The sequence below is a fragment of the Pseudolysinimonas sp. genome, assembly GCF_039912695.1.
Lineage (GTDB): Bacteria > Actinomycetota > Actinomycetes > Actinomycetales > Microbacteriaceae > Pseudolysinimonas_A.
On sequence record NZ_JBDSPJ010000002.1, the window covers coordinates 1 to 229,588 of the forward strand.

At 65.3% G+C, this 229,588-nt stretch carries 220 protein-coding genes, 6 tRNA genes and 1 pseudogene (1 of these 227 cut by a window edge); 68 read left to right on the top strand and 159 right to left on the bottom strand.

Features of this window, described 5'->3' with window-relative positions; translation table 11 throughout:
* Positions 1 to 164 (bottom strand): epoxide hydrolase N-terminal domain-containing protein (locus ABIR17_RS00085; protein WP_348002553.1); only part of this gene is annotated, 164 nt, incomplete at its 3' end.
* A 108-nt stretch (positions 165 to 272) separates the two neighbouring features.
* Here ABIR17_RS00085 and ABIR17_RS00090 point away from each other — a divergent pair.
* The gene (locus tag ABIR17_RS00090; RefSeq protein WP_348002315.1) at positions 273 to 704 is read left to right on the top strand and encodes a MarR family transcriptional regulator; all 432 of its coding nucleotides are present in this window, start codon (positions 273 to 275) and stop codon (positions 702 to 704) included.
* A gap of 33 nt (positions 705 to 737) precedes the next feature.
* On the opposite strand, the gene ABIR17_RS00095 is transcribed toward ABIR17_RS00090, so the two are convergent.
* Complete coding sequence (locus ABIR17_RS00095; RefSeq protein ID WP_348002316.1) at positions 738 to 1,316, bottom strand: TetR family transcriptional regulator; 579 nt, start codon at positions 1,314 to 1,316, stop codon at positions 738 to 740.
* 94 nt (positions 1,317 to 1,410) lie between these two features.
* On the opposite strand from ABIR17_RS00095, the gene ABIR17_RS00100 reads away from it, so the two are divergent.
* A complete protein-coding gene (locus tag ABIR17_RS00100) occupies positions 1,411 to 2,550 on the top strand; it encodes a zinc-binding alcohol dehydrogenase family protein (RefSeq protein ID WP_348002317.1) in 1,140 nt (379 codons plus the stop codon).
* Positions 2,551 to 2,906: 356 nt separating this feature from the next.
* Here ABIR17_RS00100 and ABIR17_RS00105 read toward each other — a convergent pair whose 3' ends face one another.
* Positions 2,907 to 3,752, bottom strand: a complete 846-nt coding sequence (locus ABIR17_RS00105; protein WP_348002318.1) for an SDR family oxidoreductase — start codon at positions 3,750 to 3,752, stop codon at positions 2,907 to 2,909.
* Between the two features lie 110 nt (positions 3,753 to 3,862).
* Between ABIR17_RS00105 and ABIR17_RS00110 the strand changes: the two genes are divergently transcribed.
* Positions 3,863 to 4,468 (top strand): TetR family transcriptional regulator, encoded by a 606-nt coding sequence (locus ABIR17_RS00110; protein ID WP_348002319.1) that lies wholly within the window; start codon positions 3,863 to 3,865, stop codon positions 4,466 to 4,468.
* Positions 4,469 to 4,694: 226 nt separating this feature from the next.
* Here the strand turns inward: ABIR17_RS00110 and secA2 are convergent, their stop codons facing one another.
* Positions 4,695 to 7,013, bottom strand: coding sequence for an accessory Sec system translocase SecA2 (gene secA2 / locus ABIR17_RS00115; RefSeq protein WP_348002320.1), 2,319 nt, complete (start codon positions 7,011 to 7,013; stop codon positions 4,695 to 4,697).
* Positions 7,014 to 7,399: 386 nt separating this feature from the next.
* Between secA2 and ABIR17_RS00120 the strand changes: the two genes are divergently transcribed.
* From ABIR17_RS00120 to ABIR17_RS00140, 5 genes are all read left to right on the top strand, one after another.
* Positions 7,400 to 8,194 carry an ABC transporter ATP-binding protein gene (locus ABIR17_RS00120; protein ID WP_348002321.1) on the top strand — a complete coding sequence of 265 codons (795 nt, stop codon included), beginning with the start codon at positions 7,400 to 7,402 and terminating at the stop codon, positions 8,192 to 8,194.
* Entirely contained in the window at positions 8,175 to 8,885 is a 711-nt protein-coding gene (locus ABIR17_RS00125; protein WP_348002322.1) for an ABC transporter ATP-binding protein, read from the top strand. The genes ABIR17_RS00120 and ABIR17_RS00125 overlap by 20 nt, the downstream gene beginning before the upstream one ends.
* A gap of 2 nt (positions 8,886 to 8,887) precedes the next feature.
* Positions 8,888 to 9,769, top strand: coding sequence for a branched-chain amino acid ABC transporter permease (locus ABIR17_RS00130; protein ID WP_348002323.1), 882 nt, complete (start codon positions 8,888 to 8,890; stop codon positions 9,767 to 9,769).
* Positions 9,770 to 9,831: 62 nt separating this feature from the next.
* Positions 9,832 to 10,893: a branched-chain amino acid ABC transporter permease gene (locus tag ABIR17_RS00135; protein ID WP_348002324.1), complete on the top strand. Its 1,062-nt coding sequence runs from the start codon at positions 9,832 to 9,834 to the stop codon at positions 10,891 to 10,893.
* Complete coding sequence (locus ABIR17_RS00140; protein WP_348002325.1) at positions 10,877 to 12,130, top strand: ABC transporter substrate-binding protein; 1,254 nt, start codon at positions 10,877 to 10,879, stop codon at positions 12,128 to 12,130. Before ABIR17_RS00135 ends, ABIR17_RS00140 begins: the two co-directional genes overlap by 17 nt.
* Before the next feature lie 115 nt (positions 12,131 to 12,245).
* Here the strand turns inward: ABIR17_RS00140 and ABIR17_RS00145 are convergent, their stop codons facing one another.
* Positions 12,246 to 12,710: an NUDIX domain-containing protein gene (locus ABIR17_RS00145; RefSeq protein WP_348002326.1), complete on the bottom strand. Its 465-nt coding sequence runs from the start codon at positions 12,708 to 12,710 to the stop codon at positions 12,246 to 12,248.
* A 6-nt stretch (positions 12,711 to 12,716) separates the two neighbouring features.
* Complete coding sequence (locus ABIR17_RS00150; RefSeq protein ID WP_348002327.1) at positions 12,717 to 13,508, bottom strand: SDR family oxidoreductase; 792 nt, start codon at positions 13,506 to 13,508, stop codon at positions 12,717 to 12,719.
* Positions 13,509 to 13,544: 36 nt separating this feature from the next.
* On the opposite strand from ABIR17_RS00150, the gene ABIR17_RS00155 reads away from it, so the two are divergent.
* The 4 genes from ABIR17_RS00155 to ABIR17_RS00170 all read left to right on the top strand — a co-directional run bounded on the left by ABIR17_RS00155 (position 13,545) and on the right by ABIR17_RS00170 (position 16,344).
* A complete protein-coding gene (locus ABIR17_RS00155; protein WP_348002328.1) occupies positions 13,545 to 14,027 on the top strand; it encodes an NfeD family protein in 483 nt (160 codons plus the stop codon).
* A 3-nt stretch (positions 14,028 to 14,030) separates the two neighbouring features.
* Positions 14,031 to 14,948 (top strand): SPFH domain-containing protein, encoded by a 918-nt coding sequence (locus ABIR17_RS00160; RefSeq protein WP_348002329.1) that lies wholly within the window; start codon positions 14,031 to 14,033, stop codon positions 14,946 to 14,948.
* 84 nt (positions 14,949 to 15,032) lie between these two features.
* Positions 15,033 to 15,797, top strand: a complete 765-nt coding sequence (locus ABIR17_RS00165) for a glycerophosphodiester phosphodiesterase family protein (RefSeq protein ID WP_348002330.1) — start codon at positions 15,033 to 15,035, stop codon at positions 15,795 to 15,797.
* Positions 15,798 to 15,963: 166 nt separating this feature from the next.
* The gene (locus ABIR17_RS00170; protein WP_348002331.1) at positions 15,964 to 16,344 is read left to right on the top strand and encodes an RNA polymerase-binding protein RbpA; all 381 of its coding nucleotides are present in this window, start codon (positions 15,964 to 15,966) and stop codon (positions 16,342 to 16,344) included.
* Between the two features lie 86 nt (positions 16,345 to 16,430).
* Here ABIR17_RS00170 and ABIR17_RS00175 read toward each other — a convergent pair whose 3' ends face one another.
* Genes ABIR17_RS00175 through ABIR17_RS00220 form a run of 10 tightly spaced genes read right to left on the bottom strand, consistent with a single transcriptional unit; the run spans position 16,431 to position 27,011 of the window.
* A complete protein-coding gene (locus tag ABIR17_RS00175; protein ID WP_348002332.1) occupies positions 16,431 to 17,240 on the bottom strand; it encodes a hypothetical protein in 810 nt (269 codons plus the stop codon).
* A 16-nt stretch (positions 17,241 to 17,256) separates the two neighbouring features.
* Positions 17,257 to 18,852, bottom strand: coding sequence for an apolipoprotein N-acyltransferase (gene lnt, locus ABIR17_RS00180; protein ID WP_348002333.1), 1,596 nt, complete (start codon positions 18,850 to 18,852; stop codon positions 17,257 to 17,259).
* Entirely contained in the window at positions 18,849 to 21,380 is a 2,532-nt protein-coding gene (locus tag ABIR17_RS00185) for a DEAD/DEAH box helicase (protein WP_348002334.1), read from the bottom strand. Before ABIR17_RS00185 ends, lnt begins: the two co-directional genes overlap by 4 nt.
* Positions 21,377 to 22,150: a twin-arginine translocase subunit TatC gene (gene tatC, locus ABIR17_RS00190; RefSeq protein ID WP_348002335.1), complete on the bottom strand. Its 774-nt coding sequence runs from the start codon at positions 22,148 to 22,150 to the stop codon at positions 21,377 to 21,379. Before tatC ends, ABIR17_RS00185 begins: the two co-directional genes overlap by 4 nt.
* Before the next feature lie 4 nt (positions 22,151 to 22,154).
* Entirely contained in the window at positions 22,155 to 22,340 is a 186-nt protein-coding gene (gene tatA, locus ABIR17_RS00195) for a twin-arginine translocase TatA/TatE family subunit (RefSeq protein WP_348002336.1), read from the bottom strand.
* Positions 22,341 to 22,387: 47 nt separating this feature from the next.
* Positions 22,388 to 23,377: a WYL domain-containing protein gene (locus ABIR17_RS00200; protein ID WP_348002337.1), complete on the bottom strand. Its 990-nt coding sequence runs from the start codon at positions 23,375 to 23,377 to the stop codon at positions 22,388 to 22,390.
* Positions 23,370 to 24,359 carry a WYL domain-containing protein gene (locus tag ABIR17_RS00205; RefSeq protein ID WP_348002338.1) on the bottom strand — a complete coding sequence of 330 codons (990 nt, stop codon included), beginning with the start codon at positions 24,357 to 24,359 and terminating at the stop codon, positions 23,370 to 23,372. Before ABIR17_RS00205 ends, ABIR17_RS00200 begins: the two co-directional genes overlap by 8 nt.
* Positions 24,360 to 24,377: 18 nt before the next feature.
* Entirely contained in the window at positions 24,378 to 25,319 is a 942-nt protein-coding gene (locus ABIR17_RS00210; protein ID WP_348002339.1) for an FKBP-type peptidyl-prolyl cis-trans isomerase, read from the bottom strand.
* A gap of 10 nt (positions 25,320 to 25,329) precedes the next feature.
* Positions 25,330 to 26,298 carry a tRNA (adenine-N1)-methyltransferase gene (locus ABIR17_RS00215; protein WP_348002340.1) on the bottom strand — a complete coding sequence of 323 codons (969 nt, stop codon included), beginning with the start codon at positions 26,296 to 26,298 and terminating at the stop codon, positions 25,330 to 25,332.
* Positions 26,295 to 27,011, bottom strand: coding sequence for an HAD family phosphatase (locus tag ABIR17_RS00220; protein ID WP_348002341.1), 717 nt, complete (start codon positions 27,009 to 27,011; stop codon positions 26,295 to 26,297). Before ABIR17_RS00220 ends, ABIR17_RS00215 begins: the two co-directional genes overlap by 4 nt.
* A 43-nt stretch (positions 27,012 to 27,054) precedes the next feature.
* On the opposite strand from ABIR17_RS00220, the gene ABIR17_RS00225 reads away from it, so the two are divergent.
* A complete protein-coding gene (locus tag ABIR17_RS00225) occupies positions 27,055 to 27,918 on the top strand; it encodes a PAC2 family protein (RefSeq protein ID WP_348002342.1) in 864 nt (287 codons plus the stop codon).
* 13 nt (positions 27,919 to 27,931) lie between these two features.
* On the opposite strand, the gene ABIR17_RS00230 is transcribed toward ABIR17_RS00225, so the two are convergent.
* From ABIR17_RS00230 to ABIR17_RS00250, 5 genes are read right to left on the bottom strand one after another with little or no spacing between them, the layout of a single operon-like run.
* Positions 27,932 to 28,798 carry an undecaprenyl-diphosphate phosphatase gene (locus ABIR17_RS00230; RefSeq protein ID WP_348002343.1) on the bottom strand — a complete coding sequence of 289 codons (867 nt, stop codon included), beginning with the start codon at positions 28,796 to 28,798 and terminating at the stop codon, positions 27,932 to 27,934.
* Positions 28,799 to 28,828: 30 nt separating this feature from the next.
* Entirely contained in the window at positions 28,829 to 30,160 is a 1,332-nt protein-coding gene (locus ABIR17_RS00235) for a hypothetical protein (RefSeq protein ID WP_348002344.1), read from the bottom strand.
* A gap of 52 nt (positions 30,161 to 30,212) precedes the next feature.
* Complete coding sequence (locus tag ABIR17_RS00240) at positions 30,213 to 30,974, bottom strand: TIGR03943 family protein (RefSeq protein WP_348002345.1); 762 nt, start codon at positions 30,972 to 30,974, stop codon at positions 30,213 to 30,215.
* On the bottom strand, positions 30,967 to 31,995 hold the full coding sequence (locus ABIR17_RS00245; protein WP_348002346.1) for a permease: 1,029 nt from the start codon (positions 31,993 to 31,995) through the stop codon (positions 30,967 to 30,969). The genes ABIR17_RS00240 and ABIR17_RS00245 overlap by 8 nt, the downstream gene beginning before the upstream one ends.
* Before the next feature lies 1 nt (position 31,996).
* Entirely contained in the window at positions 31,997 to 33,295 is a 1,299-nt protein-coding gene (locus tag ABIR17_RS00250) for a M20/M25/M40 family metallo-hydrolase (protein ID WP_348002347.1), read from the bottom strand.
* Between the two features lie 105 nt (positions 33,296 to 33,400).
* Here ABIR17_RS00250 and ABIR17_RS00255 point away from each other — a divergent pair.
* A tRNA-Leu gene (locus tag ABIR17_RS00255) sits at positions 33,401 to 33,483 on the top strand.
* A 43-nt stretch (positions 33,484 to 33,526) separates the two neighbouring features.
* On the opposite strand, the gene ABIR17_RS00260 is transcribed toward ABIR17_RS00255, so the two are convergent.
* Together ABIR17_RS00260 and ABIR17_RS00265 are read right to left on the bottom strand one after the other, a co-directional pair.
* A complete protein-coding gene (locus ABIR17_RS00260) occupies positions 33,527 to 34,087 on the bottom strand; it encodes a KH domain-containing protein (protein WP_348002348.1) in 561 nt (186 codons plus the stop codon).
* An 8-nt stretch (positions 34,088 to 34,095) separates the two neighbouring features.
* Complete coding sequence (locus ABIR17_RS00265; protein ID WP_348002349.1) at positions 34,096 to 34,983, bottom strand: LLM class F420-dependent oxidoreductase; 888 nt, start codon at positions 34,981 to 34,983, stop codon at positions 34,096 to 34,098.
* Between the two features lie 47 nt (positions 34,984 to 35,030).
* Here ABIR17_RS00265 and ABIR17_RS00270 point away from each other — a divergent pair, with 47 nt between their 5' ends.
* Together ABIR17_RS00270 and ABIR17_RS00275 are read left to right on the top strand one after the other, a co-directional pair.
* Positions 35,031 to 35,792: a hypothetical protein gene (locus ABIR17_RS00270; RefSeq protein ID WP_348002350.1), complete on the top strand. Its 762-nt coding sequence runs from the start codon at positions 35,031 to 35,033 to the stop codon at positions 35,790 to 35,792.
* Between the two features lie 13 nt (positions 35,793 to 35,805).
* Positions 35,806 to 36,117 (top strand): DUF1905 domain-containing protein, encoded by a 312-nt coding sequence (locus ABIR17_RS00275; protein WP_348002351.1) that lies wholly within the window; start codon positions 35,806 to 35,808, stop codon positions 36,115 to 36,117.
* Between the two features lie 88 nt (positions 36,118 to 36,205).
* On the opposite strand, the gene ABIR17_RS00280 is transcribed toward ABIR17_RS00275, so the two are convergent.
* On the bottom strand, positions 36,206 to 36,628 hold the full coding sequence (locus tag ABIR17_RS00280) for a hypothetical protein (RefSeq protein WP_348002352.1): 423 nt from the start codon (positions 36,626 to 36,628) through the stop codon (positions 36,206 to 36,208).
* A 6-nt stretch (positions 36,629 to 36,634) separates the two neighbouring features.
* On the opposite strand from ABIR17_RS00280, the gene ABIR17_RS00285 reads away from it, so the two are divergent.
* Both ABIR17_RS00285 and ABIR17_RS00290 read left to right on the top strand, forming a co-directional pair.
* On the top strand, positions 36,635 to 37,237 hold the full coding sequence (locus ABIR17_RS00285) for a hypothetical protein (RefSeq protein ID WP_348002353.1): 603 nt from the start codon (positions 36,635 to 36,637) through the stop codon (positions 37,235 to 37,237).
* Between the two features lie 79 nt (positions 37,238 to 37,316).
* Complete coding sequence (locus ABIR17_RS00290; RefSeq protein ID WP_348002354.1) at positions 37,317 to 38,891, top strand: DNA polymerase Y family protein; 1,575 nt, start codon at positions 37,317 to 37,319, stop codon at positions 38,889 to 38,891.
* Between the two features lie 7 nt (positions 38,892 to 38,898).
* Here ABIR17_RS00290 and ABIR17_RS00295 read toward each other — a convergent pair whose 3' ends face one another.
* Together ABIR17_RS00295 and ABIR17_RS00300 are read right to left on the bottom strand one after the other, a co-directional pair.
* Positions 38,899 to 39,177 carry a DUF2087 domain-containing protein gene (locus ABIR17_RS00295; protein ID WP_348002355.1) on the bottom strand — a complete coding sequence of 93 codons (279 nt, stop codon included), beginning with the start codon at positions 39,175 to 39,177 and terminating at the stop codon, positions 38,899 to 38,901.
* Entirely contained in the window at positions 39,178 to 39,759 is a 582-nt protein-coding gene (locus ABIR17_RS00300) for a GNAT family N-acetyltransferase (protein ID WP_348002356.1), read from the bottom strand.
* A 29-nt stretch (positions 39,760 to 39,788) separates the two neighbouring features.
* On the opposite strand from ABIR17_RS00300, the gene ABIR17_RS00305 reads away from it, so the two are divergent.
* Entirely contained in the window at positions 39,789 to 43,184 is a 3,396-nt protein-coding gene (locus ABIR17_RS00305; RefSeq protein ID WP_348002357.1) for an error-prone DNA polymerase, read from the top strand.
* Between the two features lie 99 nt (positions 43,185 to 43,283).
* Positions 43,284 to 44,519, top strand: a complete 1,236-nt coding sequence (locus tag ABIR17_RS00310) for a GAF domain-containing protein (RefSeq protein ID WP_348002358.1) — start codon at positions 43,284 to 43,286, stop codon at positions 44,517 to 44,519.
* Between the two features lies 1 nt (position 44,520).
* Here the strand turns inward: ABIR17_RS00310 and ABIR17_RS00315 are convergent, their stop codons facing one another.
* From ABIR17_RS00315 to ABIR17_RS00335, 5 genes are all read right to left on the bottom strand, one after another.
* Complete coding sequence (locus tag ABIR17_RS00315; RefSeq protein ID WP_348002359.1) at positions 44,521 to 45,435, bottom strand: oxygenase MpaB family protein; 915 nt, start codon at positions 45,433 to 45,435, stop codon at positions 44,521 to 44,523.
* Entirely contained in the window at positions 45,435 to 47,177 is a 1,743-nt protein-coding gene (locus tag ABIR17_RS00320; RefSeq protein WP_348002360.1) for a DEAD/DEAH box helicase, read from the bottom strand. The genes ABIR17_RS00315 and ABIR17_RS00320 overlap by 1 nt, the downstream gene beginning before the upstream one ends.
* Positions 47,178 to 47,229: 52 nt before the next feature.
* Positions 47,230 to 48,480, bottom strand: coding sequence for a DNA polymerase IV (gene dinB / locus ABIR17_RS00325; protein ID WP_348002361.1), 1,251 nt, complete (start codon positions 48,478 to 48,480; stop codon positions 47,230 to 47,232).
* A 91-nt stretch (positions 48,481 to 48,571) separates the two neighbouring features.
* Positions 48,572 to 48,829: a GlsB/YeaQ/YmgE family stress response membrane protein gene (locus ABIR17_RS00330; RefSeq protein WP_348002362.1), complete on the bottom strand. Its 258-nt coding sequence runs from the start codon at positions 48,827 to 48,829 to the stop codon at positions 48,572 to 48,574.
* Positions 48,830 to 48,924: 95 nt separating this feature from the next.
* A complete protein-coding gene (locus ABIR17_RS00335; protein ID WP_348002363.1) occupies positions 48,925 to 49,194 on the bottom strand; it encodes a GlsB/YeaQ/YmgE family stress response membrane protein in 270 nt (89 codons plus the stop codon).
* 138 nt (positions 49,195 to 49,332) lie between these two features.
* Between ABIR17_RS00335 and ABIR17_RS00340 the strand changes: the two genes are divergently transcribed.
* The gene (locus tag ABIR17_RS00340; RefSeq protein WP_348002364.1) at positions 49,333 to 50,094 is read left to right on the top strand and encodes an SGNH/GDSL hydrolase family protein; all 762 of its coding nucleotides are present in this window, start codon (positions 49,333 to 49,335) and stop codon (positions 50,092 to 50,094) included.
* A 7-nt stretch (positions 50,095 to 50,101) separates the two neighbouring features.
* On the opposite strand, the gene ABIR17_RS00345 is transcribed toward ABIR17_RS00340, so the two are convergent.
* Positions 50,102 to 51,328: a D-alanyl-D-alanine carboxypeptidase gene (locus ABIR17_RS00345; protein ID WP_348002365.1), complete on the bottom strand. Its 1,227-nt coding sequence runs from the start codon at positions 51,326 to 51,328 to the stop codon at positions 50,102 to 50,104.
* Between the two features lie 9 nt (positions 51,329 to 51,337).
* Positions 51,338 to 52,150, bottom strand: a complete 813-nt coding sequence (locus tag ABIR17_RS00350; RefSeq protein ID WP_348002366.1) for an RNA methyltransferase — start codon at positions 52,148 to 52,150, stop codon at positions 51,338 to 51,340.
* 129 nt (positions 52,151 to 52,279) lie between these two features.
* Between ABIR17_RS00350 and ABIR17_RS00355 the strand changes: the two genes are divergently transcribed.
* Positions 52,280 to 53,128: a Sir2 family NAD-dependent protein deacetylase gene (locus ABIR17_RS00355; RefSeq protein ID WP_348002367.1), complete on the top strand. Its 849-nt coding sequence runs from the start codon at positions 52,280 to 52,282 to the stop codon at positions 53,126 to 53,128.
* 43 nt (positions 53,129 to 53,171) lie between these two features.
* A complete protein-coding gene (locus tag ABIR17_RS00360) occupies positions 53,172 to 53,798 on the top strand; it encodes a histidine phosphatase family protein (RefSeq protein ID WP_348002368.1) in 627 nt (208 codons plus the stop codon).
* A gap of 9 nt (positions 53,799 to 53,807) precedes the next feature.
* Here the strand turns inward: ABIR17_RS00360 and ABIR17_RS00365 are convergent, their stop codons facing one another.
* Entirely contained in the window at positions 53,808 to 54,905 is a 1,098-nt protein-coding gene (locus tag ABIR17_RS00365) for a glycosyltransferase family 1 protein (RefSeq protein WP_348002369.1), read from the bottom strand.
* 10 nt (positions 54,906 to 54,915) lie between these two features.
* On the bottom strand, positions 54,916 to 55,758 hold the full coding sequence (locus ABIR17_RS00370; RefSeq protein WP_348002370.1) for an alpha/beta hydrolase: 843 nt from the start codon (positions 55,756 to 55,758) through the stop codon (positions 54,916 to 54,918).
* 52 nt (positions 55,759 to 55,810) lie between these two features.
* Between ABIR17_RS00370 and treS the strand changes: the two genes are divergently transcribed.
* A complete protein-coding gene (gene treS / locus ABIR17_RS00375) occupies positions 55,811 to 57,520 on the top strand; it encodes a maltose alpha-D-glucosyltransferase (protein WP_348002371.1) in 1,710 nt (569 codons plus the stop codon).
* Complete coding sequence (locus ABIR17_RS00380) at positions 57,520 to 57,930, top strand: NUDIX domain-containing protein (RefSeq protein ID WP_348002372.1); 411 nt, start codon at positions 57,520 to 57,522, stop codon at positions 57,928 to 57,930. The genes treS and ABIR17_RS00380 overlap by 1 nt, the downstream gene beginning before the upstream one ends.
* 22 nt (positions 57,931 to 57,952) lie before the next feature.
* On the opposite strand, the gene ABIR17_RS00385 is transcribed toward ABIR17_RS00380, so the two are convergent.
* The 3 genes from ABIR17_RS00385 to glgA form a co-directional block, all read right to left on the bottom strand.
* A complete protein-coding gene (locus ABIR17_RS00385; protein ID WP_348002373.1) occupies positions 57,953 to 58,210 on the bottom strand; it encodes a type B 50S ribosomal protein L31 in 258 nt (85 codons plus the stop codon).
* A gap of 106 nt (positions 58,211 to 58,316) precedes the next feature.
* Positions 58,317 to 59,099: an ABC transporter ATP-binding protein gene (locus tag ABIR17_RS00390; RefSeq protein ID WP_348002374.1), complete on the bottom strand. Its 783-nt coding sequence runs from the start codon at positions 59,097 to 59,099 to the stop codon at positions 58,317 to 58,319.
* Positions 59,100 to 59,106: 7 nt separating this feature from the next.
* On the bottom strand, positions 59,107 to 60,297 hold the full coding sequence (gene glgA / locus ABIR17_RS00395) for a glycogen synthase (protein ID WP_348002375.1): 1,191 nt from the start codon (positions 60,295 to 60,297) through the stop codon (positions 59,107 to 59,109).
* Between the two features lie 68 nt (positions 60,298 to 60,365).
* On the opposite strand from glgA, the gene ABIR17_RS00400 reads away from it, so the two are divergent.
* Together ABIR17_RS00400 and serB are read left to right on the top strand one after the other, a co-directional pair.
* Complete coding sequence (locus ABIR17_RS00400) at positions 60,366 to 61,607, top strand: glucose-1-phosphate adenylyltransferase (protein ID WP_348002376.1); 1,242 nt, start codon at positions 60,366 to 60,368, stop codon at positions 61,605 to 61,607.
* 45 nt (positions 61,608 to 61,652) lie between these two features.
* Positions 61,653 to 62,291, top strand: a complete 639-nt coding sequence (gene serB, locus ABIR17_RS00405; RefSeq protein ID WP_348002377.1) for a phosphoserine phosphatase SerB — start codon at positions 61,653 to 61,655, stop codon at positions 62,289 to 62,291.
* 11 nt (positions 62,292 to 62,302) lie between these two features.
* Here the strand turns inward: serB and fabG are convergent, their stop codons facing one another.
* Positions 62,303 to 63,010 carry a 3-oxoacyl-ACP reductase FabG gene (fabG, locus tag ABIR17_RS00410; RefSeq protein ID WP_348002378.1) on the bottom strand — a complete coding sequence of 236 codons (708 nt, stop codon included), beginning with the start codon at positions 63,008 to 63,010 and terminating at the stop codon, positions 62,303 to 62,305.
* A 46-nt stretch (positions 63,011 to 63,056) separates the two neighbouring features.
* Here fabG and ABIR17_RS00415 point away from each other — a divergent pair, with 46 nt between their 5' ends.
* The 3 genes from ABIR17_RS00415 to ABIR17_RS00425 are packed head-to-tail and all read left to right on the top strand — an operon-like array spanning position 63,057 to position 64,347.
* On the top strand, positions 63,057 to 63,326 hold the full coding sequence (locus ABIR17_RS00415; RefSeq protein WP_348002379.1) for a DUF3099 domain-containing protein: 270 nt from the start codon (positions 63,057 to 63,059) through the stop codon (positions 63,324 to 63,326).
* Positions 63,323 to 63,568 (top strand): hypothetical protein, encoded by a 246-nt coding sequence (locus ABIR17_RS00420; protein ID WP_348002380.1) that lies wholly within the window; start codon positions 63,323 to 63,325, stop codon positions 63,566 to 63,568. Before ABIR17_RS00415 ends, ABIR17_RS00420 begins: the two co-directional genes overlap by 4 nt.
* Positions 63,565 to 64,347: an SURF1 family cytochrome oxidase biogenesis protein gene (locus tag ABIR17_RS00425; protein WP_348002381.1), complete on the top strand. Its 783-nt coding sequence runs from the start codon at positions 63,565 to 63,567 to the stop codon at positions 64,345 to 64,347. The genes ABIR17_RS00420 and ABIR17_RS00425 overlap by 4 nt, the downstream gene beginning before the upstream one ends.
* A 22-nt stretch (positions 64,348 to 64,369) precedes the next feature.
* Here the strand turns inward: ABIR17_RS00425 and ABIR17_RS00430 are convergent, their stop codons facing one another.
* Positions 64,370 to 64,936: an acyl-CoA thioesterase gene (locus ABIR17_RS00430; protein WP_348002382.1), complete on the bottom strand. Its 567-nt coding sequence runs from the start codon at positions 64,934 to 64,936 to the stop codon at positions 64,370 to 64,372.
* A gap of 34 nt (positions 64,937 to 64,970) precedes the next feature.
* Positions 64,971 to 66,569 carry an ABC-F family ATP-binding cassette domain-containing protein gene (locus tag ABIR17_RS00435; RefSeq protein ID WP_348002383.1) on the bottom strand — a complete coding sequence of 533 codons (1,599 nt, stop codon included), beginning with the start codon at positions 66,567 to 66,569 and terminating at the stop codon, positions 64,971 to 64,973.
* Positions 66,570 to 66,734: 165 nt separating this feature from the next.
* Here ABIR17_RS00435 and ABIR17_RS00440 point away from each other — a divergent pair, with 165 nt between their 5' ends.
* Both ABIR17_RS00440 and ABIR17_RS00445 read left to right on the top strand, forming a co-directional pair.
* Positions 66,735 to 67,367, top strand: coding sequence for a biotin transporter BioY (locus ABIR17_RS00440; protein ID WP_348002384.1), 633 nt, complete (start codon positions 66,735 to 66,737; stop codon positions 67,365 to 67,367).
* A gap of 59 nt (positions 67,368 to 67,426) precedes the next feature.
* Positions 67,427 to 68,347 carry a response regulator gene (locus ABIR17_RS00445; RefSeq protein WP_348002385.1) on the top strand — a complete coding sequence of 307 codons (921 nt, stop codon included), beginning with the start codon at positions 67,427 to 67,429 and terminating at the stop codon, positions 68,345 to 68,347.
* A gap of 32 nt (positions 68,348 to 68,379) precedes the next feature.
* Here the strand turns inward: ABIR17_RS00445 and ABIR17_RS00450 are convergent, their stop codons facing one another.
* The 10 genes from ABIR17_RS00450 to ABIR17_RS00495 form a co-directional block, all read right to left on the bottom strand.
* On the bottom strand, positions 68,380 to 68,802 hold the full coding sequence (locus tag ABIR17_RS00450; protein WP_348002386.1) for a hypothetical protein: 423 nt from the start codon (positions 68,800 to 68,802) through the stop codon (positions 68,380 to 68,382).
* Between the two features lie 18 nt (positions 68,803 to 68,820).
* The gene (locus tag ABIR17_RS00455; RefSeq protein WP_348002387.1) at positions 68,821 to 69,984 is read right to left on the bottom strand and encodes a diguanylate cyclase; all 1,164 of its coding nucleotides are present in this window, start codon (positions 69,982 to 69,984) and stop codon (positions 68,821 to 68,823) included.
* The gene (locus ABIR17_RS00460; RefSeq protein ID WP_348002388.1) at positions 69,981 to 71,603 is read right to left on the bottom strand and encodes an ATP-binding protein; all 1,623 of its coding nucleotides are present in this window, start codon (positions 71,601 to 71,603) and stop codon (positions 69,981 to 69,983) included. Before ABIR17_RS00460 ends, ABIR17_RS00455 begins: the two co-directional genes overlap by 4 nt.
* Before the next feature lie 287 nt (positions 71,604 to 71,890).
* Positions 71,891 to 72,220: a metal-sulfur cluster assembly factor gene (locus ABIR17_RS00465; protein ID WP_348002389.1), complete on the bottom strand. Its 330-nt coding sequence runs from the start codon at positions 72,218 to 72,220 to the stop codon at positions 71,891 to 71,893.
* Positions 72,221 to 72,246: 26 nt separating this feature from the next.
* Positions 72,247 to 73,020, bottom strand: coding sequence for a Fe-S cluster assembly ATPase SufC (gene sufC, locus ABIR17_RS00470; RefSeq protein ID WP_348002390.1), 774 nt, complete (start codon positions 73,018 to 73,020; stop codon positions 72,247 to 72,249).
* Positions 73,017 to 73,334, bottom strand: coding sequence for a non-heme iron oxygenase ferredoxin subunit (locus ABIR17_RS00475; RefSeq protein ID WP_348002554.1), 318 nt, complete (start codon positions 73,332 to 73,334; stop codon positions 73,017 to 73,019). Before ABIR17_RS00475 ends, sufC begins: the two co-directional genes overlap by 4 nt.
* Complete coding sequence (sufD, locus tag ABIR17_RS00480; protein WP_348002555.1) at positions 73,328 to 74,458, bottom strand: Fe-S cluster assembly protein SufD; 1,131 nt, start codon at positions 74,456 to 74,458, stop codon at positions 73,328 to 73,330. Before sufD ends, ABIR17_RS00475 begins: the two co-directional genes overlap by 7 nt.
* 50 nt (positions 74,459 to 74,508) lie before the next feature.
* The gene (gene sufB, locus ABIR17_RS00485; protein WP_348002391.1) at positions 74,509 to 75,927 is read right to left on the bottom strand and encodes a Fe-S cluster assembly protein SufB; all 1,419 of its coding nucleotides are present in this window, start codon (positions 75,925 to 75,927) and stop codon (positions 74,509 to 74,511) included.
* Between the two features lie 84 nt (positions 75,928 to 76,011).
* Complete coding sequence (locus ABIR17_RS00490; RefSeq protein ID WP_348002392.1) at positions 76,012 to 76,920, bottom strand: COX15/CtaA family protein; 909 nt, start codon at positions 76,918 to 76,920, stop codon at positions 76,012 to 76,014.
* Between the two features lie 8 nt (positions 76,921 to 76,928).
* Positions 76,929 to 77,882 carry a heme o synthase gene (locus ABIR17_RS00495; protein WP_348002393.1) on the bottom strand — a complete coding sequence of 318 codons (954 nt, stop codon included), beginning with the start codon at positions 77,880 to 77,882 and terminating at the stop codon, positions 76,929 to 76,931.
* A 147-nt stretch (positions 77,883 to 78,029) separates the two neighbouring features.
* Between ABIR17_RS00495 and tkt the strand changes: the two genes are divergently transcribed.
* From tkt to ABIR17_RS00530, 7 genes are all read left to right on the top strand, one after another.
* Positions 78,030 to 80,108: a transketolase gene (tkt, locus tag ABIR17_RS00500; protein WP_348002394.1), complete on the top strand. Its 2,079-nt coding sequence runs from the start codon at positions 78,030 to 78,032 to the stop codon at positions 80,106 to 80,108.
* A gap of 33 nt (positions 80,109 to 80,141) precedes the next feature.
* The gene (tal, locus tag ABIR17_RS00505; protein ID WP_348002395.1) at positions 80,142 to 81,251 is read left to right on the top strand and encodes a transaldolase; all 1,110 of its coding nucleotides are present in this window, start codon (positions 80,142 to 80,144) and stop codon (positions 81,249 to 81,251) included.
* Entirely contained in the window at positions 81,248 to 82,849 is a 1,602-nt protein-coding gene (locus ABIR17_RS00510) for a glucose-6-phosphate isomerase (protein WP_348002396.1), read from the top strand. Before tal ends, ABIR17_RS00510 begins: the two co-directional genes overlap by 4 nt.
* On the top strand, positions 82,846 to 84,387 hold the full coding sequence (gene zwf, locus ABIR17_RS00515; protein ID WP_348002397.1) for a glucose-6-phosphate dehydrogenase: 1,542 nt from the start codon (positions 82,846 to 82,848) through the stop codon (positions 84,385 to 84,387). Before ABIR17_RS00510 ends, zwf begins: the two co-directional genes overlap by 4 nt.
* Before the next feature lie 13 nt (positions 84,388 to 84,400).
* Positions 84,401 to 85,315, top strand: coding sequence for a glucose-6-phosphate dehydrogenase assembly protein OpcA (locus ABIR17_RS00520; RefSeq protein ID WP_348002398.1), 915 nt, complete (start codon positions 84,401 to 84,403; stop codon positions 85,313 to 85,315).
* A complete protein-coding gene (gene pgl / locus ABIR17_RS00525; protein WP_348002399.1) occupies positions 85,312 to 86,082 on the top strand; it encodes a 6-phosphogluconolactonase in 771 nt (256 codons plus the stop codon). The genes ABIR17_RS00520 and pgl overlap by 4 nt, the downstream gene beginning before the upstream one ends.
* A gap of 132 nt (positions 86,083 to 86,214) precedes the next feature.
* Positions 86,215 to 87,420 carry a GAF domain-containing protein gene (locus ABIR17_RS00530; RefSeq protein ID WP_348002400.1) on the top strand — a complete coding sequence of 402 codons (1,206 nt, stop codon included), beginning with the start codon at positions 86,215 to 86,217 and terminating at the stop codon, positions 87,418 to 87,420.
* A gap of 38 nt (positions 87,421 to 87,458) precedes the next feature.
* On the opposite strand, the gene ABIR17_RS00535 is transcribed toward ABIR17_RS00530, so the two are convergent.
* From ABIR17_RS00535 to coaE, 12 genes are all read right to left on the bottom strand, one after another.
* Positions 87,459 to 87,821 carry an RNA polymerase-binding protein RbpA gene (locus ABIR17_RS00535; protein ID WP_348002401.1) on the bottom strand — a complete coding sequence of 121 codons (363 nt, stop codon included), beginning with the start codon at positions 87,819 to 87,821 and terminating at the stop codon, positions 87,459 to 87,461.
* A 13-nt stretch (positions 87,822 to 87,834) separates the two neighbouring features.
* Positions 87,835 to 88,077, bottom strand: coding sequence for a preprotein translocase subunit SecG (secG, locus tag ABIR17_RS00540; protein ID WP_348002402.1), 243 nt, complete (start codon positions 88,075 to 88,077; stop codon positions 87,835 to 87,837).
* Positions 88,078 to 88,089: 12 nt separating this feature from the next.
* The gene (tpiA, locus tag ABIR17_RS00545) at positions 88,090 to 88,875 is read right to left on the bottom strand and encodes a triose-phosphate isomerase (protein ID WP_348002403.1); all 786 of its coding nucleotides are present in this window, start codon (positions 88,873 to 88,875) and stop codon (positions 88,090 to 88,092) included.
* Between the two features lie 46 nt (positions 88,876 to 88,921).
* On the bottom strand, positions 88,922 to 90,133 hold the full coding sequence (locus tag ABIR17_RS00550) for a phosphoglycerate kinase (RefSeq protein ID WP_348002404.1): 1,212 nt from the start codon (positions 90,131 to 90,133) through the stop codon (positions 88,922 to 88,924).
* A gap of 34 nt (positions 90,134 to 90,167) precedes the next feature.
* The gene (gene gap / locus ABIR17_RS00555) at positions 90,168 to 91,175 is read right to left on the bottom strand and encodes a type I glyceraldehyde-3-phosphate dehydrogenase (protein WP_348002405.1); all 1,008 of its coding nucleotides are present in this window, start codon (positions 91,173 to 91,175) and stop codon (positions 90,168 to 90,170) included.
* Between the two features lie 101 nt (positions 91,176 to 91,276).
* Positions 91,277 to 91,903, bottom strand: coding sequence for a superoxide dismutase (locus ABIR17_RS00560; protein ID WP_348002406.1), 627 nt, complete (start codon positions 91,901 to 91,903; stop codon positions 91,277 to 91,279).
* Between the two features lie 18 nt (positions 91,904 to 91,921).
* Positions 91,922 to 92,893: a DNA-binding protein WhiA gene (gene whiA, locus ABIR17_RS00565; protein ID WP_348002407.1), complete on the bottom strand. Its 972-nt coding sequence runs from the start codon at positions 92,891 to 92,893 to the stop codon at positions 91,922 to 91,924.
* Between the two features lie 61 nt (positions 92,894 to 92,954).
* Positions 92,955 to 93,851, bottom strand: coding sequence for an RNase adapter RapZ (gene rapZ, locus ABIR17_RS00570; protein ID WP_348002408.1), 897 nt, complete (start codon positions 93,849 to 93,851; stop codon positions 92,955 to 92,957).
* A 13-nt stretch (positions 93,852 to 93,864) separates the two neighbouring features.
* Positions 93,865 to 95,808: an excinuclease ABC subunit UvrC gene (gene uvrC / locus ABIR17_RS00575; protein WP_348002409.1), complete on the bottom strand. Its 1,944-nt coding sequence runs from the start codon at positions 95,806 to 95,808 to the stop codon at positions 93,865 to 93,867.
* A gap of 33 nt (positions 95,809 to 95,841) precedes the next feature.
* On the bottom strand, positions 95,842 to 98,727 hold the full coding sequence (uvrA, locus tag ABIR17_RS00580) for an excinuclease ABC subunit UvrA (protein ID WP_348002410.1): 2,886 nt from the start codon (positions 98,725 to 98,727) through the stop codon (positions 95,842 to 95,844).
* Positions 98,728 to 98,792: 65 nt separating this feature from the next.
* Positions 98,793 to 100,871, bottom strand: coding sequence for an excinuclease ABC subunit UvrB (uvrB, locus tag ABIR17_RS00585; protein WP_348002411.1), 2,079 nt, complete (start codon positions 100,869 to 100,871; stop codon positions 98,793 to 98,795).
* A 9-nt stretch (positions 100,872 to 100,880) separates the two neighbouring features.
* A complete protein-coding gene (gene coaE, locus ABIR17_RS00590; protein ID WP_348002412.1) occupies positions 100,881 to 101,495 on the bottom strand; it encodes a dephospho-CoA kinase in 615 nt (204 codons plus the stop codon).
* A 17-nt stretch (positions 101,496 to 101,512) separates the two neighbouring features.
* Here coaE and ABIR17_RS00595 point away from each other — a divergent pair, with 17 nt between their 5' ends.
* Positions 101,513 to 102,160 (top strand): DUF4126 domain-containing protein, encoded by a 648-nt coding sequence (locus ABIR17_RS00595; RefSeq protein WP_348002413.1) that lies wholly within the window; start codon positions 101,513 to 101,515, stop codon positions 102,158 to 102,160.
* A 3-nt stretch (positions 102,161 to 102,163) separates the two neighbouring features.
* Here the strand turns inward: ABIR17_RS00595 and rpsA are convergent, their stop codons facing one another.
* Positions 102,164 to 103,639, bottom strand: coding sequence for a 30S ribosomal protein S1 (gene rpsA / locus ABIR17_RS00600; RefSeq protein WP_348002414.1), 1,476 nt, complete (start codon positions 103,637 to 103,639; stop codon positions 102,164 to 102,166).
* 121 nt (positions 103,640 to 103,760) lie between these two features.
* Between rpsA and ABIR17_RS00605 the strand changes: the two genes are divergently transcribed.
* Positions 103,761 to 104,336: a nucleoside deaminase gene (locus ABIR17_RS00605; RefSeq protein ID WP_348002415.1), complete on the top strand. Its 576-nt coding sequence runs from the start codon at positions 103,761 to 103,763 to the stop codon at positions 104,334 to 104,336.
* A 3-nt stretch (positions 104,337 to 104,339) separates the two neighbouring features.
* Here ABIR17_RS00605 and ABIR17_RS00610 read toward each other — a convergent pair whose 3' ends face one another.
* Genes ABIR17_RS00610 through ABIR17_RS00620 form a run of 3 tightly spaced genes read right to left on the bottom strand, consistent with a single transcriptional unit; the run spans position 104,340 to position 107,588 of the window.
* Entirely contained in the window at positions 104,340 to 105,266 is a 927-nt protein-coding gene (locus tag ABIR17_RS00610; protein WP_348002556.1) for a DUF1731 domain-containing protein, read from the bottom strand.
* Between the two features lie 29 nt (positions 105,267 to 105,295).
* Positions 105,296 to 105,898 (bottom strand): DUF4166 domain-containing protein, encoded by a 603-nt coding sequence (locus ABIR17_RS00615; RefSeq protein WP_348002416.1) that lies wholly within the window; start codon positions 105,896 to 105,898, stop codon positions 105,296 to 105,298.
* A 10-nt stretch (positions 105,899 to 105,908) separates the two neighbouring features.
* Complete coding sequence (locus tag ABIR17_RS00620; protein WP_348002417.1) at positions 105,909 to 107,588, bottom strand: DUF885 domain-containing protein; 1,680 nt, start codon at positions 107,586 to 107,588, stop codon at positions 105,909 to 105,911.
* A gap of 125 nt (positions 107,589 to 107,713) precedes the next feature.
* On the opposite strand from ABIR17_RS00620, the gene ABIR17_RS00625 reads away from it, so the two are divergent.
* Positions 107,714 to 108,274, top strand: coding sequence for a hypothetical protein (locus ABIR17_RS00625; RefSeq protein ID WP_348002418.1), 561 nt, complete (start codon positions 107,714 to 107,716; stop codon positions 108,272 to 108,274).
* Between the two features lie 63 nt (positions 108,275 to 108,337).
* Here ABIR17_RS00625 and polA read toward each other — a convergent pair whose 3' ends face one another.
* Positions 108,338 to 110,983 (bottom strand): DNA polymerase I, encoded by a 2,646-nt coding sequence (polA, locus tag ABIR17_RS00630; RefSeq protein ID WP_348002419.1) that lies wholly within the window; start codon positions 110,981 to 110,983, stop codon positions 108,338 to 108,340.
* 43 nt (positions 110,984 to 111,026) lie between these two features.
* Here polA and ABIR17_RS00635 point away from each other — a divergent pair, with 43 nt between their 5' ends.
* The gene (locus ABIR17_RS00635) at positions 111,027 to 111,455 is read left to right on the top strand and encodes a hotdog fold thioesterase (RefSeq protein ID WP_348002420.1); all 429 of its coding nucleotides are present in this window, start codon (positions 111,027 to 111,029) and stop codon (positions 111,453 to 111,455) included.
* The gene (locus tag ABIR17_RS00640; protein WP_348002421.1) at positions 111,452 to 112,141 is read left to right on the top strand and encodes a tyrosine-protein phosphatase; all 690 of its coding nucleotides are present in this window, start codon (positions 111,452 to 111,454) and stop codon (positions 112,139 to 112,141) included. Before ABIR17_RS00635 ends, ABIR17_RS00640 begins: the two co-directional genes overlap by 4 nt.
* Before the next feature lie 21 nt (positions 112,142 to 112,162).
* Here the strand turns inward: ABIR17_RS00640 and ABIR17_RS00645 are convergent, their stop codons facing one another.
* Positions 112,163 to 112,768 (bottom strand): response regulator, encoded by a 606-nt coding sequence (locus ABIR17_RS00645; protein ID WP_348002422.1) that lies wholly within the window; start codon positions 112,766 to 112,768, stop codon positions 112,163 to 112,165.
* 52 nt (positions 112,769 to 112,820) lie between these two features.
* On the opposite strand from ABIR17_RS00645, the gene ABIR17_RS00650 reads away from it, so the two are divergent.
* The 3 genes from ABIR17_RS00650 to ABIR17_RS00660 all read left to right on the top strand — a co-directional run bounded on the left by ABIR17_RS00650 (position 112,821) and on the right by ABIR17_RS00660 (position 115,148).
* A tRNA-Leu gene (locus ABIR17_RS00650) sits at positions 112,821 to 112,903 on the top strand.
* Between the two features lie 133 nt (positions 112,904 to 113,036).
* Positions 113,037 to 114,692: a hypothetical protein gene (locus ABIR17_RS00655; RefSeq protein ID WP_348002423.1), complete on the top strand. Its 1,656-nt coding sequence runs from the start codon at positions 113,037 to 113,039 to the stop codon at positions 114,690 to 114,692.
* Positions 114,693 to 114,839: 147 nt separating this feature from the next.
* On the top strand, positions 114,840 to 115,148 hold the full coding sequence (locus tag ABIR17_RS00660; protein ID WP_348002424.1) for a DUF6855 family protein: 309 nt from the start codon (positions 114,840 to 114,842) through the stop codon (positions 115,146 to 115,148).
* 233 nt (positions 115,149 to 115,381) lie between these two features.
* Here the strand turns inward: ABIR17_RS00660 and ABIR17_RS00665 are convergent, their stop codons facing one another.
* The 17 genes from ABIR17_RS00665 to fdhD all read right to left on the bottom strand — a co-directional run bounded on the left by ABIR17_RS00665 (position 115,382) and on the right by fdhD (position 136,246).
* Positions 115,382 to 116,521: a FecR family protein gene (locus tag ABIR17_RS00665; protein ID WP_348002425.1), complete on the bottom strand. Its 1,140-nt coding sequence runs from the start codon at positions 116,519 to 116,521 to the stop codon at positions 115,382 to 115,384.
* 374 nt (positions 116,522 to 116,895) lie between these two features.
* Positions 116,896 to 118,353: a pyruvate kinase gene (gene pyk / locus ABIR17_RS00670; RefSeq protein WP_348002426.1), complete on the bottom strand. Its 1,458-nt coding sequence runs from the start codon at positions 118,351 to 118,353 to the stop codon at positions 116,896 to 116,898.
* Positions 118,354 to 118,412: 59 nt separating this feature from the next.
* Positions 118,413 to 119,870 carry a glutamate synthase subunit beta gene (locus ABIR17_RS00675; protein ID WP_348002427.1) on the bottom strand — a complete coding sequence of 486 codons (1,458 nt, stop codon included), beginning with the start codon at positions 119,868 to 119,870 and terminating at the stop codon, positions 118,413 to 118,415.
* Positions 119,863 to 124,464 carry a glutamate synthase large subunit gene (gltB, locus tag ABIR17_RS00680; protein ID WP_348002428.1) on the bottom strand — a complete coding sequence of 1,534 codons (4,602 nt, stop codon included), beginning with the start codon at positions 124,462 to 124,464 and terminating at the stop codon, positions 119,863 to 119,865. The genes ABIR17_RS00675 and gltB overlap by 8 nt, the downstream gene beginning before the upstream one ends.
* Positions 124,465 to 124,558: 94 nt before the next feature.
* Positions 124,559 to 125,653 (bottom strand): prolipoprotein diacylglyceryl transferase, encoded by a 1,095-nt coding sequence (locus tag ABIR17_RS00685; RefSeq protein ID WP_348002429.1) that lies wholly within the window; start codon positions 125,651 to 125,653, stop codon positions 124,559 to 124,561.
* Positions 125,654 to 125,663: 10 nt separating this feature from the next.
* Positions 125,664 to 126,470 (bottom strand): tryptophan synthase subunit alpha, encoded by an 807-nt coding sequence (trpA, locus tag ABIR17_RS00690; RefSeq protein WP_348002430.1) that lies wholly within the window; start codon positions 126,468 to 126,470, stop codon positions 125,664 to 125,666.
* Positions 126,467 to 127,705, bottom strand: a complete 1,239-nt coding sequence (gene trpB / locus ABIR17_RS00695; protein WP_348002431.1) for a tryptophan synthase subunit beta — start codon at positions 127,703 to 127,705, stop codon at positions 126,467 to 126,469. The genes trpA and trpB overlap by 4 nt, the downstream gene beginning before the upstream one ends.
* Positions 127,702 to 128,481: an indole-3-glycerol phosphate synthase TrpC gene (trpC, locus tag ABIR17_RS00700; RefSeq protein WP_348002432.1), complete on the bottom strand. Its 780-nt coding sequence runs from the start codon at positions 128,479 to 128,481 to the stop codon at positions 127,702 to 127,704. Before trpC ends, trpB begins: the two co-directional genes overlap by 4 nt.
* Position 128,482: 1 nt before the next feature.
* Complete coding sequence (locus tag ABIR17_RS00705) at positions 128,483 to 128,713, bottom strand: DUF6704 family protein (RefSeq protein ID WP_348002433.1); 231 nt, start codon at positions 128,711 to 128,713, stop codon at positions 128,483 to 128,485.
* 12 nt (positions 128,714 to 128,725) lie between these two features.
* The gene (locus ABIR17_RS00710; RefSeq protein WP_348002434.1) at positions 128,726 to 129,190 is read right to left on the bottom strand and encodes a Trp biosynthesis-associated membrane protein; all 465 of its coding nucleotides are present in this window, start codon (positions 129,188 to 129,190) and stop codon (positions 128,726 to 128,728) included.
* Positions 129,191 to 129,203: 13 nt separating this feature from the next.
* The gene (locus ABIR17_RS00715; protein WP_348002435.1) at positions 129,204 to 130,745 is read right to left on the bottom strand and encodes an anthranilate synthase component I; all 1,542 of its coding nucleotides are present in this window, start codon (positions 130,743 to 130,745) and stop codon (positions 129,204 to 129,206) included.
* Entirely contained in the window at positions 130,742 to 131,095 is a 354-nt protein-coding gene (gene hisI / locus ABIR17_RS00720; protein ID WP_348002436.1) for a phosphoribosyl-AMP cyclohydrolase, read from the bottom strand. The genes ABIR17_RS00715 and hisI overlap by 4 nt, the downstream gene beginning before the upstream one ends.
* Position 131,096: 1 nt before the next feature.
* Positions 131,097 to 131,858, bottom strand: coding sequence for an imidazole glycerol phosphate synthase subunit HisF (gene hisF, locus ABIR17_RS00725; RefSeq protein WP_348002437.1), 762 nt, complete (start codon positions 131,856 to 131,858; stop codon positions 131,097 to 131,099).
* A 1-nt stretch (position 131,859) separates the two neighbouring features.
* Positions 131,860 to 132,714, bottom strand: a complete 855-nt coding sequence (gene hisG, locus ABIR17_RS00730) for an ATP phosphoribosyltransferase (protein WP_348002438.1) — start codon at positions 132,712 to 132,714, stop codon at positions 131,860 to 131,862.
* Positions 132,715 to 132,771: 57 nt separating this feature from the next.
* Positions 132,772 to 133,035: a phosphoribosyl-ATP diphosphatase gene (locus ABIR17_RS00735; RefSeq protein WP_348002439.1), complete on the bottom strand. Its 264-nt coding sequence runs from the start codon at positions 133,033 to 133,035 to the stop codon at positions 132,772 to 132,774.
* On the bottom strand, positions 133,032 to 135,365 hold the full coding sequence (locus ABIR17_RS00740; protein ID WP_348002440.1) for an FdhF/YdeP family oxidoreductase: 2,334 nt from the start codon (positions 135,363 to 135,365) through the stop codon (positions 133,032 to 133,034). Before ABIR17_RS00740 ends, ABIR17_RS00735 begins: the two co-directional genes overlap by 4 nt.
* Positions 135,362 to 136,246 carry a formate dehydrogenase accessory sulfurtransferase FdhD gene (fdhD, locus tag ABIR17_RS00745; RefSeq protein ID WP_348002441.1) on the bottom strand — a complete coding sequence of 295 codons (885 nt, stop codon included), beginning with the start codon at positions 136,244 to 136,246 and terminating at the stop codon, positions 135,362 to 135,364. The genes ABIR17_RS00740 and fdhD overlap by 4 nt, the downstream gene beginning before the upstream one ends.
* Before the next feature lie 57 nt (positions 136,247 to 136,303).
* Between fdhD and ABIR17_RS00750 the strand changes: the two genes are divergently transcribed.
* The 3 genes from ABIR17_RS00750 to ABIR17_RS00760 are packed head-to-tail and all read left to right on the top strand — an operon-like array spanning position 136,304 to position 138,278.
* Positions 136,304 to 136,858, top strand: coding sequence for a molybdenum cofactor guanylyltransferase (locus tag ABIR17_RS00750; protein ID WP_348002442.1), 555 nt, complete (start codon positions 136,304 to 136,306; stop codon positions 136,856 to 136,858).
* Complete coding sequence (locus tag ABIR17_RS00755) at positions 136,855 to 137,163, top strand: DUF6457 domain-containing protein (RefSeq protein ID WP_348002443.1); 309 nt, start codon at positions 136,855 to 136,857, stop codon at positions 137,161 to 137,163. Before ABIR17_RS00750 ends, ABIR17_RS00755 begins: the two co-directional genes overlap by 4 nt.
* Positions 137,160 to 138,278, top strand: coding sequence for a molybdopterin molybdotransferase MoeA (locus ABIR17_RS00760; RefSeq protein ID WP_348002444.1), 1,119 nt, complete (start codon positions 137,160 to 137,162; stop codon positions 138,276 to 138,278). Before ABIR17_RS00755 ends, ABIR17_RS00760 begins: the two co-directional genes overlap by 4 nt.
* Positions 138,279 to 138,339: 61 nt before the next feature.
* On the opposite strand, the gene ABIR17_RS00765 is transcribed toward ABIR17_RS00760, so the two are convergent.
* The 23 genes and pseudogenes from ABIR17_RS00765 to ABIR17_RS00875 form a co-directional block, all read right to left on the bottom strand.
* On the bottom strand, positions 138,340 to 138,714 hold the full coding sequence (locus ABIR17_RS00765) for an FKBP-type peptidyl-prolyl cis-trans isomerase (RefSeq protein WP_348002445.1): 375 nt from the start codon (positions 138,712 to 138,714) through the stop codon (positions 138,340 to 138,342).
* Positions 138,715 to 138,723: 9 nt separating this feature from the next.
* Positions 138,724 to 139,191: an NUDIX domain-containing protein gene (locus ABIR17_RS00770; RefSeq protein WP_348002446.1), complete on the bottom strand. Its 468-nt coding sequence runs from the start codon at positions 139,189 to 139,191 to the stop codon at positions 138,724 to 138,726.
* A 23-nt stretch (positions 139,192 to 139,214) separates the two neighbouring features.
* Positions 139,215 to 139,880: a ribulose-phosphate 3-epimerase gene (rpe, locus tag ABIR17_RS00775; RefSeq protein WP_348002447.1), complete on the bottom strand. Its 666-nt coding sequence runs from the start codon at positions 139,878 to 139,880 to the stop codon at positions 139,215 to 139,217.
* Positions 139,877 to 141,250, bottom strand: a complete 1,374-nt coding sequence (locus ABIR17_RS00780; protein WP_348002557.1) for a transcription antitermination factor NusB — start codon at positions 141,248 to 141,250, stop codon at positions 139,877 to 139,879. Before ABIR17_RS00780 ends, rpe begins: the two co-directional genes overlap by 4 nt.
* A gap of 5 nt (positions 141,251 to 141,255) precedes the next feature.
* Positions 141,256 to 142,152, bottom strand: a pseudogene (locus ABIR17_RS00785) (methionyl-tRNA formyltransferase); the annotation flags it as partial.
* A 38-nt stretch (positions 142,153 to 142,190) separates the two neighbouring features.
* Positions 142,191 to 144,140 carry a primosomal protein N' gene (locus ABIR17_RS00790; RefSeq protein ID WP_348002448.1) on the bottom strand — a complete coding sequence of 650 codons (1,950 nt, stop codon included), beginning with the start codon at positions 144,138 to 144,140 and terminating at the stop codon, positions 142,191 to 142,193.
* A 7-nt stretch (positions 144,141 to 144,147) separates the two neighbouring features.
* Complete coding sequence (gene metK, locus ABIR17_RS00795; RefSeq protein ID WP_348002558.1) at positions 144,148 to 145,347, bottom strand: methionine adenosyltransferase; 1,200 nt, start codon at positions 145,345 to 145,347, stop codon at positions 144,148 to 144,150.
* Between the two features lie 47 nt (positions 145,348 to 145,394).
* Positions 145,395 to 146,612: a bifunctional phosphopantothenoylcysteine decarboxylase/phosphopantothenate--cysteine ligase CoaBC gene (gene coaBC / locus ABIR17_RS00800; RefSeq protein ID WP_348002449.1), complete on the bottom strand. Its 1,218-nt coding sequence runs from the start codon at positions 146,610 to 146,612 to the stop codon at positions 145,395 to 145,397.
* Positions 146,613 to 146,637: 25 nt separating this feature from the next.
* On the bottom strand, positions 146,638 to 146,904 hold the full coding sequence (rpoZ, locus tag ABIR17_RS00805) for a DNA-directed RNA polymerase subunit omega (RefSeq protein ID WP_348002450.1): 267 nt from the start codon (positions 146,902 to 146,904) through the stop codon (positions 146,638 to 146,640).
* A 29-nt stretch (positions 146,905 to 146,933) separates the two neighbouring features.
* On the bottom strand, positions 146,934 to 147,833 hold the full coding sequence (gmk, locus tag ABIR17_RS00810; RefSeq protein ID WP_348002451.1) for a guanylate kinase: 900 nt from the start codon (positions 147,831 to 147,833) through the stop codon (positions 146,934 to 146,936).
* Positions 147,830 to 148,642, bottom strand: a complete 813-nt coding sequence (pyrF, locus tag ABIR17_RS00815; RefSeq protein WP_348002452.1) for an orotidine-5'-phosphate decarboxylase — start codon at positions 148,640 to 148,642, stop codon at positions 147,830 to 147,832. The genes gmk and pyrF overlap by 4 nt, the downstream gene beginning before the upstream one ends.
* The gene (carB, locus tag ABIR17_RS00820) at positions 148,639 to 151,956 is read right to left on the bottom strand and encodes a carbamoyl-phosphate synthase large subunit (protein ID WP_348002453.1); all 3,318 of its coding nucleotides are present in this window, start codon (positions 151,954 to 151,956) and stop codon (positions 148,639 to 148,641) included. The genes pyrF and carB overlap by 4 nt, the downstream gene beginning before the upstream one ends.
* Entirely contained in the window at positions 151,956 to 153,095 is a 1,140-nt protein-coding gene (carA, locus tag ABIR17_RS00825; protein WP_348002454.1) for a glutamine-hydrolyzing carbamoyl-phosphate synthase small subunit, read from the bottom strand. Before carA ends, carB begins: the two co-directional genes overlap by 1 nt.
* Entirely contained in the window at positions 153,092 to 153,586 is a 495-nt protein-coding gene (locus tag ABIR17_RS00830) for a hypothetical protein (RefSeq protein ID WP_348002455.1), read from the bottom strand. The genes carA and ABIR17_RS00830 overlap by 4 nt, the downstream gene beginning before the upstream one ends.
* Positions 153,587 to 153,596: 10 nt before the next feature.
* The gene (locus tag ABIR17_RS00835; protein ID WP_348002456.1) at positions 153,597 to 154,925 is read right to left on the bottom strand and encodes a dihydroorotase; all 1,329 of its coding nucleotides are present in this window, start codon (positions 154,923 to 154,925) and stop codon (positions 153,597 to 153,599) included.
* Positions 154,922 to 155,863, bottom strand: coding sequence for an aspartate carbamoyltransferase catalytic subunit (locus ABIR17_RS00840; protein ID WP_348002559.1), 942 nt, complete (start codon positions 155,861 to 155,863; stop codon positions 154,922 to 154,924). Before ABIR17_RS00840 ends, ABIR17_RS00835 begins: the two co-directional genes overlap by 4 nt.
* Positions 155,864 to 155,868: 5 nt before the next feature.
* Positions 155,869 to 156,426, bottom strand: a complete 558-nt coding sequence (gene pyrR, locus ABIR17_RS00845) for a bifunctional pyr operon transcriptional regulator/uracil phosphoribosyltransferase PyrR (RefSeq protein WP_348002457.1) — start codon at positions 156,424 to 156,426, stop codon at positions 155,869 to 155,871.
* Positions 156,427 to 156,494: 68 nt separating this feature from the next.
* Complete coding sequence (locus ABIR17_RS00850) at positions 156,495 to 157,319, bottom strand: ABC transporter permease (RefSeq protein ID WP_348002458.1); 825 nt, start codon at positions 157,317 to 157,319, stop codon at positions 156,495 to 156,497.
* Positions 157,312 to 158,358, bottom strand: a complete 1,047-nt coding sequence (locus ABIR17_RS00855; RefSeq protein WP_348002459.1) for an aliphatic sulfonate ABC transporter substrate-binding protein — start codon at positions 158,356 to 158,358, stop codon at positions 157,312 to 157,314. The genes ABIR17_RS00850 and ABIR17_RS00855 overlap by 8 nt, the downstream gene beginning before the upstream one ends.
* A gap of 53 nt (positions 158,359 to 158,411) precedes the next feature.
* A complete protein-coding gene (locus ABIR17_RS00860; RefSeq protein WP_348002460.1) occupies positions 158,412 to 159,320 on the bottom strand; it encodes an ABC transporter ATP-binding protein in 909 nt (302 codons plus the stop codon).
* 97 nt (positions 159,321 to 159,417) lie between these two features.
* Complete coding sequence (gene nusB / locus ABIR17_RS00865; RefSeq protein WP_348002461.1) at positions 159,418 to 159,837, bottom strand: transcription antitermination factor NusB; 420 nt, start codon at positions 159,835 to 159,837, stop codon at positions 159,418 to 159,420.
* Positions 159,838 to 159,874: 37 nt separating this feature from the next.
* Positions 159,875 to 160,438 (bottom strand): elongation factor P, encoded by a 564-nt coding sequence (efp, locus tag ABIR17_RS00870; RefSeq protein ID WP_348002462.1) that lies wholly within the window; start codon positions 160,436 to 160,438, stop codon positions 159,875 to 159,877.
* A gap of 30 nt (positions 160,439 to 160,468) precedes the next feature.
* Entirely contained in the window at positions 160,469 to 160,912 is a 444-nt protein-coding gene (locus ABIR17_RS00875; RefSeq protein WP_348002463.1) for a type II 3-dehydroquinate dehydratase, read from the bottom strand.
* 189 nt (positions 160,913 to 161,101) lie between these two features.
* Between ABIR17_RS00875 and ABIR17_RS00880 the strand changes: the two genes are divergently transcribed.
* Positions 161,102 to 161,437, top strand: a complete 336-nt coding sequence (locus ABIR17_RS00880; RefSeq protein ID WP_348002464.1) for a GIY-YIG nuclease family protein — start codon at positions 161,102 to 161,104, stop codon at positions 161,435 to 161,437.
* 36 nt (positions 161,438 to 161,473) lie between these two features.
* Here the strand turns inward: ABIR17_RS00880 and aroB are convergent, their stop codons facing one another.
* From aroB to ABIR17_RS00940, 12 genes are all read right to left on the bottom strand, one after another.
* Complete coding sequence (gene aroB, locus ABIR17_RS00885) at positions 161,474 to 162,568, bottom strand: 3-dehydroquinate synthase (RefSeq protein WP_348002465.1); 1,095 nt, start codon at positions 162,566 to 162,568, stop codon at positions 161,474 to 161,476.
* Positions 162,553 to 163,074, bottom strand: a complete 522-nt coding sequence (locus ABIR17_RS00890; RefSeq protein ID WP_348002466.1) for a shikimate kinase — start codon at positions 163,072 to 163,074, stop codon at positions 162,553 to 162,555. The genes aroB and ABIR17_RS00890 overlap by 16 nt, the downstream gene beginning before the upstream one ends.
* Positions 163,071 to 164,279 (bottom strand): chorismate synthase, encoded by a 1,209-nt coding sequence (gene aroC, locus ABIR17_RS00895; RefSeq protein ID WP_348002467.1) that lies wholly within the window; start codon positions 164,277 to 164,279, stop codon positions 163,071 to 163,073. The genes ABIR17_RS00890 and aroC overlap by 4 nt, the downstream gene beginning before the upstream one ends.
* Before the next feature lie 13 nt (positions 164,280 to 164,292).
* Positions 164,293 to 165,141, bottom strand: coding sequence for a shikimate dehydrogenase (locus tag ABIR17_RS00900; protein ID WP_348002468.1), 849 nt, complete (start codon positions 165,139 to 165,141; stop codon positions 164,293 to 164,295).
* Positions 165,138 to 166,403 (bottom strand): endolytic transglycosylase MltG, encoded by a 1,266-nt coding sequence (gene mltG / locus ABIR17_RS00905; protein WP_348002469.1) that lies wholly within the window; start codon positions 166,401 to 166,403, stop codon positions 165,138 to 165,140. Before mltG ends, ABIR17_RS00900 begins: the two co-directional genes overlap by 4 nt.
* A gap of 109 nt (positions 166,404 to 166,512) precedes the next feature.
* Positions 166,513 to 166,980, bottom strand: a complete 468-nt coding sequence (gene ruvX, locus ABIR17_RS00910) for a Holliday junction resolvase RuvX (protein ID WP_348002560.1) — start codon at positions 166,978 to 166,980, stop codon at positions 166,513 to 166,515.
* Positions 166,977 to 169,637 carry an alanine--tRNA ligase gene (alaS, locus tag ABIR17_RS00915; protein ID WP_348002470.1) on the bottom strand — a complete coding sequence of 887 codons (2,661 nt, stop codon included), beginning with the start codon at positions 169,635 to 169,637 and terminating at the stop codon, positions 166,977 to 166,979. Before alaS ends, ruvX begins: the two co-directional genes overlap by 4 nt.
* Before the next feature lie 102 nt (positions 169,638 to 169,739).
* A complete protein-coding gene (locus ABIR17_RS00920) occupies positions 169,740 to 169,979 on the bottom strand; it encodes a hypothetical protein (protein WP_348002471.1) in 240 nt (79 codons plus the stop codon).
* Positions 169,980 to 170,058: 79 nt separating this feature from the next.
* Positions 170,059 to 170,688 (bottom strand): 30S ribosomal protein S4, encoded by a 630-nt coding sequence (rpsD, locus tag ABIR17_RS00925; RefSeq protein WP_348002472.1) that lies wholly within the window; start codon positions 170,686 to 170,688, stop codon positions 170,059 to 170,061.
* 161 nt (positions 170,689 to 170,849) lie between these two features.
* Positions 170,850 to 171,890: a hypothetical protein gene (locus ABIR17_RS00930; protein ID WP_348002473.1), complete on the bottom strand. Its 1,041-nt coding sequence runs from the start codon at positions 171,888 to 171,890 to the stop codon at positions 170,850 to 170,852.
* 127 nt (positions 171,891 to 172,017) lie between these two features.
* Positions 172,018 to 172,572 (bottom strand): hypothetical protein, encoded by a 555-nt coding sequence (locus ABIR17_RS00935; protein ID WP_348002474.1) that lies wholly within the window; start codon positions 172,570 to 172,572, stop codon positions 172,018 to 172,020.
* Between the two features lie 55 nt (positions 172,573 to 172,627).
* Entirely contained in the window at positions 172,628 to 173,989 is a 1,362-nt protein-coding gene (locus tag ABIR17_RS00940) for a replication-associated recombination protein A (protein ID WP_348002475.1), read from the bottom strand.
* A gap of 81 nt (positions 173,990 to 174,070) precedes the next feature.
* Between ABIR17_RS00940 and ABIR17_RS00945 the strand changes: the two genes are divergently transcribed.
* The 3 genes from ABIR17_RS00945 (at position 174,071) to ABIR17_RS00955 (ending at position 176,836) form a co-directional block, all read left to right on the top strand.
* Positions 174,071 to 174,853, top strand: a complete 783-nt coding sequence (locus ABIR17_RS00945; protein WP_348002476.1) for a peptidylprolyl isomerase — start codon at positions 174,071 to 174,073, stop codon at positions 174,851 to 174,853.
* Positions 174,854 to 174,948: 95 nt separating this feature from the next.
* Positions 174,949 to 176,175, top strand: coding sequence for a DUF349 domain-containing protein (locus tag ABIR17_RS00950; RefSeq protein WP_348002477.1), 1,227 nt, complete (start codon positions 174,949 to 174,951; stop codon positions 176,173 to 176,175).
* A gap of 94 nt (positions 176,176 to 176,269) precedes the next feature.
* Complete coding sequence (locus ABIR17_RS00955; RefSeq protein WP_348002478.1) at positions 176,270 to 176,836, top strand: hypothetical protein; 567 nt, start codon at positions 176,270 to 176,272, stop codon at positions 176,834 to 176,836.
* On the opposite strand, the gene ABIR17_RS00960 is transcribed toward ABIR17_RS00955, so the two are convergent.
* From ABIR17_RS00960 to ABIR17_RS00995, 8 genes are all read right to left on the bottom strand, one after another.
* On the bottom strand, positions 176,815 to 179,085 hold the full coding sequence (locus tag ABIR17_RS00960) for a bifunctional (p)ppGpp synthetase/guanosine-3',5'-bis(diphosphate) 3'-pyrophosphohydrolase (protein ID WP_348002479.1): 2,271 nt from the start codon (positions 179,083 to 179,085) through the stop codon (positions 176,815 to 176,817). The two genes, ABIR17_RS00955 and ABIR17_RS00960, sit on opposite strands and share 22 nt — an antisense overlap.
* A gap of 46 nt (positions 179,086 to 179,131) precedes the next feature.
* A complete protein-coding gene (gene secF / locus ABIR17_RS00965) occupies positions 179,132 to 180,139 on the bottom strand; it encodes a protein translocase subunit SecF (protein WP_348002480.1) in 1,008 nt (335 codons plus the stop codon).
* Positions 180,139 to 181,878, bottom strand: a complete 1,740-nt coding sequence (gene secD, locus ABIR17_RS00970) for a protein translocase subunit SecD (protein WP_348002481.1) — start codon at positions 181,876 to 181,878, stop codon at positions 180,139 to 180,141. The genes secF and secD overlap by 1 nt, the downstream gene beginning before the upstream one ends.
* An 88-nt stretch (positions 181,879 to 181,966) precedes the next feature.
* The gene (locus tag ABIR17_RS00975; protein ID WP_348002482.1) at positions 181,967 to 182,383 is read right to left on the bottom strand and encodes a preprotein translocase subunit YajC; all 417 of its coding nucleotides are present in this window, start codon (positions 182,381 to 182,383) and stop codon (positions 181,967 to 181,969) included.
* 76 nt (positions 182,384 to 182,459) lie between these two features.
* Positions 182,460 to 183,515 carry a Holliday junction branch migration DNA helicase RuvB gene (gene ruvB / locus ABIR17_RS00980; protein WP_348002561.1) on the bottom strand — a complete coding sequence of 352 codons (1,056 nt, stop codon included), beginning with the start codon at positions 183,513 to 183,515 and terminating at the stop codon, positions 182,460 to 182,462.
* 29 nt (positions 183,516 to 183,544) lie between these two features.
* Positions 183,545 to 184,168 (bottom strand): Holliday junction branch migration protein RuvA, encoded by a 624-nt coding sequence (gene ruvA / locus ABIR17_RS00985; protein WP_348002483.1) that lies wholly within the window; start codon positions 184,166 to 184,168, stop codon positions 183,545 to 183,547.
* 7 nt (positions 184,169 to 184,175) lie between these two features.
* Complete coding sequence (gene ruvC / locus ABIR17_RS00990) at positions 184,176 to 184,745, bottom strand: crossover junction endodeoxyribonuclease RuvC (protein WP_348002484.1); 570 nt, start codon at positions 184,743 to 184,745, stop codon at positions 184,176 to 184,178.
* A gap of 82 nt (positions 184,746 to 184,827) precedes the next feature.
* Positions 184,828 to 185,592 carry a YebC/PmpR family DNA-binding transcriptional regulator gene (locus tag ABIR17_RS00995; RefSeq protein WP_348002485.1) on the bottom strand — a complete coding sequence of 255 codons (765 nt, stop codon included), beginning with the start codon at positions 185,590 to 185,592 and terminating at the stop codon, positions 184,828 to 184,830.
* An 80-nt stretch (positions 185,593 to 185,672) separates the two neighbouring features.
* Here ABIR17_RS00995 and ABIR17_RS01000 point away from each other — a divergent pair, with 80 nt between their 5' ends.
* Positions 185,673 to 186,128, top strand: a complete 456-nt coding sequence (locus tag ABIR17_RS01000) for a hypothetical protein (RefSeq protein ID WP_348002486.1) — start codon at positions 185,673 to 185,675, stop codon at positions 186,126 to 186,128.
* 8 nt (positions 186,129 to 186,136) lie between these two features.
* On the opposite strand, the gene ABIR17_RS01005 is transcribed toward ABIR17_RS01000, so the two are convergent.
* From ABIR17_RS01005 to ABIR17_RS01050, 10 genes are all read right to left on the bottom strand, one after another.
* A complete protein-coding gene (locus ABIR17_RS01005) occupies positions 186,137 to 186,745 on the bottom strand; it encodes a hypothetical protein (protein ID WP_348002487.1) in 609 nt (202 codons plus the stop codon).
* 31 nt (positions 186,746 to 186,776) lie between these two features.
* Positions 186,777 to 187,259: a nuclear transport factor 2 family protein gene (locus ABIR17_RS01010; RefSeq protein ID WP_348002488.1), complete on the bottom strand. Its 483-nt coding sequence runs from the start codon at positions 187,257 to 187,259 to the stop codon at positions 186,777 to 186,779.
* Positions 187,260 to 187,422: 163 nt separating this feature from the next.
* Positions 187,423 to 188,010: a pyridoxal 5'-phosphate synthase glutaminase subunit PdxT gene (gene pdxT / locus ABIR17_RS01015; RefSeq protein ID WP_348002489.1), complete on the bottom strand. Its 588-nt coding sequence runs from the start codon at positions 188,008 to 188,010 to the stop codon at positions 187,423 to 187,425.
* Positions 188,000 to 188,926, bottom strand: a complete 927-nt coding sequence (gene pdxS / locus ABIR17_RS01020; protein ID WP_348002490.1) for a pyridoxal 5'-phosphate synthase lyase subunit PdxS — start codon at positions 188,924 to 188,926, stop codon at positions 188,000 to 188,002. The genes pdxT and pdxS overlap by 11 nt, the downstream gene beginning before the upstream one ends.
* A gap of 48 nt (positions 188,927 to 188,974) precedes the next feature.
* Positions 188,975 to 189,544 carry an HIT domain-containing protein gene (locus ABIR17_RS01025; protein WP_348002562.1) on the bottom strand — a complete coding sequence of 190 codons (570 nt, stop codon included), beginning with the start codon at positions 189,542 to 189,544 and terminating at the stop codon, positions 188,975 to 188,977.
* Between the two features lie 40 nt (positions 189,545 to 189,584).
* The gene (thrS, locus tag ABIR17_RS01030) at positions 189,585 to 191,552 is read right to left on the bottom strand and encodes a threonine--tRNA ligase (RefSeq protein ID WP_348002491.1); all 1,968 of its coding nucleotides are present in this window, start codon (positions 191,550 to 191,552) and stop codon (positions 189,585 to 189,587) included.
* A 42-nt stretch (positions 191,553 to 191,594) separates the two neighbouring features.
* Complete coding sequence (locus ABIR17_RS01035) at positions 191,595 to 192,794, bottom strand: hypothetical protein (protein WP_348002492.1); 1,200 nt, start codon at positions 192,792 to 192,794, stop codon at positions 191,595 to 191,597.
* Complete coding sequence (locus tag ABIR17_RS01040; RefSeq protein ID WP_348002493.1) at positions 192,791 to 194,683, bottom strand: glycosyltransferase; 1,893 nt, start codon at positions 194,681 to 194,683, stop codon at positions 192,791 to 192,793. Before ABIR17_RS01040 ends, ABIR17_RS01035 begins: the two co-directional genes overlap by 4 nt.
* Positions 194,684 to 194,747: 64 nt before the next feature.
* Entirely contained in the window at positions 194,748 to 195,431 is a 684-nt protein-coding gene (locus tag ABIR17_RS01045; RefSeq protein WP_348002494.1) for a hypothetical protein, read from the bottom strand.
* Complete coding sequence (locus ABIR17_RS01050; RefSeq protein ID WP_348002495.1) at positions 195,428 to 196,192, bottom strand: hypothetical protein; 765 nt, start codon at positions 196,190 to 196,192, stop codon at positions 195,428 to 195,430. The genes ABIR17_RS01045 and ABIR17_RS01050 overlap by 4 nt, the downstream gene beginning before the upstream one ends.
* Positions 196,193 to 196,270: 78 nt before the next feature.
* Between ABIR17_RS01050 and ABIR17_RS01055 the strand changes: the two genes are divergently transcribed.
* Positions 196,271 to 197,020, top strand: a complete 750-nt coding sequence (locus ABIR17_RS01055; protein ID WP_348002496.1) for an SDR family oxidoreductase — start codon at positions 196,271 to 196,273, stop codon at positions 197,018 to 197,020.
* 293 nt (positions 197,021 to 197,313) lie between these two features.
* Here ABIR17_RS01055 and ABIR17_RS01060 read toward each other — a convergent pair.
* The 3 genes from ABIR17_RS01060 to ABIR17_RS01070 all read right to left on the bottom strand — a co-directional run bounded on the left by ABIR17_RS01060 (position 197,314) and on the right by ABIR17_RS01070 (position 197,606).
* A tRNA-Val gene (locus ABIR17_RS01060) sits at positions 197,314 to 197,388 on the bottom strand.
* A gap of 32 nt (positions 197,389 to 197,420) precedes the next feature.
* Positions 197,421 to 197,491: transfer RNA gene (locus ABIR17_RS01065), tRNA-Cys, on the bottom strand.
* Between the two features lie 43 nt (positions 197,492 to 197,534).
* Positions 197,535 to 197,606 (bottom strand) — tRNA-Gly (locus ABIR17_RS01070).
* Between the two features lie 583 nt (positions 197,607 to 198,189).
* Here ABIR17_RS01070 and ABIR17_RS01075 point away from each other — a divergent pair.
* Positions 198,190 to 198,265 (top strand) — tRNA-Val (locus tag ABIR17_RS01075).
* Positions 198,266 to 198,273: 8 nt separating this feature from the next.
* Here the strand turns inward: ABIR17_RS01075 and ABIR17_RS01080 are convergent.
* From ABIR17_RS01080 to ABIR17_RS01095, 4 genes are all read right to left on the bottom strand, one after another.
* A complete protein-coding gene (locus ABIR17_RS01080; RefSeq protein ID WP_348002497.1) occupies positions 198,274 to 198,882 on the bottom strand; it encodes a nuclease-related domain-containing protein in 609 nt (202 codons plus the stop codon).
* A 9-nt stretch (positions 198,883 to 198,891) separates the two neighbouring features.
* Complete coding sequence (locus ABIR17_RS01085) at positions 198,892 to 199,620, bottom strand: DUF2071 domain-containing protein (RefSeq protein ID WP_348002498.1); 729 nt, start codon at positions 199,618 to 199,620, stop codon at positions 198,892 to 198,894.
* The gene (locus ABIR17_RS01090; RefSeq protein WP_348002499.1) at positions 199,620 to 200,675 is read right to left on the bottom strand and encodes a hypothetical protein; all 1,056 of its coding nucleotides are present in this window, start codon (positions 200,673 to 200,675) and stop codon (positions 199,620 to 199,622) included. Before ABIR17_RS01090 ends, ABIR17_RS01085 begins: the two co-directional genes overlap by 1 nt.
* Positions 200,676 to 200,749: 74 nt before the next feature.
* Complete coding sequence (locus ABIR17_RS01095) at positions 200,750 to 202,105, bottom strand: ammonium transporter (protein WP_348002563.1); 1,356 nt, start codon at positions 202,103 to 202,105, stop codon at positions 200,750 to 200,752.
* 335 nt (positions 202,106 to 202,440) lie between these two features.
* Between ABIR17_RS01095 and nhaB the strand changes: the two genes are divergently transcribed.
* The gene (gene nhaB / locus ABIR17_RS01100) at positions 202,441 to 203,943 is read left to right on the top strand and encodes a sodium/proton antiporter NhaB (protein WP_348002500.1); all 1,503 of its coding nucleotides are present in this window, start codon (positions 202,441 to 202,443) and stop codon (positions 203,941 to 203,943) included.
* A 9-nt stretch (positions 203,944 to 203,952) separates the two neighbouring features.
* On the opposite strand, the gene zapE is transcribed toward nhaB, so the two are convergent.
* The gene (gene zapE, locus ABIR17_RS01105; RefSeq protein WP_348002501.1) at positions 203,953 to 204,954 is read right to left on the bottom strand and encodes a cell division protein ZapE; all 1,002 of its coding nucleotides are present in this window, start codon (positions 204,952 to 204,954) and stop codon (positions 203,953 to 203,955) included.
* Between the two features lie 123 nt (positions 204,955 to 205,077).
* On the opposite strand from zapE, the gene ABIR17_RS01110 reads away from it, so the two are divergent.
* From ABIR17_RS01110 to ABIR17_RS01120, 3 genes are read left to right on the top strand one after another with little or no spacing between them, the layout of a single operon-like run.
* A complete protein-coding gene (locus ABIR17_RS01110; RefSeq protein WP_348002502.1) occupies positions 205,078 to 205,980 on the top strand; it encodes a sulfurtransferase in 903 nt (300 codons plus the stop codon).
* 42 nt (positions 205,981 to 206,022) lie between these two features.
* Positions 206,023 to 206,475: a SufE family protein gene (locus tag ABIR17_RS01115; protein WP_348002503.1), complete on the top strand. Its 453-nt coding sequence runs from the start codon at positions 206,023 to 206,025 to the stop codon at positions 206,473 to 206,475.
* Positions 206,472 to 207,170 carry a dihydrofolate reductase family protein gene (locus tag ABIR17_RS01120; protein ID WP_348002504.1) on the top strand — a complete coding sequence of 233 codons (699 nt, stop codon included), beginning with the start codon at positions 206,472 to 206,474 and terminating at the stop codon, positions 207,168 to 207,170. The genes ABIR17_RS01115 and ABIR17_RS01120 overlap by 4 nt, the downstream gene beginning before the upstream one ends.
* On the opposite strand, the gene ABIR17_RS01125 is transcribed toward ABIR17_RS01120, so the two are convergent.
* Positions 207,167 to 208,369 carry an alpha/beta fold hydrolase gene (locus ABIR17_RS01125; RefSeq protein ID WP_348002505.1) on the bottom strand — a complete coding sequence of 401 codons (1,203 nt, stop codon included), beginning with the start codon at positions 208,367 to 208,369 and terminating at the stop codon, positions 207,167 to 207,169. The genes ABIR17_RS01120 and ABIR17_RS01125 overlap by 4 nt on opposite strands.
* An 88-nt stretch (positions 208,370 to 208,457) precedes the next feature.
* Between ABIR17_RS01125 and ABIR17_RS01130 the strand changes: the two genes are divergently transcribed.
* The 4 genes from ABIR17_RS01130 to ABIR17_RS01145 all read left to right on the top strand — a co-directional run bounded on the left by ABIR17_RS01130 (position 208,458) and on the right by ABIR17_RS01145 (position 213,757).
* Positions 208,458 to 209,054 carry a DUF3000 domain-containing protein gene (locus ABIR17_RS01130; RefSeq protein WP_348002506.1) on the top strand — a complete coding sequence of 199 codons (597 nt, stop codon included), beginning with the start codon at positions 208,458 to 208,460 and terminating at the stop codon, positions 209,052 to 209,054.
* 25 nt (positions 209,055 to 209,079) lie between these two features.
* On the top strand, positions 209,080 to 210,321 hold the full coding sequence (locus tag ABIR17_RS01135) for an HRDC domain-containing protein (RefSeq protein ID WP_348002564.1): 1,242 nt from the start codon (positions 209,080 to 209,082) through the stop codon (positions 210,319 to 210,321).
* A 74-nt stretch (positions 210,322 to 210,395) separates the two neighbouring features.
* Positions 210,396 to 211,607 (top strand): thiolase family protein, encoded by a 1,212-nt coding sequence (locus ABIR17_RS01140; RefSeq protein ID WP_348002565.1) that lies wholly within the window; start codon positions 210,396 to 210,398, stop codon positions 211,605 to 211,607.
* Positions 211,607 to 213,757, top strand: coding sequence for a 3-hydroxyacyl-CoA dehydrogenase NAD-binding domain-containing protein (locus tag ABIR17_RS01145; RefSeq protein ID WP_348002507.1), 2,151 nt, complete (start codon positions 211,607 to 211,609; stop codon positions 213,755 to 213,757). The genes ABIR17_RS01140 and ABIR17_RS01145 overlap by 1 nt, the downstream gene beginning before the upstream one ends.
* A 36-nt stretch (positions 213,758 to 213,793) precedes the next feature.
* Here ABIR17_RS01145 and ABIR17_RS01150 read toward each other — a convergent pair whose 3' ends face one another.
* From ABIR17_RS01150 to dut, 9 genes are all read right to left on the bottom strand, one after another.
* A complete protein-coding gene (locus ABIR17_RS01150) occupies positions 213,794 to 215,287 on the bottom strand; it encodes a DHA2 family efflux MFS transporter permease subunit (protein WP_348002508.1) in 1,494 nt (497 codons plus the stop codon).
* 105 nt (positions 215,288 to 215,392) lie between these two features.
* A complete protein-coding gene (locus tag ABIR17_RS01155; protein WP_348002509.1) occupies positions 215,393 to 216,358 on the bottom strand; it encodes an aldo/keto reductase in 966 nt (321 codons plus the stop codon).
* On the bottom strand, positions 216,355 to 216,744 hold the full coding sequence (locus ABIR17_RS01160) for a MerR family transcriptional regulator (RefSeq protein WP_348002510.1): 390 nt from the start codon (positions 216,742 to 216,744) through the stop codon (positions 216,355 to 216,357). The genes ABIR17_RS01155 and ABIR17_RS01160 overlap by 4 nt, the downstream gene beginning before the upstream one ends.
* 48 nt (positions 216,745 to 216,792) lie before the next feature.
* Positions 216,793 to 218,742, bottom strand: a complete 1,950-nt coding sequence (dxs, locus tag ABIR17_RS01165) for a 1-deoxy-D-xylulose-5-phosphate synthase (RefSeq protein WP_348002511.1) — start codon at positions 218,740 to 218,742, stop codon at positions 216,793 to 216,795.
* A gap of 9 nt (positions 218,743 to 218,751) precedes the next feature.
* Positions 218,752 to 219,099, bottom strand: coding sequence for a PIN domain-containing protein (locus ABIR17_RS01170; RefSeq protein ID WP_348002512.1), 348 nt, complete (start codon positions 219,097 to 219,099; stop codon positions 218,752 to 218,754).
* 51 nt (positions 219,100 to 219,150) lie between these two features.
* Complete coding sequence (gene acnA, locus ABIR17_RS01175; RefSeq protein WP_348002513.1) at positions 219,151 to 221,967, bottom strand: aconitate hydratase AcnA; 2,817 nt, start codon at positions 221,965 to 221,967, stop codon at positions 219,151 to 219,153.
* 129 nt (positions 221,968 to 222,096) lie between these two features.
* Positions 222,097 to 222,825, bottom strand: a complete 729-nt coding sequence (locus tag ABIR17_RS01180; protein ID WP_348002514.1) for a DUF3159 domain-containing protein — start codon at positions 222,823 to 222,825, stop codon at positions 222,097 to 222,099.
* 2 nt (positions 222,826 to 222,827) lie between these two features.
* Positions 222,828 to 223,451, bottom strand: a complete 624-nt coding sequence (locus ABIR17_RS01185) for a DUF3710 domain-containing protein (protein WP_348002515.1) — start codon at positions 223,449 to 223,451, stop codon at positions 222,828 to 222,830.
* Entirely contained in the window at positions 223,448 to 223,918 is a 471-nt protein-coding gene (gene dut, locus ABIR17_RS01190; RefSeq protein WP_348002516.1) for a dUTP diphosphatase, read from the bottom strand. Before dut ends, ABIR17_RS01185 begins: the two co-directional genes overlap by 4 nt.
* Positions 223,919 to 223,971: 53 nt before the next feature.
* Between dut and ABIR17_RS01195 the strand changes: the two genes are divergently transcribed.
* A complete protein-coding gene (locus tag ABIR17_RS01195) occupies positions 223,972 to 224,403 on the top strand; it encodes a DUF3093 domain-containing protein (RefSeq protein ID WP_348002517.1) in 432 nt (143 codons plus the stop codon).
* A 79-nt stretch (positions 224,404 to 224,482) separates the two neighbouring features.
* Here ABIR17_RS01195 and ABIR17_RS01200 read toward each other — a convergent pair whose 3' ends face one another.
* Positions 224,483 to 224,773 carry a DUF4193 domain-containing protein gene (locus tag ABIR17_RS01200; RefSeq protein ID WP_348002518.1) on the bottom strand — a complete coding sequence of 97 codons (291 nt, stop codon included), beginning with the start codon at positions 224,771 to 224,773 and terminating at the stop codon, positions 224,483 to 224,485.
* Between the two features lie 188 nt (positions 224,774 to 224,961).
* On the opposite strand from ABIR17_RS01200, the gene sepH reads away from it, so the two are divergent.
* Complete coding sequence (gene sepH / locus ABIR17_RS01205) at positions 224,962 to 225,981, top strand: septation protein SepH (RefSeq protein ID WP_348002519.1); 1,020 nt, start codon at positions 224,962 to 224,964, stop codon at positions 225,979 to 225,981.
* Positions 225,982 to 226,217: 236 nt separating this feature from the next.
* On the opposite strand, the gene ABIR17_RS01210 is transcribed toward sepH, so the two are convergent.
* The gene (locus tag ABIR17_RS01210) at positions 226,218 to 227,330 is read right to left on the bottom strand and encodes an alkaline phosphatase family protein (protein WP_348002520.1); all 1,113 of its coding nucleotides are present in this window, start codon (positions 227,328 to 227,330) and stop codon (positions 226,218 to 226,220) included.
* A 12-nt stretch (positions 227,331 to 227,342) separates the two neighbouring features.
* On the opposite strand from ABIR17_RS01210, the gene ABIR17_RS01215 reads away from it, so the two are divergent.
* Positions 227,343 to 229,588: the 5' portion of a DNA topoisomerase IV subunit A gene (locus ABIR17_RS01215; protein ID WP_348002521.1), read on the top strand. It continues 253 nt past the right edge of the window; only the first 2,246 of its 2,499 coding nucleotides appear in the window; the start codon lies at positions 227,343 to 227,345; the stop codon falls past the right edge of the window.

Genomic DNA, 229,588 nt, shown 5'->3' on the forward strand with positions numbered 1-229,588 from the left:
GGAATGACCTTGTGAAACGTCCACCACGACTCGGGGAAGCCGTGAACGAGCAGGATGGGGGTGCCTTTCGTTCCGGCGGAAACATAGTGCAGCGTCGTGCCATTGACGTCGACGTAGTGATGATCGATGCCGTCGATAGTCGCGGGGGTACCTGAAGTGTTCATGTCACATCTCTCTATCTGTGGGTACGAGTCGAATCGACAACGTGGTTGTTAGTCTAGCAGTCGGACAACCTAGTTGTCTATTGTCACTGCGTCCGATATCTTCGATTCATGGACACTCACCCTGGCGCGACGTTGGCACAACTTCTTCTCGCAGGCTTCACCACGCTGGTCGATGAGGTCGTCGTTGAACTTGAACGCGAAGGTCACCCGGGGGTGACAGCGACACACGCGTTCGCTCTTGACGCCATCGATGCCGGGGCTCAAAGCGCCTCCGAGCTGGGGAGGAGTCTGGGGGTCTCCAAGCAAGCGGCCGCGAAGACCATCGCCGCGCTGGAAGAACTCAGTTACCTGGACCGGCGAGCGGACCCACAGGACGCGCGTCGGAAATACCTCACTGTCACTGACCGCGGACACGAGATGATGGCTATTGGAGAGGGAGCGTTTGACGCCTATCGCACTCGGCTCGCAGGGCAGGTGGGAACTCGCGCTCTTCACTCTCTCGAGAACGTCTTGAGGATCCTCACCACGCAGCAGGTCTGAGTCGGTCACAACTCTCCGACCGACCGGGTTGGTTTAGCGCGGCGCCGGGCTAGCCGCGACGATCGCGGTCCTCAGTTCGGCGAGAACGTTATCCATGTGTTCCGGGAAGTCGGATGTGGGCGAGTCGGCCCACGCTGAATAGGCCGCGCCGAAGACGGTCACTGCCGATTCGGCTACCAGCGTGGCGCCCCTGACTTCGGGGTCACGCGCGACCAACCCCGCGGTGATCACCCTGGCGAGCGACGCCAATTTGATGAGGCTTCGCTCTTGGAGTTCGGGTGAGGAATCGATGACATCTCGGCGAAGGCGTGCCCCCTCGCTGTAGCGCGAGAGCGTCTGGCCGGCGGCCGCGAGGGCGGATATCGCGACGTCAATGGCGCGTTGTTCGCGATCTGACGCGAGGATGTACCCCTCGACCCGCTCCTCAAGCGCTGATGATCCGGCGAACAGTACCTCACGCTTGTCCGGAAAGTGATTGAAGAAGGTTCGCTTAGTGAGACCGGCATGTTCGGCGATGTCGGCGATGGTGACGTTGGAATACCCGCGCTCATGAAAGAGCGTCATGGCCGCATCCTGCAGTCTCTCGACCGTGTTGGGTTCCCAGCGACTCATGTGGATGATTCTTGCAGGTGATTGCACTGTGTGCAATCGTGTGTGACCATTGCAAATGCACAAAGTGCAATCACACTCAATCGGAGGCTTTCTGATGTCCGTGCCACCCACCAACATCGCCGCGCGAATCCCGAGTAAACATGGACAACTGGTGGTGGAAGCCGCGCCGTACCCTCATCCGGGTCCGGGTCAAATCGTCGTGCGTAACCACGCTGTCGCGATCAACCCACTGGATTGGATCATCCAGGCCGAGGGCAACTTGCTGTACGGCTGGCTCAAGTACGCCACCGTGCTGGGCACTGACGTTTCCGGCGACGTTGTCGAACTCGGTGAAGGAGTCACGAGGTTCAACGTTGGAGACCGGGTGTTCGCTCTCGCCGTCGGAACGGACAAGGACACCAACACAGGGGCAGAGGGCGCATTCCAGCAGTACACGGTCGTGCGCGAGCGATTGACTTCACCAATACCCGACGCAATGAGCTTCGAGGAGGCATCCGTGCTTCCGATGGCCGTCTCAACGGCTGCGGCGGGGCTTTTCCAGTCTGACTATCTGGGTCTGCAACTACCTTCCGCAGCGGCTCGCTCAACTGGCGAGACTCTTCTCGTGTGGGGCGGCTCGACCAGCGTCGGCAGCAACGCCATCCAGCTCGCGGTCGCAGCTGGCTACGAAGTCATCACCACGGCGTCGCCGAAAAACTTCGATCATGTGAGCTCTCTTGGCGCGTCGCAGGTGTTCGACTACAACAGCCCGACCGTGATCCCCGACATCATTGCCGCACTCGCCGGCCGGACGGTTGCCGGCGCGATTTCGTTCGGAACTACCGGGTCACCCGCCTGCGTGAAGATCATGGCCAAAGCCCGCGGCAAAAAGTTCGTCGCGATCGCAACACCGCCGGTCGACTTCGCGAGCCTCGCGGATCCGTCGCGCGGAAGGCTGGAACGCGCGCGCGTGACTGTGAGACTCATCGCCGCAAACATTGCGCTGCAGTTCTCGGCCCGCACACACGGTGTCGGGCTGAAGTACATCTTCGGCACGAACATTAAGAACAACCACGTGAGCACGGCGATCTTTAGCGGCTACCTTCCTGATGCGCTTGAGGATGGCCGCTACGCCGCAACCCCAAAGCCGACGATTGTCGGGCACTCTGTGGGGGACTTCCAGAATGCGATGGACCTGCAGCGGGCTGGCGTATCGGCCACGAAACTGGTCGTCTCGCTCGACCAGGTCGGCTGAGTCGCGCGGGCTCAATATCTCTGACGGATCCGGTCATCCGGAAAACGCACTTCACCTCGTGCCACGCTCCTCGCATATCGGGGGAGGGGTTTGGGGCGAGGATTGCCAAGACTCTCTCGGCAGCTTCGGCCTCGAACCTCTCGCGAACAGGAGCCGAATGTCTGCGGTCGGATCGGGGGAGTGATGCGCACTTACCCGCGTTTGCTCGGATTGCATCACTTCACATGTGTCGTAATCGTTGATGGTAAAGACCGTTGTCGGCGATTTTCACGAGCGAATGCGCCCAAAGCAGAGAGATCAGACCTGCCCTGCGGCGGAAGGCGCACGGGTGCTGACCGCTGACGATGCAGGTTGACTCACAGATTCACCGCGCTCGAAAAGTCAGTCGAAGAGGCGAGGTCGCGTTGCAGTTCGTGTGCTGCGAGCCGAGCGGTCAGCGCTGCCTTTATGGCTCCGAACGAGTCGCTACCCAGCACAACGCGTCGCGGGGCGGGTGTCTGATCCACGCTCCGGATGACGGCGGCGGCGATCTTCACGGGGTCTCCGCTGGATTCGTGTTCAGGTTGCTGGATTGCTCGCACCATCGCGGCAGGGCTTCCGTCGTAGTCGGACAGGGGTTCGCCGAGCTGGAGGCTGCCGTGCCGGAAGTTTGTGCGGGCGCCGCCGGGTTCGATGATGGTCACCCCGATGCCGAATCCAGCGACTTCCTGAGCCAACGCATCCATGAATCCTTCAATGCCCCATTTGCTGGCTTGGTAGAGAGATGCGCCGGGCATTGCTGTCTGACCGGCGACGCTGGACATCTGGATGATGCGGCCATGACCTTGCCTCCGAAGGTGGGGCAGCGCTGCACGCGCAACTTGGATCGACCCGATGAGGTTGGTGTCGATAACGTGCGCGATCTGGGCGTCGCTGACTTCTTCTGCTGCGCCGAAGAGGCCGTAGCCCGCGTTGTTCACGACGACATCGATGGGCCCGAGCTCTCTGAAGGCGCGAGAGACGACCGCCTTGATCTCGTCCGTGTCCGTGACGTCGAGGTGAGCGACCCAGAGGCGGTCGCCATATTCGGCCGACAGGTCGTCGGTGGAGCCAAGGGTGCGGACCGTTCCGGCGACGCGGTCACCGTGGTGGAGCAGCTGCTCCGTAAGCTCACGACCAAAGCCGCTATTGATGCCGGTGATGAACCAGGTGCGTTGTGGCATGTCTGTCTTCTTCCCGTGTCGGCGGGTCGCGCTGAGTAGCGAGACGTCACCGCCGAGTAGATTATGGCACAGCAGTGTCAAGATCGTCCGCAGGGTGTAGATTCAACGGTGTGGATGGACAAACGGTCAGGCTCCGCGAACGTACGCGCCGGGCCGTCCGGGCCGAACTCGTCGCCGAGGCGATGGCCCTCTTCCTCGACAAGGGCTTCGAAGCGACGACGGTGGAAGACATTGCCGTTGCGGCGGGACTGTCCCGCCGAAGCTACTTCCGCTATTTCGCCAGCAAGGACGAAGTGCTCGCCGAAGGGCTCGCGGAGGTCGGTCGAGCGATCGCTGATTCCGTGGCCAGCAGGCCTGACAGCGAGTCGCCGTGGACTGCACTCCGTCGCGGATTCGATTCTCTGATCGACCAGGCCGAGAGTTACCCGCGAACTCGCGACATGGGAAGCCTAATGATCGATGGCCCGGCAATCGAGGCCAGTCACCAGAACAAGATGGTGCGCTGGCAAGCGTCGATCGCTGACGCATTGGCGACGCGCCTACCGGAGGGAACCCGTAACGCCGCTTTCGTCGCTTCGTCCATTGCCGCGGCCGGTCTCGGGTGCTTCAACGTAGCGCAGGACGAATGGCGTCAAACTGATAGCCCGGCATCCCTTGGCGCGCTGACCGACGCCGCAATGACAGCACTCCAGCCGCTTAACCAATTGCCCGTCTAGCCTGATGGCCCGAGACGAGCTTTGATGGGTGAACCGCCTGCACGGCCAGGCCACCGGCCGACACTGTGCATTCGCGATTAGTCGGCGTGTTCTGGGAGAAAGTCCTGGTCATACGGAATTCGCGGAACGGCTCGGGTGTCACCAGCTTTTACTCTGATTGCATTTTTTGCAAATAGAGTAACTACTACTGGCGAAGACCCTTATCCGTTTTCACACTAAGGGTTCGTCATTGGATCCTGAGGATCTTGGTGCGCCATCGTTTGCCGAGTTCCTTGGCGAGGCGATCACCGGGGGAGCCGAGCGGGTCGTCGGTGACCATGTAGGTCCAGGTGGCGGAGGGGCGGCGTAGACCGAGCTCTTCGAGACCGCGGCCCAAGTCGCTCGGCTCGAGGGTGTCGACGAACGCCGCTGCTGCGCTGTTGGTCGCGTTGAAGAAGCCGTGGAACTCGCGGAGCGCGATCCGGTGGAACTCGTCGGCCGGCTTTTCTCCGATTAGGGCGCGGAGATGGATGCCATCGCGGATCTCTTGGAGTCGCGCGAGGTGATCGATCCACCGGTCGTCGACAAAATAGAGCGCAACTGCACGGAGCGCGGTCGCGACCGTTTCGTTCGACCGGTGCTGCTCGAGCCGGGCTACTTGCGCAGGAATGAGCTCGCGTAGAGCGTCCACGGCGAACTCAGTGTCGAGTAGCCGTTGGCGGTACTTGAGAACCGCGGACCGTTGTGCTGCGATGGCGCGGTTGTAGGCCCAAGTGGCGCGGTGGCGGTCCAGCCGCGTGCTCTCCGCGATCGCCTGTGCAGTGTCGACAATCTGTTGACGGCGGCGCTGTGGCAGCGAGTCTTGCAGCCGGTCGATGGCGGAGAGCATGTGCGCGGATGCGTTGGTGCGCACGAGCTCGTCATCCAGGCTCAGGATCGCGAGGCTCGCTCCCGGGTCGCCCTGGCGAGCGGCGCGACCGCGCAGTTGGGCGTCGAGGCGGCGGGATGGGTAGCGCCCTGTGGCGATGACCGCGAGGCCGCCACCGGCGACGACGCGATCCCGGTCAGTTTCATCGATCCCGCCGAGACGGATGTCGGTGCCGCGGCCCGACATCTGGGTGGAGATCGTCACGGCAGCGTGTTCGCCGGCGCGGGCAATGATGGCAGCCTCGTCAGCGTCGTTCTTCGCGTTCAGAACCCGAGAGACGATCCCGTGCTCGTCGAGGAGTTTCGCGAGAGCTTCGGACTCCGCGACGCTCTGCGTGCCGACGAGCACGGGTTGACCGGCACCGTGCCGGCGCCGAATCTCGTCGATCGTTGCCGTGATTTTGACGGGGTGAGTGATCACGATGCGGTCGGGTTCGTCGACGCGTTGGTTCGGGCGGTGTCGCTCGATTCGGCCGGCGGGGAGCTTGTAGAACTCGAGGAGATCCTCGGCCACGGCGATGACGGTGCCGCTCATTCCCGAGAGCGTCCGATAGGTCAGGAGGAGATCCTGAACCGTGATCGTGTCGAGGACGATCCCCGGCGGGGTGATCACGAGACGTTCCTTTGCCTCGATCGCGGCGTGAAGCCCGTCTGGCCAGCGTTGCAATTGCGCGATGCGGCCACGGCCGGTGTTGACGAGCTTGAGCGTTCCGTCGATCACCAGGTAGTCGACGTCGCGGCGAACGAGCACGAACGCGTGCAGCGCCAGGTTGATGCGGGTCAGAGTCTCGATGTTCTCCGCCGCGTACAGATTGACCCCGCCGAGGCGCGCTTCAAGTCGATCGAGGCCGCGGTCGGTAAGCGTGACGGTGGCACCGTCGCCGTCGACCCCGTAGTCACAATCCGGTTCCAGATCTTCGACAAGTAGCGTCGCTTCGGCGAAATCATCGGCCGCCGTCTCGCTGCTCCCGGCGAGCACCAGCGGGACCAGCGCCTCGTCGATCATGACCGCATCCGCCTCATCAACAATCGCAACGTCGAAGACGGGGGAGACCCGCTCGGCGTCCTCGACGGCGAAGCGATCGCGGAGCACGTCGAATCCGACCTCGCCCACCGGCGCGTACACGATGTCGCAACGGTAGGCGCGCTGGCGCTCTGCGTGCGACGTACGCTGACCGATCCAACTGACAGAGACGCCGAGGGCTGCGAAGAACGGGCGCATCCACTCAGCGTCGCGCTGCGCAAGATAGTCGTTCACGGAAAGGACGTGCACCTGGCGCCCCGCGGCCACCTGCGCCGCAGCCGCCAGGGCCCCCACCAGCGTCTTGCCCTCTCCGGTATCCATCTCAACGGCGTGCCCGGCCACCAGGGCGCAACACGCCACCATTTGCTCGTCGAACGGGTCCAGCCCAAGTTGCTGTGACGCTGCCGTACGCAACAACGCAAGCAATTCCGCGAGAGGGAGCGAAGGCTGCGCTCCTGTCGTAGCGCGCAGCTGGTCGAACGCTTCGGCGGCCGTTTGGCCGGGCAGGACGCCCACACGTGTGCCGGCCTCACGAACCGTTGGGCCGAATCGTAGGAAGGACGCAGTACCAGGAAGGCCGAGTGCTCTGGAGAGCCATCCTGGAAAGGTCGTCACAGCGCCATTCTTACACCGCAGTTCGCGGCTCCGAAGGGGAGCGCAGCCCTGGGGCAGGCGGCACTCCGTGTGCAGGTTTCGCAACCAGAGCAATTGCCAACTGACATAATGCTGCTTATCGGAGTTGCCGAGGAAGCAACTTCCACTGGTTGGGAATCGAATTGGCCGACAATCCTCGGGCCCCCTAGATTCACACTCGCGCCAGGGGCTGCGACGTGGCCGCACCTGAAGATGGCGAGGCGAAGTCGTAACGATTCACACATCAAGGGCACTCCGTCGCGTACTTGGTCGACGAAATTGTCTACAAAGTGCTTGCCTGTCCTCGCTCCCGCGGGTTACCGTGGCCACACCCTGCTCCAACCACTGCAACGAAGCGGAGGACGGCTATGGCCGCTCGTCTGAAGCTCACGGATGTCTCCCTCAATTTCGGCGGAATCTCCGTGTTGGATGACGTCAGCCTCGAAGTCGAGTCCGGAACTGTTTTTGGTCTCGTCGGCCCGAATGGTGCCGGTAAGACGTCGCTGTTCAACTGCATCAGCGGTCACTACCGACCGTCTTCCGGTTCGATCCGCATCGACGACATCGAAGCACTCTCGGTCGCCCCCTGGCGGTTGGCGAAGGCGGCGGGACTTGCGCGCACCTTCCAGCATCCCGCTCTGCGCCGAGAGACCTCAGTGCTCGAGAATGTCCTCCTCGGCGCTCACAGTGAGTTGCCGGGCGGACCGATCAGTTGGGCGTTCCGACTCCCCCCGACGCTCCGCCGCGAGCGCGAGGCCCGTGCCGAGGCCCTCGATCTCCTCGAGCGATTTGGCCTCGGATGGGCGGCCGACCTTCCGGCCGACGAACTCTCCCACGGCCTTCACAAAGGCGTCGAACTGTGCCGGGCCCTGATGTCGCATCCAGGTCTGCTCTTGCTCGACGAGCCGGCCGCTGGGCTCTCCCACTCCGAGGTCGAGGCGTTCATCGAGTCGGTACGGTCGATGCGCGAAGACTTCGACCTCACGATCGTGATCGTTGAACACCACATGGGTCTCATCTCGGCGCTGACCGACAAAGTGGTCGTCCTCGACCACGGTCGGAAGCTGATGGAAGGTACCGCGGCCGAGGCCCAGTCCGACCAGCGCGTGATCGAGGCCTACATCGGCAAGGAGGTGACCGACGATGAGCCTGCTGGAACTTGAGAACGTAACGGCGTCTTACGGGCACGCAGAGGTGCTACACGGCATCTCGTTCGTCCTCGACGAGAACGCCGCCGCGGGCATCCTCGGGGCGAATGGCGCGGGCAAGACCACGACCCTGCGCGCGATCAGCGGCATGGTTGCTACCACTGGCAAGATCACCTTCGACGGCAAAGACATCACCGGGATGCGTCCCGATCAGGTTGCCCGCCTGGGCATCGCGCATGTGCCGGAAGGTCGCGGCACAATCAGTGACTTGACGGTGCACGACAACCTGAAGGTCGGCGCCTACCAGCGGCACGACCGCAAGCAGATCGCGACCGACATCGAGTTCTGCCTCGACCTGTTCCCGAACCTGCGCGAGCGCATCGGCTCGAATGCGTCGGCTCTCTCCGGCGGGGAGCAGCAGATGCTCGCGATCTCGCGCGCGATCATGGCAAAGCCGCGCGTCATCCTGCTCGATGAGGCATCACTGGGCCTTGCGCCGAGCACCGCCCAGCGGGTTTATCAGGCGATCCGTCGCCTGCGGGCTGAGTCGAGCGTCTCACTGGTGGTCGTTGAACAGAATGCGATGCTCGCCTTCTCAGTCGTCGACCACGCGATCGTGCTCGAGATCGGCACGACGTCGCTCTCCGGCACTAAGGCAGAACTCATGGGCATGGACGCGGTACGTCGCGCGTACCTGGGAGGCTGAGGATGGCGCTCTTCATCCAGCTCATTGTCGAGGGGCTCGCGACCGGATCCATCTACGGCGCGCTCGCGCTCGCGATCGTGCTCGTCAACCGTGCCACCGGCATGATCAACTTCGCCCAGGGTGCGATGGCGGTGCTGTCGACCTTCGTTGCGTTCGCATTGGCGCAGGCCGGCGTTCCCCTGCTCCTCGCGTTCCTCATTGCCTTCGCCTTCGCGTTCCTGTTTGGCGCAGCGGTTGAACGAGTGATCATCCGACGCTTCGAGAAGGGCGACCCCGACACCGCAGTGGTGGTCACGATCGGGTTGTTCGTGCTGATCGGCGGCATCGCGGCGGCGTTCTTCGGGTACGAGCCGCAGCAGTTCCCGTCGCTGTTCCCGCTCGATTCGGTCAACATCCTGGGTGCTTCGGTGAGTGTGCGATCGCTCGGAATCATCATCGTGCTGGTCATCGTCATGGTGCTACTGCAGCTGCTCTTCCGCACCACCAAGCTGGGTCTCGCCATGCGGTCGGTTGCCGACAACCCGGAGTCGTCGGCGCTGTCGGGTCTTCCGGTCAGCCGACTTCTCATGATCGGCTGGGGCCTCGCGTCCCTCCTCGGGGCGATCGCGGGCGTCCTTGTTGCGCCGCAGCTATTCGTCAGCCCGGGGATGCTCGACTTCGTACTCGTCTACGCCTTGGCCGCGGCCATCCTCGGCGGTCTCGATTCGCCCGTCGGTGCCGTGGTCGCCGCGTGGATCATCGGCGTCGTCGAGAACCTCGCGGGTGCCTACGTGGACTTCATCGGCAACGACCTCAAAATCGCGGTGCCGTTCGTCGTGATGATCATCATCTTGATCGTGCGACCACAGGGACTCTTCGGGCGGAAGGTCGTGGTGCGCGTCTGATGAAGCCCAAGCCCCTCAACAGAGTCCAGAAACTGTGGCGAACCGCTACAGCCAGCCGCTGGGTGCGGATCGCATTTACGGTCGTCGTGGCTGTCGTGCTCGCCGTCATCCCCCTTGTCTCCAGCAAGTCAATCAACGGGCAGCTCTCGACCATGGCTGTCTACGCCGTCGCCATCCTGGGACTCAGCATCATGATGGGTTACGCGGGCCAGGTGTCGCTCGGCCAGAGCGCGTTTCTCGGTTTCGGCGCCTACATCGCCGCGTACGGCGTCAACCAAAACTGGCCGGTCCCGGTGATCTTCCTCGCGTGCCTGGCAATCCCAGCACTCGCCGGGTTGCTGGTTGCCCTCGCGGCGGCTCGCTTGCGCGGCCTCGCTCTCGCGATGGTGACGATCGCGCTTCCGATCATCGGCATCCCGCTTGCCAAGCGCTTCTCCGACTTCACGGGCGGCTCGGTCGGAACGACGGTGAGCTGGATGAAGGTCCCCGACTGGGCAGCAGGGTTCCTGGCCAACGACCAGTGGCGCTACTACGTCGTGTTCGTGATCGCGGGACTGCTCTTCGTGATCGGTCGCAACTTGGTGAAAGGCCGGATCGGGCGCGCGTTCGCAATCCTCAAAGAGAACGAGGCGGTCGCGATCGCGATGGGGGTCTCGCCCTACCGGTACAAGGTCCTCGCGTTCACGATTGCTTCGATGTTCGGTGGCGCCGCCGGGTTCCTCTACCTGGTCGTCTACCAGTACACCTCCCCCGAGACCCTCAGCTTCCACGTCTCGATCAACATGGTCGCCTCAATGGTGATCGGTGGATCAGGCAGCATCCTCGGTGCGCTCCTCGGCGGGGTTTACTACCAGCTGGTCCCCGTGATCGCCGGCCAGATCGACCCTTCGAGCACGGCCCTGATCTCGGGCGCAATCCTGCTCCTGGTGCTGTTCCTTGTCCCCGGCGGCATCGTGTCGCTCCCCCGTCGCATCCTCCAGGTGAGCCGGCATGCTCGCCGCCGAATCGGTCGCTCCGCGACCACCCAGAACCCTCCGGACCGGGCGCTCGCGCCCGCAGCAACGAGTCCGGAGTCCACCGAGAAGAGTGAAAGAAAGAGGCAAGGTCATGATGAACTTCCGTAACGCGACCCGTGTCAGCGGCGTCGTCGCCGCGGCTGCCGTCACCGTGCTGCTCATTGCGGGTTGCTCCCGCGGCGACGGCGGTAGCGGCGAGACGAACGCGCCCAGCCCCGGCATCACCGACACCACGCTGAGCCTCGGCATCAGCAGCCCGCTGACCGGCGCCACCGCTGGCCCCGGCACGTGCACCGTCGCCGGTCTGTACACCTACCTCGAGGCGAAGAACGCCGCCGGCGGTTTCGAGTTCGGCGACGGCAAGACCCGCAAGGTCAACCTCACCTACCTCGACGATGCATACGACCCAGCGAAGGCCGTGACGAACTTCAACACCCTCGTCGATGACGGCATCTTCGCGTACGTCGGTGCCCTCGGCACTCCGACCAACGCCGCGATCATGCCGATCGCGAACGAGGGTCAGGTGCCTCAAGTGCTCCTCGTGACTGGTGCCAGCACCTTCTCGCAGGACACCACGGCCAATCCTTGGACCTTGGGTCTCCTGCCGACCTACTACACGGAGGCACACACGTTCGGTGAGTTCCTGGTGGCGGCAGGAAAGCCGATCACTGTCGCGGTTCTCTCGCAGAACGACGACTACGGCAAGGGTTACCTGAATGGCATCACGGATGCGATCAAGGGCAGCGATGTCCAGATCGTGGCGACGGCAACCTACGAGCCGACGGACACCACCCTCGACAGCCAGGTCACTGAGCTGGCCGCGAGCGGTGCCGACGTTCTCGTCAGTGCTGTGTCGGTGACCCCGCTCCAGGTTGGTGTGCTGACGAAGGCGCAGTCGCTGGGTTGGCTCCCGCGGATCTTCCTGCCGTCGAACACCTCGACGCCGGCGACGATCCTCGCCCCCGGTAACGCCGCCGCCTACCCGGGCGTCTACACCACCTCGCTGTCGAAGGTCCCGGCTTCGCCGGCTTTCGCCTCCGACCCGGATGTCGTCGCCTACAACGCGGCATTCGCGCTCTACGGCGCGAAGATCACCACGACCTTCACGCCTCACTGCGCATGGAGCTATGCCGAGGGCGCGATCCTCGAGCAGGCCTTCTTGGGCATGAAGGAGCCCACCCGTGCCGCGTTCATGACGGCGCTGAAGTCCATCAAGGACTTCGACGCGCCGCTCCTGCTCGACGGCATCACGGTCGATACCACGCAGGCGAACACGCCGGCGATTTCGAAGCTCATCCTGGTGAAGTCCAGCGGCCCCGGCTACGGCCCGGCCGGTGACTTTTGAGTCGCGGCGCTTCCGAATAAGTGAGTGAACAGAACGCCCCGGGCTTCGGTCCGGGGCGTTCTGTCTCACGACGAAATCGCTGCGATTCTGGCCGCGTGAGATCCTCGCCAGAACCTCACGCCAGGCACGACGGCAACTGCCGCCGGATGAGGTCGATCAGCTCGGGCGGTTCGAACCGGGGTCGCTCCCCGATGAGTTCGCCGAGAGTCCACCAACGCCATCCGGTCACATCGACGCGTTCGTCATCGGTCCACTGCTCATCGGATGGGTCGAAGGCATCCACCACTGTCGTGTAAAACTGGGCGTGACCCGTGTCGTGGTCGGCGGAGTCCCAGGCGACATCGAAATCGTGCGCCCACACGGGCCCTGTGATGGTGTCGAGTCGCAGCCCGGTCTCTTCCTCGAGTTCACGTAGGGCGGCCTCGAGGTAGGTCTCGCCGGGGTCCACTCCCCCGCCCGGTGTCAGCCACCGAGCGACACCACTCGAGTCTGGTGCAGCCGTCAAGAACAGCAGGATGCGATCGTCGCGGTCGAACAACAGCACCCGCGACGTCAGCCGATGGGCGTGAACGTTGACCATCGAAGGTCAGCGGTGGGTGGAGTAGCTGAGAAACGCGCTGACGTCACCGACATAGCGGATGCGGTCGGCCGGCAGCGGGTCGACAGCGGCGTGTGCGACCTCGGCCGCAAACTCGCTCACCGAGTACAGGCGTCCGGCCTCCTCCCGCCTCGCGTCGATCGCGCCCGGACGCGCCCGGTCAAGCAGGGTTGCCGTGATGGTGCCCTCGATCATGTCTCCCGACACGACAACGAAACCGATGCCCTGGGCATCCAATTCGGGGATGCGGGCGCGCAAGGCGTCTTCGCCAGCCCGCTTGCTTTGAGCGACCTTCTCGTATTCGGGCATCGTCGGAACGGTGTGGAAGAAGTGCGCCTGGTGGCTCGTCACGAAGACGATCCGGGATCCGTCGTGCAGCAGCGGCAGCGCGGCGTTGAGAGCCCCGACCTGGGCGTCGCGGTTGAGCTGCATGGCGTAGTCCTGCGCCATCCCGCCCTCCATGCCGCCGGAAGCGTTGAGCACCAGGATGTCGAGGCCGCCCCATTGCGCACGAACCGTGTCAAACATGGCCGCGACTGAGGTCTGGTCAGTGAGGTCGCCCCCGAGCGCGATCGCCTCTCCCCCGGCCGCCTCGATGTCGGCGATCAGTTTGAGTGCCCGTGCCTCTTTGTTGCGGTAGTTGATCGCAACTTTTGCGCCAGCCGCAGCGAGGTACTTCGCGGTGTCGGCACCGATCCCGCGGGACGACCCGGTGATCAGGGCACGCTTTCCCGACAGGGATCCGGCGGGCAGAACGGCTGGGACGGCTTCGGTACTCACAGTCGTCGAGACTATCCGGTCTGCTAGTTTCGAGACATGTCCGGAGATCTTCTGGTCACGTGGGCTTGGGTCCTGTGGCTTGCCCTCATTCTGGTCTTCGTGATCATCGAAGTGTTCACGCTCGATTTCACGTTCCTCATGCTCGCGGTGGGCAGCCTCGGTGGCCTCATCGCTGGGTTCCTCGCCGCCCCCTGGTGGGCTCAAATCATCATCGCGGCGGTGCTCGCGTTGCTTCTGCTGTTTGTCGTGCGGCCGTCGCTGTTGCGCGCGTTCCGCAAGGGCGGCGACCCGACTCTCAGCAATATCGAGGCGCTCATCGGTCAGACCGGGCGAGTCGTCGTCGAGTTCGCCGATGCGCGCGGACAGGTAAAGCTCGCGAACGGCGAGACGTGGACATCCAGACTGGCTGACGGCGTGACCGGCGAGCTAGTCGAAGGAGAACGGGTCGTCGTTACGGCGATCGAGGGGTCGACCGCAGTGGTCGTCCCGGCAGGTGCCTCAAGCACCGGGAAGGGCTGACCCATGACCGACGCCGCGATTTTCGGAACGGTGATCCTCTGGATCGTCATCGCGATCCTGATCATCTTCGTTTTCACCATCATCGCTCGCTCGATTCGCATCATCCCTCAGGCGTACGCCGGGATCGTTGAGCGACTGGGCAAGTACCACAAGACCCTGCTGCCCGGCCTGAACGTGCTTGTTCCGTTCATTGACCGGTTGCGTCCGCTCGTCGACCTTCGCGAGCAGGTGGTTTCGTTCCCGCCGCAGCCCGTGATCACCGAAGACAACCTCGTCGTCTCGATCGACACCGTCGTCTTCTTCCAAGTGACCGACGCCCGTGCTGCGACGTATGAGATCGCCAACTATCTCGGTGCTGTCGAGCAGCTCACCACGACCACTCTTCGTAACGTCGTCGGTGGCCTGAACCTCGAAGAGGCGCTGACCTCGCGCGACACCATCAACGGCAAGCTGCGCGTCGTGCTCGACGAGTCGACCGGCAAGTGGGGTATCCGTGTCGGACGCGTCGAGCTCAAGGCGATCGACCCGCCCGTCAGCATCCAGGACTCGATGGAGAAGCAGATGCGCGCCGAGCGTGACCGCCGTGCGCAGATCCTGACCGCCGAGGGTACGAAGCAGGCCGCGATTCTGCAGGCCGAAGGTTCACGGCAGGCCGCGATCCTCGAGGCGGAGGGTGGCGCCAAGGCTCAGGTGCTGCGTGCGCAGGGTGAAGCGGAAGCCATCCAGACCGTCTTCGCCGCCATCCACAAGGGCGACCCCGACCCGAAGCTACTGGCGTACCAGTACCTGCAGACCCTTCCCAAGCTCGCCGAAGGTGAATCGAACAAGCTCTGGATCATCCCGAGCGAACTCACCGAGGCGCTCAAGGGAATCGGTCAAGGGTTCTTCGCCGCACCCAAGGGCACGCCTCCGGCGAAGTAGCGCGCTGGGCGACAGAGCGAGGGCCGGGTCTGACCTTCACTCTGTCGCCTATGCCGATGCCCGTCTCGGGTTGAGGGTCACGTCATGACGTTTTTCTCCCCCGCTCCGCCGCGGGTGTTGGCTCATCGCGGGCTCGCGCTTGAGGCACCAGAGAATACGCTTCTGGCGTTCGCGAAGGCTCTTGCGCTGGGCGTGACCCATCTCGAGACCGACGTTCATGGATCGTCCGACGGCGTCGCGATGGTCAGCCACGATCCCGATCTGACTCGTCTGGTCGGCCGAAAGGTGCAGGTCGGCGACCTGACCGCCGGGGAACTTCGCAAGATCCGTTTGGGTGCAGACCAGGGATATTGCTCCTTGGCGGAAGCTCTCGACGGCTTTCCGGATGCGCGCTTCAATATCGACATCAAGGTGGATTCGGCGATCGTGCCGACGATCGCGACGATCCGTGACCTTCGGGCGGTCGAGCGGGTGCTCATCGGGTCGTTCAGTGCGAAGCGACGTCTCGCGGTCGTGCGCGAGTTGCCCGGAGTCGCTACGTCGGTGTCGGCTCAGGGCGCGATTGCCGCGGTCGCTGCCGCACGGGCGCCAGGTGGTCACGCGGCGGTTCGGCGCATTCTGCGAGACGTTGACGCGGTGCAACTCCCCCTCTCGATCCTCGGGATGTCGACGATGACGCCACGCACGATTGCCGCCTTCCATGCGGCCGACATCGAAGTGCACGCGTGGACAATCAATCGAGAAACAGAGATGGATCGGCTGCTCGACTTGGGCGTCGATGGCCTGGTCACCGACCGATCTGACCTCGCCATGACGGTTCTGAAGCGGCGCGAAACGGCCAGTTCCTGAGACCACCTCGCAGACCGCTACCCATCCCCTCGGTAACGCCTGTGAAAGCACTGGGAACAGGCGCGCGGGGGCATGCGCGAGGCCAGCCTGTCGTTATACCTGTGCTGGCACAACAAACGCGAGCGCCACAGATTTCGGTTACTGGATTCAGAAAGAGGGCCACACAATGGCAGAACGTAACCTCCGGGGCATGCGACTTGGATCGCAGAGTCTTCAGAGTGAAGTAGGCGTGGAGTTCGCCTCCCGCAAAAACAGCCTCTACCGTGCCGTCGACGGCACCACCTTTGAGGTGACGTTCTCGGCCGATGCCGACGTTCCCGAGACCTGGGAGTCGCCCCGTACCGGCCAAGAGGGTCGCCTCGTCGGTGAAGATGGCGCTCTCGTGCAGACCGAGGTCATCGAAGTCAAGGCACCGCGCACCCACTGGGACATGCTGCTTGAGCGCCGTACGCGCGTCGAACTCGAAGAGCTTCTGCAGGAACGCCTGACACTTCTCCGCGCCCGTCGAGGCGTGGAAGCCAAGAGCGGCGCCCGCAAGAGCGCCTGAGCCCCCCAAGGCAAGAGAAGAACGGCGGCCCGCAGGGGTCGCCGTTCTTCGCTGTCATGACTCAAATGGGATGACTCAAACTCGGGCTAACGAACCTGAAACGTCAACCCACGCGAGGCGAGATCGAGGCGACCTGCCAGATCCCGAGCGCCTGCTTCGTCAAACCCTCCCGTGATCTGTGGCTTGCCGTCAGTGACCGCGGCCTGAACGGCCGGGGCGCTGAGCACTCGGCCATCGAGAACCATCGCGAACTGGTTCAGAGGCGGCGTTTGGCCCACCGCCCGTTGTGTGAAGTCGGCGAAGGCCTGCGTTCCCTGATCGTCGAACACCAGGTTGACCACCCAAGTCCCGGTGTCGACGCCACCCGCACCCGCCAGGGTCGCCGCCGTCACCGAGTCAACATGTTTGCCGTCAATCGCGATCGGCCCGAGGGCATACATCGCGGTGCCAGCTTGGTCGCACAGGGTGACGTTGTCTCCGATAGCTGACGTTGTGAGCCCCTGATCGCACTGGTCGGCGGCGAGTACGGGACGAAACTCCAGGCTGTACGCCGGGGTGAGCACGGCACGTGCGCGCGACCGAGTCTCATCGCTGGTGCCCTTCGAAAACACCACAAGGATGTGGTCGCTTGAGCGTCCGATATCGGCGTAGTCGATCTCTGCAGCGTCCAGGCGATCGGTCGCGATCCCGATCGCGACGTCGAGCGCGCCCGAATCGATCGACGACCCGTTCGCTGCGCCTACTGCGACTACCAGCGTCGGTGCGCCGTCGGGCGCGACGAGATCGTTCGACCGGGACACGAAGAGCGAGGTGAGGACGACACCTGCGACCACCAGGCCGATCACCACGACACCCGCGATCACGAGGAACGGGATCCACCATCGGGTCGACTTCACGGGCACTGGCTGACCGTCAAGCGTCACGTCGACCCCGTGTCGTTGAACTTCGGGCGAAGACTCCGCCGATGATGAGACCGGCGAATCCGACGATGCATACCAGCCACTCGAGCTGGCGTCCCAGGAAAACTGCCGGCGTGATCGTCGACATCAACGGTACGTCGCCGAGCAGGACGCCGGGCTCGTAGGTCGGCAACTGCTGCTGGATCGATCCGTCGGGGAGAACGATGGCGCTGGTGCCGACGGTCGAGATGTTAATAACAGTGCGTGCGGTCTCGATGGCTCGAATCCGCGCGATCGCTAGTTGCTGCGCGCTCTCGTCGGTGTGCCCGAAGTCGGCATTGTTCGTCTCGGCAAAAACGATCTGAGCACCCTGCTCGACCATTTCGGTGAGCAACTGGTCATCGACGATGTCGAAACAGATCGCGTTTCCGGCAACTACACCCTTGCCGAGATCGAAGACGGCATCCGTCGTGCCGGGGGTGTATTCGCGTCCGATGAGGTCGATGAGGTCAGGAGCGAACTGCCGCCAGAACGCGCGATCGGGCACGTATTCACCGAACGGCACCGGGTGCTTCTTGTCGTAGAAGTCCTGAACGCCCTCGCCCGCCTTCCAGAGCAACACGGTGTTGAAGTACTGCGCTGTCCCATCCGCGGCGGTGCGCGTGGTGATTGTGCCCCCGACGAGCGGCGCTCCCGCCCTGAGGGCGACCTCGTCCCAGAGTTTGCGCGCGGCGACGTATTCCAAGGGGTCGGCGTCAGAAGCCCCCTCGGGCCAGACCACGACGTCGACGTGTTGGCCGTAGAGGGGCGCGGTTGCGGCGACCTGCCCGAGCAGGTTGTCGCCGAAGTGTTCAGGCGGGTCGAAGTAGGAAGCCATCGTGTCGCCCTGCACTCCCCCCACCCGCAGCGTTGGTTTCGCCGGATTGGGCGCTGCGGTAGTGCCGGGGAGGGACGTCCACGGCGGCAGGGTCACGAGTACCAGGGTCGCGAGCAGCAGGAGGGCACCGAGAGCCGGGATGCGATGAGGATGCCGCGCCGCCTCCTGAACTGCCGCGACCGTGAGCGCGCAGAGAAATACCATGGCGAACGACACTCCCGAGATGCCGATCCAGGCGAACAGCGGCGAGAGGGGACTGTCGGACTGCGTCAGCGCCACCCGTCCCCAGGCGAAGCCGCCGTACGGCCAGACGCTCATCGCCGCTTCCTTCGCGGTCCACAGGCCGGCGACTACGGCGGGCAGGAGCAGGAGCCGTCCCGCGGTGGTTGGCCAGGCGCGCGGTACCCATCGGTAGGCGAGCACGATGAGTCCGGCGGCGAGTGCGCACCAGAGGCTCATGAGGGCTGAAAGTGCCGACCACGGCACCAGTCCGAGGAACTCCGACGCCCACACGATATGCGGCCAAAAGTATGTCGCGCCGAAAATGAATCCGACGAGGATCCCGCTGCCCACACGTCGACCCTGAAGCGTCAGCAATGCGAGAGCGACGGCCGGGAACGCCATCGGCCACCAACCCTTGTCGGGCGATGCGGCATCCAGCATCGGTCCTGCCGCGGCGGCCAGAATCAGAGCCGCCCAGAGCGGGAGCGGAGGTCGAGCGGCGACGATCACGAGACCCCAGAGTAGGCGACGATCCCGCGACGGATGCTGTCGATCGCCGTACGCGCCTTGCGGCCCAGTGGCCCGTCCGCAACGATCGACAACTGGTCGAGCAGGTCGACGGCCTGCTTCATCCACCGCACGAAGTCACCAGCCGCGAGCTCGGCATCCTTCAGCACGGCGTCGAGGGCTGCACCCTGCGCCCACTTCTGGGTCGCCAGTGCGAGTCCGGCCGACGGGGCTGAACCCTCGGGCAGGCGGTGTTCAGCCTCAAGGGCGCTGAGATCCTCCCAGACGGCTGTGGTCGCCTCGAAGGCCGCACGGAATGCCCCGCGCGGCCAACCACGCTCGTTGGCATCCCCGGTCTCTCGTCGTGGCTCGTAGACCAGGCTGACGGCAAGAGCCGCGAGACCGGGTGCATCGAGTTCGTCCCAGATGCCGCGCCGCAAACACTCGGAGACCAGCAGGTCACGGTCTCCGTAGATCCGCATCAGGGCCCGGCCGGGAGCAGTGACCTCGAGGGCGTCGCCCTCACCCGTCAGGTACCCGAGTTCGGTAAGCACCTCGGTGACGCGATCGAAGACGACGGCGACCGCTCCGGTGCGCCCCGAGATCTGGCTGCGCATGGCATCCGTCTCGCGTTTCAAACGCCACCAGCGCTCCGCCCACCGAGCATGCGCCTCCCGCTCGGCACAGGCGTGACAGGGATGCTGCTTCATCCGTTTGCGGAGGTCGGCAATCTGGCGCTGACGCTTCTCCCGATCGGAGCGACTTTCGAGTTGTCCGGGGCCTCGGCCTTCGGCTCGCGCGTTCTTGCGTTCGAGGTCGCTCAGTTCGCGACGAAGGGATGAGTACGCCTGAAAGTCGCCGAGGTGGCAGGTCATTGCCTCGGCGTAGCCGACCAGCGACTCGTCTTGTTTGCGAACGCGGCGGGCGAGGTCGACGACGGCGCGGTCGGCCTGAAATTGGGCAAACGACGACTCGAGAATCTCGCGGGTGCGGGATCGGCCGAACTGATGAACGAGGTTGACGGCCATGTTGTAGGTCGGACGAAAACTCGACACGAGCGGGTAGGAGCGTCGGGATGCGAGCGACGCGACGGCCCGAGGGTCGACACCACCGGTCCACTGGATGACGGCGTGCCCTTCGACATCGATCCCGCGGCGACCGGCGCGACCGGTGAGTTGGGTGTACTCCCCCGGCGTGATCGGCACGCGCGCTTCGCCGTTGAACTTCTCCAACTTTTCGATCACGACGGTGCGTGCGGGCATGTTGACGCCGAGCGCGAGGGTCTCCGTCGCGAACACGACCTTGAGCAACTTGCGCTGGAACAGCTCCTCGACGACCTCCTTGAAAATCGGCAGCATCCCGGCGTGATGGGCCGCGATTCCCCGCTCGAGGCCGTCGAGCCAGCCGAAGTAGCCGAGTACTCCCAGATCGGTGTCCGGGATTGAGCGGCACCGTTCCTCGACGAACGCGCGGATCTCATCCCGCTCCCACGCTTCGGTGAGCCGCACATCGCTGCGGGCGATCTGTTCAACAGCAGCGTCGCAGCCCACCCGGCTGAACACGAAGAAGATCGCGGGCAACAGATTGCGCGACCGCAGCAGGCGCACCAGTTCGGCGCGCGACATCTTGTCGCCAAAGTGCGAGTCGCCGACAACGCTGCCACGCGACTGGGTGCGGGCGGCATCACGCTTGCCGCCCTTGTGTTGCGGGCGGCCGATGTTGGGATGCCGGTAGCTGCCACCTCCGCGGTCAGCACCATTGGTGAGCCGGGTCACCTCGGGGTTGACGCGCGCGAAATCGGTGCCGTCACCCCGCACTTGCGACGAGGTCTCGAACAGATCGAGCAGCTTCGAGCGCACCAGCACGTGCTGTTCGAGCGGCACCGGGCGGTCTTCCGAGACGACCACATCGGTGTCTCCGCGGACAGCCTGGAGCCAGTCGCCAAACTCCTCGGCGTTCGACACCGTCGCGCTGAGCGACACCATCCGCACCTCTTGAGGGAGATGGATGATCACCTCCTCCCACACCGCCCCGCGGAACCTGTCGGCGAGGTAGTGCACCTCGTCCATGACGACGTAGGCGAGATCTTTCAGCAGCGGGCTGTCGGCGTAGAGCATGTTGCGCAGCACTTCGGTCGTCATCACGACCACGCGCGCGGAGCTGTTGATGTTGCTATCGCCGGTCAGCAGGCCGACCGAGGAGGCACCGTGCTCGGCGGCGAGCTCAGAAAACTTCTGGTTGCTGAGGGCCTTGATCGGCGTCGTGTAGAACACCTTGGCGCGCGGCTCGGCGAGGGCGAGGAACACCGCGAACTCGGCGACGATCGTCTTGCCCGCCCCGGTGGGTGCGGCAACCAGAACGCTCTTGCCCGATTCGAGTGACCGGCAGGCCTCGAGCTGATACGCGTCGAGATCGAATGGAAGCTTGTCGCGAAAGCTCTGCAGCTTGGGGGTTCCGCGTTGCGTACGTGCCGCTGCGTAGCGTTCGGCAGGCGAAGGTTCCGAGGAGGGCGCTTCGGCGGCGGGGCTCACGCTTCGACGCTCGCGGTCGCCCGGCGGGCGATGATCCGGTCGCGCGAGACGGTGATGCCGACCGCAGTGAAATAGAGCACCACCATCGGGATCGCGAGCAGGAACATCGACAACACGTCGGCGGCGGGAGTCGCGATGGCAGTGAACAGCGTGATCGCGAGAATCGCCCAGCGCCATCCCTTCAGAATCGTCACGCCGCTCAGGACTCCGACGAAGTTCAGCAACACCAGGAAGACCGGCAGCACGAACGCGATCCCAGTCGCCAGCACAAGCTTGATGATGAAGTCGAGGTAATACTTCGCGTTGTAGTAGCTGGCATCTTCGGGAGGCACAAAAGTCGCCAGAACCTCGATGATGTGCGGAAACACCCACCACCCCGCGAAGCACCCCGCGAAGAACAGCGGCACTGCCGTGAAGAAGAACCCGAAGGTGTAGCCCTTTTCCTTACGACTGAGGCCCGGTACCAGGAAGGCGAAGATCTGATAGAGCCAGACCGGGCTCGAGGCGAGAATGCCCAGGACGATGGCGATCTGGATTCGGACGTCGAAGGCGCCGGTAATCGAGTCGTAGTTGATGATTGCATCGTGATCGGCGGCGATCTTCGTGATCGGCTCGCGGAGGGCATCCCACACGTATTCGGCGACGAAGAACCCGCCAATCGTGCCGACCAGGATGGCGAGCCCCGCCCAGGTCAGACGTTTACGGAGTTCGACGAGGTGCTCGCCGAGCGACATCCGGCCCTCGGGGTTCCGCCGGCGAGAGGCGGCCATGCGACTACTTCTTGTCGTCGGGTGCGGCGGCGTCGTCGCCGGTCTTGTCGTCGTCGGACTTCAGCTCTTGGCGGAAGATCTTCATCGACTGCCCCATGCTGCGAGCGAGCGTCGGGAGTCGCGTGGCCCCGAACAACAACAGCACGATGACGACCACGATCAGCAGATGCCAGCCAGTCAATCCGAACATCGTCTGCACTCCTTCAACACGGTCACGAGAAGTCTAGCGGGCTGCCCTTAGCGGTACCGGTCGGCTGCAGCGTTCGCCCAGGCGGCGACCTCAGCTCGCGCGGCGTCGGGAGCGACGACCGTCACGATCCCGGGCATGCTTGAGATCAGCCGCTTCAGTCCGTTGTAATGCGAAACGCGCATCGTCGTTCGAACGCGATCGCCATGCAGTTCGGTACGGGCGCCATCCGGGATGTAGTCGGCGAGCAAGGGCATCGCGGGCGGCGCGATGTCGATGACCACTTCGAGATCGTCGGGCGAACCCTCGAAGAGGGTCTCGGGCAGACGCACATCGCTCGCGTGGTACTCGATTGGGGTGTCGGTGATCTCGGCATTCGAGATTCGGTCGAGGCGGAAGGTGCGCACCGCTTCGCGCAGGTGGCACCAGCCACGCAAATACCAGTCGGCGTCGATCGACTCGATCCGCAGCGCATCGACACGACGGCGTTCGTGCTCGCCGCGCGAATTGAGATAGTCGAGTTCGAGCTGAACGCCCTTCTCGACGGAGGTGCGGATGAGGGCAAGCGTCGGGGCGAGGCTCTCTTGCGACTCATGCTCTTCGACGCCCACTTGGGCGGGTTCGCCCGACGTGCCCCGCGAGAGCTTGCCGGTCAGGCTGGCGATTGAGGCGCGGTCGGCGTTCTCGGGAATCGCCGAGAGGTATTGCAGACCGGCGATCAGCGCTGAGGCCTCGCGCGCCGAGAATCGTGGAGAGTCATCGATCGCGACCCGGTTGGTGAGAACGATCTCGTCATCCTCTTCAAACGCGTCCCAGTCGATGTCGAACAGGTCGTCATGCTGGTAGGCCGAGGTGTCGCCGGGCAGGCCACTGACCGCGATGAGATTCACGGCATCCCGAATCTGCTCGGCGGGAACCTTGAAATGCTCGGCTGCTTCGGCGACGGTGACGCGGTCGTGGTCGACGAGGTAGGGCACGAGTGAGAGCAGAAACACGAGTTTGTCGCGAGCCTGAATCGGCTGCGGCTTCGGCCTATCCATGGCTGCTCGCCTCATGGTCGGCTGCGACCCGCGCCAGGCGATCCCGCACCGCGTCACGCAATGTGGGGGGCGACAGGACCAACACTTCGGGGCCGAACCCGGCCAACTCGTCGGCGAGGATGTTCACGTCGACGAAGTGCACAATGGCCCGATCGCCGGTGATCTCGGCGCGACGCCGATGGGCGAGTCGAGTGGCGGCGTCGGTACCGCCCACGATCTCGAGCTCGGCGACGTTGGCCTCCCAGACTGCTTCGAGCCCGGCCAGAGCCTCGGCGGCGTGATCGCCATCCCGCACGGTCGCTGCCTTGCCCGTCGTCACTGCGCCGACGATCCGGCGCAGCAGGAACGTCTTGCGGTCCCCGCCTATTTCCTCCCCCGACAGGTGCCAACGACCCTGGTATTGAACGAGCGCGAGCGGAATGACTTCGCGGTCCGAGGCCCGCTCCTCCCCCGGCTTGAGGTATCCGAACCGCACGGTGAGTCGCTTTTCGATCGCCGAGTTGAGGGGTTCGAAGGCCGGGTCGCGCAGCCGCAGCCGCGGGGCATAGCCGAGCAGCGGCTCTTCGGCCTCAACCCCCATCGATCGCAGTTTGAGCAGGGCACGACGCGACTCCCCCGAGAGCGAGCCTTCCCGCCACACCATTGCGGCGAGGTTGAGCAGCGCGGTCTCGTCGGGCGTAAACGTCACGTCCGCGGGCAGCTCGTAGGCACCTTTCGGGATGCGGTAGCGCAGTGTCTGGTTGTTGCCAACCTCGCCGGGAGAATCGAGAGTCTCGAGCGGTACCCCGAGGTCGCGAATGTCGTCTTTATCGCGCTCGAACTGTCGCTCGAGGTTGGCGTTGTCGCCACCTGACTTGAATCGCTGGCGATAGCCCTGCACCGTCGACAGGATCTCGTTCTTGGTCAGCCCGGTTTCCGTCGCGAGTAGCGCAAGAACGAGGCTGAACAGCCTCTCCTCGACCGGTACGGCGGTCTGCGTCACGCCGTCACCGCCAGAATCTCAGCCCGCGTGAGCAGTGATGCCCAGGACGTCGACGACCCAGATCGTTGCCGTCCCCGAGCCGTCGGCGGCCGGGACAACGACGAGCAACTGCGACCCAACAGTCGCGCCAACCACGGACGACAGCGGTTCAGCGGCATCTTTGGTGATGACCTGGGTGCCCGGGATGTGTTTGCTCCAGGAGTCAGTCCCGCCCAGGGTGACCGAGTCGTCTGCTGCCCACGCCCAGTTGCGAACGTGAAGCAGAGCGGTGTCGCCGTCAGCGACGACGGCACCGCCGCCAGCCTTCACGGTCTCGACTCGTGTCTCACTCGGAAGGGATTTCGCGAGTACCGAAATGCCCGGGGTGCCGTCGACAGCAGTCACGACCGTTGGCATTCCGTCCTGAGGAATCTGGTTGAACCCGTTGGCCTTACCGAGATAGGAACTCTCGATATCAATGACGTAGATGAGAGTTTCATCGTCGGCGATTCCCTGCGCAGAGAGACCGCCAACCCCGTAAACGGCGGCAGCCGTCGTCGCGAGGGCGACACGCGAACCGACGGTTGCGCAGGTCAAGGAATCACCCAGGGCCAATACCGACTCGTCGGCAATGAGGTAGGAGGGGTCGGCCGAATAGGAGGACCCGAGTTTGGTGCCGTCCGATCCCAGCCAAATCGAATAGTCGACGCTGACTGCGTCGCCCGCTTCGACCCGGTTGCCGTCGCCAGCAATCACCACCGAGCGCTGCGGCGCGTGAACGATGAGCGGCGTCGGGAAGTCGACGTTCGGATCGGTACTCACTTTTCCGGTCGCGGTGACGGTGCTCGACCCGTCACCCGACGAGATCGTCGGTGTGCAGGATCCATCGATCGAGAAGCCCGTGCACCCGACAAGAGCACCCGAAATGAGCACGGCGGCAACGGCGGCGGTAAGCGGCCGGGCAAGCGAGGAACGACGCACGGGCTCCACTCTACTTGTCGTCGAGGCCCGCTCCGGCCTGGTCAGCCTGGGCCCGCGAGTCACGCGCCACCCGCCGCATGCGCTTGTCACTTTTAACGTGTTCGCCGAGCGCTCCGGGAGTCCAGGCCTCGACATCCTCATCGTCGTATTCGGCTTTTGACGCCCGTCGCACCGGCGCTGGAAGCACGGCCCCGGGGGCGAGTCGGCGGGCTGTCAACAGGAAGCCGGTGTGGCCGACCATGCGGTGATCGGGACGTACGGCGAGGCCTTCGACGTGCCAGCCGCGCACCATCGTCTCGCTGGAATCCGGCTGGGTGTACAGGCCGGTGCCCCGGATGGCCTCGGCGACCCGAGACAGTTGGGTGGCGGTTGCGACGTAGCAGAGCAACACTCCGCCGGGAACGAGCGCGTCGCTCACGGCGGGCAGGCACTCCCACGGCGCGAGCATGTCGAGCACAACGCGATCCGCCCGGATGCCGTGGGCGGGCAGTGCGACGGAAAGATCGCCGAGAGCGACCTCCCAGTTCTGCGGAACCTCGCCGAGAAAGGTGCCGACATTCGCGCGGGCGATGTCGGCGAATTCCGCCCGACGCTCAAACGAGATGAGGCGACCCTGTGGGCCGATGGCGCGGAGCAGCCAGAGCGACAGCGCGCCCGATCCGACCCCCGCCTCGACGACGGTCGCGCCCGGGAAGATATCGGCCTGGCCGAGAATCTGCGCCGCATCCTTCGGGTAGATGATCGCGGCACCGCGAGGCATCGACATCACGAAATCCGACAACAGCGGACGCAGCGCGAGGTAGATGTCACCGTTCGTCGCGGCGACGACGGACCCGTCGGGCTGGCCGATCAGGGTGTCGTGATCGATCGAGCCCCGATGCGTCTGAAAGGACTTACCCACCTCGAGGGTGATGGTGTTCAGGCGACCGCGTGGCCCCGTGAGCTGCACGCGCTCCCCCGCCCGGAACGGCGCGTTCACGAGAGGTTCTTCGAAAGGCCGGCCGCCCGGGACAGCTCGGCGAGGTTGAGGCCGACCATGGTCTCGCGCCGGATGTATGCCGAGCTGGGCGGCAGCGCGATGTGCAGCGGCAGCGCGAAGACGGTCGCGCCCGAGGCGACGGCCGACGCTGTGCCGGGTTCAGAATCTTCGAGCGCGACGCACTCGGTGATGTCGACGCCGAGCAGTTCGGCGGCCCGCAGGTACGGCTCGGGATGCGGCTTGGCGTTCTCGACGTCATCCCCGGCGACCACGACGTCGAACCCGGCGAAGCCGAGCCGTGCGGCGACATCGAGCGCCATCGTGCGGATCGACATCGTGACCAAGGCGGTCGGGATGCCGGCCTCCCGCAGTTCGAGCAACAGTTCCCGCGCCCCGGCTCGCCACGGAAGGTGCTCCGCGATCTGCTCGCGCACCCGATTCGTGAGAGTTTCGACGATCTCGCTGACGCTCAGCTGCACTCCGCGCGATTGGATGATGAGCGCCGAGCGCTCAAGCCCCGACCCGACAAGCTGCAGCCCGTCCTCCGCCGTCCAGACGCCACCGGCGCCGTGCACCATATCCATTTCGGCCTGAAGCCAGTACGGCTCGGTGTCGACCAGCGTTCCGTCCATGTCCCACAGCACGGCGGCGGGATGCCGGAGAGCCTCGGTGGTCGGCGCCGGAACGGTGCGGGGCGAAGGTTCAGGCGTCACGACGCACCAGCTTAGGCGGGCTGGCGCGGCCTATCCTGGTGTGATGGCCGACACGGGAGACGTCAACCCGTTTCGCGGGGGTTCGATTCTGCTCGTCGCGTTCGAGGGCTGGAATGACGCCGGCGAGGCGGCCAGCGGCGCGGTCCGGGCGGTACGCGATCAGTTGGGCCTCGTTACCCGCCTTGACATTGAGCCCGAAGACTACTTCGACTACCAGTTCAACCGTCCGACGGTCTCCACCGATGAGGACGGCAAACGCGTGTTGGAGTGGCCGAGCGTGACCCTGAGCGCTCCGGTCGACGGGATCGGCATCCACACGCTGCTCGGTACCGAACCGTCGCGCGGCTGGAAGACCTTCAGCGGCGAGATCATCGACGCGATCGAGGCTGCAGGGGTCACCGGGATCGTCTTCCTCGGCGCGATGCTCGCCGACGTTCCGCACACCCGTCCGATCTCGGTCTTCGTCGGCAGTGACCACGAGGCGGTGCAGGAGTTCTGGGAACTCGAGTCGTCGACCTACGAGGGTCCGGTCGGCATCCTCTCGGTACTGGGAATCGCGGCCGAGAAAGCTGGCATCCCGACGCTGTCGATCTGGGCGTCGGTTCCGCACTACGTGCACAACTCGCCATCCCCGAAGGCCACCCTCGCTCTCGTCGACAAGCTCGAGGAGTTCATCGACCTCGAGGTCGACCGCGGCTCGCTCGTCGACGACGCGACCGAGTGGGAGACCGGCATCAATGCCCTCGCCGAAGACGACGACGACATGGCCGCCTACATCAAGCAGCTCGAGACCGCTCGCGACACCGTCGACTCCCCCGAAGCATCGGGTGACGCGATCGCCGAGGAGTTCGAGAAGTACCTGCGCCGCCGCAACGGTCGCGACGAACCAGGCTCCGCGCGCGGCTAAGTCGGGGTCTCCGTTACGACTGCAGGATGCCGACCGACAGCAGGGCGATCAGCACTCCGCCCAGCAGGATGCGGTAGATCACGAACGGTAGGAACGACCGGGTCGAGATGTACCGCATCAGCAACGCGATGACCGCAAGTCCGACCACGAATGCAATGACTGTCGCGGCCACGGTCGGGCCAAGGCCGTAACCCTGGCCGCAGGTGGCATCCTCGGCGACCTTGCAGGTCAGCGCCGTGTAGGTCTCGTAGAGGCCCGAACCGAAAACGGCGGGCACCGCGAGCAGGAACGAGAACCGTGCAGCCGAAGGCCGGTCGTAGCCGAGCACCAGCCCCATGCTCGTCGAGGCGCCTGAGCGGGAGACGCCGGGTACGAGCGCCAGCATCTGCGCCAGGCCGATCAGCAGGCCGTCCCGGTAGGTGACGTCGGCGACCGTCTTCGTGCGACGGCCCAGGCGGTCGGCAAGACCGAGCAGGATGCCGAACACGATCAGCACGATCGCGATGATCCACATCGACCGCAGCTGATCACGGATGTAGTGCTGCAAGAGGAAGCCGGCGATCACGATCGGGATCGTGCCGATGATGATGATCCAGCCCAGCCGCACATCCGGATCGCCCTTCTGGATGCCGGCCGAATGCGACCCACCCTTCGACCCAAACGAGCGGAACCACTTGCCGATGATGCGACCGATGTCTTTGCGGAAGAAGATCAGCACCGCGAGCTCGGTGCCGAGCTGCGTGATGGCAGTGAAGGTGGCCCCGGGCTCACCCCAGCCAGCGAGCTCGCTGACGATCTTGATATGTGCGCTGGACGAAATCGGGAGGAACTCCGTCAGGCCTTGAACGAGGCCGAGGATGATCGCTTGGAGGTAATCCACGTCAGCGATTGTGTCAGAGCGTTCGGGGTATCAGTTGCACCAGGAGGTCGCGAAACCGGCGATCCCACCACTCACATCACCACTCACGACATCGACGAAGTAGGTCGTGATGCTGGTGAACGATGGCACGTTCGGATAGCCGTCAAAGGTGCCACCGGGATCCTGTAGCTCAACCGAAACGTACTGTCCGTTCGGCGATAGACAGATGTCACGGATGACCGCGCCGTCGGTTGGAGAGCGGTACAGCTCGGTCGCGCCCGAGCCATCGACGCGAAGCACCGAATACTCTTGCTGATCGCCGACGCCGGTGGGATTCGAGACCACCTCGAGATAGCTGTCGGGCGACATCGCCACCAGCTTCCCCGGGTACGACGTCGGGCCGAGTCTGTCGGGAGGCAGGCTGAGGGTGGATGTCGTGCCGGAGGTCAGGTCGATGAGACTCGCAGCTGTGGGATCCGCGACGACCAGATCGGTTGTGCCGGGAACGAAGCCCCGCAATTCGGCGTGCTGCCCGAGGGCGGTCGGCGCCGCGCTGCCTGCTGCATCGACCAGAAGGAGTGACTCGTCGTAAGCCTGGGCGACGAGGTAGCCGGTGTTCGGTACGAACCGCCAGTCGATCACTGAGACCGGCTTGCCGTCGAGCCCGGTCACCGGTCGCAGCAATCCGTTCGGGTCGGAAGGGTCATACAGGTAAAGTTGCGACTCGATCGCGGCGGGGTCGGTGAGGTCATCCGACGAGAACACGAAACCGAGCAGACCGGTCGTCGGCGAGGCACGCAGATCACGGATCTGGCCGTTGCCCGGGGTGGGTACATCTTGTTGTAGATCCTGACCGGTGTGCGCCAGGACGACACGTCCATCGTCGGCATCGTTGAGGACGACGGCCGCAACGCCGTCCTGAGTGAGTGCGAACTCTTGGATACGCGGGGAGCCGATTAGCGTCACCGAGTCTGTTGACGTCACCGCTCGTTGCAGCACTCGGTCGCCCCGTTGGGCGTCGCGCAGAAGCACGCTGACGCTGAGATCTGGCGTCGTGAATTGGTAGACGAGTGCACTGCGGATACCCGTGGATGCCCCCGTCACCGCGACGTCGACCCGGTAGTCAGTGGCGCCACGAAGCGTGGTGTCGAACTTCACGGTGATGGTGGCTCCGGTGGACTGCACCGTAACGGCAACTTCCGGATTGACGCGAACGTCAGCCGGCTTCACTGACTCGATGGCCTGGTTCGCTTGCAGAACGAGTCGTTGGCCCGGCAGTTGGATCGCCGAAGCGGCCGCCACCGTGACACTCGACAGGCGTGGTCCTTGGAAGGAACCAGCGACGGCAAGCCCAGAAGTTGCGACCACGAGCGTGCCGATCACCACCGCGAGCGTGCGTCGAAAGCTCTGGGAACGACGACGATATCGGCGCGACTCAGTAGACATACGGCTGCGCGGGAACGGGAATCTTGTCGGTCTTCGCGGCGGTCAGCACGACGGTGAGAGCGGCCCCGGCATCCGGATTCACTCCGAAGGTGCCCGTCACGTCGACCCAGTCATCGGCGGCGAAATTCTGCTGCCAGTCCGGGAGGTAGACGGGCACACCCAGCGGTTGGGCGTCGACCGCACAACAGGTGACCAGGAAGCGGGCGACGTAGACGACATCCGGGTCATCGGTCGCGACCAGGAATCCGGAGATGTGGGCGGGCTTCCCTGCGAAGAAGTCGTCTCCCAGGCCCTGGTGCAGCAGCGTTGCCCAATCCTTCACGGTGAAAGATGTCGAGTCGCCGCCGACGAGGTGCGTCGAGTCGGCGGAATCGAGGGACGACGAGCTCGAAATGTCGCGGTTCGCGGCGGTTGCCGAACTGAGGGTCGCGGGCGGAAGCACGAGGAGCGCCACCACCGCCGCGATGACGAGTACGGCGCTGCCGGAGACGCGAAGCAACACCCCACCCCGCCTGACCGGTCGCGGGTCGCCGTCGTCATCGTCATCGTGATCGTGGCCAGCGAGAGGAACTACTAGGAAAGCCGCGATGGATGCCGCTCCCCCAATGACCGCCATGATCGCCGTGAAGACGACATAGCGCGGATGGATGTACAGCTCGAGCCTGCCGGTCGCCCCGAGCCAGAGGATCGCGACGACTCCGATCAGGCTGAGCGTGACCCCCAGCCAGCGTTTCGTGAATCGCTCAGACAAGGTTCATCGCCAATCCAATCGTCGCCGAGGCGAGCCCAACTATCACCGTCAGCAGCACGAGTGTTCGAGCCGTGAAGGTCGTACGAAGAAGCGCGATCATTTTCACGTCGATCACCGGCCCGAACAGCAGGAAGGCGACGATTGCGCCCGGCATGAACGTCGAGCCGAGCGCCAAGACGAAGAAGGCGTCGACGTTCGAGCAGACCGCAACCACGAAGGCGAGCAGCATCAGCACGAACACTGACCAGACGGGGTTCGATCCCAGGGTGACCAACAGTTGGCGGGAAGCCGCAACCTGAATCAGCCCGGCGACCGCAGAACCGATGAACAAGGCGGGAAGCATCGCCGTGGTCTCTTCACCGAACGAGGTGATCGAGCGGCGCCAACGGTGCGAATGCTGATCGTCGTCGTCGTGATGAGCGCGCGTGCAGGCTGCCGAAAACTTTCGGGTCAGCAGCGCGTCGGGGTTGGGTGAGCGGGAGAACAGCCAGCCGATCAGGTTCGCCATCGCGAAACCGCCCACGATCCGAGCAATCAAGATTCCGTTGTCAAATCCGAAGGCTTGAAAGGTCGTCAGGATCGTGATCGGGTTAACGATGGGCGCCGCGACCAGGAAGGTCATCGCTTCGGGGATGGTGAGCCCACGCATCATGAGTCCACGCGAGAGTGGCACGTTGCCGCACTCGCACACCGGCAACAGGATGCCGAGCAGCGACAACACCGCACGTCGCAGCACGGGAGTGCGCGGCAGGATCCGAAACAGTACTGACTGCGGTAGCCAGAGCTGCACGAAGATCGAGAGCACGATTCCGAGGAAGACGAACGGCAACGACTCGACGACGACGGCGAGCGACAGGGTCACGAAGTCTTGGACCGCGCGGCCCAGATCGACAGCTCCCGTTGGCGGCGCAAAGACCCTGATTCCGACGAGTGCCAGAACCAAAATCGAGCCGCCGACCAAGGATCGGCTGCGCACGGATCGCGCTGTTGCTCCCGGACTGGCCAGCCCGGTGAGAGTCACCTCAACAGTTTCGCAAAAAGTCCCCGAGAACTTGCCGACCGAACGCCAGCGCGTCGAGCGGAACCCGTTCGTCGACCCCGTGGAACATCGCCGGGAAGTTCAGGTCGGCGCTGAGTTTGAGGGGCGCGAACCCATAGCCGGTGATCCCGAGCTTCGCGAGAGCCTTGTTGTCGGTGCCGCCGCTCATCAGGTACGGGATGACGGGCGCGCCGGGGTCTGCGCGATCCAGGGCGGCGACCATGGCATCCACGAGCGGCCCTTCGAAGGGGTTCTCGAGGCCGATGTCGTGGTGGATGGTCTCGACCTCAATGTCGGGTCCGACGATCTCGCGGATGCGAGCGGCCACCTCGTCTTCACCACCGGGGAACGGGCGGGTGTCGATCAACGCCTCCGCGCGATCCGGGATGACGTTGTGCTTGTACCCGGCCTCGAGCATCGTCGGGTTGGTCGTCACGTGGATGCCGGCCTGCAGGAAACCCGCCGCCGTTCCGGCCGAGAGGATGAGCGCATCCGGGTCGTCGGCGCTGCCGCCCAGAATGTCGGCGAGGCGCGCGAGCTGGTCGCGGGTGGTCGGGGTGAGGTGCACCGGCCACTCCTCGCGGCCGATCTTCGCGACCGCTTCGGCGAGCTTCGTGATCGCGTTGTCGCGGAATACCCGGGAGCCGTGCGCCGCTCCCCCGCGGGCGATCAACTTGATCCAGACCAGGGCTTTCTCTCCGGTCTGCAACAGGTAGGCGCGCTTGCCGCCGAGGTCGATCGAGTAGCCGCCGACCTCGCTCACCGCTTCGGTGGCCCCGGCGAATAGTTCGGGATGCTCGTCGACCATGTAGTGCGAGCCGAAGACGCCGCCGTTCTCTTCGTCAGCGAAGAACGTGACCACGAGTTCGCGAGCCGGGAGTTCGCCGGCCGCCAGGATGTCGCCGAGCGAGGTCAGGATCATGGCATCCATGTCCTTCATGTCGACGGCCCCACGACCCCACAGCATGCCGTCTTTGATGACGCCCTCGAAGGGGTCGACGGTCCAGTTCGCGGGATCGGCCGGCACGACGTCGAGGTGGCCGTGCAGCACCATTGCCGGTCTGGTTGGGTCTGCTCCAGGAACTCGGGCGACAACACTCGTGCGTCCGGGAGCGGCATCGAACAGCTGCGGCTTCAGCCCCATCGCTTCGAGCTTTGCGGCGACATACTCGGCGGCTTCCGTCTCGCCCTTACTGCGGCCGTTGCCGAAGTTGACGGTCTCGAAGCGGATGAGATCCCGCGCGATCGCGGCGGTGGTCTCCAGCTCGTCATCAGCTCCCATCGTTCGAGGGTAACGGAGGCAGGAACCGCGACCCCAAGCTGGGGCGCCGTGCTAATGTCTATCCTCGGTCGTCCACGGTGTTTCTGACATCGAGATGACCGACTCGCGCGGGTGGCGGAATGGCAGACGCGCTAGCTTGAGGTGCTAGTGCCCGAAAGGGCGTGGGGGTTCAAGTCCCCCCTCGCGCACGCGAGTTGAAGGCCCCGGATCCTTGTGGTCCGGGGCTTTCGTCTATCCGGCGAGGTGGCGGATCTGAAGCCGAGCCGCGGCAACGGATTCGAGGTCATCACCGAGGATGTGCACCGTACCGCTGCGCCTCTCAACTTTGATGCGCACGTCGAAACTCCGCTCGAGGTTCTGCACGGTCTGCCCCCTGCGACCAATGATCGACCCAGCTCTGGCGCGGGGAATCTTGAAGGTCTCGACGTAGCGCCAAGCGACGGACTTGACGACCACCGGGTTTTCGGATCGCCAGTCAGGCGGCACCCAGACCTTGAGCATGCGGCCACGCGCACGGAAGTCCTTTTCGAGTCGCACGCTATCCCGCTCCTGCTCGCCGCTGCGGTCGGCGTAGGTCGTTGGGACTACTCGATCCGGACGCGCGAGCAGGGTCAGCACGTCATCCTCGGTGACGCCGCGAAGCGTCATACGTTCGGATGCGTGGGGCGTGAAGCGCACCGGTCCCGAGACACCGCGACGGGATGCGTGCGACAGCCGCCACAGCAGGATTCCGAGGGCGATGATGGCGACTGCGATGATGCCGATCTCGATGAGAAGCGGCCATCCCTGCATGTGACCTCCTACCGACCGGCGGGCTGGATCTCCGCGAGGCGTGGCGCGACCTTCTCACCGAACGCGGTGATCGCACCGACCGGGTCGGCCACGTCATCCCGAAATTGCACGTGCTCGATGCCCAGAGCCGCGAGTTTCTCGGCGTGGGCGAGGAAGGCGTCGGCATCGCGGTACGACACGACCGAGACCAGGGCGGTCTTCTCGATCGTGTCGTAGTCGCGGCCGAGGGTGTCGCAGTGCCGGCGTAGCGCGTCGAGCTTGGTCGCAATCGCATCGGGATCTTGCACGGTCAGGTTCGCGATGTCGCCGTACCGCGCGACCAGGCGCATCGTCTTCTGCTCGCCGTTGCCACCGATCAGGATGGGCGGGTGCGGCTTCTGCATCGCGAGCGGGTAGTTGATCGTCTCGGCGAGTTGGTAGTGCTGGCCGTTGAACGCACCCTCGTCTTCGGGCGTCCACATCTGTAGCGCGATCTGTAGAGCCTCTTCGAGCATCTCGAAGCGCTGCTTGAGCGGCGGGTACGGAACTCCGAGGGCGAGGTGCTCGCGCTCGTACCAGGCGGCCCCGATGCCGAGGAAGGCGCGACCTTCCGACAGGATGTCGAGGCTCGTGACCGTCTTCGCCAGGATGCCGGGATGCCGGTAGGTCACGCCGGTGACGAGGGTGCCGAGCTTGATCGTGCTCGTGTGCGCAGCGGTGAACGCGAGCACCGAGTAGCCCTCGAGCATCGGGTCGTGAGCAGTGCGGTACTGCTCCATCTGGAAGAAGTGGTCCATCGCGGTGAACCAGGCTCCCCCGGCCTCCTCGGTGGCCTTCGCCGTCTTTGCGATGGTCGGGGCGATGCTCGCAGGCTCGCCGGGCAGATTGAAGTCCATGAAGTGAAGTCCGAAGCGCACGATTTCTGACCTTACGCCTGTCGGACGGTCGTGGCAGAATCGAACACATGTTCGAGCCGGGTGGTGCCGCTGCCGTGGTGCTCGACGCGCCCGACTCCGCTGTTGAGCACGCTGATGTGGTGCGCGACCTGCAGGCCCGCATCCGCAGCATGCAGCGCAACCGTCTCGACACCCGCGCCATCCCGACCCACCCCGCGCTCGGCGACCTGCTCCCCGGTGGAGCCCTCGCAGCCGGCAGCCAGTACCAGGTGGTCGGCTCGACGACCCTCGCCCTCGCGCTGCTGCAGGGGCCGTCGTCGGCGGGAGCATGGTGCGCGATCGTCGGAGTTCCCGACCTCGGCGTCGAAGCGGCGGCCGGCCTCGGCATCGACCTCGAGCGGCTCGTGCTCGTGCCGCATCCGGGAGAGCAGTGGATGTCGGTCGTCTCCGCCCTCGTCGACGTCGTCTCGGTCGTGCTGGTGCGACCTCCCGTGCGCGACGGTCGGAGCCGCGTGCCCGAGGCTGCGGCAGGTCGACTCGCCTCCCGGCTCCGGCAGCGGGAGGCCGTGCTGGTCTCGATCGGCGACTGGCCCCGAGCGGATGCCGCCCTCACCGTCTCCGAGAGCGCCTGGTCGGGTCTGGGGTCAGGCTTCGGGCACCTCACCGCGCGGCAAGTCACGGTGAGTTCCGCGTCAGCGTCATGGCAGGGACGGGTGAAGTCGCGGCGCCTGTGGATGCCGGGGGTGGATCAGCAGGTGGCGATGGTGGAACCGCGTGCGGTTGAGACCCGGATGCGCGAGGTCGTTCGGTTGCATAGCGTGGCGGGGTGAGAACTGCGCCGCTATGAGATTCGAATTCGACGCTGAGGTGTGGCGCTGGGAGGCGCGGGTCGATTCGTGGGCGTTCCTGAGTGTGCCGCAGGATGCCTCGGATGAGACCCGCGAGTACATCGGCGCCGGTGCTCAGGAACTCGGCCGGCGCGGGTTTGGCGCAGTACGGGTCGAGGTGATGATCGGGGAGACGACCTGGCGCACCTCGATCTTTCCGGGGCACTCCGGCGCGCCGTACTCGCTGCCGCTCAAGAAGGCGGTGCGAAAGGCCGAGTCGCTCGACATCGGCGATCCGGTGCACGTGATGCTCGAGATTCTCGACTGATGGATACCTAACTCTCGGACAGAGCACCACATGTCCCCACTGGATGCACGAAGGGTCGTCTCACCGAGAGTTAGGTACGCCACAACACCTAGCGGGGTTCGTGGGCGGAGGCGTCGGCCGCGTCGATGGCGGCACGCATCCAGTCGGTCCAGGTGTCGCTCGCCGAGGGCGGCAGCGTTACCCAGTCGTAGAACAGCCGGCCGCTGTTGCCGGGAGTGAAGATCGTCGCACCGGGCACAGCCAGAGCCGCCGCGTGTTCGGGCGTCGAGCGGCCGAGTTTGACGCCCAGACCGTGCGTGTCGAAGCAGCCGATCATCTTGCCGTCCCGCGTGATCGACGGGTAGCCCATCATCTGCGACCGCCGCACGTCCTTGCCGAGTGCGCTCACGACGGCGTCGAACTCGGGTGAGGATTCCAGCACGCGACCAGCATCCTCCCCCGCGGCGCAAGGGACAACGGGATCGTCGGCAGAGATGCCGACTTGACGCTGCGTCGAGACTTCCTCAATCATGGGCGGGTGCCCTCTCGCCTAGCTGGTCCCCTCGCACTCGCCGTCGTCGTTCTCGCGCTGGCGGGGTGCCAGTCGCCGGCCTCCCCGGCCGAGTCGTCCCAGGCTCTGGATCAGGAGTGGTTGACCGACAATCTCGACCTCGACACCTACCAGGTATCGGGCACGATCGACGGCCTCGAGTGGTCGACGCTGATCTGCGCGATCAACCTCATGCCGAACTGGCAGATCGAGACGGCGGCCCAGCCCTACCCGCAGGCATACCTGCAGTTCGAGGCCTACGACACGTCGATCTCGGGAGGCGTCGTCTCCGGCGGCTGGACGGCCGCGAACGGTAATCCGATGAGTGTCGCCACCTTCTCGGGCAACGGCACCTGGGTGCGTCAGGGTGCGGCGAACGGCACCGACCCGGGGTCGCTCGTGCTCACCCTTGCGGCCGACGAGGCGACCAGTACCGGCACGGTGCGTCACGACATCACCGCGAACCTCGCCCTTACCCCGATCGTGACGCCCGACGCGAATCAGGAACCCTGCGGCTTTCCTTTGATCGATCTGGAGTCGCTGCAGGACACCTTCGACAGCTACCAGGGACCGACCGGCGGCGGGAACTGATCGCCACCGACTTCAGTCACACGTCGTCGAGGTCCGGCGGCATGTCCCAGCGTCATTGGCGCGTGGCACAATCGAACACATGTTCGATACTTTGCGGCAGCCCCGCCTTCTCGCGCTGTGGTGTCCCGACTGGCCCGTGCACGCGCACGCACAGGCCGAACGGTTGCCCGCCGAGGCGCCGATCGCCCTGATCGACAAGAACGTCGTGCTGGCCTGCTCCCGCTCGGCGCGTGCCGAGGGCGTGAAGCGCGGGATGCGGCAGCGCGAAGCGCAGGCACGGTGCCCCGGCATCCATCTGATTCGCTACGACCCGACCCTCGATGCCCGCGCGTTCGAGCCGGTGCTCACGGCGCTGGAGGGTTCGCTGCCCGGGGTGCATCCGTTGCGGCCGGGGATGCTGGCCGTCCGCGCCCGCGGACCAGCGCGGTACTACGGCGGCGAACGCGCAGCCGCTCTCACGTTGCTCGGCACTCTGGCCGACCTCGGGGTGCCGAACCCGCGAGCCGGTATCGCCGACGGGTTGTTCGCGGCCGAACGTGCGGCGAGGTGGGTGCAGTCGGGGGTGGGTTCGGGTGTTGACCCCGTGACGATCGTTCCGGCGGGTGAGGTCGCCGCCTTCCTCGCACCCCTCCCTGTCGAGCTGCTCGAAGATCCCGAGTTGGTGTCGCTGCTCCCCCGGCTCGGCATCCGCACGCTCGGCGAGTTCGCCGCATTGGAGGAAGCGGATGTCGTGGCCCGCTTCGGTCCGCTCGGCGCACGACTGCATGCCCTCGCCGGAGGGCAGGATCCGCGGCCGGCGACCCCGCGCATCCCCCCTCGAGATGTCGATGCCGTCGTCGATTTCGAACCGCCGCTTGACCGGGTCGACCAAATCGCCTTCGGCATTCGCACGTCGTCGGAGCGTTTTCTCGATGACCTGCTCGAGCAGCGCCTGGTGTGCACCGCGCTGCGCGTCGAACTGATGGGTGCCGACGGTGAGACGAGCGACCGAGTCTGGCTGCACCCCAGGTCGTTTACGGCGAGTGAGGTCGTCGACCGGGTGCGTTGGCAGTTGGATGCCACAGGTGGCGCGAGGGCCGGCGAGCTGCGATCCCCCGTTGCGCGGGTGCGGCTCACCCCCGAGACGGTTGACCCGGTCGGCGCACACGAGCGCGGCATCTGGGGCACCGGACCCGACGAAGGTGTGCACTCCGGGCTCTCTCGGGTGCAAGGCATGCTCGGGCATGAGGGTGTCGGCACCGCAATCTCGACGGGCGGACGGATGCCGGCCGACCGTCAGCAGAGGGTCGCCTGGGGGGATCGCCCGGTCGTCGCGCGCGACCCGAAGCGCCCGTGGCCGGGAGCGGTACCCCCGCCGCATCCGTCGACGGTGTACGAGATCCCCCGGCAGATCACCGTCGAAGATGTGCGCGGACGTCCGGTGGCGGTCAACGCACGGGGAGGATTGAGCGCTTCACCGGCCGTCATCGTCTCGCCGACCGGGGCACGTCGCGACCTCACCGCGTGGGCGGGACCGTGGCCGCTCGAGGAGCGCTGGTGGGATCCGGCGACCGCTCGCACGGCACAGCGGTTCCAGATGGTCGACGCCTCGGGTGAGGCGTGGTTGCTCGTGCTCGACACCCGAGGGTGGTGGGCTCATGGCCGCTACGACTGAGCCCCGGTCAACCGCTGAGTCGGTAGCGACTCCCATCGGCATCGCGGTCGAGCAGCTCATGATCGACGAGGTAGCGGCGCAGGGTTGCCACGTCGTCGGCGTAGACCATCAGACGGTCGTTAACCTCGGCCTCGGTCAACCGCTCGTCGGAGTGGAACGCACGCTCGCCGATCCACCGCAGCAGCAGGCCACGCTCGACCAGTCGTCGTGGGTAGCGGTCAATCCGACCGTCGGAACGTCGCAAAAATTTGGCGACCACAGCATCCGGGGGGATGATGTCGGCCACTCAGAACTCCCGGCGCATGATCCAGCGCTCCTTGCCGCCGGAGTGCGCGGTCGTCTCCGCCGCGCGCGTGAAGCCCGCGGCCTCGAACAGCTCGGTCGTCCCTACGTAGCCCGAGATGACATCCACCCGGTCTCCTCCGGTCTCGATCGGGTAACCCTCGACGATCTCGGCCCCGTTCGCGCGCGCGTGTTCGACCGCGCCTTCGAGCAGCACGTGCATGAGGCCACGTTTGCGGTAGCCGGCCCGCACCACGAAGCAAACGATCGACCAGGCGTCACGCTCGTCGAGAAACGGGATGGTGCGGGAGTTCATCAGTCGGCGGTAGGTGGAACGCGGGGCGACCGAGCACCAACCCGCCACCTCGCCGTCGACGTAGGCGAGCACCCCCGGTCCCGGAGAGGTCGCGCATTCCCGCTCCATGTACGCACCACGCTGGTCGTTGGGCACACGGGAGTCGCGGTAACTCATGCACCAGCATCCGCCGCCGCCGGGCTTCTTCACCCCCACGACCTCGTAGAAGTCGTCGTATCGGCCGAGCGCGGGCTTGACTTCGACCACAGCATCCGGCGTCTCAACATCCATCGCCCCAGCCTACGAACAGGCACCGACTAATGGGGTGGCACAACCCGCCGCACACCTGGAGCGAGCTGGAACGACGGATGTCGGGCAAAGGCCCGATCCAGGATGGCGCGACCTGGAACAACCGCCGCCCCAAGTACGAGGCACCCGAAGCGAGCGGGGCGCCCGAGTCGGACGAAGCGGTCGAGCCCCTGGTGCCCTACGCCGAACTGCACGTGCACTCGGCGTACTCGTTTCTCGATGGGGCGAGCATGCCCGAGCACCTGGTGGAAGAGGCGAAGCGCCTGCGGCTGGAAGCGATCGCGCTCACCGATCACGACGGCTTCTACGGTGCGGTGCGGTTTGCCGAGGCCGCCCAGGCACACGGGATGTCGACCATCTACGGTGCCGAACTCTCGCTCGGTCTCAGCAAGCCGCAAAACGGCATCCCGGATCCGGAGGGTGCGCACCTGGTGGTGCTCGCCCGCGGGCAGGAGGGCTACCACCGGCTGTCAAAGGCGCTCACCCGTGGGCATCTCCAGGGCGGCGAGAAGGGTCGCCCGCGCTACGACCTCGACGAACTCGGGGACACCGCGGAAGGGCACTGGGTGGTGCTGAGCGGATGTCGCAAGGGCACCGTTCGGCAGGCGCTTGAGGTACACGGGCTCGACGGGGCGAAACGTGAGTTGACCGCACTCACCGAGCGGTTCGGCCGCGACAACGTCGTTGTCGAACTCACCGATCGCGGGGACCCGCTCGACTCCGACCGCAACGCCACCCTCGCCACCCTCGCGCGCGACCTCGACCTGGCAGTGCTCGCGACCGGCAACGTGCACTACGCGCGTCCCGAACAGGCTCCCCTGGCATCCGCTCTCGCTGCGGTGCGGGCTCGGGCCAGCCTCGACCAGCACGACCCCTGGCTGCCGGCTGCCGGCGGCGCGTACCTGCGATCGGGGCACGAGATGAGCCTGCGGTTCGCCCGGTATCCGGATGCCGTCGCCCGGTCGGTGGTGCTCGCCCGTGAGCTGGCGTTCGAGTTGCGCAGCGTCACCCCGCGACTGCCCCAACTCGATGTGCCCGAAGGCTACGACCTGATGGGTTGGCTGCGGCACGAGACCTGGGCGGCCGCCGCGCTGAAGTACCCGAACATGCCCGAGTCGCATCGACGGCGCATCCAGAACGAACTCGACGTGATCGCGGTGAAAGACTTCCCCGGCTACTTCCTGCTGGTGAAAGACATCGTCGACTTCGCCCGGTCGCGCGGCATCCTCTGCCAGGGCCGCGGGTCTGCGGCGAGCAGCGCCGTCTGCTACCTCCTGGGGATCACGGCGATCGACGCGATCTACTACGAGCTGCCGTTCGAGAGATTCCTGTCGAGCATCCGCGAGGAGGAGCCCGACATCGACGTCGATTTCGACTCCGACCGCCGTGAGGAGGTCATCCAATACGTCTACGAAAAGTACGGCCGCGAGAACGCCGCCCAGGTCGCCAACGTCGTCACTTACACACCGCGCAACGCCATCCGTGACATCGCGAAAGCCTTCGGTCACGGGCCAGGTCAGCAGGATGCCTGGTCGAAACGACTCGAACGTTGGGGCGATCCGGTCGAGGAAGATCTGCAGGACATCCCGATCGAAGTGCGCGAACTGAGCGGTGAGTTGCTCGGGTTTCCGCGGCACTTAGGTATCCACTCGGGCGGCATGGTGATGACCGAGCGTCCGATCGGCGAGGTGGTGCCGATCGAGCACGCGCGCATGAAAGATCGCACGGTCCTGCAGTGGGAGAAAGACGACTGCAAGTGGATGGGGCTGGTCAAGTTCGACCTGTTGGGTCTCGGGATGCTGTCGGCCCTCCAGCACTCGTTCGACTGCATCCGCGACACTTTCGGGCGAGAGCTGACTCTCGCGACCATCCCGAAGGAAGAGGCGGCGACCTACGACGCCCTGTGCCGGGCTGAAGCAATCGGGGTGTTCCAGGTCGAGAGCCGGGCGCAGATGGGGCTGCTCCCCCGGTTGCAGCCGCGGTGCTTCTACGACCTCGTCATCCAGATCGCGCTCATCCGGCCCGGACCGATCCAGGGTGGGGCGGTGCATCCGTTCGTGCGACGGAAGCTCGGCGAGAAGTTTGAGTTTCTGCATCCCGACCTGGAACCGATCCTCGGCCGCACCTTCGGGGTGCCGGTCTTTCAGGAACAGGTCATCAAGATCGCCCGCGATCTCGCTGGACTCGACCCCGAGGAGGCTGACCTCCTACGCCGGGCACTCGGCTCGAAACGCGGCTACTACAAGATCGGGTTGCTGCGCGAAAAGCTCGAGGACGGGCTGCGTGCGAAAGGTCTCGACGACGACGGGATCGCGACGATCTACGGCCAGATCGAGGCGTTCGCCAACTTCGGTTTCGCCGAGAGTCACGCCCTGTCGTTCGCCCTCCTGGTCTACGCCTCCTCGTGGCTGAAGTTGCACTATCCCGGGGCGTTCCTTGCCGGGCTGCTGCGGGCACAGCCGATGGGCTTCTACTCCCCCGCGACCCTGGTAGCCGATACCCGGCGGCACGGGGTCGAAGTGCGGCGTCCCGACATCCACCGGTCGGGAGTGTTCCCGTTGCTCGAGCCGTGGGATGAGACGGGTGTCATGGGGGTCCTGCACGAAACGGGAACGGATGACTGCCTCGGCATCCAGGCACCGGTGGAGGTCTTCGATGCCACCGCCCCCGACCTCTGCGATCAGCATCGCCGTGACGGCGGTGCGGTGGTGCGACTCGGCCTGGCGGGAGTGCGCGGGATCGGCGAAACCGTCGCCCGCAGGATCGTCGCCGAACGGGAGGCCCGCGGAGCGTTCACCTCGATGGAAAATCTGGTGCGCCGGGTCGGCCTCAGCACCGCTCAACTCGAGGCTCTCGCCAGTGCGGATGCTTTCGAAGGCTTCGACCTCGACCGGCGGGAAGCGCTCTGGCGGGCCGGTGCGGCAGCCGGCGACCGGGCGGAGTTTCTGCCGTCGACAGTGGTCACCGTGCAGCCACCGTTGTTCGCCGATCCGACGTCTTTCGAGATTCTGCGCGACGACCTCTGGGCGACCGGTATCTCGGTCGACGATCATCCGGTCGCCCATCTGCGCTCCGCTCTCGACGAGCGAGGGGTGCTGCCGTCGTCGGCACTGCGCACCCATGAGCCCGGCCGTCGCGTCGAGGTCGCGGGTCTCGTCACCCACCGGCAGCGACCGGGAACGGCATCCGGCATCACCTTCATGAACCTCGAGGATGAGCACGGCTCGGTGAACGTGATCTGCTCGGTCGGCGTCTGGAAGCGCTACCGCCGCGTCGCTCGCGAGTCGCCGGCGCTGCTCGTGCGCGGCATCCTGGAAAGATCCCCCGAAGGAGTGACAAACCTTGTGGCCGACTGCTTCGAATCACTCTCTGCGGGAGTGCTTCACCGATCCCGAGATTTTCACTGACGCGGTATGGCTGGCCCACGAACTGGGACGGACGCTCGCCGCACTGCGCTCACTAGCCTGAGCGACAGGGCTATACCAACCCGAAGGGCGGCCTGGACAATGGCATCCGGCTTCCTGCGAACCGTGTTCCGCGCGTGGTACGCGCTGCGCATGGTCAAGTTGCGCAACTACGTTCACCCGACCGATTCATCGGTTACCCGAACCGGAGACCCGCGCGCCGATCGGGTCCTTCTGGTCGGCAACGGCCACAGCCGCGGCTGGGGTGTCGCATCTCATCAGCTGGGCCTGACCGGCCAACTCGCACGGGCTATCGAGGCGAAAACGGGACGTGGCTGCGACCTCGACCTCATCGGCGCGGAGTCGATGAACGCTCGATCCGCGCTGTCCTGGATCGGCACCCGCGACCTTGAAGAGTTCGACGCTTTCGTGCTCGCTGTCGGGCTCAACGATGCCCTCCGCCTCACGCCCCTCGACGACTTCGAGCGGGGTCTCGCCGATGTGCTCGACGGCGTCGTCGCCCGCCTCCGTCCCGAAGCCGTCGTCACCGTCGTCGGGATCCCCCCGATTCGCTCTCTCCCCGCCTTCTCCGGACTTGCCACAGCCACCGCGATCTCGCACCGGCAGGCGCTGAATCGCGCCACTCGGCGCATCACGTCCGGGCGGCGCCTTGACTACCTCGAGGTGCCGCAGCTCACAAACGGAGCCAGTCACCCGCTCGGAGCCGCCGCAACATACGCACAATTGGGCGGATTCATCGCCGCCGAAGTCGCCCCGCAACTGGTGCTCGTGCGACCCGACCCGCCGGTTCGCCCGCCGCAAGCCGACCCGATCTGGGACTGGAGCGGTACTGCTGCCCTCGTCGCTCTCGCCGCCCAGGGTGGGGCTCCCGAGCTGAACCGCCTGGCGGCCGAAGCGCAAAAGGCGTTCAAGGTCGAGCTTGCTGTCGTGAGTCTCGTGAATGGCGACCGGCTCTACTACGGCAACAACACCGATGTCATGCCCGAGTCGGTGCCGCTCGACCTGTCGTTCTGTCAGTACACGGTTGCCGCAGAAGCCCCGGTCATCATCCCCGACACCCGCGCCGACCCACGCTTCGATGACAACCCGCTGATCGAACTGTCGTACATCAACTTCTACGCCGGCTATCCGCTGCGGTCCTCGGAAGGACAGGTGATCGGTTCCTTCTGCCTCCAGGGCTCACGACCGCGCGACGCGAGTGACATCTCCATGGATGCGCTGCGCGACCTGGCAATGCAGGCGCAGGCCGAAATCCAGCGTTACGAAGTTCCGAAAGGACCGCCAGCACCGACCGGTCCCGCCTACACGTTCCGCTGAGCTAGCTGTTCTGCGCGGCGGTCTCGAGCCGTCGCAGCCGTTGCTTTGCGAAATCCTGCGCTCGCGGACCCTTGCCGATCGCGCGCTGCGCGACTCTCAGGGCGATGCGCGTCATCCCGATCACGGGGAGCGCTGAGCGTCTCACGCCGAGCATCCGTCGGTAGGGGGCCGGGATGGTCGCCACCGCGGCCGCGAACAGGATCCGGTAGGCGATGCCGAGGCTGCCGGTGAAGGGTGGCTTGCGCAGAAACTTCACGACGTCGGCGACGCGCTCGTCGCCCCGCAGCTCGCCTCGCTCGAGAAATCCGTCGCGCCTCGCACGCAAACCATCGGCGGTCGTCGGTGGTTGCGCAACACCCATCAACGTTCCCGCCGTCGCCCACGATGCGACGTAGGCATCCGCTCCGCCCGGAATCGCGCCACCCCAGATCTCGTGGCAGGTGAGGAAGGCGTCGGCGAATGCGACATGCACCCAGTCGACGAGTTCGGCGTCGGTCGCTGAGTACGCGTGGTTGGTGCCATCGGTGGCGGTATAGGTGCCGGCGACTCGCGAGTGGAACTTGCCGACCCGCCCCAATTCGCGATCGGCCTGCGCGGTCGATCCGTAGGTGAGGACCACGATCCATCTCACGGTGCCCGACAACCGTCCGAGTGGATCAGAGCGGTACCGCGACCAGTCGTGCACTCCCGCCATCGCCCCCGGATGCAGGGCCTGCAGCAGAAGTGCCCGGATGCCCGCGACGAAGGTGCCCATCCCGGCGTGCACGATCCACGGTGCGGTGTCTTCTGGGAAGTATCCGACGTCGTCGCCGTCGGCGAGCTCGAGAACGTACGGCGCCGTACCGTCAGGATGTCCTGCGACGGCCGTCAGGAGCCGCGCACGCAGCGTCTCGCGCTTCTTTGCCACACGTGCCATCAGCGACCGTTGATCCGCTTGCGCAACACGTCGATGCGCGCCTGCAACTGGGCGACGGTGGCACGGGACACTTCGGGTCCACCGCCGATGCGCCGCACCTCCGCGTGCACTTGAGCGTGCGTTTCCCCGGAGTTTTTCGACCAAATCGACACGAGGCTGTTCAGCAGCTTTCGCTGTTCGCCGAGGGTGCGGTGCAAGGCGACGGGTCCCGCGCGCTCCGGTTCGTCGCGGCGACGTTCGGCCCCCCGCCGATGTTGACTTGCCTGGCGCAGCTTCAACACCCGGCTGACCTCATCGGGTTCGAGAATTCCGGGGATGCCGATGAACTCCCACTCCTCGTCCGTGTCGGGCTCGGCGAGGGTGCCGTACTCCTCGCCGTCGAACAGCACCTTCTCGAAGGTGGCGACCGAGGCGAGTGCTTTCCATTCGAATTCGTCAAGCAGGTCAGCGGATGCCGACTCGCTTTGCTCGGCGCGTTCCATCAGGTCGTCATCGAGCAGGTCGTCGTCAGCGTGCTCGCGGTCCAAGACGTGGTCGCGTTCACGCTCCATCTCGGCCGCGAGGCCCAGCAGAACCGGAACACTCGGAACGAAAATGGATGCCAGCTCGCCACGGCGACGGGCGCGCACGAACCGGCCGATCGCCTGGGCGAAGTACAGCGGCGTTGAGGCGCTGGTCGCGTAGACGCCCACCATCAGGCGTGGCACATCAACTCCTTCAGACACCATCCGCACCGCGACCATCCAGCGTTGGTTGCCCTCGGCAAATTGGGTGATCCGCTCGCTCGAGGCCTTCTCATCACTCAACACGACGACGGGCGGCTGCCCGGTCAGGTCGCCCAGAATCTTCGCGTATGCCCGCGCCATCGCCTGGTCGGTCGCGATCACGAGACCCGCGGCATCCGGAACCTCGCGTCGCACCTCGGTGAGTCGCCGGTTTGCCGCAGCGAGTACGGCAGGAATCCAGTCACCTTCGGGGTCAAGAGCGGTGCGCCAGGCTTGCGCCGTGATGTCGGTCGTATCGCCCTGACCCAGTGCCGCTTCCATCTCGTCGCCCTGCCGGGTGCGCCACCGCATCGAGCCGGCGTACGAGAGAAAGAGCACGGGCCGCACCACGCCGTCGGCGAGAGCCCGACCGTACCCGTAGGTGTAGTCGGTCTGCGAAACCCTCACGCCGCGGTGATCGCGGAGGTACTCGACGAACGGGATCGGAGCGGTGTCGGATCGAAACGGGGTCCCGGTCATCGAGAGGCGACGTGACGCTCCCCCGAAGGCTTCTCGGATGGCGTCTCCCCAGGAGAGCGAATCCCCGCCGTGATGCACCTCATCCAGAATCACGAGGGTGCGCTTCGATTCGGTCAGGGCCTTGTGCAGCGAGGGTCGAACGGCGACCTGGGCGTAGGTGACGACGACGCCGTGGAAGGGCCGCGATTCGCGCGCGTGCTTGTTGCTGAATTTCGGATCGAGACGCACGCCGGCGCGATGGGCGGCGTCGGCCCACTGAACCTTGAGGTGCTCGGTCGGGGCGACGACAGTGACGCGATCGATGACCCGCTGTTGGAGCAGTTCGTGAGCGAGCCGGAGCGCAAACGCCGTCTTGCCTGCTCCCGGGGTTGCCGACACCAAAAAGTCGGTGCGATCCGATTCGAGGTAGAGCTGCAGCGCCTCTTCTTGCCACGCCCGCAATTTCGCGACAGTGCCCCAGGCAGCGCGCTCCGGGAAGCTCGGCGGGAGGCTCGTCACTTGACCAGACGATACGCGAGAGACCCGACAGTCGGGTGGATGCTTCTCCGTGCTAGGTCGGATCGCCCCTCATCGGCATCCGGCGGTCGGGGTCGTCGCCGAGCAGGGTCGCTGGTCGCACCAGGGCTCGCCCGAACTTTGCGGTGATCGCATCGACGGTGTGCTCGGCTTCGCGCCAGTCGCTGTCGTCATCCCACAGACCGAGGCCGGCGACTTGACCGGTGAGTTGCTCGCCGCGCACGCCGAGCAGCCGAACCGGTTCCCCGGCGCGTCCGGACTCGGCGTAGAGCGAGCGCGCTTCCTCATAGATGCGCCGCCCGAGGTCGGTCGGCTCGCCCAGAGTTCGCGACCTGGTAATCGTCGAAAAGTCATCGAAGCGCAACTTGAGCGAGATCGTGCGTGCTTGCGCGCCGGCACGTCGGAGCCGGACCCCGACCGAGTTCGAGAGTCGCAGCATTTCCTTCTCGAGAAGCGCGATCTCGACGATGTTGGTCTCGAAGGTGCGCTCGTGCCCGACACTCTTCTCGGCGGTCTCGGTGACGACGACGCGCGGGTCACGCGCCCACGACAGAGCGTGCAGATGTGCGGCGCTGGCCGGCCCCAGCGCGCGGGTGAGGGCGTCGATCGGCATGGCCGCGACATCGCCGACAGTGCGCAGCCCGAGGCGTTCAAGCTTTTCGCCGGTCTTCGGCCCGACTCCCCAGAGTGCCGAAATCGGCTGCGGATGCAGGAAGGCGAGACTATCGGCAGCAGGCACAACGAGAAGGCCGTCGGGTTTCGATCGGCCCGACGCAAGTTTTGCCACGTACTTGGTCGACGCGGCGCCGACCGAGCAGCGTAGCCCCGTTTCAGCGAAGACCCTGTGCCGAATGAGCGTGCCGATCTGCCACGGCGTACCCATGAGCCGCCGCGCACTCGCGACGTCGAGAAACGCCTCATCGATGCCAAGCACTTCAACGTGCGGTGTGACATCGCGAAACAGGTCCATCACGATTCCGGAGAGCCGCACGTACCTGTCGTAGTGCGGCTCGAGGACGATCGCCTGCGGGCAGCGGCGCAGCGCGACGGCCATTGGCATCGCGGAGTTGACCCCGAACTTGCGGGCCTCGTAGGTCGCGGCGGTGACGACCGAGCGCGCCGACGGATGCCCGACGATGACCGGTTTGCCCACCAGCTCGGGATGCTCAAGCAATTCGACCGACGCGAAGAAGGCATCCATATCAACGTGCAAAATATGCGCGGTGAGGTCATCGACGGCGCTCGCGGCGGTGACCTGCCGGCCACTGCCATCCTGCTTGCTCACGCCGTCAGCTTGTCAGGCACGGGTGTCACTGATGACAGTCGCCGGGCATGACGAAGGGCGCCGACCACGTCGTCGGCGCCCTTCGGTCGGGTCAGGCCTTGCGGTTGCGGGTGAGCGCTCCGAAGATCAGGAGCACGATGATTGACCCCCCGATGGCAAGCAGCCAGCTGTAGATCGAGAAGAACTCGGTCATCGGGACGTTGAAGATGAGGTTTCCGAGGAAGCCTCCGAGTGCTGCACCGGCCGCGCCGAGAAGGATCGTGACGAGCCAGCCGTACTTGCGCTTGAGGATGAGCTTGGCGATGATCGCCGCGATGATGCCGAGAATGATGAACGGGATGAAGGACACAAAAACCTCCTAGTCGGTTCGACGTTCGAACCGACCGTCAGTCAAGCAGAACGGGGGCCCCGGTCGTAAACCGGAGCCCCCGTTTCGCGTAGAGGTCAGACCCGCGCGCGGCTTCCCCGCGTGGCCAGGCCGTAAATCGCCAGCACCAGCACGGAGCCCGCGATCGCGACGAGCCAGGTCTGAAGGGACCAGAAGGTCTCCAAACCAACGCCGAAGATTGCACTACCGATGAAGCCGCCGAGCAGTGCTCCCACGATTCCGAGGATGAGGGTGATGATCCACCCGCCACCCATCCGGCCTGGCAGGATCAGCTTGGCGATCGCGCCAGCGACGAGTCCCAGAACGATCCATCCGATGATTCCCATGACGAACCTTCCCATCTTGTACCGGACCCGAATCTCGCGTCCTCGTCTACCTAACTCGTCCCTCGGAAGAGGGGCAACGATCTTGTTTCCGCCTCCGCATTGCGGTATAGAGACCCGAAGTTGAGGCACTCTTGGGGGATGAGCGCACACCACCCGTGGTCGCGTTACGTCGCGATCGGGGACTCCTTCACGGAAGGGATCGGCGATCCCGAGCCGTCGAGTCCCGGTGGTCATCGAGGCTGGGCAGACCGGGTCGCCGAAGTGCTCGCACGCACGACCGAGGGGTTCGCCTACGCCAATCTCGCGATCCGCGGGAAGTTGCTGCAGCAAATCCTCGATGAGCAACTGGATGCGGCGCTCGCCCTCAGCCCCGACCTCATCTCAATTTCGGCGGGCGGCAACGACATCATCCGTCCCGGGACCGATCCGGATGACATCGCGGCGCGACTCGACCTCGGGATCGCCCGGCTCCGCCGTGAAAACGCGACCGTCGTCATATTCAACGGACCTGACATCGGCGCCACCCCGGTACTCGGTCGGATGCGCGGAAAGGTCGCGATCTACAACGAAAACCTCCGCACGATCGCGCTTCGGCACGACGTGATGGTCGCCGACATGTGGTCGCTACGCTCGCTCGCCGACCCACGGATGTGGGCTGCCGACCGTCTGCACTTCTCGCCGGTCGGTCACCAGACGATCGCGAGGATGGTGCTCGACACTCTTAAGGTTCCCCACGAGCTGGAGCCGTTTGAGGCCCAACCCATCCCCCGGCGGCCGTGGCGTCAGGCTCGTTCCGAAGACCTCAGCTGGGCGCGCTCGTATTTCGGGCCGTGGATCGTTCGACGCATCAGGCGTCGGTCCTCGGGTGACGGCGTCACTGCCAAACGTCCGTCGTTCTGACATCCACTCAGAACAGAGCGGCCGGATTCGTCAGTCGCCAGAGTGGTCCCGGATCGTCAAGATCTGTGCCGAGATCGAGTTCGACGGTGACGGTCTGGGTCCCCGACGTGAACGTCACCGCGCCCACGAGGGCCCCCGCGTGGCCGGTACGCAGATCACTCACCTCGACGTCGGCGGTGACCGCAGTTCCGGCCCAGGTGACGAGCGTCGTGCGACCGGCCGCGACTGCCTGGGTGCTCGCGCCCCAGTCGGCTTGGTAGGTCGCGAACGGTTCGGCCGCCGCCGCGACTTCGACCTCGGTGAAGTTCGATGACACCGTCGCGAGGAGGGCCAGGATGTCGTGATCGAGCACATCGTGGTTGGGCCCCCCCAGCACGACGCCGATCACCGTGACGGTCGTCCCTCCGATCAGGTAGTCCGCCGAAAACAAGAGGTTCGCGCCGAAGGGGTCGAGGGTGCCGGTCTTGATGCCGTCGACGCCGTCCTGCCCGAGCAGTTCGTTGGTGTTGGGCAGCACGCCCACCTGGGGGATGTCGACCGACGTCGTGTTGACGATTGAGGCGATGACCGGATCGGTCAGGGCGATCCGCCCGAGTTCGACGAGATCGTCGGTCTCGCCGACGTTGGCCGGATTGATCCCGGTCGGCTCGAGCACCGTGATTCCGGTCAAGCCATGCGCGGTCAGCCAGGTGTGCGTGGCGTCGAGATACGCGTCCTGCGAGCCGAACGCCCACATCGCCGTGCTCATTGCGTAGTTGTTGGCTGACTTGACGAGCATGAGCTCAAGCAACTGGAGTTCGGTGAGCTGCAGTCCGGCTCGAACCGGGGCCACCGTGCCATTCTGCGCAAGGTACGAGCCGTAGAGGGCAGCGTCGGCGGACGTCATCGTGACGGTGGGACCGTCTTCGCCGACCGCGAGCGGATGCGCCTGCAGAACGACGAGTGCGGTGATCACCTTCGTGATGCTCGCAATCGGGAGCGCCGTTGTCTCTCCGCTCTGGGCCAAGACGCCGGGGAATCCGACAGCGCCGATCGCACTCGCGCCGTAGCCGGGCCAGGCCAGCGCTGGAACTGCGGGAACCGGTTCGTCGGGCGTCGTGATCGTGAGGGCGGCGGCCTTCAGAGGCGCTAGGAGGGTCAGGGGCAGATAGACCAGAATCGCCAGAACCAGTGCCAGCACTCCGAAAACGGCGAGCCGACGACGGAAGTAGACCTGGCGACGCGTGAGGGGCACCCGTCGACCCTAACTAGCCTCGGGCCGTCGAAGCGACCACAGCGCGACCGACGCTGCCGCCGCCACGTTGAGTGAGTCGACACCCCGCTTCATCGGAATCGTGACGACCGTGTCTGCAACCTGCAGCGCATGGCTGCTGAGCCCATCGCCTTCGGTGCCGAGCACGAGTGCCAGGCGTGACGGTGGATGGCGTGCGAACTCAGCGAGGTCGACCGCACGCTCCGAAAGTGCGAGTGCGGCGATCGTGAACCCCGCGTCCTTGAGCTGGACCACGTCCTCCGGCCAGCGGTCGAGCCGCGCCCACGGCACCTGAAGCACCGTGCCCATACTTACCCGCACCGAGCGGCGGTACAGCGGGTCGGCGCATCGCGGGGTGATGAGCACGGCATCCGCTCCGAGCGCGGCGACGGCACGAAAGATGGCACCGACGTTGGTGTGATCGACGATGTCTTCGAGCACGACGACCCGGTGGGCGTCGCGCACGAGGTCGGCTACGGCCGGCAGTGCCGGGCGGTGCATGGCCGCGATTGCGCCGCGATGCATCGCGAACCCGGTCACCTGCTCGAGCACCTCTGCGCTCCCGAGGTAAACCGGGATGTCCCACGACTGGAGCAGGGGTTCCAGGTCGCTCAACCACTTCTGCTGAAGCAGAACCGAACGCGGACGGTGCCCGGCATCCAATGCGCGCCGGATCACCTTCGCCGATTCGGCGAGGTAAAGACCCTCCGCGGGCTCTCGGAGCCTCCGCAGCACGACATCCGTCAGATCGGTGTAGTCGCGCAGCGCGGGGTCTGCGGGGTCGACGATCGGGACAATTCGCAACCTAACCTCCAGCACCGCGAAACATGCCCGAAAACTGCGACACCTACTCTCAGAGCACAGCACTCCAGAAACCAGTACTCCACAACACAGCGGTCTCATTCACGGAATAGTCGAGCGGAAGGAGGCGCGGTGTCGATTTCGACGATACCGGCGCTTGACGTCGCGCTCATCCCGCTCGTCGATCGCGCCGTGACACTCCTGACGGGCCAGCGCGTTGCCTTCCTGACCGGCGCTGGTGTGAGCACCGACTCCGGCATCCCGGACTATCGGGGCGAGGGCGCTCCGGTCAGGCGGCCGATGACCTTCCAGACCTTCCTCGCGGATGCGCGTGCCCGGCAGCGCTACTGGGCCGGGAGCCACCTCGGCTGGCGCCACTTCGCCGCCGCCGCGCCGAACGCCGGGCATCTTGCGCTTGCCCAGCTCGAACTTGCCGGTGTGGTCAATGGCGTGATCACCCAGAACGTTGACGGGCTCCACCTTCAAGCCGGGTCACGTCGCGTTGTCGACGTTCATGGTTCGATCGATCGCGTGCGGTGTCTGTCGTGCGGCCAGCAGTTCGCTCGCGAAGACATTGCGGCCCGGATGACGCGCGAGAATCCGTGGCTCGCTGAACCCGACAACGTGATGCTCAATCCGGACGGCGACGTCGACATCGATGCCGTCGACGAGATGGTCGTGCCGGACTGCACGGTCTGTGGCGGGATGCTCAAGCCTGACGTCGTCTTCTTCGGTGAGTTCGTGCCGACCGTGAAATTCACCGAGGCGTCCGCGCTCATCAAATCCGCCGGGGCGCTCGTCGTCGCCGGCTCTTCCCTGGTGGTGAACTCGGGCATCCGGCTGGTGGAGCAGGCCGTGCGGCGCCGCATGCCGATCGTCATCATCAATCGCGGCGAGACCAAGGGCGACTCCCGCTCGACTCTCAAGATCGAAGCCGGTACCTCCGAGGTGCTGATCGCCCTCAAGGAGCGGCTGACCTAACCGACCCGCTGGCGTCGAGCATCGTCGTAGGATCAGCGGTGCGATGACCGATCTCTACCTGGTACGACACGGCGAGACCGACTGGAACCAGCAGCGCCGCATCCAGGGGCTCACTGACGTGCCGCTCAACGCGATCGGACGCGAGCAGGCCCGGCTGACCGGGATGCTGCTCACCTGTCGATCGATTGATCGGGTCATCGCCAGCCCGCTCATGCGTGCGCGGGTAACGGCCGAGATCATCGCGAGCGAACTGGGCCTGCCCGAACCAGAACTGCGGCCTGCGCTTGTCGAGCGCAACTATGGCGAAGCCGAGGGGATGATTTTTCACGACATCGACACGAAGTATCCGCCCGGTACCGAGGTACCCGGTCGGGAGCCCCGCGAAGCGGTTGCAGCGCGGGTCGTCGCGGCGCTTCAGCAACTCGCGATCGACTACGCAGGCGAGCAGCTCGTCGTCGTCAGCCACGGCGGGGCGATCCGTGCGGCGCTGACGACGGCCGTACCCGACGGCGGGTTCGGGATGATCACTAACGGCTCGGTGCACACCTTCCGAATCGAGGGCGACGACCTGCGCTTGGTCGCGTTCGACGATCCGATTGAGCTCGCCGCGATGGATCCCCGGCACGGCGATCTGGATGCGCAGAACGCGCTCGAATCCCGCGACTCTTAAGCGGGGCACCTACTCAACGTCGGCGTCTTCGGGGCGGGGCTTGCTCGCCACGCGACGAAGGACCTCGTACAGCACGTCGGCAGAACGCTCCCAGGTGAACGCGAGCGACTGCTCCCGTGCCGCAGCAGACCGGCTCGACCATACCTTCGGATCTTCGAGTGACCGGATGCTGGCGGCGAATGCCGCGGGATCCATCGGTGCCGCGTACAGGCCGGCAGCGCCACCGATCTCGTGGAAGATCGGGATGTCGCTGACCACGATCGGCGTGCCGACCCCCATCGCCTCGACCAGCGGGATGCCGAATCCTTCGTCTCGCGATGCGGTCACGAGCGCGTGAGCACCTTCCAACAGCTCGGCGTACTCGTCATCCGAGACTCCGTTGTGAAACTCGAGCACGTCTGCAGGAGCCAGTGCGGCGAGACGGATTCGATCGGCAGGTGTGACCCGGCTCAGCAGGTGCAGCCGGTAGCCGGGAAGTTCGTGCATCGCGCGGGCGAGAGTCTCGACGTTCTTGTACGGCATGAACGACCCGATGTAGACCAGCCGGCGGGTTTTCGGTGGCGTGCGCTGGGGCGGATTCGCCTCGAGTGGGTCGCCCGCGTTGTACACAACTGTCACCGGACGCCGGGTCAAACGGTGCTCGGCGATGAGCGCCTTGGTGGTTTCCGAAACCGTGACGACCTCGTCGGGTTGGTTGAGGACCCGCCGCTGAGGGATGAAGGTGAGGTGGTACGCCCACCAGCCGGCGCGGATGTACCAGGGCAGGTTCTTCGGCGGCGTGCGGTGGCGGTGGTAGATCAGGTCGTGCAGGGTGATCACCAGGCCGTAGCGGCGCCCGCTGGATCCGATCGTCTGGAGCGGACTGAACACGACATCCGGTTCGAGCGGATTGAGTTGCCGGGCGATCCAAGGTTCGCGCAAACTCGTTTCTGATGTGATCAGGTGCCACGCCAGATCGGGCAGCTTCTCGAGTTGGCGCTCGTCGCTGATGAGCATTTCGACCGGCATCCGCCTGCCGAGCGCTTCGACCAAACGCGCGGAGTACCGGCTGATGCCGTCGTGATGGCCCGTGCGCACGACATATCGGCAGTCGAACAGCACCTTCACGGCAGCACCCTCACAGCAGGTCCGTCACAAAAGCACGCACCGCATGGGCGGCTGCGGCCGGAGTCTCGTAGTGGATGAGGTGGCCGACTCCGGGAATCACGTCGAGGCGGGCGTCAGGGAAGGTCTCGAGCAGCGCGAACTGACCGGCGAGCGGCGCAACCTCGTCGCGCTCCCCCGCTACGAGGAGTACCGGCTGGCGGATCCCCGCGGCGACGGCCGCCACCGTTGTCGACAGCGAGGCGTCGAATCCCTCGACGACGCTCGCTCGGGACCCGAACGAACTGAAGTGGGCATGGTGTTGCCCGTGAATGAAGGTGCGCAGCTCGCGGTCGCGGGTTTTGGCGAGCTTCACGCTCATCCCCTGAACGATGAGCGGGTTGCTCAGCCAGGCGCGTGCGGCACGTTCGGGGAGGCGACGGGCAACCGCGTAGTAGAACCGGGTCGCGCCGATTCCGGTGACCTTCGCGGGGTCGTCGGCGATCGGGTTCACCAGGATGACAGCGCGTGCCGGAAGTCCGCCGGCGACAGCGTGGGACACCACGATCGAGCCGAAAGAGTGTCCGAGCAGGATCGCGCCGGTGAGGCCCGTCGCCTCGAGAAACGCCCGCAGCCACACGCCGTAGCCGTCGATCGAGTGGGGCTGCTCAGTCATCGGCATTGAGGTGCCGAAACCCGGCAGATCGGGCGAGATCACGTGGAAGTCGGGCAGCAACTTCACGACCGGTTCGAGGCCGTGATGATCGCCCCGGTAGCCGTGCACGACGACGATTGTCGGTCCGCTCGCCGGGGTTCCGTACTCCCAATAGCGAGCGGTGCTGCCCAGCAGCTCGATGTCGTGCGCGACGGGTTCCATCACCACCAATCCTACGGACGTGACTCCCCGGCAAGGGTGCGAGACTCGAGCGATGACCTTCACTGCCCCGATCACTCTGCCCGGTCTCGCTCTCGACCCCCAGTGGTATCGCCGCGCGGTCTTCTACGAAGTCGTGGTGCGGGCCTTCGTCGACTCCAACGGAGACGGCTCGGGCGACCTGGGCGGGCTGATCTCGAAGCTCGACTACCTGCAGTGGCTCGGAGTTGACGCCCTCTGGGTTCCGCCGATCTTCTCGTCGCCGCTGCGCGACGGAGGGTACGACGTCGCCGACTACAAGGCGATCCTGCCCGAGTTCGGCACCCTCGACGAGTTTCGCGAACTGGTCACGAAGGCCCACGAGCGCAATATGCGGATCGTCATCGACCTCCCGCTCAACCACACATCGGATGCCCACGAATGGTTCCAGCAGTCGCGCTCCGACCCTGAGGGGCCGTACGGCGACTTCTACGTGTGGAACGACAGCGCCGACAAGTACCCCGACATCCGGATCATTTTCACCGACTACGAAGACTCCAATTGGGCGTTCGATGCGACCCGCCGCCAGTTCTACTTTCACCGCTTCTTCTCGCACCAGCCTGACTTGAACTTCGACAACCCTGCCGTCCACGAGGCGGTTTTCGACATCATCCGGTTCTGGATGGATCTCGGCGTCGACGGATTCCGCCTGGACGCGATCCCTTACCTCTACGAGTCGGAGGGCGGCACCGGCGAGGGTGAACCGCCGACACACGATTTCATCCGGTCGGTGCGCACCATGATGGATCTCGAATATCCCGGTCGGGTCATGATCGCCGAAGCGAACCAGTGGCCCAAAGAGGTCGTTGAGTTCATGGGAACGACCGAAGAACCGGAATGTCACATGGCCTTCGACTTCCCGGTGATGCCCCGCATCTTCTATTCGCTGCGTTCGCAGTCGGCCGCCGAACTCAATCGAGTGCTGTCTGAGACCACGGAAATTCCGGAGGGTGCTGGCTGGGGTGTATTCCTGCGCAACCACGACGAGCTGACGCTCGAGATGGTCAGCGAGGAGTACCGGCAGGCGATGTACGGCTGGTACGCCTACGACCCGCGCATGCGCGTCAACGTTGGCATCCGGCGTCGGCTTGCCCCCTTACTCGACAACGCCCGTGCCGAACTCGAGCTTGCTCACGCGCTGCTGTTCTCTCTTCAGGGCTCACCCTTCTTGTACTACGGCGACGAGATCGGGATGGGCGACAACATCTGGCTGCCCGACCGCGACGCGTCGCGCACTCCGATGCAGTGGACCCCTGACCGCAACGCAGGCTTCTCAACCGCAGACCCCGGCAAGCTCTACCTCCCGGCCGTGCAGTCGCTCGTGTACAACTACTCGCTCGTCAACGTCGAGTCACAGTTGGCGCAGTCCCGGTCGCTGCTGCACTGGGTGCGCAACGTGATTCACGTGCGCAAGGCGCATCCGGTCTTCGGCCTCGGTGCACTTCGGGTGTTGCAGACCGATCACGAATCGGTGCTCGCGTTCGTGCGCGACTATGCCGGCTCGGGGACCACGCACGGCGAAAGGCCAGAGCAGGTGGTCTGCGTCTTCTCATTCGCCCATAACCCGCTGTCCGTCACGATCGACTTCGACGGCTGGTACGGCGCCCCCCTGAACGATCTGTTCGGAGGTGCCGACTTTCCCACGATCGGCGACGACGGCAAGCTCACCCTGACGCTCGCTAGCCAATCGTTCTACTGGCTGCACATTGGGGATTCGACCCGCTGATGGCGGCCAACATCCATGTAGCCGCCGCCATCGTCACCAACTCGGCGGGGCGGGCCGTCGTCGTGCGCAAGCGCGGTACGACCGGCTACATGCAGCCCGGCGGCAAGATCGAACCCGGCGAGAGCGCCCTGGCCACTTTGATTCGGGAACTCGACGAAGAACTGGGCCTCCAGGTCGACGCCGATCAGACCGAGTTCCTCGGGTCATTCGAGGCGGCGGCCCTCAACGAGCCGGGCGAAACCGTACGTGCGGAAGTCTTCGCACTCCTCAGTGATGCCGAGCTGCAGCCGGCGAACGAGATTGATGCCATCTACTGGCTCGAGTCTCCGTGGGACACACGGTCGGTCGAACTCGCACCGCTCACCCTCGACGTGCTGCTCCCCCTGTGGGCGCAACGAGCGTCGGCCTAGAGCGACGAGCACAGCGCCGCAGTTAGTCCTTCTTGGCGCCGAAGTTCTTGAAGCGCGAGTTGAACTTCTCGACGCGACCGGCGCTGTCGAGGATGCGCTGCTTGCCCGTGTAGAACGGGTGTGATGCCGACGAGATCTCGACGTCGATGACCGGGTACGTCTCGCCGTCCAACTCGATCGTCTTCTCACTCGTCACCGTTGAACGGGTCAGGAAAGTCTCGCCGCTGGCAAGGTCACGAAAGACGACCGACGCATACTGGGGGTGGATTTCAGACTTCATGGCCATGCCTTCATGTACGAGTGCCCTCGACGACAGACGAGGGGATGACGGCCGAACGGCCAAGGGTCGACGTTACCAGGTCTGGCTAGGCGGCGCGAGCCGACGCTCAAGCGGCCCTGGCCGTGTACCGGCCGTTGTGCGCGGTCAGTTCGATCGGCATCCCGAACGTCGCCGTCAAGTTCGGCGCGGTGAGTGTCACGTCGATCGGACCTGCAGCTTTCACCGTGCCGTTGGCGAGCAGCAGAACGTGGCTGAATCCTGCCGGGATCTCTTCGACATGGTGCGTGACCATCGCCATCGCAGGTGAGTTGGGGTCGCTCGCGTACGCACCCAGCAGTTGGAGCAGTTCTTCGCGAGAGCCGAGATCGAGACTGGCGGCAGGCTCGTCGAACAGCAGCAGTTCGGGGTCGGTCATCACCGCTCGGGCGATCTGCACACGCTTCTGCTCGCCGTCACTGAGGGTGCCGAATAGCCGGCCCTCAAACGACGAAAGTTTCCACTCCGCCAGCACCTCGCGCGCGCGCGAGACATCGACGTCGTCGTAGACCTCGTTCCAGCGGCCGGTGATCGCATACGCGGCGGTGAGGACGACATCCAGAACGGTCTCTTCGGCTGGGATGCGCTTTGCCATCGACGAGGAGGCCAGCCCGATTCGCGGTCGCAATTCGAAAACGTCCGACGTACCGAGTTTCTCGTCCAGCAGTTTCGCGACCCCGGAGGTCGGGTGCATCGCGGCCGACGCGATCTGGAGCAACGTGGTCTTGCCGGCACCGTTCGGCCCGAGAATCACCCAGCGTTCGCCGGAAAGAATCGACCAGTTCACGGCATCGAGGATGCGGTTTCCCCCTCGGACAACAGACACCTTGGAGAAGTCGAGCACCGGGGACATGGTGCGTTCAGCTTACGTCGAGCAGCTCCCGGTAGATCGCCAGCGTGCGCTCGGCGATCGACGTCCAACTGAATTCGGCTTCAGCCCGTCGACGCCCGGCTTCGCCCATCGCGCGTGCTGCCGCGGGGTCGGCGACGACGGCGATCAGCGCGGCGGCCAGGTCGTTGACGAAGCGCTCAGGATCGACCGGGGTGCCGGTGCCGTCACTGAGCTGCTCGATCGGCACGAGGCGTCCGGTGACGCCGTCGGCGACCACCTCGGGGATGCCACCCGTCGCGGTCCCGACGACCGGTGCACCACACGCCATCGCTTCGAGATTGACGATTCCGAGCGGTTCGTACACCGACGGGCAGACGAAGGTCGTCGCGGTCGACAGGAGCGCGGCGATCTCCGGCTGCGACAGCAGTCGGTCGATCCAGACCACGCCCGAACGTTCGGCCTGAAGCGCGGCAACGCCGGCCTGAACCTCAGCGAGGATCTCGGGGGTATCGGGCGCTCCCGCACAGAGCACCAGTTGCACCTCTGGAGGCAGCTGGCGGGCAGCCGCGAGCAGGTAGGGCAGCCCCTTCTGCCGGGTGATGCGTCCGACGAAGACGACGCTGGGCCGGTCGGGATCGACACCGAGTTCGCGCGCCAGATCGGGTTCGTCGACGCGGTGCCAGCGATCGAGGTCGATTCCGTTGTGAACGACCCGCACGCGCGCCGGATCGACGTTGGGGTAACACCGCAGAATGTCGGCGCGCATCCCGTGGCTCACCGCGATGACGACATCCGCGGCTTCGAAAGCGGTGCGTTCGATCGCGCTCGAGATTCGATACCCGCCGCCGAGTTGCTCGGCTTTCCAGGGACGCAACGGTTCGAGACTGTGCGCCGTGACGACGTGCGGGATGCCGTGCAGCAGCTTGGCGAGGTGGCCGGCCGCGTTCGCGTACCAGGTGTGCGAATGCACGAGGTCAGCGCCCGCGACATCCTGAGCGATTTGCAAGTCGACACCGAGAGTCGCCAGGGCGGGATTCGCGGCGACCAGTTGGGTCGGCACCAGATAGGCCTCGACGTCGTCTTCGTCGCGCGGCATCCCGAAACAGCGCACCATCACCTGAAGGGTCGGGCGCAGAGCCGCGACGAGTTCGGCGACGTGGACTCCCGCGCCCCCGTACACCTCCGGCGGGTATTCCCGGGTGACAACATCGACTCGCATTTGAAGTGAACGCTAGTACACGGTCGCTTCCGGGGTTCTCTCCGGGTCAGGGGTTCTACTCTGGGAGCATGGCTGCGAAGAAGGTGTTCGGCATTGTCCTCGCAGGCGGCGAGGGCAAACGCCTGATGCCGCTCACCGCCGATCGTGCCAAGCCCGCCGTGCCGTTCGGGGGCGGTTACCGCCTCATCGACTTCGCCCTGTCGAACCTCGTGAACTCAGGCCTGCGCCAAGTCGTCGTGCTCACCCAGTACAAGTCGCACTCCCTCGACCGCCACGTCTCCACCACCTGGCGGCTGTCGGGGATGCTCGGCGCCTACGTCGCCTCGGTTCCCGCGCAGCAGCGTCTCGGCAAGCGCTGGTTCTCCGGGTCTGCCGACGCGATTCTGCAGAGCCTCAACCTGTTGCGCGACGAAAAGCCCGACATCGTCGTCGTCGTCGGCGCCGACCACGTGTACCGCATGGACTTCAGCCAAATGGTGGATGCCCACGTCGCGTCGGGGTTCGGTGTCACGGTCGCGGCGATCCGGCAACCTATCGCGCTCGCTGATCAGTTCGGCGTGCTCGAACTTGATCCCAAAGATCCCAACCACATCGCCGTGTTCCGCGAGAAGCCGAAGGATGCTGTCGGCCTCGCTGACTCACCAGGCGAGGTGCTCGCGTCGATGGGCAACTACGTGTTCGACGCGGAGGTTCTGATCGACGCGGTGCAACGCGACGGGGATCGGCCCGACTCCAGCCACGACATGGGCGGCGACATCGTGCCCGACTTTGTGGCCAGCGGAAATGCCGGCGTCTACGACCTCAGCCGCAACGAAGTACCGGGCGCCACCGATCGTGACCGCTACTACTGGCGCGATGTCGGAACGATCGATTCCTTTTTTGAAGCCCACCAAGATCTGATCTCGGCGCTGCCGATTTTCAACCTCTATAACCGCGACTGGCCGATCTACAGCCAGCAGCTCAACTCCCCGCCCGCGAAGTTCGTCCGTGACGGACAGAACGCCGTCGGCACGGTGATCGACTCGATCGTGTCGCTCGGGTGTGTCGTCTCAGGAGGTCATCTCGAGCGCAGTGTGCTGGGCCCGTGGGTGGCTGTCGGCTCGGGTGCGAAGGTGGTCGACTCGGTCATTTTCGAGCGGGTCCGGATCGAGGATGGGGCCACCGTTCAGCGCGCTATTCTCGACAAAGACGTCATCGTAGAGTCCGGTGCGGTCGTCGGAGTCGACCGTGACGCCGACCGCCGTCGGGGTTTCACCGTGACGGACTCGGGCATCACCGTCGTCGGCAAGGGCGTGACGGTCACCCGCTGATCGTTGGCGAAAGCCCAGATCGTTTGTGAAGGAAGGCTCGAGCCCATGGCCCGCTTCCTCGTCGTCCTTGATGTCGATTCAACGCTCATCGAGAACGAAGTCATCGAGCTGTTGGCTCACGAAGCTGGCTCTGGCGAACGGGTCGCGGAAGTTACCTTCCGCGCCATGAACGGTGAACTCGACTTCGAACAGAGTCTGCGCGAACGAGTTGCGACCCTCGCCGGGCTACCAATCTCTGTGATCGAGACGGTTCGTGCCCAAGTCGCTGTCACCCTCGGCGTTCCGCAGATGATTGCGGGTATCCACGCTGCAGGCGGAAAGGTCGCCGTCGTTTCAGGAGGTTTCCACGAAGTCATTGACCCGATCGCTCGCGACCTAGGCCTCGACCACTGGCGCGCCAACCGCCTGACTGTCGCTGACGGAAGACTCACCGGCGAGGTCATCCCCCCCGTGATCGATGCGGAGGCCAAGGCTGCCGCGCTGCGCGAATGGGCCGCGCAGGACGGCATCCCGTTGGCTCAGACTGTCGCTGTCGGTGACGGGGCGAACGACCTGCCGATGATGGCGATCTGCGGGCTCGCGATCGGTTTCGATGCGAAGGCTCCGGTGCGCGATCTCGCCCACGTGCTGCTCGACCACCGCGACCTGTCGGCAGTGCTTGCGGTGCTGGGACTGCCGCGCTGACGTAGCTGGCTTTAGTGACCCATTCCGAGTCCACCGTCGACCGGGATGACCGCGCCCGAGATGTACGCGGCGTCATCACCGGCGAGCCAGACGACGACCTTCGCGACCTCTGAGGGTGATGCGAACCGCCCGGCCGGGATCGACTTCTTGTAGTCGGCCTGCGTCGCCTCGGGCAGTTCGGCGGTCATGTCGGTCTCGATGAATCCGGGGGCGACGACGTTCGCCGTGATCCCGCGTGAGCCGAGCTCCCGGGTGATCGAGCGGGCCATCCCGACGAGTCCCGCCTTCGAGGAGGAGTAGTTGACCTGCCCCGGTCCGCCGAACAGGCCGACCACGCTGGAAATCAGAATGATGCGACCGAATCTCGCCTTCATCATCCCTTTGGTGGCACGCTTCACGACGCGAAATGATCCGCCCAGGTTGGTCGACACGACATCGTCGAAATCGTCGTCGGACATCCGCATCAAAAGGGTGTCGCGGGTGATCCCGGCGTTCGCGACGACGACCTCGACCGAGCCGAGCTTCTGCTCGATCTCGGCGAACGCGGCGTCGAGCGCTGCGCCGTCGGTGACATCGGCCCGCACGGTGAGCGCCCCCGCCGGCCCCTCCCCGGAGCGAGCGGTCACGGCGACCCGATGCCCCTGGGCGACGAACTCGGCGGCGATCGCGAAACCGATTCCGCGGTTGCCTCCGGTAACCAGGACGGTGCGTGAGGTCATCGCGCCAGCCTACTGAAGGGAGCGCGCGTAGCCTGGGGTCACGACCATGCGCACCCGACCGATCGCCATCACCGAGCTGCAGCGCTCCCCCGAAGAGGAGCAGCGCTCGCGGATGCGTCGCTACGCGCTCACGATGGGCATCCGGATGGCGTGTGTCATCGCCTGTCTGTTCGTCACGGGCTGGTGGTTAGTGATCCCGGCGGTCGGGGCAATCGTGCTTCCTTACATCGCCGTGGTTTTCGCCAACGCCACCGATCGGCGCCGGACCCAGAGTGTTGATCGCCCCGGCGGCCTCGTCGTACGGCACCCGGAGTGAGCCCAGCAGGGCCGTTGGGCGGTGTCGGATCTGATGCCCCTGAGCAGTGCTCGGCGGCGGGCTGCAGCCAGACGGCCGCCTGGCGGGTCAACTGGCGTAACCCCCGCATCCATACTGCTGATCGGGTGAAAGTGTGGCTCGCCTGCGCCGAGCACCGCAGCACTCTCGCCGACTACCTCGGCACCCGAGGCTTTCCGGTTCAGGTGACGGCGCTGGATGAGCCGGTGGAGGTCGTGGGATGACGTGGGCGCGTCGGTGGGGCGGCTACATCGTGTTGGTGATCGTCTTCGCGATCGCCTGCGGACTGCTGTCGTGGTGGCAGTGGTCACGCCGCGCCGAGACTGTCGCCGAAATCAATCTCGTCGAAACGAATTACGACGCCGGGCCGGTGCCTCTCGATGACCTCCTGCCGACCCTTGCGTCCGATCCCGCCGACGCGAAGTGGCATCCCGTCGAGCTGAGCGGAACGTACCTGATCGACGACCAGGTGCTGGTGCGCAATCGTCCGCGCAACACCTCGGGTGGTTTCGAGGTGCTCGTCCCGTTGCAGCTCGACGACGGATCGGTGTTTATCGTCGACCGTGGTTGGGTTCCGGCGGGTGTGACACCCGAGCGCCCCGATTCGGTCCCGGCGGCCCCAACGGGGCGGGTCAGTCTTGTGGTGCGGCTGAAACCCAGCGAAGTCGAGATTGCCGGCCGAACCGCCACCGACGACACCATCGGAACCGTGCACTTGCCTGCGGTCGCTGCCCTGGTCGGAAGCCCGACCTACACCGGGATGTACGGGCTCTTGGTCAGCGAAAGTCCGTCAACCGCGACCGTCCCGCTGGCGTCGATTCGTCCGGACGAAGATGAGGGTCCCCACCTGTCGTACGCCGTGCAATGGATCGCGTTCGGCATCCTGGCCTTCATCGGATTGGTCTGGGCAATCCGCCGCGAGCGGCGCATCGGTGAACCCCGTCGGCAACGCCGGGAACGGGATGCCGAAGCCGAAGACGCCATCCTGGACTCCGCCCTCTAACCCTCGAGGTCGCACGCGACCCTTAGGTCGGAACGGCGCCGTCCCAGTCGCTGGGGGCTTCTGCCCGAGTCGAGGGAAGCGCGACGGCGTCCGCCCACGACTTCACCCAGTCAGGGATGGGGTGCTGAGTGGGATCTATCCCCGCGAGCTCGCCGAGTTCCGAGATCGGCACAACTCCCCCGGTCCGCCGCAGGAATCGTCCGGCGAGGATCCCGCGCGCGTAGATCTCGCCCTTCACGACAAAGCGCTGCTCGAGGTACACGGCACGATCGTCGTAGCCGATCACTCGCGACTCGAGGTCGTAGCGCTGGCCGAGTTTGAGCGACTTTCGATAGGTCATCGTCTGGGCAACGACAACCGGATAGATGCCCGCCTTCTTCAGGGCCGGCCACAGTCCGCAACGTTGCAAGAGGGCGTACCTCGGAATATCCATCGTCGACAGGTAGACACCGTTGTTCATGTGGCGTAGCTCGTCGAGGTCGCTCAGCCAGACCCTCATCGGCATCGTGGCGACGTCGTGAATTCCGAGCCGGGGAGCGCGACGGCTCACCGCACGGAGGTAGCGGGTGACACGCTGGATGGGATCCACGGTTCTCGACGCTAGCCCACTTCTCGGTGTGCGCTCAGGCCAACGCGATGAGGTCGGCGTATCCCGGATTCCAGTGGTCTTCCACGCCGTCGGGGAGGATGAGCACCCGCTCGGGATTGAGTGACTCGACCGCACCCTCGTCGTGCGAGACGAGCACGACCGCGCCGGCGTAGCTCGCGAGCGCGCCGAGGATCTCTTCACGACTCGCCGGGTCGAGGTTGTTGGTGGGTTCGTCGAGCAGCAGCACGTTGGCACCGGACACGACAATCATCGCGAGGGCAAGGCGCGTCTTCTCGCCGCCGGACAGCACCGCCGCGAGCTTGTCGCCGTCGTCACCGGTGAAGAGGAACGAGCCGAGAACTCGGCGCGCCTCGGTTGACGTCAGATGGGGCGATCCGGCGAGCATGTTCTCAAGGACCGAGCGCTTGACGTCGATCGTTTCGTGTTCCTGCGCGTAGTACCCGATGCGCAAGCCGTGCCCCGGCTCAATGCTGCCGGTGTCGGGAGTGTCGACTCCGGCCAGCATCCGCAGCAGAGTCGTCTTGCCGGCGCCGTTGAGGCCCAGGATGACCACCTTCGAGCCCCGGTCGATCGCGAGGTCGACGGCGGTGAAGATCTCGAGCGACCCGTAACTCTTCGACAGGTTGTGGGCTTGCAACGGTGTCTTGCCGCACGCGACGGGATCCGGGAACCGCAGCTTCGCAACTCGGTCGGCAACGCGCACGTCGTCGAGTCCCGAGAGCATCTTTTCGGCGCGAGCGACCATCTGGTGGGCTGCCGCAGCCTTCGACGCCTTTGCCCCGAATCGCGCTGCCTGGAGCTGCAGAGACGTCGCCTTCTTTTCGACGTTGACGCGCTCCTTCTTGCGGCGCTCTTCGTCGGCTTCGCGCTGGCGCAGGTAGTGCTTCCAACCCATGTTGTAGAGGTCGATGACCTGCCGGTTTGCGTCGAGGTAGAAGACGCGGTTGACCGTGTCTTCGACGAGGTCGACGTCGTGGCTGATGACGATCACGCCCCCGCTATAGCCCTTGAGGAACTCGCGAAGCCACACCACCGAGTCAGCGTCGAGGTGGTTGGTCGGCTCGTCGAGGATCATCGTCTCCGCGCCCGAGAACAGGATGCGAGCCAGTTCGATACGTCGGCGCTGGCCACCCGAAAGCGTTTTGAGCTGCTGATCGAGGATGCGGTCCGGCAGCGCGAGGTTGGACGCGATCGATGCGGCCTCCGCTTCGGCCGCGTACCCGCCCAGCGCGAGGAAGCGATCCTCGAGTTTTCCGTAGCGCACCATCGCGGCCTCGCTCACCGCCGGATCGGGGCTCGCCATCTCGTCGGTCGAGGTGCGGATGTCGAGAACGAGTTTGCCGAGGCCACGGGCGTCCAGGATGCGCGTCCGCGCGGTCTCTTCAGGATCGCCCGAACGCGGGTCCTGAGGCAGGTAGCCGATCTCGCCGATCCGCTGGATGGCACCGCCGCTCGGAGTCGTTTCCCCGGCGAGGGTCTTCGTGAGTGTTGTCTTCCCCGCGCCGTTGCGTCCAACCAGGCCGATCTTGTCACCCTTTTCGACCCGAAAGGTAACGTCTTCCATCAACAGGCGCGCGCCGACTCTGATCTCGAGATCGGTGACGGCAAGCACGATGGATTCCTTTGGTACGAGGGGGGTTGGGATGCTCCAACGTCGGAGCGAGGATTCGGGAGGGTGTCGACAAAACGCGCACCTGGACCGGCCCGCTAGTCTAGCCGCAGCGCCCACTCGCCCACCTGATTGTGGGGCTCCCCGACCGAACGGACTCGTAACCGCATGACCGCCGTCGCTCCCGCCGCGCCTCGTCTCGTTCTCGTCGATCGCGTCTTTCCGCGTACCTGGGTACTCGACATCGTGCTGGTTGTTGCCGGCGCAGCCTTCACCGCCCTGCTCGCCCAGGTGTCGATCCCGCTTCAGCCGGTTCCGATCACGGGTCAGACGCTGGCAGTGCTTCTTGTCGGCGCGACGCTGGGCTGGGCTCGCGGTGGCGCCGCACTCCTGCTCTATGCAGTCCTCGGGCTCGTCGGCCTGCCGGTCTATGCCCCTCAGTCCGATGGCTCCCACCTCACCGGACTCGTTGCGCTTGCAGCTCCGAGCTTCGGCTTCGTCATTGGTTTCATCGTGTCCGCGGCGATTGTCGGTTGGCTCTCGGAACGCACCTGGGACCGAACCGTCCTCAAGGCGTTGGCGACGTTTGTCGGTGGCAGTGTCGTGGTCTTCGCCTTCGGTCTGCCCTGGCTCGCGGTCGTTTTGCACGCGACTTTCGCTCAGACGCTCGAGTGGGGTCTGTACCCGTTCCTGATCGGCGGCGCCATCAAGGCCGCCATCGCGGCGGTACTTTTGCCCGCTGCGTGGTGGGGAGCGGGCCGCTTGGACAAGCTGCGCGCACTCGACGCCAACCGGGACTGAACTCACCCTTCACGGCGCGCTGCTAGGCCGCGCCCGAAACCGCGGTTACGCTCTCGATTATGCAGGCTGAGGGTCGACGCGTCGCGGTCGTGATCGAGGATGACGACGACATCCGTCATCTCCTCGAGACCGTGTTGGCCCAGGCCGGGTTCGATGTTGCAGCGCGCTCGAACGGGTATGACGGCATCGAAGCCGTTCGAACCCTCAATCCTGAGGTCATCACTCTCGATGTCAACATGCCGGGAATGGACGGCTTTGAGACGGCGAAACGCATTCGTGCGTTCTCGAACGCGTACATCGTCATGCTGACGGCGCTCGGCGAAGAGATCGACACCCTCCAGGGTCTCGAAGCGGGGGCCGACGACTACATCACGAAGCCTTTCCGCCCACGCGAACTCCGAGCCCGGATCGAAGCGATGATGCGGCGACCGCGAGGGGCTCTGGGAGCGCCCCCCATCTCCGGTCCTCCGACGGCCGCACCGCAGTCCGTCGCGCCGCCCGCATCCCCGGTCCTCACTCCCCCACCGATGTCGCCGCCGACGGGCGGTCCCGGTGTGCCGATGTCTCCGACTCCGCCGCCGCAACGCCCTCACGAGCCACCTTCCTACACGGCCGTGGCACCGACGCCAGAGCCGCTGCCCGGTGAGCGTCTCCAGCACCTCGGACTCGTGATCGACCTTGGTACGCGAGTCGTCGTGGTCGAAAATCAGGAAATCCCCCTCACCCGCAGCGAGTTCGACTTGCTGGCTGCACTCCTTCAGTCGGGGCGTCGAGTGCGAACGAAGGCCGACCTCGCGATTTTGCTGCGCAACGAGAGCTACGTGACGAACAACTTCGTCAGCGATGCCGACAAACGTGGCATCGAAGTCCACATGGGCAATCTGCGTAAGAAGATCGGCGAGAACTCACTCACGCCGCGATGGATCGAAACGGTGCGCGGCGTCGGCTACCGGCTGACCGCTGGTGACGGCTCGGTCTAGCTTCACGCTCGCAGATCTCGACAGTCGGAGATCTAGGGAGCCGGGACCGACCAGGCGCGAGCCAGATCACGCAGCTCAGCGCAGGATGCCATCCCGAATTGGGCGAGCCGCGCAACGCCGGCAGCCTGGAGGGTACCCGTGGCTCGCACCTCCGCGTGGAGTTCTCGGGCGTAGGACGCCAGGTAGCGGGCGCCCACCATCTCGCTTGACGTTGCCAGACTCAAGAGAGCCGCCGTCGCGTCATCTGGTTCTTGACGTTCGGTTGCGGTGGAGATGCGCGCGATGCGCGCGTCCCAGGCGCGGACAAAGTCGCCAATGAACTGCAGGCATGCCCCTACGTCTCCGCGGAGGTCGCGTACGAGCGCGCCCACGCACGTCGAATCGATGTATTGGTACGCCATTTGTTGGACAGTTTCGCCGGGCAAGCCACCGCTCAGTCCCTCGTATCCGGTCAAGATTTTCTCAAGATCGGCTCAGATTGTGTGCTCGTCGGCGCGGGCGTGAGCCTCGGCGGCGTTCACCGCAACGGCATCCGCAGCCGCGCGCAGCAGGTCGTCGTAGCGCGCTCCGCTCTCGCGGGTGGTCGCGATCCCATGGAAGATCGCGACCTGAAAGCGATCTCGAGAGTCGAGTTGGGTCGCCAGCACGGCATCCCGAATGTTGTCAGCGATCGCCTCAACTGAGTCAGTGGTCGGGAGTTCCATCAACATCACGAATCGTTGGGAAGCGAGGCGGCCGATCACGGATGAAGTCGGGGCGTGCAGCAGCGTCACTCGACCGGTAGCTCGGACGGCTGCGTCCCCGGCAGAGCGCCCAAAGGCGATGACGACCTCATCGAGGTCGGCGATGTCGATCATCAGCATCACCAGAGTGATTCGTTCACGAATGGCCCGCATCAGCCAGGATTCGGCAACCTCGCGAAAGGTCAGAGGCTGAAGCACGCCGTCGATGGCGACCCGCTGACCGAACTCAGCGTCGATCTGCTCGGAGACTTTGAATCGGTCAGACTGGATGGACGACAGCGCGAGCGTGCCAACGACTGCGGCCCCAATCTCAAGGAGCGACGACGTTGCCGGGCCAAACAGCGCCTGGTACGCGGGGTCATCCGGTCCTATGGCCAGGGAGGTCACGGATCGGGCCGCGTAGAAGGCGCTCGCGAGTGAGAGCGCTACGGCGAGGAACGGCCCTAATGCGACCTTGCGCAGGTCCCTCGACGCGAACTCAATGGCCGCAAGAGCGAGAAACACGCCCGCGCCGAGGTACGTCGTGGCGAGACCCGAGTGCAGCACCCCGTCGGTGCCCGACATCACCCGCACGATCGCGACGAACACGCCGGCGAGTACGACGACCGGAAGCATCGACCGCCGCCGATTGGCGACGCGCGCCCCCGCCCAGATCAAGCCGGTCCCGGTTACGTAGAAGCCGTTTCCGATCGCGAACGCCCACCAATTCTGGTCAGAACTGGTCGCGATCAGGCTCGCGAACGCGGCGAAGATCGAGCAAATGAAGGCGACGCTCCACAGCCGACCGGCGGCATCGTTTCGGCGCAGCATGGTCTGCAGAAGAAACGCCGCACCCGCAGCGAGAGTCACAAGTGTTGTGACGACGTAGAGCGTCGGCACGTCGAAAGGACTCATGCGGCAACGCTCCCCAGGCTTACTTCGGCGACATCCTTGCGCTCCGTCGGAATTGAGATCCGGAAGGTGGTTCCGATTCCGAGTTCGCTGGTCACCGCGAGTTCCCCGCCGTGCCGGTGGACGATCTCGCGCGTGATGCTCAGGCCGAGTCCGGTGCCAACAGTTGACGAGGTTTTGGCGGAATTGGTGCGGTAGAACCTGTCGAAGATTCGCGGCAGGTCCACATCGGGGATGCCTTGACCCGTGTCGCGAATTTCGACATTGATCGCGTCGCTCTCGACCTGAACCGCCACCGTGACGGTTCCCCACTCGAGGTTGTACTTGATGGCGTTCGTGATCAGGTTGTCGAGCACCTGCCTCATGCGCATCGGATCGGCCGTTGCGACAGCGCTCTGGGCGCCCTCGAGGGTGAGTTCGACCTCACGTTCGTCGGCCATGATTTGGTGGGCCTCCACCGAGTCTCGGGCGATCTGGGCGATGTCGCACGGAGAGAACGTCATGGCCAGCAGCTTGTCGGCGTCGCTCACCGCGCGCAGGAGATCGGTGACGATGACGAGCAGCCGTTCCGAGTTCGCGTAGGCGACCTCCAGCATCCGCCGTGTCTCGTCAGACATGTTCTCGTCGTCACGAACCAAATCGAGATAGCCGAGGATCGACGTGAGCGGCGACCGCAGTTCGTGCGACACCGAACCGACCAGGCCGTCACGAGCCCGAACCGCTTCAAGTTCTTTCGTGATGTCGTTGAGTGCAATGACACCGCCGTCGTAGTCGCCGTTTCGGTCGTGCAGGATGCGACTGCTTACCGAGTGCGCGACCCGGCGGCTTCCCGGCTCCCCGACCCAAATCACGAGGTTGTCGAAAGCCTGCCCTTTGAGGGCTCGGGCGAGGGGTCGATTCGCTTCATCGTAAAGCGTGATGCCGTCGGCTTCGTAGACGACCGGGTGCACGACGGCATCAGGGGGGGTGCCGAAGTCAGTGAGGTACTTGCGTTGCGCGCGGTTCACGAAGGTGACCGCTCCCGTGCGGTCGAAGGCAATGACCCCGAAGTCGACGGCGTTCAACACTTCGTTGAGGAGACCCTCCTGCCGGTTGGCTTTCTCGAGGGCCGTCTGCACCATGACCGAATGCTGGCGAAGCAGTCTGGCCTGGGCACGAGCTCGACGAGCTCCGATGTAGACCGCGCCGGCAACGAACGCCACGAGCACGGGTATCACGACGAATGTACTGAAGTCCGCAGTGGTGACAGGGGCAGGACGCAGGATTCTCAGCGTAAACATCGCGGCGATGGTGCCCAACGTGGCGACGATCGTCATGGTGCTTCCGAAGCTCCGAGCAATCCAGATCACGGGCAGCAGAACCAAGAGACCAATGCCGGTAGATGGAGCGCTTTCGCGCAGTACCAGGATGCCGATGATGTCGGCGAACGGCAGCAGCATGCCCCAAAAACGTGGCACGGTGTCCCACGGAACGAGCGCCGCGAGCCCGGTCAGCACGAAAAAGAATGCCACCGCACCGAACACCACAGGCGACGCGTAGATCGCGGGCGCGACGATGAAGGCTGCGACGAGCACAACAAGGGTCGGACCGGAGATCAGCATTTGAGAGGACAAAATCCCCATCGCGACTCGGCCTCGCGTTTGCGGTCCCTGTGTCCGCCCGCTCCCCGCCACAGTTTCAGGCTAGCGACCACATCCGCAGGATGCGCGACCCAGTGAGGGTGGCGTCCTTTTGGGGGGCACGTTCGACTAAGAAAGCGTCAGATGCTGAAGCCGACCCGGCTTCCGACGGAGCGATCGGTCGGCGGCCACCGGCCCCCGACATCTGACTAAAGTCAGATGCTAAAGCCGACCCGGCTTCCGCCGGAGCGATCGGTCGGCGGCCATCGGCCCCCGACATCTGACTAAAGTCAGATGCTAAAGCCGATCGCTCTCATCATGTCGCGACCATCGTCGGTGATCCGTTCGGGGCCCCAGGGCGGCATCCAGACCCAGTTGATCCGGAAGCGATCGACGATCCCATCGAGCGATTGAGCGGTCTGCTCTTCGATGACGTCCGTGAGCGGACAACCGGCTGAGGTGAGCGTCATCGAGATGATGAGGGCGTCGTTTTCGTCATCCCAGGTCAGGTCATAGATCAGTCCAAGGTCGACGATGTTGACGCCTAGCTCGGGGTCGATGACGTCCTTGAGCCCCTCCTCGACCTGGTCGAAGAGTTTCGGCTCGAGTGCGATGGGCACGAGCGCTCCTTTCGTCAGGTCTGACGTTACGCGGTCGGGGTCAGATAGCGGTCGTAGCCCTCATTTTCGAGACGGTCGGCAAGCTCCGGGCCGCCCTCTTCGGCAACCCGACCGTCAACGAAGACGTGCACGAAGTCGGGCTTGATGTAGCGCAGGATCCGCGTGTAGTGGGTGATCAGCAGAATGCCGAGTCCGGTGTTGTCGTGGGCGCGATTGACGCCCTTCGAGACGATCTTTAGCGCGTCGACATCCAGGCCGGAGTCGGTCTCGTCAAGCACCGCGAAACGGGGCTTGAGCAGTTCGAGCTGCATGATTTCATGGCGCTTCTTCTCGCCGCCCGAGAATCCCTCGTTGACGTTGCGCGCAGCGAATGCCGGATCGATCTTGAGGGCGCTCATGGCATCCTTCAGCGTCGGCCCCCAGGTGCGGATCGGCGGCGCTTCGCCATCGATCGCGGTCTTCGCGGTGCGCAGGAAGTTAGCCACCGTGACCCCGGGAATCTCGACCGGATACTGCATCGCCAGAAACAACCCGGCGCGCGCGCGCTCGTCAACCGTCATCGACAGCACGTTCTCGCCGTCGAGCTCGATCGAACCGCCATCGACCTTGTAGCGAGGGTGGCCGGCGATCGTGTACGCGAGCGTCGACTTGCCCGAGCCGTTGGGGCCCATGACGGCGTGGATCTCGCCCTGCTCGATGGTCAGGTCGACACCCTTGAGGATGGGCTTCTTGACGCCCTCGGCTTCGATCGAGACCTGCAGGTCCTTGATGACGAGCGACGAGCGAGGTGAGGTGCTCATGAGATCTTTTCTCCGATGTAGACGTTGCCGTCGATGATCTCGACGGCAAATACGGGCACCGGCTCATAGGCCGGAAGAGTGAGGGGCTTGCCGCTCGTCAGCTCGAACTTCGAACCGTGGGCCCAGCATTCGAGGGTGTCGTCTTCGACGAAACCCTCCGAGAGCGAGACGTCGCCGTGCGTACAGACGTCTCCGAGGGCGTGCACAACGCCGGCCGAATCCATGACAACGGCGATCTGAGTACGACCAACCGTGACCCTCTTCGCTGTCGAGGTCGACAGATCAGAAACGGCGCACACCTTGGTGCTCATGATGCACTCTCCAATTCGGCGATGAGAGCCTCGACGAGGCGGGCCTGCAGGGTCGGCTCCGGGATGCGGTGCACGACTTCAAGCAGGAACCCCAACACGACCAGACGGCGGGCCTCAGCTTCGGGAATGCCACGAGACTGGAGGTAGAACAGGTGCTCGTCGTCGAAACGCCCGGTCGCACTCGCGTGACCGGCACCGACAATGTCGCCGGTCTGAATCTCGAGGTTCGGGATGCTGTCCGCCCGAGTGCCCTCCGAGAGTACGAGGTTGCGGTTCTGCTCGTAGGTGTCGGTACCGGTCGCGTTCGGACCAATGAGCACGTCGCCCACCCATACGGTTCGCGCGCCCTCGCCGTTGAGTGCACCCTTGTAGGTCACTCGGCTGCGTGTGTGCGGAGCGTCGTGGTGCACGTACACACGCTGCTCGAGGTGCTGGCCGGCATCCGCGAAGTAGACCCCGAGCAGTTCGGCGTCCGACCCCTCTTCGGCCAGGTGGGCGGACGGATTGACCCGCACGATCGCGCCGCCGAGAGAGACGACAATATGCGTGAGTTTGGCGTCCTTACCGACGCGCGCAAAGTGACTCGCTAGGTGGCGGGCGTCGGCATCCCACTCTTGGAGGCTGACGACGGTGAGATCGGCGCCGGCGGCCACCAAAATCTCGACGTTCTCGCTGAGGCTTGCACTCCCCCGGCTGTCGAGCACGACGAGTCCGGACGCGTTCGCCGCGGCCTCGATGACGACGTGCGCGGCTTTGGGGGCAGAACTCAGTGCGGCTCGCGTCACCGTGAGCGGCCCCGCAGCACCCGAAACCGAGATGCTCAGCGCCTTCTCGAAGGTGCTCCAGCCGTTCGCGGAGGCACGCTCTTCGGGAACCCCTGCCGCGCCGACCCGCGCGTCGGTGCGATCGATCCACTCGACCGCGGTGCCCTCGACCTCGGGATACTGGATGACGTACGGCGAACCGTCGAGGTCACCGTCGATGAGATCGCGGAGCTTGTCAACGGGAGACAGCTTCCACTCGGACTCCCAGCCCTCGACGGCCGGGAAGGCGTCGCGGTCCGTCGACGTGAACCGCTCAGAACGGGTCTGAACGGGAACAACCGGACCGTCGCTGTGCGCGACGATTCCGAGCCGCTGTGCCGTGGTGTCCGGGGCGACTTCAGTGCTCGCGGCCACTAACCGACCGAGCCTTCCATGCTCATTTCGATGAGCTTGTTGAGTTCCAGGGCGTACTCCATCGGGAGTTCGCGTGCGATCGGCTCGATGAACCCGCGCACGATCATCGCCATGGCCGCGTCTTCGGCCATGCCGCGCGACATCAGGTAGAAGAGCTGCTCTTCGGATACCCGCGAGACGGTGGCCTCGTGGCCGAGCTGCACGTCATCCACTCGGATGTCGATAGCAGGGTAGGTGTCGGAGCGCGAGATCGAGTCGACCAGCAGAGCGTCGCAGCGCACCGTGTTCGCCGAGTGGTGGGCGTTCTCACCCATCCGCACCTCGCCGCGGTAACCGGCTCGGCCTCCGCCACGCGCGATCGACTTCGACACGATCGAGGATGTCGTGTACGGCGCGAGGTGGATCATCTTGGCGCCGGCATCCTGGTGCTGTCCGGGACCGGCAAAGGCGACCGACAGGGTCTCACCCTTGGCGTGCTCGCCGACGAGGTAGATCGACGGATACTTCATCGTGACCTTCGAGCCGATGTTGCCGTCGATCCACTCCATGGTCGCGCCCTCGTGCGCGATCGCGCGCTTGGTGACCAGGTTGTAGACGTTGTTCGACCAGTTCTGAATGGTCGTGTACCGAACGCGCGCGTTCTTCTTGACGATGATCTCGACGACGGCGGAGTGCAGCGAGTCGCTCTTGTAGATCGGAGCCGTGCAGCCCTCGATGTAGTGAATGTACGAACCCTCGTCGGCGATGATCAGCGTGCGCTCGAACTGGCCCATGTTCTCGGTGTTGATGCGGAAGTAGGCCTGCAACGGGATCTCGACGTGCACGCCCGGCGGCACGTAGACGAACGAGCCGCCCGACCAGACGGCTGTGTTCAGCGCCGCAAACTTGTTGTCGCCCGAGGGGATGACAGTGCCGAAGTACTCCTTGAAGAGCTCCGGATGGGTCTTCAGCGCGGTGTCGGTGTCGAGGAAGAGCACACCCTGCTGCTCAAGATCTTCGCGAATCTGGTGGTACACCACTTCGGACTCGTACTGAGCGGCGACGCCGGCGACGAGACGAGATCGCTCGGCTTCCGGGATGCCGAGGCGTTCGTAGGTGTTCCGGATGTCTTCGGGCAGGTCTTCCCACGACTGGGCCTGCTTCTCGGTAGACCGCACGAAGTACTTGATGTTGTCGAAATCAATGCCCGACAGATCGGCACCCCAGGTCGGCATCGGCTTCATGCCGAAGATCTTGAGCGCCTTCAGGCGGTTCTTGAGCATCCATTCCGGCTCGCTCTTGAGCGCGGAGATGTCGGTGACCACCTCATCCGAGATGCCACGACGAGCAGACGCGCCCGCAGAGTCGGAGTCGGACCAGCCGAACTCGTACTTTCCGAGCTCGTTGAGTTCCGGACGATCGATCAGGACATCAGACATGGGGTGAGCCTCTTTCCTGCTGAAGCGAACCATTCCGCTCGTGTCAGCATTCCGTTGTGCTGGAGGGCAGCTACGACGGTGCTCTTAGCCGTCCGAGTCTACAGGGAGGAGTTCGGGGATGGCCGAGAGCAGCACCCGCAAAGCTCCGACCCAAACCAACGCCGCTCCAACCAGGTGAAGGGCGACGAGCAACTCCGGAAGGGCGGTCAGAGCCTGGATGCCGCCAATCGCTCCCTGGGCCAGGAAAACGATCACGAAAACTCCGGCTACCCGTCGCAGGCGTGGGGTGCTGACGAACACGACGACCGCCAGGATGCCGACAACCACGGCGAGAGCCGCGTGGACCCAGACCACGTTCGTCCAGTTCACGCCGATCCGCGGAACATCCCGGCTGTCACCGGCGTGCGGGCCGGCTCCCGAGACAATGGTGCCGACGACCACGAGCGCGAGAGTCGTGATCGCCAGCGCCCAGGCCAAAGTTCTCTCACGGATCGGCGTACGAGCTCCGCGGTCGCCCCGATCGCTCACCCGGTGCCAGGTCACTGTCGCCGTGGCGAGAAGCGCGATTGCCAGCACGAAGTGCAGCGCGACAGTCCACGGGTTGAGCTGAGCGAGCACCGTGACGCCGCCAGCCAGCGCATTGGCGACGACGAGCCAGAACTGCGACCAGGCCAGGCGAGTAATCATCCGGTCGCGCGGTTTCTGAAGCCGCGCGGCAATGATCACCCAGCCGACAGCGATGATCAGCACGGTCGTGAACATCCGGTTGGCGAATTCGATGATTCCGTGGATGCCGAGCTCGGGGATCGGGGCGAGCGACGTGCCATCGCAGGTCGGCCAGGTCGGGCAGCCGAGTCCCGAGCCGGTGACGCGCACCACTCCCCCGCCGAGCACGATCAGGATGCTCGTCACGAGCGCCGCGGTGGTCGCCCAACGAAGCGCGCGGGGGCTCAGTGTGAAGCGATCGGCAACCCAGCCGAGAGGAGTCTGCATCCGGAATCTCAGAACGGAATGGACAGATACAGCAGCGGATCAAGCCCGACCGCAAGGAAGATCAACGTCAGGTAGGTAATCGAGGCGTGAAAGACGCGCATCGGTTTGAGCTCGCCACCCCGGATAGCGACGGCGTAGAGCCGGTGCACTTCGACCAAGAACCATGCTCCCCCGAGAGTCGCGACAATCGCGTAGAGCACCCCCATCGGTGCGATCGGCACCAACAGCAGCGAGCAGACAACGGTCGCCCAGGCGTAGAGCACCACTTGCAACACGACAGCGGTGCGCCCGCGCACGACGGCGAGCATCGGCACCGAGACGGCGGCGTACTCCTCCTTGTAGCGCATCGATAGCGGCCAGTAGTGGGGAGGTGTCCAGAGGAAGACAATTCCGAACAGGATGACCGGCGTCAGGGTGAGTGACCCGGTGACCGCTGCCCAGCCGATGAGCACGGGCATGCATCCGGCGGCGCCACCCCACACGATGTTCTGCGGGGTGCGTCGTTTCAGGATCAGCGTGTAGACGAGAACGTAGAAGAGGATCGCGACCAGCGACAGCACGGCGGCGAGCCATGTCGTGAACACCCACAAGAAGGCAATCGATGCGGCGCCGGTGACGAACGCGAAGACCAGCGCCTCGCGGGGCGAAAGCTCACCGGTCACCAGCGGGCGTTTGCTGGTGCGCTTCATGACCTTGTCGATGTCGCGATCGATGTAGCAGTTGAAGGCGTTGGCCGAGGCCGCCGATAAGGTGCCGCCGATCAGCGTCGCCAGCACAAGCCACAGATCCGGGATGCCGCGGGCCGCCAGAATCATGACCGGAGCGGTGGTGACGAGAAGAAGCTCGATGACCCGCGGCTTGGTCAAGGCCACATAGGCCTTCGCCTTGCGAAGCACGCTGAACGAGCGCCGCCCCGTGGATCCCTGGGGGGTCTCGACGGGGCTGTCGACGGCTCCCTGCATGGCTCCTCAAATCGTGTGGCGACTCGATGCCAGTGTAAGCGACCGATGCGAGTGGTCCGGCATCGTTCCGACCGGCGAAGGGAGCCTCGGTATGCTTGACGATGGCCGCTCTCTCCGGCCGGTCCCCAACTGAAAGGCTCCTTCTCCGTGCCAGAACTCGCGTGGGAAGCCATCGACGGCCGCGCCGTTGACACCGCTCGCATCCTCGCCGCTGATGCGGTCGAGAAGGTCGGCAACGGCCATCCGGGGACGGCGATGAGCCTCGCGCCCGCCGCCTACCTGCTGTTTCAGAAAGTCATGCGTCGTGACCCCACCGACGACCAGTGGTTGGGCCGCGACCGTTTCATCCTCTCGGCCGGACACTCCTCGCTGACGCAGTACGTGCAGCTCTACCTGGGCGGGTACGGCCTCGAACTCGACGACCTGAAAGCGCTCCGTACCTGGGGTTCGAAGACCCCCGGTCACCCGGAGTACGTCCACACCGCCGGCGTTGAGATGACAACCGGGCCGCTCGGCCAGGGCCTTTCGTCGGCCGTAGGGTTCGCCTACGCCCAGCGTTTCGAGCGCGGCCTGCTCGATCCCGACGCCGCTGAGGGCGAGAGCCCGTTCGACCACCACATCTACGTGATCGCATCCGACGGTGACCTCGAAGAGGGCATCACGAGTGAGGCGTCCTCGCTCGCCGGTCACCAGGAGCTCGGCAGTCTGGTCGTCATCTATGACTCCAACCAGATCTCGATCGAAGACGACACCAACATCGCCTTCACCGAAGACGTCGCAGCACGCTACGGCGCGTACCACTGGCACGTGCAGACCGTCGACTGGAAGAAGACCGGCCAGTACGTCGAAGACACAGCCGAGCTGTACCGGGCGATCGAGGCAGCCAAGGCCGTCACCGACAAGCCGAGCCTGATCATCCTGAAGACGATCATCGGCTGGCCGAGCCCGAAGAAGCAGAACACCGGCAAGATCCACGGCTCCGCGCTCGGCGCCGACGAGCTCGCCGCCGTCAAGCAGGTTCTCGGCTTCGACCCCGCGCAAACCTTCGCCGTCGCCGACGACGTGATCGGCCATACCCGCGAGGCCGTGGCCCGCGGAGCGCAGGCGCGGGCGGAGTGGCAGGTCGGGTTCGATGCCTGGGCCGCCGCGAACCCCGACCGCAAGAAGTTGCTCGACCGGCTGCTCACCGGTGAACTGCCCGACGGCGTCGACGCCGTTCTCACGCCCTTCCCCTCCGACAAAGAGATGTCGACCCGCGCCGCCAGCGGCAAGGTGCTCTCTGCGCTCGGCACCGTCATCCCCGAACTGTGGGGTGGCTCGGCGGATCTCGCGGAGTCGAACAACACCACGATCGAAGGTGCCGCCTCGTTCATCCCCAGCGAGCACTCCACCCACGAGTGGACGGGCAACGCCTACGGCCGCGTGCTGCATTTCGGCATCCGTGAGCACGCGATGGCCGCGATCCTGAACGGCATAGTGCTGCACGGACCCACGCGCGCCTTCGGCGGCACGTTCCTGATCTTCAGCGACTACATGCGCCCTTCGGTGCGCCTCGCGGCACTCATGAAAATCCCGTCGATCTACGTCTGGACGCACGACTCGGTCGCGCTCGGCGAAGACGGCCCCACCCACCAGCCGATCGAGCAGCTGACGACCCTGCGCGCCATCCCGCATCTGGATGTGGTCCGCCCGGCCGATGCCAACGAGGTCTCGGTCGCCTGGAAGACGATCCTCTCTCGCCGGGTCGGCCCTGCGGGGATCGCCCTCAGCCGCCAGAACCTTCCGGTCTTCGATCGCACCGAGTTCGCCTCCGCCGAGGGAACGGCGAAGGGCGCCTACGTTCTCGCCGACTCGTCCAAGCCCGTGCCCGACGTCATCCTGATGGGATCGGGGTCTGAGGTGCAGTTCGCCGTCGAAGCGCGCACCGCACTCGAGGCGGAGGGCATCGCGGCGCGCGTCGTCTCGGTGCCGTGCCAGGAGTGGTTCGAGGAGCAGGATGCCGCGTACCGCGAGTCGGTGCTGCCGGCCGGGGTGAAGGCGCGTGTCTCGGTCGAAGCCGGACTCGGCCTCACCTGGCGCCCGTACGTCGGCGACGCGGGTCGCAGTGTCTCGATCGAACACTTCGGTGCCTCGGCCGACTACAAGACCCTCTACCGGGAATTCGGCATCACCACGGAGGCCGTTGTCGCGGCCGCGAAAGCATCGCTCGCCGCAGTTGCCGGCTAGAGCGCACCACGTCTGAAGAGAGAAGGCATCACCATGGCACAGACCAAAACCGCGGAACTTTCCGCCATCGGCGTCAGCATCTGGCTCGACGATCTTTCCCGTGAGCGCATCGTCTCGGGCAGCCTGCAGAAGCTGATCGACGAACGCAACATTGTCGGCGTCACCACCAACCCGACGATCTTTGCGGGCGCTCTGGCCAAGGGTCAGGCTTACGACGTACAGGTCGGCGAACTCGCTGCGTCGGGTGCATCGGTCGCTGACGCCGTATTCCAGATCACGACGGATGACGTCGCACGCGGCTGCGAGATCTTCGCGCCGGTCTATGCAGCATCGGGTGGGGCTGACGGACGGGTCTCGATCGAGGTCGAGCCAGGCCTTGCCCACGATGCCGCCGGCACGATCGCTCAGGGCCACCAGCTCTGGGACAAGGTTGGCAAGCCGAACGTCATGATCAAGGTCCCGGCCACGATTGAGGGCCTCGAAGCGATCACCGCTCTGACCGGCGCCGGCATCAGCGTCAACGTCACCTTGATCTTCAGCCTCGAGCGTCACCGAGCGGTCATCCACGCCTACCTTGCCGGGCTCGAGAAGGCCAAGAGCGCCGGTATCGACCTCGCGACGATTCACTCGGTTGCGTCGTTCTTCGTCTCGCGCGTCGACACCGAGATCGACAAGCGGCTTGAGGCAATCGGTACCCCCGAAGCGCTCGCCCTGAAGAGCAAGGCGGGCGTCGCGAACGCCCAGCTCGCCTACCAACTCTTTGAGCAGGAGTTCGCGACCGAGGGCGCTACGGCACTTCTCGCGGCCGGTGGTACCAAGCAGCGCCCGCTCTGGGCGTCGACCGGCGTCAAGGACCCGAGCCTTCCCGACACCCTGTACGTGACCGAACTGGCCGTCGACGGTGTGGTCAACACGATGCCGGAGAAGACGCTTGAGGCGACCTTCGACCACGCACCGCTGCACGGCGATGCCGTCACCGGTTCGTACGCGCAGGCCCAGAAGGTGCTCGATGACTTGGCCGCTGTGGGCGTCGACTACGACGATGTCACCGCCGTGCTCGAGAGCGAAGGCGTGGAGAAGTTCATCGTCTCGTGGAACGAACTGCTCGACACCGTTACCGCCGCTCTCGAGGCGGCGAAGTGACCGTCACGATTGCCGTCACCGGAGCGGCGGCGGATGCGGTGCAACGCATCGTTCCGCAACTGATCTCCGATGGCGTCGCTGGCAGCATCACCGCTCAGGACTCGAGCCTCTGGGGCCCGGCCGCCGAGCATGAGGCATCGACGCGTCTCGGCTGGACCGAAGCCGTCGCGATCTCACGCGGCCTGGTCGACGACATCGTCGACCTTCGCGAGAAGCTCAACAACGCCGGCATCGACCGCATCGTTCTGTGTGGCATGGGCGGCTCGTCGCTCGCGCCCGAGGTCATCACGGCCACGTATGGGGTCGAGCTGGTCGTGCTCGACTCAACGGATCCGCAGCAGGTCTCTGAGGCGCTGAAGCCCCGACTGGAGGCGACCGCAGTGGTGGTGTCGTCGAAGTCGGGATCCACGCTTGAGACCGACAGCCAGAAGCGCGCCTTCGAGGCCGCCTTCCGCGCCGCCGGCATCGACCCCGTCGAGCGAATCGTCATTGTCACCGATCCGGGGTCGCCGCTTGACAAAGCTGCGCGAGCCGACGGCTACCGCGTGTTCAATGCCGATCCCAACGTCGGCGGACGCTACTCTGCCCTGACGGCCTTCGGTCTCGTCCCCAGCGGCCTCGCGGGAGTCGACATCGCGCAGCTTCTTGACGAAGCGGATGCCGCCAGCTACGGCCTCGCGCTGGATGACGAGGACAACCCGGGGCTCATCCTGGGCGCCGCTCTGGCAGGCACGCGTCCGCTCAAAGACAAGATCGGCATCGTGGCCGACGGCACTCACATCGTCGGTTTCGGCGGTTGGGTTGAGCAGCTGATTGCTGAATCGACCGGCAAGGAAGGCAAGGGACTGCTTCCTGTCGTGCTCGAGATTGACGCACCCGAACTGGATGAAAATCTCTCTGATCTCCTCGTCATCCGTCTGGTTAAGGACGCTCACGCGACTCACGAGGTCAATCCCGGCGAAGTAGAAGTAGCCGGAACCTTGGGCGCTCAGCTGCTGACCTGGGAATATGCGGTCGCGATTGCGGGGCGTTTGCTCGGAATCGATCCGTTCGATCAGCCCGATGTCGAGTCGGCGAAGATCGCTGCCCGGGCGCTGATCGACGATCTGACTCCCCCGGCCGATCCGACGTTCACCGACGGCACAATCGGCGTGCTCGCGCAGCAGCTCTCGCTCACCGGCGTCACGACCGTGGATGCCGCCCTTGACGCCCTGCTCGCGACGCTTCCGGCCGATGGGTACGTCGCGATCCACACGTACCTCGACCGGATCGCGAACCCCGAGCTTGAAGAGTTGCGGGCGTTGCTTGCAGCTCGCACGAAACGGCCGGTGACGTTCGGATGGGGCCCCCGGTTCTTGCATTCGACCGGTCAGTACCACAAGGGTGGACCGGCGAACGGAGTGTTCCTTCAGATCGTCGGCGCTGACGGCGCAGACCTGGCGATCCCGGGTCGACCCTTCACCTTCGGCCAATTCATCCGCGCTCAGGCCGCTGGCGATGCCAGCGTGCTTGCCGATCACGGCCGCCCCGTTTTGACCCTCGTCTTCACCGACGTCCGTGCCGATGGCGAGCGGCTGCTAGGGCTCGCTTCGCGATGAGCGTCGACATCCGCGCCGGGGTCAACCCGCTGCGCGTCCCCTCGGACCGGCGCCTCAATCGCATCGCCGGTCCGAGCGCTTTGGTCATCTTTGGGGTGACCGGAGATCTGTCCCGCAAGAAGCTGATGCCGGCGGTGTACGACCTCGCAAACCGGGGGCTTCTGCCTCCGGGATTTGGGCTGGTGGGCTTCGCGCGCCGGGATTGGACTGACGAAGACTTCGAGACCGTCGTGAGGGAGGCCGTGCAAAAATATGCGCGCACTCCGTTTGACGAGACCGTGTGGGAACAGTTGCGCCGCGGCATCCGGTTCGTGGTGGGCGAGTTTGACGACGACGACGCATTCGACCGCCTGACCGCGACCCTCGCCGAACTCGACGCCGAGCGCGGCACCATGGGCAACCACGCGTTCTACCTCTCGATCCCGCCCAAGTCGTTCCCCGTCGTGACCGAGCAGCTGCGCCGTTCGGGTCTTGCGGAACAGAAGCCCGGCACCTGGCGCCGCGTCGTGATCGAAAAGCCGTTCGGGTCCGACCTGAAGACGGCGCGCGAACTCAATGACGTCGTCGAGAGCGTCTTCCCGCCCGACAGCGTGTTCCGCATCGACCACTACCTGGGCAAAGAGACCGTTCAAAACATCCTGGCGCTGCGCTTTGCTAACCAGTTGTACGAACCGATCTGGAACGCCAAATACGTTGACCACGTTCAGATCACCATGGCCGAAGACATCGGCGTCGGCGGCCGCGCCGGCTACTACGACGGCATCGGCGCGGCGCGCGACGTCATCCAGAACCACCTCCTGCAACTGTTCGCGCTCACCGCAATGGAAGAGCCCGTCTCGTTTGCCGCGGCCGACCTCCGCGCCGAGAAAGAAAAGGCCCTGAGCGCCGTCCACCTGCCTGCCGATCTCTCGACGGTCACCGCACGAGGGCAGTATTCCGGCGGCTGGCAGGGCGGCGAGAAGGTTCTCGGCTTCCTCGAAGAAGACGGGATGAGCGCGACGTCGCAGACCGAAACGTTTGCCGCGGTGCGCCTCGACGTCAACACCCGTCGCTGGTCGGGGGTGCCGTTCTACCTCCGCGCCGGCAAGCGCCTGGGCCGACGCGTCACCGAGATCGCCGTCGTCTTCAAGCGCGCCCCCCAGTACCTGTTCGCCGAAGCTCAGACCTCGGCGCTCGGCGAGAACGCGCTCGTGATTCGCGTGCAGCCCGACGAGGGCGTCACGATCCGCTTTGGGTCGAAGGTCCCCGGCGCGGGGATGCAGGTGCGCGACGTCACCATGGACTTCGGATATGGTCACGCCTTCACGGAAGCGAGCCCCGAGGCGTACGAGCGACTGATCCTCGACGTTCTCCTGGGCGACCCGCCGCTCTTTCCCCGCCACGAAGAGGTCGAGCTCTCCTGGAAGATCCTCGACCCGATCGAGGAGTACTGGGCGAGCCTCGACGGCCCTCTTGAGCAGTACCGTCCCGGCACCTGGGGTCCGGCATCTGCCGACGAACTCCTCGCCCGCGACGGCCGCACCTGGCGGCGCCCGTGACTAGGAGGATGCCGTGATCGTCGAACTGCCCGACACGACGACGAGCGCCATCTCGAAGGCGCTCGTGAAGTTGCGCGAAGAAGGCGGCGCGGTCGCTCTCGGGCGCGTGCTGACCCTGGTCATCGTCGGGGACGGAACCGATGAGGATGCCATTGAGGCCGCCAACGAGGCGTCGCGTGAGCACCCGATGCGTGTGATCGTGCTCAGCACCGCGCCCTCGGCACCCACGCGGTTGGATGCGCAGATCCGAGTCGGTGGCGACGCCGGGGCGAGCGACGTGATCGTGTTGCGTGCCGCCGGCGATACCTGCTCCGATCAGGAGAGTCTGGTCACCGGACTGCTGCTCTCGGACGCACCAGTCGTCGTCTGGTGGCCCGGCGAGGCTCCCAACGATCCTGGCGCGTCGGAACTCGGCGGCATCGCTCAACGCAGGATCACCGACGCGGCCGCGGCCGATGACCCGGTCGCGGCACTTCGGCTGCGTGGCGAGCACTATCGGCCGGGCGACACCGACTTCGCGTGGACGCGGCTCACCCTGTGGCGCGCACAACTCGCAGCCGCGCTCGACCAGCCTCCGTACGAGCCGGTAACGTCCGCGGCTGTCACCGGCTCGTCGGATTCGCCGTCGACGGCGCTGCTCGCTGCCTGGTTGCGGTTGCAATTGCAGGTTCCCGTCGAGTTGAAAATGCTCGAGCCCGGGGACGGACCCAACGGCATCCACGCGGTGAGTCTCGATCGTGCGTCGGGCCGGATCGAATTGACCCGGGACTTCTCGGGCGTCGCGAAACTGACGCAGCCCGGACAACCGGTGCATGAGATTGCGCTCCCCCGCCGGAGCCTTCGCGACTGCCTCGCTGAAGAACTGCGTCGGCTTGACCCCGACGAGTTGTTCGGCGAGGTCGTGCGCGCGGGAGGTCGTGCCGGATGACGAACGAACGACGGGTCCTCGTGCATCCCGATCCGGCGTCCCTCGCAGCCAGCGTTGCGGCGCGGTTTCTGACCAAGGTCATCGACCTGCTCGATGAACGTGAGACCGTGAACGTTTGCCTCACCGGCGGAACGACCGGGATTGCTGTGCTCGCCGCCATTGCCACCAATCCGGCCCGCGACGGCATCGACTGGAGCCGCGTGGCCTTTTGGTGGGGCGATGAACGCTACCTCCCGCGTGGCGACCCTGACCGGAATGAAACTCAGGCGCGAAGCGCGCTTCTCAACCACATTTCAGTTCCGGCCGAAAACGTGCACCCGTTCCCCGCGGTCGGAGATCAGGCGACCCTCGAGGCCGCGGCGGATGCGTACGCGGAAGAACTCGGTGACGTCACCTTCGAGATCACCTTCCTGGGTGTGGGGCCCGACGGTCACGTCGCATCCCTCTTTCCCAATCACCCGACAGTCCTCGAGACGCTCCGCACGGTTGTCGCCGAACCGAATTCTCCGAAGCCTCCGCCCGCCCGGCTGTCGCTCACGCTTCCTGTCATCAACGCGTCCGAACGGGTCTGGCTGGTGCTTGCTGGCTCGGACAAGGCGGGCGCCCTCGGCCTTGCCCTGGCCGATGCCAGCGTCGCGTCGGTGCCCGTTGCGGGCGTTCACGGGCGGAAGCGCACCGTGTTCTTCGTCGACCGTGCTGCTGCGGCCGAGGTGCCCGACGGGCTGATTGACGGCGGTCGCTACTGGACCGCGCGCGACGAGAGCTGACACTTCCCACACCAAGCGCAGCTCGCTCGGGGATCCGCGCCCGCAACGATTTCGGGTGGGCACGCTCGGTTCCCGGTCACGGGGCGTATGGTTGCGCGCACCGCATCAGAGCGGCCCCCGAGGAGCATCCCGATGCTCGAACGTATTCAAGCGCTGGTCGCCCCGCTGCTGGGGCAGTGGTTCGCGCGGTCGTCAGCGTCATGGCGCTCCCTGGAAATTCCACGCGGGACGACGAGTGCTCACTCCCCGGGAGTTAACGCTGACCGCGTAGCGCTGGTGGGCTCCGGGGTCGCGGTGGGTTACGGAGCGCACGTCAACGATCTCGCCCTTGGCGGACACCTCGCGCGCCAGATCTCGGCGCGGACCGGTCGGGGCGCCACTGTTGAGACTCTCGCGCGGATCGGGATGCGGATCAGCGGCTGCCTTGACGCCCTCCGCTCGATCGATCTCACCCGCATCGACGCTTTGGTCGTCACCATCGGCGGCGAAGACGTCTTGCGTTTGATGCGAGCACGCGAGTTCCGCACCCGCATCGACGAAATGTTGAATTGGGTCACTCAAGAAGAGTCACGACTCGCCGTCCTGATGGTCGAGATTCCCGACATCCCGTCGATTATGCGAGTACCACGCATCTTCGCGGGGCTGCTCAGTCGTCATGGCCAGCGTCTGAATCAAGAGTTACGCGCCGCCTGTGCGTCGCGGACGAACGTGCACGTGGTTCCCTTTGCTCCCCAGACGAGTGACCTGACGAGTACCGAGATCGGCATCTACCGCAGCTGGGCATTACTCCTCGCTCCGGCGATCGCAGAGGTGTTGAATAGCCAACTCGACTACCCCCGTGATTCGACGACGGTTGACGAAATGGCTCTCCACCGCGCCCTTGAAGGGCTGAAGGATCTCGACTCGGCCACGGAGGATCAGCTCACGCGCATCGCGGGAACGGCGCGAGATGTGTTCGGTGTCGATGACGCGTCGATCTTGTTCGTCGACCGGGATCGGCAGTGGAACATCGCGTTTGCCGGCGCGAATCCGCTGAACGGGCCGCGAGGTGACGGACTCGGTTCGGCAACGGTACACAACGGCAAGATCCTCGTGATCCCCGATCTCCGCGACGATGTGCGGTTCGCCGACCGAGCGTGGATGTCGGCGCCTGAGGTCGCGATGCGCTTCTTTGCCGGGTTCCCGATCGAGGCATCCAACGGCCAGCGCGTCGGGGCACTGTGCATTGTCGATGGAGTCCCCCGAAACCTCACCCCGGCGGACGGATCTCTTCTCGGCGATCTAGCGCGGCAGGTCGAGTCCTCGCTCCGCGGTCGCGAACACGGAACGCGGAGTTAGGTTGAGAACTCCACGTTCAGGGGTGGCCGATCCTCGGCTCAGACTGACGCGCCGCCGCGTCGCGATCGGAGCTGCTCGAGGGCTTCGTCGAGCAGCTGAGCCGCCTCATCGTCTGAGCGACGCTCTTTGACGTACGCGAGGTGGGTCTTATAGGGCTCGCTCTTGGCAAGCTGCGGCGGGTTGTCTTTGTCGCGGCCAGCGGGCAGCCCGGTCTGCGGGCTGTCGATCGTTACCGGAATTTCGTCTTCAGGAAGATTCGCCGCGAAGAAGCGCACGGTCTCATTGCCCGCAGCGTCCCAGTATGAGACCGAAATACGTTCGGCGTGGTAACCGCGATCCTGCTCCCCCATGGGACCTGAACCGACACGTGAACCACGGATCGCGCTACCACCTGATGCCACGAACGTCCTCCGACTACTGGAACTTGATGATCAGGCCGAGCACGATGATGCTGGACACCCAGAGCAGCGCCAAGATCACGGTGATTCGGTTGAGGTTGCGCTCCGCGACGCCTGAGGCACCCAGGTTCGAGGTGGTGCCGCCGCCGAACATATCGGAGAGGCCACCGCCGCGTCCGCGGTGCAGCAGGATGAGCAGGGTCAGAAGCAGGCTCGTGATGCCGAGCAAGATCTGCACGATGGTCTGAAGTACGAACATAACTTGCCTATCTTATGTGCCGACGTGCTTCTGGAAGCGCACGATGCTCGCGAACTCTTCGAGTTGCAAACTCGCGCCACCGACCAGTGCGCCGTCGATATCGGTTTCGCGCATGAAACCGGCAATGTTGCTCGACTTCACACTCCCGCCGTACAGGATCCGCGTTGCCTGCGCGACGTCATCGCCCAACAGCTCGGCGATCACCACGCGAAGAGCTGCACAGACCTGCTGGGCCTGATCGCTGGTCGCGGCTTGGCCCGATCCGATCGCCCAGACGGGTTCGTAGGCAACGACGACGTCGCTCCCCTTCAAAGCTCCACCTAGGGCGACACGAAGCTGCGCGACGGGAACCGCACTGGGGCCGTGCGTCTCGAGATCTTCCGCTGTTTCGCCGACACAGATCACCGGGATGATGCCGTGACGGTGGGCCGCTGCGACCTTGCCGGCGATCTGCTCGTCCGTTTCGCCGTGGTACTGGCGCCGCTCCGAGTGGCCGATCACGACGTATTTGGTGTCGAGAGCCTTCAGAAATGCGCCCGAGATCTCGCCGGTGTACGCACCGTTGTCATGCTCCGAGATGTCTTGTCCGCCGTAGGCAATCGGCAGGTCGTCGGCGTTCACGAGGGTCTGCACACTTCGCAGGTCGGTGAAAGGGGGGAACACCGCAACCTCGGCCGTTGCAAAGTCATGGCGAGCGTCGGACAGCGTCCACGCGAGCTTCTGCACGAATGCGATTGACTGCAGATGATCGAGGTTCATCTTCCAGTTGCCCGCGATGAACGGCGTTCGAGCTTTCATCGACACAGAGCCACCGTCCGACACAGAGCCACCATCCGACACAGAGTCACCATCCCAAAACCTTCAGACCGGGCAACTTTTTGCCCTCCAAGAACTCCAGGCTCGCACCGCCACCTGTCGAGATGTGACCGAACTGGTCGTCGGTGAATCCGAGCTGACGAACAGCCGCAGCAGAATCGCCGCCGCCCACCACCCCAAGTCCGTCGACCTCAGTGAGTGCTTGGGCAACGGCGCGCGTGCCCGCAGCGAAGGGAGCCAGCTCGAAGACCCCCATCGGCCCGTTCCAGAACACGGTGCCTGAACTGCGGATGACTTCGGCAAATGCCGCAGCAGTCTCGGGGCCGATGTCGAGCCCGAGACCGTTCTCACCGAACGGCGTGTTCTCGATGCCGTCTGCGGCAGCAACCTCGTGCCGCGCGTCGGCGGAGAACTTCTCGGCGACGACGACATCCGTCGGCAGCACGATCCTCACACCACGCTTCTGCGCTTCGTCCAAATACCCGGTGACGGTGTCGATCTGGTCTTTCTCGAGAAGGCTCTTGCCAACCGGGTGCCCGAGCGCGGCCAGGAAGGTGAACAACATCCCACCGCCAACCAGGATGTTGTCAACTTTCGGCAGCAGGGCGTCGATGACCGCGAGTTTGTCGGACACCTTCGATCCGCCGAGAACGACCGTGTAAGGGCGCACAGGATGCTCGGTGAGCCGTTCGAGCACGCCGAGCTCTGTCTCGATCAGCCGACCCGCGGCGCTGGGCAGCAGTTCGGCCAACTCGACGACGCTCGCCTGGTCACGGTGCACGACGCCGAATCCGTCGCCGACGTACAAGTCGCCGAACGCAGCGAGCTTCTCGGCGAAGGCCTTGCGATCGCCGTGATCCTTGGAAGTCTCCGCGGCGTGGAAACGGAGGTTTTCGAGCAGCACGACGCCGCCATTCTCAAGATCCTTCACCGCGGATTTCGCCGAGTTGCCGACGGTGTCATCGGCGAACTGCACGGGGACGCCCAGCAGTTCCGACATCCGCGTTGCGACCGGGGCGAGGCTGTACTGCGGGTCGGGCGAACCATCGGGGCGACCGAGGTGCGACATCACGATCAGGCCAGCACCGCCGTCGAGCAGCTCCCGAAGGCTGCCAATCGACGCGCGAATACGGCCGTCGTCGGTGATCTTTCCGTTGTCGAGCGGAACGTTGAGGTCGCAGCGCACCAGGATGCGCTTGCCCAGCAGCGAGCCCAGCGACTCGATCGTGCGAAGTGTCATGACGTTCGGGGCGCTGCGGTCGGTGCCGTGAGGTTCAGAGCCGCGCGCCGACGTATTCGGTGATGTCGACGAGCCGGTTGGAGTAACCCCACTCGTTGTCGTACCACGAGGCGACCTTGACCTGGTCGCCGATCACCTTGGTGAGCTTGGAGTCGAAGATCGAGGAATGCGGGTCGCCCACAATGTCGCTCGACACGATCTCGTCTTCGGTGTACTTCAGGATGCCCTTGAGCGATCCTTCCGCTGCCTTCTTATAGGCGGCGTTGACCGATTCGACCGTGACCGGCTTGGATGCCGTCACCGTGAGGTCGGTGATCGACCCGCTGATCACCGGCACGCGCAGCGCGTAGCCATCAAGCTTGCCGACCAGTTCAGGGATGACGAGCCCGAGAGCCTTCGCGGCACCGGTCGAGGTCGGGATGATGTTGGCCGCGGCCGCGCGCGCACGACGCAGATCGCTGTGCGGGCCATCCTGCAGGTTCTGATCTGCCGTGTAGGCGTGGACCGTGGTCATCAGGCCGCGCTCGATGCCGAACTCGTCCATAAAGACCTTCGCGAGCGGGGCGAGGCAGTTCGTCGTGCACGAGGCATTGGAGATGATCGAGTGCTTGGCTGGGTCGTAGGTGCCCTCGTTGACGCCGAGCACCAGAGTCGCGACGTCATCGCCGGTCGCGGGGGCCGAGATGACGACCTTCTTCGCGCCCGCAATGATGTGCTTGTGAGCGTCTTCAGACTTGGTGAAGCGTCCGGTGGACTCGATCACGATGTCAACGCCCAGCTCACCCCACGGCAGGTTCGCGGGATCCCGCTCTTCGAAAACCTTGATCGACTTGCCGTTGACGATGATGTTGCCGTCGTCGAATTCCACCGTTGCGTCGAGACGACCGTTGACCGAGTCGTACTTGAGCAGGTGCGCGAGAGTCTTGTTGTCGGTGAGGTCGTTGACCGCGACGATTTCGAGGTCACTTCCCTTCGCAAGAGCGGCGCGGAGGAAGTTCCGTCCGATCCGTCCAAAGCCGTTGATCCCGATCTTGACCGACACTGAATGCTCCTTGCAGGGGTGGGGAAAGTTGCGGTGGTGGCGTGGAAAGGGCGGTCGGAATCACTTCCGACCGCCCAGCGCTTTTGACGGCGCAGTCTCTGTTACGACAGTAGCAGGAGCCCCGCGGCGCCTGAGCGCGCGGCCTCGAATCGAGCGCCCGCGTCGGCCCAATTCGCGATGTTCCAAAACGCCTTCACGTAGTCGGCTTTGACGTTGACGTAGTCGAGGTAGAAGGCGTGCTCCCACATGTCGAGCTGCAGGATCGGCGTCACCCCGAGAGGCACGTTGTTCTGCTGGTCGTACATCTGGTTGATGAGCAAGCGTGACCCGACCGGGTCCCACGCCAAAACTGCCCAGCCAGAACCCTGAAGGCTGTTGGCGGCGGCGCTGAAATGCCCGACAAACTTCTCGAACGATCCGAAGAACTCGTCGACGGCCGCGCCCAGTTCGCCGACCGGCTTGTCGCCACCATCGGGTGAGAGGTTCTTCCAGAAGATCGAGTGGTTGATGTGACCGCCGAGGTGGAACGCCAGGTCCTTTTCGAGCTTCGGGACGTTCGCGTAGTCGCCTGACTCGCGAGCTTCGCCAAGCTTCTGAATGGCGGTGTTCGCGCCGGCAACGTAGGCGGCATGGTGTTTGTCGTGATGCAGCTCCATGATCCTGGCGCTGATGTGCGGCTCAAGCGCCGCGTAGTCGTACGGGAGATCGGGGAGCGTGTAGTCAGCCATGCCCCCAGTCTACGAGCGCTACCCCAGGTCGGGCAGGCCCGCGTCAGTACCCGGAATGCCGCGATCTGATGCCAACTTGTCGGCCATCGCGAGGAGCCGGCGGATTCGGCCGGCTACGGCATCCTTCGTCATCGGCGGATCGGCGTAATGACCGAGTTCATCGAGGCTCGCGTCGCGATGCCCCAGCCGCAAGTCTCCGGCGTATCGGAGGTGCTCGGGAACCTCGTCACCGAGAATCTCGAGGGCTCGTTCGACCCGCGCGCAGGCCGCAACGGCCGCTTGAGCGCTGCGGCGAAGGTTGGCGTCGTCGAAATTGACCAAGCGGTTGGCGGTTGCCCGCACCTCGCGCCGCTGGCGCATCTCTTCCCACACCGACACGCTCTGCGTCGCGCCCATGAGCTCGAGCATCGTGCTGATCGCCTCGCCGTCACGCACGACAACCCGGAAGGACCCGCGAACCTCACGAGCCTTTGCGGGAATCTTGAGCCTCCCGGCCGCACCAACGAGCGCCATTGCAGCTTCGTTTCCCGGACAAATAACTTCAATCGCCGCGGAACGCCCCGGATCGGTGAGAGTTCCTGTCGCGAGAAACGCTCCTCGCCAGATAGCGGCGAGTTCATCCCGCGAGCCGGTGGTCAGTCGGTTCGGCAAACCGCGCACGGCGCGATTGCGGGAATCGATCAACCCGGTCTGGCGCGCGAGAGTTTCGGCACCCTCAATCACGCGCACCAGGTAGGTGTTGGTGCGGCGCAGGTTGCTGCCCGAAATCACCGTCACCTCGCTGCGCACCCCGTACAGCTCGGCCAGATCTTTGCGCACCCGACGCGCGATCTTCGGCGACTCAAGTTCAGCCTCGACCGCTACCCGACCCCCGATGGTGTGAAGTCCGCTCGAAAAGCGCAGGAGAGCTGCGAGTTCGGCGGCGCGCACGGCGGTCTTGCCGACCGCGACCCCGGCGAGCTCTTCTTTAACATCGGCGCTCAGTGCCACGCGGCCGTCCTTCGTCTCTGAATCTCGTCGAACCCTTGCGACCGAGTTGGGAATTCTGTGGTCATTCGCGACCGAGGTCGCGGTGCTTCACGCTGACCGCGATTCCAGGGAGTGCGCTGAGCCGGCGGCCAAGTTCCTCGGCAATGGCCACGGAACGATGCTTCCCACCCGTGCATCCCAGAGCGATCGTAGCGTGCCGCTTGTTCTCGCGACCGTACCCGTCGAAGACCGGGCGGAGGGCCGCAACGTAGCCGTCGATGAACTCCCCCGCTCCCGGTAGCCCGAGAACGTAGTCGGCGACCACATCGTCGAGTCCGGTGAGTTCCTTGAGTTCGGGCACCCAGAACGGATTCGGCAGAAAGCGGCAATCTGCGACGTGGTCGGCGTCCGATGGCAGGCCGTATTTGTAGCCGAAGCTCAGCACCGTCACGCGAGTGGTCGGCTCGTCCTCTTCGGCAAACTGTTCTTGCACGAGAGTCGCCAACTGGTGGATGTTGAGTTCGCTCGTGTCGATCACGATGTCGGCTTGCGAACGAAGCTCCGCCATCCTAGCTCGCTCGGCGCTGATGCCGTCGAGCAGCGTTCCGTCACCTTGAAGTGGATGCGGTCGCCGCACATTCTCAAAGCGACGCACGAGAACCGCATCGGTCGCATCGAGAAACAGCAGGCGTGTGTCGTCAGTGTCGCGGAGCGACTCGAGTGCGGCCTGCACATCCGCGAACAGACGTCCACCGCGGATGTCGACGACCGCGGCAACCCGCGGAATCGAGTCCCCGGTGTGACGCGAGAGGTCCACCAATGGCCGCAACATTTGCGGCGGCAGATTATCGACCACGTACCAGCCGAGGTCTTCGAGGGCGTTGCCGACCGTCGATCGTCCGGCGCCCGACATCCCCGTGACGAGCAGCAGCTCGCGGCGGAGGGCCTTAGCTACCGGCGTGTCGGGTGTCGTCGCCAAGTCAATCCGCCCATTACTCCCTGGTCTGCCCAACCTGGGTATCGCCGCTCAGCTTAGCGACGATCGCTGTGGCGAGAGACGGCCCGACCCCTCGCACTTCGGCAATTTCCGTTGCTGATGCCTTCTTCAAACGCGAGACCGACCCGAAGTGTGCCAGCAGCACCTTCACCCGAGCAGGTCCGAGGCCGTCAACCTCGCCGAGGACCGTGGAAATGTCAGCCGTGCGCTTCTGCCGCTGGAAGGTGATCGCGAACCGATGGGCTTCGTCGCGGATCCGCTGGATCAGAAACAGCGCCTCGCTGTTGCGCGGCAAAATCACGGGGAAGGAATCGCCAGGAAGCCAGACCTCCTCGAGACGCTTCGCGATGCCCGCGACCGGGATGTCGGTGATTCCCAGTTCACGAAGCACCGCGGCAGCCGCATTCACCTGCGGCTCTCCGCCGTCGACGAGGATCAGACCCGGTCGGTAGGCGAAGCGTTTGCGCGGTCGGGTCGAGGGAAGGTCGTCGTTTTCGTCGACGCCCCCCGCCGAGGACTCCGATTCGACCTCGTCTTCTGAGAGGCGCGCCAACCTGCGACGCAGAACCTGCGAGATCGACTCAAGGTCGTCGGCGTACTCCTTGATCGCGAACTTTCGATACGACGACTTCTGCGGCAGCCCATCCTCAAACACGACCATTGAGGCGACGATGTTCGTGCCGCCCAGGTGAGAGACGTCGTAGCACTCGATGCGCAGGGGCGCGTCCGCGAGTCCGAGGGCATCCTGGATGTCGGTGAGCGCTTGCGTGCGGGCGACGTAGTCGCCGCTGCGCCGCATCTTGTAGAGGGCGAGCGCCTGTTTCGCGTTCATCGTCGCGGTCTGCAGAATCGCGGCCTTGTCGCCGCGTTGGGCGACGCGTAGCGTCACGGCCCCCTTCGAGCGGCGATCGCTCAGCCAGCCCTGCAACGCCTCGACGTCGTCGGGAAGCGCGGGTACGACGATCTCGCGCGGCGGCTCCTCGCTTGCTCCTGAACTGGTGTCATACGCGCTCTGCAGCACCGCCTCGACAAGGTCACCCGTCGTCACATCGAGTTCGGTGTCGACGACCCAACTCCGGTTGCCCGTGACTCGACCGCCCCGCACCACGAACTGCTGCACGGCGGCGGCGAGCTCATCGTGCTCGATGCCGAAAACATCCGTGTCGATGCCGTCGGCGAGCACGATCGCGCTGCGCTCCAGCACGTTGTTGAGGGCCGAGATGCGGTCGCGTAGTTTCGCTGCCCTCTCGTATTCCAGCTCGGCCGACGCCTCGCGCATCTCGCGCTGCATCCCGGTGATGAACGACGGATCGGGATGCGCCATGAAGGCGACGAACTCATCGACGATCGCGCGATGCTCGTCGACCGTCACTCGACCCGAACACGGTCCCCCACAACGCCCGATCTGCCCGGGGAAACAGGGCCGGCCGCTCGACATCGCCCGTTTGTAGCTCGAGTCAGAGCAGGTGCGGATCGGAAAGGCCTGCACCATCTGCTCGATGGTGTCGCGCACGGCCCAGATCTTCGGGTACGGGCCGAAGTAGCGGCCCCCCGGAATTCGGTGGTTACGGGTAACCATCACCCGTGGTGCCTCGTCGGCGAGGGTCAGCACCATGTACGGGTAGGTCTTGTCATCCCGGAACTTGACGTTGAACGGCGGGTCGTACTGCTTGATCCAGGTGTATTCGAGTTCGAGTGATTCACGGTCGTTCGCGACCACCGTCCACTCGACGTTCGACGCTGTGAGCACCATCGCCCGGGTGCGCTCGTGCAGGTTGCGCATCGGCTGGAAGTAGTTGCTCAGTCGCTGGCGGAGGTTGATGGCCTTTCCGACGTAGAGCACGCGGCCTTTGGGATCGCGAAAGCGGTAAACGCCCGGGCCGGTCGGGATCTCGCCCGCCTTCGGCCGCCAGGGGATGGCGTCGGGGCGCGCTGCCACCGCCTTCGCGGCCTGACCTGGCCGGGGCAAACGCTAGCCCGCCTTGCGGGTGGTGGTCTCGCCGAGAACTTCGCGCAAAAACATCCCGGTGTGACTCTCGGGCACTGTCGCGATGTGCTCCGGCGAGCCGATCGCGAGCACCTCGCCTCCGCCCGAGCCGCCTTCGGGACCCAGGTCAATCACCCAGTCCGCGCTCTTGATGACGTCGAGGTTGTGCTCGATGACGATCGCGGTGTTGCCCTTGTCAACCAGACCATTGAGCACGAGGAGCAACTTGCGCACGTCTTCAAAGTGCAGACCGGTCGTCGGCTCGTCGAGCACGTAGACGCTTCGCCCTGCTGACCGCTTCTGCAGCTCGGTGGCGAGTTTGACGCGCTGCGCCTCGCCGCCCGAGAGGGTCGTCGCGGACTGGCCGAGCCTGACGTAGCCCAGCCCGACATCCACCAGAGTTTTCAGGAAGCGGTGGATCGCTCCGATCGCTTCGAAGAAGTCGGCCGCTTCGCTGATCGGCATGTCGAGCACTTCGGCGATGTTCTTGCCCTTGTAGTGCACCTGAAGCGTGTCGCGGTTGTAGCGCGCTCCCCCACAGACCTCGCAGGCGACGTAGACGTCGGGCAGGAAGTTCATCTCGATCTTGATCGTGCCGTCGCCCGAACAGTTCTCGCATCGACCGCCCTTGACGTTGAACGAGAAACGACCGGGCTGATAGCCCCGGGCTTTGGCTTCCATCGTCTCGGAGAAGAGCGTGCGGATGCGGTCGAAGACTCCGGTGTAGGTCGCGGGGTTGGAGCGCGGGGTGCGTCCGATCGGGGCCTGGTCGACGTGGACGACCTTGTCGAGTTGCTCAAGACCGGTGACCCGCTTGTGCTTTCCCGGAACCTGTCGCGCGCCATTGAGTTCGTTCGCGAGCACTTTGTAGAGGATGTCGTTGACCAGGCTCGACTTACCCGACCCGCTCACCCCCGTTACCGCGACGAAGGCTCCGAGCGGAAAGCTAACGGTGACGTCTTTCAGGTTGTTCGCCCGCGCACCCTCGACCGTGATCTGGCGGTTCTTGTCGATCGGGCGACGACGTTTCGGCATCTCGATCTCACGTCGGCCGGCCAAGTAGTCGCCGGTGATCGAGCGGGTGTTCTTCAGCAGCGACTCGTAGTCACCCGAATGGATGACCTCTCCCCCGTGTTCGCCAGCGCCCGGCCCGATGTCGACCAGCCAGTCGGCGGTGCGGATGGTGTCTTCGTCGTGCTCGACGACGATGAGGGTGTTGCCGAGGTTCTTCAACTTGACGAGGGTGTCGATCAAACGACGGTTGTCGCGCTGGTGGAGGCCAATACTCGGCTCATCCAGGACGTACAGGACGCCGGTCAGCCCCGAGCCAATCTGCGTCGCGAGCCGGATGCGCTGCGCCTCTCCACCAGACAGGGTCGCAGCCGCGCGCGCCATCGTGAGGTAGCCCAGCCCGACCTCGAGCAGAAACTCGAGTCGCAGCCGGATCTCACGCAGTACCTGGGCCGCGATCTTCGCCTGCCGGTCGGTCAGGGTGAGGTCGTTCATGAACTGATAGGCGCCGGTGAGGCTGAGTTCGGCGACCGCCGAGATGCTCGTCTCGTCGACCAGAACGGCAAGCACCTCGGGCTTGAGGCGTTGGCCGTCGCACACCGGGCAGGGGATCTCGCGGAGGTATTCGCCGTAACGCTGCTGCGACCAGTCACTCTCGGCTTCGCTGTACTTGCGCTCGAGATAGGGCATCACGCCTTCAAAGCCGGTCGAATACTTGACGGTGCGTCCGAAACGGTTGCGCCATGAGACAACGACCTCGAAGTCGTTTCCCCGCAGGATCGCCTGGCGCGCCTCGTCAGGCAGGTCTTTCCACGGGGTGTCGAGGTCGAAGCCGAGGTCGCGTCCGAGTCCCTGAAGGAGTCGGCTGAAATAGGAATACATCCCCTTGCCAGACTGATTCCAGGGCAGCACGACGCCCTCGTTGAGGGTGAGGCTCGGATCTCCGATCACGAGCTCGGTATCGACGGCCATCTTGGTGCCGAGGCCAGAACATTCCGGGCAGGCGCCAAAGGGGGCGTTGAACGAGAAGGTGCGCGGCTCGATCTCAGTGAGCTGGATGGGGTGGTTGTTCGGGCACGACAGCTTCTCGCTATAGGTGCGGATGCCGGCAGGACCCGCGACGTCGATGTAGTCGATCGTCACGACCCCGCCCGCCAGCCGAAGCGCCGTCTCGAGCGAGTCGGTCAAGCGGGTCAAGAGATCGTCTGCCGAAACCAGCCGGTCAACGACGACCGAAATGTCGTGCTTGTAGGACTTCTTCAGTACCGGCGGTTCACTGAGCTGGATGGTTTCGCCATCCACGACTGCCCGTGAGTACCCGCCGGTCTGCAGCTCCTTGAAGAGGTCGACGAACTCGCCCTTCTTCTGGCTGATCACCGGCGCGAGTACCTGGTAGCGGGTACCGACCTCCAGCTCCATCAACTGGTCGGCGATCTGCTGAACCGACTGCCGCTGGATCTTCTCGCCGCACACCGGGCAGTGTGGCTCGCCGACGCGCGCCCAGAGCAGGCGCATGTAGTCATAGATCTCGGTGATCGTGCCGACGGTGGAGCGCGGGTTGCGGTTTGTCGATTTCTGGTCGATGCTCACCGCGGGACTCAAGCCTTCGATGAAGTCGACGTCGGGGCGGTCTACCTGCCCGAGGAACTGGCGCGCGTAGGCGGACAGCGATTCGACGTACCGACGCTGCCCTTCGGCGAAGATCGTGTCGAAGGCCAGGCTCGACTTTCCCGACCCGGAGAGACCGGTGAAAACGACGAGCGAATCGCGAGGAATCTCGAGATCGACGTTCTTGAGGTTGTGGACTCGGGCTCCGCGGACGCTCAGCTTGTGGCTCGAGGGAACGGGGGTAATCGACACCCCGCGAGTCTACGGAGCGCCGCCGACATCCGCCGCGTCGTCCGCCGCTGGCGAAAGAGCGGGTCCTAGCGAACGTGCCCCGCCGCTTCCATCTGCCGCAGTTCCTTCTTGAGGTCGCCGAGCTCGTCGCGCAACCGCGCGGCTAGCTCGAACTTGAGCTCGCCCGCCGCCTGCAACATCTGCCCGTTGAGATCTCCGATGATCGACTCAAGTTCGGCAGCACCCTGCGCTCCAACGCCCTCCCGGCGCAGGTTAGGTGTGGGGCTCCGCCGCCGCGAGCCGTCCGGGGTGCTGCGCCCGGCCAGCAGCTTCGCGGTGTCGGCACCTTCGCGGGCGAGGATGTCGGTGATGTCGGCGATCTTCTTGCGCAGGGCCGTCGGTTCGATGCCGTGTTCAGTGTTGTAAGCGACCTGCTTCTCGCGCCGCCGGGTCGTCTCGTCGATCGCCCGCGCCATCGAGTCGGTCATGTTGTCCGCGTACATGTGCACCTCGCCGGCGACGTTGCGCGCGGCGCGGCCGATGGTCTGGATGAGCGACGTGCCCGATCGCAAGAAGCCCTCCTTGTCGGCGTCGAGAATCGCGACCAGTGACACCTCGGGGAGGTCGAGCCCTTCACGCAGCAGGTTGATGCCGACCAACACGTCGAAGACGCCCGCGCGCAGTTCGGTGAGGAGTTCGACGCGACGGAGGGTGTCGACATCCGAATGCAGGTAGCGCACGTTGACGCCGTGCTCCGACATAAACGCCGTGAGCTCTTCCGCCATCTTCTTGGTCAGGGTCGTGACGAGCACCCTCTCGTTGCGCTCGACCCGGATGCGGATCTGCTCAAGGAGGTCGTCGATCTGGCCCTTGCTGGGCTTAACCACGATCTGGGGATCGACGAGGCCGGTGGGCCGAATGATTTGTTCGACCACGTCATCCACCATCCCCATCTCGTATTTGCCCGGGGTCGCCGACAGGTAGACCTTCTGACCGACGCGGCCAAGAAACTCTTCCCAGCGCAGCGGGCGGTTATCGAGGGCACTGGGGAGCCGGAAGCCGTGTTCGACGAGGGTGCGCTTGCGGGAGGCATCGCCTTCGTACATCGCTCCGATCTGCGGAACCGTGGCGTGCGACTCGTCGATGACGACCAGGAAGTCGTCGGGGAAATAATCGAGCAGCGTGTTCGGCGGCTCCCCCGGCTGGCGGCCATCCATGTGCCGCGAGTAGTTCTCGATGCCGTTGCAGAAGCCGATCTGCTCCATCATCTCGATGTCGAAGGCCGTACGCATGCGCAACCGTTGGGCCTCAAGGAGCTTGCCTTGCTTCTCGAAGAGGGCGAGTTGCTCGGCGAGTTCGACCTTGATCGACTTGATCGCGCGGTGCATCGCCTCGGTGCTCGTCGCGTAGTGCGTTGCCGGGAAGATCGACACCGCATCCAGTTTGCGCAGCACGTCGCCGGTCAGCGGATGCAGCGAGTAGAGCGCCTCGACCTCGTCGCCGAACATCTCGATGCGCACAGCGTGCTCTTCATAGACCGGGATGATCTCGATCGTGTCGCCCCGTACGCGGAACTTGCCCCGCGAGAAGTCGACATCGTTGCGGTCGTACTGCATGTTCAGGAACCGGCGCACGAGGTGGTCACGCGAAATGCGGTCGCCGACCTGAAGCGAGGTCATGGCGCCCAAGTACTCCTCGGCAGCGCCGAGCCCGTAGATGCACGACACGGTCGACACCACGACGACATCCCGTCGGGAGAGCAGCGAGTTCGTCGTCGAGTGCCGCAAGCGTTCGACCTCGGCGTTGACCGACGAGTCCTTCTCGATGAAGGTGTCAGTCTGTGGAACGTACGCCTCAGGCTGGTAATAGTCGTAGTACGAAACGAAGTACTCGACCGCGTTGTTGGGCATGAGTTCGCGGAATTCGGTCGCCAGTTGCGCGGCCAGGGTCTTGTTGTGGGCAAGTACGATCGTCGGGCGCTGCACTTGCTCGATCAGCCAGGCGGTCGTCGCCGACTTGCCGGTACCCGTCGCGCCGAGGAGCACGATGTCGGTCTCACCTGCGTTGATGCGTTGAGCGAGCTCTTTGATCGCCTGCGGCTGATCGCCACTGGGAACGTAGTCGCTGATCACCTCAAACGGCCGGACGACGCGAGTGGGCTCCATCACTCCAGGTTAGGTGGCGCTACCGACACGCGCTCGAAGGTTCTCCCAGAGCACATCTGCCTGTTCAAGGGTGTGCTCAACAGTGCCGTCCGCGTCAATCACGACGTCGGCGATCGAGAACCGGTCGGTGTCGGTCGCCTGCGAATTGATGCGGTGCAGCGCCTCCTCCCGCGTCATCCCCCGCAGCTCGATCATGCGGGCAACACGAGCTTCCGTCGAAGCGTGCGTGACGACGACCACGTCAAATTCTTGAGACCGACCGACTTCGACGAGCAACGGGATGTCGTAGACGACAATCGCGTTCGGGGCGCGATCCGCGGCCGCGGCGAACAGCTCACGCGACCGTTCGAGCACGGCGGGATGCGTGATCGCATTGAGCTTCTGTCGACCCTCGGGATCGGTGAAGACGATCGCGCCAAGCGCGGCACGGTCGAGGCTGCCGTCGGCCGCGATTACGCCGTTTCCGAAGGTCTCGGCGATCCGAGCGAGCGCCGGCTCCCCCGGTTCGACAACCTGGCGGGCGACCTGATCGGCATCCACAATCACCGCACCGTGTTCGGCGAGCCGACTCGCGACGGTCGACTTACCGGATGCGATCCCGCCGGTGAGGGCCACGAGCAGCATCTGGCTATCGTAAGGGCATGCTTGAGATCCTCACCGGGTCCGGCCTCGCCGGAGCCGCAGGCCTGAACGCCTACATCCCGTTGCTGATCGTGGGGTTGTCGAGTCGCTTCTTCGATTGGATCCATCTGCCGCCAGCTTGGGCGTGGCTCGGTAACGAGTGGGTGCTCGTCATCCTGGGCGTGCTGCTGATCATCGAGGTGATCGCCGACAAGATCCCCGTGGTCGACAGCGTCAACGACTGGATCCAGACGGTCGTGCGGCCGGCGGCTGGTGGCATCCTCTTCGGAACCGGCACCACCTCACAGACCGTTGCGATCACCGACCCGGCGTCGTTCTTCGCGAGCCATCAGTGGGTACCGATTGTGACCGGCGTTGTGCTCGCTCTCGTCGTGCACGCGGGCAAAACCTTCGCCCGGCCGGTCGCCAACGCCGCGACAGTCGGCTTCGCGGCGCCGGTGCTCAGCACCCTCGAGGATGCGTCGAGCATCGTGCTCAGCATCCTCGCGATCCTGGCGCCGATCTTCGTGATCCTGGGACTCGGCGGTCTTCTGGTCGGATTGGTCGCGCTATTCCGACGGGGCCTTCGGCGACGACGTTCCCGTGCCCTGAACATAGAAAACGGGGTGCCGGACATTCCTGTCCGACACCCCGTTGATGACGCTTAGAACCTAGCTGTTGCCCGCGAGCTTCTCGCGCAGCGCGGCGAGCGACTCGTCGTCGGCAAGCGTGCCTGTCGTGGCACCCTCGCTCGAGAACGAGTTGCCGCCAGATTCGACGGACGCCGAGGCGGGAACATCCGCGATGCCCTTCTCCTCGGCCGCGATGACCTGAGCCTTGTGCAGCTCCCAACGCGCCTGGGCTGCCGCGTACTCGGCTTCCCAGGTCTCGCGCTGGCTGTCGAAGCCTTCAAGCCACTCGCCCGAGTCGGCGTCGAAGCCCTCCGGGAACGTGTAGTTGCCCTTGTCGTCGTACTCGGTGACCATGCCGTACAGAGCCGCAAGGCCCGAGTCGAACTCGGTACCGTTCGGGTCGACGGCCTCGGTGGCCTGCTTGAGCGAGAGCGAGATGCGGCGACGCTCCAGGTCGATGTCGATGACCTTGACGAACACCTCGTCGCCAACCGAGACGACCTGCTCGGCGAGTTCGACGTGCTTGCCGCTCAGCTCCGAGATGTGGACGAGACCCTCGATGCCCTCCGCCACGCGCACGAACGCGCCGAACGGAACGAGCTTCGTGACCTTACCGGGAGCGATCTGGCCGATCGCGTGAGTGCGGGCGAAGACCTGCCACGGGTCTTCTTGGGTCGCCTTGAGCGACAGCGACACGCGCTCGCGCTCCATGTCGACCTCAAGGATTTCGACGGTGACCTCTTGGCCAACCTCGACAACCTCACTGGCGTGCTCAATGTGCTTCCACGACAGCTCCGAGACGTGCACGAGGCCGTCGACACCGCCGAGGTCGACGAACGCGCCGAAGTTGACGATCGAGGACACAACGCCCTTACGGACCTGGCCCTTCTGGAGGTTGTTGAGGAAGGTCGAACGCGACTCCGACTGCGTCTGCTCGAGCAGCGCACGGCGGCTCAGAACGACGTTGTTGCGGTTCTTGTCGAGTTCGAGGATCTTGGCTTCGATCTCCTGGTCGAGGTACGGCGTGAGGTCCCGCACGCGACGCAGCTCAATGAGCGAGGCCGGGAGGAAGCCGCGGAGTCCGATGTCGACGATGAGGCCGCCCTTGACGACCTCGATGACGCGACCGGTGACAACACCGTCGGTGTCTTTGATCTTCTCAACGTCGCCCCAGGCACGCTCGTACTGAGCGCGCTTCTTCGACAGGACGAGGCGGCCTTCCTTGTCCTCCTTCTGGAGAACGAGGGCTTCGACCATGTCGCCGACCTGAACGACGTCAGACGGATCGACGTCGTGCTTGATCGAGAGTTCGCGGGAGGGGATGACACCCTCGGTCTTGTAACCGACATCGAGGAGAACCTCGTCGCGGTCGATCTTGACAACAGTGCCCTCGATGAGGTCTCCGTCGTTGAAGAACTTGAGGGTCTTCTCGACCGCGGCCAGGAAGTCTTCAGCAGATCCGATGTCATTGATGGCGACCTGCTTGGTAGCCGAGGCGGTCGTTGCGGTGGTCATGTAGTAGTTACTCCGGGATGGGCATAGGTAGGCCGTCGGCGAGATGGTGCTCTGTGGATTTTGCCGATGGCAGGCGGATAGAAAACGCGAAAAACGCGACCCTTTAGCCTAGCGTGCCGGTATGACCCGCGCCACCGCGTTCACCGCGACCCTCCCCGACTGGCTTCTCCATCGTCCCCTGCCGGAGCTGCTCGCAACCGACGAAGACCGTATGCGACTGGTGCACGACCTCGCCGACACCAACTGGCGGGCGGGCAACGGCGGTCCATTTGCGGCGATCGTGGTCGACTCCCAATCCGGTGAGCTGATCTCGGTCGGCGTCAACGTCGTCCTGTCGTCGGGACTCTCCTCATCCCATGCCGAGGTCGTCGCACTCAGCCTCGCCCAGGCGACCCTCGGTGGCTGGGACCTCGGCGCGGAACGCGCCCTCGAGCTGGTCGTCAATTGGCGTCCCTGTGCAATGTGTTACGGCGCGACCATTTGGTCGGGAGTGAAGCGACTCGTGATCGCGGGGTTCGGTCCCGAATGTGAAGACCTCACCGGATTCGACGAGGGTCCGGTTCGGGATGACTGGCGCGAGCAACTTGAATCCCGCGGAATCGCGATCACGACCGATGTGCTTCGGGATGGCGCGCTTCGCACCTTCGCGGAGTACGGGGCGTCGGGTGCGACCGTCTACAACGCGACGCGGAACTAACTCCTAGCCGGCTCGCCGTTCGGCGACGACCTCCGCGATTGCGGCGGAAAGTTCGGGATAGCGGAATTCGTATCCCGCAGCGAGTAGCCGTTCGGGAACCACCCACCGACTCTTCAGCACCAGTTCGGTCTCAGTCCGGATCGCCCAGGCACCGGGTTCGAGCATCCACCGATGCAGCGGGATGCCGACGGGCATCCGCAGCGCCTCACGGATGGTGCGCATCACCCCGCGACTGTCGGTCGGGTTCGGTGATGACACGTTGACGACCCCGTCAAGTTCGGGATGCGCGATGAGAAATCGGATGACGCCGAGCACGTCGGCGAGGTGCACCCACGAAAAGCGCTGGCGTCCGCCGCGTGCGCCGAACTCGTGCAGGGTTCCCGCCGCGATTCGTCGCTTCGAGCGAAACCACGGGCCGTCAACCTGCGCTCCCCCGAAGCCGATGCGGGCGAGCTTGAGCAGCGGGACGAGCGCGCTTCCGTTGCCGAGCACAATCGCAGTGCGCAGCGCGACCCGTCGCGTTGCGGTCAGGTCGCCCTCAAAGAAGGCGTCTTCCCAGGCACGGGCGATCGAGACCGAGAAGCCCGTGCCCAGTTCACCGGTCGACTCGGTCATCGGTCGATCCTCGGCGTGCCGGTAGATGGTCGCTGTCGAGGAGTTCAGCCATACCGCGGGCGGGCTCGCGGCATCCCGGATCGCGTGCCCGAGTTCGCGCGTCGTTTCGACCCGGGAGCGCAGAATCTCGGCACGATTCTTCGCGTTGTAGCGACAGTTGACGCTCTTTCCGGCGAGATTGATCACGACATCCGCGCCGTCGACCAGCCGGCGGATGCCCGCGCTGTCACCCCAGGACGCGTCAGCACCCGATCGACCGATCGTGACAACCTCGTCGCCGCCAGCGCGGAACTCACGCACGAGGTACTGCCCCATGAAGCCCGACGCTCCGGCGATCACGACCTTCACTGATCCTCAATTCCGTAGCTGAACGAACCGGAGTATTCGTAAATGCGGCCGATCAGGGGCGCATCCATCGTGAGAGCAACGTGTTGCCGGTCGCCGACGCGACTCTCGACCAGCAGCACCCGCGGTGCGAACGGGATCGGGATGCGCGCCGCCCCGAGCCGGAGGTAGGCGCGACGCGATCGCAGCTCGAGCCGACCCTCGACGACCTGGGCCTCGAGGGGGGCCTCGAGCCGGCCGCGCGTGCCGAGGCGATCAACGAGGCCGCGAGCGGTCATCCTGATCTCGTCGTACATCACCCGGTCGCGCATCACCCGGTCTCCCCGAACGAAATGGAACGTGCGCGCTGCGTGAATCGCCCCGTCGCCCGGGGTGTTGACAACCTCGAACGGCACATCCTTCGCCCACACCGGAAAAACGATGTGCGCCCGGCCCAGAACCGCGAGCATCGGCCAGAGCCAACGTCTCGGAGTTCCGACCCGGGAGAACACACCGCTGCCTCGCCCGACCTTTCCGCTGGGGATCGCCGAAAAGTAGGTGCGCAGCGCGGGGTCAAGATCGGCCAGATGGGTGCCGAGGGCGACCTCCCACGGCGAACTCACTCGGGCGAGGTCACTTGAGAAGCGCGGCCTTGAGGGTGTCGAGCCCGACGCCGCCCAGGTCGAGAGCCTTCTTGTGAAAGTCCTTGAACGAGAACGATGATCCAGCCTTCTGCTGCGCCGCATCCCGAACCTGTTCCCAGATGCGCTGCCCGACCTTGTACGACGGCGCCTGCCCGGGCCAGCCGAGGTAGCGGTTCACCTCGAAGCGCACGAATGAGTCGTTCATGTTGACGTTGTCGCGCAGGAACTCGAGCGCGTAGTCGTGGTCCCAGATGCCCTGGCCGTCGAGACGCGGCTTGCCGAGGTGCACGCCAATGTCGAGCACGACGCGGGCCGCGCGCATCCGCTGGCCATCGAGCATCCCGAGCCGGTCAGCCGGATCGTCGAGGTAGCCGAGTTCCTGCATGAGCCGTTCGGCGTAGAGCGCCCAACCTTCGGCGTGACCGCTGGTGCCGCCCATTTGCCGACGCCAGAGGTTGAGGGTCGCGCGGTTGTACACGGCCTGCCCGATCTGCAGGTGATGGCCGGGAATGCCCTCGTGGTACACGGTGGTGAGTTCACGCCAAGTGTCGAACTCGGTGACGCCCTCGGGCACGCTCCACCACATCCGACCCGGACGCGAGAAGTCGTCGGCGGGTCCGGTGTAGTAGATGCCGCCCTCTTGCGTCGGGGCGATCATGCACTCCAGGCTCTTCACCGGATCCGGGATGTCGAAGTGGTTCTTCGAGAGATCGGCCACCGCTGCGTCGGAGGTCTTCTGCATCCAACGCTGGAGTTCGTCGGTACCGTGCAGTTTGCGCGACGGGTCCTTCTCGAGGGCGTCAATCGCATCCTGCACCGACCCCCCGGAGACGATCTCGCCGGCGATGCGGGTCTGTTCCTCGACCATACGTGCGAGTTCTTCGATGCCCCACTCGTAGGTCTCGTCGAGGTCGATCTTCGCGCCGAGGAAGTGCTGCGAGCGGAGGGCGTAGAGCTCGCGGCCGACGCCATCCTGCTCGGTCGCGACCGGGGCGAGCTCGGTCTCAAGGAACTTCGCCAGCCGGTCGTAGGCGTCTGCCGACGCCTCGGCACCCTTCTTGAGGTCGGCGGCGAGGGACTCGGGCAGATCCTTGTCGTCGGCCAACTTGGCGGCACCCGTGAAGTCGAAGAAGAACCCGAGCGGGTCGCCGTGCTTGCGCGCCTGTTGGGCGACTTGTTCGACCTGACGACGAGCCGGCACCGAACCCTGCGCGATGCCCTTCTTGAGAGTCTCGATATAGCCGTCCACAGCGCCCGGAACGTTGCCGAGGCGCTTGGCGACGATCGACCAGTCGTCTTCGCTTTCGGTCGGCATGAGGTCGAAAATGTCGCGGATCCCCTGCGCCGGAGACGCGATTACGTTGATGTCACGGAGGTAGTAGCCGGCGTCGGTGGACGCGATCTCGAGTTCGAGTTCCGACGTGATGTCGGTCTTGGTGACCTCATCGACCTCGTCGACCGGCGTCGCGGCGGCGAGTGCGGCGACGACCTTCTTCGCCTCGTCGATGTACCGGGCTTGGCCGGTCGGCGAATAGTCGCCCACTTCGCCGATCCGGCCGGGAATGCCCATATAGATCGCGGCATCCGGGTCGAGGTCGACCATGGTCGCGACCCAGTCCTCGGCGATCTTGTCGATCGGGGTGGACGCGCGCGTGGGGAGATCGGTCATGCCCTCAGCCTACGACCGACACTGCGGGCGACCGCTAGTCCCTCCGGAGGACGCGTTCGGGGTCTCACGATGTCATGGGTATCCATGACTACACGGCGACGCCCTCGGTCCCTAGCGTTCGAGCTATGAAACTCTCCGTTCGTACCCTTGTCCTCGCTGGCGGCCTCGGCGCCGTTCTCACCCTTGTCGGTTGCTCGACCGGCGGCTCCGGCAGTCCGGGAGGTTCCGAGTCCACAACACCGACCACGACCCCGGTGACTGCTCCGGTCTCGGCGTGCCCAGACGGCTTCGTCGACGCCTACGTCGCCGCATACGCCCAGTACTACCAAGAGGTCTCGATTACCGAGATCCCCGCCACGGACTTCCGCCCGGCGTATCTGGCGCCGTTCCTCGACGGCGGCTGCGCGATTCGGATCGTTGGCACGTCCCCTCACGGAACTGCCAACGACAGAGACGAAGGTTATGCACTCGGGGCCAATGTCGACGGGATCACGGCAGCCCTCGTTGCGGAAGGCTACTTCGATGTCGACGACGGGCTGGACTACGGCCACACCTTCCAGCGGGGGGACGGCCAGCTGCGCGATGACGTCGACTTCTACGAGGTCAAAGGCGTCGCGGACTACGCGATGGAGAACTCATACTTTCCCGGAGATCTCATCGTGCTGACCTCCTCGCTCATCAGTTGAGTCGGGTCGCGAGAGTTCCCCCGTGCACGGACCTGCCGTGCACTGACCTGCCGTGCAGACCGGTCAGTGCGCGGCGGCGTCCCAGTTCGCGCCGATTCCGACCTGGACATCGAGCGGCACACTCAACTGGGCGGCGTGCGACATGCGTTCGGTGACGATCGTTGTGAGCTCATCCAGCTCTCCCGCCGCGACCTCGAACACGAGTTCGTCGTGCACCTGCAGAAGCATCCGCGACCCCAGTGTTCGAGAGCGGATGTCTGCGTCGATTCCGAGCATCGCGAGCTTGATGACATCCGCGGCCGAGCCCTGGATGGGCGAGTTCAGCGCCTGACGTTCGGCGTTCTCACGCAGCGTGCGGTTGGTCGACGTCAGGTCAGCGAACGGGCGACGGCGGCCGAAGATCGTCGTCGTAAACCCATCGATGCGGGCTTGTTCGACGACACCGCGAAGGTAGTCACGCACCCCGCCGAACCGGGCGAAGTAGTCGGCCATCAGTTCCTTCGCCTCGGACGTCTCAATGCGCAACTGCTTGCTGAGGCCGAAAGCCGAAAGCCCGTACGCGAGCCCGTACGACATCGCCTTGACCTTGGTGCGCATGGTCGGAGTGACCTCGGCCGGGTCGACCCCGAACACTCGCGCCCCGACGAAGCGGTGCAGGTCTTCGCCCGAGTTGAACGCTTCGATCAGCCCGGCGTCTTCGGAGAGGTGCGCCATGATGCGCATTTCGATCTGCGAGTAGTCGGCGGTGAGTAGGGTCTCAAACCCTTCGCCGGGAATGAACGCGGTGCGCACCTCACGGCCGACCTCGGTTTTCACCGGGATGTTTTGCAGGTTCGGGTCGTTCGACGCCAGGCGCCCGGTCGCCGATCCGGTCTGTTCGTAGTTGGTGTGCACGCGGCCATCGGCGCCGACGCCCCTCTGCAGCGTTTCGACGATCTGTCGGATCTTCGTGGCATCCCGGTGCTGCAACAACAGTTCGAGGAAAGGATGCGGAGCCAGGTCTTGGAGATCTTGGAGCGACTGGGCGTCGGTCGAGAAGCCGGTCTTGTTCGACCGAGTCTTCGGCATCCCGAGTTGGTCGAACAGCACTTCTTGCAACTGCTTCGGCGACCCAAGGTTCACCTCGCGACCGATTTCGGAGTACGCCTTCGCCGCGATATCGGCAGCCCTTGCGCCAAGTCGTTCGTTGAGTTCGGCCAGTACCGGAGCTGCCACCGTGACGCCCTGAGTCTCCATACGGCCCAGTACCGAACCGAGCGGCACCTCGATCGTGTGCAGAACGTTGAGCGAACCGGCATCCAAACGGGTTGCAAGTTCTGCAGCGAGGCGGGTCACGTACCAGGCCTCGGTCGCTGGGCTCAGCGCTTCGGTCTCGGGCACGAGCTGGTTCGGGTCGGGCTGAGGAAGGTTCTCACTCAGGTAGTAGTAAACGAGCGACTGCAGCGTCTCAGACCGCTGAGAGGGCCGCAGCAGCCAGGCCGCGATCGCGGGGTCGATGTCGACGCCCCGCAGTTCGACACCAAGCGCAACAAGGGCCTTGCCCTGACGCTTCGCATCCCAGACGTGTTTCGGCGCGTCGCCGGCCAGCCACATCGACAGCGCATCGTCGCCCCACGGCACCCACACGGAATCCGTTTCGCTCGCGACCCCGACCCCTTCGACAACGCCATTCAGCACCGCAACTCGCACGCCAAGAGCGGTCGTGCCCTGCTTCGACTGCGCGTCGAACCACAATGCGAGGTCCGTACCGGTGTGGGTCTGCACGGGCGGCAGAGTGGTCGTCGCCGCTCCCCCGGCCGCGAGTTGCGCGACATCGGTAACGCCCTCGATCTTGAGCAGTCGCTCGAGCAGGGTCTTGAACTGAAGTCGACCGAACAACTCGGTGACAGCGTCGACATCCATCGGCTTGCGGGCGAGATCTGCGGGCGCGAGCGGCAGTTCGACATCCGTGACCAGCCGGTTCAGCTTTCGGTTGCGGATGGCGCGGTCCTGCTGGTCGCGCAGGTAGCCGCCCACAACGCCGGTGATCTCGTCGGCGTGGGCGAGCAGGTTGTCGACGGTGCCGTACTGCTGGATCCACTTGACGGCAGTCTTCTCACCGACCTTGTCGATGCCGATCAGGTTGTCGCTCGTCTCGCCGACGAGTGCCGCGATTTCGGGGTACTGCTCGGGCTCGATGCCGTATTTCTCGAACACGGCATCCCGGTCATAACGCTTCAACTCGGAGACGCCGCGAGCGTTCGGGTAGAGCACCGTGACATTGGGCGTGACCAACTGGAGGGTGTCGCGGTCACCGGAAGTGACGAGCACATGGAAGCCCGCGGCAGCGCCCTGGGTCGCGAGCGTCGCCAGGATGTCGTCGGCCTCGAAGCCGTCGAGTTCGAGAGTCGGGATGTTCATCGCGGCAAGAGCCTCTTGCAGCAGCGGAATCTGGCCCTTGAATTCTTGGGGAGTTTCGCCGCGCGTGCCCTTGTACTCGGGGTACTCGGCGGTGCGGAACGACACCCGCGACTTGTCAAAGGCGACCGCGAGGTGGGTCGGCTTCTCGTTCTGCAACAGCAGGTTGAGCATCGACAAGAACCCGTGAATGGCATTGGTGTGCTGACCGTCACGCGTCACGAAACTGTCGATCGGCAGCGCGTAGAACGCCCGGAACGCCAACGAGTGGCCGTCGATGAGCAGCAGCGTAGGCTTCTTCGAGTCCGGCACGGGCTCAGCCTAGCCGCCGCATCCGACACCCCTGGAGGGCCCCATGACTGTGAAGCTCCCCGCCGATTTGCACCCCGACTTGATCGCTCGGTTCCGCGACGGAGGGGGTCCGTTGGCCAACAAGATGGGGATCGAGTTCCTTGAGCTCGGTGCCGACTACTCGGTCGCCCGGATGCCCGTCGAGGGCAACACTCAGGTCGTCGGACTTCTGCACGGCGGTGCTCACGTCGTGCTCGGCGAGTCGCTTGGATCCCTCTCGGCCGCGGTCCACGGCGGCCACGAGCACGTCGCGGTGGGCATCGAGATCAACGCCTCCCACAGCCGATCCGTCACCTCGGGATGGGTCACCGGAACGTGCCGCGCCATCTCGCTCGGTCGCACGCTCTGCACCCACGAGATCGTCGTCACCGACGACGACGGCAACCGACTCTCGACGGTGCGGATGACGAACTACCTCAAGAAGATCAGGTGACCCGACGGGTCCGTTGGGGCGCCCTCCCCAACACCTGGGACTTCGGCGGCCTCCCCCGTCGATCGGAGGTGGCTGGGACGCGCGAAACTCTCTCAGGCCGCGTCTACCGAAGTGCTCGACTTGACGACCTCGACGATGCGGGATGGGCGGAACTGACACGCTCCGTCGCGACCGTCGTCGACCTCCGCAACGACTCCGAGGTGCGCATTGTTCCCCTTCGTCCGGCTCGGCTCGGCGTCATTCGCACGCCCATCGAAGACGAGGACGACGCCGAATTCATGGGCGAATGGAATCCGCTGGGATCACCCCGCTACTACGCGGCCGCAGTCGAACGCTGGCCCGATCTGTTTCGACGGGCGTTTGCTGCCATCGCGGAGGCACCGGAGGGAGGCGTGCTCATCCACTGTGCCGCCGGGCGGGATCGGACCGGTCAGATTGCGGCGCTGCTCCTCGAGCGGGCGGGGGCAGAGCGCTCAGCGATTCTGGATGACTACGAACGGGCAGTCCGCGCAGCGAACGATCATCTTGAGAACCACCCGAGCGAGCACGATGTCGCCGTTGACAGCGACACTCTGCGCGAACGCCTGGTGGTTGCCCGCGCGACCCTCGACGACTTCCTCAGCACCACAAGCGTCACGCCGTTCGAAGCCGAACTGTCGGCCGCCGCAGCGCGACTGACGGGCTGAACGCCTACTTCTGCTTTACGCCTACTTCTTGGGGGCGAGCTGTTCGACGATCGCGACGGCGACGTCATGCATCGTGAGGCGACGATCCATGGATGCCTTCTGAATCCAGCGGAACGCGTCGGGCTCCGAGAGCCCCATCTTCTCGTTGAGCAACCCCTTGGCCCGATCCACGAGCTTGCGGGTCTCGAAACGCTCAACCATGTCAGCGACTTCGGCCTCGAGTGTGACGATCTGCTGATAGCGACTGAGCGCGATCTCGATTGCCGGCAACAGGTCGTTCGGAGTGAACGGCTTTACGACGTAAGCCATCGCGCCAGCCTCGCTCGCGCGTTCGACCAGCTCCTTCTGACTGAACGCCGTCAGCAGCACGACCGGAGCAATGTGGTTCTTCGCCAGCCGCTCAGCCGCTGAGATGCCATCGAGCTTCGGCATCTTGACATCCATGATCACGAGATCGGGCTTGAGCTCGGTTGCGAGCGCCACGGCGGTCTCGCCATCACCCGCCTCGCCGACAACCTCGAAGCCGTTGTCGCGCAGAATTTCGACGATGTCGAGCCGGATGAGCGACTCATCTTCGGCGACAACCACGCGTCGAGGAGCGGTCGGGGTCTCCAGCGGATCGCTCACGCGTCGAGCCTACGGTATCGTTCCCGTTGCCGCGGTTCTTGAAGTCGCGTGCGCCGGATTGGCGGAATGGCAGACGCGACCGACTCAAAATCGGTTGCCCGAAAGGGCATGAGGGTTCGAGTCCCTCATCCGGTACAAACTCCTGTGACGAAAGTGACGCCATCCCACATCCTCGACGATCACTCCAGCTTTCGGATGCGTTGCTGGCCGAGGGGTGTCAGGGAAAGCCATGACTGGCATCGATTTTCGTCGTCCCTAGGTTCTAATCATGAGGACCCAACGGCGCCCCCTGGTCGCGACCCTGCTCACCCTGGTGGTGGGCCTCGTGCTGTCGACACCGCTCGCGGTCGCCGCGGCCGACGATGACGGACCGGCGGGCAACTACGTCGGAACGATTCACTACGGTACGGCCTTCGCTGGGGAGCCGGTCGAGTACTCGGACTTCGCGGGGTCGTACTTCGTCTCGTGCAACGGCAGATCGTGCTCCACGCAGGGCGATCTGAGAGATGCTGCGCTCCCGGTCGAGGTGGGAACCCAGACGGAAAGCGAGTTTGCGGCGTTAGGCGACGAGTGCGCCGCGTATGTACACAGCCTCGAAGATAACTCTCCCCAGGATCCCGGCAGCCCGTACTTCTGGGCACCGGCGGTGACGGCGACCGTCTCACTCGACGGTGACACGCTGACGGTGATCGAAGGCACACCCGTCGCCCGAAACTTCACGTGCCCCGGAAACGACACCGTGTTCGGCTCGTGGCAATACATCAGTGAGTTCACAGGCACTCTCGTTGCTGACACCGCCGACGCGGGCCTGACGCTCGCGCCCGACGAGGTCAGCGGCGAAACCGGGTCGCCGGCGTACTGGATCCCGACCACCGCGCCACTCACGGCCGATGAGCCGAGCGTTCTCAGCGGACTCCCGACCATCGCGGAGGCGATCACCCCGTTGCGAGTCGGGGTCGCCGCCACCGGGGCTATCGTGCTGGCTTTGCTCATGGCGTTTCCGTCCCGCCTCCTGAGCGGAGTTCGCGACCGGCTGGTGGAACGACTCAAAGCCTGGCGAAGCAAGCGTCAAGCGTCGCGAGCAGCTCGAACGGGTAAACCGGCGCCGAGGGGGAAGCCCGAGCGCGTACGGAAGCCCTACGAAGGATGGCTTCTCGCGATCGTGGGCCTGTTGATCGCGAGCGCTATTGCGGTCTTTGTTGACCCACGCGCAGGTTTCGACGGCGGCACGCTGAGGCTGCTCGGTTCTGTATTCGTCGCGTTCGTCGCTGAAGTTGCGCTGGGCTGGTTCGTGCTGATCTTCGTGGTCCGCCGCACCAATCCCGGAGCGACGGCCTGGTTTACTTTCAAACCCTGGCTGCTGCTCGCGGTCGTCGGTGCCGTGATTTTCGCCCGTCTCACGGGTTTGCAGCCCGGGATTGCGTTCGGCGCCGTCGCCGCAGTGGCCTTCGCCTCCATCGTGAACGAGAGAGACCGTGCTCGGTTCACGTTCGTCGGTATCGCCTATGCGTTCGTCTTGGCGATAATCGCATGGGTCGGGTACAGCGTGCTGGCGGGTATGGCGGACGCGAATCCCGACGCCGGGTTGCTCTTCGCGCACGAGTCTCTGGCGGCGGCGACGGTCGCGGGAATCTCCTTGCTACCCCTCCTGCTCGTCCCGGTTCGCGGCATGCCAGGCTTCGAGATCTACGGCTGGAATCGTCTGCTGTGGGGCGCGTCGTACGTTGTCGGGCTGATCACATTCCTGCTCGTGCTGCTGCCGATGCCGACATCGTGGAAGGAGGTCGCGATTTCGTTCTGGGCGTGGCTCGGTCTCTTCGGGCTCTACGCGGTGGCAGCGACTGCCGTCTGGCTCGTTGTTGCGAAGCCCTGGACACCGCAGCCCACGACAGCCGCTCCCGAGAAGGTCGCCGAAAGGGTCTAGAGCGCGGCACCGAGTCGCGACCCCATCTCTGGCGCCTCAGGGCCGGCCGCGACGACGCCAATGACGTCGTCGTGACCTTCGAGGCGCTCGCCGACACGCGAACCCGTGTCTCGATCTTGCTCAGCGGATGGGAAAGATTGGCTGCCGATGGGCTGGACTGGCACGACACCGAGATGGGAGGCTGGCTCGACCTGCTCCCCCACTATCTGCGCCGCAGCCTGGTTGCGTCGGCAAGGTGACTGGGTTCCACTCGGCGCGGCCGACGAGGGCAAGGATGCGGCGCCCGGCACTGTTGAGGCTTGGGGTCGCGACGCCTCGAATCCGGTGGGCGGCTGGTACGGCCTGCGCAAGGGTTACCGAGGGCGCTTCGGGATGTATCTGCCGCCGCTGCTCGAAGAGCTGGGAATGGCCGAACTCACGCACGACCCCCGGAACAACTCAGTGCGCGCCATCTAACCCTTGTTCGACGCAGCGGCTTCCGCGTTGTCTGCTGCGGGAGTCTTCCCGTGTCATGTCACGATGAGCCAGATCAGGGTTGCGGCGATTGCGCAGAGCACGAATAGTCAGAGCCGCGCCCTCAGGGATATCGACACGTCCCTTTCACAACGTCGGAAGCGGCAAGAGCACGACCAAGAAGGCCACGAGCTCGAAGAAGTACCCCTGAGACCGAGCGTGCAACCCCGACGAACCTAATCCCGGGTGACCGCGAAGGTGGACTTGGCGGTCGCCTCTCGCTCGAATTGTGCGCATCCGTCAAGAGAGGCCGACTCGACGATGTGGAACGACGAACCGCCGGTTCCCTCCATCGAAGTGACCAGGTAAACGTCGTCGACAACAGCCGCCTCCGTCGCTTGGAAACGCCACGTAACGAGGTTTTCGGATTTCCCATACGAGGTTCCCGCCGACGAGCAGTACCCGATCGTCTGGCTCAGCTCCCACGCGAACGCATCCCCGTCGTAACTCAGGGGAACGGTCTCGGAATGCACCTCTCCCGACTCGTTCGCGACATCCGTCACAATCTGGCCTGTGCACGGGATGCCGCCGGAGCAGTCGATATCGAACTGGTAATGGCGATCGGCCACATCGCCGATCACGGGGTACTGGACGCAATATCCCGCGCAATCTGCGCTCACCACAGTTCGAGTTCCCGAAAATCCCCCCGTCAAACTGGCGAGCGTCGGCGAGGCGTCCTGGTAGGAGGCCGCAGCGGATGCAAATCCGGCTGCTTCATCAAGGTCGGCGTTGGAGACCGCCCACGGGTCGCCGAACACCGCATCCCATGGCAGGGGAACGGACCCCTGGAATCCGTCGCCGAATTGCGCGGAGGCCGGGCCGGTCAACTGCGTGCCGTCCTTTGCCGTCACGGTCCCTTCAACGACAGCGGCCGAGCACTCGGCGGCGCAGGTAACGACGAAGGTGGTTCCCTTCGCGACAAGCTGTCCTGAGTCCGTGTCGATCCGGTAGCTGCCCGAGCCCTGTTCGCTGACCCGATTCCAGAGTCGGCCGGTGATCAAAGTTCCGCGCGCACCGTCGCCGGTCAGCTCGAAACTCGTGTCGGCACCGAGGCGGGTAAAGGAGCCATCGGGCCACAGCAACTCCACGAGCGCGTCGTCGCCTGACGTCGCGATCAGGTTTCCCGCCTGGACCGCGCCGCTCTTGTCGAGCGCCACCACGGCACCCGACGGATCAGTCACCGTCGCATCCCCAGCGATCACTCGCAGTATCGGGTTCCCCGGTCCGGAACTGCAGGCGGTGAGCGACAGGCTCGCCAGAGCAGCAACAGCCGCGATCGCGGCAAGACGATAGGCGAAGACGCTAAGAGAGGTCATGGGGAGTGCCCTTCGGGTCGAGCGCGCACCGATATTCGGGTGGTGCGTCGTGATGCGCCTCAGACAACCACCGCCGTTCACGGCCCAACAGTCATGGAAATCCATGACAGTCCGGCACCCGCGGCGTCAGATCCTGGGTGGTCGCCGGCCCACTGCTCGAGTCAGATCACGAATGACAGCCGCGTTGAGGGCGCCGATACCAACGCACCGGTGCCGCCGCGAGTTGCGGCTGCGCGTGACCGGTCCACCCGAAGCCATCGCACCATCGGTGCGACGCCGCATCGGCCGGATCGGGATACCCCGCTCAGAAAGTCGACTGGGTCGATCCTGGCAGCACTAGCTACCGGGATCGACCCCGCGATCGAGGGCACGGATCAGTCGGCGTGCTCGCCCGACTCCCAGATCGGCGCCACGGCGTTGATCGCCGAGCCGATGATGTGCACCCGCATGTCGTTCGTCGAACCGGGAACTCCGGGAGGGGATCCGGAGATCACCACAACCTTGTCTCCCTCTTCCGCCAGCCCAGCACCCATGAGCACCTTGTCGACCTGTTTGTACATCGCGTCGGTGTGGTCGACCCGGTCGACCAGGAACGATTCGATGCCCCAGATGAGGTTCATCCGCCGGCGAATCGCCTCGTCGGGGGTGAACGCCTTCATCGGGATGCGGAACCGCAGCCGAGACATCCGCCGAGCGGAGTCACCCGACTCGGTGAACACGCAAACGTACTTCGCGTCGACGAAGTCGGCAACCTCGGCAGCGGCCAGGGTGATCGCGCCACCCTGGGTGCGCGGCTTGGTACCGAGCGGCGGGATGCGTTCGAGCCCGTGGTCTTCGGTCGAGGCAACGATGCGCGCCATGGTCTGCACCGTGATCACCGGGTACTTTCCCACGCTGGTTTCGCCGGAAAGCATGACCGCGTCGGCGCCGTCAAGTACGGCGTTCGCGACGTCGGATGCCTCGGCCCGTGTCGGCACCGGGTTGTCAGTCATCGACTCGAGCATTTGGGTCGCGACAATGACGGGCTTGGCCATGCGGCGTGAGAGTTCGATCGTGCGCTTCTGCACGATCGGCACGGCCTCAAGCGGCAGTTCGACCGCGAGATCTCCGCGGGCGACCATGATCGCGTCGAAGGCGTCAATGATCTCTTCGAGGTTGTCGACAGCCTGGGGCTTTTCGATCTTGGCGATCACGGGAACCTTGCGGCCCTCTTCGGCCATGATCTCGTGCACGCGATCGACGTCGGCGGCGTTGCGCACAAACGACAAGGCGATGTAATCGGCGCCCAGTTTGAGACCCCAGCGGAGGTCTTGTTCGTCCTTCTCGGACAGGGCGGGAACGTTGACCGCTACCCCCGGCAAGTTGATTCCCTTGTTGTTGGAGATCATCCCGGCGACAACACATTCGGTCTTCACCCGAACGCCGTCGGTCTCGAGAACCTTGATTTTGACCTTGCCGTCATCGATCAACAAGAAGTCACCCGGTGAGACGTCGTTCGGCAGACCCTTGAAGGTCGTCCCGACCAGGTCCTTCGTGCCGGGAACGTCTTCGGTCGTGATCGTCAGGATGTCGCCGACCTCAAGCATGTGCGGACCGTCGGCGAACTTCGCGAGGCGAATCTTCGGCCCCTGGAGGTCGACGAGCACCGCGACCGGGACTCCGAGGTCGGCGGCGGCTTTGCGGACGTTCGCGTAGACCTCCTCGTGCACCTCGTAGCTGCCGTGGCTGAGGTTCATGCGGGCGACGTTGACGCCCGCGTCGATGATGGCGCGGAGGGATTCGTAACTCGACGTGGCCGGCCCGAGGGTGGCGACGATCTTGGCTCTTCTCATGTGCAGCGGATTCTTTCAGTGGTGGCGGGAGCAGGTGATGACTTGCGGGAAGTCGGGAGTCAGACGGTGAGCGCTCGATCCGTTGGCTTGACCGGGAAGGGAAGTTCGGTCTCGCCCTCGAGGAACCGATCGACGGCGGATGCCGCGGCGCGGCCCTCGGCAATCGCCCAGACGATGAGTGATTGGCCGCGACCCGCGTCGCCGGCGACGAAGACACCCGACTGGCTGGTGGCATAGTCGCCATCGCGGTCAACATTGCCACGGTCATCGAACGGTACGCGCAACTGCTCATCAAGGCTGTCGGGCTCGGCACCCGTGAAGCCCATCGCGATCAGCACGAGGTCGGCCGGGATCTCGCGTTCGCTGCCCGACTTCGGAACACGTCTCCCATCGAGATACTCGGTCTCGGCAACCCGCAGCGCGCGTACCTCCCCCGCGTCGTTGGCGAGAAACTCGACCGTCGATGCGAGGTACATCCGCTCGCCGCCCTCTTCGTGGGCGCTCGAGATCTCGAACAGGGTCGGAGCGAGCGGCCAGGGCTGGTGTCCGGGCCGCTCGGCGGGAGGTTGCACGCCGATCGCGAGGTTGGTAACGCTCAACGCCCCTTGGCGGTGTGCGGTACCAATGCAATCCGCACCGGTGTCGCCGCCGCCGATGACGATGACATGACGTCCTTCAGCTGTCAGCGGCGAGCCAACAACATCGCCCGCGCCGATCTTGTTTTGTTGCACCAGGTAGTCCATCGCGAAATGAACTCCCATCAGGTCACGGCCCGGAATGGGGAGGTCGCGCGGCACGGTTGCTCCGGTGGCAATCACGACGGCGTCGTAACGCGAGCGAAGGTCGCTCCAGGTGATGTCGACGCCGATGTTCACGCCCGCCCGGAACCTGGTGCCCTCGGTCTGCATTTGTGCCAGTCGGGCATCCAACCGCTTCTTTTCCATCTTGAAGTCCGGGATGCCGTAGCGCAGCAGGCCCCCGATGCGGTCGTCGCGCTCGTACACGGCAACGGTGTGACCGGCCCGCGTGAGTTGTTGCGCGGCAGCGAGCCCTGCCGGGCCAGAACCGACGATTGCAACGGTCTTGCCGGTCAGGCGCTCGGGCGGATGCGGTTGGACCCATCCGTTTGCCCACGCCTGATCGATGATCGACACTTCGATCTGCTTAATGGTGACGGCGGGCTGGTTGATTCCCAGAACGCAGCTGGATTCACACGGCGCCGGGCACAGCGTGCCGGTGAACTCAGGAAAGTTGTTGGTCGCGTGCAACCGGTCGATGGCCTGCCGACCCTCGCCGCGCCAGGTGAGGTCGTTCCACTCCGGGATGAGGTTGCCGAGCGGGCAGCCGTGGTGGCAAAACGGCACACCACAATCCATGCACCGACCGGCTTGGCGTCGGAGCTGCGACGGGTCCTGATTCTCGTAGACCTCTTTCCAGTCCATGATGCGAACCGGCACCGGACGTCGCGAAGGCAATTCACGTTCCTGGGTCTTCAGAAACCCCTTGGGATCACCCACCGGTCACCTCCATAATCCGCGTCCACACCACGTCGCCGTCAGGGTCGAGACCCTCGTCAACGGCATCCTTTCGGGTTTTCAAGACAGCCGCGTAGTCCCGCGGCAGCACCTTCACGAACGCCGCCATCGTCGCGTCGAGATCGGCAAGCATGTTCGAGGCGAGCACCGACTCGGTTTCGGCGACGTGCTTGCGCAGCAGGTCACTCAGAATCTCGACGTCGGCGCTGTCGAGCGGCAGCAACTCCAGTTCGCCGTTCTCGAGTGCCGCGCTGTTGACGCGTTCGGACCGCAGCTCGTAGACGTACGCCGTTCCCCCCGACATTCCGGCTCCGAGGTTGCGCCCGGTGGAGCCCAGAATCACCGCAAGCCCGCCTGTCATGTATTCCAGCGCGTGGTCGCCGACACCCTCCACGACGGCGGTCGCACCCGAGTTGCGCACCAGGAAGCGCTCGCCAACAACGCCGCGGATGAACATGCTGCCCTGCGTCGCGCCGTAGCCGAGCACGTTGCCCGCGATCACGTTGCGTTCAGCAGCGAAAACCGCGGTTCGCGGCGGACGCAGGATGATCTGCCCGCCCGAGAGACCCTTGCCCACGTAGTCGTTGCTGTCACCTTCGAGCCGAAGGGTGATGCCGTTGGGCATGAACGCGCCGAGCGACTGTCCTGCCGATCCGGTCATCGAGATCTCGATCGTGCCTTCGGGTAGCCCGTGCTCGCCGTGCCTCTTGGTCACCTCATAGCCGAGCATCGTGCCGACGGCTCGCTCGGTGTTCTTAACCGGAATCGAGATTTCTACGTGCTCGCCGTGTTCGAGAGCTGCGGCACTGCGGCGGATGAGTTCGACGTCAAAATGCTGATCGAGGTCATGCTTCTGCGCGCGGCCGTTGCGACGCGGTTCGTCGTCGTCGAACTCGGGGCCGCGCAGCACCGGTGTCAGGTCGAGACCGTCAGCCTTCCAGTGTTCGATTGCGCGGTCGACATCAAGCAGCTCGGTGCGACCGATCGCCTCATCGAGCGAGCGGAAGCCCAGCTCAGCGAGGTATTCGCGCACCTCTTGAGCCAGGAACTCGAAGAAGGTCTGCACGAACTCGGGCTTGCCGCTGAACCGGGCGCGCAACTCCGGGTTCTGGGTCGCAACGCCGACCGGGCAGGTGTCGAGGTGACACACGCGCATCAGGATGCATCCCGAGACGACCAGCGGTGCCGTGGCGAAGCCATACTCCTCGGCGCCGAGCAGCGCGGCGATCACGACATCCCGACCGGTCTTCAACTGGCCATCGACCTGCACGACCACGCGGTCGCGCATGCCGTTGAGCATGAGCGTCTGTTGCGTCTCGGCGAGTCCGATCTCCCACGGCGTTCCCGCGTGCTTGAGCGAGTTGAGGGGCGAGGCGCCGGTGCCGCCGTCGTGTCCGGAGACCAGCACGACATCCGCCAGCGCTTTCGTGACGCCGGCGGCGACGGCGCCGATCCCCGACTGCGACACCAACTTCACGTGGATGCGGGCCACCGGGTTCGCGCGTTTCAGGTCGAAGATGAGCTGCTTGAGATCTTCGATCGAGTAGATGTCGTGGTGAGGAGGCGGCGAGATCAGACCCACGCCCGCGGTGGAGTGTCGGGTACGCGCAATCCACGGGTACACCTTCGTTGCCGCCAACTGGCCACCCTCGCCGGGCTTGGCACCCTGCGCCATCTTGATCTGGATGTCGGTGGCGTTGGTGAGATAGAGGCTGGTGACACCGAACCGCCCGCTGGCGACCTGCTTCACCTTGCTGCGGCGCTCCGGGTCGAGCAGGCGATCGACGTCCTCGCCACCTTCGCCGGTGTTCGATCGGCCGCCGATGCGGTTCATCGCGATCGCCAGCGTCTCGTGCGCCTCTTTCGAGATCGACCCGTAGCTCATCGCGCCGGTGTTGAAGCGGGAGATGATCGACTCGATCGGCTCGACCTCGTCGAGGGGCACCGCTTTGCGGTCACCGTCGAACTTGAACAGCCCGCGCAGCGTCATCAGGTTCTCGGCCTGCTCGTCGACCAGGCGCGTGTAGTCGCGGAAAATGTCGTAGCGACGCGCCCGAGTCGAATGCTGAAGGCGAAACACCGTGTCGGGGTTGAACAAGTGCGGGGGGCCTTCGCGGCGCCACTGGTATTCGCCGCCGACCTGAAGGCGTTCGTGGGCGAGCACCGCACCATCACGCGGATACGCGGCCGCGTGACGGGCCGCGTTCTCAGCCGCGACCACCTCCATCCCGACCCCACCGAGCAGGCTCGTGGTTCCGGTGAAGTACTGGTCGACGAACTCTTGACTCAAGCCGACCGCCTCGAAGGCTTGGGCTCCCGCATAGGAGCCGACGACCGAGATGCCCATTTTCGACATGATCTTCAGCACCCCCTTACCGAGACCCTTGATGAGGTTCTTGACCGCCTTCTCGGGAGTGAGGCCCGTGATCATCCCCGACAGCACGAGCTGCTCGGCAGTCTCCATCGCGAGGTACGGGTTGATCGCTGAGGCGCCGTAGCCGACCAGCAGAGCCACGTGGTGCACTTCGCGCACGTCGCCGGCCTCGACCACCAACCCGACCTTCATGCGGGTCTCCTGACGAATCAGGTGGTGGTGAACGGCCGACAGCATCAGCAGCGACGGGATCGGAGCCAAGTCGGCATTCGAGTCGCGGTCCGACAGCACCAAGAACTGCGCACCGTCGGCAACGCCCGCGTCGGCCTCCTCGCACATCTGCTTCAGGCGAGATGCCAGAGCTTCGGTGCCTTCGTCGATTCGGTAGAGACCCTTGATGACCCGGGTGCGCTTGGCTCCGAGCTCGTCGTCGCGACGCGAGACAAGGTGCTGGATCTTCGCGAGTTCGTCGTTGTCGATCACCGGGAAGTCGAGAACGACCTGCCGGGCGTGGTCGGGCGTGGCTGCGAGCAGGTTGCGCTCTGGGCCGAGGCCGAGCTTCATGCTCGTGACGACCTCTTCGCGGATGCTGTCAAGCGGCGGGTTGGTCACCTGCGCGAAAGCCTGGGTGAAGTAGTCGAACAGCAAGCGCGGACGCTCGCTCAGCACCGCGATGGGAGTGTCGGAACCCATCGCGCCGAGAGGTTCGGTTCCCGTCGTCGCCATCGGCGTCAGCAGGATCCGTACCTCTTCCTCGGTATAACCGAAGGTGCGCTGGCGGCGCACGACAGAAGCGGGTGTGTGCGAGATGTGTTCGCGCTCGGGCAGATCGGCCAACCGGATGCGGCCCGCATCGAGCCACTCCTGCCAGGGTTGCGATGCCGCGAGTTCGGCTTTGACCTCGTCGTCTTCGACGATCCGACCAGCGACCGTGTCGACGAGGAACATCTTGCCCGGGCGGAGCCGGCCCTTGCGCACGATCCGGTCGGGCGGAAACTCGAGAACGCCGATCTCGCTCGCCAGCACCACGAGTCCGTCGTCGGTGACCACGAACCGACCGGGGCGCAGCCCATTGCGGTCCAGAGTCGCCCCGACGAACTCGCCGTCGGTGAAGACCAGCGCGGCCGGCCCATCCCACGGCTCCATGAGCATCGAGTGGAACTCGTAGAACGAACGCCGGGCCGGGTCGATGTCGACCTGGTTCTCCCAGGCTTCCGGCACCATCATCATCATCGCGTGCGGCAGCGAGCGGCCCCCCAGGTTGAGCAGCTCGACAGCCTCGTCGAACGATGCCGAGTCGCTCGCGCCGGGGGTGATCACCGGGAAAAGCGGTTTGAGGTCACCCAGCAGGTCGCTCTGCAACTGACTCTGGCGCGCGCGCATCCAGTTGCGGTTCCCCTGAACGGTGTTGATCTCACCGTTGTGCGCGATCATCCGGAACGGCTGCGCCAGTGGCCAGGACGGGAAGGTGTTCGTCGAGTAGCGGGAGTGCACGAGAGCGAGCTTCGACACGAACCGCTCGTCAGAGAGGTCGGGGTAGAACGGCTCGAGCTGGAGGGTCGTGACCATGCCCTTGTAAACCAGAGTTCGCGCTGAAAGCGAGGGGAAGTAGGCGCCCAGCTCTCGCTCGGCGCGCTTGCGCAGCCGGAACGTCAGGCGATCAATCAGGATGCCAGCCAACGGCTGACCGACCCCACCTTCTTCTAACGGCGGGCCTGCGATCGTCGGCTCGAGGAAGAGCTGCTCAAACACCGGCGCCGCCTCGCGGGCGAGGTTGCCCAGGTGTACAGGGTTGGTCGGAACGTCACGCCAGCCCAGAACACGCAGGTGCTCTTCATCCGCGATCTTTGCGATCGCGGCCTTCTGCTGTTCGCGCTCGCCCTGATCGGTGGGGAGGAACGCCATCCCGACCGCGTAGCGTCCCGCGGGCGGCAGATCGAAGCCTGCGACCGCCCGCAGAAACAAGTCGGGAATCTGCGTGACGATCCCGGCGCCGTCCCCGGTGCCAGCATCCGACCCGATCGCGCCGCGATGCTCGAGGTGACGCAGAGCTTCGAGTGCTTGGGTCACGATGTCGTGGCCCGCCGTGCCGCGGAGGGTCGCGACCATCGCGAGCCCGCAGGCATCCTTCTCGGAGGCAGGGTTGTAGAGTCCCTGCCTCGCGGGAACGGTACTAAACCGTTCGAACGCGTTCTCTGCCATAACTACCGTCCTCACGATGGTGCTGAGTGGGACGTCTCTGGCCCAACGGATGCTGTGTGCGTCCCGGGCCGCGAGGGTGCGCGCGACAGCGGGACTACTTTCGGGTTGCTCCGCTTGTGGCAGGTACCGCAGGCGATCCGGCGCCATCGCCGGGCTCGTCTGAGTCCGAGTAGATCTCATCGGAGTCTACCGCAGAGTCGGGTTTCCACTCTTTTCCGGGGCGGTAGACGCTTGGCTCCAGCCCGACGTGGCTCTTGGACTGAATGATCAGGATCAGCAGCCCAACAACGATCGCGGCCAGTGCTCCCCAGACGTTGGATCGGATGCCGAGGAACGTCTCGCTCGGGTCGAGTCGGATGGACTCGAACCACGAACGGCCGATGCCGTACCAGATGAGGTACAGCCCCACCATCTTGCCCCAGCGCCAGGCGTCGCGACGCACGAAGGTTGGCCAGATCGGCAGGAATCGCCCGATACCTGTCGCGACCTTGCTGAACGAGACGCGGTTCTCAATGGCCATCAGGATCGCGAAGCCCGCGAGAAGCCAGATGATTTCGTACAGGAAGGTCGGGTGGAAGAGCGTGTCGTCAGGTAGACCAACCGGGATCGCCGAGTTGGGGCGGTCGATCTCAAGGCCCCACGGGAGGTCAGTCGGCAGGCCGAACAGCTCCTGGTTGAAGTAGTTGCCGAGCCGACCGAAGGCCTGCGCGAGCAGCAGAGTCGGCGCCATCGCATCGACAGCCGCCGTGAATCTGAGGCCCGCAATGCGGCACGCGATGTAGACGCCGAGGGCGCCAAACAGCACCGCGCCGAAGATGGCGACTCCGCCCTCCCAGACTGCCCAGACGCTGCCCGGTTTGGTGACATCCCAGGTGTTCTTGCCGGGACCGAAGTAGTCGTCCGGGTGCGTGACGACGTGCCAGGCACGCGAACCGATGATGCCGAAGACGACCGCCCAGATCGCGAGGTCGACAACGAGCCACGGTTCGGCACCGCGCTTGGTCAGCCGGTAGTTCGAGACCACGATCGCGACAATGATGCCGACCAGGATCGCAATGGCGTACATGTGGATCACGAATTGCGTCGGGAACCACGGGAAGATCCCGACCAGGGCATCGTGGATGAACCCGAGCGGGATGTTGATGGTCGCCCAGTCAGAGGGGGGGCTGGGAAGGCTCAGCGGCAGCACGAACGCGAGTCTACTTCCCCGTCGCGGAGGTACCGGACGCCAGTTCGGCAGCCTTTGCTGCAACGCCCGACACCCCACCCTCGGCAAGAGCCGTGACCAGCGCCGCTCCGACGATCGCGCCGTCGGCGTAGCCGAGAACTTCGGCGACCTGTGTGCCCGACGAGATCCCGATCCCGACGCAGACGTTCGCCGTTCCCGCCTCGCGGAGCCGCGCCACCAGGGTGCGTGCGGCGTCGTCGACGGTCTGCCGCGCTCCGGTCACACCCATCGTCGAGACCGCGTACACGAACCCGCGTGACGCCGCCACAGTTGTCGCCAAGCGGGCATCGGTGGATGACGGAGCCGCCAGAAATATCCGGTCGAGACCGGTGCGGTCACTCGTCGTAATCCACTCGACTGCGGAGTCGGGGGTGATGTCGGGCGTGATGAGTCCCGCTCCCCCGGCATCGCGGAGTGCGTCGGCGAACCGGTCGACGCCGAACTGCAGCACCGGATTCCAGTAGGTCATCACGAGAACCGGGATGTCGACTCGCGCTCGCACTGCCTCAACGGCGGTGAATACGTCGCGCACTCGAAATCCACCCGCAAGTGCGGTCTCGGTCGCCTTCTGGATCGCAAGGCCGTCCATCACAGGGTCCGAGTAGGGCAACCCAAGTTCGAGCGCATCCACGCCGTTCTCAGCTAGCGCGACGGCCGCGTCGATGCTCGTCTGCAGGTCGGGGAAACCGATCGGCAGATATCCGATGAGGCTGCCGCGACCCGTTGCCCGATTGGCGGCGATCGTGTCGGCGACCGACGGAGCGATGGCGGCGGTCATGACTGCTTCGCCCCGTCGTCGAACAGGCCGAACCACTTGCCTGCGGTCTCGACGTCTTTGTCGCCGCGGCCGCTGAGGTTGATCAGAATCGTGACGTCGGGTCCGAGTTCTCGGCCGAGCCGTAGCGCGCCAGCTAGGGCGTGAGCGGATTCGATGGCCGGGATGATCCCTTCCGTCATCGAGAGCAGGCGCAAAGCATCCATCGCCTCGGTGTCGGTCGCCGGCAAGTAGGTCGCCCGGCCGGAGTCGTTGAGTGCCGCGTGCTCAGGTCCGACGCCGGGGTAGTCGAGTCCTGCGGAGATCGAGTGCGACTCGATGGTCTGGCCGTCGTCGTCTTGCAGCACATACGAGCGGGAGCCGTGCAGGATGCCGGGGCGTCCGCGCTCGATCGTCGCCGCGTGCTTCTCCGTGTCGACCCCATCACCCGCCGCCTCGATGCCGATCAGTTTCACATCGGCGTCATCGAGGAAGGCGTGAAAGATGCCGATCGCGTTCGAGCCGCCGCCGACGCAGGCCATCACGACATCCGGAAGCTTGCCGGTGAGGTCAAGCACCTGCTGACGCGCCTCTTCGCCGATGATCTTCTGGAAGTCACGCACCATGGCAGGAAACGGATGCGGTCCGGCCGCAGTGCCGAAGATGTAGTTGGTCGTCTCGACGCTCGTGACCCATTCGCGGTAGGCCTCGTTGATCGCATCCTTGAGGGTGCGCGACCCGGTCTTCACGGGAACCACCTCGGCGCCCAAGAGCCGCATCCGTGCGACGTTGAGCGCCTGCCGCTGGGTGTCGACTTCGCCCATGAACACCGTGCATTCAAGTCCAAAAAGTGCCGCAGCCGTAGCCGTGGCAACCCCGTGCTGGCCGGCGCCGGTTTCGGCGATGACGCGCTTCTTGCCGAGCCGCTTGGTGAGCAGAGCCTGGCCGAGCACGTTGTTGATCTTGTGCGAACCCGTGTGGTTGAGGTCCTCGCGCTTCAGGATGATGCGCGCGCCACCGGCGTGCTCGGCGAACCGGGGCACCTCGGTGATGATCGACGGACGACCGGTGTAGGTGCGATGCAGCTCGGCCAGTTCGGCCTGAAACGCCGGGTCGACCTTCGCGACCTCGTACGCGGCAGCCAGTTCGTCGATCGCCTTGATCAACGACTCGGGCATGAAACGCCCACCGTAGGCGTCGAAGAACGGGCCGGGACGGTTCATCAAACTCGCCCCCTGAGCCGGTCGAAGGGTGGTCATCGTCCTGCCTCCAAGAAACTCTCAAGTCGCGCCACAGGGTCGCCGTCGGTGACCAGCGCTTCACCGATCAGGACGACATCCGCCCCTGCAGCGCGGTAGTGGGCAACGTCGGCCGAGTCTTTCACCGCTGACTCTGCGATGCGGATGACGCCCGACGGGATGCGGTCGGCCAGCGACCCGAACAGATTGCGATCGAGCTCAAACGTTGACAGATTGCGGGCGTTGACGCCAACGATCGACGCGCCAACATCCAGTGCGCGCTCAACCTCCTCGGCGGAGTGAGTCTCGACGAGGGGCGTCATGCCCAGTTCGACGATGAGCGCGTGAAGTTCGTGCAGAACCGGTTGAGTGAGTGCCGCAACAATGAGAAGGACGAGGTCGGCATCCGCGGCGCGGGCTTCGAAAACTTGGTAGGGCTCGGCGATGAAGTCTTTGCGCAAGACCGGCACGCCTACGGCAGCCCGCACCTGGACGAGGTCGTCGAGGGATCCCCCGAAGCGGCGACCCTCGGTCAGCACGCTGATCGCGCTCGCACCGCCCGCCTCGTACGACACCGCGAGGGCGGCGGGGTCGGCGATCTCGGCGAGAGCTCCTCGCGAGGGGCTGGCCCGCTTCACCTCGGCGATGACCTTGATGCGATCGGCGGGCGCAAGAACCGCCATCACGTCGCGCGCTGCGGGTCGCGCCAGCGCTGCTGCTTCAACCTCGGCCAAACCGACGAGGGCACGCCGAGCGGCCGCGTCATCGACGGCGCCGGCGACCAGCTCGGCGAGCATGTCAGGAATGAGGCTTAGGGGTGTAACGAGGGCCCTTAACTCCGTAGCCGAGCTTCGCGAGAACGAGTCCGACGATGAAGCCGAGCACGACCACGCCCACCGAGATCCAGACGATCAGCGGCTGGTCGAACCAAAACGCCAAGGTGCCGACCGCAAAACCGATCAACATGATCACTACGGCGACCCATGCAGCGGGCGAATTGCCGTGGCCGGGCTCGTTGTCGTCGCTCAACGTAAGGCTCCTTTACTCGGGTCGCGGGGACCGCGCCAAGTCTATCGGCGCGTCACCGGTCGGATCGTCGCCCGCGCTCAGTGCATCCCAGTCGCCGATCGCGTCACCGACACCCGTGGCGCGGGTGCGCGAGTACCGGCGACCCGACGTCGGCCACGCCCGGGTCGTTGCAGCCAGAGCAATTCCAACCAGCACCTGGATGCCGCCAACGACGACCGCGAGGACGAGCCAGCCGTGCACCGCATCCGCCACCGGCGTGTACACCGCGACCAACACGATGCAGCCGCCGAGAGCCGCGAGCAGGATGGCGATGATCACCCGAAAGATCGGACCGGCGAGCAAGAGCGCGGCACCGGCTGCCGCGGTCGCGAGCCCGAGCGCCGAGAAGCCGGGCGACGCCGGGCTGGCCAGCGCCGTCAGGCCCGCAAGGACCGCGAGGACGAGAAGCGACAGCAGTCGAAGGCGGCCCGGCGTCATGAGAGCAGGGCCATCAGGTGACGCGACGGAGCGCGTTGGCGACGGCGACGGCTCGAAGCGGGGCGGCGGCCTTGTTGTGAGCTTCCTGCTGCTCGGTCGCGGCATCCGAATCGGCGACCAGCCCGGCGCCGGCCTGCACGCGAGCCATCCCGCCGACAATCGTCGCTGTGCGGATCGCGATCGCCAGGTCGGAGTCACCCGCGAGGCCGAAGTAGCCGACCACTCCCCCGTAGACCCCGCGCTGCGCGGGCTCCAGCTCGTCGATGATCTCGAGCGAGCGCGGCTTGGGCGCTCCCGAGAGTGTGCCTGCCGGGAACGTGGCACGGAACACGTCGATCGAGTTCGCATCGGGCCGGAGGTCACCCTCCACCGTCGACACGAGATGCATGATGTGGCTGAACCGCTCGACCTGCATGAATTCGGTCACTTCGACGGAACCAGCGACGCACACCTTGGACAGATCGTTGCGGGCCAGATCGACGAGCATCAGGTGCTCCGCCTGCTCCTTGGGGTCGCCGAGCAGCTCGTCGGCGAGCTCGACATCCCGTTCGGCGGTGTCGCCGCGCGGCTTGGAACCAGCGATCGGATGCGTGATCACCCGGCCGTCGGCGACCTTCACCAGGGCCTCGGGAGACGACCCGACGATCGAATACGAACTGCCGTCGGGAGCGTCGAGGGTGAGCAGGTACATGTACGGGCTCGGGTTGAGGGTGCGCAAGACGCGATACACGTCGATCGGGTCGGCGGTGATTTCGTGATCGAATCGCTGCGAAATGACGACCTGAAAGACATCACCATCTCGGATGTACTGCCGTGATCTCTCGACTGAGGCCATGAAGTCGGCGGGCGTCGTGCGCGCGATCGGCTCGGGTGAAATCGAGAGGTCGACTTCCGCGAGCCAGGCTTCCGAGGGCTGCGCGAGTCCGCTCTGGAGCGTGTCGAGTCGCGCCTGAGCGTCGGCCCACATCGCATCCTCGTCATCCACCCCGTCGTTGAGCGCAGCGGCAATCAGGATCGCGGTGCCCGTGCGGTGGTCGAGCGCGACCAATTCGGAGACAAAACTCATGGCCAGACCCGGAATGTCGAAGTCGGCGGGCGGACTGTTCGGGAGTCGCTCGAGCTGGCGCACAGCCTCCCAGCCGATGAATCCAACGAGTCCGCCGGTCAGCGGCGGGTGACCATCGACCTGGGGCGTGCTCCACCGCTGGTAGAGATGGGCGAGCGCCTCAAGCGGCGCGGTCGGCACAGCGTCACCGAGAGCTCGGGATGCCGGCAGCCCGTAGTCGAGCCAGGTGGCGTGGTCGCCCTCCTGGGTCAGGACCCCGCTCGAGCCGACACCAACGAACGACCAGCGCGACCAGATGCCGCCCTGTTCGGCAGATTCCAGAAGGAAGGTGCCGGGCTTTCCGACGGCGAGTTTGCGGTAGACGCCGATGGGCGTCTCCCCGTCGGCGAACAGCCGGCGCAGAACGGGCACGACGCGGTGCCCCGCCGCAACGGCTGTGCGGAAGTCGGTGCGCGTCGTGCTGCCGACGGCGCCGGTGGCGATGCTCATGCCGACGATTCTCCCACCACGGGTTCCAGCGGATCGACATCGAAGCACGCGTGAGCTCCGGTGTGGCAAGCCGGGCCGACCTGGTGCACCGTGACCAGCAGAGTGTCACCGTCGCAGTCGAGGGCCGCTGCGCGCACGTACTGCGCGTTGCCGCTCGTGTCGCCCTTACGCCAATATTCCTGTCGGCTGCGCGACCAGAAGGTCACCCGGCCTTCGGTGAGAGTACGACGTAAGGCTTCGGCATCCATGTATCCGAGCATCAGCACGTCTCGGGTGGATTCTTCTTGAATGATCGCGGGGATCAACCCGTTCGCGTCGAATCTGGTTCGCGCAAGTACGTCGTCGCTCATCTCATCTCACCGAAATCCCTTCCGTTGCCAGCGCGCGCTTAACATCCCCGACGTTGAGCTCACCGCTATGAAAGACGGATGCCGCCAAGACCGCGTCGGCACCGGCAGCTACGGCGGGGGCGAAATCTTCGATCGCACCGGCACCGCCGCTGGCGATAACCGGTACTGAGCTGAGGTCGCGCATCATCCTGACCAGTTCGAGGTCGAAACCCTTCTTGGTTCCGTCGGCGTCGATCGAGTTGACCAGCAACTCCCCCGCTCCGCGTTCGATCGCCTCGACCGCCCAGGCCGCCGCGTCGACGTCGGTTTCGGTGCGACCACCGTGAGTTGTGACCACGAAGCCGCTCGGCATCCGGTCGCTGCGCTTGACGTCAAGCGACAGGACGAGCACCTGCGCGCCGAAGCGATCCGCGATTTCGCCGACCAGTGCGGGGCGGGCGATGGCGGCACTGTTAACGCCCACCTTGTCGGCACCGCTGGCGAGCAATCTGGCGACATCCTCGGCACTGCGTACGCCGCCACCGACGGTCAGCGGGATGAAGACCTGTTCGGCGGTCGCCGTCACCGTCGCGTACATCGTCGCGCGGGCATCCACCGTCGCGGTTACGTCGAGGAACGTGATCTCGTCGGCGCCCTGCTCGTAGTACGCACGAGCCAGGTCGACCGGGTCGCCCATGTCGCGGAGGTTCTCGAAGTTGACACCCTTCACCACCCGACCGTCGGTGACGTCGAGGCAGGGAATGACTCTGACGGAGACCGGCATGTCAGATTCTGGCGGCGTGAATCGAGGAGACCAAGATGGCGCGCGCGCCGAGCGCGTAGAGGCGATCCATCACGTCGTTGGTGTCGTCGCGCGGAACCATCACGCGCACCGCAAGCCAGCCGGTGTCGCGCAACGGCGAGACAGTCGGCGACTCGAAACCGGGAGTGATCGTCGACGCCTTCTCAAGCAGGTCTGCCGGAAGGTCGTAGTCCATCAGGACGTAACGGCGCGCGACCATGACGCCTTGAAGTCGGCGGCGGAAAGTCTCGAGCCCCTCGACACGCTCACTGCGCTCGCTTTCCCGCGTCGCGATCAGCACAGCGGTCGATTCCAGAATCACCGGGCCGAAGATCTCCAACCCCTGCGTGCGCAGCGTCGATCCGGTCTCGACGACGTCCGCCACGGCATCGGCGACGCCCAGACGCACCGCAGATTCCACGGCGCCGTCGAGGTGCACGACAGTCGCCCGCACTCCCTCGGCCTCAAGGAAGTCGCCTACGAGCGCGGAGTACGACGTCGCAACGCGGAGGCCAGCCAGATCGCCGACCTTCGTGAAACGTCCGGTCGGACCGGCGAAGCGAAAGGTCGAGGCGCCGAAGTCGAAAGCATCCACCTCGGCCGCGGCGGAGTGCGAGTCGAGCAACAAATCGCGCCCGGTCACGCCGACGTCGAGCGCACCGGCGCCGACATAGGTCGCAATATCGCGGGGCCGCAGGTAGAAGAACTCGACGTCATTCCGCGGGTCGGAGACGATCAGCTCTTTCGGGTCGCGGCGCACCGCGTAGCCCGCCTCGCGCAGCATGTCGACGGCGGTTTCAGAGAGAGTGCCTTTGTTGGGCACGGCGATTCTCAACATTGAACAGAGTCTTTCAGTCGAAGGTGAACGGTCTGAGGAGCGGCGCGGGGCCAACTTCTACAGATGTCGCCCGACGTCCTCGAGGGTGAGCTTTTTCGCGATCATCAGAACCTGCACGTGGTACAGCAGCTGCGAGATCTCCTCAGCCGTGCGGTCGTCACTCTCATACTCGGCGGCCATCCAGACCTCGGCCGCCTCTTCGACGATCTTCTTGCCGATCTCGTGAACACCCGCGTCGAGTCGCTCGACGGTGCTGGAGCCCTCGGGACGCGCGGCAGCGGTCGCCATGAGCTCCTCAAACAGCCCGTCAAAGGTCTTCACAGCCCCCAGGGTAGCGGGCTGGTGTCGCGTCTGCCGCCGCCCTCGACCGGCTCAAGTCGCACGATGACGGCCTTCGAGACGGGCGTGTTGCTCTCCTCGGCGGCGCTTGCCAGCGGCACGAGCACGTTCGCTTCCGGGTAGTACGCGGCGGCGCATCCCTTCGCCGTCGGGTAGGCGACGATCCGGTAGTTGCGCAGCACGCGATCCGGTTCGTTTTTCCACTCGCTGAAAATGTCGACGCGTTGATTGTCGGCAAGCCCGAGTTCGAACAGATCGTCGGGATTGACGAAGATGACGTCGCGCCCCTTCTTGATGCCGCGGTAGCGGTCGTTGAGGCTGTAGATCGTTGTGTTGAACTGATCGTGAGACCGCAGAGTTTGCAGAATCAGGCGCCCGGCCGGCCGCTCGAGGTGTTCGAGTTCGTTGACCGTGATCATCGCCTTGCCGGTCGCCGTGTCGAACCGGCGCTCGTCGCGCGGACCGTTAGGCAGGATGAACCCGCCCTTCTGACGGATCACCGTGTTGAAGTCGGCGAAGCCCGGAACGACGTGCGCGATCCGTTCCCGGATGGCGTCGTAGTCGTGCTCGTAGGCATCCCAGTCGATTTCGTAGCGCTCGCCGAGAGTGGCCTTGCCGAGTCGAGCAACAATTGCCACCTCAGACAGCAGGCCTTTCGCGACCGGCGGCACCGCTCCGTGCGAGGCGTGAACGGCACAGACACTGTCTTCAACCGACACGAACTGCGCTTCCCCGTTCTGCAGGTCGATCTCGGTCCGGCCGAGAGTCGGCAGGATGATCGCCTCTTCACCCGTCACGACGTGCGAGCGGTTCAGCTTGGTCGACACCTGAACGGTGAGCGACGCACCGCGCATCGCTGCCTCCGCCGCGGCGGTGTCCGAGATGGCTCCGACGAAGTTGCCGCCCATCGCGAAGAACACCTTGACGTCGCCCCGCTGCAGTCCCTCGACCGTCTGCAGGGCGTCGTAGCCGTGCGCTCGGGGTACCGAGAAGCCGAATTCGGCATCCATGGCATCCATGAATTTCTCGGGCATCTTTTCCCAGATCCCCATCGTGCGGTCACCCTGCACGTTGGAGTGCCCACGAATCGGCGAAGCGCCGGCACCGGGGCGACCGATGTTGCCGCGCAGCAGCAGCAGGTTGACGATCTCCTTGATCGTCGAGACCGACTTCTTCTGCTGGGTGAGGCCCATCGCCCAGGTGATGATGACCCGGTCGGCGGCGAGGTACTCAGCGGCGAAGGCATCCAGCTCGGCGGTCGTCAACCCGGTCGCGACCAACGCCGCAGCTTCGTCGAAGTCAGCCAGGTGACTTTCGAACTCAGCCAGCCCCGAGGTGTGCTGGGCCAGGAAGTCGTGGTCGAGAACCGTTCCGGGTGCCGCGGCCTCCGCGTCGAGTACTCGTCGAGAAGCCGACTGCAGCAGAGCCATGTCGCCGCCCGAGCGGATCTGGAGGAACAGGTCCGCCATCGCAGTGCCGTGCCCAATGATGCCGCGCACCTTCTGAGGATTCTTGTAGCGGATGAGTCCGGCTTCGGGCAGCGGGTTCACGGCAATGATGCGGCCGCCGTTGCGCTTGCACTCCTCCAGCGCCGACAGCATCCGCGGGTGGTTGGTCCCGGGGTTCTGACCCATCACGATCACGAGGTCGGCTTTGCCGAAGTCGTCGTAGGCGATGGTCGACTTGCCGATCCCAAGCGCTTCGCCCATCGCAGTACCGGTCGACTCGTGACACATGTTCGAGCAGTCGGGGAGATTGTTGGTTCCGAAGGCGCGCACGAAGAGTTGGTAGAGGAAGGCGGTCTCATTCGCGGTGCGCCCGCTGGTGTAGAACGCCGCCTCGTGCGGACTCTGGAGGGCGTTGAGCCGGTCGGCGATCAACTCGAAGGCGCGATCCCAACTCACCGGCTGGTAGTGGTCGGAGTCCTTCGCCTTGTAGACCGGCTCGGTCAGCCGACCCTGCTGCCCTAGCCAGTACTCGTCACGATCGAGCAGCGCGGTGAGCGAGTTCTCGGCCCAGAAGGTGGTCGGCACCGTGACCGGGGTCGCCTCCCAGGTGACAGCTTTCGCGCCGTTCTCACAAAATTCGAGGGCGTTGCGGTGACCCGGGTCGGGCCAGGCGCAACTCATGCAATCGAAACCATCCTTCTGGTTGATCGCGAGCATGAGTTTCGCGGTACGCAGCGGACCCATCTGCAGCAGAGCCGGTTCCATCGAGTGCAGGATCGCGGCTGCCCCAACGGCGTACTTCTCGCTCTGCCGGATCTTGATGTCGGGGTATTGCTCCGTCGGCGAGTCAGTGGGTTCGGTCATCGGGCCACCGCCTCGTGCACAGCAGACAACGCTGAGACCCGGTGATCGTGCGAATACACGACCATCGAGCGACCACGCATGAAGCCGATCACCGTCAGACCCGACTCCTGAGCCAGCTCGATCGCGAGCGACGACGGGGCTGACACTGCGGCGAGCACGGGGATGCCCGCCATCGACGCCTTCTGGGTCAGCTCAAACGACGCGCGTCCCGACACCTGGAGCACCATGCCGCGCAACGGCAGCAGACCTTCACCGTGCGCCCAGCCGATCACCTTGTCGACGGCATTGTGACGACCGACATCTTCGCGCAGCACGAGCAGTTCTCCGGTTCGCCCGTCAAAGAGGGCCGCCGCGTGCAGTCCGCCGGTCTGGTCGAAGACATCCTGACCCGCTCGAAGGCGGTCGGGAAAGGTGGCCAGCAGTTCCGCGTCGATCACCAGGTCGTCATCAGTGACCGGATGGCGGGAGGCCGTGCGCACCGCGTCGATGCTGGCTTTGCCGCACAGTCCGCACGAGGAGGTCATGTAGAAGTTGCGCTCGAGGCTCGGGTCGGGGGCCGCGACCCCGGCGGCAAGGGTCACATCGAGCACGTTGAAGGTGTTCTCACCGTCGTCCGTGATTCCTGCGCAGTAGCGAATCGCAGCGATCTCGCCGGCGTGAGCGACGACGCCCTCCGAGACCAAAAAACCAGCGGCAAGCTCGAAGTCGTGACCAGGAGTGCGCATCGTGATGCTCAGCGCCGAGCCGCCGACGCGAATCTCCAGCGGCTCTTCGACGGCCAGCACGTCCTCGCGGCGGGACAGCGTGGTCAGCGCTCCCCCGTTCGTGCCGTCTCCGAGCACGATCCTGGTGACCCGCTTCCTTGCGGTGATTCTTCCCATGTTCAAATACCTATCACGAGAGTGATGCGTCTCGGTCGTCGGCTTAGAGTGTTCGGCATGATCGTCGACGCTCTCATTCTCGCAGGAGGGCGGTCGTCACGGCTGGGCGGAACGGCGAAGTCACGTTTGGCCGTCAACGGTGTCACCCTGTTGGATCGCACGATTCAGGCTGCGGTCATCATGGGAGTGCGGCGCACGGTGCTCATCGGTGACGAGGTTCGGGATGACCTGGTCACCCTCCGTGAGGACCCTCCGTTCGCAGGGCCCGTAGCTTCGATCGCGAGTGGGCTTCGCGCCCTCTCGGGTGACGCGGATGCGGTTCTCGTTCTCGCCTGTGACATGCCGATGATCGTGGACGCTCTCCCCGCCGTGTTTTCTGGATTCATCGGGGACGGGGTGATCGCCATCGACCGCGGACGGTCCCAACCCCTGGTGATCCTTGTGCGAACCTCTGCGCTGGATGCTGCGGTTCACGCGCTGCCGACAATTGTCGACGCGTCGATGCGCAGCCTTCTCGCGTCACTCGACCTCACCGAAATTGTCGTACCCGACGGATCGACTGACGACGTCGACACCTGGGACGACGCCCAGCGACTAGGAGCCGTGCGATGACCGAGGTCCCCGAGAACTCCACTGACTCCACAGACACCACTGAGACCGACGACACTGACGTTCTCCTTGCAACCTGGGTCGACGAAGTACGAACTGCGTTGGGCATCGACTCTGCTGTTGACATCACGGCAGTGCTCGGTCTCGCCGGTGTGGCCGCACACGCCGTGGTGCGTCCCGCCGCTCCCCTCACCACCTACCTCGTCGGGTTCGCCGCGGGACGCGCGGCGGCATCCGGAGACGATCCCGATCTTGCCTTCCGCGAGGCTCTCCGCGTGGCGAAGACTCTCGCCGCCGAACGCTCGTGACCCATGCCGACCGCCTCCCCTGGGTCGAGGCGCGCGCTCGCGCGGCCGCCGCAGGGCGACTCCTCAGCTCCGAGGACGTTTCGCTCGAGGACGGCCTCGGTCGGGTTCTGCGCGCCGACCTGACCGCGACCCTCGACATCCCGCATTACGCCTCAGCAGCGATGGATGGCTGGGCTGTCGCGGGCGACGGACCATGGAAGCTGGTGTCGGGCTTTCCTCTGCGACCCGGCCTGGCCATCCCGATCGTCACCGGCGGGGCATTCCCAGTCTCGGGCGACCGCGTGATTCGCAGCGAACTGGCTCACGTCGTGGACGGCCTCCTCGTCGCCGACCAGGCTGAGAGTCGCGACCATGTGCGCCCGGCAGCCGAAGAGGCCCAGGCCGGCGAAGTACTCGTCACGGCAGGGACCCGACTTTCCCCCGCGCACCTGGCGCTGGCGGCCGCCGCGACAGTCGATCAGCTCACCGTCGCGGTACGCCCTCGGGTGGGATTCGTCTTCACCGGCGACGAAGTCGTGCTGTCGGGGGTTCCCGCCGCTGGACAGGTTCGCGACAGTTTCGGCGTGACCCTCCCGGCGATCCTCGCCGCGCTCGGTGCGCAGATCGGCGGTTCACTGCGGATCGGCGATGTCCGGGACGCCACGATGGCTGCTCTGCGCGACACCGACGCCGACCTGATCGTGACCACCGGCGGAACCGGCGGATCCGCGGCAGATCACCTGCGTCGGGCTCTGGAAGAACTCGACGCCAAACTGCTCGTTGCGGGGATCGCCGCGCGACCCGGCGGCCCGACGCTCCTCGGTCGACTTCCCGATGGGAAGCTCGTACTCGGTCTCGCCGGAAACCCGCTCGCTGCGATGCTCGGTCTGCTCTCGCTGATCGACCCACTGCTGGCCGGCTTCACCGGTCGCGTGCTGCCCGAACCACCCGTCATCCCGGTGCCTGACTCGGTACGCCGACATCCCGAACTCACCCGCCTCGTGCCCGTACGGGCCACGCTCGAGGAGGTCACCTGGACGGGTTCCGCGATGATGCGCGGTCTGGCCGCAGCGGACGCCGTGCTGGTCGTGCCGCCAGAAGGAGACGCGACGGTGATACGGCTGCCCTGGGGCTAGACGGTCGCCCGAGACGGGCAACCGCGCTGGCGCCGCGCGAAGGCCAGAAATGGCCTTCGCCTCAAGCGGGGCGCGCGCCGAGCAGGTCGATCACGAAGACGAGGGTGCGCCCCGACAGGCGGTGGCCGCCGCCGACCGGACCGTAGGCGTACTCGGGCGGGCAGATCAGTTGCCGACGTCCGCCGACCTTCATGCCGGGGATGCCTTCCTGCCAGCCGCGGATCAGGCCGTTCAGCGGGAACTCGATCGATTCGCCGCGGCTCCACGACGAGTCGAATTCTTCGCCGCTCTCGAAGTCGACACCGAGGTAGTGCACCGTGACGCGCGCGCCCGGGGTGGCTTCTGGCCCGTCGCCGACGACGAGGTCGGTGGCGGTCAGTTCAGTCGGGGCCGGGCCCTCGAAGAAGTCGATCTCAGGCTTTGTCATGTCACTCATACCGACAAGCTAATCAGACACTCGCGGCACCAGGCCGCTCGCGACAGCCCACCGCTGGACGAGGTCGGCCGGGAAATGGCGGAGATCTGCCGCGCGGAATTCATCCAGTCCCCACCAGCGCAGCTCGATCGTCGAGCGGATCTCGAGGTCGGTCCAGGCGTCGGACACGGGCTCGAACCTGGCGACACGCACGGTGAAGTAACGCTCGGTCTGGGTGACCAGCTGTCCGTCGAAGGGGAACTCCGCGACCCGTTCCCCCGGCAGTTCCTCGAGCCGTCCGGACTGGAGACCTGTCTCCTCCGCGAGTTCGCGTCGAGCAGCTTCGACGAACGATTCGTCGCCTTCGAGCCCGCCGCCGGGGGTGAACCACCAGTCGCCCGCGGACGGATCCGAGGGATCGAAACCATGAAAAAGCAGTAGGTGATCGTCATGATCCAGCACGAGGATGCGCGCGGCGCGGCGGGTGATCCGATCCATCGGGAGCAGGCGTGCGATCGAGGTTAGTGACGGTGAACGCGTTCGGCTGCGGCGCGGAGTCCGGCGATTGCGGCATCCAGATCGTCCGCGCCGTACACGGCCGAGCCGGCGACGAAGGTGTCCGCACCGGCTGCCGCCGCGCGCTCAATCGTCTCCAGTGAGATCCCGCCGTCGACCTGCAGCCAGACGTCGACGCCGGCCGCGTCGATCGCGGCACGCGCGTCGGCAACCTTTTTCAGCATGCCGGTCATGAAGCCTTGACCGCCGAAACCCGGCTCGACGGTCATCACCAGAAGCTGATCGAACTCAGCGAGGTTCTCGAGGTACGGGGCGAGATCTGTGCCGGGTTTCACCGCGACGCCCGCTCGTGACCCGGCGGCTCGGATGGCCCGGGCAACTCCGACCGGATCCGTCGCGGCCTCGACGTGGAAGGTCACCGACATCACCCCGAGCTCGGCGTAGCCAACGGCCCAGCGATCGGCATCCGAAATCATCAGGTGCACGTCGAGCGGGATCGGCGACACGGCCTGAAGCCGCTCAACCATCCGCGGCCCGAAGGTCAGGTTGGGAACGAAGTTGTTGTCCATCACGTCGACATGCACGGCGTCAGCGGTTGCGATGCGACCCACCTCGGCCTCGAGGTTCGCGAAGTCTGCCGTCAGGATGCTGGGCTCGATTCGCACGCTCACGGTGCCACCTTAGGGGCAGCGTCGCCGAGGAAATCGACCGTCAGCAACTGGATGAACATGGCATCTGTGCCGTGGCGGTGCGGCCACAGCTGCAGGGCCGGCCCAACGCCCGGTCCGAGATCTGCCGTCGCGATGTCGGCCACGACCGCGCGGGTGTCGAGCGCGCGCAGCGAGGGGTGACGGGCCAATGCGGCGGCGACAACATCCCGAGTCTCGGCCGGATGCGGCGAGCACGTCACGTACGCGAGCAGCCCGCCGGGCGCCAGGGCCGCAATCGCGGCGTCGAGCAGGCGAGCCTGAAGAGGAACGAGGTCATCGAGGTCGTGCGGGCTCTTGCGCCAGCGCGCTTCCGGCCTCCGGCGAAGAGCCCCGAGACCCGTGCACGGCGCATCGAGCAGGATGCGGTCGAAGGTTCCGGGATCCGAGGACGCAAATCGGGTGGCGTCACCGACGACTACCTCAGGTCGTGGGCTGAGCACCCGAACCGCGGTGCGCACCAGTTTTGCCCGCACTGGGATGAGTTCGTTGGCCAGCAGCGTCGCCCCGCCGAGGTTCGCTTCGGCTCCGAGGAGAGCCGCCTTCCCTCCTGGACCCGCGCAGAGGTCGAGCCAACGCTCCCCCGCAACGATGGGACGCGCCCGACTCAGCGCCAGCGCCGCGAGTTGGGAGCCTTCGTCTTGAACCCGGGCGCGGCCGTCGTGCACCGCGGGTACTCCGGACGGGTCGCCGCCGGGCGCGCGCACGGCAAGTGGCGAGATCGACCCGCGCTCCCCCACCTCGTCCCACTCGACGAGTCCCGGCAGCGCCACGAGAGAAACGGCGGGCGGGATGTTGTCGGCCGCGAGGAGGTCGTCGAGTTCGTCGACCCGTCCGTCAGCAGCGAGGCCTGCCCGCAATGCGTCAATCACCCAAACGGGATGCGAGGTCTCGGCGGCGAGAAGGTCATCACCCGACCGGCCCTCGGCGATCCGCGCATCCCATTCCGCCGGATCGATCCGCGAGATCGCGCGCAGCACGCCGTTGGCAAACCCGGTCGCACGTTTCGGAGCAAGTGACACCGTGTCGCCGACGGCCGCATGGGGCGGAATGCGGGTCGCCACGAGTTGGTGCACACCGAGGCGCAGCACATCCAGCACGACCGGATCGATCGCCGCTGCCGATCGCTGGGCGACGAGCTCGATGATGCTGTCGTAGCGCCCCTGCATTCTCAAGGTGCCGTAGGTGAGCTCGGTCGCGAGGGCGGCATCCGCCGGGCTCAGGTGCGCCTGACGGATGCGGGCGGGCAACAGCAGGTTGGCGTAGGCGTCGTCGTCGCGAACCGCGGCGAGCACCTCGGCGGCGACCCGTCGTGCGGGAGCTGCAGCATTCATCGCACGATCCCCCGCCACCAGTCGACGGCGGGCATCGCCCGTTTGCCTGCCGGGTGCACGGTGACAACGTGCAAGGGGTCAGTGCCGGTGCCGACCAACAGCCGGCCGCCTCGGAGCTCGAACGCGCCGGGCGCGATCCGAACTGCATCGTGCGTAAGCGCAGCGTCGAGAACCTTGAGCCGAGCGTCATCGATCAGGGTGAACGCGCCGGGCTCGGGGGTGGTGCCGCGAATTCGGGAGTCGACGACCGGTGCCGGCAAGGTCCAGTCGATGAGACCGTCGGCGAGCAGGAGTTTCGGCGCCAGGGTGACCTCGCCACTCTGGGGAACACTGATCGCCGATCCCCCGGCCAAGTCGTCAACTACCTCGCTGAGCAGGTGAGCTCCGCGCTCCGCGAGCACCTCAAGGAGGTGGCCGGCGGTCTGATTGCGACCGATCGGCTGCTCCAGCATCCCGAACACCGGTCCGGCATCGAGTTCGGCCACCAGTTGGAAGACTGCGGCTCCGGTCACCCGATCGCCGGCCATGAGCGCGCGTTGAACCGGCGCGGCGCCCCTCCAACGTGGGAGCAGCGAGAAGTGCAGGTTGATCCAGCCGAGCCGCGGCATCGAGAGGATCGGTTCCCGGATCAGTCCGCCGTAGGCGACGATGACCCCGAGATCGGGTGCGAGGGCAGCCAACTCGTCAGCGAGCGGCGCGACCCGATTGGCGCGCAACACCGGGATGCCAAAACCGTCCGCCGCCTGAGCGACCGGCGTCGGGGTGAGCACCTTCTTGCGGCCCAGCGGAGCATCGTCGCGCGTGACGACAGCAACGACCTCGTGCGGACCCGGCGCCAGGATGTTCAGACTCGGGACCGCGGCGACGGGACTTCCCGCGAAGACGATCCGAAGTGGAGGCACCCGTCCATTGTCCCGTTTCGCGGCGCCCTCACCGTCGCTCACTCGTCGAACGGCTCCGGGTCGTCGAAACGCGCCCGCAGCGGCAGGGGTTGCCTCCCCCGCGGGGGCGAGCCCGGCACCGGTTTGCGGCGGCGCGTGGCTTGGCGGATGACTTCGGCCCTGACCGCGTCAGCAACCTCGCTGCCGTGGCGGTAGTCGAAACGCAGAATCGATCGCGACCGCCCCGCCGCCTGCGTGGTGCCGAGCACCTCGGTGCCGGGCGGCAGGTGCCCAATCGCCTCAGCGACGGCGTCGGGCTCTCCCTCGATGGTCGTCATCCTGACCGCGGGCGGGAATCTCAGCTCTTTGCGTCCTGCGAGTTCCGAGCGCGCAAACTCGGGCTGGTTCCACCCCGCGAGGGCGTGGCCGAGGGTTCCGCCGACGCCGACCAGAACGATTGCGGCATCGTCGGAAGCGAGGGCAGCCGCGTCCGACCACCAGCGCAAGCAGTCCTCACCGACCCGCAGACTCTCGCGGGCGAGCATCCGTTCCCCATCGAGCAGCAGCACAGCGCGATAGCCAGCTGGCGCGAACGGCTCCGCCCCGCGGGTCGCGATCACCAGGGCGGGGGCGTCCTCAACCTCGAGCACCGGTCGCTCCCCGTCCGAGACGATCACCCGCGTGCCCGGAAAGGCTCGGCCCAGCTCGTCGGCGGTGCGCACGCTGCCCGACCCCAAGGTGCGAACCTGCGTGCCTCCGCACTTCGCACACGTCCAGACCCGGTCGGCTGTGCCGCACCAGGTACACGTCGGCGCAGCACCCGCGGTTCGCTGACGCAGCGGCCCCGTGCACCGTCGGCAGCGTGCCGCCTCGCCGCACGTCGCGCAGCGCAGCCCCGGCGCAAACCCGGGACGCGCGACCTGCACGAGCACGGGGCCACCCTTATCGAGTCCGGCGCGCGCCTCTCGCCAGGCAACCGACGGGATGCGAGCTCGCGCCGCGAGTGGATCGTCGCCCGGCCCATCGGCGGTCGGGATGACGCGCAACCGCTGCCTCTTCGCGGGGCCGATCTCGGCCAGCCAGCCGATCTCGACCAACCGCTCGACCTCGGTGCTGCGCGTGTGGCCGGCGAGCACGAGTGCTCCGCCCTGCTGTTCGTGTCGCACGAAGGCGGCATCCCGCGCGTTGACGTACGGGCTGAGAGGCTCACCCAGCAGCGGGTCGCCGTCGTTCCAGATCGCGATCAGCCCGAGGCGCTGTGCGGGGGCGTAGACCGCGGAACGGTTCCCCACCACGACCACGGGGTCGGTTCCCCCTGCGGCGAGCAGCGACCGGTACCTGTCGGCGTTCGGCTGTCGGGCATCCCAGCGCCAGATGGTTTCCGGTGGCAGCACTCGGGCCAACGCGCGCTCCACCTGCGTTTGATCACGATGGTCGGGGACGACCAGGATCGCCGAACTGCCGCTTGCCACCGTGTGAGCGGCCGCGCGCGCGAGCACGAGAGCCCAGCGAGCGACCGGCACGCCATCAGGTCCCGTCGTCACTCCCGGCTGCACCCGGAGGGCAATTCGTTCTGCGCGTTCGAGCGCCGGCCCGAGAGCGGGATAGTCCTCCCACGTCGGCGCCTGCACGACAGACGGGGGCTGCGGAGCGCGCGCGAGCCAGGCTTTTTCGACCCGCACCTGTCGAGGCGGGATGGCGAGGCGAAGCACGTCATTCACCGAGCCGGCCGCGCGGTCGGAGACGGCCCGGGCGAGCGCCCACACCTCGGGACGCAACACCGGAATCGGCGAGACAAGTGCCGAAACATCACTCAACGGTCCGGGAAAGTCGCCGTCGTCAACCGTTTCGACGACGAAGGCCCTCGCCATCCGATTCGCGGAGCGCAGCGGAACCATGACCCGTACGCCCGGCATGATGCCTTCGAGAGCATCCGGAATGCGGTAGTCGAGCAGTCTGTCGAGTTGGGGCAGCGCAGAGTCAACCAGGACGCGTGCGACGCCCGCCACGGCGGGTCTACAAGCCTGCGGCGGCGCGCAGCTCGTCGACGCGGTCGGTGACCTCCCAGGTGAAGCCCGGAAGTTCCCGGCCGAAGTGCCCGTACGACGCCGTCTGGGCGTAGATCGGCCGCAGCAGCTTCAGGTCGCGGATGATCGCCGCGGGACGAAGGTCGAACACCGCGCGGATTGCCTCGATGATCTTCTCTTCGGGGACGTGCGCACTGCCGAACGACTCGACATACAGCCCCACCGGTGACGCCGTGCCGATCGCGTACGCAACCTGCACTTCGAGTCGGTCGGCGAGGCCCGCGGCAACCGCGTTCTTCGCGACCCAGCGCAGGGCGTACGCGGCCGAACGGTCAACCTTGGATGGATCCTTACCGCTGAACGCGCCCCCACCGTGACGGGATGCTCCGCCGTAGGTGTCGACGATGATCTTGCGGCCGGTCAGGCCGGCGTCGCCGTGCGGCCCACCGATCTCGAATCGGCCGGTCGGGTTGATCAGCAGCCGGGTCTGTGAGGAGTCGAGGCCGACCAGATCCAGGACCGGACGGATGACGAGGCGCTCGACCTCGGCGCGCAACGTCTCGTTGTCAACGTCGGGCGAGTGCTGCGTCGACACCACGACGGTCTCGACGGTCTTCGGAACGGTGCCGTCGTAGCCGATCGTCACCTGAGTTTTGCCGTCGGGACGCAGGAAGTCGACAAGCCCGGCGTGCCGCACCTCGGCGAGGCGCTCAGCCATGCGGTGCGCGAGCCAGATCGGCATCGGCATCAGCACCGAGGTCTCGTTCGTGGCGTAGCCGAACATGATGCCCTGGTCGCCGGCTCCCTGCTTGTCGAGGTCGTCGACGCTGGTGCCTTCGCGGGTCTCGAACGCGTCATCGACGCCCTGCGCGATGTCGGGAGACTGGCCGCCGATCGACACCTCGACACCGCACGAACGGCCGTCGAACCAGACGTCGGATCCGGTGTAGCCGATGTCGGTGATGCGCTTGCGGATGATCCCGGGGATGTCGACGTACGCATGGGTCGTCACTTCACCGGCGACGTGCACCAGTCCGGTCGTGACCATGGTCTCGACCGCGACGCGGGCGGCCGGGTCGGCAGCGAGAATCGCGTCGAGGATCGAGTCGCTGATCTGGTCGCAGATCTTGTCGGGGTGTCCCTCGGTGACAGATTCCGAGGTGAACAGGCGCAGGGCTGCGTTTGAGATGCTCGGATTTGAGATGCTCGGATTTGAGGTGCTCGGATTTGAGATGCTCAGGGGGAACTCCGAAGGTCGGGGACGAGGTCCAGGATGCAGTGGGCCACGGCGTCTTTGAGACCTTCGGCCTCGGCAACTATATCCCCGGCTCCGGACACGACGATGATCGCGTTACGTTCCGTGCCGAAGCCTTCTGACCAGCCGACCCTGTTGATAACCAGCAGATCGACGCCCTTGCGCGCAGCCTTCGCTCGACCTAACTCAAGCAACGCATCGCGGTCGGGTTCGGTCTCCGCGGCGAAGCCGATGATGGTCTGCCCGGCAGGCCGGGCGCCCGTCAACTCTTTGAGGATGTCGGGGTTACGCACCAGATGGAGGTCAAGGGTGTCACCCGCAACCTCCTTCTTGATCTTGACCTCGGCAACAGTCTCGGGCCGGTAGTCGGCGACCGCGGCGGTCATCACGACAACGTCGGCGGCAGGGGAAGCCGCGTGCACGGCATCCCGCAGCTCGGCGGTGGTAGAGACCTCCTGAACCTCGATTCCGCCACCCGCGGCGATGCCGTTCAGGATGTCGGCATCCTCAATGTTCGCGACCACGAGGAGGACCTCTGCCCCGCGGGCTGCCGCCGCGCGCGCAATCGCGACACCTTGCTTCCCACTCGAGCGGTTGCCGATGAAGCGCACGGGATCGAGGGGCTCGCGCGTCCCCCCAGCGGTAACGAGAAACCTCAGACCAGCGAGATCGCGCGGGCCGACAATCGCCAATGCCGCAGCCACCAGTTCATCGGGTTCGACCATGCGCCCCAGCCCCGAGTCGGCACCGGTGAGCTGTCCTGAAGCGGGGCCCAGGATGTGCACCCCCCGTTCACGCAGAGTCGCGATGTTCGCCACCGTCGCGGCGTTGCTCCACATCTCGGTGTGCATCGCCGGCGCGAGCACTAGTGGCGCCGTGCTCGCCAGGATCGTCGTGCCCAACAGATCGTCGGCAGTGCCCGCAGCAATCTTGGCGATCGTGTTGGCGGTGGCCGGGGCGACGATGATCAGGTCGGCGCTCTGCCCGAGAGCCACATGCCGTACTTCCGCGACCCCGTCGTAGAGATCGGTGTGCACCAGGTTGCGACTCATGGCCTCGAGCGTCGGGCGTCCGACAAACTTGAGCGCCGCCTCCGTCGCGACGACGTGTACGTCATGACCGGCAAGTACCAGGCCGCGCACCACACCGACGGCCTTGTAGGCCGCGATACCGCCGGTGATGCCGACGACGATTCTCATGGGATCAGAGGCGCTTAGGCAGAGCCTAAGGAGTGGGCTCCGCGACGTGCTTCAGCACGAGCTTGTCGTCGTTGATCTCGTGCATCGCGACAGAAAGCGGCTTGTCGTCGATCGTCGAGTCGACGAGCGGTCCGACGTTGTCAAACAGCGAACCTTCGTGAAGGTCGGCGTAGTAGTCGTTGATCTGACGCGCGCGCTTCGAGGCAAAAATCACCAACTGGTACTTCGAGTCGACCTTCGAGAGAAGGTCGTCGATGGGCGGGTCGATGATGCCGCTGTTGCGATCGGCCATGGGTTACGCTCCTGGAGTCTTCGCGCCCATCACAATTTGGGCACTGTCAGCAATTCTACGACCTCGCGCGCCGCTTGGCCGACTTCGCTGTTCACGACTTTCACGTCGAACTCATCCTGCGCCGCCAACTCGACCCGCGCCGTCTCCAACCGTCGGGTCTGCTCTTCCGGGCTCTCGGTCCCGCGGCCGATGAGGCGGCGAACCAATTCCTCCCAGGTCGGCGGCAGCAGAAACACCAGCAGAGCCTCCGGCATCGCCTCTTTGACCGACCGCGCACCCTGAAGATCAATCTCGAGCAACACACTTTTGCCGTCCGCGAGAGCCCGATCGATCGGCGGCCTGGGCGTTCCGTAGCGGTAGGCGTTGTGCACGGTCGCCCACTCGAGAAACTCCCGCTGGGCGATCATCCGGTCGAATTCGGCGTCGCTGACGAAGTAGTAGTGCTCGCCCTCGATTTCACCGGGTCGCGGCGGGCGCGTCGTTGCCGAGACGCTGAGCAGCACGTTGGGGTAGGTCTCACGGATGTGCCGGGAAACGGTCCCCTTTCCCACCGCGGTCGGACCGGCGAGCACGACCAGGCGACTGTGGCGGCGACCGGCGGCGCTTCGTGCTTCACGGTCCATCAGAAAGTCGCGCAGTTCGAGCCGCTGGCGAACGCCGAGCCCCCCCACCCGCTTGGCGGGTGCGATCTGTAGCTGCGCCATCACCCGCTCCGACCTGGTCGGGCCGAGCGTCGGGATGCTGCGCAGCAGTTCGCTGACCCGAAGGGTGGCTTCCGCCGAACCGGGGTCGCCGTCCCAGGCGACCTCGGCGACGTCAAGCGCGCGACGCTCTCGGGATGCGACCTGACGTTTCACCTCGGCGCGGGCACGTCGCGCGGCGACCGCAGCTCGCAACCCCGCCGCGCGGTCGACCTCGGGGGGTTTCACGGCGTCACGTCGCGGAGGTCGGCCGCCATCCGGTCGATCGCGGGGGCGAGACCGTCAGGTCCGGCCGCGAGCAACTCGCGCGAGACGTGCACAGCCACCTGGCCGGATGCCGACCCGAACACCCGCGCGAGATCAGACAACCGGGCACCCTGCGCTCCGAACCCCGGGGCGAGGATCGGCACACCGGTAAACCGCTCGGGCGTCAGGCCGTAGGCGGCCGGGTCGATCGTCGCGCCGATCACGAGCCCGCCCGAGCCGGGCAGCTCGCGAACTTCATCGACGAGCGCAGCCGCGACGGTACGGCCGTCGGCACGCATCGCCGTTTGCGTGATGATCCCTTCCGGGTTCGAGGTCGCGGCCACCACGATCACGCCCTTCTCGAACTCGTCAGCCCTCGCCAGCACACCCGACAGTGAGCCGATCCCCTGATAGGCGTACGCGGTCATCGCGTCGGCCTCGAGTGGTGACCCCGGCGTGAGCCACGCCTCGCCGTAGGCATCGACTGTCGACCCGACATCTCCGCGCTTGCAGTCGGCGATGACGAAGAGCCCCGCCGACCGGGCCGCCGCGATCGTGGCTTCGAGGGCGGCGTAGCCGCCCGACCCATGACGCTCGAAGAATGCCACCTGCGGTTTCACGATTCCTGCTCGGCCGGCCACGGCATCCACCGTTCGGAGTCCGAATTCGCGCACGCCGGCCGCGGTGTCCGGCAGACCCCAGATCGACAGCACCGACGCATGCGGGTCGATGCCGACGCAGAGCTGACCCGACTCCGACAGGGTCGCGAAGAAGCGGTCGGCGAAGGTCATCTCGCTGCAAGCCTCCGTGTCTCGAGACTCCGAGCGCGATCTTTCGCGTAGTCCTGCAGCGAACGCACCCGCATGTCACCGTGCTTGATCTCGAACGCGGCGACGGCCGCTGCGAGTTGCGCGATCGTCGTGAAGAGAGGCTTGTCGGCAGCGACAGTCGCGGTGCGGATCTCGAAGCCGTCCGCCCGTGCGCTGCGTCCCGACGGGGTGTTGATCACAACATCGATCTTGCCCTCGTTGATCAGTTCGACGATAGAAGGATCCGCAGCGTCGACGGCCTGCCCCATGAAGTACTTGCGTACCGCTGTCGCCCTGATTCCGTTGCGGGCCAGCACCTCGGCGGTGCCGTCGGTTGCGACGATCGTGAACCCGAGTTGCGACAGTCGCAGGATCGGCAGCACGACGGCGCGCTTATCGCGGTCGGCGACCGACACGAAGACGGTGCCCGACTCCGGCAACCCGCCGTAGGCGGCATCCTGACTCTTCGCGAATGCACGCGGGAAGTCGGCGTCGATTCCCATCACTTCCCCGGTCGAGCGCATCTCGGGCCCGAGAACGGAGTCGACCACGTTGCCTTCGCGCGTTCTGAACCGCTTGAACGGCAGCACCGCCTCCTTCACCGAGATCGGCGCGTCGAGTGGCACGTGTTCGCCATCCTCGGCGGGCAGCATCCCGTCGTTGACCAGGTCGCGAATCGTGCGACCGACCATCACGAGCGCAGCCGCCTTGGCCAACGGGATGCCGAGAGCCTTCGACACGAACGGCACGGTCCGGGAAGCGCGCGGGTTGGCTTCGAGCACGTAGAGCACTCCGGCCCCGACAGCGAACTGCACGTTGAGAAGGCCCCGCACCCCGATCCCTTCGGCGATCTTGCGGGTGGCCTCGACGACCCGGTTCTGCACGTCGCGGCCGAGCGTGACGGGAGGCAGGGTGCACGCCGAGTCACCCGAGTGGATGCCGGCCTCCTCGATGTGTTCCATGATTCCGCCGACGTAGAGCTCGGTGCCGTCGTAGAGCGCGTCGATGTCGATCTCGACCGCGTCATCCAGGAACCTGTCGACCAGCAGCGGCGAGCCAGGACCGATGATCGCCTGTTCACGTACCCGGTCGAAATAGTCCTCGAGTCCGGGTGTGTCGTAGACGATTTCCATCCCGCGGCCGCCGAGCACGTACGACGGACGCACGAGTACCGGGTAGCCGATTTCCTCAGCGACGGTGACAGCGCTCGGCGCATCCGTCGCGATGCCGTTTTTCGGTGCCAGCAGGCCCGCAGCATCGAGGATGCCGGAGAACAACCCACGCTCCTCGGCGAGGTCGATCGCACTCGGGCTGGTGCCGAGGATCGGAACGCCGGCCGCTTCGAGACCTTTCGCAAGCCCCAGCGCAGTCTGCCCGCCGAGTTGAACGATGACGCCGACCAGCGTGCCGGACTGCGATTCGGCGTGGATGACCTCGAGAACGTCTTCGAGGGTGAGCGGTTCGAAGTAGAGCCGGTCGGAGGTGTCGTAGTCGGTCGACACTGTTTCAGGGTTGCAGTTGATCATGATCGTCTCGTACCCGGCATCGTGCAGCGCGAAAGATGCGTGCACGCACGAGTAGTCGAACTCGACACCCTGGCCGATGCGGTTCGGGCCGGACCCGAGGATGACGACCTTCTTCGCGCCGCTCGGCCGCACCTCAGTTTCGAGATCGTACGAGGAGTAGTGATACGGCGTCAGCGCGGGGAACTCGCCCGCACAGGTGTCGACGGTTTTGTAGACCGGACGCACCCCGAGCTGCCAGCGCAGGTTGCGCACCTCCTGCTCGGTGATGCCGCGAAGTTCGGCGATCTGAACGTCGGAGAAGCCGTGATTCTTCGCCTCGACGAAGAAGTCGCGATCGAGTTTGAGCGAGCCCGCAAGCCACGCCGCGACCTCGTTGATCAGCAGGATCTGGTCGAGGAACCACGGGTCGATCTTGGTCGCGTCGAACAGTTCCTCAAGCGTCGCGCCCTTGCGGAACGCCTGTTGCACGGTCACGATGCGACCGTCGGTCGGCACCTTGGCGATCTCGATCAGTTCGGCCTTCGACCGCCCCTCGGCGCCCCAGTGGAAGCTGCTCCCCCGCTTCTCGAGACTCCTCAGCGCCTTCTGAAGCGCTGTCGTGAAATTGCGGCCGATCGCCATCGCCTCGCCGACACTCTTCATCGTCGTGGTGAGGGTGGCATCCGCCGACGGGAACTTCTCGAAAGCGAAGCGCGGTACCTTCACGACGACGTAGTCGAGGCTCGGTTCGAAAGATGCCGGCGTCACCTTCGTGATGTCGTTCGGAATCTCGTCGAGTCGGTAGCCGATTGCCAACTTCGCGGCGATCTTGGCGATCGGAAAGCCGGTCGCTTTGCTGGCAAGAGCGCTCGACCGCGAGACCCGCGGGTTCATTTCGATGACGATGATGCGACCCGTCGACGGTTCGACCGCGAACTGGATGTTGCAGCCACCGGTGTCGACGCCGACTGCCCGGATAATGTCGATCCCGATGTCGCGCATCCGCTGGTATTCGCGGTCGGTCAGGGTGAGAGCCGGCGCGACCGTGATCGAGTCGCCGGTGTGCACCCCGACCGGGTCAACGTTCTCGATCGAGCAGACCACCACGGTGTTGTCGGCGGTGTCACGCATCAGCTCGAGTTCGTACTCTTTCCAGCCCGTGATCGACTCCTCGAGCAGAACCTCGGACGTCGGCGACTGGTGCAGCCCGTCACCGACCATGCGGATCAGTTCATCCGGGTCGTGCGCAAAACCTGAGCCGAGACCGCCCATCGTGAACGACGGCCGGACCACGAGTGGGTAGCCGAGGTCGGCGGCGGCATCCACCGCCTCACCGATGGTGTGCGCGATATGGCTGCGTGCGACCTCGGCACCGGCGGCGATGACCAGCTCTTTGAAGATCAGACGGTCTTCGCCCTTCTTGATGGCCTCGACCTTCGCGCCGATCAATTCGACGTGATACTTCGCCAGGATGCCGGCCTCGTCGAGAGCGATCGCCGCGTTGAGTGCGGTCTGGCCGCCCAAGGTCGGCAGGATCGCATCCGGACGCTCCAGCTTGATGATCGCCTCAAGCGCCTCGTTGGTGATCGGCTCGATATAGGTCGCGTCGGCGAAGTCGGGGTCGGTCATGATCGTTGCTGGGTTCGGGTTGACCAGGATCACCCGAACGCCCTCCGCGCGCAGCACACGGCAGGCCTGAGTGCCGGAGTAGTCGAACTCGGCCGCCTGGCCGATCACAATCGGCCCCGAGCCGATGACCAGCACACTCGAGATGTCGGAACGCTTGGGCATCAGTTCGCCTTCTGATGCGTCAGCACCATGTCTCGGAACCTGTCGAAGAGGTAGTTGGCATCGTGCGGACCGGCAGCCGCCTCGGGGTGGTACTGCACCGAGAAGGCCGGGATGTCGAGCGCTCGCAGTCCCTCGACGACCTGGTCGTTGAGACCCACGTGGCTGACCCCGACCATCCCATAGCCGTGGGGACTCTCGACCGCGCGGTCGAGCGGAGCGTCGACCGCGAAGCCGTGGTTGTGCGCGGTGATCTCAACCTTCCCGGTCGAGCGGTCGAGCACCGGTTGGTTGATACCCCGGTGGCCGAACGGCAGCTTGTAGGTGCCGAACCCCAGGGCGCGACCGAGCAGTTGGTTGCCGAAACAGATGCCGAAGAAGGGCAACCCGCGATCGAGCAGTTCGCGCAGCAGGGCGACGTGAGCGTCGGATGCTTCCGGGTCGCCGGGACCGTTGGAGTAGAACGCGGCCACCGGGTCGATCGCGAGTACCTGCTCGATCGTGACGTCGTGCGGGAGCACATGCACCTCGAACCCGCGTGCGGCGAGGTTGTCGATCGTCGACTGCTTAACCCCGAGGTCGAGCACGGCGAGGTTGCCGATTCTCTGCCCCTGCGCCGGTGTGACCACTGGCGAGGTGACCGAGACTTCTGCCGAGAGATTCAGCCCGGCCATCTCGGGCGAACTCCTCACGATTTCGAGCTGCTTCTCGGGGCTGAGGCCGGCATCCGGTCCCGAGAAGACTCCGGCTCGCATCGCGCCGGAGTCGCGCAAATGGCGGGTCACGGCGCGAGTGTCGATGCCTGACAGACCGACGATGCCGTTCGCGACCAGATCGTCGTCGAGCGATCGATTCGCTCGGTGATTACTCACCACCCGAGAGGGGTCACGCACGACGTAGCCCGAAACCCAGATCTTTCGAGACTCGGGGTCTTCGTCGTTCATGCCGGTGTTTCCGATGTGCGGTGCGGTCATCACCACGATCTGGCCGGCGTACGACGGGTCGGTCAGGGTCTCCTGGTAGCCGGTCATCCCCGTCGCGAAGACGGCTTCGCCGAGAGTGCGTCCGCGGGCACCGTAGGCGCGCCCCTCGTAGCGGGTGCCGTCTTCGAGAACCAAGACGGCGGGATCAGTGGAGGTCATGCGCGCTCCTTGTTGGGCACAGGCTTTTTCGCGACAGAAGAAACAGTGTTGAGGGCGTCGAGCAGCACGTCGGGATCCGTCGACTTCAGGTAGCTATCGATCCGGGCGTCACCGAGAGCCCAGCGGATGAAGACGAGCCCGTCGTTCGCGACGACCTTGTCGATCGTCCAGGTCGCTCGTCCGACTCCTTCGATCGCATCGCGGGCAATAAAGAAGGCGGGCTGCCCAGCGATCGAAAGCACGACGCCCTCCGGAGAGACTGCGACCCCGGCGCGACCCCGAAACGCGAGGCCGCGCACGGTGATGCGGTCCAGCGGCGCGTCGGCACGGGTGGTCGCGACGTACAGCAGGTCCTGCACGAGCAGCGGTTCACCGAGCGTCGCGGGTGGCGCACCGAGGGTCGGGAGGTCGGCCTGGCTTCGACGTCGCTTGCGCCAACCGAGCGCAAACCACACCCCGACCAGAATCAGAACCGCGAGAACGGGGATCAAGGCGAGCACTTTATCCATGAGCCACCACCGCCGCACCTTGAGCAACCTCAGCGGGATCGCGCAGCACGCCGTCGAGCACTGTCGGCACCCCTCGGTGCACTGTCGCAACAACGCGACCGGGCAGTTCGAGCCCCAGGTAGGGCGAGTTGGTGCTCTGGCCGTGCAGGTGCTCGACGCCAAACACTGAGCGCGCCGTGGGATCAACGAGCGTGAGATGCGCAGGCGATCCGACGGCGAAGGGGGCGTCGTACCCGTCGAGTCGGCCAATCGCGGCCGGGGTGACCGACAACACTCGGGCGACATCCGACCACCCGAACGCGCCGGCGTCGACCATCGTCTGCTGCACGATATTCAGCGCGCTCTCGAGCCCCACCATCCCAAAGGAGGCTTCGGCCCACGCACACTCTTTCGTCTCGATCGGATGCGGGGCGTGGTCAGTCGCAACGATGTCGATCGTGCCGTCGGCCAGCGCGACGCGAAGGGCGCGCACATCCTCTTCGCGACGCAGCGGCGGGTTCACTTTGAACCGCGCGTCGTAGGTCGAGGCCTTCGCTTCGGTGAGCAGCAGGTGGTGGGGCGTGACCTCGGCGGTGACCGCGATCCCCCGCGCCTTCGCCCAACGGATGACCTCAACGCTCCCGGCCGTCGACAGGTGGCAGATGTGGATGCGGGCGCCGACCGCTTCGGCCAGGAGAACATCCCGAGCGATGATCGCCTCCTCGGCGACTGCCGGCCACCCGGCCAACCCGAGTTCGCTGCTCAGCGCACCCTCGTTCATCTGAGCGCCCTCGGTAAGTCGTGGTTCTTGCGCGTGCTGGGCGACCACACCACCGAAGGTCGACACGTACTCCAGTGCGCGGCGCATGAGAAGGGCGTCATGCACGCATTTGCCGTCGTCGCTGAAGACCCGCACCGCCGCACGCGAGCGAGCCATCGCACCGATCTCGCTGAGCCGCTCCCCCGCGAGTCCCATCGTCACGGCACCCACCGGGCGCACTGTCACGTACCCGTGCTGCTCGCCGAGCGAGGCGACCTGCTCGACGACGCCAGCGGTGTCGGCGACCGGACTCGTGTTCGCCATCGCGTGCACGGCCGTGAAGCCACCGGATGCGGCGGCGCGTGATCCGGTGAGGATCGTCTCGCTCTGCTCGAAGCCGGGCTCACGCAGGTGAGTGTGCAGGTCGACGAGTCCGGGAAGTGCTTGGAGTCCGTCGGCATCGATCACCGTGGCACTCTGAGCGGACAGTCCAGAACCGCGTTCGGTGATCACGCCGTTGTGAACGATGAGGTCGGCGCGCGTGCCGTCGGGAAGTGTCGCGCCCTGAATGAGGAGAGTCATGCGGCACCACCGAGCATGAGGTACAGAACCGCCATTCGAATCGAGACCCCGTTGGTGACCTGGTCAAGCACGAGCGACCGGTCGGAATCCGCCGCAGCAGTGGATATTTCCAGTCCGCGGTTCATCGGGCCGGGATGCATCACCATCGTATCCGGGCGCAGCCGGGCGAGTCGGGCGTCGCCGAGACCCCACTCACGGGCGTATTCCCGGTCGTTGGGAAAGAAGGCGGCGTTCATTCGCTCGCTCTGAATGCGCAGCATCTTCACGACATCCGGGTTCTGATCGAGGGCGTCGTCGAGATCGTGTCGGATCGTCGCCGGCCAGGTCTCAGCACCGGTCGGCACCAGCGTGGCGGGAGCGACCAGGGTGACCTCGGCGCCGAGAGTGTTCAGCAGCCAGAGGTTGGACCGGGCAACCCGCGAGTGCAGGATGTCGCCGACGATCGTGACCTTCAGACCGTCGAGATCTTTGCCGCGGGAAGCATCCCCGTGGCGGGACTTGCGCATCGTGTACGCGTCAAGCAGACCCTGGGTCGGGTGCTCGTGGGTGCCGTCACCCGCGTTGATCACGGCAGCGTCAATCCAGCCGCCATCGGCGAGAGTCCGAGCCGCCCCCGAAGCCGGGTGCCGCAGCACCACGAGGTCAACCCCCATCGCGGCCACAGTCTGCGCTGTGTCCTTCAGACTTTCGCCCTTCTGCACACTTGAGCCTTTGGCGCTCAGCGTGATCACGTCGGCCGAGAGTCGTTTCGCGGCTGCTTCGAACGAGAGGCGGGTGCGCGTTGAATCTTCGAAGAACAGGTTCGCGACGGTGCGGCCGTTGAGGACCGGAAGCTTCGGAACGGCGCGCCGAGCGACATCCGCCATATCTTCAGCGACATCCAAAATGCCGATCGCCGTATCGCGATCCAGATCGCGCGTCGAGAGCAGATGGCGCAGCGTTGTCATCGCTCGCCCTCCGCGATCTCGACGAGGTCATCGCCGTCGGTCTCGATCAGCCGCACGTTGACGCGTTCGGTGATCGACGACGGCAGGTTCTTGCCGACGAAATCGGGGCGGATGGGCAACTCGCGATGACCGCGGTCGATCAGCACGGCCAGGCGCACGGCCTTCGGGCGGCCCAGGGCCGTGAGCGCATCGAGAGCGGCCCGAATGGTGCGACCGGAGTACAGCACGTCGTCGACCAGCACCACGGTGGCGCCGTCGATGCCGCCGGCCGGGATGCGCGTCGGACTCGGGCTGCGGGTCGGCTGCGAGCGGAGGTCATCCCGATGCATGGTCACGTCGAGTGAGCCGACCGAGGCCGAACCGGGCGCCAGCGACTCGAGGCGGGCTGCGAGCCGCTCGGCGAGGAGGACGCCGCGCGTCGGGATGCCGAGAAGGATCAGAGCCGAGTCGCCCCGATCCGAACCTTGCCGATCGACAGATTCGAGGATCTCGTGAGCGATGCGCGTGAGTGCGCGATCAATGTCAGCCTGCTGCAGCACGGGGCGTGCAGTCATCCTGACCTCCTTCCCCGTCTCTCTGGACGGACTTAAAGGTGGTCTGTTGCGATCACGACTCTAGCGGACTAGCCCCAACGTTTGAGAAGCCATCGCTCGACGAGCCCAACGAGGGCATCAGTGATCCGTCCGAGGACCGCGAGCAGGATGATCACCAGGAACATCGCGTCAATCCGGCCGTTCTGACCCGACTCCACCAAGATCGCGCCGAGCCCCAGGCTCGCGTTGAGCAACTCGGCCGCGACGAGGAAAAGCCAGGCCTGGGCGAGCGAGAGTCGCAACCCGCTGATGATCGTCGGGATGACGGCAGGAAGGCGCACCGTCGTCAGTACGCGCATGGGACCGAGGCCGAAGGCGCGGCCCATCTCTACGATCTGCGGCTCAACGTGGCGCAAGGCGCCGGAGATCGCCGTGAAAATCGGGAAGAACGCTCCGATCGAAACGAGCACCAACTTGGGCGGCTCGAAGATCCCCAGGTACAGCAGCAGGACCGGCGCCCAGGCGAGCGACGGCACCGCTCGGAGCGCGCTCAGCAGCGGCCCGAGGATGACGTTGGCCACCTTCGAGAGTCCGACAAGTGCGCCAAGCACCAGACCGATCGACGCGCCAATTGCGAATCCGATCAGCACCCGCTGCGTCGAAATCAGGATGTCGAGAGGCAGCTTGTGATTGTTCGGAAGCGACCAGGCGGACTCGAAGACCATGAGCGGCGTCGGAAGTCGGTAGACCGGAACGAGTTCGAGCGCCGAGATGATCCACCAGCCGACAAAGATCGCGACCGGAAGAATCGCTCCCCCGACGATGCGCCACCACAGTGGCGAATCCGCGCGCGCACGCCGACGGGCGGCGACCCCCTGAGGGGCCGCCGCCGTCGACACGAGATACTCAGCCAAAGAAGGTCGGATCCGCCTGCTGGGCGTACTTCGGCTCGAGGAGGCTCTTGAGCGCGGCGTCAACCAGATCCTGGGAGGGCACCGCACCCGTGTCAACGAGCACCGGGCCGATGACCTTCAGCACGTCGAGCTGGGCCTGACCCGGAACGCCGTCGATGTCGAAGTTGGTGCGGTCGATCAGCACGGCGCTGGCGATCTTCGGGTCAATCCCGGCGACACCGGCGAGGATGTCGGCCGCCTTCTGCGGGTTGGCCACGGCCCACGCTCGAGCTTGTTCGTACGCATTGACCACGAGCTGTGCCAGGTCGGGCGACTTCGCCAGGAAGGTCTCGGTCGCGTTGAGGAACCCGTAGCTGTTGAAGTCGGGGTTGTCGTAGATGATCTTCGTGCCGGCCGACGCGACGCTCGTCGAGAGCAGCGGGTCGAGACCCGACCAGGCGTCGACCGAGCCGTTTTCGAGTGCGGCCTTTCCGTCGGCGTGCTGAAGGTTCACGATCGTGACGTCGTCAAGCGTCAGGCCCGCCTCATCCAGCGTCTGCAGCAAGAAGAAGTACGGGTCGGTTCCAATCGTCACGGCGATGCTGTGACCCTTGAGGTCCTTGACCGTCTTGATGCTCGAACCGGCCGGAACCGCGATCGCAGCCCAGTCAGGCTGGCTATAGATGTCGATCGTCTTGATCGGCGAGCCGTTCGAGCGAGCGAGCAGCGCTGCCGAGCCAGCCGTCGAGCCGACGTCGATCGCGCCGGCGCGCAGCGCCTCGTTCGCCTTGTTCGAGCCTGCCGACTGCACCCAGTTGATGGTGACTTTGCCACCGGTCGCGGCCTCGAGCCAGCCCTGGTCCTTGATGATCAGGCTCAGCGGGTTGTAGGTCGCGAAGTCGATGTTGAGGGTGTCGGAGCTCCAGCCGCCTTCACCAAGGGCTGGGCCGGCTGTTGTCGCGGCCGGCGCTGGCGCGCCTTCACCAGCGACGCACCCGGTCAGCGCGAGGGCTGCCGCGGTCACGATCGTCGCAAGGGCGACGAAGGGGGTCTTCTTCATGGTGATGCTGTCCTTTGCTGTGGAGTGCGGAATTGATGGTGCAGTACTACGGGTCAGAACGAATGAGGCCGCGTCGGTTCTTCGGTTGTGCCGGTGGGCAGGTCACCGAACTTCTCGCGTTGCGTACGCAGGGCGGCCGTGACGTAATTCACGGCGTGGTGACTGTTGACGCCGAGTCGCTCAAGCAGGTCGGCGCGCAGCAGCGCCAGCGAAGCGTCGGCACGGTCGCGCGGTCGGGCTTTGCCGATTTCGAGGATCGATCGAATGGTCGCCCCCGTCCCCGGCGCGGCAGGATCTTCGCCGAGCAGCACGATGCGATCGGCGAGAGCGAGTGCTTCATCGACGTCGTGCGTCACCAGAAGAATCGTCGCGGGCTCGTTGGCGTGAATGTCGAGCAGCAGATCTTGCATCGTGAGACGGGTCAGCGCATCGAGGGCGCCGAATGGCTCGTCGAGCAACAAGACCCCGGGACCACGGGCGAGAGCCCGGGCGAGGGATGCACGCTGAGCCATCCCGCCCGAAATCTGCCGCGGACGCAGAGCCGTCGCCGCCTCCAGCTGCACGAGACCGAGAAGGTCGGTGGTGCGGGCCTTACCCTGCTGAGTCGGCGTGCCACGCGGCAAGCCGAGGCGCACGTTGCGTTCGACGGTGCGCCACGGCAACAGGCGCGGCTCCTGGAACGCGATCGCTGAACGCTGATCGACCTCGGCAACCGGAGTGTCGTCAATCGTCAGCTCGCCGGCATCCGCCGCGTCGAGGCCGCCGACCAGTCGCAGCAGGGTGGACTTGCCGCAGCCGGAAGGTCCCAGCAGGGCAATGATCTCGCCGGGCCGCACCTCGAGCTCGATGTCGCGAAGCACGACCTTCTGGCCGCCGCCCACCGCGGGGAAACTCCGGCCAACGCCGCGCAGGCTCACTCGCAGGGCGGGTGAGCTCACGGCTGAGGCGACGGATGCGGGCACTCGACCGAAGTTAGGGAACCTCGCCCTCGTGCACAAAACGAGACAGTCACGCAACGCAATGTGACGTCATGCGGCGACCCGCAGGCCTCCGAAAAGCTCAGGATGCTTCGTGCGAACGCGAAATCGCGCCGAGCAGACCGTTGAGATAACCGGCCGAGTCTTCAGTACTCAGAGTGGTCGCCAACTCGACCGCCTCCGAGATCGCGACCCCGTCGGGGACCTCGTCGTTGTGCAGGATCTCCCACGCCGCCATCCGGGCGATGGCACGGTCGAGGGCCGGCATCCGCGCCAGCGACCACCCGAGTGCGTGGGACTCGATCTCTTCGTCGAGGTCTTCGAGGTGAGCATCCACCCCCTCAACCATCTCTCGGGCGTACAGCCACGACGACTCGCGCTGCGGCTGCTGCGAGGCGCGCTCGGCCTCCTCGCCCAGGAGGGTCGAAATCGGGATTCCGCGGACGTCCGCCCCGAACAGGATGTCGATGGCGCGTTTGCGCGCCTTGCTTCTTGAACTCACGGTGTGGGAGCGATCACAGGGCTGACGTCGCCAACGACTAGTCGGTCACGCGGCCGAGGTAGTCACCCGTGCGGGTGTCGACCTTGACCTTCGTGCCCTGTTCGAGAAACAGCGGCACCTGCATTTCGTAACCGGTCTCGAGCGTGGCCGGCTTCGTGCCTGCGCTCGAACGGTCGCCCTGCAGACCAGGCTCGGTGTAGGTGACCTCGAGGATCACCGAGGTCGGAAGCTCGACGTACAGCGGCTCCCCCTCGTTGGTCGCAACCGTGGCGATCTGGTTTTCGAGCATGAAGTTGGCGGCATCCCCGACAATCGCAGACGGGATCGTGATCTGGTCGTAGTCGGCCGTGTCCATGAACACGAAGCCGTCGCCATCCTTGTAGAGGTACTGGAAGTCGCGGCGGTCGACAATCGCAAAGTCGATCTTGGTGCCAGCGTTGAACGTGCGGTCGACGACCTTGCCGCTCATGATGTTCTTCATTTTGGTGCGCACGAACGCGCCGCCCTTGCCAGGCTTGACGTGCTGGAACTCGATCACGTTCCAGAGCTGACCGTCGATGTTGAGAACGCTGCCGTTCTTGATGTCGTTCGTGGTTGCCACGAGGGACGAGCTTAGGCCACTCCCGGTCGGCTAAAGGCCCGCGCCACGACCGATGGCGGCCAAGGCCAACACATAGGAGTCGAACCCGAAACCGGCGATCACGCCGGTGGCGACAGCCGAGATGACGGAGTTGTGGCGAAACGATTCGCGCGCGTGAGGGTTGGAGATGTGCACCTCGATCAGTGGGATGCCGGCATCCGTCACCATCTTCGAAGCGTCGCGCAGTGCGTAGCTGTAGTGCGTGAACGCAGCTGGATTCATAATCACCGGCGTCTTGGCGTCGACGGCCTCGTGCAGCCAGTGGATGAGTTCCGCTTCGTCGTCGGTCTGCCTCAGATCGATCTCGGTGCCCTCCGGAGCGTTCTCGACGAGCCGCACCCGCAGCGCCGACAGGTCTTGCGCGCCGTAGACGTCGGGTTCCCGGCTGCCCAGGCGCCCGAGGTTGGGACCGTTGAGAACGAGCACGCGCGACATGGGTTGAGCGTATCGCCCGGCTGCACACCGGTGGCTGAGCAGCACGCGAAGCGTGCGTGTCCCCGCTGGCTGAGCAGCACGCGAAGCGTGCGTGTCCTCGCTGGCTGAGCAGCACGCGAAGCGTGCGTGTCGAAGCCCGCCCTGTGGGCAACCTCAGCACGTGCGCGGCTGCAGGGGCAATCTGGCCCGATGCCGCACGTCTACCTCCTCAAGTGTGCTGACGGCACGTATTACGTCGGCAGCACTTGGGACCTCGAGAGGCGACTCTGGCAGCATTCGATGGACTCGGAGACTGCCTACACCGCGAAGCGACTACCCGTGGAACTCGTGTTTGCGCAGGAGTATGACCGGGTCGATGAGGCCTGGGAACGCGAAAGGCAGATCCATGGCTGGTCTCGACGCAAGAAGGAGGCTCTCATCGCTCAGCACTACGACGAGCTCCCTGCGTTGAGTCGCGGCACACATCTCCGCACTCGGGGCTTCGACACGTCGCCTTCGGCGACTGCTCAGCCAGCGGATGAGTGACCTACTCCGCGACTGCTCAGCCAGCGGATGAGTGACCTACTCGGCGACGTTCTGGTAGGCGAGAAAGAGCAGCGCATCCTCGGGTCCGTTGAGCACCGTCGGACGACCAATAGCGTCGAGCACGATGAAGCGCAGCATCCCCGCCCGGGACTTTTTGTCGCGGCGCATCGTTGCTAGCAGCGTCTGCCAGCGACCGAGCGGATAGCTGGTCGGCAGCGACAGAGACGACAGGATGCGGCGGTGCCGGTCGACGTCGGCATCCGAGAGCGAGCGGGTCAGCCGCGACAACTCGGCGGCGAAGACCATTCCGATCGCGACCGCAGCGCCGTGGCGCCACTGGTACCGCTCGGCGTGTTCGATTGCGTGGGCGAGCGTGTGCCCGTAGTTGAGAATTTCGCGCACACCCTGCTCGGTGAAATCCTCCCCAACGACTCGGGCTTTGACAGCGATCGACAGTTCGATGAGTCGCCGAAACTGGGGTGTCGTGGGATCTGTCGCGGCGTCGACGTCCGCTTCCAGGATGTCGAGGATCTCGGGTTCGGCGATGAACCCCGCCTTCGCGATTTCGGCGAATCCGGCGAGAATCTCGTTCTTCGGCAGTGCGTCGAGCAGGGCGAGGTCGCAGATGACCGCGCGCGGAGCGTGGAACGCCCCGACGAGGTTCTTGCCCTCCGCGGTGTTAATGCCGGTCTTGCCACCGACCGAGGCGTCGACCATTCCGAGAACCGTCGTCGGAATTTGGAGGACGTCGACGCCGCGCAGCCAGGTTGCTGCAACGAACCCGGCCAGGTCGGTCGTCGCTCCCCCGCCGAGACCGATGACGGCGTCGGTGCGCGTGAAGTCGGTCTGGCCCATGATCTGCCAGCAGAATGCGGCAACCTCGACACGCTTGGCCGCCTCGGCATCCGGAATCTCGGCGAGGATGACCTCGTAGCGGCCGGACAGCTCTTCGCGCAACGCCTCGGCTCGGGCGCCGAGCGGCGGGGCATGCACGATGAGGACTTTCGCGGTCTTCGGGTTGAGCAACTCGGGGATCATCCCGAGCAGGTCGCGGCCGATGACGACATCGTAGGAAGAAGAACCGGCGTCGGAATCACCCGCAACCGGGATCGTGATCACATCGTCAGCCATGCGGCGACCTCTCGGGTGATGGTGTCGAAGTCGCCGTTTGAGGTGTCGAAGGTCATCGTTGCGACTTCCTCGTACAGCGAACGTCGCGCGGCGTAAATGCGCTCCCAGTCGGTGACGCCGCCGGCGAGTAGCGGACGCTTGCCCGGATCGACGGCGAGCCGTTTCGCCACCACCTCCGGCGTCACCGTCAGCAGGATGACGCGCTGCATCGCGAGATCGGCGCGGGTGTCGGCATCCAACACCGCTCCCCCGCCGAGCGAGACCACATGGTCAGAGTGCAGGGCCGCGACGACAGCCTTGCGCTCCCACTTGCGGAATCGTGCTTCTCCGTGGGTCGCAAAAATCTCGGCGATCGGCCCGTGTTCGGCGACCACAACGCGGTCGGTGTCGGTGAACCCGACGCCGAGGATGCGCGCGATCCGTTTGCCGATCTTGGTCTTGCCCGATGCCATCGGCCCGACGAACACGACGGGCGGACTCACGAGCGGGCTGACGCCGGAAGTCATTCTTCGGGAACCGACAAACCGGCGGTACGCAGGTTGTCGGGCATCGCGGCGAGGTAGCCCTCGAGGTTGCGGCGGGTCTCACCGATCGAGTCGCCGCCGAACTTTTCGAGCATCGCGTTGGCAAGAACCAGAGCGACCATCGCCTCCGCGACGACTCCGGCCGCCGGTACCGCGCAGACATCGGAGCGCTGGTGGTGTGCTTCGGCCGCCGTGCCGGTGGCGACGTCGACCGTGCGCAAAGCGTGAGGCACGGTCGCGATCGGCTTCATGCCAGCACGCACCCGCAACAGAGTGCCGGTCGACATCCCGCCCTCAATGCCGCCCGCACGGTCGGACAGTCGGGTGATGCCGTCGGCACCGATCACGAGTTCGTCGTGCGCGCTCGAGCCGGGCCGTGTCGTCGTGGTGAAGCCGTCTCCGACTTCAACGCCCTTGATCGCCTGGATGCTCATCACTGCGGCGGCGAGCTGGCCATCGAGTCGCCGGTCCCAGTGCACGTACGAGCCGAGTCCGGGCGGAACGCCATAGGCGAGCACCTCGACGATGCCGCCGAGAGTGTCACCCGCCTCGTGCGCGCGGTCGACCTCGGCCACCATCTGGGCGGATGTGGCCGGGTCGAAGCACCGAAGCGGATCGGCATCGAGCATCTCGACATCATCGGCTGCCGGCAGCGCAGCGCCCTCCGGCACGTGGATCGGCCCGATCGACAGGGTGTGCGCAACCAGCCGGACGCCGAGTTCGCCAAGGAACCTGCGGGCGACAGCACCGAGTGCGACCCGTGCGGCGGTCTCCCGCGCGCTCGCGCGTTCCAGCACGTTCCGCGACTCCTCGAAGTCGTACTTCTGCATCCCGACCAGGTCGGCATGCCCGGGTCGTGGCCGGGTCAGCGGGGCGCCGCGTCCTTTCGGCAGCTCCTCGACATCCACCGGCTCAGCGCTCATCACATCGACCCAGCGCGGCCACTCGGTGTTGCCGACGCGGAGGGCGATCGGTGAACCCATGCTCAACCCGAATCGGACGCCGCCCGAGATTTCGAGAGCGTCCTCCTCGAACTTCATCCGGGCGCCACGACCGTAGCCGAGCTTGCGGCGTTGCAGGTCGGCTTGGATGTCAGCCTTCGACACCGGGACGCCGGCAGGCAGACCCTCGAGAATCGCCACCAGCTCGGGGCCGTGGGACTCCCCGGCAGTCAGCCAGCGCAACATACCCACCATCCTCTCAGCCAGCAGAGCCTTCCACGTGCAGGCCGACCGACTCGCGCATCGCGGCGATCACATCCTCTTCATCATCGAGTTGGCCGCCTTCTTGGCCGGTGACGAAGATGCGCACCTGGGCGATCGCCTGGTGCAACAGCATCTCGAGACCGTTGACGACGAGCGCGTCTCGTTCTCCCCAGCGCGCGGCTCGGGGCGTCGGCCACGGGTCGTAGGGCACCTCGAGCAACACCGAGCCGAGATCGGCCTCCGGCACGTCGTCCGGGTCGACGTCTCCCGGCAGCGTGTTGATCACCAGATCGGCGCGCAGCGGCATCGCCGACCCGTAGAGCCGCCATTCGGTGTGGACGCCAAGTCGATCTCCGAGCACTTCGAGCGCCGCAATCCCGTCGAGGCTGCGACCCGAAATCACAATGCGAGACGCGCCGAGTTGTGCGGCTGCCAGAAAGGCGGAGGCTGCGGTCGCGCCGGTACCGATCACGTGAGCGATATCGACATCCGCGATGTGGTGATCGGCAAGGGCTCCGACAATGCCCGCCACATCGGTGTTGAAGCCGCGGAGCCGATCGCCGTCGACGAGCACGGTATTCGCGACACCGGAGGAATCGACGAGCGGGGTGCGCGAGGTCAGCATCGGCAGAACCTCGCGTTTCAGCGGCATCGTCAGCGACAGACCACGCCAACTCAGGTCGAGGCCGCCGACAAACCCAGGAAGGGTGCCCGCAGGCACGTCACACCGCTCGTAACTCCACGGCAAACCGAGCACCCGGTACGCAGCTAGGTGAAGTTGGGGCGAACGAGAGTGCTCGATCGGCGACCCCAGAACCGCGAGGCGCTGCACGGGGGCGCTCACGCGCAATACGTGGCGTTCTCAGGGCTCGCCTTGCACCAAGCCTTGAGCTGCGCGACGGCCGCCTCGTGCTGAGCGAGCGTTTCCGAGAACACCGTCTCGCCCGACTGCAGGTTGATCGGCACAAAGTACAGCCACAGACCGTCCGCCGGCGCGATCGCCGCCTTGATGGCGGCCTCTCCCGGGTTGCCGATCGGACCATACGGCAAACCCTCGTGCACGTAGGTGTTGTAGAGGTTGCTCGGGTCGGCACGCTCGGCAGGAGTGGTCCAGACAGTGTGGGTGTTGCCCGTGCCGTAGGCGACGGTCGCATCGGACTGCAGCAGCATCCCCTGGTCGATGCGGTTGTAGAACACCCGCGCGATCTTCGGCATGTCGGTCGTGCCGCCCGCCTCGCGTTGCACGAGCGCCGCCATCTTCAAAATCTTGAGGCGGTCCGCCGGAGCGACCCCGTTCGCGTCGAGCACCGAGATCGTCTTGTCGACCATCTGCTGGATGACCTCCGGCGCCGTGACGCCGGGATCGAACGTGTAGGTCGCGGGGAACAGCCAACCTTCGACGCTCGGCGAATCGGACGAGACTCCGTATGACGCGAAGTCGGCGGCCGCAGCAGTGAAGTCGTCGACGGAGATGCCCGTTCCGGCGGAGAGTTGGTCGAACGCCTGGTCGATCGACATGCCCTCCTTGATCAGCACCGTGTTGATGATCTTGTTGGCGGGATCCTGCAGGGCCGCGACCGCAGAAGCCGCGCTCATCTGCTCTTGCAGTTTGTAGTTGCCGGGCTCGAACGTGATGTCGGGATTCGCGATGAGGTACTGATAGGTCGCGTCGAAAGTCATCGTGACCTTCGAATCGACGAGTGTGCGGGCGATGTCCGACCCGATGTCACCCGACTGGATGACGACGGTCACTGCGGTGCCGTTGCCCGTCCCGGGGTAATCAATCGGCACCTGCCAGCCGAGCAGCTCGCGCACCTTGTCTTGGTGGAAGGTCCAGGCGTAGGCGAATCCGCCGCCGCCAACCACCAGCAGCGTGACGACCACGATCGCGAGCGCAAGCAGACCGCGGCGCTTCTTCTTCGGTGCCTTCGGCGATTTCGGCGAGCCCGGAGTTCTTCCCCCGCTGCCGCCATCCCGACCGCCCCGGGACGCCTGCTGTTCTTCTTGCTCACGCATCTGACGGCGAGTCAGCCCTTCGACAGGGGCAGAACCGGCTCCCGACTGGGCCTCAGCAGCCGCAACCGCGAAGGGGTCGGAGGCGCGCACACTCGGATATTCGGACGCGGACGGCTCCGCAGAGCTGGGAGTCTGGGGCCGAACGGGTTCTCCGCCTGCGGGACGGAAAATCTCGTCCCAGCTCGGTTCGTTCGCCACGTCAACTACCTCCGTCGGGTTCGACCAGGGTCCCCGGCGGTCGTCCGGCGGAGCGCTCCGAGTCGAGAGCATTCTGCAGGATGATAACAGCGGCAACTTGATCGATTACGGCACGCGATTCCTTCGTGCGTCGCCCTGAGTCTCGCAGTGCACGCTGGGCAGACACCGTGGAAAGTCGCTCGTCGACCAGCCGCACCGGCATCCCGAGCGCGTTTGCCAGCATCGAGGCGAAGTCCCGCGCATCTGTTGTGGATGCCGTGTCGCCGCCGTTGAGCGACAGCGGGAGGCCGACCACGATCTCGATCGCCCCGTACTCCTCACTGAGGATGCGAAACGAACGTTCGTCGGCATCCACCCGTGCCAAAGTTGCGACGGGAGTCGCGAGCATCCCGTCGCGGTCGCACACCGCCACGCCGACCCGAGCTTTGCCTACGTCGACGCCGAGCCGCACTCCGGGACGCACGGTCAGCCCTGAAGCGCAGAGCGGATGCCGTCCAGCGCCGCCGCGATCGCCGTAACGTCGCTGCCGCCACCCTGTGCCAGGTCGTCTTTGCCGCCGCCACCACCGCCCAGGGTCGCCGCCGCTTGCTTCGCGAGCACTCCGGCCTTCGCGCCGGCATCCCGAGCGGCCTGGTTCGTCGCGACGATCACCGCAGGCTTGCCGTCGACCCGTGCCGCGAGAGCGACCACGGCGGGGTCTGACCCGAGACGCTCGCGCACGCTCATGGCGAGGGTGCGCAGTTCGTCGGCCGTTCCGAGTTCGCCGAGATCTTCGACGACGGCACGGTAGACCCCGATCCGCGAGGCGTTCTCGGCAAGCGCCGGAACACGTCCCGAGAGCTTCGACGCCTCGAAGGCGGCGATCTTCTTCTCGGCAACTTTGAGCTGTTCGACGAGTGACGCGATGCGCTCGGGCAGTTGCTCGCGCGGGGTTTTCAAGGTGCTCGTCAGTTGACCGACGATGGCGCGTTCGGCCGTGAAGTCCTTGAAGGCGTCGAGCCCGACGAGCGCTTCGACGCGGCGGTTGGTTGACCCGACGCTCGACTCGCTCACCAGATTGACGATGCCGACCTCGGCCGACGAGCGAACGTGGATGCCGGCGCACAACTCGCGCGACCAACTCCCGTCACCGATGTCGACCATCCGCACGACGTCGCCGTACTTCTCGCCGAACAGCGCCATCGCGCCCGAAGCCTTCGCCTCGTCAAGGGACAGGATGCGGGTGGTCACCTCGAGGTTGTCGCGCACGGCGTTGTTGGTGATCTCTTCGATCTCGCTGCGGGTCGCCGGCGAGAGCGCCTGGTTCCACGCGAAGTCGAGGCGCATGTAGCCCGCCTTGTTGAACGAGCCCGACTGGTGCGCCTCGTTGCCGAGGGTCTGCCGCAGGGCCGCGTGCACAAGATGGGTCGCCGAGTGCGCTTGCGACGCCGCATGCCGGTACGTCGGGTCGGCGAGCGTAGTTGCCACGGCATCCACCGCGACCTCTCCCGACCGCACCCGCACGGTGTGGCTGATGAGCCCCTTCACGGGACGCTGCACGTCGAGCACTTCGAGGTCGAAGCCATCGCCGACGATTCGACCCTGGTCGGCCGCCTGCCCACCGGACTCCGCGTAGAGCGACGACTCGGCGAGGATGACCTCGGCCACCTGCTCGACCGTGGCCTTCTGAGCCGGCTGCCCGTCGATCAGAATGCCGAGCACTCGCGTCTCGGTGGAGAGCGTGTCGTAGCCGGTGAATACCGTCTCGCCCTTCGCCCGAAGGTCGGAGTAGATCGCCAAATCGGCGATAGCGCCCTTCTTGGCCTTCGCATCCGTCTTGGCGCGCGTGCGCTGCTCGAGCATCAGCTTGTCGAACGCTGCGCGGTCGACCGTGAGGCCGGCCTCCTCGGCGATCTCGAGGGTGAGGTCGATCGGAAACCCGAAGGTGTCGTGCAGCAGGAAGGTAGCGTCTCCGGCGAGAGTCGCCGAGCCCGCCTTCTTCGCCTCCGCGACAGCCGTGTCGAGGATCGTCGTGCCACTCGCCAGTGTCGTGAGGAAGGTCTCTTCTTCACCGAGGGCGAGGCGCGAGGTGCGCTCCCAGTTCTCTTCGACATCCGGGTAGGCGTCGCGCATCGCGTGACGGCTCGCGTCGAACAGTTCGGCGAACGACGGCGCGTCGACCCCGAGCAGACGCATCGAGCGGATCGCGCGACGCATCAGGCGGCGCAAGATGTAGCCGCGCCCCTCGTTGCCGGGCGTGACGCCGTCGGTCATCAACATGAGACTGGAACGCACGTGGTCGGCGATCACGCGGAAACGCACGTCGTCGCCGTGGTCGGCGCCGTACTTCTTGCCCGCCAACGCGACCGCGGCATCCAAAACCGGACGCACCTGGTCGATCTCGTACATGTTGTCGACGCCCTGCTTGATGAAGGCGACGCGCTCCATGCCCATGCCGGTGTCGATGTTCTTCTTCGGCAGTTCGCCGACGATGTCGAAGTCGATCTTGCTGCGCACGTTCTGGATCGCGTACTGCATGAACACGAGGTTCCAGATCTCGACGTAGCGATCGTCATCCGTCGCCGGTCCGCCGTCGATTCCATACGAGGGTCCACGGTCGAAGAAGATTTCCGAACACGGTCCGGCTGGCCCCGGCTGACCGGTCGACCAGTAGTTCGAGTCTTTGCCGAGGTTCTGGATGCGGTCGTCCGACAGCCCGGCGATGCTCTTCCAGAGGGCACGCGCTTCGGTGTCTTCCTCGTAGACGGTGACCCAGAGGTCTTTCTCGTCGAAGCCGAGGCCGCCCTTCGCTTCGGGCGAGGTGAGGAGTTCCCACGCGTACGTGATCGCCCCCTCCTTGAAGTAGTCGCCGAACGAGAAATTGCCGTTCATCTGAAAGAAGGTGCCGTGCCGCGGGGTCTTGCCGACCTCTTCGATGTCATTCGTGCGGATGCACTTCTGCACGCTCGTCGCACGCGGGTACGGCGCAGGAACGACCCCGGTCAGGTACGGGATGAACGGCACCATGCCGGCGACCGTGAAGAGCAGACTCGGGTCGTCGCTCACGAGTGAGGCGGAGGGAACGACGGTGTGACCGCGCTCACCGAAGTAGGTGAGCCAGCGGCGTTGAATCTCGGCGGTCTGCACGGTGCTTCCTAGGTCGCCGCCCGTGAGGGCGGGCTGAGAGGGAGGGAACGGGCGCGAACGACCGCCGGGCCGGCGGACCTCGCCGCCCGGGAGGGGTCGGCGCTAGTTGGCGGCGGCGCGGGCTCGCGCGGACAGGTCGGAGACCACGCCTTGCGCGTCAGCAATCGTCTGCTTGAGCTCGGCTTCGCGGCTCTTGTAGCCGGTCACGACGGCGTCGCCGAATTCGCGAGCCTTCGCGTCGACATCGGAGAAGAACTTCTGACCTTCGGGGGTCTTTGAGACCTGGTGTGCGATTGCAAAACCGGCGGCAGCACCAACGGCGAGCAGAAACAGACCCTTCATGGCGATTCTCCTTCTCCAACGACAACGGGGAAGCCCCTAGCTTACGCTGTGGGGCTTCCCCGTTGTCAGGATGCTGGGGCTAGCGGGCCGCGTAGTACTCGACGACGAGCTGAACCTCGGCCGTAACGGGCACTTCGGCACGCTTCGGGCGACGAACCAAACGGGCCTGCAGCTTGTCGATTTCGACCTCGCGGTAGCCCGGCGTCTTCGGCAGAACATCGACGAGACCGCCGGCCGCCGCGACCTGGAAGGGCTCGGTGCCCTCAGAGCGCTCCTTGACGTGGATGAGCTGACCCGGCTTGACGCGGAACGACGGGCGGTCGACGATCTGGCCGTCGACGAGGATGTGGCGGTGCACGACCATCTGGCGTGCCTGCGCGGTCGTCCGCGCGAAAGCGGACCGAAGCACGAGGGCGTCGAGACGCATTTCGAGCAGCTCGACCAGGTTCTCACCGGTCAGGCCCTGGGTGCGACGAGCTTCGGCGAAGACGATGCGCAGCTGCTTCTCGCGGATGCCGTACTGCTCGCGCAGACGCTGCTTCTCGCGCAGACGCACCGCGTAGTCGCTGTCGGTCTTGCGCTTGGTGCGGCCGTGCTCACCCGGAGCGTAGGGACGCTTCTCGAGGTACTTGGCGGCCTTGGGCGTCAGCGGGATGCCGAGCGCACGAGAAAGGCGGACCTTGCGGCGGTCCTGAGACTTGGTAACCAACGTGAATTCCTTAGAACACGTGGACGCGACTGTCGCGACTCACGGACGTACATCGCGCTTCCACCGAAATCGGCACACACGTCGGGGCGTGCCGTTAGGCATGAGTGAAGAAGTGGGATGTGTCCGTCATCCAGACGAACCTCGCTACTTTAGCAGACCCGCTACAGAGATTTTCCTAGCTCAATGAGCTGTTCGACGGTTACTCCGGAGGCTGAGACATAGCGATAGATCGAATCCGGATCGAAGTGCTTGAAACCCGGTCGTTCGTCGGACGGCTCAGTCCCGAGCGCTTTGTGAATGCTCGTCAGGTCAAACATCTCAGGCCGACGATTTGCGATCGCTTCACGCGCCAGCTTCGCTTCGCTCCCCCGGCCTTGTTCCCGAGTGACGAGGAGCCTTCGCACCTGGCCCGCCTGATACTGAAAGCTCACTTCGCTGAAATCAGGATCATTGGGCAGGCGTCGCCGCAGAGTCACGATCGGCGTCCCGTGAGTCATCGACGAGTCCGCGAGCACCCCCGTCGCATTGTCGGCAAGCAGCGTTGCAACGTGCTCGGCGCGCATCTTCTCGAGCCCCTGCTTCATTTGACGGGCGGGGATTGCCTCCAGGATTTCAGGTCGGAGGAACGCGAATTCGTTGGGGTGCTTGACGCGCGCAAGTTCGACCAAACGACTCAAGGTGCGGAGCAGCCGCGCGTAGTGGCGCATTGTTTCGACTTCATATCCCTCGCCTGCATCGATGAGTGCTCGATCGAGACGATCGGCGAGGTCCCCGTGACTCCAGAACACCCACCCGGTAGGGTCCGGATCTTCTTGAATGGCCGGCAACGGTGGAGTGGTTTGCGTCATCGACAGCACGATGCGCCGTGCCGGCGTATCCCACCACCCAGCGAGCTTCGAGTCGTAGTCCCGGAGCTGCGCGATCGTCGGTACCGAGAAGACCTTGTTCTCGATAATCACCGGACGAGCTCCCGGTCGGACAAGCACTAAGTCGAGATTCTGAAGCTCCCTGACCGCTTCCCGAGGCGATCCTGGCCCCGGCGTGGAGCTCGGAAATACCTTGTCGGCGATCTCCGGCAGTCGCTCGTAGAACCACGCGAGGAGGTTCGAGTGAAAGAGTTCCCGGTGCCCGACCATGATCCGCGCCAATGGTTCGGCGTCAAGATCTGCAGCAAGTTGCTTAAGCTCGTCAAACTCGTTCACGGCATTCCCCTCTCGCTGATCGGATTTTGTTCAACGAGGATCGCCCGGATCTTCTCGCGGAGTGCTGCGACATCCCGCTCATTGCCGTGGGCGGTCGGCTCGCTGTAGCACGTGCCGCCGAGCCCGACTAGTTCCAGGCGGCGAAAATCGCGAGCTTGTCACCGGGCTCGACGCCGAAGTGAGTGAGAAATTCCTGGTCGATGCCGAGGTTCAACGAAACCGAGTCGGGATAGGCGTCGAACACGTGCGCATAGGCGGACGTGAAGTCGTTACCCGCGGGCGGCGTGTACGAGATGTTGACGAGATCGCCCTCTCCCCAGGGGCCGACGTCCTCCGCCGTCCAACCGGCCGCGGTCAGCCACGACGTGATGCGATCGGTGAACGTCGGGTCGAACGGCTCGGCGAAGATCCAGATCATGTCTCGCGCCTCGTCGCTATAGGCACACACATCCGCGGGGAGGTCGCTGATCCCGAGGAGATCGGCGGACTGCAGGGCGACGGCGGGTCCGTACTCGCCGGGCACGGCGCTCGGGCATCCCGCGTCGGGGACGGGCGCGGGTGCCGCTGTGGTCGGGTCCGGGCCGGCGGGCGCCGCCGGGGTGCTCGCACACCCGAGCAGTGCAACAGACACGATCACTGCGGTCGAGGCCAGAGCGGCGAAACGGGATGCGAGGGTCGGCACGGGAGACTCCATTCTGAGGTCGACTCGGGTTCCCGACCAGTATGCCGCGTGCCCGCTATTCGCCGCTGAGACTCGGGCCGCGCAAGATCGCCCGGATCTTCTCGAGACGAGCTGCGACATCCCGTTCGTTGCCGTGGGCGGTCGGGTCGTAGTACCGCGTGCCGGCAAGCTCATCGGGGAGGTACTGCTGGGCGGCAACTCCGAATTCGGCGTCGTGGGCGTAGATGTAGCCCTTGCCATGCCCGAGTCGCTTCGCACCTGGGTAGTGCGCATCGCGCAGGTGCACCGGCACCCGACCGATCCGCCCGGCCCGCACATCCGCAATCGCCGCGTCGAGAGCCAGGTATGAGGCGTTCGATTTCGGAGCAGTCGCCAGGTACACGACGGCCTCGGCAAGCAGGATGCGTCCCTCCGGCATCCCGATGAGTGCGACCCCTTCGGCGGCCGCGACCGCGATCGGCAGCGCCTGCGGGTCGGCCATCCCGATGTCTTCTGCCGCAAGGATCATCACGCGACGGGCAATGAAGCGGGGATCTTCGCCGGCCTCGATCATGCGCGCGAGGTAGTGCAGCGAGGCGTCGACATCTGACCCGCGAACCGACTTGATGAACGCCGAGATGACGTCGTAGTGCTCATCCCCCTGGCGGTCGTAGCGCAGCAGCGCCCGGTCGACCGTCGCTGCGACGAGCTCCGCCGTCACGATCGGAAGGTCGTCGCCCTGAGGGTCCGCACCCTCGTGCTCGGCCACGGCAGCGGTCGCCGCAGCCTCGAGCGCCGTCAATGCGCGCCGTGCGTCGCCGGAAGCGAGTCGGATGATCACCGCTCGCGCGTCGGGATCGAGCGCGATTGCGCTGTTGAGACCCTTGGGCGATTCGACAGCGCGGTCGACCAACATCCCGAGGTCGTCTTCGTCGAGCGGCTCGAGGGTAAGCAGTAGCGACCGGGAGAGCAGCGGCGCGATCACCGAAAACGACGGGTTCTCGGTCGTCGCTGCAACCAGGATGACCCACCCGTTTTCGACGCCGGGCAGCAGCGCGTCCTGCTGCGCCTTCGTGAAACGGTGGATCTCGTCGAGAAACAGCACCGTCGACACCCCGTAGAGGTCGCGGTCGGCGTGAGCCTTCTCCATGACCTCTCGGACATCCTTGACGCCTGCCGTCACTGCCGACAGTTCGACAAATCGGCGTCCCGACGAGTGCGCAATCGCCTGAGCGAGCGTTGTCTTGCCCGTTCCTGGCGGACCCCACAGGATGATCGAAACCGCGCCCGACTCGCCCGTCTTGTCGTTGGCGAGGTTCACCAGAGGTGATCCGGGCTTGAGGAGGTGACCCTGGCCCGCCACCTCGTCGAGGGAGCGTGGCCGCATCCTGACCGCGAGCGGACTGCTGCCGGAGCGAAGTCCTGGCTGCGCGCTCATGTCGTCATGCTAGCTGCGGCCCCCGACCGCCACGGAGAGTCACAGTAGAGTTCTCTGCGGCATACGGAAAGGTCCAGCAACGTGGCATCCAACAGCAACCAACAGCGCGACTCGCGAGAGGCGCAGCGACGTCTCAAGGTCTACGAGGCCCGTCAGCAGTTGAACGCCACGCAGTCCAAGCGCCGCGTCCGCGACAACATCTTCGCGATCGTGGGTGTCGTTCTGGTGGCCGGTCTCGCCGGGTTCACGCAATTCTTCTACTTCACGTCCGGCCCCGGCGCCCCGACTCCTGCGCCCACCGCCACCGAGGTCGCGGCCGACCAGAACGTCGGTGCACCCGACCCCAGCCTCGCCGAAGACCGGGTCTGGACGGGAGAGGTGAGCTTCAACGACGCGGTCCTCGGGATTTCGCTTGATGGAACTCTCGCGCCGCAAGCAGTCGCCGGAATGGTGCAAGACATGCAGGCGGGCTACTACCCCGGCAAGAACTGTCATCGCCTGGCGCCCGACGCGTCGTTCCTGCAGTGCGGCTCGATCGACGGCGTTGGGGGTCCCGACTCGGCCTTCTCCTATGGCCCGGTCGAGAACGACCCCGCCGACAACTCCTACCCAGCCGGAACGATCGCGATGGCGCGAAGTGGGGGCGATGCCTACAGCGAAGGCCACCAGTTCTTCATCCTGTTGACCGACACCACCCTGGGATCTGACGCCGCTGGCGGCTACTCGATCGTCGGCACCGTGACCTCAGGACTCGATGCGCTCAAAGCCCTGGTCGCGTCCGGCATTGACCCGACGACGGTGGCCTCCGACGGCACCGGAGCACCCCTCAACCCGATCACCATCACGGGATTCACTCTCCAGTAGCGCGATACCCGCCCGTTGGACCCGGTCTGAGGGTGCAATAGGCTGATTCGGGTCCGGGCGGCAACCGGACAGCTTCTCAACAGCGAGGAACGGCAGTGGCGAACGAACAGGCACCGTGGGGTCGCGTCGGCGACGACGGCACCGTGTACGTCCGTGAGACGGATGGCGAACGCGCCGTCGGCTCCTACCCTGACGCGAGCCCCGAAGAAGCACTGGCCTACTTCGAGCGCAAGTTCGTCGAGTTGCAGGGCCAGGTCGTGCTGCTCGAACAGCGCGTCCGCGGTGGCGCGCCCGCTGCCGACGTGTCGAAAGCGATCACGTCGCTGACCGAGTCCATCTCGGGCGCCAACGCTGTAGGCGACCTCGCATCTCTCACCGAACGCCTGGGGAAGCTCACCGGAAGCATCGGCGAACTCACCGAAAAGCAGTCCGCCGAGGCGCGCGCCGCTGTCGATGCCGCCATCGCTGAACGCGAGGTGCTGGTGGCGCAGGTAGAAGCCCTCGCCGCTCAAGACCCTGCCAAGGCACAGTGGAAGCAGGTATCCACTCAGCTCGACGAACTCTTCGGACGCTGGCAAGCCGCGCAGAAAGACGGCCCTCGCCTGCCGAAACCGGTGAGCGACGAGTTCTGGAAGCGTTTTCGCGCCGCGCGCACCAACCTTGAGACCCACCGCAAGGCCTTCTTTGCGGACCTCGACAGCACTCACAAAGAAGCTCGCGGCCGCAAGCAAGAACTGATCGACAAGGCCGAGGCTTTGGCGGGCAACGGTGCCGCGGCGATTCCCGACTACCGCCGGATGCTCGATGAGTGGAAACTCGCAGGTCGCGCAGGCAAGAAGGTCGACGACGCACTCTGGGCGAAGTTCAAAGCCGCGGGCGACGCCCTGTATGCCGCGAAGGCCGAAGTCGACGCCAAAGAGAACGAAGAATTCGCCGGCAACCTCGAGCAGAAACTCGAACTGCTGACCGAGGCCGAGAAGCTTCTGACGGCGAGTGATCGTGAGCAGGCCAAGAAGGCGCTGCTGGGAATCCAACGCCGCTGGGATGCGATCGGCAAGGTCCCGCGCGACAACCTGCGTGCGGTCGAAGACCGGATGCGTCAGATGGAAGCCGCCGTCAAGAAACTCGACGACGACCACTGGAGCAAGAGCGACCCCGAGAAGCAAGCCCGTTCATCCGGGCTCGCGGCGCAACTGACCGGCGCGATCGAGAAGCTCGAGAAGGAGCTGGCTGCTGCGACTGCCGCTGGCGATACCCGCAAGATCAAGGATGCTCAAGAGGCTCTCGCGTCTCGCAAGTTGTTGCTCGGCGCGCTCGGCTAGTCCGACCGCTGGACCGGGTTCTCCACAGGCCCGGCCATCCACCGAACTGCAGCGGACGCCCTCGCGGCAGCGCGAGTCGTGACACCCTCCGGGAGTGCCTTCCGCGTCAGCCCTCCCCTCGGTGCTGTTTGCGGCCGACCTGTCGTGGGTTGAACTACAGGCTGCCCGACTTGACGGTGAGCTGTACCCGCTCGCCGACGCGTATTGCCTAATTGGCGAACTGGAGAGCCCGCCGCACCGAGCCCGATCGGTGCTCGGTGCTCGCTCGAGTCGGCTGATCGCCGAGCTCGACACTGCCGCTTGGATTTGGGGCGTGCCTGTGCGACCACTGAGCCCGCGGTTCGCCGTCACCCCCGACGCCCGGGCACGTCTGTCGCCCGATCAACATGCCAAGGTGCGCGAAGTGGTCTACGACGACGGCGATCTGATCCAGCTCGACGGCGTGCGCGTGACGACTCCGGTGCGAACCGTGATTGACCTGGCACGATTCGACGAACCCTTCCGGCCGCTGATTGTGGCTCAGCTCGCGGCGATCGCGGGTCTCCACCTCGTCGACTGTCTTGCTGCGCTGGAAGCCCGCCCCGGCATCCCGGCCAAGAATCGAGCGAAAGCCAACCTGAAAGCGGCGCTCACTCAGACTTACGCCGTAGACACCCGGTAGACGTCATACACACCGTCGATGCGCCGTACAGAGTTCAGCAGGCGATCGAGATGAACCGTGTCACCCATCTCGAAGACGTAGCGCGAGAGCGCCAGGCGGTCTGACGAGGTCGAGACGCTCGCTGAGAGGATGTTGACGTGGTTCTCGGCGAGAACCCGCGTGATGTCCGACAGCAGCCCAGCGCGATCGAGCGCCTCAACCTGGATCTGCACCAAGAAGATGCTCGACGACGTCGGCGCCCACTCGACCTCGATGATGCGACCTTCTTCATCGCGCAGCGCGACGACGTTCGTGCAATCGGTTCGATGCACCGAAACGCCGGAACCGCGAGTCACGAACCCGAGGATGTCGTCACCCGGTACCGGCGTGCAGCACTTGGCGAGTTTCACCAGGATGTCGGGCGCCCCGCGCACGAGCACACCCGAGTCGCTCGGCCGTAGTTGCCGTGCGCGCCCCTTCGGGGTGAACGGGACCTCGGCTTCGTCTGCCTCGGCCTCGGACTGCACGGAGGAGACGACTTTCTCGAGCACCGATTGCGGCGAGACATGACCTTCGCCGACCGCCGCGTAGAGCGACTCGACCCCGTCGTAGCGCAACCCGGCAGCGACCTCGGCGAGAACATCCGAGCTCATCAGCTTCTGCAGCGGCAGGTTCTGCTTGCGCATCGCACGCGCGATCGCATCCTTGCCCTGCTCGACCGCGTCTTCGCGGCGTTCCTTCGTGAACCAGCCACGGATCTTGTTGCGCGCGCGCGGGCTCTTGACGAAGTTCAGCCAGTCCTGACTGGGGCTGGCATCGGGGTTCTTCGAGGTGAACACCTCGACAACGTCACCGGAGGAGAGTTCGCTCTCAAGCGGCACGAGCCGGCCGTTGACCTTCGCGCCCATCGTGCGGTGCCCGACCTCGGTGTGCACGGCATAGGCGAAGTCCACCGGACTCGCACCCGCGGGGAGGCCGATGACCTTCCCTTGCGGGGTGAAGACGTAGACCTCTTTTGCGCCGATCTCGAAACGCAGATTGTCGAGGAACTCCCCCGCATCCTCGGTTTCGGACTGCCAGTCGCTGATGTGCGCAAGCCACGCCATCTCGGTGTCGTTGGACTTCACACCTTCTTCGGTGCGACTGGCGTCACCCCGCCCGGAGTTCATCCGCTCCTTGTACTTCCAGTGCGCCGCGACACCGAACTCGGCGCGCTGATGCATCTCCGGTGTGCGGATCTGGATCTCGATCGCACGGCCCTTAGGCCCGATCACCGTGGTGTGTAGCGACTGGTAGAGGTTAAACTTCGGGGTCGCGATGTAGTCCTTGAAGCGACCAGGAATCGGGTTCCAGCGTGCGTGGATCGACCCCAGCACCGCGTAGCAATCGCGGATGTTGTTGACCAGAACACGGATGCCGACGAGGTCGTAGATCTCGGTGAACTCCCGACCGCGCAGCACCATCTTTTGGTAGATCGAGTAGTACTGCTTCGGCCGTCCGACGACTTGGCCTTTGATCTTCGCTGACTTCAGATCGTCGTTGACCGCATCGATCACCTGTTGAACGAACTCTTCGCGCTGGGGCGTGCGGTCGCGTACCAGGCTCTCAATCTCGACATAGAGCTTGGGGTGGAGCACCGCGAACGAAAGGTCTTCGAGTTCCCACTTGATGGTTTGGATGCCGAGGCGGTGCGCGAGCGGGGCGTAGATCTCGATGGTCTCCTGCGCCTTACGGCGGGCCGACTCTTCGGGCACGAAACCCCAGGTGCGTGCGTTGTGCAGACGGTCGGCCAGCTTGACGACCAGCACCCGGATGTCTTTGCTCATCGCGACGACCATCTTGCGTACTGTCTCGGCCTGAGCGCTGTCGCCGTACTTCAGCTTGTCGAGCTTGGTCACACCGTCGACGAGCATCGCGACCTCGTCGCCGAATTCGGCGCGCAACATGTCGAGCGTGTAGTCGGTGTCTTCGACGGTGTCGTGGAGCAGCGCGGCCGCCAGGGTCTTGGGTCCGATTCCGAGATCCGCGAGAATCTGCGCCACTGCCACCGGGTGGGTGATGTACGGCTCGCCGCTCTTACGTTTCTGGCCGGAGTGCGCCTTCTCTGCAGCGGCATAGGCGCGCTCGATGATGGCGATATCAGCCTTCGGATGATGCGTGCGAACCGTCTTCAGCAGGCGGTCGACAGCTCCGACGGGCTGTGCCCGCGAGAAGATGCGCGGCAACAGAGTGCGCAGAGATGCCGTTCCCGGCGCCTGCGTCTCCGTCATGGAGTGAGTCTAGTTATCCGGCGATTCACTCGCCGGACGCCTGGCGTTACGCGGAGACCGCGGACTTTGCCCGAAGGGTCAAGGTGCGCTTGTCGCGCGCCGCGACCTTCGCTTCGCCCTGGCGGAACATCACGTACAGCGGCGAGGCGATGAACGGAGTCGAGTAGGTGCCGATGACGGTTCCCACCAGGAGCGCGAGCGAGATGTCGCGCAGCGTGTCAGCACCCAGCACAAACGACCCGATGAAGAGGATCGCTGCGACCGGGAGTGCCGCCACGACACCGGTGTTGATCGAGCGCACGAGCGTCTGGTTGACGGCGAGGTTGACCGTTTCGGCAAAGGTACGCGTCGACTCGTCACCCTGCTCGGAGGTGTTTTCGCGGATCTTGTCGAACACCACGACGGTGTCGTAGAGCGAGAAGCCGAGGATCGTCAGGAACCCGATGACCGCCGCCGGGGTGATCTCGAAGCCAGTTGCGGCGTAGACGCCGATCGTGATGACGAGGTCGTGGATGAGCGACAGGATTGCGGCCAGCGACATCTTCCAGGTGCGGAAGTAGATGGCCATCAGTATCAGGGCGAGCGACAGGAAGACCGCGAGCCCGATCAGGGCCTGCCGGGTGATGTCAGCACCCCAGGTGGGTCCAATGAACGACGAGGTGACCGTCTCGGTGTCGTACGCCTTCTTCAGCGCCGCGGCGACATCCTGAGTCTGGGGATCGGTGAGCTGATCAGTCTGAACGCGCACGCCGTCGGTTCCCACCGTGGTGACGTGAACACCCACGGCGGCGACGACCGAATGAACAGCGTCTTCAGCGACCGACGGGTTCGTTGATGAGGCCGCCGAAACCGTGAACTGCGAACCACCGCGAAACTCGATGCCGAAGTTGAAGCCGTCGGCGGGGTTACCGCCGCCGCGGATAAACGGCACCGCAATGGCGAGCAGCATCAGCACAGCGCCGATCGTCAGCCAGATGCGACGCATCGGGATGAACGGAACCGAGCGTTCGCCGGTGTAGAGGTCGTTACCGAACCTGGTGAGTCCGTTGGCCATTACTTCTTCCCCTCGGACTCAGCTGCTTTGCGTTCAGCGATCGTCTGGCGAATGCCAGCCTCGCGGCTCGCGCCTCCGCGGCGGGCATCGGCCGAAGTGCGGAACTCGGCACGCCCCCGATAGACCGCGCCGAGGGCGTCGGGATCAAGACCGCTCAACGGGTTACCCGACGAGAAGAACCGCGTTGTTGCGAGCAACTGAAGCATCGGATGCGTGAACAGCACGACCACGAGAACGTCGATGATGACGGTGATGCCGAGGGTGAGTGCGAACCCGCGGACGTTGCCGACGGCGAAGATGTACAGCACGATCGCCGACAGCATCGTGACGCCCTTGGCGGCGTAGATCGTTCTCAGCGCGCGTTTCCAGCCGGCCTCGACGGCACCGACGAGTCCACGGCCGTCACGGAGCTCATCCCTGATGCGCTCGAAGTAGACGATGAACGAGTCGACGGTGAAGCCGATCGCGACGATCAGGCCAGCCACACCGGCCAACGAGAGTCGGTAGTTGTAGTGCTGAGCCGCGATCGTGATGACCCCGTAGGTGATCGCCGCGGCAATCACCAGCGACGAGATCGTCACCGAGGCGAGCGCCCGGTACTGGAAGAACGAGTAGATCACGACGAGCAGCAGGCCGATGCCGCCCGCGACCAGGCCGCTGACGAGTTGGCTCTTACCCAAAGTTGAGTCGATGGTGTCGCGGCTCTGCACCGTGAAGCTCAGAGGTAGCGCACCAAACTTGAGCTGGTTCGCCAGTTCGGTCGCGGTCTCCTGCGTGAAGTTGCCCGTGATCTGAGGCTTGCCGTCGACGATCGAGGACTTGGTCACCGGCGCCGAAATGACCCGACCGTCGAGCACGATCGCGAACTGGTCGCGCGGCGACGCGTTCGCGAGTCGCAACTTGTTGAGCCGCTCCGTCACGGTGGCGAACTGCGTCGTGCCGGTTCCATCGAAGACGATGTTGACGGCCCACGTGTTGGAGGTGACGCCGCTCGAGCCCTGAACGGTGCCGGCGGTGGCATTCGAGATGGTCTCGCCGCTCACCTCGACGGGGCCGAGAAGGTACTTGATCGAGCTGTCGCTTTCGCAGGTGACGAGCGGCAGGTCAGGGTTGGCCGCGTTGGTCTCGGCCGAGACCAGACTCGAGCAATCAAAGGAATCGTATTGGGCCTGCAGGTCGGGGGTGACCCAGTTGAGGTCGCTGTCGTCGGTTGGGGCGATAGACGGTGTCGACCCAGGATCAGGGGTCGCGCTTGCCGTGCCTGTTGAGCCGTCTGTTGGGTTCGGCGAGGCGGGATCCGTCGGCGACGGCGTTGCACCGCCTCCGATCGACGAGGTCGAGGGCTGTCCGGCGAGAAGCACCGGGCGAAATTCGAGCTTCGACGCCGCCTGAATGCGGTCAAGCGTCGCCTGGTCGGGGATACCGGGGATCGACACGACGATGTTCTTGCCGAGGAGGCCGATCTCTGCTTCGGAGGTTCCCGCGTAGTCGACGCGCTGTCGGATGATCGAGACGGCCTGGTTGAGCTGGTCCGTCGACGGATCCTGCCCGTTGACCACAATCGGCTCGAGGATGATTTGCGTTCCACCCTCGAGGTCGAGGGCGAGTTTCGGCGTGGGATCCCAGCCGGCCCAGAGCACACCGCCGCCGATGATGCCCGCGAGCACGACGATAATCGCCCCCAGCCAAGCGAGCGAACGACCGGCCTTACGGACGGGCGTCGACGACTTCGTGGCCACGCGCCTCTACTTTCTACGTTTCGCGGCGCACGACATCGCGCACCTCAGATCGACCTGAACGAGCCAGGCCAACATCCAAGAATAACGACTACTCGGCGGCCTTCTTGCGCGGGCGAGTCGTCTTCGGCTTCGCGGTGCGCTCGCCGTACTCAGGCTCGCCCATCGGCTTGACGCTGCTCTCGTTGAGCATCGCGCCGGATTCTTCGAGGATCTCGGCCTCGTCGGCACTCTCGTCGGCGACGGGTTCGTCAACGACCTTCGCGATCGTCTGGCTGTGCACGCGCAGGCGAGTGCCCGGCGTGGTCTCGATGATCGCCTCGTTCTTCTCGGGGTCGAGCGAGATGAGCATCCCGTAGATGCCCTGGCTCGTCATGATCTCGACGCCGGGAACGATCTTGGCGCGCTGATCTTCAGCCTGGCGACGACGTCGACGCGAGCTGAGGAACATGAAGACGATAAGAACGCCGGCTACGGCGATGAGGGCGTACGAAGTCAAGTCCGGCATGAGCGGTGGAGCCTTCCAAAGTGTCAGGGGATTCGCGGGACCAGCCTAGAACTGAGGGCTGCGCGAACCCCATGCATCATATGTCATCGCCGAAGAGCATCCCCTGTTCCGGCCGCTTCATCCCGAGGTGCTCCCAGGCGCGGCGGGTCGCAACGCGGCCGCGCGGGGTGCGGGTGATCATCCCGATTCGCACCAGGAAAGGTTCGACAACGGCTTCGATCGTCTCCGACTCTTCGCCGACGCTCACCGCGAGGGTGCCCAGCCCCACCGGGCCGCCGTCGAAGCGCGCGATGATCATTTCGAGCACGGCGCGGTCGAGGCGATCCAACCCGATCGGGTCGACGTCATACAGCTCGAGAGCCGCCTGAACGGCGGACATGTCTGCCCGGCCCGCTCCTCCGCCCCGGCTCTGTTGTGCTGGTGCGTCAGCAGAGCCGCGCACCAACGCGTAGTCGCGTACGCGCCGCAACAGGCGGTTTGCGATGCGCGGGGTACCGCGGCTGCGGGTGGCGATCTCGTGCCGGGCCCCCGCCTCGATGTCGAGTTCGAGCATCCGCGCCGCCCGCGCGAGCACCTCATCGAGTTCGGTGTCGTCGTAGAACTCGAGGTTGGCGGTGAAGCCGAAGCGATCGCGGAGCGGGTTTGGCAGCAGGCCGGAGCGGGTGGTCGCGCCGACGAGCGTGAAAGGTGACAGGTCGAGCGGAATGCTCGTAGCGCCCGCGCCTTTGCCGACCATGATGTCGATGCGAAAGTCTTCCATCGCGAGGTACAGCATTTCTTCGGCCGAACGCGCCATGCGGTGGATCTCGTCGATGAACAAGACTTCGCCGGGTACGAGCGACGAGAGCAGCGCCGCGAGGTCGCCCGCGTGCTGGATCGCCGGACCGCTCGACATGCGCAACGGCCGATTGCTCTCATGCGCGACGATCATCGCGAGTGTCGTCTTGCCGAGCCCGGGCGGACCGGCGAGCAGGATGTGGTCGGGCGTGCGATTTTGGATCGCAGCCGCGTCGAGCAGCAGTTGCAACTGGCCGCGAACCTTCACTTGCCCGACAAACTCGGCGAGCGACCGCGGACGCAGCGCCCCCTCAAAGGCAAGTTCTGCCTCAGACTCCACGGCGGGTCGAACGATGGCGTCGTCTTCCGTGCCGGGCAACTCGCTCACGGACGCACCTGCTGGGGGCTGAGGCGTGCCAGCGCCAACCGAAGGAGGGCAGGAACGGCGAGGGAACCGTCTTCGGTCGCCGCGTCAATGACCTCGTCGACCGCCTGGACGGCAACACGTTCGTTCCAGCCGAGGCCGACCAGCGCCGCGACCACATTCTGTGCCGTGCTGGAGGTCGTGGGCGCCAACGCTCGCACCCCGCTGGGCGCGACAATCTTGCCCGCGAGTGACACGACGATGAGCTTCGCGGTCTTGGGTCCGATCCCCGACACCTTGCGGAACGGCGCGTCGTCTTCGGTCGCGACCGCGGCCGCGATCTGGTCGGGGCTGAGGGTCGCGAGAACGCCGAGGGCCGACTTCGGGCCCACCCCCGATACTCCGCGCAGGAGGTCGAACATGTCGAGTTCTTCGGTCGTGGCGAACCCGTACAAACTCATGTCGTCTTCACGCACGATCAGGGCGGTGTGGATGCGCGCTTCCTGCCCGACGCGCAGCGTGAGAGCGAGGTGCGGGGTGACCTGCACCGCGTACCCGACTCCGCCGACCTCGACGCCCACCAGAGACCCTGTTGCGCCCGTTGCCGAAATGCTAAGTACCGTGCCGCGCACCGAAGAAATCACGACCAGATCACCTCGCCACCCTACGCTCGGCTTCGCGCCACGCCCTTTGTGCCGGGGTCTCCCCCGACGTCACAGGCTGAGCAGCCCGCGACGCGGTGGCATCGAAGCCTCCGCGCCAGCCGTGGCAGATCGCGAGCGCGAGGGCGTCGGCCGCATCCGCGGGTTTCGGGATGGCATCCAGTCCGAGAATACGCATCACCATCGTCCCGACCTGCTGCTTCGCGGCGGCGCCGTAACCGGTGATCGCAGCCTTGACCTCGCTGGGAGTGTGCAGCCCCACGGTGAGCCCGCGGTCGGCCGCGAGGGAGAGCGCGATTCCGCTGGCTTGCGCGGTGCCCATGACGGTGCGCAAATTGTGTTGGGCGAAGACTCGCTCGACGGCAACGGCATCCGGGGCAAATTCGTTCAGCAGTTCGGAGATTCCCCTCGAGACGGCGAGCAGACGCTCCTCGAGAGGGTCGGTCGGCAGGGTGCGGATGACGCCGGCGTGCACGAAGGTCACCCGGCGGCCGGCAGCGAGGTCGATGACCCCGACGCCACACCGGGTCAGGCCCGGGTCGATTCCGAGAATCCGCACCCGTTTAAGCTACCGGACTATTAGTACATAGTTTCGAGCAACACGCGGGGTCGACGTCGGAACGGCGCGCGGAGACGCTGCGTCAGTCGTCCTCGTCGTCGAGGAGCGCCTGCACCTCGGCAGACACCTCGATGTTGGTGAAGATGTTCTGCACGTCGTCGCTGTCTTCAAGAGCGTCGATGAGTCGAAAGACCTTGCGGGCCGTGTCAGCGTCGGCCTCGACCGTGACGGTCGCGACAAATTCGGCCTCGGCGGAGTCGTAGTCGATGCCGGCATCTTGCAGGGCCGAACGCGCGCCCACCAGCGACGAGGGATCGGTGATGACCTCGAATCCGCCGCCCTGGTCGATGACCTCCTCAGCCCCCGCATCCAAAACGGCGAGCAGGATGTCGTCTTCGCTAACGGTCGCGATCTTGGTGATCGAGATGACACCCTTGCGGTGGAAGTTGTAGGCGACGCTGCCCGGGTCAGCCATCGTGCCGCCATTGCGTGACATCGTCGTGCGCACCTCGGCGGCCGCGCGGTTCTTGTTGTCGGTCAGACACTCGATCAGCAGCGCGACGCCGTTCGGGCCGTAGCCCTCATAGATGATCGTCTGATAGTCAATGCTTTCGCCCGAGATGCCCGCTCCGCGCTTGATCGCACGATCGATGTTGTCGTTGGGAACCGAGGTCTTCTTGGCCTTCTGCACCGCCTCAAACAGGGTCGGATTGCCCGCCATGTCGGCGCCGCCGATCTTGGCAGCGACCTCGATGTTCTTGATCAACTTGGCGAACGACTTCGCGCGCCGACTGTCGATGATGGCCTTTTTGTGCTTCGTGGTTGCCCACTTGGAATGCCCGCTCACGGTGCTCCTTCACTGCCGCCCTGAAACCGGCCCCAATTCTAGCTGGCGGCTCGAGACTCGTCCGCCCTAGGCTCCGACGGGTGGTCGCCCGCTGGTTCCGTATCGCTCTCGCTGAGAACGCCTTTCGACGTTACCTGGTTGAGATCGCCCTTCCGCTCGACGGACTGAAGATTGGCGCCGCCGTGACCACTGTCGCCGAGTTCTACCGATCGGCCCGAGCGCAACACACGTCGCTGCCCGACGACGGCGACGGGCTGCTCTGGCAGTGGGGACCGGATGCCGACGGCACCCGCTTCGTTGCCGACCTCACGCGTCAACTGATTCGGGATGGCGACGACCAGCCCATCGTGCAGCTAACCCTCGGGCTCTCCTACCGTTGGACGCCCGCGCGTCGCGCCCTCGGCCGCGGGCAGGACTGGTGTTTCGACCCGAGTGCCTCGGCTGAGTTCGAGGGGCTCATCCGTCGGTCGCCCGAATTCCGCGCCATCGCATCCGCAGTACCGGCCGATGTGACGCTGCGCACCGACACCCTCTGACGACGACCTCAGCCTTCGTGCAACCGCACTCCCGAGGAGCGCAATTCGAGCTGCGCGAGCCGCCGCACGACCTCGGGTTCGCCCCGACGCCACGCGCCCAGGGCATCCGCATCGATCTTCGTGATCGACGAGAGCTTCTGAGTCGTCAGCGCCCGAAGCGCGAGCAGATCCATTCCGGCTGGAGCTTTGACGACTGACTTGGCGCGGCTGGCTTTGCGAATGAACATGATTCGCGGCACCAACCAGATCAGCAGAATCGTGATGACCGGAAGCAACGGGATGCCGATCCCGAGAGTGATCGCCAACTGCAGCACGGCATCCTGCTGTGCCTGACCGGCGGCCTCCAGCGCACCACCCGCAGCGCTCGCCCCGTCAAACGGCACCCGGATGCCCGGGCCGATGATCGGCACCGACCCGAGCGACTCTCCGAGATTCGACATGGAGATCTGAATCCCCGCGCCGGCCTCCTCCATCTTCACGCCGAAAAATGCGAGGTTCTCGACCAGGGTGAACACGGTGATGCCGAACCAGACCCACAGTCCGATCGAGAAGATTGCCGCGATATCGGCAATGATCTGACGGGTGCGACGGCCAGCGAAATCGGAGTAGATCTTCATTCCCCGATTCTGGCCGTCGCAGGCCCGTAAGTCACTGCGTGCTGTCGACCTTCCAGGTTCCGCCCTCTTGGATCACGGTGAACGTCACTGGGCTCGTAATGGGTTGGGTCGTGGGATCGGTCTTGTCGGAGACGGTCAAAGTTCCCTTTACCGTCGCCGTGCTCCCCGAGATGTCAGTGCTGGAGATGACGAACGTGTAGTTGATCGTGTTGCCAGCGCTAAAGCCCCCGGCCTTCTCGCAGTCATCGGCGGAGACCGAGCCGCCGCGGAAGTTTTCGGTTGTCACGGCGACATAAAGCTTGCAGTCACCAGTCTGGACGGCCCGAATCAAGTCGTTTGCAGCCTGCGCCGGCCCACGGCTGCCGCCCAGAACGGCGACCAAGATCACGGCCACGATGACCAAGACGATGACCACCGCGCCACCGATGATCAGCGGAAGACGGAGCTTCTTGCCAAGGGAGGGGGCAGTCGGTGCGGCAACTGCCGCCGCATCGGGGGCCGGTGCGGGGGGCACGCTAGCGGCCGGTGCGGGGGGCACGCTAGGGGGCGGTGCCGGGGGCAAGTTAGCGGCCGGTGCGGCCTCGGGTGCAACCTCAGTCATGTCATTCGCCTTTCCCACGTTGTCGTGGAATCAGCCTATCGGCAGGTTGAGGCGGCTATTGTGCACTGCCCGTCGCTCAGAAGCGCTCGAGAAACCTGGCATGAAACCGGTATTCGTGCGTGATCTCGGGGTGAAACGCGGTGCCCAAGATGTTGCCCTGCTCCACCGCGACGACCCGGCCGTCGTCGAGCGTTGCAAGAACCCGGGCCGCCGGACCGACCGATTCGACGACAGGCGCCCGAATGAATACAGCGTGCACGGGCGGCTCACCGAGCTCAGCAACGGCGATATCGGTTTCGAAGGACTCGTTCTGATTGCCGAAGGCGTTGCGACGCACGACGATGTCGAGCCCGCCGAGGGTTTGCTGTCCGGTGATGGCATCCCGAACGGTGTCGGCCAACATGATGAGCCCGGCGCAGGTGCCGTAGGTGGGCATTCCTGCGGCGATGCGAGCCTTGAGCGGTTCAGCAAGCCCGAACATGCGGGTCAGCTTGTCCATCACGCTTGACTCGCCGCCGGGGATGACGAGGCCAGCTACGTCGTCAAGTTCACGTTCGCGACGCACCGGCACAGCATCCGCGCCGAGCTCTCTAAGCACGAGCAGGTGCTCACGGAAATCGCCTTGGAGGGCGAGGACTCCTACCCTGGGGCCGCTACCAGCCACGATCGGCAAGGCGGTGCGGCGCCGGGATGTCGGCGACGTTGATGCCGACCATCGCCTCGCCGAGTCCGCGGGATGCGGCAGCGATTTCGGCCGGGTCGTCGAAGAAGGTTGTTGCCTTCACGATCGCGGCGGCCCGTGCGGCCGGGTTGCCTGCCTTGAAGATGCCCGACCCGACGAACACGCCGTCAGCCCCGAGCTGCATCATGAGTGCGGCATCGGCGGGCGTCGCGACGCCCCCGGCTGTGAATAGCACGACGGGCAGCTTGCCGCTTGCCGCCACCTCTGCAACGAGTTCGTAGGGTGCTTGAAGTTCTTTCGCGGCGACATACAGTTCGTCTTTGCTCTTCGACTTCAGGGCGTTGATCTCGCCCAGGATGGTGCGGATGTGCTTGGTCGCCTCCGAGACGTCGCCGGTGCCGGCCTCGCCCTTGGACCGGATCATCGCCGCGCCCTCGGTGATGCGACGCAGCGCCTCACCGAGGTTGGTCGCCCCGCACACGAACGGCACGGTGAACGGCCACTTGTCGATGTGGTTGACGTAGTCAGCCGGGGAGAGAACTTCGGATTCGTCGATGTAGTCGACACCGAGCTGCTGCAGGATCTGCGCCTCGACGAAGTGCCCGATGCGCGCCTTGGCCATCACCGGAATCGAGACGGCCGCAATGATGGCGTCAATCAGGTCGGGGTCGCTCATGCGGGCAACGCCGCCTTGGGCGCGAATGTCGGCTGGGACGCGCTCGAGTGCCATAACCGCGACGGCCCCGGCATCCTCGGCGATCTTCGCCTGGTCAGCGGTGACGACATCCATGATCACGCCGCCCTTGAGCATCTCGGCGAGTCCGCGCTTGACGCGACTCGTTCCCAGTTCTTGGCCAGCAGAGCCGGCAACAGCCGGGGAAGTCTCAGTCGTACTCATAACCGTCGATTCTACGTTCGTTCTCGGAGAGGCATCCGGTGCCACCGGTCACAGCGTGGCTGCAGGCCAGGCGGCCGCGAGCTCATCCCGCACCTCACCCAACAGCCGCGGCAATGCCTTGGTGTGCGCGATGATCGGGAAGAAGTTTGCGTCGGTCGCCCACCGCGGTACCAGGTGCTGGTGCAGATGCGCGGCGATGCCCGCGCCAGCGATCGCTCCCTGATTCATTCCGATGTTGAACCCATCGCAATGCGAGGTCGCCGTCAGCACACGCATGGCCGCCTGAGTGAGGCTACCGATCTCGGCGACCTCCTCGGGGGTCGCCTCGTCATACGTCGCAACGTGACGGTAGGGCACGACCAGGAGGTGGCCGCTGTTGTACGGATACAGGTTCAGGATGACGTACGCGCTCACGCCTCGATACACGATCAGCGCCTGCTCATCGCTCAGGGTCGGCGCCGTGCAGAAGACGCATTCGTCCCCCGGTGCTGGCTGCCCCTTCTCGATGTAGGCGATGCGGTGTGGAGTCCACAGTCGCTGAAAACCGTCGGGGATGCCGGCGAAGTTCGACGACGGCTCGGCGTCGCGATAGACCGTGCCGTCGTAGTCGGCGGGCACAGCGTCCGACGGCACGGCGTCCGGGTGAACTTCAGGCACGTCAGACCTGCGCGTGCGTGTCGATGGCCTCATGGATGCGACGCACGGCTTCGTCGATCGCGACCCCGTTGTCTTGGGTCCCGTCCCGGAACCGGAACGAGACGGTGCCGGCATCCCGGTCCTTCTCCCCCGCAATCAGCTGGAACGGGACCTTCATCAGAGTGTGGTTGCGGATCTTCTTCTGCATCCGCTCGTCGGAGTCGTCGAGTTCGCCCCGCACGCCCTCGATCTTCAACCGGTCGAGGATCTCGCCGAGGTAGTCGGCGTACTCCTCGGCAACCGGGATGCCGACCACCTGAACCGGCGACAGCCACACCGGGAACGAGCCGGCGTAGTGCTCGAGCAAGATGGCGAAGAATCTCTCGATTGACCCGAACAGTGCCCGGTGGATCATGATCGGCCGCTTCTTCGTGCCGTCCTTGTCGGTGAACTCCAGCTCGAAGCGCTCAGGCAGGTTGACATCCACCTGAACGGTCGAGAGCTGCCAGACGCGGCCGATGGCATCCCGAGTCTTGAGGTCGATCTTGGGGCCGTAGAAGGCCGCCTCGCCGGGAACCTCGGTGTACTTCAGCCCCGACGCCTTCGCGACCTGGCGCAGCGCATCGGTCGAGTATTCCCAGAACTCGTCGGAGCCGATCCACTTCGACTTCTCGTCGTCACGCATCGAGAGTTCAAGTTCAAAGTCGTCGAGGCCGAAGTCGCGCAGCATCGAAATGACGAAGTCCAGGACCTTGGTGGTCTCGGCCTCAAGCTGGTCGGGGGTGACGAAAAGGTGCGAGTCGTCCTGCGTGAAACCGCGCACCCGGGTGAGTCCGTGCAGCGCGCCGGAGAGCTCGTTGCGGTAGACCGTGCCGTTCTCGGCCAGCCGCATCGGAAGGTCGCGGTAACTGCGCGCGCGCTCCTTGTAGATCAGGATGTGCATCGGGCAGTTCATCGGCTTGAGGTAGTAGTCGACGCCCTGTTTGGTGACGTTGCCCTCGGCATCCACCTCCTCATCCATGCGGATCGGCGGGAACATGCCCTCCTTGTACGTCACCAGGTGATTCGAGGTGAGGAACAGATCCTGCTTGCTGATGTGCGGGGTGTAGACGTAGGTGTAGCCCGCGGCGATGTGGCGCGTACGGGCATGCTGCTCCATCTCTTGACGGATGACGCCCCCACGCGGATGCCAGACCGACAGCCCCGAGCCGATCTCTTCGGGGAACGAGAACAGGTCGAGCTCTTTGCCGAGTTTGCGGTGATCGCGCTTCGCGGCTTCCTCGAGGCGCTCGAGGTAGTCCCTGAGCGCTCCCTTGTCGGGCCACGCCGTGCCGTAGATGCGCTGCAGCTGCGGGTTCTTCTCCGACCCGCGCCAGTAGGCGGCCGCGATCCGCTGCAGTTTGTGAACGCCGAGCGCGCCGGTGTTGGAGACGTGCGGGCCGCGGCACAGGTCTTTCCAGACCGTCACGCCCTCGCGGTCGACGTTGTCGTAGATGGTCAGTTCGGCGCCACCGACCTCGACTGATTCGCTGTCGTCGCCCGATCCCTGGCCGTGGCCGACGTGACCCTTGAGGCCGATCAGCTCGATCTTGTACGGCTCCCCCGCAAGTTCGGCGCGCGCCTCAGCTTCGGTGACGACCCGCCGTTGAAAACGTTGGCCCGACCGGATGATGCGGTCCATCTCCTTCTCGATCGCGACGAGGTCGTCGGGAGTAAAGGGGGTCGCGACATCGAAGTCGTAGTAGAAGCCGTCGGTGATCGGCGGGCCGATGCCGAGCTTCGCGTCGGGGTTGATCTTTTGCACGGCTTGCGCCATCACGTGTGCGGTCGAATGCCGCAGGATGTTGAGGCCGTCAGGCGAGTCGATGGCGACGGACTCCACGACATCCGTTGTCGTGACGAGGCTCGCCTTGTCCTTCAGGTCTCCGTTGACGCGGATCGCGACGACGGAGCGGTCGGGAAAGAGGTCGAACCCGGTCTGCTCACTCACCGTTCAACGATAGTGGCGCGACCTCAACGCCACGGGCTGCCCTCAGCTACCGATTCCGCCGAACACCTGAGTCAGCGTGTGCATCCACGAAATCACGATCTCGCGATTGAAGGCTGTGACCCACGCGATCACGATCTGCAGACCAGCCACGATGTCGACCAGTGCCGCGGGCAACTTCTCTTTTGCGGTCGGGATCAGGGCGATGATCATCACCGTCATCAGGATGAAGGTGTTTCCGGCAGACCCGGAAGGGATCAACCCGAGCACATACGACCCGAGCACGGCGATGAAAACGAGCGTCGAAACGACGATCGCCGCGCGCCGACGCACGATCAGCGCAATCAGCCAGGCGCTCACCACCGGTGCAACGAGCAGGAGGCCGTTGAAACTGAGAAGGACGTCGCCCAGATGGGCGAAACGATTAGACGTGCCCACGAGGATCCCTCGGCTGAGCGGATTGAGAACGGTGCCGGTGAATATCCAATTGAGCGCCAAAATCGCGCCCACTGCGGCAACAGTGGGATAGACGATGACCAGAACGTTCGCCCATCGAGCGCCCTTCTGATCCGACCGGGCAAGCCGAACGAACGGTGTGGCGAGTGCCGCAGTGATGACATAGACGATCCCGCTCAGGTCAGTGAGGGTGGCCAGCATCAGCAGCATGCCCGCGCGGAAACCTGACCGAGTATTGCGCCACGCCACAAACCGCACCACGTCGGATGCGGCAATGCCAAACAATGCCAAGCCCATGAATGCGGCAAAGTTCTCAACCGCCGTGTACGCGAACAGCGGATTGGCGCCGACCGCGAGCGTCAAAATGACGGTCGTGGGCCGAGGGAAGCGGCGCTGCACCATGATCTCGATCAGCTTCTGCAAGAAGATGCCCGCCACGAGCGCTCCGGCAACCGCGAGGCCAGCGCGGCCACCCGGGATGATGGTGGCGAGCAGGGTCGAAATCGGCGGCGAGATTTGGCTGATCCAGTCGGGGTCTGCCCGATCCCACGGGATGGTCGCAATGTGATCGAGCAGTTGCTGATTCGGGGTGTTGAGGCTCTGAGCCGCCGTTGTGGCGTTTCCGATCCACGCGATCAGGAGGTACGGCACCGCGAGGGCGAGGCGCAGCGCCCACCGCACGAACGGATCGCGCGGGAAGGCGTCGAGTCGCGTGCGCGAGGCCCGCCGGGAGGTGCGGCGCACGGGACGCGCGGGGGTTTCGGGCAGCGCGTGGTTGGTCAAACTCATGACGCCACCACCCCCGGCGGCTGTTCGGCATGGTCGCGTGTCTGGTGGGTGAGGCCGTGCTCGGTCTTCTCCCAGTAGTGCGGATTGAACAGCAGTTGCCAGAGCGCTTTGTACGAGGCGAGGGAGTGCAGAATCCAGTACACGGGGTTGAGCAGCGACCACAGGATCAGGTCGAATGTTCCCCGCTTGTACGGTCCCATCATCGACAGGTAGACCATGACGGAACTGCCGATCACAAAGTTCAGAAGTGTGATCCACAGCAGCCAGACCGGAAAGAACGGCTCCAGCCACTGGGTCGGGATGAAGATCGTGAAGGCTGTGACCACGTAGAGCGGGATCACCGCAAGGAAGGTGACCGGCGTGCCCGCGATGAGCAGCACGAAGCTCAGGAATCGACGAAGACCCACTTCTCGGATGAGTGCGAGCGGCCGGCGGGCGTGCACCAACGACGTCTGCATGTAGCCCTTGATCCAGCGACTGCGTTGGCGAATGAAGTTCGGAATCGACGTATTGGCTTCCTCCATCGTCGTGGAGTTGATGACCCCGACCCTGAAGCCCATCGCGCTGGCACGGATGCCGAGATCGGCATCCTCAGTCACGTTGTAGGGGTCCCAGCCGCCCAGTTCGATCAGCGCCTGCGTGCGGAAGTGATTGCTCGTGCCGCCCAGCGGGATCGGCAGATCGGCCGCGTCGAGCCCGGCAAGCATGTAGTCGAACCAATAGTTGTATTCGAGCGTGAACATGCGGGTGAGCACGTTCTCGTCGGCGTTGAAAAAGTTGAGCGCCGCCTGCACGCACACGGTCTTCGCGCCGCCCCTGCGGAACGCGACGATGCACTTCTTGAGTTGGTCGGCATCCGGTGCATCTTCGGCGTCGTAGATCACCAGAAACTCGCCGGACGCCAAGAACAGCCCGACATTGCACGCGCGCGGCTTGGTTTGCGGTGTGCCCTTCGGGATGGTCACGAGATGGAAATGCGGCGGCGGATTCGACCCCAGATAGGCCTCGCGCGTTAGGTGATCCTCTTCCTCGATGAGCACGAGCACCTCGAGTTTGTCGGCCGGGTAGTCGATGTTGCCCAGATTGCTGACCAACTGAGGCACGATGTTGGCCTCGCGGAAGACGGGCACCAACACTGTGTACTTCGGGAGGTCGACATCCCGAAGCGCATCGACCTGCTCACGGGATACCCGTTCAACGACGTCGTACCTGGCTCCGCGCATCGCGATCAAGAACTTGAAAATCGTGCTCGCCAGGAAAGCGACGCTCACGATCGTGAGAACGGTGATGACCGTCGCCACGGGCCAGATGACGAGTGAGACGACACCAACGAGCGCGATCAGGATGAAGCCGATCTTTTGTCCGCGTGAGAACACCTGCCGAGCCGACAGCTTCGGGTTTTGCCGAAACAGCTCGTTGGCGGCTTCGTCGGCAATCGCCTTGTGGAAGACCGTGAGGAGCAGATTGCGGATGTCCCAGGAGGTCGCCACCACGAAACGCGCGGGAGCACCGATCACGGACTCAATATGGGCGCGGCGGGCTTCATCGGGCACCCGCGCTGTGGCAACCCGGATGACGCCATCGGAGTCGCGCCGCAACGGCATCCAGTTCTCGGCGAGCATCTGCTGGCCCGACCAGCGATGGATCAGCTGGTCGTCGCGACTTGTCGTGGTCAGGTCGACGACCGGGAGACCCCAGGCGCGGGCCATCACGCTGCGCAGTTCGTCGGTTGAGATCATCCCGAGGCTGATCAGCACCTCGTCGATGTGCGACCCGGTGCGCGCTTTCGCGGCGCGCGCGAACTCGAGTTGTTCCCGCGTAATAAGCCCCGAGTTGAGCAGCAGCTCCGCAAAAGCGACGCTCTGCGCTGAGGGCACCCCCCGTGCCATAGGTCCATCGTGTACCCCACGGGATCGGTCGGCAAGACCCCGCCTAGGGGCCGCGCGGCGCGCCTTAGGAAACGCGCACCCAGAGCCCGGTGCCGGTCGGACCCCAGCGCACCTGGAGACCCATTCCCGAGAACTCGACGCCATCGGCAAGGAACCGAGTCTCCGGAACGCAACGTGACGTGCCTTCGAGAGTTCGCATCACGATCACGCACACCTGAGGGACGCCGTCATCCATCCCCCGTACCGCGTAAACCGTCGCGGTCTCGTCGGAGCCGATCCACCGCACGTCGATGTCGGTGAGGCGGTCGTCGAACCAGTCGGTGACGCTGAAGCCTCCGCCGAGATCGTCGTGCGCGGTCGCCTCACGTTCGAACACACTCAGCGACGGCAGGTCGTCGGATGAGACCACCCGCACCGGGACGGGTGTCGGGGATTCGGTCGGCAGTATCGGCGCGGTCAATGGCATGAGCGTCGTGCCGAGCGCGACACCCGACGCACCGACGATCACGCCCGCTACCGCCGCGATTGCGACCCGCCGACGTCGAGTGGATGCTGGCGCGGCCCGGGTCTCCTGCGGATCCGGGGCGTTCTCATCGCTCGGCTCGTTCCCCGGAGGAATCTCGTCGACCTGATTTACCGCGGGCGCCGACTCGAGTTCAGCGAGGCGGAGGCGGTCGGCATCCGTTCCTCCGCGGGAATACGCGCGCAGCCGGAGGCGCGTGACTTCCTCAGGATCGATCGTGGTCACGGCCCCATCGTGCGGTCGCCGGAAAGGTAATTCGCCGGATTCGGCGCCGGCGGGGATGTGGGGGCGGCCGCTGGGTCCTCGACGAACCACATCTCGGTGCCCTGTGGCCCCCAGCGAAAGTCGAGGCCGAAAGTAGCCAGGCGAACCCCGCGGATGGCGAAGTCACCCGCCTCGGCACAGCTCGCCCCCGACTCTGTCAGCTGCTGCACGATCAAACACACTGTCGTCTCACCGTTCAGGGTGCCGCGCGCGGCGTACACCGTGCTGCCGTCGACCGCGCCGAGCCACCGCAATTGGGCGTCCTCGGTTCCGCCGGGCAACACGTGGTCGAGCGGGATGAGGAGGTTGGCGGGATCGTCGGCAGCCGCCGCATCCCGGTCGAAGATCGCGAGGGACGTGACCTCATCCGGTGTCGGGGAGGCGCCCGCTCCGGGCTGAGCCGTCTGCATGGAAATACCTGCAGTCACGACCGCGCCGACGGCGAGCCCCGCGACTGCGGCGGCGACCAGGTGACGTGGGGTGATCAATCGGCGCGGAGGTTCAGTCGCCGCGTGCGGCGGGTTCTCGTCGGATTCGACCTCGGCACCGAATGCTTCAACAGGCCCGGGCGCCGTGGTGGGGAGCTCGGCCGAGACTCGGTGAACGTCTTCCAACTCGGCGAGACGCCGACGATCGTTTTCGGTCCCCGAGCGCGAGTACGCGACTCGGCGCAGCATGTCGAGTTCATCGACATCGCCGGTGGGCGCTTCCTCGTCAGCCACGACAGCACTCTAAGCGCGGCCGCCAGCCGCGCGCTGCGCAAACGATTCGCGATCAGCAGCCGTAGATAGGCTTGACGCGTGACTCGGCGGAAAGCGGTATTGCTTACAGGGGCGGGCCGCGCAACCAGCATCGCTCACGGCATTGGGCTGACCCTAGCCAACGACGGATGGAACCTTGCTCTCACCACGTGGACTCCCTATGACCGTGAAGCTGCTTACGGCGGGAGCCTCGGCGACATCGATGAGTTGAAATCAAACCTGACTGCTGCCGGAGCGACTGTCGTCAGAATCGAAGCAGATCTGGCCGATCCTCAGGTACCAGCACAAGTCGTCGTTCGGGCGGCGGAGGAGCTCGGCGGGCTAGACGCGCTCGTAATCTCGCACTCCCACAGCGCGGATTCCTCAATCATGGACACCACCCTGGAGAGCTTCGACAGACACTTCGCTGTGAATGCTCGTGCGGCCTGGCTGCTTATCCGTGCCTTCGCCGAGCTCAGGCCGGTGGCCGGACGCATCGTCGCGCTAACGAGCGACGACGTTGTCTTCAATCTCCCTTACGGTGCCAGCAAGGGAGCGCTGGACCGCATAGTTCTGGCCGCGGCCGGAGAGCTGGGCACGCGGGGAATTACTGCCAACCTCATCAATCCGGGCCCGATCGACACCGGATGGATGAACGAGAACGATCGAGCTTCGCTCTTGTCCCGTCAGCCACTAGGTCGACTTGGCACTCCGCGGGACACGGCCAACTTGGTGCGATTCTTGCTGTCCGATGAGGGTGCATGGATCACCGGGCAACTGCTGAACAGCGACGGCGGCTTCCTCCGCTGACTCCGGCTCTTGCCGGGCCGCTACCCACCGCATGTCGGTCGTGCAGATAGACCCCCTCTCCCGCGCGATTGCCGCGATCGCTCTCGTCGTGGCAATCGTCAGCCTCGCGCAAGCCAATCGGGCGACCGACCGAGCCCGCAGCGCCGCCCTCCGCGATGAGGTGCGGCGGGCGATCATTGAGTGGGCTCCGCGAAGATTGTTGAGGCGCTCCGCCTGGGCACTTCTGGGCAAGATAGAGCCGCGCCTCGCGGGTCTCGGAAATGCGAAAAGCCCCGGAATCCCGGGGCTGCTCTTGGTGGGCGATACTGGGATCGAACCAGTGACCTCTTCCGTGTCAGGGAAGCGCGCTACCGCTGCGCCAATCGCCCGTCTCCGGCTGGCTGCCGGCTTTCGGTGAGTGAGGTGGCGACGGGATTCGAACCCGTGTGGACGGCTTTGCAGGCCGCTGCCTCGCCTCTCGGCCACGCCACCATGTGTGCGGCGACCCGGAGGTGCACCGTGAGACTTTCACTCGAGCGGATGACGAGATTCGAACTCGCGACCCTCACCTTGGCAAGGTGATGCGCTACCACTGCGCCACATCCGCATTTTGCCCGCTTGCGCGTGCGGGTTCGACTCTAGCCGATGCCCTGAGTGCGGCCAAACCGCGACCCGCGTGTTACGCCCACCAGAAATTGTTCTGCACGAAGGTCGAGAAATCCCGGACGTCGACCCGATCACGAGGGTGACGAGCAGTCGGTTGCCCCACATCAGCACGAGCAGGTAGCCAACCGCGAGTGCGGCAGCGGCAAGGAGCCGCCCTCGAGAGGAGCCGTCGGCGCGACGACGGGCACCGAGGTGAGCGAACACGACGACGACCGCCGCGGGAACGATCGCGAGAAGTCCGAGGATCCCCAGCGCGGTTGCGATCGTGTAGCTGGAACTCCCGGGGTCGTACGCCGTGGGGTCAGCCTGGACCGCTCCCCCGGTGAGCTTCACGATGAAATACAGCAGCACGAGCAATGCGCCGAGTAACGCCGCAACGATGCTCACTACCGGCACCGGGTCGCGCGGAATAGGAACCGCAAACGCTGGCTGACCAGGCGCAAATTGCGGCGGAACTGAGGTCGCAGGGGGCGCTTCGGACATTGCGCCAGCCTACTGAGCCTGTGTGGCAGGATGGAGGCCGCGGGCGATTGGCGCAGTTGGTAGCGCGCTTCCTTCACACGGAAGAGGTCATCGGTTCGAGTCCGGTATCGCCCACCACATCCTCATCAAGCAGGGTCGAGAGAGCTGCCCAGCCGACCGTGGAGCCCCTCGATCTCGGCGGCACTCAGTGGCCCCGGCAGCCGCAGCAGGTCGGCAAGACCGTCCAGGGAAGTCACCCCGACTCCGTCGACCAGGTAGCCGTTAACGAGGTCCCAGTCGGCTCCGGAGAAACACAGGATGCCGCGCACCGGCACGGACGATTCGCCCACCACCTGAGACACGACCCGAACCTGACGCTGGATCCCGCGCACCAGATCGGTGGCATCCTCGCGCCCGAGGTAGAGACGGCGTTCCGTTGCACTCAGGATGTCGACCCGCGGACGCCCGACGTGACTTTTCGCGTCGACCACGTAGACGCCGGTCGCCGCGATGGCGATGTGGTCGATGTTCGCCAGCGACCCCGGAATGCGCCGGTCGTGCACGACGCGCACTCCGTCAACGATGAGATCCTCGAGTGCGCGCCCGACGAGCCGCTCACCGATGGCGCCCCGTCGCCAGTTCTCGGCATCCCCCGACGCTCTACGCGGACCCGGAACGGCACGTGAACGCAGCCCGGCCAACCTGACGCTCTCGCGATAGGCGGAAGCGCTCGCGAACCCGTCGTGGTGCGTCATCGCGGCAGGCTATCCCCCGCCTCGGACAGGAGCAGCGAATCTCGTCGTGACCCCGGGCGAGAACAGCACCGAATCCGGCGCACGATCGGTCACGCCGGGCAGTCCCGCAGCCGTCACGAGCTGGTCGTCAAGGTCGACGAGGTGCGCCGCGTGTAAGGTCCACGGCGCATGCTCGTTGCGCAGAAAACGTGTGCGGCCGCCTCGGGCGACGAACATCCCCCAGCGAGCGGTGAGGAAGTCGGCGAGCGGATCTGCTTCGATCACGTCCCCAGGCTTCGCGACAACGAGACTGGTTGGCCCCCCACCGTGTCGCTTGGATCGGTAGCTCACGAGATCGCCGTCATGCGACATCCCGGTGGCGGCCCAGAAGTAGGGCAACCCGAAAGTGGCGCGTGCGGCGACGACCGCCGCGAGTCGGGATGCCTCCAGGGAGCGGAAGATCACCCCGCGCCGCCCGTCGGCGTCGACGCCGTATAGCCGCACGTTGATTTCGACGAACGACCCGAAGTACGGCACCGGCGGACTGCCCAGCAGCGTCGCCCGATCGAGCAGGAACGGGATGAGTCCCACCCAGGTCGCTCCGTCGTGCACGTCGGGGCGCACGCCGGGCGGAAGAAGCGGTGCCACGCGATCGGGCTCGACTCGCCAGTGCAGGAAGGTCAGATCGCTCCAGCGCTGACTCGCGATCGTGCGACCCGGCAGGGGTGGCGCGTTGCGGGTGATCGGTTCGATCGTCATCAGGTCGGGTCGGGCTGAGGCTGCACCGCGACGACGAGAGTTGGCTCCGACTGATGACGCCTCAGCAGCACCCAGGCGGGCGCCGAGACGATCACAGATCCGACCGCGACCCCGAGGAACGCCAGGAGAGGAGTGTTCAGCACGCCGACCTGCGCGCTGAACAGAACGCCCACGGTGTCACCCGCGATCGGTGGGGCGAGGAATCCTATGGCTGCAGCGACGAGCAGGGTGAGCCCCCATCGGGTGGCGACTCCGGCGCGAGAGACCACCCGCGCCGAGTGGATCAGCGCTCCAAAGACTCCGGCCAGGGCGCCCACGAGCAGCGACCACGGGAACGAGACGGTAACCGCCCCAGATATCGTCGCCGCGATCCCCGCGAAGAAGCCGAACCCCAGCGAGCGCGGCACGGCGCGGCCAACGGCCTTCAACCGATCCACGAGCAACCAGCCGACGGCTCCCGCGAGCGGCCCCACCGCCCCGGCCAGGAGGATACGCGGGATGTAGACATCCACAGCCGCTTCGAGGCTGGAGAGCCAGACCGCGAACGCCACCCAAAAGCCGAGAGCAGCCACGAGAGCCGCCGGTCCGCCGATCTGTGGTTGCGTCCGGCCGACGCCCGGTGACCAGGCGAGCAGCACGTAGGCACTGGCTGAGACGAAGAGCGGGAGAGCTCCCCCGAAGTCGGTAAACCCGCATCCGCTGAGCCGGCACGGGTTAGTGAGAACAAGAGGCAGAACGGCCGCCACCGGAAAGACGATGAGGCCCCAGGTGAGCATCAACACCCACCGTGCCACGCGATTCGCGCCCGACGCGATCGCGGCGGACTCCAGCAATACAAGTACCGGCAGAGTGAATGCCGAGATGCCGAGCAGGTAGTCCAAACGGGCGGCGCCGGTCAGCATTCCGAGCAGAGTCGTCACAGCGGTGGTCAGGATGGCGGCCGCGATTGCCGGCCACACCATCCGTCCGTCGATGAGCCGTCGCACGAGCTGGAAGATCGCCAACGTCGCGAAGCCTCCTGCGGCGAAGGAGATCGCCACCAGAAGGACGGTCATGTCGCAAATGTACGGGGCGCCGCCTCCGAAGAGACGGCGCCCCGCGCGGACATGTCCGCAGTAACTAACTGGTCTTACTTGGCGTCGAGGACGTAGGCGTCCTCGCCGTGAACGACCAGGTCGACACCGGCGACCTCGTCTTCGTTCTTGATGCGGAAGCCCATCGTCTTTTCGATGATGAACCCGATCACGAAGGCGAGCACGAAGGAGTAGATCAAGACCGTGAACGCCGTGATGGCCTGCACAGCGAGCTGCGAGAACGAGCCGCTGAAGACGAGGCCCGAACCCTGAGCGAGGAAGCCCAAGTACAGGGTGCCGATGAGACCACCGATGAGGTGGATGCCCACCACGTCGAGCGAGTCATCGAAGCCGAGCTTGAACTTCAGCTCGATCGCGATGGCGCAGACCGCACCGGCGAGCAGGCCGAGCACGATCGCCCAGAGCGGGTGCAGGAATGCACACGCAGGGGTGATCGCAACGAGTCCAGCGACGGCACCCGAGGCTGCACCGATGGAGGTCGACTTGCCGTCCTTGATCTTCTCCACGATGATCCAGCCGAGCAGAGCAGCAGCCGGAGCGACGAGGGTGTTGATGAAGGCGATCGACGCGAATCCGTCAGCCGCGAGCTCAGAGCCCGCGTTGAAGCCGAACCAGCCGAACCACAGCAGACCGGCACCGAGCAGAACGAACGGCGGGTTGTGAGGAACAGCAGCGCCCTTGGCGAAGCCGACACGCTTGCCCAGCACGAGGGCGAGCGCGAGAGCCGCAGCACCCGCGTTGATGTGAACCGCGGTACCACCCGCGAAGTCGAGCGTGCCGACCCCGAAGATGTTCTGCAGTCCGAACGTCGCCCACCCTCCATCGGAGAAGTTAGCTGCCGAGAAGTCCGCTGCATTGGGGTTGTCACCGAGGGTGAAGTTGAACACCCACGACGCGACCGGGAAGTACACGACCGTTGCCCAGATGCCGGCAAAGACCATCCATGCGCCGAACTTGGCGCGGTCGGCGATCGAGCCAGAAACCAGAGCGACAGTGATGATCGCGAAGGTCGCCTGGAAGGCTGCGAACGCCAGGTTCGACAGACCGCCGTAGACCGCGGTGCCGTCGCCCGGGTCGGTTACAGCGCCGACCGCTTGGTCATAGCCGTTCGACAGGTTGATCTGGCTGATGTCGATGCCGAAGAAGCCATCCAGCCCGAAGTAGCTGTTCGTGCCATCGGCGAAGGTCGCGCCGCCGTTGCTGAAGGCAATGGCGTATCCGTAAATCACCCACAGGACGGCGATCAGGCCGATTGCGCCGAAGCTCATCATCATCATGCTGATGACGCTCTTCGCCTTGACCAGGCCGCCGTAGAAGAAGGCGAGACCGGGGGTCATGAGAAGAACGAGCGCGGCACTCAGCAGCATGTAGCCGGTGTTGCCTTGATCCAGAATCATTAGCTACCTCTCTAGCGTTTGCAGAAGTTGCACCGTTGGACCGTTGCGCTCGGGTGAGGGAACTAGCTACCTCAGGTACGCGGCCAGTCTGGCGTCGGCACATTACCGAGGGACCGCGTAAATGTTTCGGAAGCGTTACACACGCCCCTGCTTTGTAAACTTCCTGTTTCGCGCGGCACCCGGTTTTCTGCGAAATCGCCCGCGAAACGCACCAGATCGTCGGGAATTGCAGGATTTTTGCGCTCCCGCGGCTCGGATACCCTGTAACCAGGGAGCGCCGGGAAGTCTGGTCGGCCGATGCTGACGCGTCGTCGTCGATCGGAGACCAATTGCTGCAGACCGTAACCCGCGCCCTTGCCCACAACTTCTTGGGCGACGCACCACGCTGGTACAAGGTCGCGATCGTGGCCTTCCTGGTCGTCAATCCGATCGTTTTTCTCGGGGTCAACCCGTTCATCGGCGGGTGGCTGCTCGTCGCAGAGTTCATCTTCACTCTGATGATGGCGCTGAGGTGCTACCCGCTTCAGCCCGGCGGACTCCTGGCGATTGAAGCGATCGCGATCGGGATGGCGTCCCCGGCCGAGGTCTTCGACGAGTCCAAGTCGAACTTCGCGGTCATCCTGCTGCTGATGTTCATGGTTGCGGGCATCTACTTCATGCGCGAACTGCTGCTCTTGCTGTTCACAAAGCTCTTGGTCGGCATCCGCTCGAAGGTGCTGCTGGCTCTGACCTTTGCGGCACTGTCCGCCGTGTTGTCAGCATTCCTCGACGCGCTCACCGTTGCGGCCGTGGTGATCGCCGTCGCCACGGGCCTCTATACCGTGTACCACCGGTTCGTCTCGGGGCGTGGGTTCGACGACGACCACGAGCACGACGACGACGGGATGGTGCACCCGAAGCACGCCGACGATCTCGCGGTCTTCCGTTCATTCCTGCGCAGTCTGATGATGCACGCGATGGTCGGCACCGCTCTGGGCGGTGTCGCGACACTGGTGGGCGAACCGCAAAACCTCCTGATCGGCGAGACCGTCGGGTGGGGGTTCGCAGACTTTTTCATCCACGTGGCGCCGGTATCAATTCCGGTGTTGGTCGTCGGGCTCGGGCTCTGCGCCCTCCTCGAACGCACGCGTTGGTTCGGCTACGGTGCGCGCCTCCCCGACTCGGTGCGCGAGGTCATGGAGAAGTGGGATGCCAAGGAAACGGCCGACCGGGATCCGCGGACGCGCGCGCGACTCGTCATTCAAGCGCTGACCGCGGTTGCACTGGTCGCCGGCCTGGCCCTGCACGTCGCCGACGTCGGCCTGATCGGCCTCGCGGTCATCGTGCTCGCGACGGCATTCAACGGTGTCGTGCACGAACACTCCCTCGGCAAGGCCTTCCATGAGGCGATGCCGTTCACCGCACTGCTGGTGGTGTTCTTCGCTGTTGTCGCCGTCATCCACGAGCAGGGACTGTTCACCCCGATCATCGATACCGTGCTCGCTCAGCAGGGCCGCCAGCAATTGTCGATGACCTTCGTCGCTTCGGGGGTGCTCTCGGCAGTGAGCGACAACGTCTTCGTTGCAACGGTGTACATCAATGAGGTCGAGAAAGCCTTTGCGGCGGGAACGATCTCGCAGGATCAGTTCGAGCTGCTCGCCGTGTCGATCAATACCGGCACCAACATCCCGAGTATTGCGACCCCGAATGGGCAGGCAGCGTTCCTCTTCTTGCTCACCTCGGCGCTCGCCCCGCTGATCCGACTCGGCTACCTCAAGATGCTCTGGATGGCGTTGCCCTACGCGGTGGTTCTGTCGGTGACGGCATTCCTCTGCACGGTCTACCTGTTGTGATGTCGCTGTCTACTGCGGTGCGGTGAGCGCGATGAGGCGCGAAATCGCACGCAGGTACTTCTTGCGGTAGCCACCCGCGAGCATGTCGTCGCCGAAAACCTGGTCGAGCGGCACCCCCGATGCGAGCACGCGTACCTGGCCGTCGTAGAGGCGATCGACGGCTGCAACGAAGCGCAGCGCATCCGTTTGGTCGTTCAACACGTGCACCCCCCGCAACCCGACCGCCGACAGGCCGTCGAGAAGCTTCACGTAGCGCGACGGATGCACGGTGGCGAGGTGTCGCAACACCGCGTCGAAGTCATCGATCGTCACGGTGCCGGGGATGCTCCCGGCCGCCGTTTCGAGTTCAGCTTCATCGAGCGTCGCGGCGTGACCTTCCAAATCGCGGCGCCGGTAATCGAGCCCGTCGATGCGCAGGATTTCGAATCGGGCCGAGAGTGCGTGAATCTCGCGCAGAAAGTCAACGGCGGCGAACCGCCCCTCGCCGAGAGCATTCGGCGGAGTGTTCGAGGTCGCCGCAATGCGCGTGCCGCTCTCAGCGAGTACGCCGAGCAACCGGGTCATCAACATCGTGTCGCCCGGGTCGTCGAGTTCGAACTCGTCGATCGCAACCAGGGTCGCACCGCTCAAAAGTTTGACGGCGGACGCGTAGCCGAGGGCGCCGACCAGCGCGGTGTATTCGATGAAGGTGCCGAAATATTTGCGGCCCGGCGCGAGTTTCCAGAGAGCCGCGAGCAGATGAGTCTTGCCCACGCCGAAACCGCCGTCCAGGTACAGACCGGGTTTCGTCTCGGGCGTGCGCTTGCGAAACAGACCCCCGCCCGGCTTCCACGCTCCAGCGAACGCCCGCACCCTCTCGACGGCTTCGGCCTGCGACGGGTAGTCGGGATCGGGGCGATAGTTCTCGAGCGTCGAGTCGTCAAACTGGCGCGGCGGCACGAGAGACGCGGCGAGTTCGTCGCCCGACATCGTCGGCATGCGATCGAGCAGGGACGCGGTGGGGAGAGTCATGACGCCTCGGGCCTTCGTGGTGGTTCGTGTCGAACTCTTACGGCACATCGGCGGGCCCGTGAGCGACTGCATACCCTGGAAGGGATCACCGCAACTCTACTTACCTACTTCTTGGAGCATCTGATGACCGTCGAGATCGACGCCTCCCCCGAGTTCAGCGCCTACGCCCACCCCGAGCGCCTGGTGAGCACCGACTGGCTCGCCGAACACCTCGGCGACGAGGGACTCGTCGTTGTCGCGTCCGACGAAGACGTTCTGCTCTACGAGACCGGTCACATCGAGGGCGCGGTCAAGGTTGACTGGCACACCGACCTCAACGACCCCCTCGTGCGCGACTATCTCGACGGCGCTGGATTTGCGAAGCTGCTGTCGAGCAAAGGCATTTCGCGCGACTCGACCGTCGTGATCTACGGCGACAAGAACAACTGGTGGGCCGCGTACGCACTCTGGGTCTTCTCGCTCTTCGGCCACGACGACGTGCGTCTGCTCGACGGCGGTCGTGCCAAGTGGGAGGCGGAGGGTCGTGCGTACACGACCGAGACGTCGAAGCCCGCACCGAGCGACTACCCCGTCGTTGAGCGGGATGACCACGTACTGCGTGCCTTCAAGGACGACGTGCTCGCCCACCTCGGCAACCCGCTCGTCGACGTGCGCTCCCCCGAGGAGTACTCGGGCGAGCGCACCACCGCGCCCGCCTACCCCGAGGAAGGCACCCTGCGCGCGGGCCACATCCCGAGCGCGCAGAGCGTGCCGTGGGCGAAGGCCGTCGCCGACAACGGCACCTTCAAGCCCCTCGGCGAGCTGAACGCGATCTACCGTGACGGCGCGGGGCTCAAGGATGGCGACCAGATCGTCGCGTACTGCCGCATCGGTGAGCGCTCGAGCCACACCTGGTTCGTGCTGACCCACCTGCTCGGCTTCGAGAATGTGCGCAACTACGACGGCTCGTGGACCGAGTGGGGCAGCGCGGTGCGCGTGCCGATCGTTAAGGGTGCCGAGCCGGGTGCCGTCCCGGCCAAGCACTAGAGCCCAGGCCAGTAGTGCCGACGCGCCAGTTAGGGTGACAGCGTGAGTGATCCCGAGCTGCCTGAAGCGCTTGCGACCATCCGAGACGATTTCCTCGCGCTCGAGCAGCACGAGCGACTGCAACTGCTGCTCGAGTTCTCGCAGGAGCTTCCCGAGCTGCCGCCCAAGTACGCCGACCACCCCGACCTATTGGAACGGGTGGAGGAATGCCAGTCGCCGGTCTTCATTTTTGTCGACGTCGACTCTGAGGGGGATGGCGGGGGCATCGTGCACCTCCACGCGACCGCGCCGAAGGAGGCGCCGACGACCCGTGGATTCGCCTCGATCCTGGTGCAAGGACTCGCCGGGCTCACCGTGCAGCAAGTACTCGACGTGCCCGACGACTACCCGCTGACTCTCGGGTTGACCGAGGCCGTGAGTCCACTTCGGATCCGCGGGATGTCGGCGCTCCTCGGTCGCACGAAACGCCAGGTACGCGAGAAGACCGCCGCGTGATCATCCGACCGCTGTTGCCTGCAGGCGACCCGATCGACACCTCCTCCCCCGATGCTCGGCAACTGATCGCTGCGCTCTACCCCGCGCCCGGACTCCGCGTGAACCTCGTGGCGAGCGTCGATGGCGGAACGTCGGATGCCGCGGGCACGTCGGCGGGGCTCACCGAGGGTGCCGACCGCGTCATCCTCGGAGCGATCCGCTTGGTGAGCGACACAGTGCTGATTGGCGCCGCGACGCTACGCGCCGAAGGCAGCCTCGTGCCGCGCTCCACGCATCTCACGGTGCTCACTACGACCGGCGACTTCACCGGGGCCGTCGTGCGGGCCGATATCGAGCCCGGCCGCATCCTGGTCGTCGGTCCTGCCAAGGTGGAGGAGCGAGCTCGCGCCACGTTCAACGCGCCGTTCGAATACTTCGCGCTCGACGGCGATCGGGCGGTCCCCCTCGCGGTGATGCTCACGGCACTGCGGGATCGTGGGCTCGCGAAGATCGTCTGCGAGGGGGGTCCTCGCCTCGCGGGCCAACTGCTCGCGGCTGGGCTCGTCGATGAACTGTGTCTGACGACGGTGCCGCGTCTTCTCGGCAACGCCTCCGCGCTGTTCGGCGGGGCGACCGGTGGCTCGCGCAGCCTCGACCTGGTGCAGGTACTGACCGACGAAGGCGGATCGCTCTACGGCCGCTGGCGGGTCAGCTAACTTTCGCGCAACGCTGAGTTTGTGCGACGCTGCGCTGAGGGCAACTTCGCGATCCACCTGCGGATGGCGCCTTCCCACCGCTCGCGGTCGTAGTTCCACAACTTGGTGTGCCGGGCTGTGTCGAACGCTTCCAACGTCACGATGTCGGGTCGCGCCAGGGCGAGCGCTCGGGACGCCGTCGACGGCACGAACCCGTCGTCGTCGCTGTGCAGAATGAGCACCGGCCGATCGAGCTCTTTCGCCCGGGTGACGAAGTCGAGCCGGTCGATGTCGAGTGGTTCCGCCAGCCCGGTGAACAGCCGCCCCCACGGATGCTTGTACAGCAGGATGACAAACGAGCGCACGAACACCGGCAGATTGCGCATCTTGACCTGAAAGTCGAGAGCCGCGATCCAATCGACGACGGGCGACTCGAGCACGACTCCGACCACTTTGTCGCTGTAGGTCGAACGGGTGAGCGCCTGCAGCACGGTGGCCCCGCCCATCGACCAGCCGACCAGAACGAGTTCGGTGGCTCCGTGGCTGAGGGCGTACCGCATCGCCGCATCCACGTCGAGCCATTCTCGGTCGCCGAGCGCGTACCGGAAGTCGTCGCTGCGCGGCGCCTCCCCGTCATTGCGATACGACACGACGAGGGAGGTGAACCCCGCCTCTCTGAAGATCGGCACGGCACGGAGCGTCTCGGGGCGCCGCACCGCGCGACCGTGCACGTGAATCGCCCAGTGCGTCGAAGGACCATCGGATGCCGGCACCAGCCAGGCAGGCGCGTCACCTAGCGGAGTGGCGATCTCGACGTGGTCGTACGGCACTTCGAGATCGGCCGGGGTCAGGTAGAACCAGCCCGTGAGTCGGCCGCGTTTCGCGGTGCGCAGGTCGCCGACATCCACCCCGACGATCCGGCGAGTGACGCTGGTCGCCGTGGCCGAGACGATCTCGCCGACGCGAGCGTGACCGGTTTCACGGGCGAACCAGAAGCTGTATTCGCCCCGCAGCCGGGAGTCGGGAGTCGAATCGAGCACGATGAGACCGGCCTCGAGATCGACGGACCGGACCGCGACATCCTCTTCCCGGCGTGACGGCGGAACGATGACCTTGCGCGCGACGATCACACTCAGCGCGGCTGTCGCTACGGCCGCAGCACCGACGAGCGCGAGGGCTCCGATAACCCCGCCGACAGCGACCTTGGTACGCGACGGCATCCGTCCTCCTCAGTGGTCCGACGTCCCGGGCGCCGCCGAACGGCGTGGCACGCCAGCGGTTTCCTGGTTGAAACCCTAATCTTCAGTCGTGGCCACCCTTGCATCCGACCCGGTCGTTCCCGCGCCATTTGGCCGCGCGCTGACCGCCGTCCGGCGAGCAACGATTCGACCCGAACTCCAACTGGGCGAAATTCCCGCACCGACCGGGCTCGCTCCGCACGCGATCGCGATGGCCGCCGACGTCAGTCCGGTACGACACGGGATCGACTCCGTTCTCGGCACCGGCCGTTTTGTGCTGCTCTACGACCCTGAAGAACCCGACGCCTGGGGCGGCCCGTTCCGCGTGGTGTGCTTCGCACAGGCGCCGCTCGAAACCGACATCGGCCTTGATCCCTTCGTCGCAGAAGTCGCCTGGTCGTGGCTTGAAGACGCGCTCGAAGCACGCGATGCTCACTACACCGCCGCATCCGGAACCGCGACGAAAGTTCTCTCTACCGGATTCGGCGAACTCAGCCACCAGAGCGACGGTGCGCAGCTCGAGGTGCGCGCCTCGTGGACTCCCGACGGCGACGCGATCGGCGCATCCGTCGAAGCGTGGAGCGACCTGTTGTGCCAACTCGCCGGGCTCCCGCCAACTGCCGAAGCGGTCGGCCTGTTGCCGAACCGTCGAGGGGCGCGTGGCTGACGCCTCGAGCGAGCAGTCCCCGGCTCTGCCCGCGACACCTGCGACACCGGACAGCCCGGCGGCGTCGCACGAGCCTGTTGTTGTCCTCGACACCCGCGAGGCGTACCTCGAGGCGGTCGAGCTCCTCGCGCTAGGAAACGGTCCGTTCGCTGTCGATGCCGAGCGAGCGTCCGGCTACCGGTATTCGCAGCGTGCGTATCTGATCCAGGTCTACCGACGCGGCTCTGGGGCGTTCCTGTTCGATCCCCCGGCGATCGGTGACTTCACCGAGCTAGCAGCCGTAATGGCCGGTGAAGAGTGGATCTTGCACGCGGCGAGCCAAGATCTCGCCTGCCTGCGAGAGGTCGGCCTCGACCCCGAGGCGATCTTCGACACCGAACTCGGGGCACGCCTTGCTGGGCTCCCCCGCGTCGGACTCGGTCCGGTCGTCGAAGATCTGCTCGGCATCCATCTCGCGAAGGAGCACTCGGCAGCGGACTGGTCGACGCGGCCGCTCCCCCAGAGTTGGCTCGTCTATGCCGCGCTCGACGTCGAACTGCTTCCCGACCTGCGCGACGCGATCGGCGCACTGTTGCACGAGACGGGCAAGGACGAGATCGCCGCGCAGGAGTTCGCTGCCGTGTTGCATCGCGAGACGCCGTCGCGCGTCGACCCGTGGCGCCGGCTCGCCGGAATTCACGCCCTGCGCAACGCGCGCAATCTCGCGGTTGCGCGCGAACTGTGGGTGGCCCGTGACGACTATGCGCGAGAGATCGACTCCGCCGCCGGTCGGCTTGTTCCCGATACCTCTCTCCTCGCTGCGGCTCGTGTGATGCCGACGAGCAAGCGTGACCTCGCGGCGATGAAGGAGTTCAACGGACGTGCCAGCCGGTCGCAACTCGACCGGTGGTGGGCGGCGATTGAACGCGGCGTCGTCACAGCGGACCTCCCCAATACCCGCGCGCCCGGTGACGGTGTGCCCCCGCCGCGGATCTGGGCCGACAAGAATCCCGAGGCCGACGCCCGCCTGAAGAGGGCGCGCGCTGCGGTGATCGCCCGCGCCGAAGAACTCGATATCCCGATCGAGAACGTTCTCACCCCCGATAGTCTGCGCCGCGTGGCTTGGGCTCCACCCTCGCCGATCACCACGGAAGCGGTCGCCGAGGCCCTCACCGCGCTCGGTGCCCGCCGCTGGCAGGTTGCGGCAACCGCACAGGTGATCGCCGAAGCCTTTGTAGATGTGCCCCAAGAGCCCGAAACGCCACACGAGCCCGATTCGTCGGAATGATCAAAGGACGCAACGTCGCGAAAGCCCCTGCCTAGGATCGGATGAGTTCATCGAAATCCGTACTGGAGGGCATTGTGGCCGAGAGATCCGAAGTCGTTTTCGTCGATGGGGTTCGCACCCCGTTCGGACGGGCCGGCGAAAAGGGCCAGTACTGGAACACTCGCTCCGACGACCTGATCGTCAAGGCGATGATCGGGCTGCTTGAGCGCAACCCGAACCTCCCCCAGGACCGTGTGGATGACGTCGCGATCGCCGCGACCACCCAGACCGGCGACCAGGGTCTGACCCTCGGTCGCACCGCCGCCATCCTGGCCGGTCTCCCGCTCTCCGTTCCTGGCTTCGCCATCGACCGGATGTGCGCGGGCGCGATGACGAGTGTGGCCTCCATCGGCAGCATGATCGGCTTCGGCCAGTACGACGTCGGCATCGCCGGCGGAGTCGAGCACATGGGTCGTCATCCGATGGGATTTGGGGCAGACGTCAACCCGCGCTTCCTTGCCGAGAAGCTGGTCAACCCCGACGCCCTCAACATGGGTGTCACCGCCGAGAATCTGCACGACCGATTCCCGGCTCTGACCAAAGAGCGCGCCGACAGGTACGGCATGCGCAGCCAGCAGAAGGTCGCGGCCGCCTACGCGGCGGGCAAGATCCAGCCCGACCTCATCCCGGTCGCGATCAAGAGCGAAGCCGGATGGGGCCTCGCCACGCAGGACGAAGGGATGCGCCCTGAGACGACGATGGAAGGGCTCGCGGGGCTGAAGACGCCATTCCGCCCGCACGGTCGCGTTTCGGCCGGCAACTCGTCGCCGCTGACCGACGGTGCAACGGTCTCGCTACTCGCAAGTGCGCACGCGGCCAAGGAGCTCGGTCTCACCACGAAGATGCGTCTGGTGTCGTTTGCCTTCGCGGGCGTCGCACCCGAAGTGATGGGCATCGGTCCGATCCCGTCAACCGAGAAGGCGCTGCGCAAGGCCGGGCTGACGATCGGTGACATCGGGCTGTTCGAGCTCAATGAAGCGTTCTCGGTACAGGTACTGTCACTGCTCGACCACTTCGGCATCGACGACGACGACCCCCGCGTCAACCCGTGGGGTGGCGCGGTCGCGATCGGACATCCGCTGGCAGCATCAGGGGTTCGCCTGATGATCCAGCTCGCACGCCAATTCCAGGAGCACCCGGAGGTCCGCTACGGCCTCACCGCGATGTGTGTCGGGCTCGGCCAGGGTGGGTCGATGATCTGGGAAAACCCGAACTTCTCCTCATCCTCGAAGAAGGGCGCCAAGTAATGGCTACCGAAACCGCGTCGTCGAAGTTCGCCAAACTCGCCGCACTCGACCCCGACGAGGTTGTGACGCACTCGTTCGTGCGCGACATCACGATGGGCAGTGGCACGCGAATTGCCCTGATCACTCTCGACAACGGTCGTGACCACACCCGCCCGAATACCCTCGGGCCCGCGACCCTGCTCGAACTCTCCGGCGTGCTTGACGAGCTCACCGCGCGCGCCGCGAAGAAAGAGATCGACGGCGTCGCCATTATCGGCAAGCAGTTCATCTTCGCCGCGGGCGCCGACCTGTCGAAGGTGGGCGATCTTCCGGACCGCGACACCGGGCTCCAGATGGCGAAACTCGGGCATGAGGTACTCGGCAAGCTCAGCGACCTCGGCGTTCCGTCCTTCGTCTTCTACAACGGCCTCGCCCTCGGCGGGGGTGTCGAGATCGGCTTGAACGCCGACTACCGCACGATCGACTCTTCGGTGCCCGCCTTCGCGCTGCCCGAGGTGTTCCTCGGGATCATCCCGGGCTGGGGTGGCGCCTGGCTGCTGCCGAACCTGATTGGCATCGAGAACGCACTCGAGGTTGTTATCTCGAACCCCCTCAAGAACAACCGGATGCTCAAGGGACCCGAAGTCTTCGAGCTGGGGATCGCGGACGCGATGTTCGGCCCCGCCAACTTCCTCGAAGATTCGCTCAAGTGGGCCGACTCGGTGCTGACCGGAAAGACGAAGGTCAAGCGCAAGAACGAGCCCGGCAAGTTGGAACGCGCGGTCAAGTGGGATGTCGCGATCGGCATCGCACAGAAGACTCTCGAGAGCCGGATCGGCAAGATCGCCAAGAGCCCGTATCGCGCGCTCGAGTTGCTGAAAGCCGCGAAGAACACCGACAAGAAGACCGGATTTGCGGCCGAAGATGAGGCCCTCGCCGACCTCATCTCGGGCGACCAGTTCCGCGCGTCGATCTACGCGTTCAACCTCGTGCAGAAACGCGCGAAGCGTCCGGCCGGAGCCCCAGACAAGGCGCTGGCCCGACCGGTCGGCAAGGTGGGCGTCATCGGTGCCGGGCTCATGGCATCCCAATTCGCGCTGCTCTTCGTGCGTCGCCTTCAGGTGCCGGTCGTCATCACCGACCTCGACCAGGCCCGTGTCGACAAGGGTGTCGCCAGCATCAAGGGCGAGATCGACGAGCTGCTCGCGAAGGGTCGCATCGGCTCGGACGAGTCCAACCGGCTCAAGGCGCTCGTCACCGGAACGACCGACAAAGCCGACTTCGCCGACTGCGACTGGGTGATCGAGGCTGTCTTCGAGGAACTCGGGGTCAAGCAAACGGTGTTCGCCGACGTCGAGAAGTACATCTCACCCGACGCGATTCTGGCGACCAACACGTCGTCGCTCTCGGTCGAGCAGATTGGCGCGAAACTGAAGAACCCCGAGCGGGTTGTCGGCTTCCACTTCTTCAATCCGGTCGCCGTGATGCCGCTCATCGAGGTCGTCAAGACCGCGAAGACCACCGACGCGGCACTCAGCACTGCGATGGTCACGGCCGAGAAGCTGCGCAAGAACGCCGTCATCACGGCCGACACTCCCGGCTTCGTCGTCAACCGCATCCTCGCCAAGTTGCTGGGCGAGGCAATGCACGCGGTCGAGCAGGGCGCGCCCTTCGAGACCGTTGTGGATGCCGTCAAGCCGTTCGGCCTTCCGATGGACCCGTTCGCGCTCCTTGAACTGGTCGGCCTCAAAGTTGGCGCTCATGTGCTCGACACGCATCACGCGGCCTTCCCCGAGCGGTTCTTCGAGAGCCCCGCGCTGCACGAACTCGCGGAGTTCGGTCACCTGTTCGAGAAGGATGCCAAGGGCAGGAACAAGGGGATCGACCCGAAGGTCGTGGAGATCGTGAAGAAGCACCGAATCCCCGGGTCGACACCGCTGACTGTCGAGGAACTCCGCACGCGGGTTGAAGACGGTCTCGCCGACGAGATCCACCGGATGCTCGACGACAAGGTCGTGGCGGCGGCAGAAGACATCGACCTCTGCCTGATCCTCGGTGCCGGCTGGCCGTTCCAGATGGGTGGTGCGACCCCCTACCTCGATCGGGTCGGGGCGAGCGAGCGAGTCTTCGGCAGTACCTTCCACAACCCGCGGATCGTCGGCGTCGCCTAACTCGATGGCCACGGCTGGAGCCAGCCGTGAGAACAGCTAGTGGTGGGCGCCGAGCGACTCTTCGGTGACTTCGGGCGCGGCTGGCTTCGTCACGAAGAACGACACCGCGACCAACGCAAGGGTCGTGAAGGCGCCCGCCATGAACGCGAGATGTACGCCGGTTGAGATTTGTTCGGCCGTCGCTTTGGTGACGTCAACCTCGCCCGCACCCGCCATGCCGATCGCCAGGAAGGCCACGAACATCGCCGTGCCCGCGGCGCCCGCCACTTGCTGAATCGTTGCGAGCAACGCGGAACCGTGCGAGTACAGGTGCGGCGGCAACGCCCCGAGGCCGCTCGTGAACAGCGGAGTGAAGAGGAAGGCGAGCCCCAGGCTCAACCCGGTGTACGCCGCGATCACGAACCACAGCGGGGTGTCGGCCCCGAGCCCGATCGCGAGGGCCCAGAACGCAAGACTCACCATGATCGCCCCGGGCACGACGAGCGGACGTGGACCGTAGCGGTCGTACAACCGTCCAACGACGGGCCCCAGCAGACCCATCAGAAGACCGCCCGGCAGCAGCGACAGCCCGATCACCCACGTCTCGAGATGAAGCGCGTACCGAAGGTAGATCGGCAGAACGATGACCATGCCAAAGAGGGACAGCATCCCGATTGCCAGCATGCCGAGCGAGATCGAGAAGGTGCGCGCCGTGAAGGCGCGGAGGTCGAGGAACGCGGCATCTCGACGCTGAAGGCTCAGTTGGCGGACCACGAAGAGCAGCAGGAATGCCGCGCCGACGACGAGCGGGATCCACGGGGCGACGAGGGCTGCACCATCGGCTGCCTCGCCGATGCTTGACAGCCCGTAGACGAGCCCGCTGAACCCGACGGCGGAGAGGATGACCGAGAGCACGTCGAGGGGAACGCGGCGAGTTTCGGAGATGTTCGGAACCCGCAGGATGCCAATCACCAACATCGCAAGCGCGATCGGCAACATCACCCAGAAGAGGCCGCGCCACTGCTGGTTGAAGGCCTGCAGCAGGATTCCCGCGAGCGCCGGACCGATCGCCGGCGCGACCGACATGACGATCGAGATGCGGCCCATGATGCGCCCGCGAAGGTGCATCGGCACGATCGTGAGCACCGTCGTCATCATCAGCGGCATCATGATCGCGGTGCCGCTCGCCTGAACCACTCGGCCCAGAACCAGCACCTCGAAGATCGGCGCGTTCGCGGCGATCGTGGTGCCGATCACAAACAGGATCATCGCGGTGATGAACACGGGACGCGTGTTGAGCCGCTGCAGCAGCCAGCCGGTAATCGGGATGACGACCGCGAGAGTGAGCGCAAACGACGTCGTGAGCCACTGACCTGTCGCCGGGAGGATGCCGAAACTCTTGATGATCGTCGGGATCGCGACGCTCATCGTGGTTTCGTTGAGGAACACCACGAAGACCGCGGCCAGCAGCAGGATCAGCGCCTGCGAGTCGCGAGGGCTGAGGCGGTCAGCCGGGGTGCCGACACTCACGGGCGCGGTCACTTCAGTCACGATTCCTCCGGTGGCTTGTCTCGGCGATTGCCGACGGTTCACGCTACCGAAGGCCTCCGACACGACAGGCCGTATTCGTTGCGCCCACAGTGAACAACCCTCAGTTCATCGCTGGATCGGCGTCATATCCGCGTAGCGGTCTCCGATGGGGGCTTCGAGCCGGTCGAGCGCGGCGAGCTGGGACGGCGAGAGCACGAGGGCATCCGCCGCGACATTCTCCTCCAGCCGGTCGACGCGCTTCGTCCCGGGAATCGGCGCGATGCCCTCCCCCTGCGCCAGAATCCAGGCCAACGCCACCTGCGCGGGCGTTGCGCCCGCCTCGGTCGCGACCGCCTCAACGGCATCCACGATCTTCAGGTTGGCTTCAAGGTGGGCAAATCGTGGGTTGGTGCGACGGAAGTCGGTGTCGTCGAACTGCTCGACCGACCGGATCGCTCCGGTGAGGAACCCGCGCCCGAGCGGCGAGTACGGCACGAAACCGATGCCCAGTTCTCGTGCGAGCGGGATGATCTCCTCCTCGGGTTCACGCGTCCACAGCGAGTACTCGTACTGCAGGGCCGTGACCGGGTGCACCGCGTGCGCGCGACGGACCGTGGCTGCGGACGCCTCGGACAACCCGTAGCCCAGGATCTTGCCCTCCGTGATGAGTTCGTCGAGGGCGCCGACCGTCTCCTCAATCGGCACCGTCGGATCCATGCGGTGCTGGTACAAGAGGTCGACGTGGTCCATCCCGAGCCGGGTGAGCGATCCTTCAAGCGAGGCACGCACGTTGGCGGCGCTGCCGTCGAACCCGCGAACCCGAGGCGAGGTGTTGGTGAGCATCCCGAACTTGGTGGCAACTACGACGTCATCGCGGCGGTCGCCGAGAGCTCTGCCGAGCAAGGTCTCGTTGATCAGTGGGCCGTAGATTTCGGCGGTGTCGAAGAAGGTGATGCCGAGATCGAGAGCGCGATGGATGGTGCGGATGCTTTCGGCGTCATCGGTACCGGCGCCGGTGTAGGCGCCCGACATCCCCATCGTTCCGAGTCCGAGGCGCGAGACCTCGAGAGTGCCAAGTCTGGTGTGCTTCATCGTGTTGTGAACCTTTCGTAGGAGTCGATCTTGAAGTCAATGGCCGCAAGGGCGGCGGTGGATTCGGCCAGCTGTTCGAGCACGCGCTCGCGATGCGCACGCAACAGTTGGAGGCGGGCAGCGGTCGTCCCGTCGCCCTGCCGAGCGAGGTCTGTATACCGCCGGATGTCGCGAATCGGCATCCCGGTCGAGCGCAACTTCGTGACGAAGGTCACCCAACGAACGTCTGCCTCGGTGTACCGGCGATGACTGCTCGACGCGCGGTCGACGGGGTTCCGCATGAGCCCCGCCTGCTCGTAGTACCGCAACGCCGTGGTCGCGACCCCGGTCGCCGCCGCGACATCGGAGATCGAATACGTCTCCACGGAAGTCTCAAGGATCGTCATGACTTCACGCTACGACTTCGAGCGCACTCGAAGTCAAGCCGGTTCGGATCAGGAGCGCTCGCGTTCCTCCACGTCGACGCTCTCGGCAGGCAGCGGCCGCGCGAACGGGATCCTGGTGCCTTCGGTACCGAGTACCTGCGAAACGACGTCGCGCGCGATCCGTTGCTCCGAGAGTCCCACCTCGTCGAGGATGTCGTTGCGGTCACCGTGCGGGATGAACTCATCCGGGAGCCCCAACTCGTCCACCGCGGTATCAACGCCCGCCGCACGTAGTTCCTGGCGGATGCGGGTGCCGATCCCGCCGACCCGGATGCCATCCTCAATCGAGATCACGAGACGGTAGTCGCGCGCCATCTCGATGACGGAAGCGGGCACCGGGATGACCCACCGTGGGTCGACAACGGTCGCACCGATTCCCTGCGCCGCGAGACGCTCGGCGACCTGCAGCCCGAGTTTGGCCATCGGGCCGACCGTGACAATCAACACGTCGCGGTGAGCTGCTTCGCGCAACACGTCGACGCCGTCGGCAGTGCGACGCTGGGCGTCGATCTCTGCTCCGACGGTGCCTTTCGAGAAACGCAGCACCGTGGGAGCGTCGTCGACGACAACGGCCTCCCCCAACTCTTCTCGCAGCCGCGTCGAGTCGCGCGGGGCGGCGATACGGATGTGCGGAACGACTTGCAGAATCGCGAGATCCCAGATCCCGTGATGACTGGGACCGTCGGGTCCCGTGATACCGGCACGGTCAAGCACGAAAGTGACGCCCGCCTGATGGAGGGCGACATCCATCAACATTTGGTCGAACGCACGGTTCACAAACGTCGCGTAGAGGGCGACGACCGGATGCAGTCCCCCGAACGCCATCCCGGCAGCACTGGTGACGGCATGTTGCTCGGCAATGCCGACGTCGAACACGCGCTCCGGGTACTTCTCCGCGAAGCGGTTGAGCCCGGTCGGACGCAGCATGGCCGCCGTGATCCCGACCAGGCGCGGATTCTTGTCGGCGAGCTCGACGATCTCGTCGGCGAAGACGCTGGTCCACGAGGGCCGGGACGCCGCCTCCACCGGTTCCCCGGTCTCGGGATCGATCTGCCCCACCGCGTGGAATTGGTCGGCGGCGTCGTCGACCGCCGGGCCGTAGCCGTGACCCTTTTCGGTGATGACATGCACGATCACCGGTGCCTCGTAGCCTTTGGCCTGGCGCAACGCCTCCTCAAGAGCCGTGAGGTCGTGGCCGTGAATCGGGCCGAGGTACTTGATGTCGAGGTTTGAGTAGAGCGCTTCGTTGTTCGTGAAACGGGAGAGGAAGCCGTGCGCCGCTCCGCGCGTCCCGCGGTAGACCGCCCGCCCGACCGGGCCAAGGCGATCAAATACGCGACGGCTGGTGCGGTAGAGCTTGCGGTAAGAACGCCGCGTTCGCACATCGTTGAGGAACCGCGCCATCCCGCCGATGGTCGGCGCATACGAACGTCCGTTGTCGTTGACAACGATCACTAGACGACGGGAGTTGTCGTCGCTGATGTTGTTGAGTGCTTCCCAGGTCATGCCGCCGGTGAGCGCGCCGTCACCGACGACGGCAACCACGTGCCTGTCACCTTGGCCAGTCATCGCAAAAGCGCGGGAGATGCCATCGGCCCACGACAGAGACGAGGAAGCGTGCGAACTCTCAACGATGTCGTGGATGCTTTCCGACCGCTGCGGGTAGCCCGCCAGGCCGCCCTTCATCCGCAGTCGACTGAAGTCGTGACGCCCGGTCAGCAGCTTGTGAACGTAGCTCTGGTGGCCGGTGTCGAACACGATCGAGTCGTGTGGCGAGTCGAAAACCCGGTGGATCGCCATCGTCAGTTCGACGACTCCGAGATTGGGTCCGAGGTGCCCACCGGTCTTCGAGACCTCGGTCACCAGGAACTTGCGAATCTCCCCCGCGAGCTGCGTCAACTGCTCTTTGCCGAGTGGGTCGAGATCGCGCGGACCGCGAATCCCCTCAAGCAATGACACATCCTGAGCCTACGCTTCAGGTCGCGGCACGGTTCCGGCTTGACGCGCATTCACCCAAGACTTACGGTGACCGCGCTCAGCCCAATCCACGACTCGCAGACCCGGGACGCGGTCAAACTCACGCCGATTACGCGTCATGACCGTGAGTCCGATCGAACGAGCGTGGCCCGCGATGAGGCCGTCGAACGGTCCGATCGGAGTGCCGAGGTGAGCGAGATGCGGTCGGATCTCGCCAACGTTCTCCGCCGCATCCCGCCCGAAGGCGAGCACGTCGACGAGGCCCAGAAACTCTTCGACAGCGACGGCGTTTTTCACGGGTGCCGCTGACTTCTCGACACCGTAAGCCAGCTCAGCCACGTGCCCTCGCGTGAAGGCTCATCCCCGCGAACTGAGCGGACCGCATTCTGGCTAAACCAGGCTGCGCAGCACGTACTGCAGGATGCCCCCGTTGCGGTAGTAGTCCGCCTCACCGGGGGTGTCGATGCGCACAACCGCGTCGAACTCAACAGTCGACTTTCCCGGCGCCGAGTGCTCGCTCGGGACGGCTGTCACGTGCACCGTCTTGGGTGTCGATCCGGAGTTGAGCGCCTCGATGCCCGAGATCGACACGACCTCGGTGCCGTCGAGCCCGAGGCTGTCGGCGGTTTGCCCCGCCGGGAACTGCAGCGGGATGACACCCATCCCGATCAGGTTCGACCGGTGGATGCGCTCGAAGCTCTCCGCGATCACCGCGTGCACGCCGAGCAGTGCTGTGCCCTTTGCCGCCCAGTCGCGGCTCGACCCTGAGCCGTACTCCTTACCGGCGAAGATCACCAACGGCGTGCCGGCAGCCTGGTAGTTCTCGCTCGCGTCGTAGATGAACGCCTGCGGGCCGTCTGCCTGGCTGAAGTCGCGGGTGAAGCCGCCCTCGACGCCCGACAGGAGCAGATTCTTGAGACGGATGTTCGCGAAGGTGCCGCGGATCATCACTTCGTGGTTTCCGCGACGCGAGCCGTAGGAGTTGAAGTCGTTGCGCTCGACGCCGTGATCGACCAGGTACTTGCCAGCCGGGCTATCGGCCTTGATGTTGCCGGCGGGCGAGATGTGGTCGGTGGTCACCGAGTCGCCGAGCTTCGCGAGCACGCGAGCACCCGCGATGTCAGAGACCGGTGTGGTCTCGAGAGTCATGCCGTCGAAGTACGGAGGCTTGCGCACGTAGGTCGACTTGGCATCCCACTCGAAGACCTCGGAGTCGGGGGTGGGCAGTGAACGCCACCGCTCATCGCCGTCGAAGACTTCGCCGTATTCCTTGGTGAACATCGCGGTGTCGATCGACGAGTCGATCGTGCGCTGAACTTCGGCCGTATCGGGCCAGATGTCTTTGAGGTAGACCTCCTGGCCGTCGGTTCCCGTGCCGAGCGAGTCTTTCTCGAAGTCGAAGTTCATCGAGCCGGCGAGGGCGTAGGCGATGACGAGCGGCGGGCTGGCGAGGTAGTTCATCTTGACGTCGGGGCTGATGCGGCCCTCGAAGTTGCGGTTGCCCGAGAGCACCGCCGTGACTGCGAGGTCGTTCTGGTTGATCGCCGCGGTGACCTCGTCGATCAGCGGGCCGGTGTTGCCGATGCAGACCGTGCAGCCGTAACCAACCGTGTAGAAGCCGAGCGCCTCGAGGTCGACGTTAAGCCCGGACTTGAGGTAGTAGTCGGTCACGACCTTGGATCCGGGCGCGAGCGTTGTCTTGACCCACGGCTTGGACTTCAGACCCTTCGCCACCGCGTTACGGGCAAGGAGGCCTGCCGCGAGCATCACGCTCGGGTTAGAGGTGTTCGTGCACGAGGTGATCGCCGCAACCGCGACCGCACCGTGGTCGAGCGTGTACTGAGTGCCGTCCTTGAGGGTGACCTCGACGGGGCTCGAGACACTGGCGGGCGCGTGGCTCACCTGCGCGTGCGACACCTCGTGCGCGGTCTCCTCGTCTTGAGGCGTAAAGCCGATGGGGTCGGATGCCGGGAAAGATCCTTCGACGGCAGCATCAACTTTCGAGAGAGGCTGCGTCGCGTAGTCAGCGAGGTCGAGGTCGAACTGCTCTTTGGCACGGCTCAGCTCGACGCGATCCTGCGGACGCTTGGGCCCGGCGATCGACGGCACCACCGTGCCCAGGTCAAGTTCGAGGTATTCGCTGAAAACCGGCTCGAGGGCGGGGTCGTGCCAGAGCTTCTGCACCTTCGAGTAGGCCTCGACCAGTGCGACCTGGTCTTCGCTGCGACCGGTGAAGCGCAGGTAGTCGAGTGTCACGTCATCGATCGGGAACATGGCTGCGGTCGAACCGAACTCGGGGCTCATGTTGCCGATCGTGGCCCGGTTAGCCAGCGGCACCTCGGCGACGCCAGCTCCGTAGAACTCGACGAACTTGCCAACGACCCCGTGCTTGCGCAGCATCTGGGTGATCGTGAGCACGACATCCGTCGCCGTCACCCCGGGCGGAATCGTGCCGGCGAGCTTGAATCCGACGACCTTCGGAATGAGCATCGACACCGGCTGACCGAGCATCGCAGCTTCCGCCTCGATGCCGCCGACGCCCCAGCCCAGCACGCCCAGGCCGTTGACCATCGTGGTGTGCGAGTCGGTGCCGACGAGGGTGTCGGGGTAGGCGCGCAAGACTCCCTCGACGGTGCGGGTGTAGGTCACGCGCGCCAGGTACTCGATGTTGACCTGGTGCACGATGCCGGTTCCGGGCGGAACGACCTTGAAGTCCTGGAACGCGGTCTGACCCCAGCGCAAGAACTGGTAGCGCTCGCCGTTGCGCTCGTACTCGATCTCGACGTTGCGCTCGAGGGCGTTTTCGCTGCCGAACAGGTCAGCGATGACCGAGTGGTCGATGACGAGTTCGGCGGGGGCGAGCGGGTTGATCTTGGTCGGGTCGCCGCCGAGGGCGCTCATCGCCTCGCGCATCGTGGCGAGGTCGACGATGCAGGGGACGCCGGTGAAGTCCTGCATCACAACACGCGCCGGTGTGAACTGGATTTCGGTGTCGGGCTCAGCGCTGGGCTCCCAGGCGCCGAGCGCCTCGATCTGCGACTTCGTGACGTTCGCGCCATCTTCGGTGCGCAGCAGGTTCTCGAGCAGCACCTTCAGGCTGAACGGCAACTTCTCGAAGCCGGGGACCGTGTCGACCCGAAAGATCTCGTAGTCGGTTCCGCCGACCGTGAGGGTGCTCTTCGCGTTGAAGCTGTTGACTTTCGACACTGTCGTCTCCTCGTGCGCGGGTGCTGGTCATCCGACTACTGGCATTCATTTTTCGGCACCCTGAGCGACGATGCCAGCAAGGCAAGCCTAAACCCGCCCCAACCAAACTATCTCGATATCAAGATAATTCTAGTGCCCGTCATCGGGCTGTTCTTGCGCGCGCCACGCGGTGCGAACCAGAAGCCAGGTCACCCAGAGGAGCGCGGCGTAGAGCGGCACACCCATGATGAGCTTGGTCGCCGCGAGTGCCGACGGATTGTCCGCAAGGTAGAGCGGCACCTCGACGGCAAGACGCAAACCGAAAAGGCCGATCCAGAGAATCGACGCGATGGTGGCGACCCGAAGCTTCGCAGGGTCTTTGCGCCAATCGTCGTCGTTGAGCAGCAGCCCAACGACCAGCCCGATGAACGGTCGACGTGCGATGAAGCTGATCAGGATGACCAGCACCACCGCGCCGTTGATGAAAAAGCCGGGCACGAAGCTGTCGCTCGCATTGCCCGTGAAGAGGGCCAGCCCTGCGGAGATCCCGAGAAGCAGCGCTCCGGCGATGGCTGTCGTCAGCCCCTGTCGCGTCACGATCCGGATGACGATGAACACGAGCGCGACGGCGAGCGGCGCGATGACCGACGGCACCAGATTCTTGGTGATCGTGTAGACCACCAGAAAGCCCAGTCCCGGAAGGATCGACTCGACCAGCCCGCGGACCCCGCCGACTGCTGCCAGGAGGGCTCCGCCCGTCGGGGTCTCCCCCGGTGTCACCCGACCCAGACCCGAACGCGACGCCGCCGCCGCCATGGCCTCCCGAAAGGTCGGGGGTGCGTCGTCAGCCGACTTATCGCGCGGGGCGTCCTTGCTCACGTTCATACCGCAGTCGCCGGGCCAGTCCCGGTTGGCACGGCACCGGGCGCCGCAGAACCCGCCACCGATGACGGGACCTGCAACGGGATGAGGTCGCGGGGCGGCATCGGCGTCGTGCCGCGCACGACGACGATGCTGCGGAACAGTTCTTCGACCTTGGCGGCAGCACCCGGGTCGGAGGTCGCCTCACCGCTGATGACGCCGCGGAGGAACCAGCGGGGGCCGTCGACTCCGACGAACCGCGCGATGCGTGCGCCCTGACCGCCGGGAACCGGAATCTCGGCGCGAATCTCGGGGCCGAGCGAGCCGGTCGACGTGACAGTTTGGCCGCCCTGCTTGTCGATCTGTTGAATGATCTGCTCACGGATTTCGTGCCAGAGTCCGCCGGAGCGCGGAGCTGCGAACGGCTGCAACTGAAGGGTCGAACCGGCGTAATCGAGAGCAACAGCGACGACGCGTTTGTTGCCCTCCTCGATCTCAAGCCGCACGGCGAGTTCGGCACGCGGGAGCAACTTGATGCCGCCCAGGTCGACGTAGGGGCGAACCGGATTGACTTCGCTGTCGTCGAACGGGCCGGCCGTTGCACGGTCTGCCGGGGCTGACTTCGGGGCTTCGGTATCGCTCACGCGGAAGGTTCTCCTGTCGTGCTGGGGGTGGCAGGCGAAGCGTAGCCGGTTGACCCGAAGCCGCCTTCGCCTCGCTCGCTGCCGGGGAGGCGCTCAACCTCGATGAACCGAGCCTGCGGAACCGCCATGACGATCAGCTGCGCAATCCGATCGCCTGGGCTGACGTTGTAAGTTTCGTGCGAGTCGGTGTTCAGCAGCGTGACCCGCAATTCGCCGCGGTAGCCGGCATCCACTGTTCCGGGGCTGTTGACGATCGTGATGCCGTGCTTCGCGGCGAGCCCGCTGCGCGGCACCACAAAGGCGACGTACCCGTTGGGCAGGGCGATCGAAAGCCCGGTGCCGACTGTCGCGCGTTCACCCGGTGCGAGCGCGACAGCATCCGTCGTGGTGAGGTCGGCGCCCGCGTCGCCGGGGTGAGCGTAGGTCGGCGCGGTGCCCGTGAACAGCACCTCAATCGACTCCGTCACGCTCGCCAGGTTAGTCCATGGTCGTCGGGAGCAATCTGTCGTGATCCAATGGGATGGTGCGCTACCACGAGCGGCTCTGGCCCTCCCCCTGGGTGTTCCTGGCGACCGGGCTGGTGATCCCTGCGAGTCTGCTGGTCTTCCTCCCGATCTCAATGATCGCGGGCGTTGTCAGCGCCATCACGCTCGAGACGATCGTCATCGTGGTGCTTCTTGCCACCTCGGTCGCCGTCGACGTCGACGACACCACTCTGCGCTGCGGCAAGGCGAAGATCGAGCGTTCGTTCGTCGGCACAGCCGTCGGATTGCGCGGCAAGGAAGCGACCGCCGAACGCGGGGTGCGACTCGATGCGCGCGCGTGGTTGCTGCTGCGGGGCTGGATCCCGGGCGTGGTCAGAATCGAACTGACGGATGCCGACGACCCCACGCCGTATTGGCTGGTGTCGACGCGGCGGCCTGCCGAGCTTGCGGCAGCGCTTTCCGCCTAGACCGGCAAGGCGTCAGGCCGAGCCGCCGAGACGGCGGGCGGAATGCTCGGCCGCGACGGCGCTAAAGCGCCCTCGCCCCTTAGGCCGAGCATTCCCTACACATCGGGCCGTGCTTGGTGTCGTGGTCGAACTGCGACTGGTGCTTCACCAGGAAACAGTTCACGCAGGTGAACTCGTCTTCCTGAGGGGGAAGAACGACGACATCGAGGTCGAGGTCGGAGAGGTCGGATCCTCCCAGGTCAAAGCCAGGATTGTCGGCGTCGTCGGCGTCGACAACGCCTGACAGTTTGTCCGGAACGCGCTCCTGAAGTGCCTGGAGGGACTCCGTGTCCTCATCGGTCTTCCGTGGGGCGTCGTAGTCGGTTGCCATGCCTATCCATCTCGTGCTCAGTGCCGTTGGTTCTCGATTCGGCGGCGTCAGTCTGCATGATCAACCCGCGAAGTGCAAACCGCCGAGAATCGGGTTTTCGTTGCGTCCACATCAACTTCCGCCGCGCCCGTGATATTCCCCGGAATCCGGGCCATCGCGTGCGATCCTGGCTTTCGAGGGAGGCTTCGATGGAAGAGCTCAAGGTCATCGGCGTGGAAAGCGGTTCGCTGCTCGTCGCCTCTCGTGAAGGCACCCGGTTCCGGGTCGCGATCGACGACGTCTTGCAGTCACGTCTGCGGCAGAGCTCTCCCGAGCCCGGCGCGAGCCCCAAACTGTCACCCAAAGAAATTCAGGCCCACATTCGCAGCGGGATGTCAGCCGAAGACGTCGCCGCGATCACCGGGGCACCGCTCGACTACGTGCAGCGTTTTGAGGGTCCGGTGCTGGCTGAACGCGAGTTCGTGATCGAGTCAGCCATGCGCGTCCCGGTGCAACTCGCGATGGAGACCGACCCGCTCGCGGGCGGCGTGAACTTCGGCACGGTCATCCGCCGTCGACTTGCGGATGCTCACGCGATCGGCGAGCGATGGGCATCCTGGAAAGAGGATGGCGGCGGTTGGGTCGTCAAATTGACGTTCATAGCCGAGACGATCGACCACGACGCGCGGTGGTCGTTCGACCCCAAGAAGTCGGCCCTGGCGCCTCTCAACCAGGAGGCGATCTCGCTCTCGCAGCAGGGCGATCTGCCGACGACTCTGGTGCCCCGCCTGCGAGCGGTTCCCCTCGGCGAACAGGCCGATGTGGCGCGTTTCGACAGTGGCGCCTTCGTGACCTCGTCAGATGTTGAGACCGGACCGCTGGGCGAGCCGGTGCCCTACGGCCGCGTCGGCGAAGCAAACGGCCCTGTGCCGATCAAAAAGAACCAAACGGCCGACCTGCTGGAGGCGCTGCGCAAGCGTCGTGGCGAGCGCGACCCGATGGATCCGGATCCCGAAGAATCCATCGCAGCACACCCCTCAACCGGAACCGTGCGGCTGATCGACGTCCCGCTGGATTCGATGGACGACGACGCACCCGTCGACTCGCTACGCACCCGACCCACCGCGCGCGACAGCGCCGGGTTCGGTCGCCGCGGCTCCAAAGGCCGCCAGTCGATGCCGTCCTGGGACGAGATCGTGTTCGGCGCTCGGACTGACGACGACCTCTAAGTCGTAGCCTCAGCCACATGGAGGTCTCGGCACTGCTGACCGCGGAGTTGCCCGAAGATCGGAGTGGTTCTCTGACGATCGGGCTGCAGCGCGCCGCACGGGAGGGCGAAAATCCCGCTCGGCGGAATTGACTGGGCAGATGTCGCGACGGGCCAAACGGTCGCGCTTCGGGTGCGGTTGGTCGACGATCGTGGGCGGCCGCGGTTCGCGACGGTACTTCCGCTCTAACTCCCGCATCAGCGGCCGAAGGCCCCGAACCGCAGAAGCGGAATCGCCACCTCGTCGAGGGTGAGCGCGCCGTGCTGACCGACCATCGAGCGACCGCGGTCGTTCTCGTCGAGGTAGTACGCAATGCGCTTACGCGCCACGACCAGGATGTCCCCGATGCGCGGCCGAACATCGTCGTCGACCTCGCCAAAGAATCCCGCGTCAATTGCTTCATCCCGCGTTGCGATCCAGGCGCGGCCACCCTCGGCTGTCTGCCAGCGCGCAAGAACCGCGGCGGCATCCGCGCCCGACTCGAGGTGCAGTGCGAGACAACGCGGCTCCCCCGACACGTGCCGCACGCTATCGAGTAGCTCCGGCGGGATAATCACGTGATCGTCACGCAGGATGTCGAGACCTCCGTGGTCGCCGGTCACGAGCATCCCCGCGCGCGGGCCGAGCGCCGAGGCGAAGGCACCGACAGCGCTGTCGACCTCTTCGAGAGCCGTGGTCCAGGCATCCGAGGCGATCCCAGCGGCGTGGGCGGCGACATCCAGCTCGGGGGCATAGACGTAGCTGAGCGAACGGTCGTTCGTGGCGTGCACTCGGCGTACCTCGGCCAGCCGGGCGCCAATCGACTCCCCCGCACGATAGCTCGCCCCGCGCAATATGGCGGCGGTGAATCCCGACTCTCGATACCGGCTAGGGCCGATCGCAAACGCGGGGATGCCCGCATCCCGTGCCTGCTCGAACAGCGTCGGCACTCGCTGCCACGTAGCCGGATCCATCCCGACGCCCCAGCCAGTCAGCTGATTGACGACCCGGTCGCCGCTGGAGTCGAATCCGAGATAGCCGATGAGGCCGTGTCGCCCGGGCAATTCTCCCGTGGTCAGGGATGCAAGCGCCGACGCTGTCGTCGACGGGAACACCGATTGGATGACATCCCGACGCGGGGCGGCAAGCAACCGGCGTGCGTATCCACGGTGAGCTTCGAGCGAGACGGAGCCGAGCCCGTCGATCAAGAGAACCACGGCATGCTGCACCGCGGGCAACCCCAGATTTCCCCGTTCGCCCGACACCGCCTGAAGGCAATTCCGAAGTACGTCGGTGAGGCTGAACCGGTGCATTTTCGACGCCGGTAACATGGCCCCGATCTTATGACTCCCCCACCCACTCCTCCCCCTGTCGATAGCCCCTCGACATCCGGCGGCTCCGCGTTTTCTGGGGAGCGCATCGAAGACATCGACGTCTCAACCGAGATGGAGGGGTCGTTTCTCGAGTACGCGTACTCGGTCATTTACTCCCGTGCGCTGCCCGATGCGCGCGACGGGCTCAAACCGGTGCAGCGCCGCATCCTGTTCCAAATGAGCGAGATGGGTCTGCGCCCCGACCGCGGTCATGTGAAGAGCGCACGCGTCGTCGGCGACGTAATGGGGCGCCTGCACCCGCACGGCGACGGCGCAATCTATGACGCCCTGGTACGCCTCTCCCAAGACTTCACGATGCGGGTGCCGCTCATCGACGGGCATGGCAACTTCGGTTCCCTCGACGACGGACCGGCTGCCGCGCGGTACACCGAGGCTCGGATGCAGGCTGCGGCTGTCGCGATGTGCGAGGGCCTCGACGAGGACGTCGTCGACTTCGTCCCCAACTACGACAACCAGCTCACTCAGCCCGACGTCCTGCCGGCGGCATACCCCAACCTGTTGGTCAATGGCGCGGCCGGCATCGCCGTCGGCATGGCCACCAACATGGCTCCGCACAACCTCATCGAGGTGGTCGGGGCCGCGCGCTATCTGCTCGAAAATCCGGATGCGACTCTCGACGACCTGATGGGCTACGTGCCCGGCCCCGACCTGCCGACCGGCGGCACGATCGTCGGGCTGGACGGCATCCGTGATGCCTACGCGACCGGACGCGGGTCGTTCAAGATCCGGGCGCGGGTGAGCGTCGAACAGGTCGGCACCCGCAAGGCAGCGCTCGTCGTCACCGAATTGCCGTACCTGATCGGACCCGAAAAGGTCATCGAGAAGATCAAGGACGGGGTGCAGTCAAAGAAGATCACCGGCATCTCGGATGTCACCGACCTCACCGACCGCAAGCACGGTCTGCGCCTGGTGATCGGGATCAAAACTGGATTCTCACCCGAAGGAGTTTTGGAGCAGCTGTACCGGCTGACCCCGCTCGAGGACGGCTTCGGCATTAACAACGTCGCACTCGTGAACGGGCAGCCGCTCACTCTCGGGTTGCGTGACCTCCTCCAGGTCTACCTTGATCACCGCATATCGGTCATCACCCGTCGTTCGCAGTACCGCCTCACCCGTCGGCAGGAACGCCTGCATCTGGTGCTGGGACTGCTGATCGCGATCCTCGATATCGACGAAGTTATCCAGGTCGTGCGGGGCTCGGACGACACCGCACAGGCGCGCGCGCGGCTCATCGAGGTCTTCGACCTCTCGGTGCTTCAGGCCGACTACATTCTCGAACTTCAACTGCGACGCCTCACCAAGTTCTCGCGGATCGAACTGGAAACCGAGCGCGACAAACTGCACCAGGAGATCACCGAACTCGAAAGCCTGCTCTCCGACCCCGCTCGCATCCGCACGCAGGTGGGCGTCGAACTCGACGAGGTCGCCGAAAAGTTCGGCACGCCCCGTCGTACTCTGCTCACCGAAGCACGCGAGGTCGCCGCGGCGACTCCCGCCGCACGTCGGGCTGCGGCCGCCGGCGGTCCTGCGCTCGAGATTCAGGACGCGCCGACGATCGTCGCCCTCTCGACGACCGGACGCGCGGTGCGCATCGATCTGCCCGACGGCGTCTCCGAGCCGACTCGCGGCACCCGCCGCAACCGGCACGATGCCATCCTGTCGACTGTCGCGACGACGGTGCGCGGAGAACTCGGGGCGGTGACCTCGAAGGGGCGCCTCATCCGCTTCTCCCCCGTCGACCTGCCGTCAGTGCCCGCGAACTCCGTGCAACTTGCCGCAGGCGCCCGCATCGGCGACTACGTCGGAATCGCCGACCCGAAGGAGCGTGTGCTCGGGCTCGTGTCGCTGACCTCAGAGCTGCCGATCGCGCTCGGCACTGCGCTGGGAGTCGTGAAGCGGGTGACCGCTGGCGGTTGGCCGGCCAAGCCCGATTTCGAGGTCGTCGCGCTCAAGCCCGGAGACGCAGTCGTCGGCGTGGCGCAAGGACCCGACTCCGAGGAACTCGTCTTCGTCACCTCCGACGCCCAGTTGCTGCACTTCGGCGCGGATTCCGTGCGACCTCAGGGTGTCGGCGCCGGCGGGATGGCCGGCATTAACCTCTCGAATGGCGCGAGGGTCCTGTTCTTCGGAGCCGTTGAACTGGCGGCGGAACTGATCGTGGCCACGATCTCCACCCCGACCGAAACTCTCGCGGG

Excerpts from the sequence above, each read along its gene's own strand:
- ABIR17_RS00360 (WP_348002368.1), top strand. The coding sequence starts at position 53,172 with ATGACCGATCTCTACCTGGTACGACACGGCGAGACCGACTGGAACCAG.
- ABIR17_RS00275 (WP_348002351.1), top strand. The coding sequence starts at position 35,806 with ATGAGATTCGAATTCGACGCTGAGGTGTGGCGCTGGGAGGCGCGGGTC.
- ABIR17_RS00250 (WP_348002347.1), bottom strand. The coding sequence starts at position 33,295 with ATGGGAGCTGATGACGAGCTGGAGACCACCGCCGCGATCGCGCGGGAT.
- ABIR17_RS00155 (WP_348002328.1), top strand. The coding sequence starts at position 13,545 with ATGTCCGGAGATCTTCTGGTCACGTGGGCTTGGGTCCTGTGGCTTGCC.
- ABIR17_RS00100 (WP_348002317.1), top strand. The coding sequence starts at position 1,411 with ATGTCCGTGCCACCCACCAACATCGCCGCGCGAATCCCGAGTAAACAT.
- ABIR17_RS00750 (WP_348002442.1), top strand. The coding sequence starts at position 136,304 with ATGATCGTCGACGCTCTCATTCTCGCAGGAGGGCGGTCGTCACGGCTG.
- ABIR17_RS00260 (WP_348002348.1), bottom strand. The coding sequence starts at position 34,087 with ATGCAGGGATGGCCGCTTCTCATCGAGATCGGCATCATCGCAGTCGCC.
- ABIR17_RS01195 (WP_348002517.1), top strand. The coding sequence starts at position 223,972 with ATGGTGCGCTACCACGAGCGGCTCTGGCCCTCCCCCTGGGTGTTCCTG.
- tpiA (WP_348002403.1), bottom strand. The coding sequence starts at position 88,875 with ATGAAAGCTCGAACGCCGTTCATCGCGGGCAACTGGAAGATGAACCTC.
- coaBC (WP_348002449.1), bottom strand. The coding sequence starts at position 146,612 with ATGAGAATCGTCGTCGGCATCACCGGCGGTATCGCGGCCTACAAGGCC.
- ABIR17_RS00445 (WP_348002385.1), top strand. The coding sequence starts at position 67,427 with ATGCAGGCTGAGGGTCGACGCGTCGCGGTCGTGATCGAGGATGACGAC.
- ABIR17_RS00305 (WP_348002357.1), top strand. The coding sequence starts at position 39,789 with ATGGGGTGGCACAACCCGCCGCACACCTGGAGCGAGCTGGAACGACGG.
- ABIR17_RS00400 (WP_348002376.1), top strand. The coding sequence starts at position 60,366 with ATGGCTGCGAAGAAGGTGTTCGGCATTGTCCTCGCAGGCGGCGAGGGC.
- ABIR17_RS00170 (WP_348002331.1), top strand. The coding sequence starts at position 15,964 with ATGGCAGAACGTAACCTCCGGGGCATGCGACTTGGATCGCAGAGTCTT.
- ABIR17_RS00300 (WP_348002356.1), bottom strand. The coding sequence starts at position 39,759 with ATGGATGTTGAGACGCCGGATGCTGTGGTCGAAGTCAAGCCCGCGCTC.
- aroC (WP_348002467.1), bottom strand. The coding sequence starts at position 164,279 with ATGTTGCGCTGGCTGACTGCCGGGGAGTCCCACGGCCCCGAGCTGGTG.
- ABIR17_RS00415 (WP_348002379.1), top strand. The coding sequence starts at position 63,057 with ATGCGCACCCGACCGATCGCCATCACCGAGCTGCAGCGCTCCCCCGAA.
- ABIR17_RS00960 (WP_348002479.1), bottom strand. The coding sequence starts at position 179,085 with ATGACGGAGACGCAGGCGCCGGGAACGGCATCTCTGCGCACTCTGTTG.
- sufB (WP_348002391.1), bottom strand. The coding sequence starts at position 75,927 with ATGTCTGATGTCCTGATCGATCGTCCGGAACTCAACGAGCTCGGAAAG.
- uvrB (WP_348002411.1), bottom strand. The coding sequence starts at position 100,871 with ATGGAGCCCACTCGCGTCGTCCGGCCGTTTGAGGTGATCAGCGACTAC.
- ABIR17_RS01210 (WP_348002520.1), bottom strand. The coding sequence starts at position 227,330 with ATGTTACCGGCGTCGAAAATGCACCGGTTCAGCCTCACCGACGTACTT.
- ABIR17_RS00755 (WP_348002443.1), top strand. The coding sequence starts at position 136,855 with ATGACCGAGGTCCCCGAGAACTCCACTGACTCCACAGACACCACTGAG.
- carA (WP_348002454.1), bottom strand. The coding sequence starts at position 153,095 with ATGACCTCCACTGATCCCGCCGTCTTGGTTCTCGAAGACGGCACCCGC.
- tatC (WP_348002335.1), bottom strand. The coding sequence starts at position 22,150 with ATGGCCGCCTCTCGCCGGCGGAACCCCGAGGGCCGGATGTCGCTCGGC.
- ABIR17_RS00530 (WP_348002400.1), top strand. The coding sequence starts at position 86,215 with ATGCTCGAACGTATTCAAGCGCTGGTCGCCCCGCTGCTGGGGCAGTGG.
- ABIR17_RS01090 (WP_348002499.1), bottom strand. The coding sequence starts at position 200,675 with ATGACCGTCCTTCTGGTGGCGATCTCCTTCGCCGCAGGAGGCTTCGCG.
- ABIR17_RS00635 (WP_348002420.1), top strand. The coding sequence starts at position 111,027 with ATGACTGTGAAGCTCCCCGCCGATTTGCACCCCGACTTGATCGCTCGG.
- gltB (WP_348002428.1), bottom strand. The coding sequence starts at position 124,464 with ATGGCAGAGAACGCGTTCGAACGGTTTAGTACCGTTCCCGCGAGGCAG.
- ABIR17_RS00270 (WP_348002350.1), top strand. The coding sequence starts at position 35,031 with ATGTTCGAGCCGGGTGGTGCCGCTGCCGTGGTGCTCGACGCGCCCGAC.
- tal (WP_348002395.1), top strand. The coding sequence starts at position 80,142 with ATGGCACAGACCAAAACCGCGGAACTTTCCGCCATCGGCGTCAGCATC.
- ABIR17_RS00625 (WP_348002418.1), top strand. The coding sequence starts at position 107,714 with ATGAAACTCTCCGTTCGTACCCTTGTCCTCGCTGGCGGCCTCGGCGCC.
- ABIR17_RS00605 (WP_348002415.1), top strand. The coding sequence starts at position 103,761 with ATGACCCGCGCCACCGCGTTCACCGCGACCCTCCCCGACTGGCTTCTC.
- sufC (WP_348002390.1), bottom strand. The coding sequence starts at position 73,020 with ATGAGCACCTCACCTCGCTCGTCGCTCGTCATCAAGGACCTGCAGGTC.
- ABIR17_RS00550 (WP_348002404.1), bottom strand. The coding sequence starts at position 90,133 with ATGACACTTCGCACGATCGAGTCGCTGGGCTCGCTGCTGGGCAAGCGC.
- pyrF (WP_348002452.1), bottom strand. The coding sequence starts at position 148,642 with ATGACCTTCGCCGACCGCTTCTTCGCGACCCTGTCGGAGTCGGGTCAG.
- ABIR17_RS00660 (WP_348002424.1), top strand. The coding sequence starts at position 114,840 with ATGGGCTGGACTGGCACGACACCGAGATGGGAGGCTGGCTCGACCTGC.
- fdhD (WP_348002441.1), bottom strand. The coding sequence starts at position 136,246 with ATGGGAAGAATCACCGCAAGGAAGCGGGTCACCAGGATCGTGCTCGGA.
- ABIR17_RS00390 (WP_348002374.1), bottom strand. The coding sequence starts at position 59,099 with ATGTCCCCGGTGCTCGACTTCTCCAAGGTGTCTGTTGTCCGAGGGGGA.
- aroB (WP_348002465.1), bottom strand. The coding sequence starts at position 162,568 with ATGGCTGACGATGTGATCACGATCCCGGTTGCGGGTGATTCCGACGCC.
- trpB (WP_348002431.1), bottom strand. The coding sequence starts at position 127,705 with ATGACCACCCTTCGACCGGCTCAGGGGGCGAGTTTGATGAACCGTCCC.
- ABIR17_RS00665 (WP_348002425.1), bottom strand. The coding sequence starts at position 116,521 with ATGACCTCTCTTAGCGTCTTCGCCTATCGTCTTGCCGCGATCGCGGCT.
- hisG (WP_348002438.1), bottom strand. The coding sequence starts at position 132,714 with ATGTTGAGAATCGCCGTGCCCAACAAAGGCACTCTCTCTGAAACCGCC.
- hisF (WP_348002437.1), bottom strand. The coding sequence starts at position 131,858 with ATGCCGGTCTCCGTCAGAGTCATTCCCTGCCTCGACGTCACCGACGGT.
- ABIR17_RS00380 (WP_348002372.1), top strand. The coding sequence starts at position 57,520 with ATGGCGGCCAACATCCATGTAGCCGCCGCCATCGTCACCAACTCGGCG.
- hisI (WP_348002436.1), bottom strand. The coding sequence starts at position 131,095 with ATGAGCGACGACGTACTTGCGCGAACCAGATTCGACGCGAACGGGTTG.
- ABIR17_RS00765 (WP_348002445.1), bottom strand. The coding sequence starts at position 138,714 with ATGAGTGACATGACAAAGCCTGAGATCGACTTCTTCGAGGGCCCGGCC.
- ABIR17_RS00875 (WP_348002463.1), bottom strand. The coding sequence starts at position 160,912 with ATGTCGCGCGTGCTCGTTCTCAACGGTCCCAACCTCGGGCGCCTGGGC.
- treS (WP_348002371.1), top strand. The coding sequence starts at position 55,811 with ATGACCTTCACTGCCCCGATCACTCTGCCCGGTCTCGCTCTCGACCCC.
- ABIR17_RS00145 (WP_348002326.1), bottom strand. The coding sequence starts at position 12,710 with ATGGTCAACGTTCACGCCCATCGGCTGACGTCGCGGGTGCTGTTGTTC.
- ABIR17_RS00120 (WP_348002321.1), top strand. The coding sequence starts at position 7,400 with ATGGCCGCTCGTCTGAAGCTCACGGATGTCTCCCTCAATTTCGGCGGA.
- ABIR17_RS00455 (WP_348002387.1), bottom strand. The coding sequence starts at position 69,984 with ATGAGTCCTTTCGACGTGCCGACGCTCTACGTCGTCACAACACTTGTG.
- ABIR17_RS01160 (WP_348002510.1), bottom strand. The coding sequence starts at position 216,744 with ATGACGATCCTTGAGACTTCCGTGGAGACGTATTCGATCTCCGATGTC.
- ABIR17_RS00370 (WP_348002370.1), bottom strand. The coding sequence starts at position 55,758 with ATGGAACCCGTCGCGCACGACATCGAGCTGCTGGGCAGCACCGCTCGC.
- ABIR17_RS00940 (WP_348002475.1), bottom strand. The coding sequence starts at position 173,989 with ATGAGCGCGCAGCCAGGACTTCGCTCCGGCAGCAGTCCGCTCGCGGTC.
- ABIR17_RS00595 (WP_348002413.1), top strand. The coding sequence starts at position 101,513 with ATGCTTGAGATCCTCACCGGGTCCGGCCTCGCCGGAGCCGCAGGCCTG.
- ABIR17_RS01040 (WP_348002493.1), bottom strand. The coding sequence starts at position 194,683 with ATGGCACGGGGGGTGCCCTCAGCGCAGAGCGTCGCTTTTGCGGAGCTG.
- ABIR17_RS01080 (WP_348002497.1), bottom strand. The coding sequence starts at position 198,882 with ATGACGCACCACGACGGGTTCGCGAGCGCTTCCGCCTATCGCGAGAGC.
- ABIR17_RS00880 (WP_348002464.1), top strand. The coding sequence starts at position 161,102 with ATGCCGCACGTCTACCTCCTCAAGTGTGCTGACGGCACGTATTACGTC.
- coaE (WP_348002412.1), bottom strand. The coding sequence starts at position 101,495 with ATGCTGCTCGTGGCCCTCACCGGCGGGATCGCATCCGGTAAGTCGACC.
- ABIR17_RS00280 (WP_348002352.1), bottom strand. The coding sequence starts at position 36,628 with ATGATTGAGGAAGTCTCGACGCAGCGTCAAGTCGGCATCTCTGCCGAC.
- ABIR17_RS00610 (WP_348002556.1), bottom strand. The coding sequence starts at position 105,266 with ATGGGGCAGTACCTCGTGCGTGAGTTCCGCGCTGGCGGCGACGAGGTT.
- ABIR17_RS00855 (WP_348002459.1), bottom strand. The coding sequence starts at position 158,358 with ATGAAGAAGACCCCCTTCGTCGCCCTTGCGACGATCGTGACCGCGGCA.
- secF (WP_348002480.1), bottom strand. The coding sequence starts at position 180,139 with ATGGCCAACGGACTCACCAGGTTCGGTAACGACCTCTACACCGGCGAA.
- ABIR17_RS00560 (WP_348002406.1), bottom strand. The coding sequence starts at position 91,903 with ATGGCTGACTACACGCTCCCCGATCTCCCGTACGACTACGCGGCGCTT.
- ABIR17_RS00130 (WP_348002323.1), top strand. The coding sequence starts at position 8,888 with ATGGCGCTCTTCATCCAGCTCATTGTCGAGGGGCTCGCGACCGGATCC.
- pyrR (WP_348002457.1), bottom strand. The coding sequence starts at position 156,426 with ATGACTGCACGCCCCGTGCTGCAGCAGGCTGACATTGATCGCGCACTC.
- ABIR17_RS00160 (WP_348002329.1), top strand. The coding sequence starts at position 14,031 with ATGACCGACGCCGCGATTTTCGGAACGGTGATCCTCTGGATCGTCATC.
- ABIR17_RS01200 (WP_348002518.1), bottom strand. The coding sequence starts at position 224,773 with ATGGCAACCGACTACGACGCCCCACGGAAGACCGATGAGGACACGGAG.
- ABIR17_RS00770 (WP_348002446.1), bottom strand. The coding sequence starts at position 139,191 with ATGGATCGGATCACCCGCCGCGCCGCGCGCATCCTCGTGCTGGATCAT.
- tatA (WP_348002336.1), bottom strand. The coding sequence starts at position 22,340 with ATGTTCGGATTGACTGGCTGGCATCTGCTGATCGTGGTCGTCATCGTG.
- ABIR17_RS00740 (WP_348002440.1), bottom strand. The coding sequence starts at position 135,365 with ATGACCGAACCCACTGACTCGCCGACGGAGCAATACCCCGACATCAAG.
- ABIR17_RS00200 (WP_348002337.1), bottom strand. The coding sequence starts at position 23,377 with ATGGATAGGCCGAAGCCGCAGCCGATTCAGGCTCGCGACAAACTCGTG.
- ABIR17_RS00440 (WP_348002384.1), top strand. The coding sequence starts at position 66,735 with ATGACCGCCGTCGCTCCCGCCGCGCCTCGTCTCGTTCTCGTCGATCGC.
- ABIR17_RS00710 (WP_348002434.1), bottom strand. The coding sequence starts at position 129,190 with ATGACGCCGGGCCGCCTTCGACTGCTGTCGCTTCTCGTCCTCGCGGTC.
- ABIR17_RS00165 (WP_348002330.1), top strand. The coding sequence starts at position 15,033 with ATGACGTTTTTCTCCCCCGCTCCGCCGCGGGTGTTGGCTCATCGCGGG.
- pyk (WP_348002426.1), bottom strand. The coding sequence starts at position 118,353 with ATGAGAAGAGCCAAGATCGTCGCCACCCTCGGGCCGGCCACGTCGAGT.
- carB (WP_348002453.1), bottom strand. The coding sequence starts at position 151,956 with ATGCCCAAGCGTTCCGACATCTCGAGTGTGCTGGTCATCGGCTCGGGG.
- ABIR17_RS01085 (WP_348002498.1), bottom strand. The coding sequence starts at position 199,620 with ATGACGATCGAACCGATCACCCGCAACGCGCCACCCCTGCCGGGTCGC.
- ABIR17_RS00090 (WP_348002315.1), top strand. The coding sequence starts at position 273 with ATGGACACTCACCCTGGCGCGACGTTGGCACAACTTCTTCTCGCAGGC.
- ABIR17_RS00340 (WP_348002364.1), top strand. The coding sequence starts at position 49,333 with ATGAGCGCACACCACCCGTGGTCGCGTTACGTCGCGATCGGGGACTCC.
- pgl (WP_348002399.1), top strand. The coding sequence starts at position 85,312 with ATGACGAACGAACGACGGGTCCTCGTGCATCCCGATCCGGCGTCCCTC.
- ABIR17_RS00835 (WP_348002456.1), bottom strand. The coding sequence starts at position 154,925 with ATGACTCTCCTCATTCAGGGCGCGACACTTCCCGACGGCACGCGCGCC.
- ABIR17_RS01125 (WP_348002505.1), bottom strand. The coding sequence starts at position 208,369 with ATGCCGTCGCGTACCAAGGTCGCTGTCGGCGGGGTTATCGGAGCCCTC.
- ABIR17_RS00975 (WP_348002482.1), bottom strand. The coding sequence starts at position 182,383 with ATGCCGGACTTGACTTCGTACGCCCTCATCGCCGTAGCCGGCGTTCTT.
- fabG (WP_348002378.1), bottom strand. The coding sequence starts at position 63,010 with ATGACCTCACGCACCGTCCTGGTTACCGGAGGCAACCGCGGAATCGGT.
- rpoZ (WP_348002450.1), bottom strand. The coding sequence starts at position 146,904 with ATGGCCGATCGCAACAGCGGCATCATCGACCCGCCCATCGACGACCTT.
- ABIR17_RS00385 (WP_348002373.1), bottom strand. The coding sequence starts at position 58,210 with ATGAAGTCTGAAATCCACCCCCAGTATGCGTCGGTCGTCTTTCGTGAC.
- ABIR17_RS01145 (WP_348002507.1), top strand. The coding sequence starts at position 211,607 with ATGGCTACCGAAACCGCGTCGTCGAAGTTCGCCAAACTCGCCGCACTC.
- ABIR17_RS01155 (WP_348002509.1), bottom strand. The coding sequence starts at position 216,358 with ATGAAGCACACCAGACTTGGCACTCTCGAGGTCTCGCGCCTCGGACTC.
- serB (WP_348002377.1), top strand. The coding sequence starts at position 61,653 with ATGGCCCGCTTCCTCGTCGTCCTTGATGTCGATTCAACGCTCATCGAG.
- zapE (WP_348002501.1), bottom strand. The coding sequence starts at position 204,954 with ATGACTCTCCCCACCGCGTCCCTGCTCGATCGCATGCCGACGATGTCG.
- ABIR17_RS01110 (WP_348002502.1), top strand. The coding sequence starts at position 205,078 with ATGACCGTCGAGATCGACGCCTCCCCCGAGTTCAGCGCCTACGCCCAC.
- ABIR17_RS00140 (WP_348002325.1), top strand. The coding sequence starts at position 10,877 with ATGATGAACTTCCGTAACGCGACCCGTGTCAGCGGCGTCGTCGCCGCG.
- ABIR17_RS00315 (WP_348002359.1), bottom strand. The coding sequence starts at position 45,435 with ATGGCACGTGTGGCAAAGAAGCGCGAGACGCTGCGTGCGCGGCTCCTG.
- secG (WP_348002402.1), bottom strand. The coding sequence starts at position 88,077 with ATGTTCGTACTTCAGACCATCGTGCAGATCTTGCTCGGCATCACGAGC.
- ABIR17_RS00490 (WP_348002392.1), bottom strand. The coding sequence starts at position 76,920 with ATGCAGACTCCTCTCGGCTGGGTTGCCGATCGCTTCACACTGAGCCCC.
- ABIR17_RS00310 (WP_348002358.1), top strand. The coding sequence starts at position 43,284 with ATGGCATCCGGCTTCCTGCGAACCGTGTTCCGCGCGTGGTACGCGCTG.
- ABIR17_RS00225 (WP_348002342.1), top strand. The coding sequence starts at position 27,055 with ATGGCCGACACGGGAGACGTCAACCCGTTTCGCGGGGGTTCGATTCTG.
- glgA (WP_348002375.1), bottom strand. The coding sequence starts at position 60,297 with ATGCGAGTCGATGTTGTCACCCGGGAATACCCGCCGGAGGTGTACGGG.
- ABIR17_RS00890 (WP_348002466.1), bottom strand. The coding sequence starts at position 163,074 with ATGACTTCCGGCGTCAGCCCGCTCGTGAGTCCGCCCGTCGTGTTCGTC.
- ABIR17_RS00290 (WP_348002354.1), top strand. The coding sequence starts at position 37,317 with ATGTTCGATACTTTGCGGCAGCCCCGCCTTCTCGCGCTGTGGTGTCCC.
- ABIR17_RS00095 (WP_348002316.1), bottom strand. The coding sequence starts at position 1,316 with ATGAGTCGCTGGGAACCCAACACGGTCGAGAGACTGCAGGATGCGGCC.
- ABIR17_RS00105 (WP_348002318.1), bottom strand. The coding sequence starts at position 3,752 with ATGCCACAACGCACCTGGTTCATCACCGGCATCAATAGCGGCTTTGGT.
- ABIR17_RS01005 (WP_348002487.1), bottom strand. The coding sequence starts at position 186,745 with ATGAAGATCTACTCCGATTTCGCTGGCCGTCGCACCCGTCAGATCATT.
- ABIR17_RS00125 (WP_348002322.1), top strand. The coding sequence starts at position 8,175 with ATGAGCCTGCTGGAACTTGAGAACGTAACGGCGTCTTACGGGCACGCA.
- ABIR17_RS01035 (WP_348002492.1), bottom strand. The coding sequence starts at position 192,794 with ATGAGTTTGACCAACCACGCGCTGCCCGAAACCCCCGCGCGTCCCGTG.
- pdxS (WP_348002490.1), bottom strand. The coding sequence starts at position 188,926 with ATGAGTACGACTGAGACTTCCCCGGCTGTTGCCGGCTCTGCTGGCCAA.
- zwf (WP_348002397.1), top strand. The coding sequence starts at position 82,846 with ATGAGCGTCGACATCCGCGCCGGGGTCAACCCGCTGCGCGTCCCCTCG.
- ABIR17_RS00920 (WP_348002471.1), bottom strand. The coding sequence starts at position 169,979 with ATGAAGGGTCTGTTTCTGCTCGCCGTTGGTGCTGCCGCCGGTTTTGCA.
- ABIR17_RS00620 (WP_348002417.1), bottom strand. The coding sequence starts at position 107,588 with ATGACCGATCTCCCCACGCGCGCGTCCACCCCGATCGACAAGATCGCC.
- ABIR17_RS00655 (WP_348002423.1), top strand. The coding sequence starts at position 113,037 with ATGAGGACCCAACGGCGCCCCCTGGTCGCGACCCTGCTCACCCTGGTG.
- ABIR17_RS00425 (WP_348002381.1), top strand. The coding sequence starts at position 63,565 with ATGACGTGGGCGCGTCGGTGGGGCGGCTACATCGTGTTGGTGATCGTC.
- ABIR17_RS00335 (WP_348002363.1), bottom strand. The coding sequence starts at position 49,194 with ATGGGAATCATCGGATGGATCGTTCTGGGACTCGTCGCTGGCGCGATC.
- ABIR17_RS00780 (WP_348002557.1), bottom strand. The coding sequence starts at position 141,250 with ATGAATGCTGCAGCTCCCGCACGACGGGTCGCCGCCGAGGTGCTCGCC.
- ABIR17_RS00495 (WP_348002393.1), bottom strand. The coding sequence starts at position 77,882 with ATGCAGGGAGCCGTCGACAGCCCCGTCGAGACCCCCCAGGGATCCACG.
- trpC (WP_348002432.1), bottom strand. The coding sequence starts at position 128,481 with ATGCTCGCCGAGCTGGTCGCCGGCGCCGTCGATGACGCGGCCGCTCGG.
- trpA (WP_348002430.1), bottom strand. The coding sequence starts at position 126,470 with ATGACCGCCGCCATCGCTCCGTCGGTCGCCGACACGATCGCCGCCAAT.
- ABIR17_RS00715 (WP_348002435.1), bottom strand. The coding sequence starts at position 130,745 with ATGAGCATCGCCACCGGCGCCGTCGGCAGCACGACGCGCACCGACTTC.
- sepH (WP_348002519.1), top strand. The coding sequence starts at position 224,962 with ATGGAAGAGCTCAAGGTCATCGGCGTGGAAAGCGGTTCGCTGCTCGTC.
- rpsA (WP_348002414.1), bottom strand. The coding sequence starts at position 103,639 with ATGACCACCGCAACGACCGCCTCGGCTACCAAGCAGGTCGCCATCAAT.
- ABIR17_RS00460 (WP_348002388.1), bottom strand. The coding sequence starts at position 71,603 with ATGGGGATTTTGTCCTCTCAAATGCTGATCTCCGGTCCGACCCTTGTT.